The 174,744-nt window shown below is 72.2% G+C and carries 154 protein-coding genes and 2 pseudogenes (1 of these 156 only partly in view); 82 read left to right on the forward strand and 74 right to left on the reverse strand.

What is annotated here, in order from left to right; all coding sequences use genetic code 11:
* The 3 genes from ACLBYG_RS11005 to ACLBYG_RS11015 form a co-directional block, all read right to left on the reverse strand.
* Window positions 1-603, reverse strand: the 5' end (the start) of a protein-coding gene (locus ACLBYG_RS11005) for a TonB-dependent siderophore receptor (RefSeq protein ID WP_447681477.1). It extends 1,401 nt beyond the left edge of the window; only the first 603 of its 2,004 coding nucleotides appear in the window; it begins with the start codon at window positions 601-603; its stop codon lies beyond the left edge, outside the window.
* A gap of 486 nt (window positions 604-1,089) precedes the next feature.
* On the reverse strand, window positions 1,090-2,127 hold the full coding sequence (locus ACLBYG_RS11010; RefSeq protein WP_447681478.1) for a hydroxyacid dehydrogenase: 1,038 nt from the start codon (window positions 2,125-2,127) through the stop codon (window positions 1,090-1,092).
* A 5-nt stretch (window positions 2,128-2,132) separates the two neighbouring features.
* Window positions 2,133-3,338, reverse strand: coding sequence for an amino acid aminotransferase (locus tag ACLBYG_RS11015; protein ID WP_447681479.1), 1,206 nt, complete (start codon window positions 3,336-3,338; stop codon window positions 2,133-2,135).
* 238 nt (window positions 3,339-3,576) lie between these two features.
* On the opposite strand from ACLBYG_RS11015, the gene ACLBYG_RS11020 reads away from it, so the two are divergent.
* The 3 genes from ACLBYG_RS11020 (at window position 3,577) to ACLBYG_RS11030 (ending at window position 6,159) form a co-directional block, all read left to right on the forward strand.
* Window positions 3,577-4,707, forward strand: coding sequence for a branched-chain amino acid ABC transporter substrate-binding protein (locus ACLBYG_RS11020; RefSeq protein ID WP_447681480.1), 1,131 nt, complete (start codon window positions 3,577-3,579; stop codon window positions 4,705-4,707).
* 211 nt (window positions 4,708-4,918) lie between these two features.
* Window positions 4,919-5,194, forward strand: coding sequence for a translation initiation factor IF-1 (infA, locus tag ACLBYG_RS11025; RefSeq protein ID WP_012320343.1), 276 nt, complete (start codon window positions 4,919-4,921; stop codon window positions 5,192-5,194).
* Window positions 5,191-6,159 carry a DMT family transporter gene (locus ACLBYG_RS11030; protein WP_091927178.1) on the forward strand — a complete coding sequence of 323 codons (969 nt, stop codon included), beginning with the start codon at window positions 5,191-5,193 and terminating at the stop codon, window positions 6,157-6,159. Before infA ends, ACLBYG_RS11030 begins: the two co-directional genes overlap by 4 nt.
* Here ACLBYG_RS11030 and ACLBYG_RS11035 read toward each other — a convergent pair.
* Entirely contained in the window at window positions 6,129-6,431 is a 303-nt protein-coding gene (locus ACLBYG_RS11035; RefSeq protein ID WP_012320341.1) for a hypothetical protein, read from the reverse strand. The two genes, ACLBYG_RS11030 and ACLBYG_RS11035, sit on opposite strands and share 31 nt — an antisense overlap.
* Window positions 6,432-6,601: 170 nt before the next feature.
* Between ACLBYG_RS11035 and ACLBYG_RS11040 the strand changes: the two genes are divergently transcribed.
* Window positions 6,602-7,207: a sulfite oxidase-like oxidoreductase gene (locus ACLBYG_RS11040; RefSeq protein ID WP_447681481.1), complete on the forward strand. Its 606-nt coding sequence runs from the start codon at window positions 6,602-6,604 to the stop codon at window positions 7,205-7,207.
* Window positions 7,208-7,247: 40 nt separating this feature from the next.
* Window positions 7,248-7,991, forward strand: coding sequence for an FAD-binding oxidoreductase (locus ACLBYG_RS11045; RefSeq protein ID WP_447681482.1), 744 nt, complete (start codon window positions 7,248-7,250; stop codon window positions 7,989-7,991).
* 172 nt (window positions 7,992-8,163) lie between these two features.
* On the opposite strand, the gene ACLBYG_RS11050 is transcribed toward ACLBYG_RS11045, so the two are convergent.
* Window positions 8,164-9,261 carry a calcium:proton antiporter gene (locus tag ACLBYG_RS11050; RefSeq protein ID WP_447681483.1) on the reverse strand — a complete coding sequence of 366 codons (1,098 nt, stop codon included), beginning with the start codon at window positions 9,259-9,261 and terminating at the stop codon, window positions 8,164-8,166.
* Between the two features lie 303 nt (window positions 9,262-9,564).
* Between ACLBYG_RS11050 and ACLBYG_RS11055 the strand changes: the two genes are divergently transcribed.
* Entirely contained in the window at window positions 9,565-11,316 is a 1,752-nt protein-coding gene (locus ACLBYG_RS11055) for a DEAD/DEAH box helicase (protein ID WP_447681484.1), read from the forward strand.
* A 51-nt stretch (window positions 11,317-11,367) separates the two neighbouring features.
* Here ACLBYG_RS11055 and ACLBYG_RS11060 read toward each other — a convergent pair whose 3' ends face one another.
* Window positions 11,368-12,294: a hypothetical protein gene (locus tag ACLBYG_RS11060; RefSeq protein ID WP_447681485.1), complete on the reverse strand. Its 927-nt coding sequence runs from the start codon at window positions 12,292-12,294 to the stop codon at window positions 11,368-11,370.
* Window positions 12,295-12,582: 288 nt separating this feature from the next.
* On the opposite strand from ACLBYG_RS11060, the gene ACLBYG_RS11065 reads away from it, so the two are divergent.
* From ACLBYG_RS11065 to ACLBYG_RS11095, 7 genes are all read left to right on the forward strand, one after another.
* The gene (locus tag ACLBYG_RS11065; RefSeq protein WP_447681486.1) at window positions 12,583-14,064 is read left to right on the forward strand and encodes an ATP-binding protein; all 1,482 of its coding nucleotides are present in this window, start codon (window positions 12,583-12,585) and stop codon (window positions 14,062-14,064) included.
* Entirely contained in the window at window positions 14,061-14,735 is a 675-nt protein-coding gene (locus ACLBYG_RS11070; protein WP_012320334.1) for a response regulator, read from the forward strand. Before ACLBYG_RS11065 ends, ACLBYG_RS11070 begins: the two co-directional genes overlap by 4 nt.
* 3 nt (window positions 14,736-14,738) lie before the next feature.
* The gene (gene tenA / locus ACLBYG_RS11075; RefSeq protein WP_447681487.1) at window positions 14,739-15,422 is read left to right on the forward strand and encodes a thiaminase II; all 684 of its coding nucleotides are present in this window, start codon (window positions 14,739-14,741) and stop codon (window positions 15,420-15,422) included.
* A 16-nt stretch (window positions 15,423-15,438) separates the two neighbouring features.
* Window positions 15,439-16,230, forward strand: coding sequence for a DJ-1/PfpI family protein (locus tag ACLBYG_RS11080; RefSeq protein ID WP_447681488.1), 792 nt, complete (start codon window positions 15,439-15,441; stop codon window positions 16,228-16,230).
* 113 nt (window positions 16,231-16,343) lie between these two features.
* Complete coding sequence (locus ACLBYG_RS11085; protein ID WP_447681489.1) at window positions 16,344-16,805, forward strand: tellurite resistance TerB family protein; 462 nt, start codon at window positions 16,344-16,346, stop codon at window positions 16,803-16,805.
* Window positions 16,806-16,820: 15 nt separating this feature from the next.
* The gene (locus tag ACLBYG_RS11090) at window positions 16,821-17,225 is read left to right on the forward strand and encodes a CidA/LrgA family protein (protein WP_020093032.1); all 405 of its coding nucleotides are present in this window, start codon (window positions 16,821-16,823) and stop codon (window positions 17,223-17,225) included.
* A 3-nt stretch (window positions 17,226-17,228) separates the two neighbouring features.
* Window positions 17,229-17,945 (forward strand): LrgB family protein, encoded by a 717-nt coding sequence (locus ACLBYG_RS11095; RefSeq protein ID WP_020093033.1) that lies wholly within the window; start codon window positions 17,229-17,231, stop codon window positions 17,943-17,945.
* 20 nt (window positions 17,946-17,965) lie between these two features.
* Here ACLBYG_RS11095 and ACLBYG_RS11100 read toward each other — a convergent pair whose 3' ends face one another.
* Window positions 17,966-19,063, reverse strand: coding sequence for an NAD(P)/FAD-dependent oxidoreductase (locus tag ACLBYG_RS11100; RefSeq protein ID WP_427509609.1), 1,098 nt, complete (start codon window positions 19,061-19,063; stop codon window positions 17,966-17,968).
* Window positions 19,064-19,366: 303 nt separating this feature from the next.
* On the opposite strand from ACLBYG_RS11100, the gene ACLBYG_RS11105 reads away from it, so the two are divergent.
* Window positions 19,367-19,774 (forward strand): MucR family transcriptional regulator, encoded by a 408-nt coding sequence (locus ACLBYG_RS11105; RefSeq protein ID WP_026604910.1) that lies wholly within the window; start codon window positions 19,367-19,369, stop codon window positions 19,772-19,774.
* A gap of 41 nt (window positions 19,775-19,815) precedes the next feature.
* Here the strand turns inward: ACLBYG_RS11105 and ACLBYG_RS11110 are convergent, their stop codons facing one another.
* The 3 genes from ACLBYG_RS11110 to ACLBYG_RS11120 all read right to left on the reverse strand — a co-directional run bounded on the left by ACLBYG_RS11110 (window position 19,816) and on the right by ACLBYG_RS11120 (window position 24,142).
* Window positions 19,816-22,485, reverse strand: coding sequence for an MGH1-like glycoside hydrolase domain-containing protein (locus tag ACLBYG_RS11110; protein WP_447681490.1), 2,670 nt, complete (start codon window positions 22,483-22,485; stop codon window positions 19,816-19,818).
* Window positions 22,486-22,598: 113 nt separating this feature from the next.
* Complete coding sequence (locus ACLBYG_RS11115; RefSeq protein WP_447681491.1) at window positions 22,599-23,381, reverse strand: fumarylacetoacetate hydrolase family protein; 783 nt, start codon at window positions 23,379-23,381, stop codon at window positions 22,599-22,601.
* Between the two features lie 95 nt (window positions 23,382-23,476).
* Window positions 23,477-24,142: an HAD-IA family hydrolase gene (locus ACLBYG_RS11120; RefSeq protein ID WP_447681492.1), complete on the reverse strand. Its 666-nt coding sequence runs from the start codon at window positions 24,140-24,142 to the stop codon at window positions 23,477-23,479.
* Window positions 24,143-24,340: 198 nt separating this feature from the next.
* Here ACLBYG_RS11120 and trpA point away from each other — a divergent pair, with 198 nt between their 5' ends.
* From trpA to ACLBYG_RS11140, 4 genes are all read left to right on the forward strand, one after another.
* Window positions 24,341-25,180, forward strand: coding sequence for a tryptophan synthase subunit alpha (gene trpA, locus ACLBYG_RS11125; RefSeq protein ID WP_091927169.1), 840 nt, complete (start codon window positions 24,341-24,343; stop codon window positions 25,178-25,180).
* A gap of 80 nt (window positions 25,181-25,260) precedes the next feature.
* Window positions 25,261-26,157, forward strand: coding sequence for an acetyl-CoA carboxylase, carboxyltransferase subunit beta (gene accD, locus ACLBYG_RS11130; protein ID WP_447681493.1), 897 nt, complete (start codon window positions 25,261-25,263; stop codon window positions 26,155-26,157).
* A gap of 8 nt (window positions 26,158-26,165) precedes the next feature.
* On the forward strand, window positions 26,166-27,491 hold the full coding sequence (locus ACLBYG_RS11135) for a bifunctional folylpolyglutamate synthase/dihydrofolate synthase (RefSeq protein WP_100251862.1): 1,326 nt from the start codon (window positions 26,166-26,168) through the stop codon (window positions 27,489-27,491).
* Window positions 27,492-27,723: 232 nt separating this feature from the next.
* Window positions 27,724-28,623: an outer membrane protein gene (locus tag ACLBYG_RS11140; RefSeq protein ID WP_020093042.1), complete on the forward strand. Its 900-nt coding sequence runs from the start codon at window positions 27,724-27,726 to the stop codon at window positions 28,621-28,623.
* 124 nt (window positions 28,624-28,747) lie between these two features.
* Here ACLBYG_RS11140 and trxA read toward each other — a convergent pair whose 3' ends face one another.
* Window positions 28,748-29,071, reverse strand: coding sequence for a thioredoxin (trxA, locus tag ACLBYG_RS11145; RefSeq protein ID WP_010682902.1), 324 nt, complete (start codon window positions 29,069-29,071; stop codon window positions 28,748-28,750).
* A 223-nt stretch (window positions 29,072-29,294) separates the two neighbouring features.
* A complete protein-coding gene (addA, locus tag ACLBYG_RS11150) occupies window positions 29,295-32,792 on the reverse strand; it encodes a double-strand break repair helicase AddA (RefSeq protein WP_447681494.1) in 3,498 nt (1,165 codons plus the stop codon).
* Between the two features lie 212 nt (window positions 32,793-33,004).
* Here addA and minC (ACLBYG_RS11155) point away from each other — a divergent pair, with 212 nt between their 5' ends.
* From minC (ACLBYG_RS11155) to ACLBYG_RS11175, 5 genes are all read left to right on the forward strand, one after another.
* Complete coding sequence (minC, locus tag ACLBYG_RS11155) at window positions 33,005-33,673, forward strand: septum site-determining protein MinC (RefSeq protein WP_447681579.1); 669 nt, start codon at window positions 33,005-33,007, stop codon at window positions 33,671-33,673.
* Window positions 33,674-33,904: 231 nt separating this feature from the next.
* Window positions 33,905-34,633, forward strand: coding sequence for a septum site-determining protein MinC (gene minC, locus ACLBYG_RS11160; RefSeq protein WP_020093045.1), 729 nt, complete (start codon window positions 33,905-33,907; stop codon window positions 34,631-34,633).
* Between the two features lie 13 nt (window positions 34,634-34,646).
* Window positions 34,647-35,462, forward strand: coding sequence for a septum site-determining protein MinD (minD, locus tag ACLBYG_RS11165; RefSeq protein WP_447681495.1), 816 nt, complete (start codon window positions 34,647-34,649; stop codon window positions 35,460-35,462).
* Entirely contained in the window at window positions 35,459-35,800 is a 342-nt protein-coding gene (gene minE / locus ACLBYG_RS11170) for a cell division topological specificity factor MinE (protein ID WP_042672278.1), read from the forward strand. The genes minD and minE overlap by 4 nt, the downstream gene beginning before the upstream one ends.
* A 162-nt stretch (window positions 35,801-35,962) precedes the next feature.
* Window positions 35,963-36,847, forward strand: a complete 885-nt coding sequence (locus ACLBYG_RS11175) for an alpha/beta fold hydrolase (RefSeq protein WP_447681496.1) — start codon at window positions 35,963-35,965, stop codon at window positions 36,845-36,847.
* Here ACLBYG_RS11175 and ACLBYG_RS11180 read toward each other — a convergent pair.
* Both ACLBYG_RS11180 and ACLBYG_RS11185 read right to left on the reverse strand, forming a co-directional pair.
* Complete coding sequence (locus ACLBYG_RS11180; RefSeq protein WP_447681497.1) at window positions 36,837-38,273, reverse strand: cytochrome P450; 1,437 nt, start codon at window positions 38,271-38,273, stop codon at window positions 36,837-36,839. The genes ACLBYG_RS11175 and ACLBYG_RS11180 overlap by 11 nt on opposite strands.
* 77 nt (window positions 38,274-38,350) lie before the next feature.
* Complete coding sequence (locus tag ACLBYG_RS11185; protein WP_447681498.1) at window positions 38,351-41,011, reverse strand: ABC transporter transmembrane domain-containing protein; 2,661 nt, start codon at window positions 41,009-41,011, stop codon at window positions 38,351-38,353.
* Window positions 41,012-41,373: 362 nt separating this feature from the next.
* Here ACLBYG_RS11185 and typA point away from each other — a divergent pair, with 362 nt between their 5' ends.
* Window positions 41,374-43,197 carry a translational GTPase TypA gene (gene typA, locus ACLBYG_RS11190; RefSeq protein ID WP_020093051.1) on the forward strand — a complete coding sequence of 608 codons (1,824 nt, stop codon included), beginning with the start codon at window positions 41,374-41,376 and terminating at the stop codon, window positions 43,195-43,197.
* Window positions 43,198-43,345: 148 nt separating this feature from the next.
* On the forward strand, window positions 43,346-43,597 hold the full coding sequence (locus ACLBYG_RS11195) for an RAG2 PHD domain containing protein (RefSeq protein ID WP_447681499.1): 252 nt from the start codon (window positions 43,346-43,348) through the stop codon (window positions 43,595-43,597).
* Between the two features lie 33 nt (window positions 43,598-43,630).
* Here the strand turns inward: ACLBYG_RS11195 and ACLBYG_RS11200 are convergent, their stop codons facing one another.
* From ACLBYG_RS11200 to cysK, 5 genes are all read right to left on the reverse strand, one after another.
* A complete protein-coding gene (locus tag ACLBYG_RS11200; RefSeq protein WP_020093053.1) occupies window positions 43,631-43,789 on the reverse strand; it encodes a hypothetical protein in 159 nt (52 codons plus the stop codon).
* Window positions 43,786-44,100, reverse strand: a complete 315-nt coding sequence (locus ACLBYG_RS11205) for a hypothetical protein (protein WP_020093054.1) — start codon at window positions 44,098-44,100, stop codon at window positions 43,786-43,788. Before ACLBYG_RS11205 ends, ACLBYG_RS11200 begins: the two co-directional genes overlap by 4 nt.
* Window positions 44,100-44,279, reverse strand: a complete 180-nt coding sequence (locus ACLBYG_RS11210) for a hypothetical protein (RefSeq protein WP_331297759.1) — start codon at window positions 44,277-44,279, stop codon at window positions 44,100-44,102. The genes ACLBYG_RS11205 and ACLBYG_RS11210 overlap by 1 nt, the downstream gene beginning before the upstream one ends.
* Before the next feature lie 81 nt (window positions 44,280-44,360).
* Window positions 44,361-44,864 (reverse strand): hypothetical protein, encoded by a 504-nt coding sequence (locus ACLBYG_RS11215; protein WP_447681500.1) that lies wholly within the window; start codon window positions 44,862-44,864, stop codon window positions 44,361-44,363.
* Between the two features lie 320 nt (window positions 44,865-45,184).
* Window positions 45,185-46,159, reverse strand: a complete 975-nt coding sequence (cysK, locus tag ACLBYG_RS11220; protein WP_070999936.1) for a cysteine synthase A — start codon at window positions 46,157-46,159, stop codon at window positions 45,185-45,187.
* Between the two features lie 230 nt (window positions 46,160-46,389).
* Here cysK and ACLBYG_RS11225 point away from each other — a divergent pair, with 230 nt between their 5' ends.
* Window positions 46,390-47,388: a TAXI family TRAP transporter solute-binding subunit gene (locus tag ACLBYG_RS11225; RefSeq protein ID WP_447681580.1), complete on the forward strand. Its 999-nt coding sequence runs from the start codon at window positions 46,390-46,392 to the stop codon at window positions 47,386-47,388.
* 12 nt (window positions 47,389-47,400) lie between these two features.
* Here ACLBYG_RS11225 and ACLBYG_RS11230 read toward each other — a convergent pair whose 3' ends face one another.
* On the reverse strand, window positions 47,401-47,937 hold the full coding sequence (locus tag ACLBYG_RS11230; RefSeq protein WP_026604914.1) for a GcrA family cell cycle regulator: 537 nt from the start codon (window positions 47,935-47,937) through the stop codon (window positions 47,401-47,403).
* A 509-nt stretch (window positions 47,938-48,446) separates the two neighbouring features.
* Here ACLBYG_RS11230 and ACLBYG_RS11235 point away from each other — a divergent pair.
* Window positions 48,447-49,634: a patatin-like phospholipase family protein gene (locus ACLBYG_RS11235; RefSeq protein WP_447681501.1), complete on the forward strand. Its 1,188-nt coding sequence runs from the start codon at window positions 48,447-48,449 to the stop codon at window positions 49,632-49,634.
* A gap of 53 nt (window positions 49,635-49,687) precedes the next feature.
* On the opposite strand, the gene ACLBYG_RS11240 is transcribed toward ACLBYG_RS11235, so the two are convergent.
* From ACLBYG_RS11240 to ACLBYG_RS11250, 3 genes are all read right to left on the reverse strand, one after another.
* Window positions 49,688-49,816: a hypothetical protein gene (locus tag ACLBYG_RS11240; protein WP_012320301.1), complete on the reverse strand. Its 129-nt coding sequence runs from the start codon at window positions 49,814-49,816 to the stop codon at window positions 49,688-49,690.
* Between the two features lie 95 nt (window positions 49,817-49,911).
* On the reverse strand, window positions 49,912-51,324 hold the full coding sequence (gene pyk, locus ACLBYG_RS11245; RefSeq protein WP_447681502.1) for a pyruvate kinase: 1,413 nt from the start codon (window positions 51,322-51,324) through the stop codon (window positions 49,912-49,914).
* Window positions 51,325-51,476: 152 nt separating this feature from the next.
* A complete protein-coding gene (locus ACLBYG_RS11250) occupies window positions 51,477-51,971 on the reverse strand; it encodes an SRPBCC family protein (protein ID WP_447681503.1) in 495 nt (164 codons plus the stop codon).
* A 155-nt stretch (window positions 51,972-52,126) separates the two neighbouring features.
* Here ACLBYG_RS11250 and ACLBYG_RS11255 point away from each other — a divergent pair, with 155 nt between their 5' ends.
* A complete protein-coding gene (locus ACLBYG_RS11255; RefSeq protein WP_447681504.1) occupies window positions 52,127-53,419 on the forward strand; it encodes a lytic murein transglycosylase in 1,293 nt (430 codons plus the stop codon).
* 7 nt (window positions 53,420-53,426) lie between these two features.
* Here the strand turns inward: ACLBYG_RS11255 and ACLBYG_RS11260 are convergent, their stop codons facing one another.
* The 8 genes from ACLBYG_RS11260 to ACLBYG_RS11295 form a co-directional block, all read right to left on the reverse strand.
* A complete protein-coding gene (locus tag ACLBYG_RS11260; RefSeq protein WP_447681505.1) occupies window positions 53,427-54,215 on the reverse strand; it encodes an aldolase in 789 nt (262 codons plus the stop codon).
* A 102-nt stretch (window positions 54,216-54,317) separates the two neighbouring features.
* Window positions 54,318-55,334: a 5-oxoprolinase subunit C family protein gene (locus tag ACLBYG_RS11265; protein ID WP_447681506.1), complete on the reverse strand. Its 1,017-nt coding sequence runs from the start codon at window positions 55,332-55,334 to the stop codon at window positions 54,318-54,320.
* Window positions 55,334-56,068, reverse strand: coding sequence for a 5-oxoprolinase subunit B family protein (locus tag ACLBYG_RS11270; protein ID WP_447681507.1), 735 nt, complete (start codon window positions 56,066-56,068; stop codon window positions 55,334-55,336). The genes ACLBYG_RS11265 and ACLBYG_RS11270 overlap by 1 nt, the downstream gene beginning before the upstream one ends.
* On the reverse strand, window positions 56,065-56,826 hold the full coding sequence (locus ACLBYG_RS11275; RefSeq protein ID WP_447681508.1) for a 5-oxoprolinase subunit PxpA: 762 nt from the start codon (window positions 56,824-56,826) through the stop codon (window positions 56,065-56,067). Before ACLBYG_RS11275 ends, ACLBYG_RS11270 begins: the two co-directional genes overlap by 4 nt.
* A gap of 28 nt (window positions 56,827-56,854) precedes the next feature.
* Complete coding sequence (locus ACLBYG_RS11280) at window positions 56,855-58,126, reverse strand: MFS transporter (protein ID WP_056533220.1); 1,272 nt, start codon at window positions 58,124-58,126, stop codon at window positions 56,855-56,857.
* 43 nt (window positions 58,127-58,169) lie between these two features.
* Entirely contained in the window at window positions 58,170-58,985 is an 816-nt protein-coding gene (locus ACLBYG_RS11285) for a putative hydro-lyase (RefSeq protein ID WP_447681509.1), read from the reverse strand.
* Window positions 58,986-59,150: 165 nt separating this feature from the next.
* A complete protein-coding gene (locus ACLBYG_RS11290) occupies window positions 59,151-60,059 on the reverse strand; it encodes a LysR family transcriptional regulator (RefSeq protein ID WP_447681510.1) in 909 nt (302 codons plus the stop codon).
* Window positions 60,060-60,218: 159 nt separating this feature from the next.
* Window positions 60,219-61,727: an oligosaccharide flippase family protein gene (locus ACLBYG_RS11295; RefSeq protein ID WP_447681511.1), complete on the reverse strand. Its 1,509-nt coding sequence runs from the start codon at window positions 61,725-61,727 to the stop codon at window positions 60,219-60,221.
* Between the two features lie 808 nt (window positions 61,728-62,535).
* Between ACLBYG_RS11295 and ACLBYG_RS11300 the strand changes: the two genes are divergently transcribed.
* Window positions 62,536-63,462 carry a glycosyltransferase family 2 protein gene (locus tag ACLBYG_RS11300; protein ID WP_447681512.1) on the forward strand — a complete coding sequence of 309 codons (927 nt, stop codon included), beginning with the start codon at window positions 62,536-62,538 and terminating at the stop codon, window positions 63,460-63,462.
* A gap of 40 nt (window positions 63,463-63,502) precedes the next feature.
* Here ACLBYG_RS11300 and ACLBYG_RS11305 read toward each other — a convergent pair whose 3' ends face one another.
* The 4 genes from ACLBYG_RS11305 to ACLBYG_RS11320 form a co-directional block, all read right to left on the reverse strand.
* The gene (locus tag ACLBYG_RS11305; protein ID WP_447681513.1) at window positions 63,503-63,916 is read right to left on the reverse strand and encodes a DCC1-like thiol-disulfide oxidoreductase family protein; all 414 of its coding nucleotides are present in this window, start codon (window positions 63,914-63,916) and stop codon (window positions 63,503-63,505) included.
* Window positions 63,913-65,592 (reverse strand): hypothetical protein, encoded by a 1,680-nt coding sequence (locus tag ACLBYG_RS11310; protein ID WP_447681514.1) that lies wholly within the window; start codon window positions 65,590-65,592, stop codon window positions 63,913-63,915. Before ACLBYG_RS11310 ends, ACLBYG_RS11305 begins: the two co-directional genes overlap by 4 nt.
* 300 nt (window positions 65,593-65,892) lie before the next feature.
* Window positions 65,893-66,645, reverse strand: coding sequence for a glycosyltransferase family 25 protein (locus ACLBYG_RS11315; RefSeq protein ID WP_020093075.1), 753 nt, complete (start codon window positions 66,643-66,645; stop codon window positions 65,893-65,895).
* 128 nt (window positions 66,646-66,773) lie between these two features.
* On the reverse strand, window positions 66,774-67,979 hold the full coding sequence (locus tag ACLBYG_RS11320) for an O-antigen ligase family protein (RefSeq protein ID WP_447681515.1): 1,206 nt from the start codon (window positions 67,977-67,979) through the stop codon (window positions 66,774-66,776).
* 566 nt (window positions 67,980-68,545) lie between these two features.
* Here ACLBYG_RS11320 and ACLBYG_RS11325 point away from each other — a divergent pair.
* From ACLBYG_RS11325 to ACLBYG_RS11335, 3 genes are all read left to right on the forward strand, one after another.
* Window positions 68,546-68,944: a hypothetical protein gene (locus tag ACLBYG_RS11325; RefSeq protein WP_020093077.1), complete on the forward strand. Its 399-nt coding sequence runs from the start codon at window positions 68,546-68,548 to the stop codon at window positions 68,942-68,944.
* Between the two features lie 192 nt (window positions 68,945-69,136).
* Window positions 69,137-70,246 (forward strand): efflux RND transporter periplasmic adaptor subunit, encoded by a 1,110-nt coding sequence (locus ACLBYG_RS11330; RefSeq protein ID WP_447681516.1) that lies wholly within the window; start codon window positions 69,137-69,139, stop codon window positions 70,244-70,246.
* Entirely contained in the window at window positions 70,239-73,406 is a 3,168-nt protein-coding gene (locus ACLBYG_RS11335) for an efflux RND transporter permease subunit (protein ID WP_447681517.1), read from the forward strand. Before ACLBYG_RS11330 ends, ACLBYG_RS11335 begins: the two co-directional genes overlap by 8 nt.
* Before the next feature lie 21 nt (window positions 73,407-73,427).
* Here ACLBYG_RS11335 and ACLBYG_RS11340 read toward each other — a convergent pair whose 3' ends face one another.
* The 3 genes from ACLBYG_RS11340 to ACLBYG_RS11350 form a co-directional block, all read right to left on the reverse strand.
* Window positions 73,428-74,210 (reverse strand): ABC transporter ATP-binding protein, encoded by a 783-nt coding sequence (locus ACLBYG_RS11340; protein WP_354455925.1) that lies wholly within the window; start codon window positions 74,208-74,210, stop codon window positions 73,428-73,430.
* A gap of 85 nt (window positions 74,211-74,295) precedes the next feature.
* A complete protein-coding gene (locus ACLBYG_RS11345) occupies window positions 74,296-75,075 on the reverse strand; it encodes an ABC transporter permease (RefSeq protein WP_244435397.1) in 780 nt (259 codons plus the stop codon).
* Window positions 75,076-75,083: 8 nt separating this feature from the next.
* Window positions 75,084-76,064, reverse strand: a complete 981-nt coding sequence (locus ACLBYG_RS11350) for an aliphatic sulfonate ABC transporter substrate-binding protein (RefSeq protein ID WP_447681518.1) — start codon at window positions 76,062-76,064, stop codon at window positions 75,084-75,086.
* Between the two features lie 662 nt (window positions 76,065-76,726).
* Between ACLBYG_RS11350 and ACLBYG_RS11355 the strand changes: the two genes are divergently transcribed.
* Together ACLBYG_RS11355 and ACLBYG_RS11360 are read left to right on the forward strand one after the other, a co-directional pair.
* Window positions 76,727-78,007: an NAD(P)/FAD-dependent oxidoreductase gene (locus ACLBYG_RS11355; protein ID WP_447681519.1), complete on the forward strand. Its 1,281-nt coding sequence runs from the start codon at window positions 76,727-76,729 to the stop codon at window positions 78,005-78,007.
* Between the two features lie 255 nt (window positions 78,008-78,262).
* On the forward strand, window positions 78,263-78,940 hold the full coding sequence (locus ACLBYG_RS11360; RefSeq protein ID WP_056533247.1) for a hypothetical protein: 678 nt from the start codon (window positions 78,263-78,265) through the stop codon (window positions 78,938-78,940).
* Between the two features lie 423 nt (window positions 78,941-79,363).
* Here the strand turns inward: ACLBYG_RS11360 and ACLBYG_RS11365 are convergent, their stop codons facing one another.
* Window positions 79,364-79,786, reverse strand: coding sequence for a VOC family protein (locus ACLBYG_RS11365; RefSeq protein ID WP_447681520.1), 423 nt, complete (start codon window positions 79,784-79,786; stop codon window positions 79,364-79,366).
* Between the two features lie 274 nt (window positions 79,787-80,060).
* Window positions 80,061-80,414, reverse strand: coding sequence for a hypothetical protein (locus ACLBYG_RS11370; RefSeq protein WP_447681521.1), 354 nt, complete (start codon window positions 80,412-80,414; stop codon window positions 80,061-80,063).
* A 92-nt stretch (window positions 80,415-80,506) separates the two neighbouring features.
* Here ACLBYG_RS11370 and ACLBYG_RS11375 point away from each other — a divergent pair, with 92 nt between their 5' ends.
* The 3 genes from ACLBYG_RS11375 to ACLBYG_RS11385 all read left to right on the forward strand — a co-directional run bounded on the left by ACLBYG_RS11375 (window position 80,507) and on the right by ACLBYG_RS11385 (window position 84,146).
* Window positions 80,507-81,022: a DUF4188 domain-containing protein gene (locus tag ACLBYG_RS11375; RefSeq protein WP_020093087.1), complete on the forward strand. Its 516-nt coding sequence runs from the start codon at window positions 80,507-80,509 to the stop codon at window positions 81,020-81,022.
* A 135-nt stretch (window positions 81,023-81,157) separates the two neighbouring features.
* The gene (locus ACLBYG_RS11380; protein ID WP_447681522.1) at window positions 81,158-82,498 is read left to right on the forward strand and encodes an LLM class flavin-dependent oxidoreductase; all 1,341 of its coding nucleotides are present in this window, start codon (window positions 81,158-81,160) and stop codon (window positions 82,496-82,498) included.
* A 160-nt stretch (window positions 82,499-82,658) separates the two neighbouring features.
* Window positions 82,659-84,146: an HWE histidine kinase domain-containing protein gene (locus ACLBYG_RS11385; RefSeq protein ID WP_447681523.1), complete on the forward strand. Its 1,488-nt coding sequence runs from the start codon at window positions 82,659-82,661 to the stop codon at window positions 84,144-84,146.
* Between the two features lie 28 nt (window positions 84,147-84,174).
* On the opposite strand, the gene ACLBYG_RS11390 is transcribed toward ACLBYG_RS11385, so the two are convergent.
* The 6 genes and pseudogenes from ACLBYG_RS11390 to ACLBYG_RS11415 all read right to left on the reverse strand — a co-directional run bounded on the left by ACLBYG_RS11390 (window position 84,175) and on the right by ACLBYG_RS11415 (window position 90,122).
* The gene (locus ACLBYG_RS11390; protein ID WP_447681524.1) at window positions 84,175-84,741 is read right to left on the reverse strand and encodes a cytochrome b; all 567 of its coding nucleotides are present in this window, start codon (window positions 84,739-84,741) and stop codon (window positions 84,175-84,177) included.
* Window positions 84,738-85,886, reverse strand: coding sequence for an acyl-CoA dehydrogenase family protein (locus tag ACLBYG_RS11395; protein WP_447681525.1), 1,149 nt, complete (start codon window positions 85,884-85,886; stop codon window positions 84,738-84,740). The genes ACLBYG_RS11390 and ACLBYG_RS11395 overlap by 4 nt, the downstream gene beginning before the upstream one ends.
* Before the next feature lie 215 nt (window positions 85,887-86,101).
* On the reverse strand, window positions 86,102-86,992 hold the full coding sequence (locus tag ACLBYG_RS11400) for a LysR family transcriptional regulator (RefSeq protein WP_447681526.1): 891 nt from the start codon (window positions 86,990-86,992) through the stop codon (window positions 86,102-86,104).
* A gap of 81 nt (window positions 86,993-87,073) precedes the next feature.
* Window positions 87,074-87,208: pseudogene (locus ACLBYG_RS11405) on the reverse strand (DUF1348 domain-containing protein); the annotation flags it as partial.
* A gap of 175 nt (window positions 87,209-87,383) precedes the next feature.
* Complete coding sequence (locus ACLBYG_RS11410) at window positions 87,384-89,447, reverse strand: 2Fe-2S iron-sulfur cluster-binding protein (RefSeq protein WP_447681527.1); 2,064 nt, start codon at window positions 89,445-89,447, stop codon at window positions 87,384-87,386.
* 57 nt (window positions 89,448-89,504) lie between these two features.
* Entirely contained in the window at window positions 89,505-90,122 is a 618-nt protein-coding gene (locus ACLBYG_RS11415; RefSeq protein ID WP_447681528.1) for a glutathione S-transferase family protein, read from the reverse strand.
* A gap of 428 nt (window positions 90,123-90,550) precedes the next feature.
* Here ACLBYG_RS11415 and ACLBYG_RS11420 point away from each other — a divergent pair, with 428 nt between their 5' ends.
* From ACLBYG_RS11420 to eutC, 12 genes are all read left to right on the forward strand, one after another.
* The gene (locus ACLBYG_RS11420; protein WP_447681529.1) at window positions 90,551-91,705 is read left to right on the forward strand and encodes a transporter substrate-binding domain-containing protein; all 1,155 of its coding nucleotides are present in this window, start codon (window positions 90,551-90,553) and stop codon (window positions 91,703-91,705) included.
* Window positions 91,702-92,343, forward strand: coding sequence for an ANTAR domain-containing response regulator (locus tag ACLBYG_RS11425; protein WP_447681530.1), 642 nt, complete (start codon window positions 91,702-91,704; stop codon window positions 92,341-92,343). The genes ACLBYG_RS11420 and ACLBYG_RS11425 overlap by 4 nt, the downstream gene beginning before the upstream one ends.
* 35 nt (window positions 92,344-92,378) lie before the next feature.
* On the forward strand, window positions 92,379-93,626 hold the full coding sequence (locus ACLBYG_RS11430) for an urea ABC transporter substrate-binding protein (RefSeq protein ID WP_447681531.1): 1,248 nt from the start codon (window positions 92,379-92,381) through the stop codon (window positions 93,624-93,626).
* 103 nt (window positions 93,627-93,729) lie between these two features.
* Window positions 93,730-94,602: an ABC transporter permease subunit gene (locus ACLBYG_RS11435; RefSeq protein ID WP_020093099.1), complete on the forward strand. Its 873-nt coding sequence runs from the start codon at window positions 93,730-93,732 to the stop codon at window positions 94,600-94,602.
* Window positions 94,603-94,606: 4 nt separating this feature from the next.
* A complete protein-coding gene (locus tag ACLBYG_RS11440; protein ID WP_447681532.1) occupies window positions 94,607-95,671 on the forward strand; it encodes a branched-chain amino acid ABC transporter permease in 1,065 nt (354 codons plus the stop codon).
* A complete protein-coding gene (locus tag ACLBYG_RS11445; protein ID WP_447681533.1) occupies window positions 95,668-96,414 on the forward strand; it encodes an ABC transporter ATP-binding protein in 747 nt (248 codons plus the stop codon). Before ACLBYG_RS11440 ends, ACLBYG_RS11445 begins: the two co-directional genes overlap by 4 nt.
* On the forward strand, window positions 96,407-97,117 hold the full coding sequence (locus ACLBYG_RS11450; protein WP_056533271.1) for an ABC transporter ATP-binding protein: 711 nt from the start codon (window positions 96,407-96,409) through the stop codon (window positions 97,115-97,117). The genes ACLBYG_RS11445 and ACLBYG_RS11450 overlap by 8 nt, the downstream gene beginning before the upstream one ends.
* A gap of 32 nt (window positions 97,118-97,149) precedes the next feature.
* A complete protein-coding gene (locus tag ACLBYG_RS11455) occupies window positions 97,150-98,142 on the forward strand; it encodes an acetamidase/formamidase family protein (protein WP_050731620.1) in 993 nt (330 codons plus the stop codon).
* Between the two features lie 21 nt (window positions 98,143-98,163).
* On the forward strand, window positions 98,164-98,925 hold the full coding sequence (locus ACLBYG_RS11460; protein WP_056533273.1) for an SDR family NAD(P)-dependent oxidoreductase: 762 nt from the start codon (window positions 98,164-98,166) through the stop codon (window positions 98,923-98,925).
* Window positions 98,926-99,182: 257 nt separating this feature from the next.
* Window positions 99,183-99,887: a L,D-transpeptidase gene (locus ACLBYG_RS11465; RefSeq protein WP_091927126.1), complete on the forward strand. Its 705-nt coding sequence runs from the start codon at window positions 99,183-99,185 to the stop codon at window positions 99,885-99,887.
* 97 nt (window positions 99,888-99,984) lie between these two features.
* Window positions 99,985-101,388, forward strand: a complete 1,404-nt coding sequence (locus tag ACLBYG_RS11470) for an ethanolamine ammonia-lyase subunit EutB (protein ID WP_447681534.1) — start codon at window positions 99,985-99,987, stop codon at window positions 101,386-101,388.
* A complete protein-coding gene (eutC, locus tag ACLBYG_RS11475) occupies window positions 101,385-102,164 on the forward strand; it encodes an ethanolamine ammonia-lyase subunit EutC (RefSeq protein ID WP_447681535.1) in 780 nt (259 codons plus the stop codon). The genes ACLBYG_RS11470 and eutC overlap by 4 nt, the downstream gene beginning before the upstream one ends.
* 24 nt (window positions 102,165-102,188) lie before the next feature.
* Here the strand turns inward: eutC and ACLBYG_RS11480 are convergent, their stop codons facing one another.
* Complete coding sequence (locus ACLBYG_RS11480) at window positions 102,189-103,145, reverse strand: GlxA family transcriptional regulator (RefSeq protein WP_447681536.1); 957 nt, start codon at window positions 103,143-103,145, stop codon at window positions 102,189-102,191.
* Window positions 103,146-103,339: 194 nt separating this feature from the next.
* On the opposite strand from ACLBYG_RS11480, the gene solA reads away from it, so the two are divergent.
* From solA to ACLBYG_RS11505, 5 genes are all read left to right on the forward strand, one after another.
* Entirely contained in the window at window positions 103,340-104,512 is a 1,173-nt protein-coding gene (gene solA / locus ACLBYG_RS11485) for an N-methyl-L-tryptophan oxidase (RefSeq protein WP_447681537.1), read from the forward strand.
* Window positions 104,513-104,583: 71 nt separating this feature from the next.
* The gene (locus tag ACLBYG_RS11490) at window positions 104,584-105,426 is read left to right on the forward strand and encodes a transporter substrate-binding domain-containing protein (RefSeq protein WP_447681538.1); all 843 of its coding nucleotides are present in this window, start codon (window positions 104,584-104,586) and stop codon (window positions 105,424-105,426) included.
* 37 nt (window positions 105,427-105,463) lie between these two features.
* On the forward strand, window positions 105,464-106,213 hold the full coding sequence (locus ACLBYG_RS11495; RefSeq protein WP_447681539.1) for an amino acid ABC transporter permease: 750 nt from the start codon (window positions 105,464-105,466) through the stop codon (window positions 106,211-106,213).
* Complete coding sequence (locus ACLBYG_RS11500) at window positions 106,210-107,061, forward strand: amino acid ABC transporter permease (protein WP_427509567.1); 852 nt, start codon at window positions 106,210-106,212, stop codon at window positions 107,059-107,061. The genes ACLBYG_RS11495 and ACLBYG_RS11500 overlap by 4 nt, the downstream gene beginning before the upstream one ends.
* Before the next feature lie 4 nt (window positions 107,062-107,065).
* Window positions 107,066-107,845 carry an amino acid ABC transporter ATP-binding protein gene (locus ACLBYG_RS11505; protein WP_042674771.1) on the forward strand — a complete coding sequence of 260 codons (780 nt, stop codon included), beginning with the start codon at window positions 107,066-107,068 and terminating at the stop codon, window positions 107,843-107,845.
* A 22-nt stretch (window positions 107,846-107,867) separates the two neighbouring features.
* Here the strand turns inward: ACLBYG_RS11505 and ACLBYG_RS11510 are convergent, their stop codons facing one another.
* The 4 genes from ACLBYG_RS11510 to ACLBYG_RS11525 are packed head-to-tail and all read right to left on the reverse strand — an operon-like array spanning window position 107,868 to window position 113,302.
* Window positions 107,868-108,758, reverse strand: a complete 891-nt coding sequence (locus ACLBYG_RS11510; protein ID WP_447681540.1) for a polysaccharide deacetylase family protein — start codon at window positions 108,756-108,758, stop codon at window positions 107,868-107,870.
* An 11-nt stretch (window positions 108,759-108,769) separates the two neighbouring features.
* Complete coding sequence (locus ACLBYG_RS11515; RefSeq protein WP_447681541.1) at window positions 108,770-111,238, reverse strand: branched-chain amino acid ABC transporter ATP-binding protein/permease; 2,469 nt, start codon at window positions 111,236-111,238, stop codon at window positions 108,770-108,772.
* 4 nt (window positions 111,239-111,242) lie between these two features.
* Window positions 111,243-112,112, reverse strand: a complete 870-nt coding sequence (locus tag ACLBYG_RS11520; RefSeq protein WP_447681542.1) for a branched-chain amino acid ABC transporter permease — start codon at window positions 112,110-112,112, stop codon at window positions 111,243-111,245.
* Window positions 112,113-112,120: 8 nt separating this feature from the next.
* Complete coding sequence (locus tag ACLBYG_RS11525) at window positions 112,121-113,302, reverse strand: ABC transporter substrate-binding protein (RefSeq protein WP_447681543.1); 1,182 nt, start codon at window positions 113,300-113,302, stop codon at window positions 112,121-112,123.
* 196 nt (window positions 113,303-113,498) lie between these two features.
* Between ACLBYG_RS11525 and ACLBYG_RS11530 the strand changes: the two genes are divergently transcribed.
* Window positions 113,499-113,915: a nuclear transport factor 2 family protein gene (locus ACLBYG_RS11530; RefSeq protein WP_029361362.1), complete on the forward strand. Its 417-nt coding sequence runs from the start codon at window positions 113,499-113,501 to the stop codon at window positions 113,913-113,915.
* Window positions 113,916-113,925: 10 nt separating this feature from the next.
* Here ACLBYG_RS11530 and ACLBYG_RS11535 read toward each other — a convergent pair whose 3' ends face one another.
* Complete coding sequence (locus tag ACLBYG_RS11535; protein WP_447681544.1) at window positions 113,926-114,627, reverse strand: GntR family transcriptional regulator; 702 nt, start codon at window positions 114,625-114,627, stop codon at window positions 113,926-113,928.
* A gap of 472 nt (window positions 114,628-115,099) precedes the next feature.
* Here ACLBYG_RS11535 and ACLBYG_RS11540 point away from each other — a divergent pair, with 472 nt between their 5' ends.
* Complete coding sequence (locus ACLBYG_RS11540) at window positions 115,100-115,525, forward strand: MucR family transcriptional regulator (protein ID WP_447681545.1); 426 nt, start codon at window positions 115,100-115,102, stop codon at window positions 115,523-115,525.
* A gap of 44 nt (window positions 115,526-115,569) precedes the next feature.
* Here ACLBYG_RS11540 and ACLBYG_RS11545 read toward each other — a convergent pair whose 3' ends face one another.
* The 8 genes from ACLBYG_RS11545 to ACLBYG_RS11580 form a co-directional block, all read right to left on the reverse strand.
* Complete coding sequence (locus ACLBYG_RS11545; protein WP_447681546.1) at window positions 115,570-116,523, reverse strand: alpha/beta hydrolase family protein; 954 nt, start codon at window positions 116,521-116,523, stop codon at window positions 115,570-115,572.
* Entirely contained in the window at window positions 116,520-117,764 is a 1,245-nt protein-coding gene (locus tag ACLBYG_RS11550; protein ID WP_447681547.1) for an MFS transporter, read from the reverse strand. Before ACLBYG_RS11550 ends, ACLBYG_RS11545 begins: the two co-directional genes overlap by 4 nt.
* A gap of 129 nt (window positions 117,765-117,893) precedes the next feature.
* The gene (locus tag ACLBYG_RS11555) at window positions 117,894-118,817 is read right to left on the reverse strand and encodes a LysR substrate-binding domain-containing protein (protein ID WP_447681548.1); all 924 of its coding nucleotides are present in this window, start codon (window positions 118,815-118,817) and stop codon (window positions 117,894-117,896) included.
* Window positions 118,818-118,927: 110 nt separating this feature from the next.
* Entirely contained in the window at window positions 118,928-121,903 is a 2,976-nt protein-coding gene (locus tag ACLBYG_RS11560) for a hypothetical protein (protein WP_447681549.1), read from the reverse strand.
* Entirely contained in the window at window positions 121,888-123,801 is a 1,914-nt protein-coding gene (locus ACLBYG_RS11565; RefSeq protein WP_447681550.1) for a hypothetical protein, read from the reverse strand. The genes ACLBYG_RS11560 and ACLBYG_RS11565 overlap by 16 nt, the downstream gene beginning before the upstream one ends.
* Window positions 123,798-124,250, reverse strand: a complete 453-nt coding sequence (locus ACLBYG_RS11570; protein WP_447681551.1) for a hypothetical protein — start codon at window positions 124,248-124,250, stop codon at window positions 123,798-123,800. The genes ACLBYG_RS11565 and ACLBYG_RS11570 overlap by 4 nt, the downstream gene beginning before the upstream one ends.
* Complete coding sequence (locus ACLBYG_RS11575) at window positions 124,247-125,404, reverse strand: AAA family ATPase (RefSeq protein ID WP_447681581.1); 1,158 nt, start codon at window positions 125,402-125,404, stop codon at window positions 124,247-124,249. The genes ACLBYG_RS11570 and ACLBYG_RS11575 overlap by 4 nt, the downstream gene beginning before the upstream one ends.
* Before the next feature lie 378 nt (window positions 125,405-125,782).
* The gene (locus ACLBYG_RS11580) at window positions 125,783-126,187 is read right to left on the reverse strand and encodes a DUF983 domain-containing protein (protein ID WP_085986796.1); all 405 of its coding nucleotides are present in this window, start codon (window positions 126,185-126,187) and stop codon (window positions 125,783-125,785) included.
* A gap of 205 nt (window positions 126,188-126,392) precedes the next feature.
* Between ACLBYG_RS11580 and ACLBYG_RS11585 the strand changes: the two genes are divergently transcribed.
* Window positions 126,393-127,784, forward strand: coding sequence for an aminotransferase-like domain-containing protein (locus ACLBYG_RS11585; protein WP_091680602.1), 1,392 nt, complete (start codon window positions 126,393-126,395; stop codon window positions 127,782-127,784).
* Window positions 127,785-127,942: 158 nt separating this feature from the next.
* A complete protein-coding gene (locus tag ACLBYG_RS11590; RefSeq protein WP_091680604.1) occupies window positions 127,943-128,452 on the forward strand; it encodes a c-type cytochrome in 510 nt (169 codons plus the stop codon).
* A gap of 317 nt (window positions 128,453-128,769) precedes the next feature.
* Here ACLBYG_RS11590 and ACLBYG_RS11595 read toward each other — a convergent pair whose 3' ends face one another.
* Entirely contained in the window at window positions 128,770-130,524 is a 1,755-nt protein-coding gene (locus tag ACLBYG_RS11595; protein WP_447681552.1) for an ATP-binding response regulator, read from the reverse strand.
* Between the two features lie 134 nt (window positions 130,525-130,658).
* On the opposite strand from ACLBYG_RS11595, the gene ACLBYG_RS11600 reads away from it, so the two are divergent.
* The 5 genes from ACLBYG_RS11600 to ACLBYG_RS11620 all read left to right on the forward strand — a co-directional run bounded on the left by ACLBYG_RS11600 (window position 130,659) and on the right by ACLBYG_RS11620 (window position 136,262).
* Window positions 130,659-131,414 (forward strand): response regulator, encoded by a 756-nt coding sequence (locus ACLBYG_RS11600; RefSeq protein ID WP_447681553.1) that lies wholly within the window; start codon window positions 130,659-130,661, stop codon window positions 131,412-131,414.
* A 141-nt stretch (window positions 131,415-131,555) separates the two neighbouring features.
* A complete protein-coding gene (locus ACLBYG_RS11605; protein WP_447681554.1) occupies window positions 131,556-131,825 on the forward strand; it encodes a hypothetical protein in 270 nt (89 codons plus the stop codon).
* Between the two features lie 15 nt (window positions 131,826-131,840).
* Entirely contained in the window at window positions 131,841-132,056 is a 216-nt protein-coding gene (locus ACLBYG_RS11610) for a hypothetical protein (protein WP_447681555.1), read from the forward strand.
* 244 nt (window positions 132,057-132,300) lie between these two features.
* Window positions 132,301-134,628 (forward strand): ATP-binding protein, encoded by a 2,328-nt coding sequence (locus ACLBYG_RS11615; protein WP_447681556.1) that lies wholly within the window; start codon window positions 132,301-132,303, stop codon window positions 134,626-134,628.
* Window positions 134,625-136,262 carry an ABC transporter substrate-binding protein gene (locus ACLBYG_RS11620; RefSeq protein WP_447681557.1) on the forward strand — a complete coding sequence of 546 codons (1,638 nt, stop codon included), beginning with the start codon at window positions 134,625-134,627 and terminating at the stop codon, window positions 136,260-136,262. Before ACLBYG_RS11615 ends, ACLBYG_RS11620 begins: the two co-directional genes overlap by 4 nt.
* A gap of 126 nt (window positions 136,263-136,388) precedes the next feature.
* Here ACLBYG_RS11620 and ugpB read toward each other — a convergent pair whose 3' ends face one another.
* Together ugpB and ACLBYG_RS11630 are read right to left on the reverse strand one after the other, a co-directional pair.
* Complete coding sequence (ugpB, locus tag ACLBYG_RS11625; protein WP_447681558.1) at window positions 136,389-137,774, reverse strand: sn-glycerol-3-phosphate ABC transporter substrate-binding protein UgpB; 1,386 nt, start codon at window positions 137,772-137,774, stop codon at window positions 136,389-136,391.
* A complete protein-coding gene (locus ACLBYG_RS11630; protein ID WP_447681559.1) occupies window positions 137,771-140,116 on the reverse strand; it encodes an ATP-binding protein in 2,346 nt (781 codons plus the stop codon). Before ACLBYG_RS11630 ends, ugpB begins: the two co-directional genes overlap by 4 nt.
* A gap of 209 nt (window positions 140,117-140,325) precedes the next feature.
* Here ACLBYG_RS11630 and ACLBYG_RS11635 point away from each other — a divergent pair, with 209 nt between their 5' ends.
* From ACLBYG_RS11635 to efeB, 3 genes are all read left to right on the forward strand, one after another.
* On the forward strand, window positions 140,326-140,511 hold the full coding sequence (locus ACLBYG_RS11635) for a hypothetical protein (RefSeq protein ID WP_056533322.1): 186 nt from the start codon (window positions 140,326-140,328) through the stop codon (window positions 140,509-140,511).
* Window positions 140,512-140,752: 241 nt separating this feature from the next.
* A complete protein-coding gene (gene efeO, locus ACLBYG_RS11640) occupies window positions 140,753-141,640 on the forward strand; it encodes an iron uptake system protein EfeO (protein ID WP_020093141.1) in 888 nt (295 codons plus the stop codon).
* Between the two features lie 78 nt (window positions 141,641-141,718).
* Window positions 141,719-142,960: an iron uptake transporter deferrochelatase/peroxidase subunit gene (gene efeB / locus ACLBYG_RS11645; protein ID WP_447681560.1), complete on the forward strand. Its 1,242-nt coding sequence runs from the start codon at window positions 141,719-141,721 to the stop codon at window positions 142,958-142,960.
* 95 nt (window positions 142,961-143,055) lie between these two features.
* Here efeB and fixJ read toward each other — a convergent pair whose 3' ends face one another.
* From fixJ to ACLBYG_RS11660, 3 genes are all read right to left on the reverse strand, one after another.
* The gene (fixJ, locus tag ACLBYG_RS11650) at window positions 143,056-143,673 is read right to left on the reverse strand and encodes a response regulator FixJ (RefSeq protein ID WP_447681561.1); all 618 of its coding nucleotides are present in this window, start codon (window positions 143,671-143,673) and stop codon (window positions 143,056-143,058) included.
* Entirely contained in the window at window positions 143,663-145,216 is a 1,554-nt protein-coding gene (locus tag ACLBYG_RS11655) for a PAS domain S-box protein (RefSeq protein ID WP_447681562.1), read from the reverse strand. The genes fixJ and ACLBYG_RS11655 overlap by 11 nt, the downstream gene beginning before the upstream one ends.
* Window positions 145,217-145,330: 114 nt before the next feature.
* Complete coding sequence (locus ACLBYG_RS11660; protein WP_447681563.1) at window positions 145,331-148,669, reverse strand: PAS domain S-box protein; 3,339 nt, start codon at window positions 148,667-148,669, stop codon at window positions 145,331-145,333.
* Between the two features lie 218 nt (window positions 148,670-148,887).
* On the opposite strand from ACLBYG_RS11660, the gene ACLBYG_RS11665 reads away from it, so the two are divergent.
* The 3 genes from ACLBYG_RS11665 (at window position 148,888) to glpT (ending at window position 152,849) form a co-directional block, all read left to right on the forward strand.
* Window positions 148,888-149,649 carry a DeoR/GlpR family DNA-binding transcription regulator gene (locus tag ACLBYG_RS11665; protein ID WP_020093146.1) on the forward strand — a complete coding sequence of 254 codons (762 nt, stop codon included), beginning with the start codon at window positions 148,888-148,890 and terminating at the stop codon, window positions 149,647-149,649.
* A 97-nt stretch (window positions 149,650-149,746) separates the two neighbouring features.
* Window positions 149,747-151,252, forward strand: a complete 1,506-nt coding sequence (gene glpD, locus ACLBYG_RS11670; RefSeq protein ID WP_447681564.1) for a glycerol-3-phosphate dehydrogenase — start codon at window positions 149,747-149,749, stop codon at window positions 151,250-151,252.
* Between the two features lie 256 nt (window positions 151,253-151,508).
* A complete protein-coding gene (gene glpT / locus ACLBYG_RS11675) occupies window positions 151,509-152,849 on the forward strand; it encodes a glycerol-3-phosphate transporter (protein WP_447681565.1) in 1,341 nt (446 codons plus the stop codon).
* A gap of 134 nt (window positions 152,850-152,983) precedes the next feature.
* Here glpT and ACLBYG_RS11680 read toward each other — a convergent pair whose 3' ends face one another.
* The 8 genes and pseudogenes from ACLBYG_RS11680 to ACLBYG_RS11715 form a co-directional block, all read right to left on the reverse strand.
* Window positions 152,984-154,267 (reverse strand): TRAP transporter large permease, encoded by a 1,284-nt coding sequence (locus tag ACLBYG_RS11680; protein ID WP_056533341.1) that lies wholly within the window; start codon window positions 154,265-154,267, stop codon window positions 152,984-152,986.
* Window positions 154,264-154,851: pseudogene (locus ACLBYG_RS11685) on the reverse strand (TRAP transporter small permease). Before ACLBYG_RS11685 ends, ACLBYG_RS11680 begins: the two are co-directional and overlap by 4 nt.
* 25 nt (window positions 154,852-154,876) lie before the next feature.
* On the reverse strand, window positions 154,877-155,878 hold the full coding sequence (locus tag ACLBYG_RS11690; protein ID WP_091928037.1) for a TRAP transporter substrate-binding protein: 1,002 nt from the start codon (window positions 155,876-155,878) through the stop codon (window positions 154,877-154,879).
* 169 nt (window positions 155,879-156,047) lie between these two features.
* Entirely contained in the window at window positions 156,048-156,851 is an 804-nt protein-coding gene (locus ACLBYG_RS11695; protein ID WP_447681566.1) for an enoyl-CoA hydratase/isomerase family protein, read from the reverse strand.
* Entirely contained in the window at window positions 156,848-158,104 is a 1,257-nt protein-coding gene (locus tag ACLBYG_RS11700; protein WP_447681567.1) for a CaiB/BaiF CoA transferase family protein, read from the reverse strand. Before ACLBYG_RS11700 ends, ACLBYG_RS11695 begins: the two co-directional genes overlap by 4 nt.
* A gap of 14 nt (window positions 158,105-158,118) precedes the next feature.
* Entirely contained in the window at window positions 158,119-159,249 is a 1,131-nt protein-coding gene (locus tag ACLBYG_RS11705) for an acyl-CoA dehydrogenase family protein (protein ID WP_447681568.1), read from the reverse strand.
* 5 nt (window positions 159,250-159,254) lie between these two features.
* Window positions 159,255-160,406 carry an acyl-CoA dehydrogenase family protein gene (locus tag ACLBYG_RS11710; RefSeq protein WP_447681569.1) on the reverse strand — a complete coding sequence of 384 codons (1,152 nt, stop codon included), beginning with the start codon at window positions 160,404-160,406 and terminating at the stop codon, window positions 159,255-159,257.
* Between the two features lie 52 nt (window positions 160,407-160,458).
* The gene (locus ACLBYG_RS11715) at window positions 160,459-161,469 is read right to left on the reverse strand and encodes an ABC transporter substrate-binding protein (RefSeq protein ID WP_447681570.1); all 1,011 of its coding nucleotides are present in this window, start codon (window positions 161,467-161,469) and stop codon (window positions 160,459-160,461) included.
* A 407-nt stretch (window positions 161,470-161,876) separates the two neighbouring features.
* On the opposite strand from ACLBYG_RS11715, the gene ACLBYG_RS11720 reads away from it, so the two are divergent.
* The 13 genes from ACLBYG_RS11720 (at window position 161,877) to ACLBYG_RS11780 (ending at window position 174,700) form a co-directional block, all read left to right on the forward strand.
* Window positions 161,877-162,629: an IclR family transcriptional regulator gene (locus ACLBYG_RS11720; RefSeq protein ID WP_244492290.1), complete on the forward strand. Its 753-nt coding sequence runs from the start codon at window positions 161,877-161,879 to the stop codon at window positions 162,627-162,629.
* Between the two features lie 146 nt (window positions 162,630-162,775).
* Complete coding sequence (locus tag ACLBYG_RS11725; RefSeq protein WP_447681571.1) at window positions 162,776-164,014, forward strand: MFS transporter; 1,239 nt, start codon at window positions 162,776-162,778, stop codon at window positions 164,012-164,014.
* A gap of 127 nt (window positions 164,015-164,141) precedes the next feature.
* The gene (locus ACLBYG_RS11730; RefSeq protein WP_447681572.1) at window positions 164,142-164,951 is read left to right on the forward strand and encodes an N-acyl homoserine lactonase family protein; all 810 of its coding nucleotides are present in this window, start codon (window positions 164,142-164,144) and stop codon (window positions 164,949-164,951) included.
* A 12-nt stretch (window positions 164,952-164,963) separates the two neighbouring features.
* On the forward strand, window positions 164,964-165,290 hold the full coding sequence (locus ACLBYG_RS11735; RefSeq protein ID WP_020093160.1) for an NIPSNAP family protein: 327 nt from the start codon (window positions 164,964-164,966) through the stop codon (window positions 165,288-165,290).
* Between the two features lie 55 nt (window positions 165,291-165,345).
* The gene (locus tag ACLBYG_RS11740) at window positions 165,346-166,218 is read left to right on the forward strand and encodes an NAD(P)-dependent oxidoreductase (RefSeq protein WP_447681573.1); all 873 of its coding nucleotides are present in this window, start codon (window positions 165,346-165,348) and stop codon (window positions 166,216-166,218) included.
* A gap of 4 nt (window positions 166,219-166,222) precedes the next feature.
* Window positions 166,223-167,659, forward strand: a complete 1,437-nt coding sequence (locus tag ACLBYG_RS11745; protein ID WP_447681574.1) for an aldehyde dehydrogenase family protein — start codon at window positions 166,223-166,225, stop codon at window positions 167,657-167,659.
* A gap of 58 nt (window positions 167,660-167,717) precedes the next feature.
* Complete coding sequence (locus ACLBYG_RS11750) at window positions 167,718-168,119, forward strand: carboxymuconolactone decarboxylase family protein (RefSeq protein WP_091928057.1); 402 nt, start codon at window positions 167,718-167,720, stop codon at window positions 168,117-168,119.
* A 70-nt stretch (window positions 168,120-168,189) separates the two neighbouring features.
* The gene (locus tag ACLBYG_RS11755; RefSeq protein ID WP_447681575.1) at window positions 168,190-169,566 is read left to right on the forward strand and encodes an MFS transporter; all 1,377 of its coding nucleotides are present in this window, start codon (window positions 168,190-168,192) and stop codon (window positions 169,564-169,566) included.
* 26 nt (window positions 169,567-169,592) lie between these two features.
* Window positions 169,593-170,498, forward strand: coding sequence for an NAD(P)-dependent oxidoreductase (locus ACLBYG_RS11760; RefSeq protein WP_447681576.1), 906 nt, complete (start codon window positions 169,593-169,595; stop codon window positions 170,496-170,498).
* Between the two features lie 9 nt (window positions 170,499-170,507).
* Window positions 170,508-170,897, forward strand: a complete 390-nt coding sequence (locus tag ACLBYG_RS11765) for a cupin domain-containing protein (protein ID WP_020093166.1) — start codon at window positions 170,508-170,510, stop codon at window positions 170,895-170,897.
* Window positions 170,894-171,658, forward strand: a complete 765-nt coding sequence (locus ACLBYG_RS11770; RefSeq protein ID WP_020093167.1) for a carboxymuconolactone decarboxylase family protein — start codon at window positions 170,894-170,896, stop codon at window positions 171,656-171,658. The genes ACLBYG_RS11765 and ACLBYG_RS11770 overlap by 4 nt, the downstream gene beginning before the upstream one ends.
* Window positions 171,659-171,743: 85 nt before the next feature.
* Window positions 171,744-172,436 carry a GntR family transcriptional regulator gene (locus tag ACLBYG_RS11775; RefSeq protein WP_132368332.1) on the forward strand — a complete coding sequence of 231 codons (693 nt, stop codon included), beginning with the start codon at window positions 171,744-171,746 and terminating at the stop codon, window positions 172,434-172,436.
* 224 nt (window positions 172,437-172,660) lie between these two features.
* Window positions 172,661-174,700, forward strand: a complete 2,040-nt coding sequence (locus ACLBYG_RS11780; RefSeq protein WP_447681577.1) for a molybdopterin-containing oxidoreductase family protein — start codon at window positions 172,661-172,663, stop codon at window positions 174,698-174,700.
* Window positions 174,701-174,744: the final 44 nt, after the last annotated feature.

Here is a 174,744-nt window from a genome sequence, read left to right on the forward strand (position 1 = left end):
CTTCCAGGCGATGACCGGGGCGAGGGCGTAGCGGTCGCTGGTAACGAAGTCCCGGAAGCTGCCGTTGTCCTCGACGGCGCCGGTGACGCGGGCCAGCACCTGGCCGCTCTCGTCGAGGGCGCCCGTGGCGTCGAAGGTGCTCCGCTTGGCGCCGAAGCTGCCGTACTGCGTGCCGACCGTGAGGGAGCGCGCCGCCAGCGGCTGCTTGGTCACGATGTTGAAGGTGCCGCCGGGATCGCCGCGGCCGTACAGGAAGGCCGAGGGGCCCTTCAGGACCTCGATGCGCTCGATGGAGACGATGTCGGGGCTGTTGGGGTAGCCGCGGTTGATCGGGAACCCGTTGCGGTAATACTCGCCGGTCGCCACGCCGCGGATCGTGAACTCGGTCAGGCCGAGACCGCCGAAATTGTTGCCGCGGCCGACGCCCGCGAGGTCGAGGGCGCTGTCGATCCGCGTCGCCGCCGCGTCCTCCAGCACCTCCTGCGGCACCGCCACGATGGTCTGCGGCACCTCGCGGACGGGCGTGTCGGTCCGCGTGGCGCTCACCGCCCGCGTGGCCCGGTAACCGTCGACGCGGGACGTCCCGTCGCCGGTCCCCGCCACCGACAGCTCCTCCAGCTGGACTTCCTGGGAACTGTCAACGGCAAGTTGAGCCCAGCCAGGAGACGGGAGCAATACCTGAGCGAGGAAGAGGGAGATTCTGGCTGCGCGTCCGGAAACACCGCGCGAAGCCCGCGTGCAAGACCTTGCACAGTTACGCCGTACCACGATGTCGACCATTCTGTTTCGAGTGGCGCCAGATACGGTGCGGAAACATTCACGGTCAAGCTTGATCGTCGGCGGAACATCCAGGCTAGATTTTGAATAACTATAATCTGGGCGGGATCGACGGTGCGCCCGCACGAAGCGCGCGAAGACCCCGTCGTTGCCCGTTCGACCGCTGAGGGAAGGGGAGGGTCGCTCCGGCGCACGGGCTCTCAACACGCCGGGTCGCGGGGCATCTGCACAGACGACGCCTCTCGCACCGTCCGAGCGATCGTGACCGGTTCGCGCGCCGCCCAGACAGGGCGAAGCGGGACCTGTTCCCGGTCAGGCGCCGCCGAGCAGCCGCGCCCGGCGGTCGAGGACCGTGGGCCAGACCTCGGGATTGACGAGCCGCGGCGGCGTCTCGCCCCGGAGCAGGCCGACGATCTGCTCGGCCCCCCAGGCGGCCACGTTGCGCCGCGCCTCGTGGGTGACGCCGGCGGTGTGGTAGGTCGCCACCACGGTGTCGAGCTGCAGCAGGGCCGCGTCGAGGGACGGCGGTTCCGGCGACCAGACATCGAGGCCAGCCCCGGCGAGATGGCCGGCGGTGAGCGCGGCGGCGAGCGCCGCCTCGTCGTGGACCCCGCCCCGGGCGGTGGTGATGAACAGCGCCCCCGGCTTCATCGCCGCGAAGGACGCGGCGTCGAAGCTGCCCCGGGTGGTGTCGTCGAGGGGGCAGTGCAGGGACACGATGTCGGACTCGGCGAGCAGCCGCGCCCTGTCCACCGGCTCCGCGCCGCGGGCCCGGATCTCCGCGTCCGGGAGCAGGGGATCGTGGGCGAGAACCCGCATGTCGAAGCCGCGGGCCAGTTTGGCGACCTCCCGGCCGGTATGACCGATCCCGATCAGGCCCAGGGTCGCGCCGCCGATCTCGTGGCCCATCAGCGATTCGCGGGTGAAGCCGCGCGCGGTCCGGAGCAGGCGGTCGGAGACGCAGATCTTGCGCGAGACGGCGAGCATCAGGCCGATCGCCAGTTCCGCCACCGAGCGGGCATTGCCGCCCACTTGGTTCACCACCGCGACGCCGGCCCGGGTGCAGGCGGCGGCGTCCACCGTGTCGAAGCCCGCGCCGGCCGACGAGACCGCGAGCAGGTTCGGGCATTCGGCCAGCAGCGCGTCGGTCACGTGCCAGCGGCGCGGCAGCTCGTCCCGCGCCGGCGAGACGTGGAGGACGTGGGCCCGCGCCAGCAGCGCCGCGAGCGCGTCCTCCGGTCCCTGCAGGTCGCCGACCTGCAGGTCGATGTCGGGCTCGGCCCCCAGGCGCGCGTCGAAGACCGGATTGATCCAGACGTTGAATCGGCAGACGCGCTTGGGGGCCGACACCCGGTTCAGCCCTTCACCACCGCGTCGATCGCGTCGATGACGTGGTCGATGTTGTGGGTGTTGACGGCGGCGACGCAGATCCGGCCCGTCTCCAGGGCGTAGACCTCGTGGTCCTCGCGCAGGCGGGTGGCCTCGGCGGGGCTCAGGCCCGTGTAGGAGAACATGCCCTTCTGCGCCTTGATGGCGTCGAAGCCGCGCTCCGGGTGGCGCTGCTGCAGGCTGTCGGCCATCCGCTCGCGCATGGCGCGGATCCGGTCGCGCATCTCGCCGAGTTCCCGCTCCCAGTCGGCGCGCAACTCCGGGTCGGTGAGCACGATCTCGACGATCGCCGCGCCGTGGGTGTGCGGGTTCGAGTAGCTCGCCCGCACCAGCCGCTTGGCGAAAGCCTCGACCTTGGCCTTCGCGGCCGGGTTCTCGGCCACGATGGTGAGCGCGCCGACGCGCTCGCCGTAGAGCGAGAACGACTTCGAGAACGAGGACGCGACCAGGAATTCCTGGCCGGACTCGGCGAACAGGCGCACCGGCTCGGCATCGGCGTCGAGGCCGTTGCCGAAGCCCTGGTAGGCGATGTCGAGGAACGGGATCAGGCCGCGCTCGGCCATGAGGGGCACGAGGTCCCGCCACTCGTCGAGGCCGAGATCGGCGCCGGTCGGGTTGTGGCAGCAGGCGTGCAGCACCACGATCGAGCCCTTCGGCAGATCCTGGAGATAGGCCTTCATGGCCGGGTAGTCGGCGCCGCCGGTCTCGGCCGAGAAGTAGGGATAGTCGACCACGGTGAAGCCGGCCTGGCCGAACAGCGCCTTGTGATTCTCCCAGCTCGGGTTGCTCACCGCCACGGTGGCGTTCGGGTAGAGCTTGGCCAGCAGGTCGGCGCCGGTCTTCAGCGCGCCGGTGCCGCCGATGCTCTGGAGCGTCGCGGCCCTGTTCTGGGACAGGATCGGCGCGCCCTTGCCGAACAGGAGTTCCTGGACCGCGTCGCGGAACGGCTTGGTGCCCTCGATCGGCCGGTAGGTCTTCGGCAGGCCCTTCTCGATCCAGCGCTTCTCGGCGGTCTGCACGGCGCGCAGGCGCGGCACCTTGCCGTCCGCGTCCGTGTACACGCCGACCACGAGGTTGAGCTTCTTGGGGCTCGGGTCGGCGTTGAAGGCCTCGAACAGGCGCATGATCGGGTCGAGCGGCGCGTCCTGGATGCCGGCGAACAGCGAGGTCATGATCGTCAATCGTCCCAGAGGGTCTCGGCCGGCGACGCGTGGAAGGGCGCCGGCACGCCCGGCGACGGGCCGGGCCGACGCCCTTATTCCGCACATCGCGCCCGCCCGCCAGCGCTTCCGCGCGCATCAGCGTCCCGATCTGCTCAACGATCTGCGCGACGCTGCGCCCGACGATAGGCCGTACGATCCCGGTCCGGTGCCCTTCCGGTCGGGGCGCCGACGGTCCTAGAGTGCCACCATGATCCGTCGCCTCCTCCCGTTCCTCGCCCTTCTCCTCGCGGCCGCCCCGGCCGTCGCGCAGGCACCGGTGCGGATCGGCCTGTCGGCGCCGCTGACCGGTCCGGATTCCGCCTTCGGCCAGGGGCTCCGGCAGGGCGCCGAGCAGGCGGTGGCCGATCTCAACCGCGTCGCGGGCGGCCGCCCGCGCTGGGTCCTCGTCCCGGCCGACGACGGCGGCGACGCGCGGCAGGCCGTCACCGTCGCGAAGAAGTTCGCCGCCGACGGCGTGCGCCTCGTCGTCGGGCCGCTCGAATCCGGGGCGGTCGCGGCCGCGGCGCCCGTCTACGAGGAGGCGGGCGCGGTCATGGTCGCGCCCGCGGCGGCCTACGGGCCGCTGACCGGGCGGGGCCTGTGGAACCTGTTCCGCCTCGGGCCGAGCGACGCGCAGCAGGGCCGGGCGGCCGGGGCCTACCTGGCGAAGGCCTTCGCGGGACGCCGGGTCGGGATCCTCAGCGACCGCTCGACCTTCGGCCGCGGCCTCGCCGACGCGGTGGCGGCGCGGCTGAAGGAGGCCGGCACGCCGGAGGTGCTGTTCGACGGCTTCCCCCGGGGCAGCCGCGACCTCGCGGACCTCGTCGCGCGGCTGAAGGCGGCACGCCTCGACGCGGTGTATTTCGGCGGCCTCGCGCCCGAGGCCGCGACCCTGCTCCGCGCCATGCGCGAGGCCGACCTCGGCGCGACCCTGGTGGCGAGTGACGGCATCCTCGACCCCGCCTTCGCCGCCGCGGCCGACGGGGAGGGGACGGTCATGACCCTGGTTCCCGATCCGCCGCGCCTGCCCGAGATCCGCGGCGCCCGCCCGGCGCCGCGCTCCCCCGAGGCGGAGAGCGTCGCGGCCAACGCCTACGCGGCCGTGGAGCTCCTGGCGCAGGCGACCGAGCGCGCCCGCGCCGCCGACCCGAGGACCGGCCGCATCGCGGACGGCCACAAGGTGGCCGAGGCCGTGCGGACGGGGCCGTCCCGGACGCTGCTCGGATCGGTGGCCTTCGACCCGCGGGGCGACCGCGCCGGAGCACCGATCGCCCTGCGGATCTGGCGCCGGACGCCGGACGGTCGCCTCGACTACGCCGGCAACGACGCCGAGCCCTGAGAGCCGGCAAATCGTGTCGATGACGGAACGTGTTCGGTGTCCGTGACTTGCGGCCGGTTCCCGCGGGGACTACATGCGGGCGGTGCTGCTGAGCTGGCGCGGGCGGTCCCCCGGATCGGATCCGCGCCCTGCGGCGTTTCCCGAGCTCGATGACAGCCGAACACGCATTGCCGGAACGCCTGCTGCCGGACGGTCCGACTGGAGAAGGTGCATGGCGAAAGAAGAATTGATGCAGTTCGATGGTCTCGTGATCGAGATCCTGCCGGATGCGCGCTACCGCGTGCAGCTCGACCAGGGCCACGAGATCGTGGCCTACACGGCCGGCAAGATGAAGAAGAACCGCATCAAGACGCTGGCGGGCGACCGGGTGACGGTCGAGATGTCGCCCTACGACCTCGAGAAGGGACGCCTCGTGTTCCGCCACAAGGACGAGCGCTCGTCCGGACCCCGCCCGCCGGTGCGCGGCGGTCAGTTCCGCCGCCGTTGACGACCGGGCGCGCGCGCCGGGCTTCCCCGGCCGCGCCCGCCTACTTGCTCTTGACCGTCACGGCGCTGCTCTGGGCCGGCAACGCCGTCACCAGCCGCTGGGCGCCCGGTCACGTGTCGCCCCAGGTCATCACGACGCTCCGATGGGCGGTCGCCTGCCTGGTGCTCATGCCCTTCGCCGCGCGCCGGCTCGCCGCCGCGTGGCCGCTCCTGCGGCCGCACTGGCTGCGCATCCTGCTGATGGGCGGCCTTGGCTACACGGCCTTCAACTGCCTGTTCTACGCGGCCGGTGTGCATACCGGCGCGATCAACCTCGCCCTGTTCCAGGGGGCGATCCCCGTGCTGGTGATCGTCCTGAACCGGCTCGCCTACCGGGTGCCGGTCACGCCGGGGCAGGTCCTGGGCGTGGCGCTGACCCTGGTCGGCGCCGGCCTCGCCGCCACGCACGGCGACCTGTCCGTGCTCACGAACCTCGCCTTCAACCGCGGCGACGTGCTCGTCTTCGGCGCCTGCCTGCTCTACGCGGGCTACACGATCTTCCTGCCGACGCGCCCGAAGGTGCCGGCCCTGGTGTTCTTCGCCGCGATGGCGGTCGCGGCCTTCGTCACGTCGCTGCCGCCGCTCGCCGTCGAGTGGGCGACGGGCCACGCCGTCTGGCCCAACCGCGAGGGCTGGCTGATGGTCGCCTTCGTGGGCCTCGGGCCGTCGCTGCTGGCGCAGCTCTTCTTCATGCGCGGCGTCGAGATCATCGGCCCGAACCGCGCCGGCCTGTTCGTCAACCTCGTGCCGATCTTCGGCGCGATCCTCGCCGTCCTGCTGGTCGGCGAGCCGTTCGGCGCGACGGAAGGGGTCGCCCTGGCCCTGGTGCTGGCCGGGATTGCGTGCGCCGAGCGCCTGAAACCGGCGCCCGCCGCAGAGGCGACTCCGGAAGCCGCCTACTCGCAGACGCGGACGCGGCGGATGTAGACGTCGCCGTAGGCATCGTAGGTCCGGCGGCGCTCGAAGTGGCAGACCGGGCCGTAATCCTCCTCGACGTAGACCGGCGGCGGGGCGCGGTAGACCGGGCGGCCCGGGTAGTAGCCGTTGTTGGCCGACGCGATGGCGCCGCCGACGGCCAAGCCGCCGAGCACGCCGAGGGCAGCCGCGCCGCCGGCGCCGATGCCGTCGCGGGCCTGGGCGGCCGGCGCGAGCGTGGCGAGGCTCCCGACGACAAGGCTCGTCGCGAGAAGGTACTTCATGACATCCCCCTGAAAGCAGGCGATTCGTGCCGATCGATCGGCACAGAGCTGCTAGCACACCCGAGCTTTGGGGCGTTTGTTCGGCCGCACGTGCCGGCTTGACGTGAGGTGCTCCGCCGCACCAAACCCGGGGGCGAGCCGGAGGGCGAGCGAGAGGAGCGGCGACCGTCATGGTGACACGGGGCTTCGTCGGACGCAGGCAGCCGCCCGAGACCGGCGCGCGCCTGCCGCCGGGTCAGTATCTCACCGCAGATTTCCCGATCCTCCAGATCGGCCCCAACCCGACCGTCGACATGGCCACGTGGCGCTTCACGCTGCGCGAGGGGGCCCGGCCGATCAAGGCGTGGAGCTGGGCGGAGTTCGAGGTTCTGCCCCGCACGACCTGGCGCGGCGACATCCACTGCGTCACCAAGTGGTCGAAGTTCGACACGACCTGGGAGGGCGTCAGCTTCGACGACATCCTGGCCGATGCCGGGATCGCGGCGCCGACCGGCTACCTCCTGGCGGAATCCCACGACGACTACACCACGAACGTGCCGGTGGCCGACCTCGTGGGCGGCCGCGCCCTGGTGGCGACGCGCTACGAGGGCCATCCGATCCATCCGGATCACGGCGGCCCGGCGCGGCTGTTCGTGCCGCATCTCTACTTCTGGAAGAGCGCCAAGTGGGTGAAGGGCCTCCGGTTCACCCAGACCGACACGGCCGGCTTCTGGGAGCTGCGCGGCTACCACATGTACGGGGATCCCTGGCGTGAGCAGCGCTACATCGGTGACTGAGGCGGTTCCTGAGGTGGTGACTGGCGCAGTGACGGACACGGTGACGGACACAGTGACTGACCCGGCGTTCGAGCCCATCGTCTTCCGCTGGCACGAGGCGGAGATCACCGCGATCGCGCCGGTGACGCCGCACGTGAAGAGCGTCCGGCTGCGCTGCGGCCTCGCCGAGTCCTACCGGGCCGGACAGCACGTCGATGTCCGGCTCACCGCCGAGGACGGCTACCAGGCGCAGCGCAGCTACTCCGTCGCCTCGGCGCAGGACGGCAGCTACACCCTGGAGCTGATGATCGAGGCCCTGCCGGACGGCGAGGTGTCCGGCTGGTTCTCGCAGTGCGCCGAGGTCGGCGACCGGGTCGAGCTGCGCGGGCCAATCGGCGGCTCGTTCTCCTGGGACGGGACCGACGGCGGGCCCCTGCTCCTCGGCGGCGGCGGGTCCGGCGTGGTGCCGCTCCTGGCGATGCTGCGGCGGCGGGCGCAGAACTGGCGGGCGATCCCGGCGGCGCTGATCTACTCGGCCCGCACCCGCGCGGAGGCGATCGCGGTCGCCGAGCTGGAGCGGCTCGCCGAGACGGATCCCAACTTCTCCCTGCATCTCGCCACGACGCGCGAGCCCGGCGGCAAGCGGATCGACGCGCACCTCGTCGCCGACGCGCTGGCGCGGATCGGGGCGCCCGGGAAGGTGTTCCTCTGCGGCTCGAACCGGTTCGTGGCCGCGGCCTCGGACCTGATCCTGGCGCAGGGCGTCGCGCCGGGCCTGATCCGCACCGAGCGCTTCGGCGCCTGAACGAGGCCTGGCGCTTTCCGGTCGAGGATCTCGGCTCTGTCGTCGTTGCCAGCGGAGCGACGCAATCCGGAGTGCGCCACGTTCTCCAACTTCGCGCCGCCCCGGGTCGCTTCGCTGCGCTCGCGACGACGGAGCGGGTTGCATCGGCCGAAGCGTTCCGCCGGAAGCCGAATCAGGGGCTGAAGATCAGCACGAGGTAGACGAAGAACAGCACGAGGTGCACCGCGCCCTCCAGCACGGTGGTGCGTGAGCCCGAGAAGGTCTGGGCGCTGAGGATCAGCGTCACGGCCAGCAGGGTCATCTCGGTCGGCTTGAGGCCGAGCACCACGGTCTGGCCGGTGAGCAGCCCGATGGTCAGGATCGCCGGCACGGTGAGGCCGACCGTCGAGGTGGCCGCCCCCAGGCACAGGTTGATCGCCCGCTGGAGCTCGTTGCGGGCCACCGCCTTGAGCGCCGAGATCCCCTCCGGCGTGAACACGATGGCGGCGATCAGCACGCCGCCCAGCGCCGTCGGCGCGCCGAGCGCCGCGATGCCGTGGTCGAGGATCACCGCGAGGCTCTTGGCCAGGATCACGATCGGCAGGACGTTGGCGAGCAGCAGGCCGACATGCTTGGCGACGCTGCCGCCCGAGACCGGATCCGCGCCGTGCGGCGGCTCCGTCGCCTCGGGGATCTCCGCGTCGATGAAGAACTCGCTGTGGCGCCCGGTCTGGATGAGCAGGAACACGCCGTAGAGGGCGAGGGTGAACACTGAGAACGTGACCGCCTGAAGCGTCGTCAGGGTCCCGTCGCTGGTGGAACTGGTGAAGTTCGGGATGATCAGCGCGATCGTGGTGAGCGGGATGATCACCGCCATGAAGGCTGAGGCACCCTGGAGGTTGTACCGCTGCTGGTGGTGGCGCAGGCCGCCGACCAGGAGACCCAGCCCGACCACGCCGTTCAGCACGATCATCAGCACCGCGAACATCGTGTCGCGGCCGAGGGTCGGCGCGTCCTTGGCCGACAGCATCACGGCGGAGATCAGCGCCACCTCGATGATGACGATCGCCAGCGTCAGGACCAGCGTCCCGAGGGGCTCGCCGAGGCGGTGTGCCAGTTCTTCGGCCTCGTGCACCACGCCGAAGGCGGCCCAGACGATCACGGCGAGCAGCCACGTGAACAGGCCCCCCGCGAACAGGGGCTGCGACAGGTCTCCGAGCCAGTCCTTGCCGAACCACGTGAAGGCGAGAACCGTCGCCCAGGCTACCGCCACCCGCAGGGCTGCCATCATGATGAACGTGTACTCCGCTCGGTTCGCGTCGGGCCTCGACGTGCGCGATTCACGGGAGCCATAGCAGGTCGTCGGACCAGTGTCGGCGTCGACGGCCGATCGGCCGCGGGTCCATTCGCGCGCCGATGAGGCGGGCCGGATCCCGGATCGAGCGCGCGCAACCGCCCCATGCTGCGACGGGAGTGGTCAGTCGGCCCGGTTGGCGTTACCTTCCGGGCACCCGAATAAAGTCCGGCGCCTGATTCCCCCGCCGCGCGATGGCGCGCTGCCGGGCGCGGCACGGCCGTTGAGAGTTCCCGAAGCTTGCCTTTCCCGACCCTGCCCGCCCCCCTCGCGCGGGCCCTGAGCGACCGCGGCTACGCCGACCCGACGCCGGTCCAGGCCGCCGTGCTGGAAGCCGCCGCCGGCTCGCGCGACCTCCTCGTGTCGGCCCAGACCGGGTCCGGCAAGACCGTGGCCTACGGCCTCGCCATGGCCAGCATGCTGATCGGGGAGGCCGAGCATCTGCCGCCCCCGGCGGCGCCCCTCGCCCTCGTGATCGCCCCGACCCGGGAACTCGCCCTGCAGGTCCAGCGGGAGCTGTCCTGGCTCTATGGGCCGGCCGGAGGCCGTGTCGCGGCCTGCGTCGGCGGCATGGATCCGCGCCGGGAGAGCCGGATGCTCGCGGACGGCACCCACATCGTGGTCGGGACGCCGGGCCGCCTGCGCGACCACCTCGAGCGCCGCAACCTCGACCCGACGGCGCTGCGCGCCGTGGTCCTCGACGAGGCGGACGAGATGCTCGATCTCGGCTTCCGCGAGGACATCGAGTTCATCCTCTCGGCGACGCCCGCGGAGCGGGCCACCTACCTTTTCTCCGCGACCCTGCCGAAGGCGATCGAGACGCTGGCCGAGCGCTACCAGCGCGGGGCCCTCCGGCTCGCGATCAAGGGCGAGACCAAGGGCCACGCCGACATCGCCTACCGGGCGGTGCGGATCATGCCGCGGGAGACCGAGCACGTGGTGCTCAACCTCCTGCGCGAGGCGGACGCCAAGACCGCGATCGTCTTCTGCAACACCCGCAACGCCGTCCGGCACCTCCAGGCCAGCCTGACCGAGCGGGGCTTCTCGGTGGTGGCGCTCTCGGGCGAGCTGGGGCAGGGCGAGCGCAACGCCGCCCTCCAGGCCCTGCGCGACGGCCGCGCCCGCGTCTGCGTCGCCACCGACGTGGCCGCCCGCGGCATCGACCTGCCGTCGCTCAGCCTGGTCATCCACGCGGATCTCCCGCACGACGCCGAGGTCATGCAGCACCGCAGCGGCCGCACCGGCCGTGCCGGCCGCAAGGGCACCTCGGTGCTGCTGATTCCCAATTCCCGGCGGCGCCGGGCCGAGCAGATGTTCGCCATCGCCAAGGTGAGCCCCGAATGGTCGGGGCCGCCCTCGGCCGACGAGATCCGCCGGCTCGACGGCGAGCGCATGCTCTCCGACCCGCTCTTCGCCGAGCCGCCGGCCGAGGAGGACGTGGCGCTGGCCGAGACGCTGCTCGCCGGCAAGAGCCCGGAGGAGCTCGCCGCGCTCCTGGCCCGCGTGTACCGCACCCGCCTGCCGGCCCCCGAGGAAGTCAGCGATCCGGGCGAGGGCCGCGCCCCCCGCGGCGAGCGTCCGCCCTACGACCCGATGGACCCGGAGCGGATCGCCGCCATGGGCCCGGCGGTGTGGTTCCGGCTGAACCTCGGCCGCCGCGACAACGCCGACCCGCGCCGGCTGCTGCCGATGCTGACCCGTCGGGGCGGGATCGGGCGCCAGGAGATCGGCGCCATCCGGATCTTCGACCGCGAGACCAAGTTCGAGGTGCGGGGCAACGCGGCGGCGCGCTTCGCCGAATCCTTCGCCCGCAACGGCTCGCCGGAGATCCAGGTCGAAGCGCTCGCGGGCGATGGGGCGCCGGCCGAGCGCCGGGGCCCGCCCGCCGGACCGAAGGGATTCGCGAGCCCGCGGGCCGGCAAGCACCAGCGCAAGGCCGAGCGCACCGGGCCGAAGGGCGACAAGGCCGGGCGCCAGACGGGCCGGGCCTGAGCGCCGGCCCCGGCAGACGTCCGGCCCCGTGAGCGGGGCCGGCGCGGCGGATCAGAAGACGTTCTTGACGGCGTCGCCGAGGGCGTCGACGCTCTCCTTCAGCTTCCGCCCGGCCGGCGCCAGGGACGGGAGCTTGATGCCGAGCACCTCGGTGTCCTCCGCCTCGGCGGGCTCCGCCTGGGCAACGGTCGCGGCGGCGCCCTTCGCCTTGTCGGCGGTCCGCGTCGGCGCGGGCGTTTGGCGGGTCGCCGCCTTGGGCGCGGGCTTCTCGGGGCGCTCGATCTTCTCGGCGCGCTCCGTCCTCTCCGATTTTACGGAGCGCTCCGTCTTCTCGGCCCGCTCCTTCTTCTCGGGACGCTCGGCCTTCTCCGCGCGCTCCGTGCTCTCCGCCACCGGCTTCGGCACGGCCGGCTCGACGAGCTCGCGGGCCCGGACCGTCTCGGAGGCGCGGGGTGTTTGAAGCGCGGCCGTGCGGACCGGCGCCAGAGGCGCGACTTCCCGCGCGGCCGCGACCGGCGTGACGGGCGTCGGAACCGGGATGCGCTGCGTCGGCGCGACGGGGGCGGCGGCGACCTTCGCGGGCTGCGGGGCCGCCGGCCGCGGGGCGTCGGGCGCGGGCGGCGTCGGCGCGGGCGTGATCGCCGCGAACGCCTCCGGCAGCGACACCATCCTGAGCGCCGGTGTCTCCGGCTTGGCGGGCTGCGCCGGGGCAGCCGCCGCCTGGACGGAGCCCTTGATGGCGGGCAGCCCGTCCTTCAGCTCCGGCCAGTCCGCGGCCTGCCGGGACGCGACGATCTTCACGGGGGTCGGCGCCGCCAGGCCGGCCATCACCGTCGAGGCGGCGACGCCGAAGCCGACCAGCGCGCTCGCGCCGGCCACGCTGAACAGCGCGACCTTGAGATTCAGCGACGGCCCGGGCTTGGCCGACGGCGTCCGGTCAGGCCGGGTCTCGGACGGGTCGAGGTTGAGATCGATCATAGGCCGGGGTCTCTGACACGATACACGCCGCGCGCGACCGGGCTCCCCTTCACCGGCCGCCACACTCCGAGGATTCGAAGGTGGTTCGACTCTGGTGGCGATAGAGGAGCTGCAATACGGCGCAATGATGTCGGTCCGAATTGCCTGCCCAGCCAGTCCTGGCGCGGCTATCCACAAGATTACGCCGCGCCGCTTAAGAATCGGTGTTCGCCCCGTCCGCGGCACTGGGGGCGGGGCGGCCTGAGCACGTCCGGGGCGCCACTCTGCCGGCCGCCCGCGGCGGGCGCCATGGACTTCGCCGGCGCGGTCGCTATGCGTCAGCGCGTGGATACCCGCCCGAACCTGTCCCCGCGTACCGAGACGGCCGAAGCGCCGGACGCTCCCCGGCTCCGCCGCTGGCCCTGGTCGGCGTGGTCCACCCGCGCGCGGCTCGTCGCGGTGGTCCTGCTGATCGACGCCTTCGCGGCCGTGATCTCCTGCGCGGTCATCGTCCTGAACGCCCGGTCGGCCGTGCGCGTCGAGACCCGCGCGTCGCTCGCGACCGTCGAGTCGCTGGTGGCCGACACGATCCGCCTGTCCGACACCGCCGCGCCCGACACGCTGCTCCAGACCCTCGACCTGCGCTTCAAGGTCCTCCGGCACGTCCGGGTCGCGGTGCTTGACGCGGACGGCGACGAGGTCGGCCGGCCGCTGCCGCCGCCGCGCGCCGACCGGGAGGCGCCGCGCTGGTTCGCCGACCTGATCATGCCGCCGATCGAGCGCCACGCCCTTCCGATCGTCGTCAACGGGCGGCGGCTCGGCACGGCGCAGATCACCACGCAGCCGATGGACGAGATCGACGAGATCTGGGGCTACGCGCGGGCGCTCTCGCTGACCACCCTTGCGATCAACGCCGCGATGCTGATCGCGCTCTACATCGCGCTGGGCCGGATCCTCGCGCCGCTGCGGCGGCTCGGCGCCGGCCTGACCCAGCTGGAGCACCACGACTACACCGCCCGTCTGGAGCCGCCCGGCGCCCGGGAGCTGGCCGTGATCGCCGAGCGGTTCAACAAGGTCGCCGAGGCCCTGGGCGAGGTCCGGGCCGCCAACGGCCGCCTCAACCGCCAGCTCCTGACCGCGCAGGACGACGAGCGCCGCCGGACGGCCCTGGAACTGCACGACGAGTTCGGCCCGTGCCTGTTCGCCCTGGAGGCCAACGCCGCCTCGATCGGCCGCATCGCCTCCGGCACGGCCGAGCCGAGCCGCGAGAAGCTCTCCGCCCGGGCGGCCGAGATCAGCGCGATCGTCGGGCAGGTCCAGACCGTCAACCGGGAACTCCTGAACCGCCTGCGGCCGCACGGCCTCGGGCAGGCGCCCCTGGCAACCTGCCTCGACCTGCTCCTGCGCGGCTTCGGGCAGCGCCATCCTGGCATCACCTTCGCGGGCCGCTTCGACGGGCTGGCCCGGGGCTACGGCGACCTCGTGGACCTCACGGTGTTCCGCTGCGTGCAGGAGAGCGCCACCAACGCCGTGCGGCACGGCGCCGCGACCCGGGTGGAGGCCGCGGCGACCGAGACCGGCGGCCGGATCGACCTCACCATCCGCGACAACGGCACCGGAATCCCGCCGGAACACGGCACCGGGCTCGGTCTGTCGGGGATGCGCGAGCGCGTGGAGGCCCTCGACGGCACCTTCGCCCTTGACAATGCCGGCCCCGGGGCGATCGTCCGGATCACGATCCCCGTTCCGCCTGACCGGGGCGACGAGAACAACACCGCGCCGAGCGCATGAACGCCATCGCATCCCAGATCGACGCCGCCGCCACGCGCCTGCCGGTTCTCGTCATCGATGATCACCCCATCGTTCTGCAGGGCTGTCGACGCGTGCTGGAGGATTCCGGCGTCGAGACCATCGCGGAGGCGACGACCGTCGTCGGCGGCTACCGGATCTTCCACCGGCTCCGCCCGCCGGTCGTGATCTGCGACCTGACCTTCCAGGGCAGCGGCATGGCTGGGCTCGGCCTGATCCGGCGGATCCGGGCGGTCGCGCCCGAGACGCGTATCCTGGTCTTCAGTATGCACAACGACCCGGTGATCGTCGCCCGCGCCCTCGAGGCGGGGGCCCTGGGCTACGTCCTCAAGGACCACGCCTCGGCCGAGCTGTTCGAGGCCTTCGCCAAGGTCCGCGTCGGCGAGGTCTACCTCGACCGGCGCCTCGCCACCGAGGTGGCGATGCTGCGTGCCGACGCACGCCGCGCGCCGGAATCGCAGCTGACTCCCCGCGAGCAGCAGATCCTGGCGCGCCTCGCGCAGGGCCGCTCCTACGGAGCCATCGCGGCCGACCTGTCGGTGAGCTACAAGACCGTGACGAACGCCTGCTCGCAGATGCGCCAGAAGCTCGGCGTGCGCACCCTCGCCGAGCTGATCCACGTCGCCGTCACCCACGCGCAGCGGCAGGGCTAAGCCGTGGCGTCCCCCGGACCTGACGACGCCTTCTCCCGGGATGCCTGGGCGCGCAACGCCGCCGCCTACGAGACCATCCGGTCGATGCCGTTCAACGCCGAGCTCGCCGCCGGCACGCTGCCGCAACACCGGTTCCGGCACTACATCGTGCAGGACGCGCACTACCTGATCGGCTTCGGCCGGGCGCTGAGCCTCGCCGCCGCGAAGGCGCCGGATCCGGACACGATCGTGCAGTTCTCCCGCGCCGCGCAGGAGGCGATCGTGGTCGAGCGCGCCCTCCACGGCGGCTTCTTCCGCGACTACGGCATCGGGCCGGAGACCTTCGCGGCCACGCCCCTGACGCCGGCCTGCGACCACTACGTCAGCTACCTCACGGCCACCGCCTACGCCGAGCCCTACGCGGTGGTCTGCGCGGCCCTGCTGCCCTGCTTCTGGATCTACAAGGCGGTCGGCGACGACATCTTCGCCCGCGCGGCGCCCGACAACCCGTACCGCGCCTGGATCGACACCTACGCGGGCGACGATTTCGCCGCGGCGGTCGCGGCCATGATCGCCGCCACGGACCGCGCGGCGCGGGACGCGTCGGAGGCCGAGCGCGCGCGGATGCACCAGGCGTTCACGCAGGCCACCCGGCTCGAGTGGCAGTTCTGGGACAGCGCCTACCGCGACGCGGCCTGGGCCCTGTGACCCGCCCGGCGCGCCCGTGACCGCGCCGGAGACCCGCCGCCGCGATCTCGTCGCCGCCGCGCTCGCTGCAGCTCTCGCCGCGCCGCTCCGTCCGGCCCTGGCCGCCGTCGCCGGCGATCCGGCGCCGATCCCGCCGGATCGTCCCGTCCGGATCGCCATGCTGGTCTATCCGGGCCTGACCGCGCTCGATCTCGTGGGGCCGCAGACCTTCCTCGCCGGCCTCGCGCCCGGCAACCTCCACTTCGTCGGTGCGGAGCCCGGGCCGGTGACCAGCGACACCGGCCTCGTCCTGGTGGCGACCTACGGCTTCGCGACCTGCCCGGCGGATCTCGACGTCCTGTTCGTCCCCGGGGGCGACGGCACCCCCACCCAGATGGGCGACGCCGCGCTCCTCGCCTTCCTGCGCGATCGCGCCGCGCGGGCCGGCTGGATCGCCAGCGTCTGCACCGGGTCGCTGATCCTCGGGGCGGCGGGCCTGCTGCGCGGCTACCGCGCGACGTCCCACTGGAGCGTGCGCGACGCGGTGCTGCCGCTCCTGGGCGCCCGGCCGGTGGCCGAGCGCGTCGTCTTCGACCGCGACCGCGTCACCGCGGCTGGGGTCTCGGCGGGGCTCGATCTCGGGCTGGCGCTCGCCGCGCGCCTGCGCGGGCATTCCTACGCCCGCACCGCGCAGCTCGTCGCCGAGTACGCCCCGGCGCCGCCCTTCCGCGCCGGCACGCCCGCCGAGGCCGGTCCCGCGACCGTGCGGGCGGCCGAGGCGATCCTCGCGCCGCTGGTGACGGGGGCGGAGGCCGCAGCGCGCCGGTGAGCGCCGCGCCAGCGATGCAACCGGGCCACGGTCCGGCGCGACGTGCGGCGGCGTGCTTGACGACGCGCCGCCGGGGCCCGAACTGTTGCGGTGCACGATCCCCCGGAGCCGCCATGTCCCTGATCGCACGCCTGCGCGCCTACGCGGCCGAGGCTCTCGGCGTCGGCACGCAGGAGACCGTGGACGAGACGCATCTCGCGGCCACCGCGCTCCTCGTCCACGTCGCCCGCGTCGACGGCATCCTGGCGCCGGCCGAGAGCGAGCGCCTCTCGCGCCTCGTGCAGGGCCACTACGCCGACGGTCCGGACGCGGCGCGGGCGCTGATCGAGCGCGCCGCCGCCATGGATTCGGAGGTGCGCGACGTGGCGAGCCTCGTGGAGATGATCCCGCACGAGGCCGACCGGTCCGAGCGCGAGGAGCTGCTGACCATGGCGTGGTCGGTGGCGGCGGCGGACGGCAACGTCGACGAGTTCGAGGAGGCGCTGGTCGAGCGCCTCGGCCGCCTGCTCGGCTTCGACGAGGCCGCCATCGCGGCGGCCCGCCGCAGCGGACAGCTGGGCGTCGCGGCCGCGTAGTCCCGGCCACTCGCGATGATCGCCAGCCTGGCCCTGATCCTGCTCGCGCAGCTGCTGGGCGAAGCCCTCGCGCGCGGCGCGGGCGTCCCGATCCCGGGGCCGGTGATCGGCATGGGCCTGATGTTCGCGTTCCTGCTGCTGCGCGACAATGCCCGCCTCGGCCTACCGCGCGTGCTGCCGAAGCCGCTGACCGACGGGACGCTCGAGACCACCGCGCGCGGCCTGCTGATGAACCTGTCGCTCCTGTTCGTCCCCGCGGGCGTCGGCGTCGTCGGCCGCCTCGACCTGCTGCGGGCACAGGGCGCCAAACTGGCCCTCGTGCTGGTCGTCTCGACCGCCCTGTCGCTGCTGGTCACCGTCCTGGTGTTCCGCGCCGTGGCCGCGCTGGTCGAGCGGCGCGGGACCGACGGGGAGCCCTGACGGGTGGCCGGCGACTTCTCGCTCTGGGTCTACCTCGCCAAGACGCCGCTCCTGTGGCTGACGGTGACCCTGACTGCCTACGTCCTGGCGGACCGGATCGCCGCCGTGACCGGCCGGCACCCGATCGCCAACCCCGTCCTCATCACCGTCGTCCTGGTGGGGGCGGTCCTGGCCGTCACCGGCACGCCCTACGGGGCCTATTTCGAGGGCGCGCAGTTCGTCCACTTCCTGCTCGGGCCCGCCACCGTGGTGCTGGCGATGCCGCTCTACGAGCGGCGGGCGACCGTCCTGCGCGCCCTCGCGCCGATGCTGGCGGCCCTCGCCGCCGGCTCGGCCACCACGCTCGCCGTGGTGATCGGCCTCGCGCGCCTCCTCGACATCCCGCAGCCGATCCTCGTCTCGCTGGCCCCGAAATCCGTGACCTCGGGCGTCGCGATGGGCATCGCGGAGGCGCTCGGCGGCGACCCGACGCTCACGGCGATCCTGGTGATCCTCACCGGCATCATCGGGGCGATCCTCGTGACGCCGATGATGAACCTCCTGCGGATCCGCGACATGCGCGCCCGCGGCTTCGCCGCAGGTCTCGCGGCCCACGGCATCGGGACGGCCCGCGCCTTCCAGGTCAGCGAGGTCGCCGGCACCTTCGCGGGCATCGCCATGGGGCTCAACGCCTTCCTGACGGCGATCCTCGCGCCCCTGGCGTTGCACCTGCTGTTCTGAGCACCTGCTGTTCTGTGGCCTCAGGCGTCCAGCCGGTCGGCCACGGCCTCGGCGAGCGACAGGCTGGAGGTCAGGCCGGGGCTCTCGATCCCGAACAGGTGCACGATCCCTGGCAGGCCGTGCTCGGCCGGCCCGTCGATCCGGAAGTCGGCCGCCGCCTCGCCGGGCCCGGTCAGCTTCGGCCGCAGGCCCGCGTAGTCCGGGTACAGCGCCCCGTCGGGCAGGCCGGGCCAGTAGCGCCGGATCGCGCCGTAGAAGGCCTCGGCGCGCGCGGGATCGACCCGGTAGTCGAACCCGTCGACCCACTCCACGTCGGGCCCGAAGCGGGTGCGGCCGGCGAGGTCGAGGGTGAGATGGATTCCGAGGCCGCCGTCGATCCGCGGCGCCGGGTAGATCAGCCGCGAGAAGGCCGGCTTGCCGGTGCAGCCGAAGTAGTTGCCGCGGGCGAGGCGCAGCGTCGGGACGCGCTCGGCCGGGTAGCCCTCCGTGCCGGCGGCCAGGGCCGGGGCGCCGAAGCTCGCGGCGTTGACCACCGCGTCGAAGGCCATCGTGCCGGGCTCGGCGCCGCCGAACGCGGCCTGCCACTGCCCGTCCCGCCGCGTCAGGCCCTCGACCGGGGTGCGCAGGGCGAGCGCGCCGCCGTGATCCTCGATCGCCCCGAGCAGGGCGAGCATCAGCGCGTGGCTGTCGACAACGCCGGTGCGCGGCGAGTGCAGCGCCACCGTGCAGGCGAGATTCGGCTCCAGCTGCCGGGCGGCGCGTCCGTCGAGGAGTTCGAGGCCCGGGACGCCGTTGGCCTCGCCCTGGCGTCGGATCGCCGCGATCTTCTCGGCCTCCGCGTCGTCGGAGGCGACGATCAGCTTGCCGCACGCGCGATGCGGGACGCCGTGACTCGCGCAAAAGTTGTATAGGCGCCGGGCGCCCTCGACGCAGTGATGCGCGCGCTCGGATCCGCCCGGGTAGTACATGCCGGCGTGGATCACTTCCGAGCTGCGGGACGAGACTCCCGTTCCGAAGGCGTCCTCGGCTTCCGCCACGATGACGGCGTGCCCGCGCAGCGCGAGTGCCCGCCCGATGGCGAGTCCGACGACGCCGGCTCCGACGACCAGGGCCTCCATGTCTTCGCGTTCTCCAACGCGCCCGGTTGGGCAGGTGAGTCCTCAATACCGCACTTGAGCCGGAACAACGACGCGCCCGTTGATTCGTCGTTGACCCTAAATCTCAATCCTAAGTAGAAATATCGGCGCGATAAATGCGCGGCTCGGTTGTAGCGGCGGCGGACTGGCCCATAATGAGGCCATCCGCCGCCTCCGGCCGAGACCGAGAACGTCTCAGGGACGTGCACCGGCCGTCGGCGGCGAAGAGCCCGACGGAAACCGACGAGAGCCACATCCGAAACACGTAGAATCGAGGTGACGACCATGCAGATGACATCGCCGAGCGTCGAACTCGCCGCAAAGATCCTGAGCGCCTACGTCACGCGCAACAGTGTCCCGGCGGGAACGCTGCCCGACCTGCTCTCCGAGGTACACCGCTCGATCACCGCCCTGGACCAGCCCGCGGAGCCGCAGGTCCGGCGGCCGACCGAGGCGCAGATCCGGGCCTCGATCCGGCCGGACACGCTCATCAGCTTCGAGGACGGCAAGCCCTACAAGGCCCTGCGGCGCCACCTGACGATGCGCGGCCTCACGCCCGAGGCCTACAAGGCCAAGTGGGGCCTGCCCGTCGATTACCCGCTGGTCTCGGCGGTCTACAGCGCCCGCCGCTCGACGATCTCCCGCCAGATCGGCGAGGGCCAGCGCCTGCGGATGCAGCAGGCCGCGGAGTAAATGGGCGTCGGTCGCCGGCGCGCGAGCCCGGCGACCGGTCCTCACGGCCAGCCCGGGTTCTGCGCCTCGGCGGCGGTCGCCACTTCCTGGATCAGCAGGGCCACGAGCCCGGACCATCCGGTCTGGTGCGACGCGCCGACCCCGCGGCCGCTGTCACCGTGGTAGTACTCGTAGAACAGGACGTGGTCGCGGAAATGCGGATCCTCCTGCTCGATCCGGCTGTCGCCGTAGACCGGCCTGCGCCCATCCGGGCGGCGGGTCGAGAGGCTGATCAGCCGCCGTGACAGGTGGGCGGCGATCTCCCGGAGCGCGTAGGTCCGGCCCGACCCGGTCGGCGCTTCGACCCTGAAATCCGGGCCGTAATAGTCGTGGAAGCGGTTCAGCCCGGCGATGAGCAGGTAGTTGACCGGCATCCACACCGGTCCCCGCCAGTTCGAATTGCCGCCGAACAGCCGCGAGCGCGACTCGGCCGGCTCGTAGGCGAGCCCCAGGTCCCGCCCGTCCCAGGCGAAGCAGAACGGCTCGTCCGCGTAGACGCGGGACACGGCGCGCAGCCCGTAATCCGAGAGGAACTCGTTCGGGTCGAGGGCGCGGTGGAGCAGCGCCTTCAGCCGGTGCCCGCGCAGCAGCGACAGCAGCGCCGTCTGGCCCTCGCCGGGCTCGTTCCAGCGCGAGACCAGGGTCGCGAGGTCCGGGCGGTTCTTGAGGAAGAAGACCATCCGGCTGCGCAGGGACGGCAGCCGCGCGAGGTCGCACTCGTTGATCACCGCCACCGCGAAGATCGGGATCAGGCCGACCATGGTCCGGGCGCGGATCGGGAGGCGCTGCCCGTCGCGCGTCTCGATGACGTCGTAGAAGAAGCCGTCCGGCTCGTCCCACACGCCCGCGCCCGTGGCGCCGGCGATGAGGAGGAAGTGCTCGAAGAACTTCTCTGCCATGTCCTCGAAGGTCGGGTCGTCGAGCGCCAGCTCGATGGCGATCCGCATCAGGTTCAGCGCGTAGGTCGCCATCCAGGCCGTCGCGTCGGACTGGGTCAGCGTGGCGCCGTCGCCGACCGGCTTCGACCGGTCGAAGATCCCGATATTGTCGAGGCCGAGGAAGCCGCCCTGGAACAGGTTGCGGTCGTCGGAATCCTTCCGGTTCACCCACCACGTGAAGTTCAGGGTGAGCTTGTTGAAGATCCGCTTGAGGAAGGCGTGGTCCGGCTGGCCGGTGAGCGCCCGGTCCAGCTCGAACACCCGCCAGGCGGCCAGCGCGTGGACCGGCGGATTGGCGTCCCCGAAGCCCCACTCGTAGGCCGGCAGCGCGGCGTTCGGGTGGGTGTAGGCCTCGTCGACCAGCAGCAGGAGCTGGTTCTTGGCGAAGTCCGGGTCGATGAGCCCGAACACGATCGCCTGCAGGGCGAGGTCCCAGGAGGCGAACCAGGGATACTCCCAGGCATCCGGCATCGAGATGATGTCGTTGGCGCGCAGGTGCGACCAGTCGCTGTTGCGGCCGTGCCGCCGCTCCGGCGCCGGCGCGGGCTGGGCCGGGTCGCCGGCGAGCCACTCGCGCACGTCGTAATGGTAGAGCTGCTTCGACCAGAGCATGCCGGCGAGCGCCTGCCGCTGCACGAGCCGCATCTCGGGATCGGCGATCGGCGCCTGGAGCGCCCCGTAGAAGTCGTCGGCCTCCCCCTCGCGGGCGGCGAAGACGGCGTCGAAATCCGCGAAGGGTGCGCCCGGCGCGGTCTCGGCGCGCAGGCGCAGGCGCACGGTCCGAGTCTCGCCGGGGCCAAGATGCAGGTCGTAGCGGGCGGCGCACTTGGTGCCGGACAGGGCGTTGACGGCGGCCCGGTCGCCGCCCACGACGCACCGGTCGATCCCATCCTTGTAGAAGCCCTCGGCGGGGCCGCTGCCGAACAGCCGGTGCGTGTTGGTCTCGTTCTCGGTGAACAGCAGGTCGCCCGCGCCCTCGGCGAAGAACCGGAAGGTCGGCATCTCGGGGTGGCGCGCCCAGACCGAGCCCTCCGACCCGGCCATCAGCTCCGGCTTCGGCGTGCCCTGCTTCCACGACCACGTGTTGCGGGCCCAGAGCTGCGGCAGCAGCGTCAGGGCGGCCGGGTCCGGGCCGCGGTTGGTCCCGGTCACCCGCATCAGGATGTCGTCGGGGGCGGCCTTGGCGTAGGCGATCTCGACGTCGAAGTAGCGGCCCTCGTCGAACAGGCCCGTGTCAAGGAGCTCGAATTCCGGGTCGTCGAGGCCGCGCCGCGCGTTCTCCTCGACTAGGCGCCCGTACGGGAAGGCGGCCTGCGGGTACTTGTAGAGCATCCGCATGAAGGCGTGGGTCGGGATCCCGTCGAGGTAGTAGTAGAGTTCCTTGACGTCCTCGCCGTGGTTGCCCTCCTGGTTGGTCAGGCCGAACAGCCGCTCCTTCAGGATCGGGTCGCGCCCGTTCCACAGCGCCAGGGACAGGCACCAGTTCAGGTGGCGGTCGCCGAAGCCGCCGATCCCGTCCTCGCCCCAGCGATAGGCGCGGGACCGGGCGTGGTCGTGGGGCAGGTAGTCCCAGGCGTCGCCCTTCGGGCTGTAATCCTCCCGCACCGTGCCCCATTGCCGGTCGCTGAGGTAGGGCCCCCAGCGGCGCCACGCCGGATCGGAGCGGGCCTCGACGAGACGGCGGCCCTCGGCGGTCTCGAAGAGGTGCGGCGGCACGCCGTCGGGCTTGGTCATACGCGCGCTGCTCCTGCCCCCGCGGATCCGTACCGGATAAAGCCGCGACGCCGGCAGGGAAAGTCAACGCCCCGCCGCGACCGGATCGCCGCGTGTGATCGCGCGACGCGCGATCACACGATGCGGATCGACAGGCCCGGCAGGCCCTCGATCGAGCCGGCGAGCACGTCGCCGCGGACGACCGGCCCGACATTCTCGGGCGTTCCCGAGAAGACGATGTCGCCCGCCTTCAGCTCGAAGGCCCGCGACAGCTCGGCGATCTGCTCGGCGACCGACCAGATCATGTCCGACAGGTCGGCGTCCTGCCGCACGGTGCCGTTCACGGCGAGCCGGATGCGGCCGCGCGCCGGATGCCCGACCCGGGCGACCGGCAGGATCGGCGTGATCGGCGCGGACTGGTCGAAGCTCTTGCCGATCTCCCAGGGCTTCTTCTGGTTGCCCATGCCGCGCTGGAGGTCCCGGCGGGTCATGTCGAGGCCGGTGGCGTAGCCGTAGACGTGGTCGAGCGCCTGCGCGGCCGCGATGTCGCGACCGCCCGACTTCAGCACGGCGACGAGTTCGATCTCGTGGTGGTAGTTCTGGGTGAGCGACGGGTAGGGATGGTCGGCGACGCCGCCCGCGACGACCTGCACGGCATCCGCCGGCTTCTGGAAGAAGAAGGGCGGCTCGCGCGACGGGTCGGAGCCCATCTCGCGGGCGTGGGCCGCGTAGTTCCGGCCGATGCAGTAGATCCGGCGGACCGGGAAGACCTGCGCCTCGCCCAGGATCGGGATCGTGGCCTGCGGCAGCGGGAACAGCGGGGCCGGCTGCGCCTCGGCGGCCGCGGCGGGGCCGAGGCCCGCGGCGGCCCCGGCGGCCACCGCCCCGAGCGCGCGGCGTCGACTGATCGTCACCATGGCCGTGTCCCTTCACCGCGATCCGCGCGGCGCAAGCGGGCGATACGACCGGGCGGGGCCGGCCGCCAGCGGATCCGCGGCCGGGATGGAGAGGCTCAGGCGGTCCGTGTCACCCGGATCCCGTCCGGGGCCGCCGAGACGCGCAGCCCGGTGTAGTCGGCGATGGTGGGATGATTGGTCCTCACCGGCTCGTGATGGGTCGCGGTGACGACCACGACGGCCGCATCCGCGGCCTCGGCCGCCCGGATGCCGGCCGGGGCGTCCTCGAACACGAGGCAGTCCGGCGCCGCGACGCCGAGGCGCCCGGCTGCCAGGAGGAAGCAGTCCGGCGCGGGCTTGCCCCGCGCCACGTCCTCGGCGGCCACCAGCAGGTCGGGGACCGGCATGCCGGCCGCCGCGAGACGGCGCTCCGCCAGCCGCCGGGGCGCCGAGGTAACGATCGCCCAGCGGTGGCGCGGCAGCGCCTCCAGGAAGGCCCGCGCCCCCGGGATCGCCACGATGTCGTCGACATCCGCCATCTCGGCCTCGGTGATCGCGGCCGCCTCGGCCACGGGATCGACGCCCGGCAGGTTCAGCCGCCGGATGGTCTCGACCGACTGCACGCCGTGGATCGTCGGCAGGAAGGACGCCGCGTCGAGGCCGTGCGCCTCGGCCCAGCGCGACCAGATCCGCTCCGCGGAGGCGATCGAGCTGATGATCGTCCCGTCCATGTCGAACAGGAGCGCCGCCAGGGGGCGCGACGGGAGGGCTGACTCGGGCATGGGCGAGGGCTAGGCCGGCGGCGGCGCGTCGGCAACCGGCCCGCGCGCATGGCCGCGTCTCGCGCGGGGCCGGGCCTCCGGGACGCCTTCGCCGGCGGTCGCGGCAGGCCCGCCCGCTTCACGGGCCGATGCCTTTGGTGTAGCGCGGGGGCAATCCCGGGCCGTCGGCGGCCCTGCAGAAGCGAATATCGACCGACCATGCCGAGCCGCATCGACGCCACCTTCGCCCGCGCCCGCGCGGAGAACCGGTCCGTCCTCGTCACCTACGTGATGTCCGGCGATCCCGATCCCGCGACCTCGCTCGAGGTCCTAAAGGCGCTGCCGGGCGCCGGCGCCGACATCCTGGAATTCGGCCTGCCGTTCACCGACCCGATGGCGGACGGCCCGGCGATCCAGGCGGCCGGCCTGCGGGCGCTCAAGGCGGGCCAGACGGTGTCGGGCACCCTCGACCTCGTGCGCCGCTTCCGCGCCGGCAACGACACCACGCCAATCGTGCTGATGGGGTACTACAACCCGATCCACACCTACGGCGTCGACCGCTTCCTCGACGACGCGCTGGCGGCCGGCGTCGACGGGCTGATCGTCGTCGATCTCCCGCCCGAGGAGGATTCCGAGCTGTGCCTGCCGGCCCTCGGCAAGGGCCTCGCCTTCATCCGCCTCGCCACGCCCACCACCGACGAGCGGCGCCTGCCGGCCGTCCTCGCGAACACGGCGGGCTTCGTCTACTACGTGTCGATCACCGGCATCACCGGGACGGCGACCCCGGATTTCGGCAAGGTCTCCGAGGCGGTCGCCCGCATCCGGCGCCACACCGAGCTGCCCGTCGTCGTGGGGTTCGGCGTCAAGACCGGCGCCCACGCGGCGGCGATCGCCGAGGGTGCCGACGGCGTCGTGGTCGGCTCCGCGCTCGTGGACGCCCTGGTGCGCTCCCTCGACGGCGAGGGCCGGGCGCAGGCCGGAAGCGTCGAGGCCGTGACGGAGCTGGTGCGCGAACTCGCCGCGGGCGTGCGGTCGGCGGGCGTCGGGCGGGCCGCCTGACGGGCGGACCGGGGACCCCTGGCGGCGGAGCGCGCCGCACCTGATATCTGCGCGGGCTTGAAGCGGACGGACGCAAGTCGATGGTCGAACCGATGAACTGGATCTCGGAGGTGGTGCGCCCCCGGATCAAGACCTTGTTCAAGCGCGAGACGCCCGAGAACCTCTGGGTCAAGTGCCCGGACACGGGGCAGATGGTGTTCCACAAGGAGGTGGAGGCCAATCACTGGGTCATTCCCGGCTCCGAGCATCACCTGAAGATGGGCGCCCAGGCGCGCCTGAAGATGATGTTCGACGAGGGCACGTGGATCGACGTGGCCCTGCCCGAGGTCATGCCCGACCCGCTGAAGTTCCGCGACGAGAAGCGCTACGTCGACCGGCTCAAGGAGGCCCGGGCCAAGACCGGCCTGCAGGACGCGTTCAAGATCGGCTTCGGCCGGGTCGGCGGCCTTCCGATGACGCTGGCCGCGCAGGAATTCGGCTTCATGGCCGGATCGCTCGGCATGGCGGCGGGCGAGGCCTTCGTGCGCGGCGCCGAGACGGCGCTGGAGAAGCGCACGCCCTACGTGCTGTTCGCGGCCTCCGGCGGCGCGCGCATGCAGGAGGGGATCCTGTCGCTGATGCAGATGCCGCGGACCACCGTGGCGGTGCGCCGGCTCAACGCGGCCCGGCTCCCCTACATCGTGGTGCTGACGAACCCGACCACGGGCGGCGTCACCGCCTCCTACGCGATGCTGGGCGACGTCCACCTCGCCGAGCCGGGCGCGCTGATCTGCTTCGCGGGCCCGCGGGTGATCGAGCAGACGATCCGCGAGAAGCTGCCCGACGGCTTCCAGCGGGCGGAGTACCTGCGCGAGCACGGCATGGTCGATCAGGTGGTCCACCGGCACCAGCTCAAGGAGACGATCACGCGTCTCTGCAGCCTCTTGACCAACGTGTCCCAGGCCGGCGCACCGGCCGCGGCCTCCGAGGCGGCCTGAGCCCGGCGATGGCCTCGTCCGACGCCCTGATGGCGCGCTTCCTGGCGCTCCACCCCCGCACCATCGACCTGTCGCTCGGCCGCATCGAGCGGCTGCTCGCGCGGCTCAACCATCCCGAGCGCCGCCTGCCGCCCGTGATCCACGTGGCCGGCACCAACGGCAAGGGCTCGACCATCGCGTTCATGCGGTCGATCCTGGAGGCTGGGGGCCTGGCCGCCCACGTCTACACCTCCCCGCACCTCGTCCGCTTCCACGAGCGGATGCGCATCGGCGGGATCGGCGGCGGGCACTTCGTGGACGAGGACCGGCTGGCCGACGCCTTCGCGCGCTGCGAGAGCGCCAATGCCGGCGAGCCGATCACGATGTTCGAGATCACCACGGCCGCGGCGTTCCTGCTCTTCTCGGAGAGCCCGGCCGACGTGCTGCTCCTAGAGGTCGGCCTCGGGGGCCGGCTCGACGCCACCAACGTCATCGACCGGCCGGCCTGCGCGGTGGTGACGCCGATCGGCCGCGACCATGCCGAGTATCTCGGCGACACGGTCGAGTCGGTCGCGACCGAGAAGGCCGGGATCTTCAAGCGCGGCTGCCCGGCGGTGATCGCCGCCCAGGACTACGCCGAGGCCGACGCCGTCCTCTGCCGGCGCGCGGAGGCCCTCGGGGCCGGGCCCGTGCTGGTGGGCAACCAGGACTTCTCCGTGCACGAGGAGCGCGGCCGGCTCGTCTACCAGGACGAGACCGACCTGTTCGACCTCCCGCGGCCGCGCCTCGCCGGGCGTCACCAGCTGGTCAACGCCGGAACCGCGATCACCGCGCTGCGCGCCGCCGGGTTCGGCGACATCGGGATCGCGGCCCTGGAGCGGGGCCTGACCGAGGTCGAGTGGCCGGGACGGCTGCAGCGCCTCGGCCGCGGCCGGCTGGCCGCCCAGCTCGATGCCGGCACCGAGCTCTGGCTCGACGGCGGCCACAACATCGACGGCGGCCGGATCCTCGCGGCCGCCATGGCGGATCTCGGCGAGAAGAGCGACGTGCCGCTCGTCCTCGTGGTCGGCCTGCTCGGCACGAAGGACGCCGACGGGTTCCTGCGCAACTTCGTGGGCCTGGCCCGGGCCCTGGTGGCCGTCCCGATCACCGGGACCATGGCCGCGCGCCCGGCCGAGGAGGTGGCCCGGATCGGCGAGGATGTCGGCCTCAAGACCTACGCGGCGCCGAGCATCGAGGCGGCCCTCGCCCTCGTGCGGGACATCGCCTTCGAGCGCCCGCCGCGAATCCTGATCTGCGGATCGCTCTACTTGGCCGGCATGGTTCTCGCCGCCAACGACACGCCGCCGGTCTGAGTCGTCTCCAGTCTGGGAGCGCCGCGCGCGGCCGCTGTATCAAGTGGCCGGGAACCGGAGACCTGTGAAACCCGGATTCTGCATTCGAAAATCCGTCGAATCGCCGCAATCGCCCGGACGGACACCCATCCACGGCCACGCTTTCCTCCCGCTGTGGCAGCTAAGCTACATCCTCGCGGGGCCCGATCGCATAGTTTCACCGGCGATCGGGCTTATGCTGGGGATCACAGTAATGAAGAAGCTTCTCACCTCTCTCGCGGCGTTCACCGCGCTCACGGCCGCCGCTTCGGCCGCCGACCTGCCGCGCCGCGCCGCGCCGCCGCCGGTGTTCACCCCCGTTCCGGTGTTCACCTGGACCGGCGCCTACTTCGGTATCAACGCCGGCTACGCGTTCGACGCCAGCAGCAACTCCACCCGCGGCTTCGTCCAGACGCCCGGCAACCCGGTCGCTCTGGTTCCGGGCGGTCTCGTCCCCTACCAGGCCCTGCTGCCGAACGGCTCGTCGCTGGTCTACAGCAACGACAGCCGCGAGGGTTTCTCGGGCGGTGGCCAGATCGGCTACAACTGGCAGCTGACCCCGGGCTCCGGCGCCGTGATCGGCTTCGAGGCTGACGCCCAGTACCTCGACTTCGGCCGTCGCGCCCGCTTCGCCACCAACGCCGTGGCGATCAACCCGGGCTTCATCCCGGTCAACGGCACGCTCAACACCATCGACTTCTTCGGCACCGTCCGCGGTCGTCTCGGCTGGGCCTTCGACCGGACCCTCGTGTACGCCACCGGCGGTTTCGCCTACGCCACCGGCACGGATGACGGCGCTCGCGTCGGCCTGCAGAACTTCGCCGGCCGCCGGAACGACTTCAAGACCGGCTGGACGGTCGGCGGCGGTGTCGAGTACGCCCTGCCCACCGACTCGTTCCTGAACTTCTTCCGCTCCTCGGCCGTCACGCTGAAGGTCGAAGGTCTGTACGTGAACCTCGACAACAACAACGGCCGCGCCCAGGCGCCGCTGGTTGGTGCTGCGATCTCCCCGGTCGGCCTCGTGCCGGTGTACTCGCTCGCCGGCGCCAGCCGGAACGAGAACGCGTTCGCCGTCGTCCGCGCGGGCCTGAACTACAAGTTCGGCTCGTACTGAGACGGAATACGGGATCCCGGGCCAAGCACCGGGATCCCGAAATAAAAAAACTTGGGCTCGAAACCGAGAAAGCCCGGCCTCACGGCCGGGCTTTCTTTTTGTCTTTCGGAGCCGTGACGGCGGATCAGGCGGTCTGGGCGCCGATCCAGCGCGACAGGTCGCCCTTCGGTGCGGCGCCGACCTTCTGGTCCACGCGCTCGCCGTTCTTGAAGAGCAGCAGCGTCGGGATCGAGCGGATGCCGTACTGGGCGGCGATCTGCGGGTTCTCGTCGACGTTGACCTTGGCGATCTTCACCTTGCCCTGCAGGTCGGTCGCGATCTCCTCGAGGGCCGGGCCGATCTGACGGCAGGGGCCGCACCACTCCGCCCAGAAATCCACCACGACGGGCTCGGCGGACTTGAGAACGTCCTGCTCGAAGCTCGCGTCGGTTACTTTCACCGTCGCCATAACGTCACCTTTCGGAATCCGCCGCCCGTCGGGCGGCGTCGAACGGGCAGAGGCCCGCGCGGTCCGGTCAGAATTGGCGACGGCCCGGCGCCCGGTCAAGAAGTCCGGTCGCCGGGGGAGGGCGGGGGTGCCCGGGACGCACGGCTCTCTCGGTGAATCGCCCCACCGCGACGTGCGCTGGCGCATGCGGACCGCTTCCGGGCACGCGCCCCGGGGGCACGGGTCACGCCTCGATCCCGATCCGGTCCAGGGCCGTCGCGACGTCGTCGGAATCGAGGGCGCGGATCACCGGCCCCGAGGTCCAGACGAGAATCGGCCGGATCGTCCGGTCCGGGTAGATCTGCGCGAGGAGGCGCGCGTAGAGGGCGATCTGGCCGGCCTCCGCGGCGGGCAGCGGCGCGCCGGGCTCGGGCGGGCGGCCGGTCTTGAAGTCGGCGAGGTGCACCGTGTCCGCCGTCACGGCGAGGCGGTCGACGCGCCCCTGGACCACCCTCTCTGCCCCGCCGGCACGGACACGCCCCGACAGCGCCACCTCCGCGCGGGCGTCCCGGGCGAAGAGCGGCGCGAGGTCGGGGGCGTCGATGATCCGGAGGACCGACCGGACGATCGCGGGAGCGGCCGCGCGCGGCAGACCGGGCGCCCGGGCCTGCACGAAGGCGCGCCCGGCCGTCTCCCGGCGGTCCGGCTCGACCCGGGGCAGGTGCTGCAGCAGGGCGTGTGTCACGATCCCGCGGCGCCGGGCCTGCGCGTCGGCGAGGCGCGGCGGCGGCACGCGCGTTCCGTCCGCCGCCTCCAGGGCGCCGGACGGGTTCAGGGCCTCGGAGGTCGGTTCCGGCGGCACCGGGCCGCGCAGCCAGTCGGGCTCCGGCCCGGCCTCCGCTCCGGCCGCCCCGGCACCCGCGGCGGGGGCGGGATCCGGCGGGGCGCCGTCCTGCCAGAGGGTCGCGGATCCGTACGGGAGTTCCAGCGACCGGCCGGCGCCGAGCGCCGCCTCCAGGCCGGCCTGGATCATCCGGCACCACGCCGCCTCGGTCTCGCGCTCGTGGCCGCGGAAGGGCGCGACGATCAGCCGGTCGGCCGCGCGGGTCATGGCGACGTAGAGCAGGCGGTTGTGCTCCTGCCGGGCCTTGGCGAGCAGGGCCGCCCGCGCCGCGTCGGTGGCGGCGCAGTCCTGCGTCCGCCCGCCCGACCAGACCGGCGGCAGGGCGATCTCCGTCGCCGGGAGTGGCAGGAGGGGCGGGTCGTTGCGGCCGAGGGGCTCGCACCCGTCGAGGATCACCACGACCGGCGCCTCCAGGCCCTTGGCGCCGTGGACCGTCATGACCCGGACCTCGTCGCGGCCCGATTCGAGGTCGCGCTTGACCGTGTGGCCGGCCTCGGCCCCGACGTAGCGGGCGAGGAAGCCGCCCAGCGACGGGGCGTCCTCGCCGGTCTCGGCCTGGGCGGCGGCGGCGAGGAACACGTCGATCGCGTCCCCGGCCTCGCCGCCGAGGCGGGCGACCAGCTTGGCCCGGCCGCCCTGCGGCCCGAGGAGCCGGGCGTAGAAGCCGAACGGGCCGTGGAGCCCCGCCAGGGCGATCCAGCCCGACAGGGCCTCGAGCCCGCGCCGCGCGGCCGCGTCGCCCGCCGCGGCGTGGCGGTGCAGGGCATCCTCCAGGGTCTCGGCGAGGTCGCGGCGGGCGGCGATCCGCACGAGGTCCTCGTCGGTGAGGCCGACGAGCGGCGTCTTGAGGGCGGTGGCGAGGGTCAGGTCGTCGGCCGGCAGGAGGCCCGCCCGGCCGGCGGCGACCAGGTCGGCCACCGCGATGTGGGCGGAGACCTCGAGCCGATCCTGCCCGGCGACCGGGACGCCGAGCCCCTTCAGGGCGCGGATCACCTCCTCGAAGGCCGGCCCGCGCTTCCGGACCAGGATCAGGACGTCCCCGGGGCGCCAGATCCGGCCGGTCGCGTCCCCCGCGGTGGTCCAGGCGCGCACCGCCTGCGCCACCCGCCGGGCGGTGACGATCGCGGGAGCGCTGGTCTCGGGCGCGTCCACGGGGGCGGTCCAGGCATCGGGCTCCGCGGCCGGCTCAGGCTCGGCGATCGGCCACAGCTCGACGGCGCCGGGCGCGCCCGGCCGGGCGCTGGCGTGCACGGTCGTGCGCACCGTGTCCTCGAACGACAGGCCCTCGTTGTGGGCGTCGAGGGCGAAGACCGCGTCGACGGCGCGCAGGACGAGGCCGGTCGAGCGGAACGACAGGGTGAGCGGCACGTCCTCGAAGGTCAGTCCGGCCGAGCGCGATTCCGCGATCCAGGACGCGCGGGTCAGGGCGAATTCCCGCGGCTCCGCGCCCTGGAAGCCGTAGATCGACTGCTTGGGGTCGCCCACCGCGAAGCGCGTGCGGCTGCCGGACCGCGCGCCCTCGCCGGCGGCGAATTCCTGCGTGATTGCCCGCAGGATCGCCCACTGCTCCGGGTTCGTGTCCTGCGCCTCGTCGACGAGGACGTGGTCGATGCCGCGGTCGAGCTTGTACAGGACCCAGCCGGCGCCGACGCGGCCGAGCAGGTCCAGCGCCTTGTGGATCAGGTCGTCGAAGTCGAGGGCGCCGAGGCGCGCCTTCTGCGCCTCGACGCGGCGGTGGATCTCGGCGGCGATCTGGAACAGCGCCTGGGTGCGGGCGTGGGCCCGGGCGGCGCGCAGGCGGTCGAACAGCGGCTCCAGCCGGTCCCGCTCGGCGAGCAGCGCCGCCTTGGCGCCGGCCGGCACGCCCTTGGTCCCGAGGCTGCTGTCGGCCTTGGGCTCGTCCTTCTGGGTGAAGAAGACCGCGCGGTAGAGCGCGAGCGCCTCGGCCCGGTCGGGAAGGTCCGCGGAGCGGAGCCGCTCGGCCTCGGCGGCTTCGAGCGCGTCGGCGAGCTTCTCGTCGTTGGCCTTGCCGGTGCGCAGCGCCGCGACCAGCGCGGCGCGCTCCTCCGGGCGGCAATCGGGACCGCCCTCGAGGATCCCGGCCTCGATCCGCTCGGCGGATTCCTCGGCCGCCAGCCCCAGGGCCCCGTGCAGCCGCCCGAAGGCCCGCTCCAGGCCGGCGGCGTCGCCGATGAAGCTCCGCGCCCGCATGGCCGCCCGGATCGCCGCCCGCAGGGTGTCGCCCGTGGCTTCCGGCGTGACCCGCGCGAGAGCCGCGCTGAGCGGCGTGTCGCCGTTCGCGACGGCGTCGGCCAGGACGTTGGCCATCTCGATGTCGAACAGTTCCCGGGCCTTGGCCTCGTCGAGCACCACGAAGCGGGCCGGCACGTTCGCCTCGAAGGGGAACATGTGGAGCAGCCGCTCGCACAGGGCGTGCAGCGTCTCGATCTTGAGGCCGCCCGGCGTCTCGACCGCCCGGGCGAAGAGGCGGCGCGCCAGGCGCAGGCGCTCGGGCCCGGCGCGCTCGCCGGTGAGCTCGGCGAGTTCGGCGGCGAGGGTCTCGTCGTCCAGCGTGACCCAGCGGCCGAGCAGCCGGAAGACGCGGATCGCCATGTTGGCCGCGGCGGCCTTGGTGAAGGTCAGGCAGAGGATCCGGCCGGGCGGCGCCTCGTCGAGGAGCAGCCGGACCACCCGGTCGGTGAGGACCTTGGTCTTGCCCGCGCCGGCATTGGCCGAGACCCAGGCCGAGGCGCGCGGGTCGGCCGCCCGACGCTGGTTGGCGCGGGTCAGGTCGTCGACGACGAAGGGGGCGGGGGCGTGCGGGGTGACGCTGCTCAACGGTCCGGTCCGGCTCGGCTGCCGGCTCTCTCTACAACAGAAACGCGCCCGCGGGCCCGCCAAGGCGTCACACCGGCCCTCGCGGGATTGCCCCGGGCGCGGCGCCGTCCCATGGATGCAGACGATCCCTTCCGCGCACACCGAACACGCCCGTGACCCAGCCGACATCCGAGCCGGCGCGCCCGCCGATCCGCTTCCGCGGCCGCTCCTTCATGGCCACCGTCCTGGCGCCGATCCCCCCGGTCGCCGACTGGTTCGGCGACCTCGACGCCCTCAACCGCCGTGCCCCGAACTTCTTCGCCGGCCGGCCGGTGATCCTCGACCTGTCCGGATTGCGGCTCAACCGCGAGGATCTCGACGGTCTGCTCGCCGAGCTGGCCGCCCGCAACATCCCGATCCTGGGGATCGAGGGCGCGGCGCCGTCGCTCCTGGATTCCGCGACCCCGCCGGCCCTGTCGGGCGGGCGCCCCGCGGGGGAGATCGCCGCCCCGGACGAGTCGGCCGCGGACGCGCCCGCGCCGGCCGAGCCGCAGGCCAGGGAGACGGCCCGCTCGCTGATCCTCGACTCGCCCGTGCGCTCCGGCCAGACCGTCCTGCACCTCGAGGGCGACGTCACGGTGCTGGGCGCCGTGGCGTCGGGCGCCGAGGTCATCGCGGGCGGCTCGATCCACGTCTACGGCGCCCTGCGCGGCCGCGCGATCGCGGGCGCGGCCGGCAACCCGACGGCGCGGATCTGGTGCCGGCGGTTCGAGCCGGAGCTGGTGGCGATCGACGGCCTCTACCGCGCCGCCGACGACCTCGACCCGGCCTTCCGGGGGCAGGCCGTGGAGGTGCGGCTGCTGGAGGACGCGATCAAGCTGAACCTGTTCGAGCGAGGTTGAGAGGCTTCGCAGCTCCGGCGTTCGGGCCGTCGGTTAACGGCCTTTCAGCCCGCGCAGAACCCACGGAGGCTGGGGCCGAGCCCCCCGCGACGCGCGCCCGAGGGCGTGAGACCATCCTCCGCTGCCCCGATACAAGGATCCCGGCAGAATTTGCCGACCGGATCAGAAACTTAACCCTTCGGTAACCATACCCGCCGTCAATGGTCCGGTAAGGACTCTTAACGGGCGGACATGAGCGACACCCTCCCCGAGCCGATCGACCCGGAGACCGCCACAGCGGCGGCTCCTTCCGCGCCCCGGCCGCTCAGCCTGCGCGGGCGGGCCTTCAAGGCCCTGGCCCTCTCCCCCGAGCCGCCGCTCCCCGAGTGGCTCGCGGGCCTCGACGCGGCGCTCAAGCGCTCGCCGACCCTGCTGAAAGGCCGGGCCGTCATCCTGGACTGCGCCCAGCTCAAGCCCGAGCCGGACGCGCTCGAGACGCTCATGAACGAACTCAAGGCCCGCGGCATCGCGGTCCTGGGCATCGAGGGGGCCGACGCGGTGGTGGACGGCCTGCCGCCGCTGCTGGTCAAGGGGCACCCGTCCGAGACGATCGAGATCCCGAGCGTCCCGGCCGAGCCGGAGCCGCAGGTGGTCACCTCGATCACCGTCGAGGGCTCGGTCCGCTCCGGCCAGAGCGTCATCAACCCGACCGGCGACGTGACCGTGATGGGGTCCGTCTCCTCCGGGGCCGAGATCCTGGCCGGCGGCTCCATCCACGTCTACGGCGCCCTGCGCGGTCGCGCGATCGCCGGAGCCGCGCGCAACCCGCGCGCACGAATCTACTGCCGCAAATTCGAACCCGAGTTGCTGGGGATCGACCGCCTCGTGCGGACGGCGGAGGACATGGGCACGGCCCTGCGCGGCAAGGCCGCCCAGGTCTGGCTCGATGGCGGCAACATCCGAATGGCAAGCCTGGATTAAGGGAGATCGACGCGTGGCAAAGGTTCTCGTCGTCACATCGGGCAAGGGCGGCGTCGGCAAGACGACGACGACCGCGGCCCTCGGAGCGGCCCTGGCCCAGGGCGGGCAGAGCGTGTGCGTCGTCGACTTCGACGTCGGCCTGCGCAACCTCGACCTCGTCATGGGCGCCGAGCGCCGGGTCGTCTACGACCTCATCAACGTGGTCAACGGCGACGCCAAGCTCCCGCAGGCGCTGATCAAGGACAAGCGTCTGGAGACCCTGCACCTGCTGCCGGCTTCGCAGACCCGCGACAAGGACGCGCTCACCGACGCGGGCGTCGCCCGGGTGATGGAAGAGCTGCGCGAGAAGTTCGACTGGGTGATCTGCGACTCCCCCGCCGGCATCGAGCGCGGCGCCCAGCTCGCCATGCACCACGCCGACGTGGCGGTGGTCGTCACCAACCCCGAGGTCTCCTCGGTGCGCGACTCCGACCGGATCATCGGCCTCCTCGATTCCAAGACCGCCAAGGCGGAGAAGGGCGAGGACATCGAGAAGCACCTGATCCTCACCCGCTACGACCCGATGCGGGCCGACCGCGGCGACATGCTCAAGACCGAGGACGTGCTCGACATCCTGTCGATCCCGCTGCTCGCGATCATCCCGGAGAGCCAGGAGGTGCTGCGCGCCTCGAACCTCGGCTGCCCGGTGACGCTGAACAACCCGCTCTGCGCCCCGGCGCGGGCCTATGCCGACGCGGCGCGCCGGCTCAAGGGCGAGTCCGTGCCGATGAGCCTGCCGGTCGAGCGCAAGTCCTTCCTCGACAAGCTGTTCATGCGGAGGGCGGCGTGAGCATCCTGGGACTGTTCCAGAAGCGCAGCTCCGGCGCGGTCGCCCGCGACCGCCTGCAGCTGATCCTCGCCCACGAGCGCGCGGAGTCGGGTCGCCCCGACCTCGTGATCCAGCTCCGGGAGGAGATCCTGGCGGTGATCGCCAACCACGTCGCGGTGGAGCCCGACAAGGTGAAGGTCACCCTGGAGCGCGGCGAGGGTGTCTCGACCCTCGGCCTCGACATCGAGCTGCCGCTCGGTGCCTCGGGCAAGCTCGACGCCAAGCTGGCCGCGAAGCTCGCCGAGGTCGCCGCCAAGAAGGGGGCCGCCAAGCCGGCCTCCTCCAAGAAGGCCGCTTGAGCCGGGCGGGGAGCGTCCCCGCCGGCACGGAGATCCACGCGCCGCGCCCGGTCCGCCGGGTGCGGCTTCGTCGTTCCTTCCACGAACTCCGGTCCCGACTCTCGACCGGGCGCCCCGTCGCGCCATCTCGGAAACCCGGGGGAGGCCGATGAGAGGATCGCCATGCCGAGCGCCACGACGGACGACGGGATACGGCTCCACTACGAGGAGAGCGGCCAGGGGACGCCGCTGATCTTCGTCCACGAATTCGCCGGCGATCACCGCAGCTACGAGGCGCAGCTGCGCCATTTCGGCCGGCGCTACCGCGCGGTCGCGTTCAACGCCCGGGGCTACCCGCCCTCCGACGTTCCGGAGGCCGTCTCGGCCTACGCGCAGGCGCGCGCCGCCGACGACATCCTGGCCGTCCTCGACCATCTCGGCGCGCCGAAGGCCCACGTCGCCGGCATCTCCATGGGCGCCTTCGCGACCCTGCATTTCGGCCTGCGGCACCCCGACCGGGCGCTGTCGCTGTGCCTCGGCGGCTGCGGCTACGGCGCGGAGCCGGAGCGGCAGGCGCTGTTCCACGCCGAGGCGGACGCCACCGCCGCGATGCTCCTCCGCGACGGCATGGCGGCCTTCGCGGAGCGCTACGCCGTCGGGCCGACGCGGGTGCAGTTCGAGACCAAGGACCCGCGCGGGCACGCCGAGTTCAGGCGGATGCTCGCCGAGCATTCGGCCCTCGGCTCGGCCAACACCCAGGCCGGCGTGCAGAAGGGGCGGCCGTCGCTCTACGATCTCACGGACGAGCTGGGGCGCATGACCGTCCCGACCCTGATCGTCGCCGGGGACGAGGACTGGCCCTGCCTCACCCCGAGCCTGATGCTCAAGCGGGTCATCCCCTCCGCCGCCCTCGCCGTGCTGCCCAATACCGGCCACGCCCTCTCGGTCGAGGAGCCCGACGCCTACAACCGCCTGCTGGACGACTTCCTGGCGCAGGCGGAGAGCGGCCGCTGGCCGATGCGCGACCCGCGGGCGATCTCGGCGACGATCACCGGGATCAGGGGCTGAGCGGCTCGCGGGGGATCAGCCGGAAGCGCGCGGGGCGATCGGGCTGGGTCGTCACGACCGCCTGGGGCAGCACCGGCTCGCGCTCGTCGAGCACCAGCCGGAACCGCTGGAGCACCCGCGCCAGGGAGAGGACGGCCTCGCTCAGGGCGAACTGCGCGCCGATGCAGACCCGCGGGCCGGCCCCGAAGGGCAGGTAGGCGAAGCGCCGCGGGGCGGGGGCGCCGGGCAGGAAGCGCCCCGGATCGAACGCGTCCGGGTCCGGCCAGAGCGACCGGTGGCGGTGGAGCACCCAGGGGCTCACCATGACGATGTCGCTCGCCTTGACCGCGTGGCCCGCCACTGTGTCCGGGCCCAGCGCCCGCCGGACGACCACGAAGGCCGCCGGGTACAGGCGCAGGGTCTCGTCGATCACCGCGCGGGTGAGCGGCAGCCGCCCGTCACTCTGGCAGCCGGTGGGGTCGGCGAGGTCGGCGGCCCGCGCCTCGGCGGCGACCTGCTCCTGCACCTCCGGCGCGAGGGCCAGCAGGTAGGCCGCCCAGAACAGCGTGCCGGCCGTGGTCTCGTGGCCCGCCAGGATCATGGTGGCGACTTGGTCGCGCAGCTCGTCGGGCGTGAAGGCGGCGCCGGTATCGGGATTGCGCGCGGCCGCGAGCAGGTCGAGCAAATCGCCCGAGCGGGTCCTGTCCCCCTCGACCGCCCGGCGCGCCGCGATGATCCGGTCGAGGAAGGGGATCCACCGGCGCCGGAACCGGCGGCGCGACAGGTCGAGGGGCACCGGCCAGCCCGGGGGAGTGACGATGTCGAGGAGGTGCGGCCGCCCCATCCGCTCGGCGTACTCGGCGATGAACTGGCGCAGCTCGGCGCCGTGCTGGTCCATCCCCACCGAGAACATGGCGCGCCCGGCGATCTCGAGGGCGAGCCGGTAGAAGGACGTGAACAGGTCGACCGGCCCCGCCGCGGCCTCGGCGGCGATGCGCTCCATCCCGTCGGTGACGGCCGCGGCGATGTGGGGCACGAGGCCGTCGATCGCCCGCGGCGTGAAGGCCGGCGCCAGGGTGCGCCGCTGGTGCCGCCACGCTGAGCCCTCGCTGATCAGGAGACCGTCGCCGAGGATCGGGCGCAGGATGCGGGTCGTCCCGGTGGTGCGGGCGTAGTTCGCCTGATTCTCGACGAGCACCCGGCGGATCGCCTCGGGGTCGTTCAGCACGAAGCTCGACCGCCCGAGCAGGCCCCGGCGGGTGATCGGCTCCTCGAAGGCGCGCCGGGGGAAGCCCGCCAGGGCGTTGTCGCGGATCGACCGCAGGTAGGCGGGCAGCGGCAGCTCGCGCTCGGGCGGGGCGCGGTGCGGCGGCACCACGCGCGGCGTCCCGGCGAGGCTCGGGGTCGTCCGGTCCGGGGTCGCGGTGGCGTCCGAGAATGTTGGCATGGGGTGCCATCCTGTGCCGGAGACGGGCAGCCCTGTAAACCGCCGGCCGCGCCCCGCGCGGACCGGTCACGCTTACGTCATTCCGCCGCCGCGCGCAGGCGCGCTTCGGCACTCCGGTCGGCACTCTGGATCGGCAGGCGCGCGGGGAACCGGGCCGGGTCGGATTCCGGCGACAGGCTCGCCACGAGGCTCGCCCGGGGCAGGGCGGTCTCGGTCACGTCGAGCAGCGTGTCGACGCCCCTCTCCAGGTGCTCGTCCACCCGGTCGACCACGAGGATCTCCGGCTCGCGCAGGATCGCCCGCGCGAGGCCGACCCGCACCCGCACGCGCTCGGCGAGCGCCTGCCCTCGGTTGCCGACCTCCTTCTCGAGGCCGCGCCGCTGGATCGGCCGCTCCAGGTCGAACTCCCGGAACACCGCGCGGGCCTCCTTCTGGATCAGCGCCTCGCCGTGCATCCGCGCCGTGTCGATGCGGCCGAAGAGCAGGTTGTCGAGGACGGTGCTGCGCGGGTTGATCCGGTTGGGGTCGTAGGATTCGACGTCGCAGCCGTCGTCGCCGTGCATGAAGCCCTGCACGACCGCCCGCGCGCCGACCATGCGCTTGGCGAGGGTCTCGTCGAGCAGCCCGAAGCGCATCCGCGGCTCGACATAGGCGAGGGCCAGCGCCAGGAAGGCCACGCTGTCGGTCTCGCTCAGCCGCCCGTCCTCGGGCAGGCGCGCGAGCCGGCGCAGGTAGTCGGGCAGCGCGTCCGGGGTGATCAGCGAGAACCGCCGGAACAGCGGGTGACCCGGCGGCACGTCGGCGAAGATGTCCTTGAGGTTGCTGGCGATGGCGACGCCCATCCGGTCGAGCTCGTCGAGGAGCTTCACCTTGTCCAGCGCGTCGCGGAACAGGGGGACGCCGGCGAGGCGGCGCGGATCCGTCAGCGTCGGGTCGCGGGGGACGCCGAACAGCAGGTTCTCCCCGACGGTGGCCTGCTCGTTGTAGTGGCCCCGGGCGAAGGGGATCACGAGGTCGGCGAGACCCTTCTGGGCGAAATGCTCGCGCAGGTGCTCCCGCGCCGCGATCATGCGCTGGCCCACCGGCGTGTCGTGGGCGACCGAACTCAGGGCGCCGAGCCCGAACCGGTAGAGCTCGTCGCCGAGGTCGAGCCGGCCGAGCAGGTCGAGCAGGCGCTCGTCGAGCTCGTCGGCATCCCGGACGCCGAGGCGCTTGAAGTCGATCCAGGGGTCCTCGACGCTGTCGCAGGGGTTGCCGGTCTTCACTGCCTCGTTGATCCGCGCCTTGCTGAGGTCGAGGCTCTTGGTGCGCAGCGGGTGCACGCGCAGCCCGTAGAGGACGTTGTCGCGCAGCGTCCCGGGGAACAGCACGGGCTGGACGCCCGCGTAGGCGATGCGCCGCGCGTGGTCGCGGCGCGGCAGCGTCGAGAGGTCGTGCTCGCCGATCCGGACCGTGCCCCCGGGCGGCGCCTGGAGCCCGGCGAGCACGCGGATGAATTCCTGCGCGATCGCCCCGGGCGGGACCACGGCGACCTGCCCGGGGAGGCGCACCTCCGCGTCGCCGACCTCGATCAGGGAGCCGCCCTGCGGATCGCGCAGCTGCAGGCCCTCGAGCCGCAGCGGCCCGCCGAGCCGGGGCGCCGAGCGCTCGGATTCGTGCTCGGCCGGCAGGAGGCGCTGCGGGCCGAAATGCGCCGCCACGGTCTCGTACTTGACCTCGACGTCGAGGCGCTGCTGGTCCCAGTCGATCAGCTCCTTGAGGGGCGGCGGCAGGTCCCGGTAGGCGGCCAGGACCGCCACGAGCTGGCCGATGTCGAGCTGGCCCTTCAGGGCGAAGTAGCCGCCGATCGCGTAGAACAGGAACGGCGTCACCTGCGCCAGCAGGTTGTTGAGGTATTTGACCGCGAACTTGCGGCGGTAGATCCGCAGGCGCAGGTCGTAGAGCCGGTAGAGGCGGCCGCCGATCTCCGCGCGTTCCCAGCGGCCGGTGTCGTTCAGCGTCACCGCCTGCAGGCCGTCGAGCACCTCGGCGACGCGCCCGGCCAGGGCGCGGGACGCGATCTGGCGCTGGCGGCTGAGGCGGATGATCTCCCGCCGCAGCCGCGGGATCACGGTCATCTGCACGGCGACCATGCCGCCGGCCGCGATGCCGAGCCAGATGTTCTGCATCATGATGAAGGCCAGCGCCGTCGCGGCCTGAGTGCCCAGGAACACCGGCACCACGATCGCGTCGCCGATGAAGGAGCCGATCGGCTCGACCTCGTCCCGGATGATCGTCGCGGTCTCGGAGGATTTCACCTCCCGCTGCGTCTCCGGGGAGAAGCGCAGCATCAGCGAGAACAGCTGGAACCGCAGGCGGCGCAGCATCCGCTCGCCGAGAATGCCCTTCTGGAGGTTGATCCAGAACTTGAACGCGCCGTTGATCAGGACGAGGCTGAGGAACAGCGTCGACAGGCTGAGCAGCAGCTCGAACCGGTCGAGCTGGAACCCCTCGAACAGGTGCGTCTTGCCGCCGCCCAGGAAGGCGGGCCACTCGACGGTGAGCTCGAGGAACGGCGCGGTCGCCTCGCCGTGCGCGTAGGCCTTCCCCGTGATCGCGTCGTTGACGATGCGCTTCGGCAGGTCGAGCGAGGCGAAATAGAACGGAAGCGACGCCAGCACGACGGCGCAGATCCGGAGCTGCGCGACCTTGGAGTAGCGCCAGATATACGGGAACAGCCGCGGCTCAAGCGCGCGCATCGTGTCCTTCCGACGAAAGCCCGCCCTGGCGGCCCGACGGCCGAATCGCCGCAGCCGGACGCCTGATCCTGGTCGATACGCTACCCGAGGGATCCGGTTTCATCCAATACAGCCCGATAGGCGCGGACTCCCGCCGGCCGCGGTGTCATCGCGCCGTCATATAGGGCACTCGGCGCCGGATCCCGACGCCGATCTTCCCCCAGCAATCCCGGTCACGCGAGGCCCCCATGACCTCAGCGGCCTTGCCCAAGCGCGCGCGTCCTTATATTGCGACGCAACCACCACGACTCCGTACCTGAACCGGCGCGGACGGCCGCGCCGCGCGGCCGCCAGGGAGCCGGCACAACCCGTTTCGGGCCGCCATGAAACTGCGCAACATCGCCATCATCGCTCACGTCGACCACGGCAAGACGACCCTCGTCGACAAGCTGCTGGCCCAGTCCGGCACCTTCCGCGAGAATCAGCGGGTCGAGGAGCGGGCGATGGACTCGAACGACCTCGAGAAGGAGCGTGGCATCACGATCCTCGCCAAGGCGACCTCGGTCGTCTGGAAGGACACCCGCGTCAACATCGTCGACACCCCCGGCCACGCCGATTTCGGCGGTGAGGTCGAGCGCATCCTGTCGATGGTCGACGGCGTGATCGTGCTGGTGGACGCCGCCGAGGGGCCGATGCCCCAGACCAAGTTCGTGGTCGGCAAGGCGCTCAAGATCGGCCTGCGCCCGATCGTGGCGATCAACAAGGTCGACCGTCCGGATGCGCGGATCAACGAGGTCGTGAACGAGGTGTTCGACCTGTTCGCCGCCCTCGACGCCACCGACGAGCAGCTCGACTTCCCGATCCTCTACGGGTCGGGCCGCAACGGCTGGATGGCCGACAGCCCGGACGCGGACCCGTCGGTCGGCCTCGAGCCGCTGTTCGACCTCGTGCTCAAGCACGTGCCGCCGGCCCGGACCGAGGAGGGGCCGTTCCGGATGCTCGGCACCCTGCTCGAGGCCAACCCGTTCCTCGGCCGCATCATCACCGGCCGGATCGCCGCGGGCTCGGTGAAGCCGAACCAGCAGATCAAGGTGCTCGACCGTCACGGCAAGGTCGTCGAGACCGGCCGCGTGTCGAAGATCCTCGCCTTCCGCGGCCTGGAGCGCGCGCCGATCGACATCGGCGAGGCGGGCGACATCGTGTCGATCGCCGGTCTGATCAAGGGCACCGTCGCCGACACCTTCTGCGACCCGCAGGTCGAGACCCCGATCCAGGCGCAGCCGATCGATCCGCCGACCGTGACGATGTCGTTCATCGTCAACGACAGCCCGCTCGCCGGCACCGAGGGCGACAAGGTCACGAGCCGCATGATCCGCGACCGCCTGTTCAAGGAGGCCGAGGGCAACGTCACGCTCAAGATCGAGGAGGCGGCCGACAAGGACAGCTTCTACGTCTCGGGCCGCGGCGAGCTGCAGCTCTCGATCCTGATCGAGACCATGCGCCGCGAGGGCTTCGAGATCGCCGTGTCGCGGCCGCGGGTCGTGTACGAGCGCGACGAGGCCGGCGGCCTGCTGGAGCCGATCGAGGAGGTCGTGATCGACGTCGACGAGGAGCATTCCGGCGTCGTCGTCCAGAAGATGTCCGAGCGGAAGGCCGAGATGCTGGAGATGCGGCCCTCCGGCGGCAACCGCCTGCGCCTCGTCTTCCACGCCCCGACCCGCGGCCTGATTGGCTACCAGGGCGAGCTGCTCACCGACACCCGCGGCACCGCGATCATGAACCGGCTGTTCAAGGCGTACGAGCCCTACAAGGGCGAGATGCCGGGCCGTCGCAACGGCGTGCTGATCTCCAACGACCAGGGCGAGGCCGTGGCCTACGCTATGTGGAACCTGGAGGATCGCGGCCCGATGATGATCGAGCCGGGCTGGAAGGTGTACCAGGGCATGATCGTCGGCGAGCACAACCGCGAGAACGATCTCGAGGTGAACGTGCTCAAGGGCAAGAAGCTCACCAACATCCGCACCACGTCGAAGGACGAGGCCGTGCGCCTCACCCCGCCGATCCGGATGACCCTGGAGCGCTCGCTGGCCTGGATCCAGGACGACGAGCTCGTCGAGGTGACGCCAAAGTCGATCCGCCTGCGCAAGGCGATCCTCGACCCGAACGACCGCAAGCGGGCCGAGCGGTCGAAGGAGAACGCCGCCTGAGGCGCGCGACCGTCACCGATCGTGAACGACCGGCAACCGGGCGCTCAGGCCCGGTTGCTGATGTGGCCCTTATTCCTGGCCGCTCTCGGACCCATCGAACCCTTATGCCGAGGGCGATACTTCGATGGGGCGGACCCGAGAGGCCCGCGTGAACCCCGTGACACCGATGCCCGTCGCGCTGAACCCGCTTCCGTCGCTCGCGCAGGCCGCCGCCGCGCAGCCCTCATACCTCGTCGGCCAGGACGGCGAGGGTCACTGGGTCGCCGTCGAGACCGGTGGGCGTGCCGGAGGCATCTTCCGCAGCCGCCAGGACGCGATCCGCTACGCCTGCGTCGAGACCGGCTGCCGTCCCGGCGACGTCCCGCTGGCTTCCGGGCCGATCCCCTTCCGTCTCTCCTGAGCCGCGCGCCGCCGCGCCAGCGGCCCGGTCGCGTCAGCTGCCCCCGGGATCGGTCTCGTCGTTCTGCGTTCCGCCGGCGGGCGTCCCCTGGCCGGGCTTGCCCTCCGTCTTCTCGTTCGGGTCCTTGACCGCGTCGGGGGCGACGTTCTTCGGCTTGTCCGGCTGCGCGCCGGTCTCGCGACGCTCGGTCATTCCCGATTCTCCCGCTCCGCCCGGTAGTGCCCGCCCGCGACCTTCGTGTCGGCAGCCGGACCCCGCGAGGCCTTCTGGTCCGAGTGGCCGCCCGAGGAGCCGCCGACCGCCGGCGGCGCGCGCCCGGGCTCTCCGGCCGCGCCCCATCCCTCCTTCGGTTCGGTCCGCGGCGCCTCGCCGGAGCCCATGTCGGTGATCGCCGCCTGATCGGCCGTCTGATGGCCGCCCCCGGCGGGCGGGCTCCCGCGCGAACCGACCTTGTCGTCGGGCTTGCGGGTGACCGTCCCGGATTCGCTCGTCGGCCTGACCATCAGCGCTTCCCGTCGTCCTGGCCGACGGCGGCGGTGGCGCGGTCGATCGCCTCGCCGAGATCCGTGTCGGACCGCGCCTTGTCCTCCATCTGGCCGAGCTTCTCGCGCGGCGTCTCGGTCTCGTTGGCCACCGCGGCCTCGGCACCCTCCCGCGCGGGTCGTCCGGTCTGGTCTGTCATGGCTCGCCTCTCTGCCTCTTCGGGGGACAACGGAGGCGGCCGGGGAGGGTTGCGCGGACCGGGCGACCGGAGGCGGTCGGTTCAGGTCTCCGGCCCGACGATCCGGGGCAGGACGGCCTGCATGAGGCGCCGCGCCGCATCCTCCGCGGCCCCGCGATCCGATGCCCGCGCCTCGATCGTCAGCAGATCGCCGTCCCGGAGGATGACCGCGGTCGCCCCGGCGCCGCCGTCCAGCGCGTACACGCTCAACCAGCCGATCGCCGGGCCGGCGGGCAGTGCCGAGAGCCGGCAATCCGGATTGCGCCGCACGCAGAGCGCCTCGAGCGCCGCGAGGGTCGTCCTGCCCGAGCGGACCCGGGCCTCGGTCCCGTCCGTCAGGCGCCCGAGCCGCAACGTGATCGTCGGGGCGCCCGCGCAGGCGGCGCAGTGCAGGCCGAGCTGCCCGGCCTCCGCCCGCGCCGTGGCCGCCGGTCCGAGCGCCGATCGGGCGGCTTCGGCCAGGCCGGTCAGGTCGTGGACCGCGAAGCCCTGGGCCATCGCCGCCTGAGCCCAGAGGCCGAACACGAGAAGCAGGAGGCCGCGCATGAGATCGTCACTGTCCGTTCGCCGGCCGGCGTTAGCGGAGAGTTCTTCTGGCGTCCAGGCACGGGAGATCGCAGCGTTGATCCGAAATTTTCGCCCAAAACTCAGTATTATGCTGCGAATAATTTCTGAGAGAGACAGATACTGGTCAAAGAAAAATGATTGTATGATTGTGATAAAATGAAAAATTTCGTGGGTCGCGACGATCGTGTCCGTCTCCGGCGGACCGGAAGCGCGCGGATCCACATCGCCGCGATCCGCGCCGGTGCGATTCGATCGGTGCTCCGTAGGGGAGCGGCCCGAAGGCCGCTCCGATGGCCAGTTCAGCCGATCCCGTCGAACAGCGCCGAGGAGATGTAGCGCTCGGCGAACGAGCAGGCGACCGTCACGATCCGCTTGCCCTGGAACTCGGGGCGCTTGGCCAGCTCCAGCGCCGCCGCGACGTTGCCGCCGGTGGAGATGCCGCCGGGGATGCCCTCCAGCCGGGCGAGCGCCCGGGAGGTCTCGAACGCCGCCTGGTTGGTGACCTTCAGGACACCGTCGAGGATGTTGGTGTGCAGGTTGTCGGGGATGAACCCGGCGCCGATGCCCTGGATCTTGTGCGGGCCGGGCTGGCCGCCGGAGATCACCGGGCTGTCCTCCGGCTCCACCGCGAAGACCTTCAGGTTCGGCAGGCGCGGCTTCAGCACCTCGCCGACGCCCGTCACGGTGCCGCCGGTGCCGACGCCGGCCACGAACGCGTCGAGCTGGCCGCCCGTGTCGCTCCAGATCTCCTCGGCGGTGGTCTTCCGGTGGATCTCCGGGTTGGCCGGGTTGGAGAATTGCTGCGGCATGACCGAGCCCGGGATCTCCTTCAGGAGCTCCTCGGCCTTGGCGATCGCGCCCTTCATGCCCTGCGCGCCCGGCGTGAGCGCCAGCTCTGCACCCAGGAAGGCGAGCATCTTGCGCCGCTCCAGCGACATCGTCTCGGGCATCACCAGGATGAGCCGGTAGCCGCGGGCCGCCGCCGTGAAGGCGAGGGCGATGCCGGTGTTGCCCGAGGTCGGCTCGACCAGCGTGCCGCCGGGCTGGAGCTTCCCGGAGGCCTCCAGGGCGTCGATCATGTTGACGCCGATGCGGTCCTTCACGCTGGCGATCGGGTTGAAGAACTCGAGCTTCAGCAGGATCTCGGCGTCGACGCCGTGCTCCTTGGGCAGCCGGTTCAGGCGCACCAGAGGGGTGTTGCCGATCGTCTCGGTGATCGAGCCGTAGACACGGCCGTGGCCGACCTTCGCCGGTGCGTTGAGGGTATCGGCCATCGCGGAACTCCTGCTCGTGGTGACGGATCGGACAGATGTCGTATCCGGGAGAGGCCCCGCCAAGGGATCGCCCTCGCGTGGGGAGGCTTGACCGGCCCGGACGGGAGGCTGCGATATCGCGTTGCCGCGGCCGGAGCAATCGGGCTAAGTGCCGTCGCCGAAAGTTCTTTCCGGAATTGGGCGAACTTTCGCGGCGGGGTGGAAGACCTTTATTGAGCGGCCCGTTCCTGATGGAATTCTATTCTCCAGCCCGTCCGGCCGCGGCCGGCGCTGCCCGACCATCCTGCCCGACGGGCGGACGGGGCCTCCCCCTTCGGCCGACTCGTCGGGCCGCTCTGCTGGCGGGCCTCGGGCTGATCCTGGCGCGGCCGGCGCGGGCCGCCGAGGCGCTCCGCGTCGTGCTCGCCACCGCGACGCCGGGCGGCGGCTTCCCGGCCTTCGGGGAGGCCTTCGCCGGCGCGGTCGCGGCCGCGGACCCGGCCCTGACCGTCGAGCGGCGCGCCACCGGCGGGTCGTCCGAGAATGTCGGCCTCCTCCGCGCCGGCCGCGTCGATCTCGGCCTCGTGCAGGGCGAGTACGCCTACCCGGCCCTCGCCGAGGGCGGCGGCCTGACCGTCCTGGCGCCGATGTACCCGACGCCGGGCCTGTTCGTGGTGCCGGCGACCAGCGCGATCCGCTCGGTGGCGGACCTGCGCGGGCGCAGGGTCGTGCTCGGCACGCACAAGTCCGGGCTGACCGTCATGGGCCGCAGCGTCCTCGGCGCCTCGGGCCTCGATCCCGAGCGCGACATCAACCCGATCCTCCTCGACCGGGCCGGCGACGGCCCGGCCCTGGTGCGGGAGGGCCGCGCCGACGCGCTCTGGGGCGGCGGCCTCGATTGGCCGGGCTTCCACGCGCTGGCCGCGGATCCGGGCGGGGCCTGCTTCTTCGGACCGTCCGAGGCGGCCATCGCGCGCCTCGCGCAGCCCGGCGCGGCGACGCGGCGCCTCACGGTTCCGGCCGGCAGCTTCGCCGGGCAGGCGGAGCCGATCGCGACGGTGGGGTCCTGGAGCTTCGTGATCGCGCGGCCCGGCCTCGACGAGGAGACGGCCTACCGGATCGTCCGGGCGCTGGCGCGGACGGAGCTCACCGAAGCGCAGCCGAGGAACCTCGTCGGCCTCGTCCCGGCGGACCAGGTCAATCCCGGGACCGCCCGCGTCCTGCGCGAAGCCGGCGTCACGCTGCGCTGACGGCGCAGCGGCTCAGCGGAACGAGGCGACGCGGCGATCGCGCTTCCGCTCGGCGGCGGGCTGGTAGGCGATCTCGGCGTGGTGGGTGCAGTACGGCAGGCCGGTGATGGAGCGGGCGCCGCAGAAGCGGAATTCCGGCGTCGTCGGGTCGCCGAGGGGCCAGCGGCACATGGATTCCCGGAGGTCCATGATGGTGACGCGCTCCGACACCGCGAGGGCCACGGGCGCGGGCGCCGCGGCCGGCGCGGGCGCCGGGAAGTCCGGGGCCGGACGGTGGGCCAGGATCGCGACCGGCTCGGGCGCCTGCGTCTCGACCACCGCGATGGCGGTCTCGATCTCGACCGTCTTCGACGGCGGGACGGCGGTGGCGGCTTCCTCGCCGCCGCGGGCGCGACCGGCCAGACCCAGGCGGTGGACCTTGCCGATCACCGCGTTGCGGGTGACGCCGCCGAGTTGCGCCGCGATCTTGCTGGCGCTCTGCCCGTCTTCCCACAGGCGGCGCAGCAGCGCCACGCGATCGTCCGTCCAGCCGAGACCCGCTTCCATCATCCCCTCCGCCCCCTGCGGCTCGGCCGCGTTCCCGAAGGCCAGTCCGCGTCTTCCAGGCCGACAGGAGCCGTTATCCCGGCCGACCGTGTCGCCGCGCAGACCGCGCCCCCGCGCACCGGCTGCCGCATCGCGTGCGACACCCTGTCTCGCCAGGCCACGGGGGAACCCTAGCGCGGCGCTCGCGAACGTTGCAAGGGCGGGCGGTCGCCGGGCACGGGCCGCCGCGACGCCTGTCCACCGGCAATGACCCAGGCCGGCCCGGGTCGGCCGGGTCCGGCGCGATCCTGCGCGGCCCCGGCGCGGTCCCGCCGGTGTCCGGTACGGCGCCGCACCGTCCGGGCCGCCGGCCGCGGCGGCCACGCTTGCGCCCCGATCGCGTGGGATCGTGACCCCACCGCAACAGCGCGGCCTTATCGTTCCTCCGAAGCCGGCTAAGACGGAACAGGCGATACGGCCAAGCTCGTTCCGTGTGGCAGAGTGGGCGCGTTTCGCGGTTCGAGGAAGTGACGATGGGTGTTCGTCAGGTCAGCCTGCGCATGGCGGTGGCGTTCGGGCTGGCGGGTCAGGTCGCGGCCTGCGGCAGCGTTCCGCGGACCCCCTACAGTGCCGAGCAGGCGGCCTTCGCCACCGTGCCGGGCATCCCCGGCGCGCGCGTCTTCGCGGACGCGTCGGTGGACACGATCGCGGCGCTCGCCGCCAATCCGGAGCGGCGCCTCAAGGGCTTCACCTACCTGGCCCTGTCGGGCGGCGGCGGCGACGGCGCCTACGGGGCGGGCGTGCTCAACGGCTGGACGGCGTCCGGCAAGCGGCCCGAATTCACCCTGGTCTCCGGCGTCTCGACGGGCGCGCTGATCGCGCCCTTCGCCTTCCTGGGTTCGGCCTACGACCCCTACCTGACCGAGTTCTACACGAGCGGCGTCGCCAGCGAGCTGGTGGCCTCGCCGAACCTGGCCAACGTGCTGTTCGGCTCGGGCCTGTTCGGCGACGGGCGCCTGCGCAACCTCATCGACCGCTACGTCACGGACGACCTCCTCAAGGCCGTGGCCGAGGAGCACGCGAAGGGCCGGCGCCTGCTGGTCGTCACGACGAACCTCGATTCCCAGCGCGCGGTGATCTGGAACATGGGCGCCATCGCGGCGAGCGGGGTGCCCAACGCCCGCCAGCTGTTCCGCGACGTGCTGGCGGCCTCGGCCAGCATCCCGGCGGTGTTCCCGCCCCAGTTCATCGACGTCTCGGCCGGCGACGCGCGCTTCCAGGAGATGCATGTCGACGGCTCGGTGGTGACCCCCGTCTTCACCCTGCCGCAGACCCTGCTGCTGCGCGACGGGCGGATCAGCACCGGCGGCAAGGCCGAGATCTACGTGGTGATCAACGGCCGCCTGGAGCCGGAATTCGAGGTGACGAAGGACAACACGCTCTCGATCGTCGAGCGCTCCTTCACCACCGCGAGCCGCGCCCGCTCCCGCGCGACGCTGACGGCGACCTACGCGCTGGCCCGCACCAACGGCATCGGCTTCAATCTCACCTACATCGACGAGAACGGCCCCAAGGCGTCCGCCGCGAAGGGCTTCGACACCGCCTACATGCGGGCCCTGTACGAGGCCGGTTACGAGAAGGGCCGGACCGGCACCTTCTGGCAGCACTCGATCCCCGCCGCGCCGGTGCTCAGGGAGACCGCCAGCGCCGTGGCGAACTGATCGCCGGACGGTGCTGCCGCGCGCCCCGTCCGGGCGCGCGGCGGACGGGGCCGCTACTTGCCCAGGATCTTCGTCACGAGGCGGCCGAGCGGCGTCGCCGTGCTGGCGTTCCGGTCGTCCCGGTCGACGGGGCGGTTCTCGTTGCCGAGGATCTTGGTGACGATGCGTCCGATCAGGTTCATGGGTCGGCCCTCCGGTATCGCGCCCAAATGGCGCAGCTTCCCCAACAACGGGTCAGGCGCGGGCCGCGTTCCAGCCCGGCGTCCGATCGGGCGCCTCAGACCTGCATCAGGCGGATGTTGTTGGTGTTGCCCGCCGTGTGGAACGGGATGCCGGCGGTGACCACGATGACGTCGTTCGGCCGCGCGAAGCCTTCGTCCCGGGCGTGGTGGCAGGCCTTCGAGGTCATCTCCTCGTAGCTGTCGACGTCCTCCGTCAGGACGCTGTGCGCCCCCCAGAGCAGGCTCAGCCGCCGCGAGGTCGCGACGTTGGGCGTCAGGGCCAGGATCGAGGCCGCGGGCCGCTTGCGCGCGACCCGCGCGGCCGTCGTCCCGCTCGCCGTGTAGGCGACGATGGCCGCGGCGCGCACCGCCTCGGCGAGGTCGGCCGTGGCGGTCGCCACCGCATGGGGCGGCGTCTCCTCCTCGCCCGGCTCCGAGGCCGCGACGATCGAATGGTAGAGCTTGTGGCCCTCCACGCTCCGGATGATCCGGTCCATCATCGCCACCGCTTCGACCGGGTAGCGGCCGGTCGCGGATTCCGCCGAGAGCATCACGGCGTCGGCGCCGTCGTAGATGGCGGTGGCGACGTCCGACGCCTCCGCCCGGGTGGGCGCGGGCGCATTGACCATCGAGTCGAGCATCTGGGTCGCCACCACCACGGGCTTCACGGCGAGCCGGCAGGCCCGGATCAGCTCCTTCTGCCGCCCCGGCACGTCCTCGTGCGGGATCTCGACGCCGAGATCGCCGCGGGCGACCATCACGGCGTCGGAGAGCCGGATGATGTCGGCGATCCGCTCCAGCGCCTGGGGCTTCTCGATCTTCGACATGATGCCGGCGCGGTCGCCGATGATCCCCCGCGCCTCGATGACGTCGGACGGCTTCTGGACGAACGACAGGGCGACCCAGTCGACGCCGAGGTCGAGCCCGAAGGCGAGGTCCGCCCGGTCCTTCTCGGTCAGCGGAGACAGGTCCAGCAGCGTGCCCGGCAGGTTCACGCCCTTGCGGTTCGAGATCGGCCCGCCGGTGACGACCTCGGCGGTGATGGAGGTCCGCTCGGGCCCGGTGACCCGCACCCGAACCCGCCCGTCGTCGATGAGGAGCTCCTGGCCCGGCACGACGGCGTCGAAGATCTCCGGGTGGTGCAGCGGGATCGCCTGCTTGTCGCCGTCAGCGCCGTCGAGGACGAAGCGCACCGTCTCGCCGGCCTGGAGATCGAGCCGGCCGCCCTGGAGCGTGCCGATGCGGATCTTCGGCCCCTGGAGATCCTGCAGGATGCCGATCGGCCGGCCGACTTCCTTCTCGAGGGCGCGGATGGCCGCGTGGACCTTGGCGTGATCCGCCTGGAGGCCGTGGCTGAAATTGAGCCGGAACGTGTCGACGCCGGCGAGGAACAGGGCGCGGAGCTGGTCCGGGGCGGAGCTGGCGGGACCGACGGTGGCGACGATCTTGGCGTGGCGGTGACGGCGCATGCGGGTCTCGGCCTCCTGAGGCTGCCTCTGGGAATCGAGCCGGGCGCTCGGTCGCGCCGACGGCGCTCACATCGGTCCGCGACGGCCCCGCGGCGAGGCCTCGCGGCGCCCGGCAGGCGATTTTTCGCGCGGCGGGCCGATTCGGCAGGGGGCTATCTGGCCGCCTCCCGGGCGATCCCGGCAAGCCCGGCGTCGAACACGCCCGTGATGTCGGCGACGGCGTCGGCATCGCTCATGCCCTCGGCGTCGAAGGTCGCGCTCCAGATCACCGTGGAGCCCGCGCCGTCGCGACGGACCGCCAGCGTCGCGTTGTAGGCGCGCACCGGCAGGGGCCCCTGGATGAAGCTGTAGCTGTAGCTCATGCCGGTCTCGTCGCGCGCGGTCTCGACCTCGGCGATCGTGCCCTTGCCGCCCTTCACCACGAGGCCGCGGATCTGCGCGCGGATGCCGTCATCCTCGTCCTCGCCCGACAGGATGCAGCGCTGGACCTCCGGATGCCAGTTCTGGATCGCGCAGAAATCGCCGACCAGCGCCCAGACCGCCGCGGGCGGGGCCGGGATGTCGCGGCTGCGGGTGACCTCCAGGGCGCTGGCCGGTCCGGCGGCCAGGACGGCCGCGCTGATCGCCGTCAGGGAAGCGGGATGCATCACGGGTCGGTCTCCGGGCCACCGGGCTGATGTGACGCGACTTGGAGCGCCGCCCGGCCGCGGCGAGCCCCGTGGCCGCGACGGACCGCGTCTCGAAGGTGTCGCTGCCGGAGCGGTATGCTACGCCGCGCCCGTCAGGATCACCGGAGATGCCCATGGACGATCGCGCTGCGCCGAAGCGGCCCGCGACCCGGAGCGGCGCCGCGCGCGCGGCCCTGACGACCGGCGCCGCGCTCGTCATCGGCACGGCCATGCCGGCGCTCGCCGCGGGGTCGGACCCGTCGCCGCCGGCCGCGCCGCAGGCTTTCGAGGCCTGCCGGGCCGACCTGATCGCCTGGGTCACGGCCCGCGCCGTGCCGCAGGGCCTCGCCGAGGCGCAGCTCGCCGCGCTCACCCCCGACCCGGACGTGATCGCCGCGACCCAGAGCCAGGGCGAGTTCGTCCGTCCGATCTGGGACTACATCGAGGCCAGCGTCAAGCCGGCCCGCGTCGAGGCCGGTCTGCGCAAGCTCACCGAGCACGCCGACACGCTCGCCGCCATCGAGGCCAGGTACGGGGTCGACCGCCACATCCTGGTGGCGTTCTGGGGCGTCGAATCGAGCTACGGCGCCGTGCTCGACAACCCGGCGGTGGTGAAGCCGGTCGTCCGCTCGCTCGCGACGCTCGGCTGCAGCGATCCCGCCCGGGCGACCTACTGGCGCGACGAGCTGGCGGCGGCGCTCCAGATTCTGGCCTGGAACCAGGCGCCCCTCGACCGGATGCCGGCGGGGCTGACCGGGTCCTGGGCCGGCGCCATGGGGCACACGCAGTTCATGCCCAGCGTCTACCAGCGCGAGGCGGTCGATTTCGACGGCGACGGCCGGCGCGACATCTGGACCTCGGTGCCGGACGCCCTCGCGTCGACGGCGAACTACCTGCGCAGCCACGGCTGGAAGCCCGGCGCGGGATGGGGCAGCGAGGCGGTGCTGCCCGAGACCTTCGACGCGGCGCTCGCCGACGAGACGACGGTCCGCACCGTCGCGGCGTGGCGGGCGCTCGGCGTGAGGCCCGCCCGCGACCGCGCCCTGCCGGACACGGCCGAGGCGACCCTGATCCTGCCCGCCGGGATCCGCGGCCCCGCCTTCCTGCTGCAGCCGAACTTCGCGGTGATCCTCCGCTACAACACGGCCCTGTCCTACGCGCTGACCGTCGCGCTCCTGTCGGACCGCCTGCGCGGCGACCCGGGCCTGGTGCACGACTGGCCGCGGGGCGACCGGCCCCTCACCGGCGACGAGCGGCGCGACCTGCAGACCCGGCTGACGGAGCGCGGCTTCGCCACCGGCGGGGTCGACGGCAAGATCGGCCCGAAGACGCGGGCGGCGCTGCGCGCCTTCCAGGGGTCGGTCGGCCTGCCGCCGGACGGTTACGCCGACGCCGCTCTGCTGGACCGGGTCCGGGCCGCGCCCTGACGGGCGCTCACGCCAGGAAGGCGGGCTCGTCCCGGGCGAGCACCCGCTTGACGCTCTCCAGGTGCAGGCGCGCGCTCTCGGCGCGGCCGGCCGCCTCCTGGGCCGCCACGCGCTGCACGATCGCCTCGGGCACGGCCTTGAGCGCGCGCCCCGTGCTCATCGCCAGGACCTGCGCCTGCGCGGCGCGCTCCAGGTAGTAGAGGTCGTCCCAGGCCTCCGCGATCGTCTCGCCCAGCACCATCACGCCGTGGTTCTTCAGGAACACCACGTCCGCCTCGCCGGCGCTCTCAGCGATCCGCCGGCCCTCGGACGAGTCGAGCGCGAGACCGTTGTAATCCTCGTCCACGGCGATCCGGCCGTAGAAGCGCAGGGCGGTCTGGCCCGCCCACACCAGGGGCTCGCCCTCCAGCATGGCCAGGGCCGTCGAATAGGGCATGTGGGTGTGGAACGCGGCCCGGGCGCGGGGCTTCAGCCGGTGCAGCTCGGCGTGGATGTGGAAGGCGGTCGCCTCCGGCTGGCCGTCGCCCTCGAGGACGTTGCCGTGGAAGTCGCAGAGGAGCAGGCTCGACGCGGTGACCTCCGCGAAGGCGAGGCCGTAGGGATTGACTAGGAACAGGTCGGGCCGCTCCGGCAGCACCGCCGAGAAGTGGTTGCAGATGCCCTCTTCCAGGCCGTTGCGGGCGGCCCAGCGCAGGCAGGCGGCGAGGTCGATCCGGGCGCGGCGCATGCTGTCGGCGTTCAGGGGCTCGTTGCTGCGGGCGGGCGGGGTTCCCGGGGCGGTAACGGCGTGCGCCATGCGTGCGGGCTTTCCTGTGTCTCGGGATCGGGCCGGGCCAACCGGCCGGGGCCGCACTCTAGACGCTCGCGCTCAGGCGCCAAGCGCTCAGGTATCAAGCGCTCAGGCGCGGCCGTCGGTGACGCCGCCGACGAGGTTGAGGCCGAGCAGGAAGTCCGACGCGAAATCCGTGCGGATGACCGGCTCGCGCGGGATCGCCTCGCGCAGGAGATCGCGCTCGGCGCGGCGCGCCGCGACCGCCTCCGCCACCGAGACGCGCCGGAACGACAGGCTCGCCCCGCCCCGGACCTGCGCCAGCCGCCCGAGATCCGGCCCGATGACCGTGGCGATCTTCGGGTAGCCGCCGGTGGATTGCCGGTCGGCCATCAGGATGATCGGCAGGCCGTTGCCGGGCACCTGGATCGCCCCCATGGCGACGCCGTCGGAGACGATGTCGTGCCCCTTGGCGTGCCTCAGCGGCGTGCCGTCGACGAAGCAGGCCATCCGGTCGCCCCGCGGCGAGACCGTCCAGGGACCGGCCAGGAAGGCCTCGACCTGGTCGGGCGCGAAGTAGTCGTCCTGCGGGCCCAGCACGACCCGGATCTCCCGGCCGTCGCGGGCGAGCCAGGGCGCGAGGAGCCGCTGCGGCGCCCCGTCCGGGGTCCGGCCCTCGGCGACGGGGAGGCGGTCGCCCGCGGCGAGGCCGCGCCCGTCGAGGCCGCCGAGCCCCGAGCGGGTATGGGTCGCCGCCGAGCCGAGGACCGGCGCCACGTCGAGCCGCCCGGCGACCGCGAGGTAGCCCCAGGCGCCGGCATCGCCGGCCCGCACGACGAGGGTCTGGCCGGGCTCCAGGGCGAGCGCGACCGTGTCGAGCAGGGGCAGCCCGTCCAGCGCGACGCGGAAGCCCGGCGCCAGCAGGGCGAGCCCGACGGCGCCATCCTCCGCCGAGACGGTGACGCCGCCGGTGGAGATCTCGATGGCGGTGGCGTCGAGGGGGTTCGACGCCGCCCGGTTGGCGGCGGCGTGCATCAGCGGGTCCATCGGGCCCGCGGCCGTGATGCCGTAGCGCAGGTAGCCGTGCCGGCCCCCGTCCTGCAGGGTGACGCCGGGTCCGGCGGAGTCGATGACGAGGGCGGTCATCAGCGCGCCTCCCCGCGGCGGGCCACCGGCTCGCCCGCCGCCTCGCGGGCCGTGAGGGCGTCGAAGGTCGCGGCATCGACGGGCTCGAAGCGGATCAGGTCGCCGGCGCCGACGAAGAAGCTCGGGTCGCGCTCCGGCGCGTAGAGGCGGGACGGCGTCGCGCCGATCACGTACCAGCCGGTCGGCATCGGCACGGTCGCCACCGCGGCGAGGCCGCCGCCGATCATGATCGCGTTGCGCGGGTGCGGTGGCCGCGGGCTCGCCCGCCGGGGCACCGCCAGGGACTTCGGCAGGCCGCCGAGATAGGCGAAGCCCGGCGCGAAGCCGTACATGTAGACCCGGAACGTCGTGGCCGCGTGGGTCGACACCACATTCTCCGGGCTCAGGCCGCTCCGCTCGGCGACCTGCGCGACGTCCTCCCCGTGGGGGGCGTCGTAGCAGCAGGGCAGGGTCCAGAGTATCGGGCTCGCCGCGCGCGCCGTCGCGCCGGCCACCAGCGCCCGGACCCGCTCGGCGAGCGTCTCGCGGTCGAGCACCAGCGGGTCGTAGTGCAGCATCAGGGAGCGGTAGGTCGGCACGCGCTCGCGCAGCCCCTCGGGCGGGTCCGCCCCGAGGGCGTCGTCGAGGGCCAGGACCCGGTCGCTGATCGCGGGGTCGACGGTGCTGCCGAACTCGACCACGAGGGCCGCCTCGCCGGCGTCGAGGAGGCGGGGCTCGTCCAGCGCCGCGCTCACGGCCGGAACGGCGCCAGCGTGACGCCCGCGCCCTCCAGCCGGGTCCGCACCGCCCGCGCCGTGGCGACGGCGTGGTCGGAATCGCCGTGGACGCAGATCGAGCGGATCGGCGTCGGCAGCGCTTGGCCGTCGGCCGTGAGGATCGCGCCCGCCTCGACCATGCGCAGGACGCGGTCGGCCGCCTCGCCGGCATCGGTGATCATCGCGCCGGGCTGGCTGCGGGGGATCAAGAGGCCGGTCGGCGTGTAGCCGCGATCGGCGAAGATCTCCTGGTGAACCTCGAGGCCGCAGACCTCGCCCGCCGGCACCTGGGCGGTCAGCGCGATGGCGAGCAGCGCGAGTTCCCGGTCCACCGCGCGGACCGCGCGGGCGATGGCGTCGGCCACCGGCCGCTCCTCGGCGGCGACGTTGGCCAGCGCCCCGTGCGCCTTCACGTAGGTGATGCGGTGGCCGGCATAGGCGGCGAGCGCCTGCGCGGCGCCGATCTGGTAGGCGACCAGCCGCTCGATCTCGGCCGGGCTGTAGGGCATCCGCCGCCGCCCGAAGCCCCAGAGATCCGGGAAGCCCGGATGGGCGCCGACCGCGACGCCGCGCTCCTTCGCCAGCGCGAAGGTCCGGGCCATGATCTCGGGGTCGCCGGCGTGGAGGCCGCAGGCGACGTTGGCCGAGGTGACGATCCCGAGGATCGCCGCGTCGTCGCCGCAGGCGTAGGCGCCGTAGCCCTCGCCGAGGTCGGAATTCAGGTCCACGCTGGTCATCGTCGCCGCTCCGCGTGCCGATCGGGTCTCATAGGGCCGCAACGGGTTCCGGCTCGGCCGGATCCGCGCTGCGAGAATCGAGCGCGCGGCCCGCCGTCTCCGGCAAGAGAAGCGCCGCGACGATCACGAGGCAATAGGCACCCGCCGCCACGACGCCGATGGCGATGCCGAGTGTCAGCGAGCCGCTGAGATGACCCACCACGGCCGGGCAGATCGCGCCGGTGGCGCGGCCGAAATTGTAGCAGAAGCCCTGCGCGGAGCCGCGGATCCGGCTCGGGAACAGCTCGCTCAGGAAGGCGCCCATCCCGGAGAAGACGCCCGAGAGGAAGAAGCCGAGGGGGAAGCCAAGGACCAGCATCACCGGGTCGGTGATCGGGATCAGCGTGTAGGCCAGGACGAGGATACCCGCGCAGAAGCCGAACAGGACGAAGCCCAGGCGACGCCCGATGCGGTCGGAGAGCCACGCGCTGGTCAGGTACCCGACGAACGACCCGAAGATCAGCATCAGCAGGTAGCCGCTGGTGTTCAGGACCGAGAGGTTGCGCTCGGTCTTCAGGTAGGTCGGGAGCCACGTCGTCACCGCGTAGTAGCCGCCCTGCATGCCGGTCGCCAGCAGGCTCGCCAGCACGGTCCGGCCGATCAGCGGCCGGGAGAAGATGTCGAGGAAGCTGCCGGTGTCGCCGACGTCCCGCATGGCGGCGCGGGTCTGCCGGTAGACCTCGGGGTCCTCGATGTTGCGGCGGATCCAGAAGATCAGCACCGAGGGCAGGGCGCCGAGCCAGAACAGGATCCGCCACGCCACCGCCGGCTCCGCCAGGGCGAACACGGCCCAGAAGGCGATCGCCGCGCAGGCCCAGCCGACCGCCCAGCTCGACTGGACGAGCCCCACCGCCTTGCCGCGGTAGCGGGCCTGGATCGTCTCGGCGATCAGCACCGACCCCACCGACCACTCGCCGCCGAAGCCGAAGCCCTGCAGTGCGCGGGTCACGAGCAGCTGCTCGTAGGAATGGGTGAAGCCGCTGAGCACCGTGAACAGGGTGAACCAGGCGACAGTGCCCTGCAGGACGACGACCCGGCCGTAGCGGTCGGCCAGGATCCCGGCCGCCCAGCCGCCGATCGCCGAGGTCACCAGCGCGGCGGTCGCGATATTGCCGGCCTCGACCTTGGTCAGGCCCCAGACCACGACGAGGGTCGGGATCAGGAACGTGTAGATCATGTAGTCGAACGCATCGACGCCGTAGCCCGCGAAGGCCGCGCCTAGGACCCGGCGCTCCGCCGGACTCGTGTCTTTCACCCACATGGCGCAACTCCTTTGCGGACGGGCCGCCGCGCGGCCGGGAGGGTCACAGGAACGGCAGGTCGCGGTTGAGGAGGTCGGTGATCAGCATGTGACCGGGCGCGTGGGTTATGCAGAGCGGCAGCCGCGCCGCCATCGCCACCGCCTGGGGGGTGACCCCGCAGGCCCAGAAGACCGGGATCTCGTCCGGCTCGATCGGCACGGGATCGCCGAAATCCGGCCGCGCGAGGTCGCGGATGCCGATCAGGCCCGGATCGCCGAGATGGATCGGCGCCCCGTGAACCGCCGGCATCCGGGCCGTCACCTGCACGGCCTTGATGGCGTCCGCCGCCTTCATGGGACGCATGGAGACGACGAGCGGACCGTGGAACGGGCCCGACGGCTCGGTGGCGATGGACGTCCGGTACATCGCGACGTTGCGGCCGAGGGCGACGTGCCGGAGCGGGATGCCCGCCGCGATCAGGCCGGCCTCGAACGAGAAGGAGCAGCCGAGGACGAAGGTGACGAGGTCGTCCCGCCACACGCCGGTCAGGTCGGGCAGCTCCGCCACGAGCTCGCCGCCCTCGTAGACGCGATAGCCGGGGACGTCGGTGGCGAGGTCGAGATCGGTCCCCAGCGTCGGCAGTGCGCGGTCGCCGGGCCGCGAGACGCCGAGGATCGGGCAGGGCTTCGGGTTCTGCTGGCAGAAGCGGTGGAAATCCTCCGCCATGGCCCGCGGCAGGATCATCAGGTTGCCCTGCGCGTGGGCGGGGACGAGACCCGAGGTGTGGCCCCGGAACCGACCCGCGCGGATCGCGCGCCGCGCGTCCGCCGCGTCGGCGAAGACAGGTGGCGCGCCGTCGGCGCCCGCGTGCTGGCTCACCGCGTTGATCTCCCTGGCTGGTCGTCGCGCGCCGGAGCGGCCGCGTCGGCCGTCCGTATTCCGCGAGATCCCGATCGCTTCAGCGATTCATTTCCTGCGGCAACGATCCCATCGCGCCGCGGAGCAGGCCAATCGTGATTGCGAATGGGGCGCGATAAACCGGACTTATCGGCCGGCGGCCCAGGTCTCGGCGGCCCAGGTCTCGGCGACGTCCTGGGCGAGGCGGGCCGCGTCCGCCACGAAGTGGTGGGCCGGCCGCTTGGTGTGCATCGCCGTGAAGGTCAGGTCCGAGAGCTGCGGCTCGGCCGGCAGGACGCGCAGGGTACCGGCACGCAGTTCGGCCTCGACCACGGCCGGGGGGATCACGCAGATCCCGAGGCCCTCCACGCCCATCTTCACGATGGTGGCCAGAGAGGCGCTCGTGTGGATCTGGCTCGGCAGGAGGTTCTCCTGGAGGACGAGGTCGCGCAGCTCGACGTAGGGGCTGGTGTTGCGCGGGTAGGTGATGAGCGGGTGGTGCAGCAGCGCGCCGAGGCTCAGGGGCTCGTCGCCCGGCAGCAGGCCGGGCGCGGCGATCCAGGCCACGGGGGTGCTGAACAGGGGCCGGTTGGCGAAGCTCGGCAGGGTGATCGGGCCGACGAGGAGGGCGAGGTCGATCTCGTCGGCGACGAGGGCGGCCTGCATGTTTGGCGAGATGTCGACCGTGATGTCGACGCCGATGCCGGGATGGGTGGCGCGCATGCGCTCGATGAAGCGCGACAGCCAGAGGTGGACGATGGTCTCGGACACGCCGAGCCGCAGGGTGCCCCGCGTCCGGCCGGTCTCGTGCAGGGCCGCGCTCATCTCGGACTGGAGCGCCAGGAACCGCTCCGCGAATCCGAGGAGCAGGCGTCCCCGCTCCGTCAGCGCGACGTCCCGGCTGCGGCGCTCGAACAGCGTCCCGTACTCGTGCTCCAGGGCCGCGATGCGCTGGGAGACCGCCGGCTGCGTGGTGTTCACCTTCTCACTGGCGCGGCGAAAGCTCGAGAGTTTCGCGACCCAGTAGAACACCTCCAAGCTGCGGAAATCCGCCATCCCGCGATCGTCCCGCCTCGCCGCCGTGCCCGGCCATATCGCGCCGCGGCGCGCGGAAGCGCAAGCGTGCGGCGGTCCCCTCCGTACGGGAGAGGGTACCCGCCCCTCGCGCGCATGCGCCCGGCTATCGCCCCCGTCTCGGGGTGATCGGGAACGGCTCTAGAGATCCGACACGGTCGTGGCCGGGCGGGCAGGGCGCATGTGCGCGAGCAGCAGGCGCGCTTCCGCGACGAGGGGATGGTCCAGGTACCAGAGGCCGCAGACCCAGCCCGCGATGCCCGCGGCGATCGCGGCCGCGAGGCTCGGGAGCGGCGTCTCGGCCGACCAGCCCCAGGCCGACATCACCAGGATGGCGGGCGCGACGGCGATCGCCGTCAGGGTGGCGGCGTGGAGGTAGATGGGGGCGTAGTCGCGCCGGAACGTGTCGGTCATCCGCTCGAGATGCGGCCGGTAGAGGCCGACGGCCAGGAACGCCTCGCCGATCCGGGCCGCGCCCGCGCCGCCGAGGCCGAACAGGCAGCCGATGCTGAACATCACGAGGCCGGCGCCGTGGCGCAGGAACTCGAACCGCGCCTGCAGGGCGGTCTGGTCCCGGATCAGGAACACCTCCCAGGTCATGCTGAGCGAGGTCAGGACGATCGCCGCCAGGGACAGCAGGCAGAAGGGCAGCGCCGCGCCCTCCCAGCCCGGCCCGAGCAGGACGCGCACGATCGGACCGGCCAGGACGGCCGCGCCCGCGAAGGCCGGCCAGAGCAGCACGGTGATCATCCGCAGCGTGTGGAGGTAGCAGGTGCGCAGGGACTGACCGTTCCGCTGCTGGTTGGCGAGGTCCACGAAGGTGATGCGCGTGATCACCACGTGCAGGTGGTCCCACATCAGGGTGTTGAGGCTCGCCGCGCGGGAGTAGAGGCCGAGGGCGCTGAGCCCGAGCATCCGCCCGAGGACGAGGTCGCCCATCCGGCCGGCGATCCCCGCGACGCCCGCGATGGCGAAGAGGCGACCGCCGTAGGTCAGGATCTCGCGCCAGCCCGCGAGCCCCAGGCGCAGCGACACGTAGCGCAGGCCGAGGCCGTTCGCGGCCAGCGCCGCCGCCACGGCGCCCGCGGCCTGTCCGTAGGCCTGGCTCATGTAGCTGAAGCCGAGGAGCGCGAGCGCCAGCATCGCGCCGCTGGCGACGAGACCGCGCAGCATGTTGACGAGGGCCACGCCGCGGAAATTGCCGTGCCGCTCGATCATGGCGGCCGGGCGGAATTCCAGCGCGCCGACCAGCGGCACGACGGCGAGGACGGCCAGGGCGCGCTGGACCTCCGGCTCGCCAAGGAGGACGCTGCCGAACACGCTGAAGGCCAGGATCAGGAGCGCCGCCGCGCCCGACAGCATCAGGTTCACCGTGAACACGCTCGCCAGCAGGGCCGCGTCCACCCGCTCCGCCCGGACGATGTAGCTCGACAGGCCGCAGGAGCGCAGCGTGGACAGCAGGCCCGCGATGGCGGCGGCGAGGCTGAAGATGCCGGTCTCGTGGGGCGTCAGCAGGCGCGCGAGGGCCAGCGAGGTGCCGAACTGTGCCAGGAACAGCCCGCCCTGGCAGAATCCCATCCAGGCTAGGCTCCGGCGCTTCGAGAACGCGGGCGGCGCCGTCGCTTCCGGCCCCTCTCGGAGTTCTGCCATGGGATCCTTCGGACGCAACAGGGTGGCGGCGGCGCCGGCTGCGGGCAGGGCGCGATCGGTCGGGACGGCTTAACAGTGCCCGGTGGACCGCGGCAGCTGGCCAATCGGAGGACCGTGCCCACGCCCGATGGCCGAGGCCAGGTCGGGCCGCCGTGCAGATCAGGCGCTGCAGAGAGGCCCGAGAACTCGCCCGCTCCCGAGCCCGGGAATCCGATTTGACTGTATCGGGCGGACATATCCGTGATCTGCCCGCGTCATGAACCGGCACGTAATATATTCATCTTGCCGAACGCACTTCGAGCCCCGTTCACGTTGGCAGCGCCGTATGCCGAGGCCGAACGAAGATTTCCGAATGTGCAAGCGGCGCGCGGCACGGTCGGGATGATCCGATGTTTCGGCCGAAGTCCTCGCGGAACAACTTGGAGGTCCGGTCGAAAGGCTCAACGGTTCGCATTCCGTCGCAGTGCGCGCGTGACCTATTCCGCTTTATAGCCGACAGAACAGTAAATTTCCGCAAGATTTTCCCGGCTTGACGGGTCGGTGGGATCGAATACCGGAGATCATCGTCCGGTGCTGGCGCGGATCTGGACTTTTCTATAGCCCGTCAAAGGATCCAAGCGGCCGTCGCTTTGCGTCGGGGACGCCAAATATTGCGCCGCCACAACTGCATGACATTCGGTTCCGCATCCAAAAGGCGTAGCCGCCCCTACGGCGCACGGATTGAGAAAGTGCAATAATATTACTATACATTGTCTGTGAATCGTTTTAGAAGGTCGCAATTCTGGCAGTATTTATGGAATAATGCCAAATGAAAATCAGCTTCATCGTATGTACTCGCAACCGTGTAGCGTCCCTTCTGCAGACGCTCGACTCGGTGGTCCGCGCGATCGAGGCCGCGCCCGAAGCTGAGGCCGAGATCATCGTCGTCGATAACGGGTCCGAGGACGGCACGGACGCGGCGTTGAAGCGCTGGTCCGCGTCAATCTCGATCGATCGACGCGACGTTCTGCTCCTCACGCAGGCGCGCCCAGGTGTCGCCGGGTCTCGGAACGCCGCGATCGCGCGCGCGTCCGGAGACATCATCGCGTTCATCGACGACGATTGCGTCGTGTCGGACCAGTATCTGCGAGATCTGATCGCGCACTATGCCGGCGACACGGAAAGCGTCATCCGCGGTGGCCGTGTCGAACTGGGATCGACCCAGGACATCGACTTCACCACGAAGACCGAGGCCCTGGCGAGCCGGCTGACGTATCCGGCCCATCCCGGCGGCTTCGTCCACGGCTGCAACATGACCTGCAGCCGGGCCGTCATCGAGCGGATCGGCGGGTTCGACGCGGCGTTCGGCCCCGGGGCGACGTTCCGCGCGGCCGAGGACACGGACTTCATCTACCGCGGCTGGGCGGCCGGCGTGGCGGTCGAGTACGTGCCCGACATGAGCGTCAAGCACTTCCACGGGCGCCGGGACCCGCGCACGATCGACCGGCTGCACTGGAACTACCAGTTCGGCAACGGCGCGCTCTACGCCAAGCACATCGGCCGCAGCCCGTGGCTGATCAAGCACCTGTACTGGTCCGCCCGCAACGCCGCCCGCGAACTGGTCGGGGGCCCGTGCTTCGACGCGCAGCTCGGCCTGACGTGGCGCGCCATCGTGACCGCCAATCTGAGCGGCGTCCTGGCCTTCGCCTGGCACAGCGCGCGGATGCTGCTGACGCGCGCGCCCGCCCGGGCCTAGGGCGCTCCGGGCCGGCGGGAGGCGCGGGAGCGCGGCCCGCTCAGCGGGCCGGCGCGCCGCCGGGCCGCGCGAGGCGCGTCCGGCCGAGCATCCGGAGCGTGACGCGCCGCCCGAGCTTCATCGCCGGGTAGAGAAGCCGCGCGCGTCCGGGGCTGCGCAGCAGCCGCGCCAGGAGCCGGCTCGCCGCGCCCCGGTCGTCGCTGAGGCGCGACAGCAGGACGAGGGCGTCCGCGCCGTAATAGAGGTCCGGGCCATGCCGGACGACCATGCCCTCGTCGAGGTCGTACCCGCGCCGCGCGATCTCGTCGACCAGGGGACCCCCGCTCCGGGCGTCCACCAGGGCGACGGTGCCGACCGACCGGCGCAGGGCCATGAGGTGCACGTAGTTGGAGCAGAACGGGCATTCGCCGTCGTAGACCACCGTCAGGGCGGCCTCGGTCGAGGGGGTGGTCATGGCGTCAGGTCGATCCTGTGCTCGGCTTCGGACACCACGCGGCGGACGGGGACGCCGTCCTGCAGGCTGAAGCAGACGGATTCGCGCCGGTACACGTAGGCGACGATGTCGGCCATGGCGAGGGTGTCGAAGCCAGCGGCGTACTGGAGCGGGACGAAGAAGTGGTGCGGATAGACCGCGTAGGGGAACAGGCCCGTCCTGTCGCGGATCGCGCTGACGAGGCGGTGGTAGCCCCGGACGTAGGCGTCCAGCGCCGGCCCGTCGATCTCCGACTTCGAGTATTCCTGGCCCAGGCCGTCCGGTGCGGTCAGGACGGGAACGTCGCAGGTCGTCGAGGCCGTGACCTTGCGGAAGACCTGCGTGCCGCCGTTCGGGTTGTCGAGGGCGAAGGCGTTCGCCGCGTCGGGCGCGCCGTAGGCCATGTGGGCGAACGGGTACGAGTAGAAGGTGAAGAAGTTGGTCGGCACGTAGTGCCGCTGGCCGGTCCGGTCGACCGCCTCGAAGTACATCTTGTTGTTGGCCAGGGTGTCGTACCAGCCGAGCCAGGCCTGGGTCATGAACGTGTTGCCGGTCAGGATGAACAGCACCGACAGGATCCCGACCGAGACCGGGGGCCGCTCGTAGTGCCGGCTCACGACGACGGCCGCGATGGCGAGGTTCAGCATGATCCAGGGGGCGAAGTTGGCGCCCATGAGCACGATGATCGAGAGGTGCATCACGTCGAAGCCGAGGAGCAGCAGCAGCAGCCAGCGGCGCGGCATGAGGATCCCCACCAGGGCGATGCCCTGGCCGACCAGGATGAGGGTGTTGGTCAGCGCGCTCGAATGGCTCAGGATCGTGCGCATCGCCTCCACCAGCACGGGCCAGCCGGCGTAGGGGACGTGGTTGTTGTCGAGGCCGACGATGAAGATCTTGCCGGGATCGTTGTTGAGCAGCCACGAGAACGGCCCGTCGTCGAGCGTGACCTTGGCCAGGAATGACGAATAGTAATTGCCGAGGTGGATGCTGATCGCCGCCGCGATCAGCACTTTCGAGAACATCGCGCTGGCCGACGCGACGTCCGACCGCACCGCGGCGCCGAGCCCGCGCCAGTCGCGCAGACGCGCCGTCCCGTGGGCGACCAGCAGGCCCGCGACGAGGCAGAAGCTCACCTCCGCGAGCGGCACCACGTCGATGATGTGCCCGTGCCAGAGGCCGGTCACCCGGATGACCGCCTGCTTGCTCCAGACCAGGTAGGTGGCGCTGATCAGGGCGAGCGAGGGCCAGCGCAGGCAGAGCACGCCGCTGGCCACGGCCGCGACCCACAGCACCGCGATGGCCGTGACGGCGACGGTCGCCTTCGCCCCGGGCAGAATGACGGGGAAGAGCGGGTAGTGGATCAGCGCGTAGCCGCCCGCGATCACGCCGATCATCTGCAGCAGCCGGACCGACGCGAGATCGGCGGCGGCGAAGCGCACCCGCGTCATCGCGAGGGCCAGCGCCACGGGCAGCACCACGCCGTAGTAGTTGTTGATCGCCGTGACGCCGTGCGAGATCTTCAGCAGGACCAGGAGGGCGCCGATCTGCGCGAGCAGGATCAGGTAGTAGCGCGCCCGCTCCGCCACCGGTCGGACGAGGCGTCGCAGGGCGGTGTCGAGGGCCTTGTCCGGGCCGGTGATCGGGAGCGTGCTGCTCATCGTCTGTCTTCCGCCGCGCTGGTGCGACCGCCGCTGGGCGCAGCGACGACCTCTCATCCTCAAGGGCCCGCGACGACGGGGCGGCCAGCGGCCGAACGGGGTCCGCCGTCATGCGGGCGTCTCGAGGAGGACCCGCCGCGGACCTGTCCTGCCGCCCCGGGCTCCTGCCTCGCCGGAGAGCTTGGCACTTCACGGGTGTGTGAGAGGCTGCAAAGAGGGCGATCGCCCCTACGCCTTTCGGCTACCCCGACCGTCCCGGCCCCCGGGCTCTACCCGCCGCTGCGCGCGGTGGGACGGGCGTCAGCGCGGCGCCTGTCCCGCCAGCGGTGAGGTCTCGTCGACGAATGTCAGCTTGGCGGCGACCCGCTCCGCCAGGACCCGGCGGCGCGCGGCGAAGAGGGGCTTGAGGATCGGGTTGCCTTTCAGGAAGGCCGCGATCCTGGAGCGGGACGTGAAGATGGTCGACTCGAAAGGTTTCCGCGAGACGGCGTTCGGGACGAGCGCGCGACCGCATGTCAGGGCGCCGCGCTCGAAGAAGTAGGCCCAGTTGTCCGACGTCACCGCGACCGGGCGGTTGGCCCGCAGGATCCCCTCGGCCGCCGACCGGGTGATCACGTAGGCTGCGGCCGTGCCGAGGCTGCTCATGTCCATGGGCAGGCACAACCGGTATTCGCCGATGGTGACGGTGTCGACTGAGCTGAACGGCCCGACCGTCTCGGCCCAATTGAAGAGCAGGACGACGTCGCCCGGCCGCAAGGCGGCCTCGATGCCGGCCACGATCTGATGGATCTGCGGCGGCAGAACGACGTCATCCTCGACGATGAGCGCGTGCGGCAGGTCGAGCGCGATCATCCGCTCGTAGGCGCTCATGTGGGACAGCGCGCACCCGATCTGACCGGCCGTCAGGTCGGGTTGGAACGGGGCGTTCGGATCCGGGACCGGGCCTTCATAGCCGGTGATCTCGCAGCGCGGCCCCCACACCTCGGCGAGGTGCCGGGATAGGTAGGCGTGCCGTTCGCGGAACCGGGGCAGGGAGATCCCGAAGCAGTACATCGTAGTCACCTCTGATGGGGCCCGTCGGGCCGGCCGCGTTCGGCGGCCGTGATCCTTCCCGACCGCGTCCTCCGGCTCCGGCCGTCCGGATCTGCGCCGGGGTCCGGACGGCGCTCCGGCCTGCGAGCTCAATCGCGGGCGGCCGGGTCGCTCCCGTCGACGGTCGGCGACCGCACCACCGGCAGGATCGCCGCCAGCAGGAGTTGGTGGAGACCGTGATTGACGAAGAGAGGGCACTCGAAACAGACCAGGACGAAGAGCTGGCTCATGAACAGGATCGGCCACGCCTCGACGTAGCCGGAGGAGCGCGCGAAATGGGCGATCACCCGGCGCGCGGTGTCGAGCAGCGCGGCCGTGAAGAGGACCAGGCCGACGATCCCGAACGCCACGGCCGTGTCGATGAAGTTGTTGTGGAAGAACCACAGCTTCTGCTTCGTGACGAAGTGCAGGTAGGCGGCCGTGGTGAGCGGGCTCTCCCAGTAGGCCTTGTAGCCGATGCCGATGAGCGGCTCCCGCCAGAACTGGTCGAGGCCGAACTGCCAGAGGATGGTGCGGCCGGTCAGCGTGGTGTCCTTGCCGAGATCCGACAGCACGCTCGCCGAGATGTCGGCGCCCCGCGCGGCGACGACGAGGATCCCGACGCCCGCCAGGGCGATGGCGATGCCGAGGCAGAAGCCCGTCACGTGCTTGCCCTGGCGCCACGCGAAGATCGCGGCGAGCGGCAACAGCCCCGCGGCGGCCGCCACCAGGGCGGTGGCCGAGTGCGTCGACACGAGGAGCGCCAGGGCCAGGCAGAATCCGAACGCGGTCAGGAGACGGTTCCAGCCCTGCAGGAACAGGCAGGCCGCGCAGAGGATCTGGAGGCTCGACAGGGATCCGAGGACGTTCTTGTGCGAGTAGATCCCGGCCCAGTTGCCGTCCGTCCCGCGCGTCAGGGCGGGCGCCGCCACCGTGAGAAAGGCCGACAGGAGCTGTCCCGCCAGGAGGCCCAGGAAGACGATCCTGACGAGGCGGGACAGGCCCATCGTCGTCCGCAGGGTGATGCCGGCCACGATCGTCGCGAGCAGCTGGAGCCCGTGATAGGCCGAGAGGCCGGGCGTGAGGGACCACAGGGCGGACGCGATCGCGAGGAGCGGCCAGCTGAGCAGCAGCAGACGGCTGCCGAACAGGGTGGCGGCGAGGTCGCGGCGCATGACCAGGAACGCGAAGGCGATCAGGTCGCTGCCGATCCAGATCGCCTTGTCGACGCCCGGCAGCTTGATCTGCTCTCCGACCACCGGGGCGAAGAGGAACAGCACGATCCACGCGGAGGCGGCCACGCCGAGTCGCGGCATGGCCTCGGCGCCGCCATCGCCCGGTGCGCCCGAATGGGCCCAGCGGTGATCCGTTCCGTACGGCCCGCCCGGCGACCAAGCGAGGCCGCCGGCAGGACCGTGTCCGAGGCCCGTCAAGTGTCGTGGAAACGCCATCGCTCGATCTCAGACGCCCCGGGTGAGGCGGTGTCCCATCCGCCCCGCGGCCTGACACCGCTCGAGGCTGCCGCGGACACGCCCCCTCGCGAGTCGACGCTATCCCGGGCATCCCGGACTCAAGAACTCGACCAAACGAGGTAGCGGCGGCGCGGCGCTCGGGGACGACCGGATCGATGCGCGGTCCTGCCGGGCCGATGAAACAGCTCGGCCGGGCCCTGTGGGATAAGATGCCGCACCGAAGATCGGCCACCGCGACGTGAGCGGCTCGGTATCTTCGGCGCCAATGTCTGAATTCATACATTGATCCACGTCGAAGGCACCGAAATCCGGTGTGCGGCCCGCTCTCAATCGAAGATCTGGGCAGTCGCGACGGAACTCACGGGACGATTAGGCACTTGGGAGATCGATAAATCCTGGAGGAGCGTTTGATGAAGGTCTCTCACCTGGCCGGCGCGGTTGCGCTTCTGGCCCTCGCTGCCGGGCCCGCCCTCGCGGCCCCGTGCAACACCGGAACCACGAAGTCGAACAGCCCCGATCAGCAGGCATCGAATCCCAAGAGCTCCGACGTCGACAAGTCGAGCAAGAATCTCGCTGGCGGCAACCAGCCCGCGTCGCCCGGCACGGTCGGTGCCATGAACAACGTGGGCGCCAACCAGACCGCCGACCGTCAGGCGCAGACGGACGCCGGCTCCAAGTCGAACTCGACCGATCCGGCCGCCGCGAACCTGGCCGGCGGCAACCAGCCCGCGTCGCCCGGCACGGTCGGCGCCATGAACAAGGCCGCCGCCGATCGGCAGACCGCCCCGGTCTCCGGCAACGATTGCTGATCCGAACCGACATAATCCCAGCAGACCGGAAGCCCGCCTCGCACCGTCGAGGCGGGCTTTCGCGTTCCCGAGCACCCGCGAGGCCCGACCCACGACCGGAACCGAGCGTGACAGTTTGAGCTGGCCGAGTTCGGGTGTATTTGGCACCGAAACCGGGTAGATTCGGCAATCGGTCCAGGGGAGGAGAGCGACGTGCGTGGTCGCCGGGCGCTGCTGCTCATCGGAGGGGTCCTGCTCGCGGCGGCCGGTCTAGCGGTCACGCCGACGGGCGAGCGCCTCCGGGCCGATGCCGGCCCGATCGTCGCCGAGGTCCGGGCGCGCGTCGCGGCGCTGATCCCCGAGCGGCGAGAGAACCTGTCGGCGGCGGCGCAGCTTCCCGCGCCGCGCACCGCCATCGAGGACGGCCGGACCCTGGTCCGGCTGACGCCGGCCGAGCGCGCCCGGATCGGTCTCGTCGCCGAGGCGCGTCCCGCCGTCCTGCACCGCCAGGAATTGACCGCCTACGGCAGCGTCCTCGACCTCGCCCGCATCACCGAGCTGACCAACAGCTACGCCGGCGCCGTGGCGGCGCTCCAGACGGCGCGCGCCCGGGTCGAAGTCTCGGCCAGCGCCGCCCGCCGGGCGCGGACCCTCGGCGCCGGCGTGGTGGCGGTGGCGCAGATCGAGACCGCCGAGGGCACGCTCCTGACCGATCAGGCGTCGGTCACGGTGGCGGAATCGCAGTTGCGCACCTTCGCGGCGACGGCGCGCCAGGAATGGGGGCCGGTGCTCGGAAAGGCGATCATCGAGCGGTCGCCGCTGGTGACGCGCCTGATCGAGCGGGCCGATTTCCTCATGCAGGTGACGTTGCCGCCGGGGGAGACCCTGCCGGAGGCGCCCAAGGCCGCTTTCGCCGAGGTGCCGCCGCGGAGCGAGCGAGTCGCTCTCCGGCTGGTCTCGCCGGCGACGCGGACCGATCCGCGGATCCAGGGGCAGAGCTTCTTCTATCTCGTCTCCGGCGACAGCGGTCTCCTGCCCGGGACCAGCACGATGGCGTTCCTGCCGGCGCCGCGCGCGGTGAAGGGCGTCCTCGTGCCGGAGGACGCCGTCGTCCACGGCGAGGGTGGCACCTGGGTGTATCGCGGGACCGGCGACGGCGCCTTCGTGCGTCACCCGGTGCGGCCGGACGCGCCGATGTCGGCCGACGCCTTCGTGGTCGAGGATCTGGCGGACGGCAGCGAGATCGTGCTGCGGGGCGCGCAGGCGCTCCTGTCCGAGGAGATGAAGAGCCGCATCCGCGTCGTGGGCGACGACGATGACTGAGCCGCCCGCTGCCGCCGATCGCGGCGGTCCGCAGGCGGCCCTCGTCGGCTTCGCCGTCCGGCTGCCCAGGGTGGTCCTGGCGCTCGCCTGCGCCGTCCTCGTCTTCGGGCTCTACGCCCTCTCGGGGGCGCGCTACGACGTGTTCCCGGAATTCGCGCCGCCGACCGTGACCATCCAGACCGAGGCGCCGGGCCTCGATTCGGAGCAGGTCGAGGTGCTGGTCACGCAGCCCGTGGAGGTGTCGGTCGGCGGCCTGCCGGGCCTGGAGACCCTGCGCTCCACCTCGATCCAGGGCCTGTCGGTGATCACCGCCGCGTTCCGGTCCGGCAGCGACGTCGACCGCATCCGCCAGCGGGTCAACGAGCGCCTGGCGGCGCTCGCCGGCCGCATGCCGGCCGGCGTGGCGGCGCCCGCCATGACCCCGCTGACCTCCTCGACGTTGACCGTGCTCCTCGTGGGTCTCACCTCCGAGACCCGCGACGCCATGGACCTGCGCCAGGTCGCGGAGTGGACCGTGCGGCGGCGGCTCCAGGCGGTGCCCGGCATCGCCCAGGTCTCGATCTACGGCGGCGGCGTGCGCGCCCTGCAGATCCAGGTCCGCCCCGACGACCTGATCCGCTTCCAGATCGGCCTCAACGACGTCCTCACGGCCGCCCGCAAGGGGACCGGCGTGCGCGGGGCGGGCTTCGTCGACACGCCGAACCAGCGCGTCCTGCTCCGGACGGAGGGGCAGTCGCTCACCCCGGAGGCGCTCGGGCAGATCGTGCTCCACAACGACGGCGGGGCGAGCGTGGTGCTCTCCGACGTGGCGACCGTCACGGCCGCGCCCGAGCCGGCGATCAGCGCGGCCCTCGTGGACGGCAGGCCCGGCGTGCTGCTGATGGTCGGCGCGCAGGTGGGCGTCGACACCCGCGCCGTGACCGCCCGCCTGGAGGCGGCCCTCGACGAGCTGCGCCCGGTCCTGAAGCGCGACGGCGTGAGCCTGCGGGCCGACCTGTTCCGGCCGGCGAACTTCGTGGACGTGGCCACCGGCAACGTGATCGAGGCGCTGGCGCTGGGCGGCGTGCTGGTGGTGGTCGTGCTCCTCGTCTTCCTCGCGGACTGGCGGGCGGCCCTGATCAGCGCCACGGCGATCCCGCTGTCGCTGATCGCCGCCGCCCTCGCCCTCCAGGCCTGGGGCGAGAGCCTCAACACGATGACCCTCGGCGGCCTCGCCCTCGCCATCGGCGAGGTCGTCGACGACGCGGTGATCGGCGTCGAGAACGTCGCGCGCCGGCTGCGGGAGTCGCGGGGCGGACGCCGCGGCCTGCCGCGCGTGGTGCTCGCCGCGATGCTGGAGGTGCGGACCTCGGTCGCCTACGCGACCCTCGCGGTGATCCTGATGTTCCTGCCGGTCCTGGCGCTGACCGGCGTCGCCGGCCGCCTGTTCGGGCCGCTGGCGCTCGCCTACATCGCGGCCGTCGTCGCCTCGCTCCTCGTTGCGCTCACGGTCACGCCGGCCCTGGCGCTCCTGCTCCTCGGGGGCCGGATGGGGCGCGACGCCGGCGCCGCGCCGCCCGATCCGCCCGTGGTGCGCTGGAGCCGCGCCGCCTACCTGCGGCTGCTCGCCGGGATCGGGCGGGTGCCGCGGGTCGCCATGGCGGGCGCCCTGCTGGTCACCCTCGCGGGCGCCGCCGTCCTGCCGACCCTCGGCGCGGTGTTCCTCCCCGACCTGAAGGAGGGGCACATGATCCTGCACATGGTCGCCATCCCCGGCACCGCGCTGCAGGAATCGGAGCGGCTCGGGACGCTCATCACCGGCGACCTGAAGGAGATCCCCGGGGTGCGCGCCGTGGCGGCGCAGATCGGCCGGGCCGAGGCCGCCGAGGACACCGCCGGGCCGCACTACAGCGAGATCCACATCGACCTCGAGCCCGGGCTCGACGGCGCCGCCCAGCGCCGGGTCGAGGGCGCCATCCGGCAGCTGATCGCCGGCTTCCCGGGGGCCGCCTTCTCGCTCAAGACCTTCCTCACCGAGCGCATCGAGGAGACGGTCTCGGGCTTCACCGCGCCGGTCGTGGTCAACGTGGTCGGCAGCGATCTCGACCGGATCGAGGCGGCCGCCCGCTCGGTGGCGCAGGAACTCTCTGAGGTGAAGGGCGCCCGGGACGTCCAGCAGGCCTCGCCGGCCGGGCTGCCGCAGGTCACGGTGGCGCTGCGCCCGGTGGACCTGCGGCACTGGGGGCTCGACCCCGTGGAGGTGCTGGAGGCCGTGCGCACCGCCTACCAGGGCGACACGGTCGGCCAGACCTATCGCGGCAACGCCGTGTTCAACGTGCTGGTGATCCTCGACGCCCGGGTGCGGGACCGCCTCAGCGCGGTGGGCGACCTGCCCCTGCGGACGCCGGGCGGGCGCTACGTCCGGCTGTCGCAGGTCGCCGACGTCTACGAGAGCGCCGGCCGCTACCAGGTCCAGCATCTCGGCGCGCAGCGGGTGCAGGCGGTGACCGCCAACGTCGCCGACCGCGACGTCGCGGGCTTCGTGGCGGCGGCCAAGCGCAAGATCGCCCGCGAGGTGCGGCTGCCGGAGGGCGTCTACGTCACCTTCTCTGGGGCCGCCGAGGCGCAGGCGGCCGCCCGCCGCGACCTGCTGGTCCATGCCGGGATGGCCGGCTTCGGCATCGTGGTCCTGCTGGCGATCGTCACCGGCTCGGCGGCGAACCTGCTCCTCGTCCTCGTCAACCTGCCCTTCGCGTTCGTGGGCGGCGTCGCGGCCGTGGCGCTCACCGGCGGTGTGCTGTCGCTGGGCTCGATCGTCGGCTTCGTGACCCTGTCGGGCATCTCGCTGCGCAACAGCGTGATGCTGATCGCCCATTACGAGCAGATGGTCACCCGGGACGGGCGCGCCTGGGACGCCGCCACGGCGGCGGCGGGCGCCGCGGACCGGATGGTGCCGATCCTGATGACGTCCCTGGTGACGGGCCTCGGCCTGCTGCCGCTGGCGCTCGGGGCCGGGGAGCCCGGCCGCGAGATCGAGGGCCCGATGGCCCTCGTGATCCTCGGCGGCCTGATCACCTCGACGGTGCTGAACCTCCTGATCCTGCCGGTGATGGCGCTGCGCTACGCCCGGTTCCGGCGCGCGGACCCCGCGGATCTCGAAGTGACCGCGGTCGGGTCCTGAGGCCGCGGTTCGCCGGCGGCCCTACCACCAGCTCGCGCGGGTCTCGGGCGCGGGCGGCCGGCTGCTCGCCGCCGGGCGCAGGGAGTGGTCGAGGGCGGCGAGCACGCGGCGCACGGCCTCCTCGTAGGTCGCCGCCACCGGTTCGCGCGGCCGGGCGAGCGCGACCGGGACGGTCTCGTCGAGGCGCCCGGGCCGCGGGCGCATCACCACCACCCGGTCGGCCAGGGTGACGGCCTCCCCGACATCGTGCGTGACGATCAGGATCGTCGGCTTCGACTCGGCCCAGAGACCGAGGAGCTGGTCGTGCAGCCCCTTGCGGGTGAAGGCGTCGAGGGCCGAGAACGGCTCGTCGAGGAGCAGCACCCGCGGCCGCGCCACGAAGGCGCGGGCGATCGCCACGCGCTGCTGCTGGCCGCCGGACAGCTCCCGCGGCCAGCGACCGCCGTGCTCGGCGAGCCCGACGCGCTCCAGGGCGTGGGCGACGCGGGCGCGGCGCTCGGACCGGGACAGGTCGGCGAGGCCGAAGCCGACATTGCCGGCCACGTCGAGCCAGGGCAGCAGGCGCGGCTCCTGGAAGACGACGCCCACGCTCGGATGGGGCGCGCGGATCGTCTCGCCGTCGACCGCGACGGCGCCCGCGCTCGCGTGGTCGAGCCCCGCGATCAGCCTGAGCAGGGTCGTCTTCCCGCAGCCCGAGCCGCCGATCAGCGCGACGATCTCGCCCTGCTCGACCGACAGGTCGATGCCCGCGAGCGCCTGCGTGCCGTCCGCGTAGGTCTTGGAGAGGTCGTCGACGGTCAGCACGGGCGTCTCTCGGCGGGCGTGGCGTGGGGATCTCGGCACGGCGCGGCCTTCCGGTCCGCGGCGCGCGTCCGGGCCGGCGCCGCGGTCACAGGCTGTCCCGCACGGTATCCTGCCACCGGGTCAGGGGGGCTGTCAGCGTGACCAGGGCCATGTCGGCCGCCTTGCCGACGAGGGCGAAGGCGATGATCGCCGCCACGATCTGATCGGGCTTGCTGAACTGCTGCCCGTCCACCAGCAGGTAGCCGAGCCCCTCCGAGGCGCCCATCAGCTCCGCCGCCACGACGAACAGGAAGCCGAGGCCGAGCCCCGTGCGCAGGCCCACCAGGGTCGCCGGCAGCACGGCCGGCAGCAGGATCCGGCGGGCGAGGGCGAGGCGGGACAGGCGGAAGATCCGGCCGACCTCGACCAGCTTGCGGTCGACCGAGGCGATCGCGCCCGAGACGCCGACATAGACCGGAAAGAACACCCCGACGGCGATCAAGAGGACCTTCGGCGTCTCCAGGATGCCGAACCACAGGATGAAGAGCGGCACCCAGGCGAGCGACGGGACGGCCCGCAGCGCCTGCAGGCTCGGGTCGAGGAGCCAGCGCAGCGGCGGGACCGTGGCCACGAGGGCGCCGGCCAGGATCCCGGCCGCCGCGCCGCAGAGGAAGCCGAGGCCGACCCGCACAAGGGTCGCCTCGACATGCATCCAGAGATCGCCCGAGACGGCCAGGGCCCAGAGGGTCGCGGCGATCCGGCTCGGCGGCGGGAGCAGCCGCCCCGACGCCGCGCCGCTCGCGACCGCGATCTCCCAGCCGATCGCCAGGACGAGCGGCAGCAGCAGACCCAGGCCGGCGCGACCGCCCCGCCGCAGCAGCGGCACGCGGCCGCTCACTGTCCGGCGACGGGATTGAAGCGCGTGTCGAGCAGCCCGTCGACGGCGGCGGACACGTCGGTGCCCGCCGGGATGATCCCGGCCTGCTGCAGGGCGGTGCCGGCCGCCTTGATCGACTGCGCCTGGGCCGGGCCGATCGCCGGCTGGGAGAGGTCGGTCCGCTCGAGCTGCCGGGCGATCACCGGCTCGGGCAGCTTGGTCGCCGCCACGAGGGCCGCCGCGAGCGCCTGCGGGTTGGCCAGCGCGTAGGCGCGCGCCCGCTCGTAGGCCGCGACCACCGTCCGGACGAGGTCGGGATGGGCGGTGGCGAAGTCCTCCCGGACGTCGAGCAGGCCCCAGGTGTTCGCCGCGGCGTCGCGGTAGACCAGCACGTCGCCGTTCTCGATCTCGGACGCCGCCATCATCGGGTCGAGGCCGGCCCAGGCATCGACGTCGCCGCGGTCGAGGGCGGTCCGCCCGTCCGCGTGCTGCAGCAGCACGAGCTTGGCGTCGCGCTCGGTGAGGCCGGCGCCCTGGAGCGCGCGGATCAGGAAGATGTGCGGATCGGTGCCCCGGGTGACGGCGACGCGCTTGCCCTTCAGGTCGGCGGGCTTGGTGATGCCGCTGTCCTTGCGGGTCACGAGCGCCGTCCATTCGGGGCGCGAGTAGGCGTAGATCGCCTTGATCGGGTTGCCGTTGATGCGCGCCACGAGGGCCGCCGCGCCGGCCGCCGACCCGAAATCGATGGCGCCGGCGTTCAGGAACTCGAGGGCCTTGTTGGAGCCGAGCGACTGGACCCAGCGGACCTTGATGCCCCGCGGCGCCAGCGCCTCCTCCAGGAAGCCCTTCTCCTTCAGGAGCAGACCGACCGGGTTGTAGGTCGCCCAGTCCAGGCGGATCTCCTTCGGGTCGTCGGCGCGGGCCTCGCGCGGCGCGAGCGCGCCGAGGCAGGCCAGGGCGAGGCCGGCGGCCAGGAGGGATCGGCGGGTGGAGCGCATGGTCGGGCCTGATGTCGTGGCGAAACGGAGGGCGGGGTGCGGGGCCGGCGCGGGGCAGGGGATCCGCGCCGCGGCGCGGTCCCGAGCGGTCTCGTCCGGGCGGCTGGGTTCAGGGACGCGGCGCCGTCGGCGAGACGATCGGCCGGGCGCATCCGGCGCGTCCGAGACCCGGGACCGCCCCGATCGCGCGATCCGCGCCGACACATCCCCCGGCTGCGGGATCACGCCCGGTCCGCCCCTGCGTCTTCATCGTACCTGCGCGGCCCTCGGCGTGACTGTGAATACAAGATCCTGTCGGCCGGTCGCGGAGTCAACAAAAGGGCTTTCTCTACTTCACGGCGTCGAAGCAAGAATTTTCGGTCGGCCGACCCAGGACGAGAAGAAATTACGCGTCCGCGCGCGCGAGGAGCGGCGTCTGTCCTCCCCAGCCGCGCCGCGGCGACGCTGGAGCCGCGCGGCCCGCACTCACGTGAGACCGCGGCTGCGGGCTGACGGGTCGTTCCGGCGCCCGAAGGCGCGCCAGGGTGGCGGCTGTGACGACGGCTGAACCGCCGGCGCTCGACTGTCGGAAGCGATCCGCGCCCGCGCCAGGACTGTAACCGTTGCCGCATCGCCGAGCGACGTGCAGAGTTCGATATCTCCGGCACGGGGGGAACTCTGCCATGGTCTCGAGAATCGTCGTGATCGGCGGCGGCTTCGCCGGTCTGTGGGCCGCTGCCGCCGCGGCGCGCGCCCGAACCGAGTTCGGCCTCGGCGACCGCGTCGCGGTCACGGTGATCGCGCCGGACCCGTTCCACGTCATCCGGGTCCGCTGCTACGAGACCGATCTCGGCGCCCTGCGCGTACCCCTCGACGACGTGCTCGGGCCGATCGGCGTGGAACGCCGCGAGGCGCGCGCGATCGACATCGACCCCGCGGCGCGCACGGTCACGGTCGAGTCCCCGGCGTCGTCCGCCGCGTCGTCCGCCGCGTCGTCGGGCGTCGTCGAGACACTGGCGTACGACCGCCTCATCCTCGCCGCCGGAAGCCTGCTGTGGCGCCCCGAGATCCCGGGAATCGCGGGCGCTTTCGATGTCGACACCTTCGCGGGGGCCCAGGCCCTCGCGGCGCATCTCGATCGTCTCGGTGACGCGGGCGGGCCGGAAGAGGCCGGCCGCTGGACCGCCGTCGTCATCGGCGGCGGCCTGGTGGGACTGGAACTCGCCTGCGAGCTGCCCGCCCGGCTCGCCGCTGCCAGGGACCGGGCCGGGGCCACGGGTCCGGTGCGGACCATCCTGATCGACCACGCGCGCGAGGTCGGGAGCGCCATGGGCGCGGCGGCCCTGCCGGGGATCCGCGAGGCCTTGCGCGATGCCGGCGTGACCTGCATCGGCGGTGCGCGGGTCGGTGCCGTCGATCGTGCCGGGGTGACGCTGGCGGACGGGACGCGCCTTCCGGCGTGGACGATCGTCTGCGCCACCGGCATGCGGGCGAGCCCGCTGGGCGGCACGCTCGGCCTCCCCCTCGACCCGCTCGGGCGCCTGCCCGTCGACGCCTTCCTGGCCGTCCAAGGGCTCGCTGGCGTCTACGCGGCCGGCGACATCGCCTCGGCTGCGGCGGACGATGCCGGTCATCGCACGGTGATGTCGTGCCAGCACGCCCGGCCCATGGGTCGGTTCGCGGGTTTCAACGCCGTCTGCGATCTCGCCGGCCGGCCGGAACGGCGGCTGCGCTTCGCCGCGCCCGACTACGTCACCGTGCTGGATCTGGGCGCCTGGGGGGCGGTCTACACCGCCGGCTGGGATCGCGGCACGCTGGTCTCGTCGGGCGTCGCCGCGAAGGCGACGAAGCGGATCATCAACGGCACGCGCATCTATCCGCCCCTCGACCGCGACGCCGCGTCCATCCTGGCCGCGGCCGCGCCGATCATCCAGGCCGCGCCCGCGACGCAGGCCGCGCGATGACGCCGGCCCGATCGCGGCCGGTCCGGGAGTCCGGTCGTCGGCGGTCAATATCCTGCCGAAACCGCTCGAAGCGCCTCGGAAACTGGAACCGATCCGGCGGAAGATTGTCGAGCCTTCCCGTCCGGGCCTGCCGAGACTGATCGGGCCGCCACGAACTGTCCGGGATTCGCGCCGCCGCGCCGCCGATTAACCACCCATTAACCATACCGGAGATTGTATTAGCTATTGCCAAAATCCCGCCAGGGTAGAGCCATCATGGTCGCGGCCCCCACAGCCACGTGGTCCCACATCCTCTCACAGGTCGCCGACAGCCTGGACCGCTTCGTCGAGGGACCGTCCGCCGAGATCCTGAAGCTCAAGCCGTCCTTCGACACGGTCGAGGGGCCGGCCGCGCTGTCCGCGCCGCGCATCGAGCCCGTCGCGCACCCGCCGATCCTGCCGGAACCCGCGGTCAACGACGCGGGCCCCGCGCCGGTCCCCTGCGAGTCCGAGGCGGTGTCGGACTGGATGAGCACGCTCGACATCATCACCGGCATGGCCGGCCGCGCCGAAGCGCAGAAGCAGCGCCTGCAGGAGCAGAGCATGTCGCACGAGGCCGCCCTGGCCGCCGCGCAGCGCGCGCTGGCGGAGACCCGGCACCGCCTGCAACTGTCCGAGATGCGCGTCCGCGAGGTCGAGGCCCGCGCCGATATCCGGCTGCAGCGCGTCCAGGCCGAGGCGGACGCCCAGGTGCAGGACATCCGCGCGGAGGCCGAGGCGCGCGTCCGGACGATCCGCGCGGAGGCCGAAGCCTGGGTTCGGGCCGCCGAGGAGCAGGTCCGCGTCGCCGACCTGCGCGCGGAGACCGCGGAGAAGTGGCTCGGCCGGATCGACGCGGCCGCCAAGGCGCTCCTCCTGGGCGGCCACGTGAGCCGCGGGCCAGCGGGCGCCTGAGGCCGAGTGCCGGGGCCGGGCCATGTCCGCGCCGGGCACCCGGCCCCACCGCGGCGCCGCTTCGGGCCGTCCGCCGGGACCCCTTTTCGGACGCGCTCAACGCCGAGGACGGAGCGCCGCGGTCTCCCGCGCGGTCGAGGCCGGATCGCCGATCCGCGGGTGGACCGTACCGATCCGGTCTGTCGCCGTCGCGGCACTCGCCCTCGCGCTGCCCCTCTGCGGCTGCGTCTCCGGCCGCGTCCCGCCCGCCGGCATCGCCGTGGCGGAGCCTCCGACGGCCGCGCCGGCCGCGGCACGGCCGCCCGATCCGGCCCGCGATCCGGCCATCGTCGCGGATTCGTCCGGGTGGCGCCTGCGGCTCACCCGCCTCTGAGACGCGGCCTTCCCGGCACGGCCGATCTCCTCGGCGGCCTCCGCGCCCGCTCAGAGTCCGAACGTCACCCGTCCGCATTCATCGATCCGCCAGGCCGGGTTCCAGGCGATCTCCCAGGCATGTCCGTCCGGATCGCTCAGATATCCGCGGAAGCCGCCGTGGGGCGGCTCGTCGGCCGCGCGCAGGAGCGTCCCGCCCGCCGCGACGAGCCGCGCGATGGTGGGCGCGACGTCGCCGCGGTTCGGGACGTTGTGGGCGAGGCAGAACGCGCTCGGGCTCGGTTCGCTCGCGCGCCGCATATCCTGGTCGAGGTTGGGGTTCTGCCAGGTTCCGAGCATGAACCCGTTCATCTGGTAGAAGACGATCTCGTCGTTCTCGAAGACGGGAGCCCAGCCGAAGCCGTCGCCGTAGAAGGCGCGCGACCGGCCGAGCGATGAGACGCCGAGCGTGATGACCGAGATCTGCTGCTGCATCGTCGGATCCTAGCATCCGACACGGGCGCGTCGCGCGAAATGTCGAAGGCCTTGCGCCGTCGACACGATGCCAGTCGGCCGGCGCACGCGGTGGACGGGCCCATTGTCCGGCCGCGCGCTCGGCGCCAACGCGCCGCTCTCTCGATCCTCAGTCTTACAGAATGTTCACGTCGTCGAAGGGCAATTGCCAGCTAGGCAGCGCAACCCGAGAAGCGGTCAGGTATTGACGAGGGGGAGCAGACTTGAAGAGCTCTCAGGCCCCGGCAGGGGCGATTCACTTCAGGGAGTCGAGACGATGATCGATCCTGGCACTTTCCGCGAAGCCATTCTCGCTGTGGTTGTTCTTGGAGGAGGGGCTCTCGTGGTCGAGCAGTACATCCGCACCCGCGCCTGGCCGCGCTCCCGGCAGAATGGCCCGGATTGCGGGGAGCGCACGCGCTGAGCCGCGCGCGATCCCGACCGATCCGGCGACGGAGCGGAGATCTCCGAGGCGGTCGGCGCGAACCTCGAGGATCTCCGCGGCGGCGCGCGAGGCAGCGTCCGCCCGGATCGCGCCTGCCGCGCGGCGGCCGTGACGGAGGGCGACCGGGTTCGCCCGATACTGCCGGACGTCGCGGGTCGTGAGCAACGCGGTCTACGAATATTGCTCTCCGACCGCATCGTCGCCTATTCTCGACGCTGAACGCCCACCAGGACCGGCCGGCGAATGAGGGCGCGAACATGGGCGCGAACCGGCGACACGCGGTCCCGGACTTCTCGGGCTACCCGGACCTCGTCGTGATCTATCTCGGGATGAAGGTCCGCACCCTGGCCGGCGTGAAGACCCTGCTCGGCTTCGGGCCGCGGATCGACAGGGTCGGCGCGGCGCGGCCAGAGGGCCTCCTGCACTACGAGAACAACATCATCTTCAGCCTGCGCCCGCTCCATGTCGGCATGCGCTGGTACTGGCGGGACATGGACAGCATGGTCGCGTGGTCCAAGTCCGAGCCGCACCGGATCTGGTGGCGGGATTTCCTGCGCGACACGCGCGGCGTCGGCATCTGGCACGAGACCTACCACATGCGCGGCGGCATGGAGGCGATCTACCACGACGTGGCCGAGCCGGTCGGATTCGCGGCCTTCATGCCGATGCAGGAGGCAAGGGGCTCGCTGGCGGCCCGCCACGGGCGTTACGCCTCGTCCGACCTGCGCGACCTCCCCGCCGACAACGCGCCGGACGCCGCAGTCCCGCGCTGAGGCTCCGGCCGCCCGGAGTTCCGGTGCGGCGGATGAGCCGTGCGCGACGCGGGGTCCGCCCGTGCGCACCGGTCGGCTGGACACCGGCCCGCGCGGAAGGCACGGAGCGGATCAGGCACGATGACGGTCGGTTCGATGAGACAGGGTACCCTGCGCCTCGGCGCGTTCTTCTACGCGACCGGCCACCACGTCGCGGGCTGGCGCCATCCCTCCAGCGAGGCCGACGGCGGGCTCGTCCTGGAGCGCTACGTCGGCTGGGCGCAGCGCGCCGAGGCCGCGAAGTTCGACCTCATCTTCCTGGAGGACGGGAGCGGGATCCGCGACCTCGACCTGCGGTCGAGCGAGCGCACCGCGCGCTCGGCCCATTTCGAGCCGCTGACGCTGCTGTCGGCCCTCGCGGCGGTGACGAGCCGGATCGGTCTCGTCGCCACCACCTCCACCAGCTTCAACGAGCCCTTCAACGTCGCGCGCCGGTTCGCCTCCCTCGACCATCTCAGCGGCGGGCGCGCCGGCTGGAACCTCGTGACCTCCGCGACCGACGCGGAGGCGGCGAATTTCGGCGGCGACCGGATCGGCCGTCACGCCGACCGCTACGAGCGCGCCGAGGAATTCGCGGACGTGGTCCTCGGCCTCTGGAACACCTGGGACGACGGCGCCGTGATCATCGACCGCGCGAGCGGCCAGTTCTCGAAGCCGGACGGCTTCCGCCCGCTGGATCACCGGGGCAAGCATTTCGAGGTCCGCGGTCCGCTCAACATCTCGCGGACGCCGCAGGGCCAGCCCGTGCTGGTGCAGGCCGGCGCTTCCGGGCCCGGCAAGGACCTCGCGGCGCGGACTGCCGAGATCGTCTTCACCGCGAACCAGACGCTGGACGAGGCGGTCGAGTTCTACGGCGATCTCAAGGGACGCATGCCCGGCTTCGGTCGTGCGCCGGATGATCTGAAGATCATGCCCGGCCTGTTCCCCGTCGTCGGGCGCAGCGAGGCCGAGGCGCGGGCGAAGTTCGAGGCGCTGCAGGACCTGATCGACCCGGTGGTCGGGCTGGCGCTTCTCGGTCGCATGATCGGCGGCCACGATCTGTCGGGCTACGATCCCGAGGGGCCGGTGCCGGAGTTGCCCGAGACCGAAGGCATCAAGTCCCGCCAGCAGCTCATGTTCGACCTCGCCCGCCGCGAGGGCCTGACCCTGCGCCAGCTCTACCTGCGCATCGCCGGCGCGCGCGGCCACTCGCAGATCGTCGGCACGCCGGCCCAGATCGTGGACGAGATGGAGGCGCGGTTCCGGGCCGGCGGGGCGGACGGCTTCAACATCATGCCGCCGACGCTGCCCGGCGGCCTCGACGACTTCATCGCGCTGGTCCTGCCGGAGCTGCGGCGGCGCGGCCTGTTCCGCACCGAGTACGAGGGCCGGACGCTGCGGGACCATCTCGGCTCGCGCCCGCCGGCCGGGTTCGGCCCCGGTCGGGCCGCGGTGTAGCGGCGGGCCTCTTCCCGGGTCCGATCGAGCGAGGCGTCGCGACCCCCTGCGGCGTCTCGGACCGCATCATGATTGCGCACAAGCGATCCCCGCTGTGGTAAAGCCACGCCACGAGGGCCGAAGGCCGCCATCGGCGAGTCGTGACAGGGGCGACCGGGCATTGACGGATCAGCAGGAACGCACGCGTTTCGAGGCGGAATTCGCCCGGACCGACGCGAGCACCGACCCCTTCGTCTCCGCCGTCCGGGCGACGCGGATGCCGATGCTGATCACCGATCCCCATCAGCCGGACAACCCCATCGTCTTCGTCAACGCCGCCTTCTCCAAGTTGACCGGGTACGGCCACGACGAGATCATCGGCCGGAACTGCCGGTTCCTTCAGGGGCCCGAGACCAGCAAGGCCGACATCGCGAAGATCAGGGCGGCGATCGCCCGCCGCGTGCCGATCGAGATCGAGCTCCTGAACCACAAGAAGAACGGCGAGCTCTTCTGGAACCGGCTGCTGATCTCGCCGGTCTTCGATCGCGACGGGGAGCTCACCTACTTCTTCGCGTCGCAGTTCGACGTGACGCTGGAGCGGGAGAAGCTCGCGCGGATGCAGCGCGACCGGGAGGCGCTCGAGCAGGAGATCGAGCGCCGCACCAGCGACCTCACCCGCAGCGAGGAGCGGCTGCGATTCATCCTGAAGGCCGGACGTTTCGGCTCGTGGACCCTCGATCTTGCCGACATGCGGCTCGTGGCCTCCGAGACCTGCAAGGAGAATTTCGGGCGGGCGCCGGGCGAGGCGTTCAGCTACGAGGACCTGATCGCCGCGATCGAGCCCGAGGACCGGCCGCGCATGCAGGCGGCGGTGCAGACCTCGATCCGCGAGCACAGCGACTACGACATCGAGTACCGGGCGCGCACGCCCGGCGGCGAGCTTCGCTGGCTGCAGATCCGGGGTCAGACCTTCTACGACTCGGTCGGGCAGCCGCTGAGCATGGCCGGCGTCTCCATCGACGTGACCGAGCGCAAACGCGCGGAGGAGCACCGCGCCCTCCTGGCCGACGAGCTGAACCACCGGGTGAAGAACTCGATGGCGACCATGCAGTCGATCGCGCACCAGACCCTGCGCAACGCCGCCTCCCTGGAGGAGGCGCACAGGACCCTCGACGCGCGGCTGCACTCGCTCTCGGCGGCCCACGACGTCCTGACCCGCCAGAGCTGGATCGGGGCCACGCTCGACGTCATTGTGGAGGGCACCCTCCAGGCGTTCCGGGGCGGAGCGGGCCAGCGCTTCCTGATCAACGGACCGGAGGTGTGGCTGACACCGCGCCTGACGCTCGCCTTCACGATGGCGCTGCACGAACTGGCGACCAACGCCGTGAAGTACGGTGCCCTATCGAACGACCGGGGGCGAGTGGCCCTGAACTGGGACGTGGTCGACGGGGTGACGCCGGCCCGTCTCTGGTTCCGCTGGGAGGAGGTCGGCGGACCCGCGGTTACGGCACCGGCCCGCGGCGGGTTCGGCACGCGCCTCATCGAGCGGGCGCTGGCCGCCGAGATGGGCGGCTCGGCCGAGATCGAGTACCGCCCCCGCGGCGTGGTCTTCACGCTGGACGCGCCGCTGCCCGACCGCGCGCCAGCCGCGGCGGAGGCGACGGGCTGAGGATCGCGTCCCGCGGGCCCGCCGCCGGTCAGGTCATGCGGGTCAGGACGGTCTCGTTCCAGAGCCTACGGTGCAGGAACGCCATCGCGGCGTGGCCGAGCACGACGACGAGAAGCGTGAAGCCCAGCCAGTAGTGGAACAGGTCGGCGGGCAGCATCATCCACTCGATCTTCGTCTCGCGGGCCGGCATCACGGGGATGCCGTAGGGCGCGAAGGGCTTGCCCGATCCGTACTGGCGCAGCAGGGCGAGGCTCGGGACCAGGACCATCAGGAGATAGATCAGGCCGTGACCGGCCGCGACCGCGCGCCCCGGCGCGCCCGGATGAGCGGGGCGCCGGTGAAGGTTCGCGAGGCCCCACACCCCGCGCAGGAGCACGAGCACGAACAGGGTGAAGCCGAGGGTGAAGTGGCTGCCGCCGACGAGGCGGGTGAGCGCCGCATCGCCGATCGTGACGTAGAGCAGCGCCCCGGTGAATTGCCAGGCGAACAGGGCCGCCATCACCCAGTGGAAGCCGCGGCTGACGCGGCCGTACCGCTCCGGCGTGTCCAGCCAGACGGTCCGCGATGCGGTGGCGTGGCTGCTCTGCCCCGTCACGCGGCGTTCTCGGTCCAGAGGTCACCGGCCAGGCCGTCCCCGCGCAGGATCTCGGAGGCCGCGCTGGTGAGCGCGTGATCCGGTCCGGGCTGCCGGAGGTAGGTGGCGAGATCGCGCGACAGCCGCTCCAGCGGATGGCCGCGCAGGAAGCCCTGGAGGCCGACCGAGCGCTGGGCCAGCTGGAGGATGTCGAGGCCGGCGCGCTCGACCGCGAGGCGGACCAGGTTGATGTAGGCGACGACGCGCTCCGGCGGCATCGCCGCGTCCGACGCGACCTGCGCCCCGCGCTCGACCCAGAGACGGGCGCCCTCGACCGCGATAGCGCCCTCGCCGAGGCGCGCCAGCTGGTGCGGATCGCTCCCCCGGCCGAGGCGGCGCAGATGGCCGCGCCAGGCATCGAACACGGCCTCGATGCCGCCGAGCTGCACCGCCGCGAAGCGCCACGCGCCGCCCGAGAAGGCCGGCTGCCGGAAGTAATCGTCGGGCTGGCCGAGGATATTGTCGGCCGCGAAGGCGAGACCGGTGAAGTCGATCGTGCCGGTCGCCGAGGCGCGCATGCCCTGCGCCCGCCACGCCGAGAGATCGGACCGCGTGCCGGCGTCGAGCGGCACCACCATCATCGCAGTGCCGCCCTGTCCCGGATGCCGGGCGGTGACGAGGGCGCGGGTGACGAAGCCGGCACCCGACGCGAAGGTCTTCACGCCGCGGAGATGGCCGTCGACGTCCGAGGCCTCGATCGTGAGGCCGCCTTCCCCCGGCTCGGTGTTCCAGACACCGAACAGATGGCCGGCGCGCGCGTCGGCGAACAGGCGGACGCGCTGAGCGGGTGAGCCGTACCGGGCGACGAGCTGAAGGGCGTTGACGTGACCCTCGTAGAGCCGGCCGAGAGCGAGGCTTCCGTAGCCGACCAGCCGCAGAACCTCCGCCAGGGCACCGGCGCCCGGCTCCGTGCCGAGGCCCGCGCCGCCGTGATCCACCGGCACGGGCGCGGCGAGCAGCCCGAGGCGGGCGAGATCGGCGATGTCATCCTGCGGGAAGCCGTGGTCGTGATCCTGGGTATCCGCGCGCGCGGGCGCCGACGCGGCGATCGCGCGCGCGGCCGCCTCGGAATCGTAGACGGGATCCAGGCGGGTCCACTGATCCATGCGCCTGACTCCTCTCAGAGCGCCACCGCGTCGACATCTGGGCGAATGGCCGCTGAGGGGCGGTTGCCCACGGTCGCGCGCTCGGGTCTCGTCACGTATGGGCCCCCATTGCCCGCAGAAGATGCGGAAGATCCTAAAAAACTAACCTAAGACTGAGCCATCCTTTCCCCGGCCGCGGCTGCGACCAATGCGACCGTCGTCGATCCGGGCTGCTCTCAGTTCAGCGTCCGGTTGGCGCGCAGCCGCGCCACGGCCAGATCGACGAACGTCCGCACCTTCGCGGGCGCGTGCCGGCCTTCCGGGTACAGGACGTGGACGGGCAGCGGCGCTTCCTCGTAATCGGCGAGCACGATCTGCAGCCGGCCGTCCCGCAGGTCCGGGCCGATCTGGTAGTTCAGGACACGCGCCAGCCCCCAGCCCGACCGTGCGGCGCCGATCGAGACCTCGTTGGTGTTGCCCTCCAGAGTGGGGCGGACGACCACCCGCTCGTTCCGGCCGAACCGCCACTCCGGCGACGCGAAGGCCCCGGTGGAGACGGCGATCCGGTGGCGCTTGAGATCCGCCGGGGTCGCCGGCACGCCGTGCCGCGCGAAGTAGTCCGGGGCGCCGCAGATGACGTGGCGCACCGACCCGACCCGAGCGGCCGTGTACCCGGAATCGGTCAGGTGGCCGATGCGGATCGCCACGTCGATTCCCTCCTCCACCATGCTGACCGGCCGGTCGACGAAGAGGGTCCGCGCCACCATGGTCGGGTAGGTGTCGAGGTAGTCGGTGACGATCGGGAGCACGTGCATCCGTCCGAACAGGACCGAGGCCGTCACCGCGAGCGTGCCCGACGGCGTCGCGTTGGAGCCAGCCGCCGCCGATTCCGCCTCGGCGATGTCGGCCAGGATCCGCCGGCAATCCTCGTAGTACCGGCTGCCCGCTTCCGTGAGCTTCACGGAGCGGGTCGTCCGGATCAGGAGGCGGGCGCCGATGGTCTCCTCGAGCGCCGCCACGGCGCGCGTCACGGCCGGCGGGCTCATGTGCAGGAGGCGGGCGGTCTGCGCGAAGCTCGCCGTCTCGGCGACCTTCGCGAAGATGCGCATGGCCTGCCACCGATCCATAGCCTCGCTCCGGGTACTCGCGGCCGCGTCGCGACGCTCACGCCCGATCCGGCCCGCCGCGTCGGCGTCCCGGCCGATCGGTCAGAAGCCGAATTGGCTCAGGCCCGGAAGGTCGTCCGGCCGGCGCCCGAGGGGCCAGTGAAACTTGCGGTCCGATTCCGCGATCGGCAACGCGTTGATGCTGCTGTGCCGATAGCGCATCAGCCCGCCCTCGGCGAGGCGGACCTTCGTGATCGCGCTCTGCGCGTCGAAGGGCGGCAGCGGCGGACGGGACAGGATGGGCTCCTTGTCCTCGGGGAAGGTTCAGCCCGGCTCCGGTAGCGGCGCAGGATGATCCGCCGGCGCCGGTCCCGCAAGGCGGAACACGGCGCGGGCCGCGCCGTCGCGCGCGTCACAGCGCGAGCTGCACCCGGTCCGTGCCCTCCGCGGGCACGGCGGAGCAGATCAGCACCTCGTCCTCAGCTACCGGTGCGCTCGGTTCCCTCAGATAGGTCACCGCGCCGGCAAGCAGCTTGGTGCGGCAGGTCCCGCAGTTGCCCTCGCGGCAGCTGAACTCCGGTGCGAGACCCCGCGCCTCGGCGAGGTCGAGGAGGCTGCCCGAATCCGGCGTCCAGCGCGCTTCCTTGCCGGTGTCGAGGAAGGCGATCGGCACCGTCTCCGTGGAGGCCGGTGGCCGCGGAGGCACGGCCGTCGCCGTTCCGGTGTCGCGGATGAGCCCCGAGGGACCGAACGCCTCCGCGTGAATCCGGTCGTCCGCCACGTTGTAGCCGCGCAGGTCGTCATAGAGCGCCTGGGTGAAGGTTGACGGGCCGCACAGGTAGAAATCGTAATCCGCGAAGGCCAGGAACCGCGTGAGCAGGCCCATGTCGATCCGGCCCGCGGCCTCGTAATCGACGCCGGCCGTCGCATCGGAGACATCGCTGAGAACGCGCACGATCCGCACGGCTCCCTGCGCCGCCGCGGCGAGTTCGGACAGCTCCCGATCGAAGGCGCGCTCGGCGCGGGTGCGGGCGGCGTAGACGAGCGTGGTCGGCCGGATCTTGCGGGTGCGCAGGCCCTCGTAGACCACGTGCCGGAGCATCGCGAGGAGCGGCGTGATCCCGACGCCGCCGGCGAGCAGCACGGCCGGGCGCGCCGCGCTCGCGTCGAGGGTGAAGCCGCCGCCGGGCGCGCGCGCCTCGACGATGTCGCCGACCCGAACTCGGTCGTGGAGGTGCTGCGAGACGGTGCCGTCGCGCTTCACGCTGATCCGGTAGGTCGGGTCCGAGGGCGCGACCGAGAGCGTGTAGGTTCTTATGACCGGCGCGTCTGCCCCCGGCAGCGTGACGCGGATCGGCAGGTGCTGGCCCGCGCGGTGCGGGAGCCGCCCGGCCTCGTCGTCCGGGGTCAGGTGGAAGGACCGGATCGTGCGGCTCTCGTCGACGATCTCGGCTACCCGGAACGGCCGCCACTGCGTCGCGCGCTCGGCCGCCCGGACGCGGTCGGCGGCCTCTGCCCAGTCGCCGGTCATCAGCGCGTTCGGCGACCAGCCGTCCGGCCGGAACGACCAGCGCAGCGGCAGGGCACCGCGTCGGCGGATCACCCGGCGCGGGCGGAAGCTCCAGAGCCGCTCGGCGCCCTGGAAGGCCGCGATCTCGGGCGAGTCCAGGATCACCGCGGCGTCGCCGGTCAGCTGCAGGAGATCGCCCGTCTCGAAATCGGTGAAGACCAGGCCGGCCCTGCCGTTCAGGAAGATGTTCCCGAGTGTGGCGAAGAACAGGTTGCCGGCGAAGTCGGGGATGGTCAGCGTGCCGTCCGCGGCGACGCGGACGAAGCCCGCCTTGCCGCCGCGATGCGAGACGTCGACCTGGCGCCGGCCCTCCCGGTCGGCGTAGGAGGCTACGAAGAACGTGTCTGCCGCCGCGATCAGGCCGCGGGCTTCCGGGTCGAGCTCCGCGCTCTCCTCGGCGGGGGCCGGAGCGGGGGCGCCCGGCTCGCCGAAGAAGCTCATGTCGCGCAGCTGGATGTATTGCGGGCAGTTCCCGAAGCTCTGGTCGACGGCGAAGTGCAGGACTCCGCCGGCCGTGGAGCGGACGAGGCCGTTGACGCGGTTGCGGCGGCGGCTGTCCAGCGCGATCCCGAGGAGGCCGATTGCGTCGCCGTCGCCCGTGCCGTCGGACGCGGGGTCGGCCGGGTCCGGCTGCGCGGCGATGTCGAGGGTCGTGGCGGTCGGCGAGGTGATGAAGCCGGGACGGCCGGCCAGGAGCGTGGCCCAGGCGTCGCCCTGCCGGTCGACGCTGCCCAGCACGATGAACGGGATCTCCGCGAAGAAGGCGCGGTGCTGATCGGGCATGAAGTCCCGCACCACCCGCTGGCCGATCACCGCCATCCGGTCGGCGGCGCCGACGGTTTCCTGGATGGACGTCTCGCCGGCATGCCATGTCGGCAGCGTCGCAAGGGTCTGACCGTCAGCCATCTTCGCGCCCTCCATCTGCATCCGCCCCCGGGCGCGGGTGCGCCCGGGGCCTTCCGGTCACGCCGCGGCCGTGAGGCCCGCGGGGGTCTGGGCGAAGGGGACGAAGCCCGGCAGGCCCTCGATCCGGCGCAGGAAGGCCTCGACCCGCGGGTAGCCCGACAAGTCCACGTTCCCCTCCGGGGCGCGGGCGAGGTAGCTGTAGACCGCCACGTCCGCGACGGTCGGCCGCTCGGCCGCGAGCCAGTCCCGGCCATCGAGATGCGCCTCGAGCCGCCCCAGGAGCGTGTGCGCCCGGGCGATCACCTCCTCCGGATGGAACTGGGCGCCGAACACCGTGATCAGCCGCGCCGCCGCCGGCCCGTAGGCGAGCTCGCCCGCCGCGACCGAGAGCCAGCGCTGGACCGCCGCCGCGGCGCGCGGATCCTCGGGCAGCCAGTCGGATCGGCCGAGCCGCTTCGCCACGTAGACGAGGATGGCGTTGGAATCTGAGACGATCACGCCGTCGTCGTCGAGCACCGGCACCTGACCGAACGGGTTCATGGCCAGGAAGGCCGGCGTCTTGTGTCCGCCCGCCTTCAGGTCGACCTCGATCAGCTCGTGCGGGGCCTCGACCAGGGAGAGGAACAGGCGGGCCCGATGCGCGTGGCCGGAGAGGGGATGGTGGTAGAGCTTCATGACCGTGGATCTCCGTCGGGGGCCGGGATCGCCCCGGGCCGTATGAGGAGAATGCCGCCGCGTTCGGGCGAGCAGAATAGGCGTTCTCCGCAGTTCATCATTCCGTGAATCGGAATAATTGCGCGGGCCAACAGTGCCGAGCGATCCTGCGCCGGGCTGGCGCGGCCGTCCTCCGCCTCGCCTCCGCGGGTACAGGCGCCGCGGAGGGGCCTGGCGCGGGCGCTGATCAGCGACCCGGGAAGCAATCATCAAGACGCCGGCTCCGAAAAGACTGCGCGGGACTTGACACCGAGGCCATTACCGAGGAGCCTAGTTTTCAGGCGCGGGGCAAAGCTGCCCAGTTTCGCGCCAATACGTCACCATCTTTCACGGCGATGCCGCCCGCAGTGCTTCCGCACTGGCGGGCTTTTTGCGTTCTGAAGGATTGCATGGGCCTCAGCCATCACCGCATCGGCATCCTGTTCTCCGCGGACGGACCCTACGGTCTCGTCGGGCGGGCGATGCTGAACGGCGCGCTCCTGGCGGTCGACGAGGTGAACGCGCGGGGCGACTGCGTCCTAGAGCCGGTGATCCGCGATCCGCAGGGCGCCCTCGCGGGCTACGTCGCCGGCGCCGAGCGGCTCCTCGACGCGGGGATCCGCCACGTCGTCGGCTGCTACACCTCGTCGAGCCGCAAGGAGATCATCCCGATCTTCGAGAAGCGGGACGCCCTGCTCTGGTACCCGTCGCATTACGAGGGCTTCGAGACCTCGGCGAACGTGGTCTACACCGGGGCGGCGCCGAATCAGCACATCGTCCCGCTGGTGCGGCACCTCCTCGCCCAGGGCGGCCGCACGGCCTTCTGCGTCGGCTCCAACTACATCTGGGCCTGGGAGAACAACCGGATCCTGCGGGAGACGCTGGCGATCGCCGGCGGCGACGTCGCGGGCGAGCGCTACCTCGCGGTGGGCGAGACCGCCTTCGATCAGGTGATCGCGGCGATCCTGGCCGCGAAGCCGGACTTCGTCTTCAACACGCTGATCGGCATCTCGGCGTACCGGTTCTTCCGCGACTTCCGAAGTGCCTGCGCGGCGCGCGGCATCGACCAAGCGCGGACCATGCCGGTGGCGAGCTGCAGCCTCGCCGAGCCGGAACTGGAGGCGATCGGGCCGGAGGCGGTCGACGGCCACCTGTCCTCCAGCGTCTACTTCACGTCGATCGACACGCCCCGCAACCGCGCCTTCATGGCGGCCTACGCGGCGCGTTTCCCCGAAGGCCCGACCCCCTCGGCGGATGCGGAATCCTCGTACATCGCGGTGCATCTCCTGGCGCGGGCGCTGGCGCGGGCCGGGATCGAGGATGCCGCGGCGGTGCGACGGGCGGCCTGCGCCGACGAGTTCGAGGCGCCCCAGGGACCGGTGCGCCTCGACGAGACGACCCTCCACGCCTGCCTGACCCCCCGGATCGGCCTCTCGACGGCGGCCGCCCGCTTCACCATCGTGGCGCAGGCCGAGGCGCCGGTCGCGCCGGACCCCTACCTGGTGCGCAGCGATCCGCGCGTCGTGCCGGTGAGCCGGCGCCCGCGCCTGAAGGTGGTGCCATGACGACGCCCCGGCTGATCCAGAATTTCAGCGGCGCGCAGGCCCTGCTGATCGCGCCGCCGAGCACCGCCACGGACGTCCTGGCGGGCACCCTGATGAAGCTCGGGCTGACCGTGGCCTCGGTCCTCCCGGCCGGCGAGGCGCCGTGGCTCGATTTCGAGATCCTCGACCCCGAGCACCACATCGTCATCGTGGACGGCGACCTGTCGCTGCCGGGCCTCGCGGCGAGCGCCGTGCCCGACCTGCCGCCGGTCCCGGTGGTCGGGCTCGTGGGCGTCGAGGCGCCGAGCCGGCTCAAGGGGCTGCTCCAGCTCGGCGCGACCGGCCTGCTGCGCAAGCCGATCCACGGCGCCTCGGTCTACGCCGCCCTGTTCCTGGCGGTGAACGAGCACAACCGGCGCCGTCTCCTTGAAGAACGGCTTGCCCGCCACGAGGAGCGGCGGCGCGGCCGGCGCCACGTCGTCAAGGCGATCCTCCGGCTGATGCAGGAGCATGGCCTCGACGACGACGCGGCCTACGAGACGCTGCGGCGCGACGCCATGCGCGCCCGGCAGCCCCTGGAAGCCTACTGCGAGACGCTGGTCCGCGCCCGTCCGTCCGTCGCTGCGCCGGCCCTCTCGCCGCGGCTGGCCCGATCCTGAAGCACGCACTCCACCCCGTAGACGAGGACGACCCGATGACGAGAACGCCCCGCGGATCCCGCCTGTCCGCCCTCGCGGCCGCCCTGCTTGCGAGCGTATCCCTGGCCGCCCCGGCGGCGCGCGCCGCCGACCCGATCAAGCTCGGTGTCCTCGAGGACCAGTCCGGCGACTTCGCGGTCGCGACCATCGGCAAGGTCCACGGCATCCAGCTCGCCGCGGACGAGATCAACGCCGCGGGCGGCATCGCCGGGCGCAAGCTGGAACTCGTGATCTACGACACGCAGTCCGACAACACGCGCTACCAGGAATTCATGCGCCGGGTGCTCCAGCGCGACAAGGTCAACGCCGTCTTCGCGGGCTTCTCCAGCGCGTCCCGCGAGGCCTACCGGCCGATCGTCGACCAGCTCGATGGCTTCGCGTTCTACAACAACCAGTACGAGGGCGGCGTCTGCGACGGTCACATGGTCGTCACGGGCGCGGTGCCGGAGCAGCAGTTCTCGACGCTGATCCCGTGGATGATGGAGAAGTTCGGCAAGCAGGTCTACACGATTGCGGCCGACTACAATTTCGGTCAGATCTCGGCCGAGTGGGTGCGTAACATCGTCAAGGAGAACGGCGGCGAGATGGTCGGGGAGGAGTTCATCCCCCTTGGCGTGTCGCAGTTCTCGCAGACGATCCAGAACATCCAGAAGGCCAAGCCCGACATCCTGATGACGTTGCTCGTCGGCACCGCGCAGGCCTCCTACTACGAGCAGGCGGCGGCCGCGAACATGAAGGTGCCGATGGGCTCCTCGGTCAATATCGGCCAGGGCTACGAGCACAAGCGCTTCCAGCCCCCGAGCCTCGCCAACATGTACGTGACCACGAACTACATCGAGGAGGTCGACAGCCCGTCGAGCAAGGCGTTCCTGGCCAAGTGGAAGGCGAAGTTCCCGAACGAGCCGTACGTGAACCAGGAGGCCGAGAACTCCTACCTCGCGGTCTACCTCTACAAGCAGATGGTGGAGCGGGCGAACGGCTCGACCAAGCGCGCCGACCTGCGTAAGGTCATCGCGGCGGGCGACGTCTGCGTGGACGCGCCGGAGGGCAAGGTCTGCATCGACCCGAAGAGCCAGCACGCGTCCCACACGATCTACCTCGCGAAGGTCGACGAGAAGCACGCGATCTCCTTCCCGAAGACCTGGGACAACATCCAGCCCTACTGGCTCGGGAAGGCCGGCTGCGACCTGACGCAGAAGGATCCGATGGCGCAGTACACGCCGAGCAACCCGCCGAAGCCCTGAGCTGCCGGGACGGGAATCCGCGCGCCGCGGCCCCGGGCCGGAGACGGCGCGACATCGCCGGGGCCGAGGCCCCGGCCCACAGCCATCACGATCGGGCCTCCGGATGGATCTGCTGACTCACGCCTTCACGTTCCTCTACCAGATCGGCGACGCGTTCTCGTTCCTGGTCCTCTCCGCCTGCGGCCTCGCGGTGGTGTTCGGCATGATGGGCGTGATCAACCTCGCGCACGGCGAACTGATCATGTGCGGCGCCTACGTCACGGCGGCGTCCACGCGGGCCGGGCTGCCGCTGCCGCTGGGCATCCTGGCCGGCGCACTCGTCGCCGGGGCCGTCGGCATGGTGATGGAGCGCCTCGTCATCCGCCATCTCTACGGGCGGCCCCTCGACACGATCGTGGCGACCTGGGGCATCAGCCTCGCGGCGACGCAGGGCACGCTGATCCTGCTGGGCTCCAGCATGCCGGGGATCGGCACGCCGCTCGGCAGCTTCACGGTCGGCGGCTACTCCTACTCGACCTACCGCGTCGTGCTGATGGTCGCCGCCGTGGCGGTGCTGGCCGGGCTCTACCTCGCCTTCAACGCCACCCGCTTCGGGACGCTCGCCCGCGCCACCATCCAGGTGCCGCACATGGCCGAGGCCCTCGGCGTCGACACCCGCACGGTCTACGCCCTGACCTTCGGCCTCGGCGCGGCGCTGGCGGGCCTCGCGGGCGGGCTTTACGCGCCGACCATGACCATCGTGCCGACCATGGGGACGACCTTCATCATGGAGGCCTTCGTCACCGTGGTGGTCGGCGGCGCCGACATCTTCCTCGGCACGGCGCCGGCGGCGCTCGTGCTGGGCACGGTGCGGGCGCTGCTCACGACGTGGCAGGGCCAGCTCTTCGGCCAGATCGGCCTCCTCGTCGCGGTGATCCTGGTGATCCGGGTGCTGCCGCGGGGCATCTCGGGCCTGATCCTGCGCGAGCGGGCCTGAAGCCATGGCGATGATTCCGGCGATGACCCTGCTCCGGCGCCTCGAGGGCCCGCAGACCCTGGGGCGCGGCCCGGCCTTCTGGACCGCCTTCGCCCTCGCGGTGGCGGCTGCCGTGGCCTACCCGTGGTTCGCGGACGGCTACACGGTCGGCAACACGGCCTACTTCTTCTGCTGGGTGTTCATGGCGCTCGGCCTGTGCCTGATCTGGGGCTACGGCGGCGCGCTCAGCTTCGGCCAGACCGCCTTCTTCGGCCTCTCCGGCTACGCCTACGGCGTGCTCACGCTCAATGTCGGCGCGGCCTACGGCTTCACCCTGGCGGCCCTGGTGCTGGCGGTCGCGCTCTCGGCCGTGATGGCGGCGCTCCTCGGCTACTTCCTGTTCTTCGGCCGGATCGGCGGGGTGTTCCTCGGCATCATCACCCTGTCGGTGACGCTCGCCCTGGAGCGCTTCATGGCGCAGACCGCCGGTCCGGAATGGAAGATCGGGGCGGCGCGCCTCAACGGCTACAACGGCATGAGCGGCATGCCGCCCCTGACCGTGCCGTGGCTCGACGGCGACGTCGTGCTGTTTCCCGACGTCGCCCTCTACTACGGCCTCCTGGGCCTCCTGATCGTCGTCTACCTCGCGCTGCGCATCCTGGTGAACGCCCGGTTCGGCAACGTGCTGGTGGCGATCCGCGAGAACCCGGAACGGGCCGAGATGCTCGGCTACGACGTGCGGCGCTACCAGCTCGCCGCCTTCGTGATCGGCTCGGCCCTCGCGGGGCTGAGCGGCACCCTCTACACCGCCTGGGGCCAGTACATCACGCCCTCCAGCATGGGGCTCACCGCCGCCGCGCTGCCGGTGATCTGGGTCGCGGTCGGCGGCCGCGGCGACCTGACGGCCACGCTCATCGGCACGCTCGTGGTCCTCGGCGGCTTCCAGGCGCTGACGATCTACGGCAGCCAGTACGCCCTGGTGGTGATGGGCCTGCTCCTCGTCGTGGTGGTGCTGGCGGCGCCCGACGGCCTCGTGGTGGCGGCCATGCGCTCGCTCGGGCGCCTCCGCCGCCGGGAGGTGGGCCGATGAGCCCGCTGCTCGAGACCCGCGATCTGAGCAAGCATTTCGGCGGGCTCCACGTCACCAACGACGTGAACTTCGCCCTCGCGGCGGGGGAGATCCACTGCCTGATCGGGCCGAACGGCGCCGGCAAGAGCACCTTCTTCCGCCTGCTGCTCGGCGAGTACACGCCGGAGCGGGGGCAGATCCTCTACGCCGGCGAGGACATCACCGCGCTCAAGCCCTTCGCGCGGATCCGGCGGGGCATGAGCGTCAAGTTCCAGGTGCCGGGCATCTTCCCGAGCCTGTCGGTGGCGCACAACCTGGAGATAGCCCTGCAGCACCATCTCGAGGGCGCCTCGCTCGGTGCCGAGATCCGCCGACTGCTCGCCTTCCTCAATCTCACCGCGGCGGCCTCCGACCGCGCCGGCAACCTCAGCCACGGGCAGAAGCAGTGGCTGGAGATCGGCATGGCGATCAGCCTCAAGCCGCGCCTGCTCCTCCTCGACGAGCCCACCGCCGGGATGTCGCCGGACGAGACCTTCGCCACCGGCGCGATGGTGCAGGCGCTCAACCGCGACGGCGTCGCGGTGCTGGCCATCGAGCACGACATGGCCTTCGTCCGGCAGATCGCCCAGCGGGTGACCGTGCTCCACGTCGGGCGCATCTTCGCCCAGGGCACCACCGACGCGATCATCGCGGACGAGCGGGTCGCCGCGATCTACCTCGGGGAGGCGGACGCGCCGCCGCTGCGGAGCGTCGCCGATGCCTGAGCCGCTCCTCGCGACGACCGGCCTCCGCGCCGGCTACGGCGGCAAGCCCGTGCTGCAGGGCGTCGACCTCGCGGTCCGGCCCGGCGAGATCGTGGCGGTGATCGGCCGCAACGGCGTCGGCAAGTCGACGCTGATGCGCAGCCTCGTCGGACTCCTGCCCGCCTCCGCGGGCGGCATCGCGTTCCGGGGTGCGGCGGTCGAGGGGCTCGCCGCCCACCGGCGCGCCCGCCTCGGCATCGGCTACGTGCCGCAGGGCCGCGATGTCTTCCCGCGCATGAGCGTCGTCGACAACCTGACGGTCGGCGCGTCGCTGCTGCCGAAGGGGGAGCGGCCGGATTACGAGCGCGCCTTCGGGCCTTTCCCGATCCTGCGGGAGCGGCGCGGGCAGCGGGCGGGGACGCTCTCGGGCGGCCAGCAGCAGCAGCTCGCCATCGGCCGCGTCCTCGTCGGCGGGCCGGCGCTGATCCTCCTCGACGAGCCCTCCGAGGGCATCCAACCCTCGGTGGTGCAGCAGATCGGCCGCACCCTCGTCGATCTCAACCGCCGCACCGGGGTGACGATCGTGTTCGTGGAGCAGAACCTCGACCTGATCCGCGCCATGGCCCAGCGCAGCTACGTCATGGACAAGGGCCGGATCGTCGCGGAGCTGACGGCCGGTGACCTCGACGACCGCGACCTCGTGCGGCGCCACCTCGCCGTCTGACGACACGGCAGACAACCAAGGGAGAGACGACCATGCAGTGGCTCGACCAGTCCATCATGGCCCGCAAGGGCGTCGCCGGCGGCAAGCCCGGCCGGGAGCACACGATCACCGAGGCCGAGCAGGGCCGCTACCACTACGTCTACGGGCCCTTCGCCGAGCCGGTGCTGACCGTCGATCCCGGCGCGGTCGTCACCGTCGAGACCCACGACGCCTTCGAGGGCAAGATCCGCCACGAGACCGACAGCCCGACGCAGATCCTGAACTTCCCCTACCTCAACCCGCAGAACGGGCCGATCTACGTCAACGGCGCCGAGAAGGGCGACTGCCTCGCGGTGGCGATCCGCTCGATCCGGCCGCGCGGCCCGCAGCCCTGCGGCACGACGCTGATCATGCCGGAATTCGGCGGCCTCGTCGCCACCGGCGACACCGCGCTCCTCAATCCGCCGCTCCCCGAGCGGGTGCGCAAGCTCGAGGTCACGGCCGAGACCGGCGTGCGCTGGAACGACCGGATCACGCTGCCCTACCAGCCGTTCATCGGCACGATCGGCACCTCTCCGGAGATCGAGGCGATCTCCTCGCTGCAGCCGGACTATTACGGCGGCAACATGGACCTGCCGGACGTGGGCGTCGGCGCGGTGATCTACCTGCCGGTGAATGCGAAGGGCGCGCTCCTCTACCTCGGCGACTGCCACGCCGCGCAGGGCGACGGCGAACTCTGCGGCGTCGCGGTGGAGCACCCGACCCACACGACGGTGCAGATCGACCTGATCAAGGGCTGGACCTTCCGCTGGCCGCGGCTCGAGACCGAAGACTTCTACATGACGATCGGCTCGTCCCGGCCGATGGAGGACGCGGCGCGCATCGCCTACCGGGAGCTGATCCGCTGGCTCGCCGCCGATTTCGGCTTCGACGAGATCGACGCCTACATGCTGCTCACGCAGTGCGGGCGCGTGCGGCTCGGCAACATGGTCGATCCGAAATACACGCTCGGCGCCTCGATCACGAAGGCGATCGCCCACGCCTGACCGGCGACGGAGGAGGACGGCATGGATCTCGGGCTCAGAGGCCGCCGCGCGCTGGTGACCGGCGGCACCAAGGGCATCGGCGCGGCGATCGTCGACCTGCTGGCCGACGAGGGGGCGGCGGTCGCCCTCTGCGCCCGCAACGGAGCGGAGGTCGCCGCCAAGGTCGCGGCCCTGCGCGCCAGGGGCGTGGCGGCGACCGGGCGCGCCGTCGACGTCGCCGATTCCGCCGCGCTGCGCGGCTGGGTCTCCGGGGCCGCGGAGGAACTCGGCGGCCTCGACATCGTGGTGCCCAACGTGAGTGCCCTCGCGGTCGGCAGCGACGAGGCGGCGTGGCGCAGCGGCTTCGCGGTCGACATGATGGGCACGGTCACGGCGGTCGAGGCGGCGATGCCGTTCCTCGAGCGCTCCGAGGCCGGCGCGATCGTCGTCATCTCCAGCGTGTCCGGGCGCGAGATCGACTTCGCGGCCGGTCCCTACGGCGCCTTCAAGGCGGCGCTGATCCACTACGCGCAGGGGCTGGCCTTCCAGCTCGCGCCCCGGAACATCCGCGCCAACTCGGTCTCGCCCGGCAACACCTACTTCTCGGGCGGCGTCTGGCACCAGATCGAGACCGGCAACCCGGCGCTGTTCGCCGAGGCACTCCGGCTGAACCCGACCGGCCGGATGGCGCGGCCGGAGGAAGTGGCCCGCGCGGCCGTCTTCCTGGCCAGCCCGGCCGCGAGCTTCATCACCGGCACCAACCTCGTGGTCGACGGCAGCCTGACCCGCGGCGTGCAGTTCTGACGCCGACCGGCCTCGCCCCGCACCGGGACACCTGCGACGTCCGAAGCACACCCGGCGCGTTCAGTACGGTCGTTCAGCGACGAAGTCCGGAGATCGCGAGGACTCACCACACTTGCGACGCATTTCGGCCGCTCTCGACTCTGTAAAGACAAGCTTGCCACGCGCGCTGGCACGCGGCACTCTCAAGCTTGGCCGTTCGCGCGGCGGTGGCACGCCGCGCGGTCGCGCCGGGCTGCAGGACAGGGAAGTCCAGGGCGATGATGACGGACGATCGCGAGGCCGGCGGGCTCGACGGGCGCGGGCGCCTCGGATGCGAGGCGGGAGTTCTCAGCCGCCGATCGTTCCTGGCCGGCTCGGCCCTCGGGATCGGCGCGCTCTCGCTCGGCGGGTGCGGGACGACCGACACCCTGCTCATGGCCGAGGCGGCGAAGACCTACGGGCCGATGCCGAACGAGAAGTTCCCGATCCCGGCGGTCGACGTCAGCAAGGTCAACCCGAAATACTACCGGCGGACCGTCCAGTACGCCTCGTCGGAAGCGCCCGGCACGATCGTGGTCGATCCCGCCAACTACTACGTCTACCGCATCGAGGGCGATGGCACAGCCACCCGCTACGGCGCCAATGTCGGCCGCCAGGGCTTCCTGTGGAACGGGAACGCCTATGTCGGCCGCAAGTCCGAGTGGGCGACCTGGACCCCGCCCAAGGAGATGATCCGGCGCCAGCCCGAGGCCGCGAAATACGCCCGCGGCATGCCCGGCGGCCTCGACAACCCGCTCGGCGCGCGCACGCTGCACCTCTACCAGAACGGCGCCTACACGCTCTACACGATCTACGCCAGCAGCGACGCCGAATCGATCGGCACGGGCATCACCAGCGGTTGCGTCGGCCTGCTCAGCCAGGACATGATCCACCTCTACGCGCGCACGCCGGTGAAGACGAAGGTGGTCGTGCTGCCGGCCTGAGGGCCGGCCGCGCCCGCGCCGTCCCCGCTTCCCGGCGGCCCCGACATCCTGCAGGATCGGCGTCCCTGACGTCCGACAGCGCGCCGGGAGCGCCCGCATGGCCTACGCGACGACGATCGAAGGCACACGCTTCACCTTCCCCGACCTGCGCAGCCTGCTCGCCAAGGCCACGCCGGAGCGCTCGGGCGACCAGCTCGCCGGGCTCTGCGCCGACGGGCCGGTCGAGCGCTTGGCCGCGCAGATCGCCCTCGCCGACCTGCCGCTCAAGACCTTCCTGGCCGAGGAGCTGATCCCCTCGGACCAGGACGAGGTCTCCGACCTCATCGCCCGCCGGCACGACCCGGCGGCCTTCGCGCCGGTCTCATCCCTGACGGTCGGCGCCTTCCGCGAGTGGCTGCTCGCGCCCGCCGCCGACGCGGACGCCCTCTCTGCCCTCGCGCCCGGCCTCACGCCCGAGATGGTCGCGGCGGTCTCCAAGATCTGCCGGCTGCAGGACCTCGTCGCGGTGGCCGCCAAGCGGCCGGTGGTGACGCGCTTCCGCTCCACCATCGGCCTGCCCGGGCGCCTCGCCACCCGCAACCAGCCCAACCACCCGACCGACTCGTCCGAGGGCATCCTGCTCTCGGCGCTCGACGGACTGCTGATGGGCTCGGGCGACGCGGTCATCGGCGTCAACCCGGCCACCGATTCCCTGCCGGACTACATCCGCATCGTCGAGCTGCTCGAGACCCTGCGGCTGCGCCTCGACGTGCCGACCCAGCACTGCTGCCTCGGCCACGTCACCGTTGCGATCGAGGCCATGGCCCGGGGCGCGCCCGTCGACCTCGTGTTCCAGTCGGTGGCCGGCTCGCAGAAGGCCAATGCCGGCTTCGGCGTCGACCTCGCCGTCCTGCGCGAGGCCTCGGACGCTGCCCGCGCGCTCGGCCGCTGCCCGGAGGGCGGGCAGCTCATGTACTTCGAGACCGGCCAGGGCTCGGCGCTCTCGGCCGACGCCCACTGGGGCGTCGACCAGCAGACCATGGAGGCGCGCGCCTACGCGGTGGCGCGGGAGTTCGACCCGCTGCTGGTCAACACGGTCGTGGGCTTCATCGGTCCCGAGTACCTCTACGACGGCAAGCAGATCATCCGCGCCGGGCTGGAGGACCACTTCTGCGGGAAGCTGCTCGGCCTGCCGATGGGCGTGGACGTCTGCTACACCAATCACGCCGATGCCGACGGCGAGGACATGGATGCGCTCCTGACCCTGCTGTGCGCGGCCGGGGTCAACTTCGTCATCACGGTGCCGGGGGCGGACGACGTGATGCTGAACTACCAGTCATTGTCGCACCACGACGCTGTCTACGCCCGCGAGACCCTGCGTCGCCGTCCGGCCCCTGAATTCGAGGCGTGGCTGCGGGCCGTGGGCATCACGGACGGGCAGGGCCGGCTGGCCAGCGCGACGGGCGCGCTGCCCCCGGCCCTGGCGGAGGCGTCCCGGCTCCTGCCCGGGCGGGCGGCATGAGCGGCGAGCCGGCCCGTCCGGGCCACCCGACGCTGCGCGACCTGCGCGGGCTGACCCAGGCGCGCATCGCGCTCGGCGCGCACGGCGCTGGCCTGCCGACCGGCGCGGCGCTCGCCTTCGGGCTCGACCATGCCCGCGCCCGCGAGGCGGTGTGGACGCCCCTCGACGCGGCCGCGATCCGCGAAGGGCTGCGGGCGCAGGGCCTCGACGCGGTGGAGGTCCGCTCCGCCGTGGCCGACCGGGCGGAGTACCTGCGCCGGCCGGACCGGGGCCGCACCCTCGATCCGGAATCCGGGTCGGTGCTCGACGGGCACGGGCCGGGCTTCGACGTGGCGATCGTGATCGCGGACGGGCTGTCGGCGACGGCGGTCGCGCTGAACGCGGTCCCGGCGGCGGCGGCGCTGGCAGCGCGGGTGCGTCGGGCCGGCTGGCGCCTCGCGCCGGTGGTCGTCGCGAGCCAGGGACGTGTAGCGATCGGCGATCCGATCGGGGCGCGACTCGCGGCGCGCTGCGTCGTGGTTCTGATCGGGGAGCGGCCGGGTCTGTCGGCCTCCGACAGCCTGGGCTGCTACGTCACGTTCGGCCCGGCGCCGGGGCTGCCCGATTCCCGGCGGAACTGCATCTCGAACATCCGGGAGGGCGGCCTGGCGGTCGAGGCGGCCGCCGGGCAGATGGAGGCGCTGCTGCGGGCGATGCTGGCCCAGGGCACCAGCGGCGTCGCGCTGCGCCGGGACGATCCCGCAGACCCGAAGGCGCTGCCGGACGCGCGGGACTGACCGCTCGGACGACCCGGGCGGACGTCACGCGCGCTCCGCGGACGGGCTGCAGCCGAACTGGGACCGGTAGCAGCGGGCGAAATGGGCCGCGCTCGTGAAGCCGCAGGCCGTCGCGATCTCCCCGATCCTGAGCGGGCTCCGGCGCAGAAGGCGGCGTCCGTGGGCGAGGCGAATCGCCCTGTACTGGGCCGAGAAGCTGAGCCCGAGCTTGTCGAGGAACAGCCGGTCGAGGTGGCGCGGGCTTATCGCCGCGAGGCGCGCCATGGCGAGGCGGCCGAGCGGCGCCTCCACGGTCTTCTCCATCGTCTCCAGCACCGCCAGCAGAGCCGGATGATGGATTCCGTAGCGCTCGACCGCGGAGGCCCGCTGCGGGTCGTCGGCGGCGCCGATGGCGGTGTGGAGGAACCAGTCGGAGACGCGCCGGGCGAAGGCCTCGCCCATGCGTTCGGCGATCAGGGCGTGGGCCATCTCCAGGGGCGCGACGCCGCCGCCGCAGGTCAGGCGATCGCCGTCGGCGACGTAGCGCGCCCGGCTCAGGCGCGCCTCCGGGAAGGTCTCAACCGTGGCACCGGCATATTCCCAGTGGAGCGTGAACGCGCGATCGGCCAGCAGGCCCGCTTCGGCCATCAGGTAGGGACCGCCCGAGATGCCGCCGATGCGGACGCCGAGTCGGGCCATCCGCCGCAGGGTCGCGTGGATCTCGGGCCTGTCCCACCCGGTCGGCTCGCCGCCCGCGCAGACGAAGAGGGTGTGGAGGTGGCCGCGCTGGCGCGGCAGCGCCTCGGTGGGGACCTCGGCGCCCGACGAGGCGGCCACTGAGCCCTCCGACTCGCCGAAGTAGCGCAGGCGGTAGAGCGGCCGCCCGGCAAGTTCGTTGGCCGCCCGGAACGGCTCGCACCCCGAAGCGAAGGACAGCAGCGCGAAGCCGGGCACGAGGATGAACCCGATCTCCTGCGGGCGGTCCCCGGTCTCCGCCTCCATCTCGCACGCCCCCTCCGCTCCTCGATGGCTCAAACGTGCAGGAAACCGTCCGTTTCAGTCAAACCTCCGCCTCGGCATTGATCATGCTGTGTGCCGTTACCCCGTCCCGCGCGAGATCGCTTCCGGATGCCTCGACCTGCCGATCTTCCTCCGTTCCGCGCCGCCGCGGCGGCCCGTCCCGGAAGCGAGCGGGAGTGTCGGCCGTGAGCCGCCGCTACGACGTCGCCGTGCTGGGTCTCGGCGCGATGGGCAGCGCCGCGCTCTACCAGCTGGCGAAGCGGGGCGCCGCGGTCATCGGGCTCGACCGCTTCGCGCCGCCCCACGCGCTCGGGTCGAGCCACGGCGAGACGCGGATCACCCGTCAGGCGGTCGGTGAGGGCGCCGACTACGTCCCCTTCGTCACCGCCTCGCACCGCATCTGGCGCGAGCTGGAGGCCGAGACGGGGCAGACCCTGCTGAACGCCTGCGGGGCGCTCGTCATGGCCCCGGGCCACGGCGTCTCCTCGCACCACGGCAAACCGGACTTCGTGGGCCGGTCCATCAGCGCCGCGGAGGGCGCCGGCATCGTCCACGAGGTGCTCACCGGCGCGGAGGTGGCCCGCCGCTTCCCGCAATTCCTGAACCTCGCGGGCGACGAGAAGGCCTATTACGAACCGGGCGGCGGCTACGTGTTCCCGGAGCGCTGCCTCGCGGCGCAGCTCGGCCGCGCGGGTGCCGCGGGCGCCGAGATCCGCACCAACTGCACGGTGGTCGGGCTGCAGCAGGACGGGAGCGGCGTCCGCATCGAGACGGCGGAGGAGACCATCCTGGCCGACCGCGCCGTCGTGGCCGCGGGCGCCTGGACGGCCCCCCTGCTCGGGAGCCCGTTCGACCGGCTCCTGACCGTCCGTCGCCAACTGCTGCACTGGTACGCGCTCGCGGACGAGACCGCCTACGGGCCGCATTCACCGGTCTTCATCTGGATGTACGGGACGAGCGACACGGAATACCTCTACGGCTTCCCGCCGCTCGACGGGTCCATCAAGGTCGCGACGGAGCAGTACAGCACCACCACCACCGCCGACGGGGTGGAGCGCCGCGTCGATCCGTCGGAATCCGACGACATGTACCGGCTGCGCGTCGCGAACCGGCTGGCCGGCGCGACCCCGGATGTCGTCCAGGCCGCCGCCTGCGTCTACACGGTGACCCCCGACCGCGGCTTCATCATCGACCGGCATCCCGCGATGGAGCGGGTCCTGGTCGTTTCCGCCTGCTCGGGGCACGGCTTCAAGCACTCGGCCGGTATCGGCGAGGCCGTCGCCGCGGAGCTGGCCGGGACCGGTAGCACCGTCGATCTCAAGCCCTTCGCTCTGGCACGTTTCAGTTGATGCGCCGGCCAATGGCTCGTGGATTGCTTGAAACCATGCCAAGATCCGTCGACCCGAGCAGGAAAGATCCGATGCGCCTCACGACCCGCACCCTTCTGACCACCGGTGCGCTGGCCGCGCTCGCGGCGCTCTCGGCCGTCGCGCTGCCCGGCCGGGCCACGGCCGCCGACGGCGTCGACGCGATCAAGAAGCGCGGGACGCTGATCGTCGGCGTGAAGGCGGATTACAAGCCGTTCGGCTTCCGCGACCCGAGCGGGACCATCATCGGCCTAGAGCCCGACCTCGCCGCCGACCTCGCCAAGCGGCTCGGCGTGAAGCTCGAGCTCGTGCCGGTCGTCTCGGCCAACCGGATCGAGTTCCTGCAGCAGGGCAAGGTCGATCTGCTGATCGCCACCCTGTCGGACAAGCCGGAGCGTCGCCGCGTGGTGCAGGCGATCGACCCGAACTACTATTCCGACTTCGTGAACGTCCTGCTGCCCAAGTCGTCCGGCATCACCGACTGGGCGCAGCTCAAGGGCAAGCCGCTCTGCGCCACCTCGGGCGCCTGGTACAACAAGGACGTCGCGCGGACATACGGGGCGGAGATCGTCGCCTTCGACGGGTCCGAGAAGCCGCTCTTCGCGCTCAAGCAGGGCAACTGCATCGGCTACGTCTACGACCAGAGCATGCTGCAGGGTAAGCTGCTCGACGACGACTGGAAGGCCAACTACGCGCTGCCGCTCAAGGGCATCCTCGACGCCCCGTGGATGATGGCGGTGGCGCAGGGCAACACCACGCTCCAGGCCGCGGTCGAGGACGCCACCAAGGACTGGATGAAGACCGGCTTCATCGTCAACGAGGAGAAGAAGTGGGGCATCGAGCCGACCGCTTACTCGAAGGCGATGCACGAGAAGTACAAGAACGCGACCAACTGATGCGGTTCTGCGCGACAACACCGAGCGTTAGCCCGCGATGATCGCCACGATCCAGGCGTGGTTCCAGCAGCTCTACGAGACCACGGGCTTCAACTTCACGGTCTTCTACGATTCCTACGACTGGGACCGATACGTGGCCGGCCTGCGGATGACGCTGCTCCTCGGGATCAGCACGATCCTGGCGAGCCTCGTCATCGGCGCCGTCGGCGCGCTCCTGCAGAGCGGGCCGTCGCGCGTCCTGCGGGCGCTGGTCAACGGCTTCGTGGTGGTCTTCCGCAACACGCCGCCGCTCGTGCAGATCTTCTTCTTCTATTTCGGCCTCGGGACGCTGCTCCCGGACATCCGCTCGGCCGACGGCCTGCGCGCGCCGATCCTCAACAATGTCCAGTGGGCGATCATCTCGCTGTCGCTGTTCGCGGGCGCGTTCAACGTGGAGATCTTCCGCTCCGGCATCGAGGCGGTGCCGCGGACCACGGTCGAGGCCGCGGAGGCCCTGGGCTACACCCGCTTCAAGGCCTACCGGTACGTCGTCCTGCCGCTGGCCCTGCGCGTCTGCCTGCCGGCGCTCAACAACAACCTGATCAACCTCCTGAAGACCACCACGCTGGCCTACGCCATCGCGGTCCCGGAGACGCTGTACGCGGTCAAGCAGATCTGGTCCGAATCGCAGAACGTGCTGGAGATGATGCTGGTGCTGCTCGCGACCTACGCGGTCCTCGTCGGCGTGCTCGTCTGGATCATGCACCGCTGGGAACGCGCCCTGCGGATTCCGGGATACGGCCGATGAAAGCTGCCGATCCGCGGGGCGGGCGACCGGGCGACCTGCCGGTGCTGCTGCCCTTCGCGCTCCCGAAGGACGGCGCGGCGGCGCGCCTGCGTCCGGCCCATCTCTGGCTGCTCACCGCGCTCGCCCTCGTCGCCGTCCCGGCCTGGGCGCAGGGCGGGGCCGCCGCGCTGTCGCCGCTGGAGGTCGTGATCAAGTGGGCGCCCCTCCTGCTCACGGGCTTCGCCTTCAACGTGGCGATCTCGCTGATGGCGATGGCGATCGGCACGGTGGCGGGCATCGGGCTCGGGCTGGCCATGCTGGCCGAGGGGCGGATCCTGCCCCGCCTCGCGTGGTGCGCCACGCAGGTCTTCCGCAACGTGCCCTGGCTGGTGCTGCTGTTCTTCGTGATGTTCCTCGTGCCGTTCCAGGTCACGGTGTTCGGCGTCCGCGTGCCGCTGCCCGACTGGGTGAAGGCGACCTTCGGGTTCAGCCTGCCGGTCATGGCCAACGTCGCCGAGATCGTCCGCGGCGCGGTGCGCTCGGTGCCCAACACCCAGTGGGAGGCCGCGGAATCCCTGGCCTTCACCCGGCGGCAGACGATGTGGCGCATCATCCTGCCCCAGTGCGCGAAGCGCATGCTGCCGCCCTGGATGAACGTCTACTCGCTCATCGCGATGGCGACCGTGCAGGCCTCCATCGTCGGCGTCACCGAGATGCTGACGCTGACCGCGCAGGTGCACGCCGCCGAGGGCGGCCGCCCGGAGCTGTTCGCGCCGCTCTACGGCTTCGCGCTGCTCTGCTTCTTCCTCTACTGCTACCCGATCGACCGGTTCACCGCCGCCCTGGAACGCCGCTTCGAGACCCGTTGAGACCATGACGCGCGCGACCCTGGCCGCCACCCCGTCCCCGAGCTGGACCCCCGATCAGCCGATCGTCCGCGTCGTCGACGTGCACAAATCCTTCGGGACGTTCGAGGTGCTGAAGGGGATCAGCTTCGACGTCCGCAAGGGCGAGGTCGTCTGCATCATCGGCCCCTCGGGCTCGGGCAAGTCGACGCTGATCCGCTGCGTCAACGCCTTGGTGCCGGTGAGCGCGGGCTCGATCCAGGTCGAGGGGATCGAGGTGACCGATCCGCGGCTCGACAAGCTGGCGCTGCGCCGCAAGGTCGGCATGGTGTTCCAGCAGTACAACCTGTTCCCGCATAAGACCGCGCTTCAGAACGTGATGATGGCCCCCATCCACGTCCTCGGGCAGGAGAAGCGCGAGGTCGAGGCCCGGGCGCGGGCGCTCCTCGCCAAGGTCCGGCTCGCCGGCAAGGAGAACGCCTATCCGGGCGAGCTGTCCGGCGGCCAGCAGCAGCGCGTGGCCATCGCCCGCTCGCTGGCGATGCGGCCGGACGTGATGCTGTTCGACGAGGTCACCGCCGCCCTCGACCCGGAGACGGTCAAGGAGGTGCTGGTGACGATCCGGGAACTCGCCGAGGAGGGCATGACCTGCATGCTCGTCACGCACGAGATGAACTTCGCCCGCGACGTCGCCGACCACATCTACTTCACCGACCGCGGCGTGATCGTCGAGCACGGGCCGCCCGCGACCTTCTTCGCCTCCGCCCAGGACGAGCGCACGCGCCGGTTCCTGTCGCAGGTGCTCTGAGCCCGCCGGGGTCAGGGCCGCGTCAGCGCGGCCCGGCCTCCCGCGCCGCGATGTGGTCGGCGATCGCCCCGGCGGTGGTGAGCCAGATGGCGTCGCGGCGGTCTGCGATGTGCCGGAGCGCCTGCCGCAGGGGCCGCAGCCGGTGCGGGCGCCCGACGATGTAGGGATGGAGCGCGATGCCCATCACCAGCGGCGCGCCCCGAGACTGCTCCAGCATTTCTTCGAAGGCGTCGACGATGGCTTCGGCGAACTGGCGGCCCGTCTCCTTGCGGGCGACGATCGCGGGGATGTCGTTGAGTTCCTGCGGGTAGGGCACCGTCAGGATGCGGCCGCCGCCGCGGGTCTTGAACCAGGTCGGCTGATCGTCGTGGTCCCAGTCGAGCAGGTAGCGGTACCCGGCCTCGGCGAGGAGATCGGGCGTCACCCGCGACTGCGAGATCCACGGCCCGAGCCACCCGGCGGGGGGGCGGCCCTCCCGCGCGGCGATCTCGCGGGTCGTCTCGGCGATCAGGGCCCGCTCCGCGTCCTCGTCGAGGGTACCCTGCCGCTCGGCGTTGGTTCGCCCGTGGCCGACGATCTCGTCGCCCCGCGCCCGGAACGCCTCGATCAGCCCGGGGCAGTCCCGGTAGAGGTTGCTGTTGACGAGCACGCTCGCCGGCATCGCCAGAGCGTCCAGCATCTCGGCGATCCGCCACGCGCCGACCCGGTTGCCCCAGTCGCGCCACGCGAAGTTGAGCACGTCCGGCTGCGGGCCGCCCGGCGCCAGCTCGGCGCCCAGGCCCTCGCCGAACGCGAAGGTCTCGAGGTTCAGCCCGACATAGACGGCCAGCCGCTTGCCCTCCGGCCAGTCGTAGACCGGGCGGTCGGGGAGGGCGCTGTAGCCGTAGCGGCCGTGTCCGGCATTCGTGTCCATCAGAGCCCCCGTTACGCCGCACCGAGATAGGCCGCTTCCAGCCCCTTGTCCGCCGACAGCTCCGCGGCGGTTCCGCGCGCGACGACCCGGCCCTGCTCCAGCACGTAGCCGCGGTCGGCCACCGTGAGGGCGAGCGCCGCCATCTGGTCCACGATCAGGATGGTAACGCCCTCGTCGCGCAGCTCGGCCACGGTGGCGTAGAGGGCGTTGATCATCGCCGGGGCGAGGCCGAGCGAGGGCTCGTCGAGGAGCAGGATGCGCGGGTGCGCCATCAACCCGCGGGCGATCGCCAGCATCTGCTGCTCGCCTCCGGAGAGCAAGCCCGCCCGGCTCGCCGCCCGGTCGCGCAGCCGCGGGAACCGGTCGAGCAGGCGCTCGACCTCGGCCGGGTCGATCGGCGACCCGCGCCCGAAGGCGCCGAGGCGGATATTCTCGACGACGGTGAGCTCCGGGAAGACCTGCCGGCCCTCCGGCACCAGCACGAGCCCGCCGCGGGCGATCCGGTGCGCGGGCAGCGCGTCGACGCGCCGGTCGTCGAACACGACCGATCCCGCGACCGGGCGCAGAAGCCCCGCCAGCGCCCGCATGGCCGTGGACTTGCCGGCGCCGTTCGCGCCCAGCAGGGCGACGGTCTCGCCGGGACGCACGTCGAGATGGACGCCGTCGAGGACGGGCGCGGCGCCGTAGCCGGCGGTCAGGTCGAGGACCGAGAGGACGGCGTCCGCCGGTCCCTGCCACGGCGCGCTCCGCGGCCGGGCCGGGGTGTCGGCGCCGCCCAGATAGGCGCGCAGCACCGCCGGGTCGCGCCGGATCTCGGCGGGCGTGCCGCGCGCGATCGGGCGGCCGGCATCCATGACGAGGATGTGGTCGGAGATGCCCATCACCAGCGGCATGTCATGCTCGACCAGCACCACCGCGACGCCGCTGTCGGCGATCCGGCGGATCAGCCGGGCCAGCCGGTCGGTGTCGGCCCGCGACAGGCCGGCGGCGGGCTCGTCGAGGAGTAGCACCGCGGGGCTGCCGGCGAGCGCCCGGGCGATCTCCACGAGCCGCCGGTCGACGTGGGGCAGCTCGGCGGCCGGGCGGTCGAGGGCACCCCGGTAGCCGACGAAGGCGAGGAGCGCGGCGGCCGTCGCGCGGTCCCGCGCCCGCGCGCGGCGCCAGAGCCGGCCCGGCGCGAGACCGAGGGCGACGTTGTCGGCCACCGGCAGCGAGCCGAACAGGCGCGTGGTCTGGTAGGTGCGCGCGATGCCGGCGCGGGCGACGACGTGGGCCGGCCGCCCGGCGAGGTCGCGCCCGCCCAGCCGGATCGCCCCGGCGCTCGGGCGGTAGAAGCCCGAAACCATGTTGAGCACGGTGGTCTTGCCGGCCCCGTTCGGGCCGATCACGCTGGTGACCGCCGCCGGCCGGGCCGTGAGGTCGACGCCGTCCGCCGCCGTGATGCCGCCGAAGCGGATGCCGACGCCGTCGAGGACGAGGGCCTCGCGCGCCGCCGTGCCAGGCAGCGGTACCTCCCCGCTCTCCGGGGCGGCCGCCTCGTCGCGGCCTCGGGGCAGCAGCCGGGCGAGGCTGCCGACCAGCCCCGAGGGGACCAGCCACAGCACCGCCAGGGTCGCGACGCCGAAGAACAGCAGGCGGTACTCGGCGAGGCCGGACAGCGCCTCCGGCAGCAGCACGGTGACGAGGGCCCCGAGGAGCGGGCCGAGCACCGTGCCGGCGCCGCCGACGATCACCGAGAGGACGAACAGGATCGACTGCGAGAACGGGAACGAGCTCGGCGCGATGAACAGCATCAGCGGCGGAAGAATTGCCCCCGCGAGGCCGGTCAGGGCGGCGGAGATCGCGAAGGCCAGGGTCTTCACCCGGACCGGATCGAAGCCCAGAGCCGCGGCCGCGACGTCGGCGTCGCGCACGGCGCGCATAGCCCGACCGAGGCGGCTGCGGGCGAGGACGTCGAACCCGGCGAGGCTCGCCCCGGCGGCGAGCACCGCCAGCACCGCGAGGCCGGCCGGCGAGAGCGGCTCGCCGAGGAGGCTCGGCGCGTCGGTCACGACGAGGCCGTTCTGGCCGCCGGTCAGCTCGCCACCCTCGATCAGGCCGTGCTCGACGATGAAGCCGAAGGCGATCGTCAGCATGGCGAGGTAGGGGCCCTTCACCCGCATCGCCGGCACCGCCACGAGGCCGCCGACGAGCGCCGCGACGAGGGCCGTCGCCGGGAGCGCCAGCCAGAAGCTGACGCCGTGGAGCGTCAGGATCGCGCTCGCGTAGGCGCCGATCGCGTAGAAGCCGGCCTGGCCGAAGGAGATCAGCCCCGTCAGGCCGAGGAGCACGTTGAGGCCGACCCCGGCCACCGTGGTCAGCGCCACGAGGGCGATCACGAAGTGGCTGTAGCCGGCGGTCAGCGCCACGAGGCCGAGCGCGGCGGCGGTGAGGCCGGCGATGCCGAGCCGCATCGCCGGGCCTGAGCGCAGGTACGGCATCGCGTCAGACCTTGTTGACCGCGGCGCGGCCGAGCAGGCCGTCGGGGCGCAGGGTGAGGGCCAGGATGATCACCGAGAACACCACGAGCTGCGTGTAGGTCGAGCCCAGGGTCGCGGTGACGCCGGCCTCGACGAGGCCGTAGAGCAGCCCCGCCAGGATCACCCCGGTGGCGGAACCGATGCCGCCGAGGATCGCGACCGCGAAGGCCTTGATGCCGAACAGCGTGCCGAGCTCGGCCGAGACCGAGAACAGCGGCGCGATCAGCAGGCCCGCGATGCCGGCGAGCACCGCCGAGAGCGCGAAGGCGCAGGCCACGGTGCGGCGCACGTCGATCCCCATCAGCCGGGCGGCGTCGGCGTTCTGCGCCACGGCGAGCAGGACACGGCCGAGATCGGTCTTCCGGAACACCGTGCGGATCTTGAAGGCGAGGGCGATCCCGACCACCGGGATCACGAGCTGCAGCGGGTAGATGCCGGTCCCGAGAATCTCCACCGGCTTCGTCGCCAGCGGCGAGGGCAGGCTGCGCGGCTCCTTGCCGAAGGTGAACAGCACGGTGTTGTCGAGGACGATGCCGCCCGCCACCGTCGCCAGGAGCCACGCGTCCGAGCCGCGCGCCACGAACGGGCGGACCAGCGCCCGCTCGACCACGAGGCCGAACAGGGCGCAGCCGGCGAGCGCCAGGACGATCGCCGCGGGCATCGGCCAGCCCAGGGTGACGCCGAGCGCGTAGGCCAGGACCGCGCCCAGGGTGACGACGCTGCCCTGCGCGAAGTTCACGGTCCCCGACACCGCGTAGGTCACGTGGAAGCCCAGGGCCACGAGCCCGTACATGCTGCCGAGGCCGAGGCCGCTGACGAGGATGGAGGTCAGCATCGCCGGGCTCAGTTGGTCACCGCGACGATCTCACCGTCCTTGAAGCGGGTGAACACGTAGTCGTTCGGGCCGAGCGCGTCGTGCTGGCCGGGGGCGAAGGGCGTGGCGTAGGTTTTGATCAGGCCCGGATAGGTGCCGATCTTGTAGAAGCCGTCGCGGACCTTCGGGCCCTCGGTGGAGCCGGCGGCCTGGATGGCGAGCGCCAGCAGGTGCATCGCGTCGTAGGCGTTGGCGATGCCGACGGCGGGGGTGACGTCGGCCATCGACTTGATCGCCGGGTACTTGGCCTTGAGCGCGTCGAGCACCGCGCTCGCCTTCGGCGACGCGTTGCCCGCGAAGGTGAAGGTCTGGATGAAATGGACCTTGCCGGCGCTCGGGCCGGCGAGCTCGTCGAAGCGGCCGCCCGCCGGGCCCCAGTGCGAGACGACCGGCACCGACCAGCCCATCCGGTCCAGCGACTTCACCACCTGGGCCGAGGGGCCGACATTGCCGACGAGGAACAGCGCGTCGGCCCCGGCCTCCTTCAGCCGGGACAGCTGGGGCACCATGTCGACGTCGTTGGCCTCGTACTTCTCGATGCCCGCCGCCGGGAGGTTGGCCGCCTGCAGGGCGTCCTTGAGGCCCTTCTGGTTCGACTCGCCCCAGGCGTTGTTGACGAGGATCATGCCGGGCTTCTTCGCCCCGTAGGTCTTCACCGCGTAGGCGACGAGCGCCTCGTCGACGAGGGCGTCGACCGCGGAGACGCGGAAGGCGTAGTTGTCGGCGGCGCCGTTGCGGGTGATGCCGGTGCCGGCCGCCCAGGGGCCGATGAACGGCACCTTCATCTGGTTGGCGATCGGCACGATCGCCATCGAGACCGGCGTGTCGAGGCCGCCGATCACCGCGACGACGCCGACCCGCTGGATCAGCTCGCGGGTCGCCAGCACGCCCTTGGACGGGTTGGCCTCGTCGTCGCGGGCCACGAGCTCGAGGGGACGCCCGAGGACGCCGCCCTTGGCGTTGATCTCGTCGATGGCGAGACCGATCCCGCGGGAGATCGCCTCGCCGGATTTCGCGGACTGGCCGCTCAGGGCGGTCACGAGCCCGATCTTGACGGTGTCGGCACCTTGCGCGGTCGAGACGGCGAGGCCGAGCAGCGCGCTCGTCGTCACCGCGAAGCGGCGCAGGGTCGGGGGCAGGAAGGAGGCCATGGCGTGTCTCCGAGGGTGAGGCGCAGCCTGCTTTGCGCAACCTCCATGCCATCAGGAATTGGCCGCTTCGGCCGCTGTACAGACCGGTGCCTGTATCCTCGGAGGCAAGCTGTGCTCAATCTGGCGTCAAAGTGCATACACTTACTGCATGCACGGGCCGGCCTTTTGCGGCACGTTGGGCCGACAGGAGGCCTGCATGACTGACGTGACCCACAGCGCGGCGACCGCGCGCGACGCCGCCAACGTGACCGCCTATCTCGAGGCCTCGATGGTGCCCGATCCCGAGACGGCCGCACGCTACATGGCCCCGGGCACGCGGATCGTGTTCACCGGTGCGCGGGTTTTCCATCATCCGTCCGAGGTCACGGCCTTCAATGCCGGCCGCTACGCCTGGGTGAAGAAGCGGATGGAGCGGCTGGACGTGGTGCCGGGCGACGGCGTCACCACGGTCTACAGCCTCGGCACCCTGTACGGCGCGTGGCCGGACGGCACCCCGTTCGAGGGCAACCGCTACGTCGACCGCTTCACCGTGCGCGACGGGCTGATCGTCGGCATGGAGGTCTGGAACGACAGCGCCGAGCGCCTGCTGACCAAGCACGGCCTCACGGCCTGACGCGGCGGGCTCAGGCCCCGCCGCCCGCGACGTAGGGCGCCAGCAGGCGTGCCAGATCGCGCTCGCGCGGGGCCGGGGGCACGATCCGCGCCCGGTCGGCGACCGCGTCGAGGTGGTGGTCCATGAGCGCGGCGGCGCGCTCGGCGTCGCCCGCGACCAGGGCGGCGACGATGTCACGGTGCTCGCTCACCGCGCAGTCCGAGGAATGCGGCCGGCTGTAGAGGGACAGGATCAGGGCGCAGCGATAGCCGAGTTCCGCGACGTAGCGGGTCAGCACGGCGCTGCCGGTCATCTCGGCGAGCATCAGGTGGAATTCGGTGGCGAGCCGGATCGACAGCGCCTCTGGCCCGCCCCGGGCGGCCTCCTCGCGGGCGATCTGGTCCAGCAGGCCCTGGCGCTGCTCCGGTCTCAGCTGTCCGGCGAGGCGGCGCACCACCAGCCGCTCCAGGCCGAGGCGTACGTCGAAGGTGTCGCGCGCCTCCTCCCAGCTCGGCGTCGCCACGACGGCGATACGGTTGCGGCGCAGATCGACCAAGCCTTCCCCGGCCAGCCGCAGCAGCGCCTGCCGGGCGATGGTGCGGCTCACCCCGAACCGTTCGCCGAGGGCGTCCTCCGGCAGCCGGTCGCCGGGGGCGAGCGCCCGTTCCACGATGGCCCGCCTCAGGGCCTGGCAGATCGCCCCGACGCGATCGCCCTCGTCTCCCGCCTTCATGGACGGCGTCCGGACTCTGTCGCCCGTGTCCGTGCGGATTGATCCGTCATGGTCCTCTCTCGACGCGATCCGGCGCCTCGCATCCGGTCCCGTGCCGGCTGGCTCTTCGCAGACCTGGGACCCGAGGTGCAACGGTTGCGCCAGCGACGTCGGCGACCGTCCGCCGTGCGCGAATTCCGCCGATCGCGCTTCCATCCGCGTCCGTGGGCGTCCGGTGCGGGACCGGCGCGACCGCTTCCGACAAAGTCGCCGCCACGGACGTGTCGCAGATCCAGTCCAGCAACCTGTTCGGTACCCAGATCAGCAGGGGGGATGGAGCCACTTTCTGGTTGAGAACTTTTGTAGCCACTGTTTCTATAAGTAGAATAGTGGTCACGATGTTCTTTCTTGAAGCTCAATCAAGATGAAGGATTGACATGCGAAAATTGATATACAACTCTCATGAGGTGCGTTTAGAGGGAGAATGGCAGGTATGCTACCTGAGGTTGGTGCCGGTGCGGGAGAAATTTCTGACTCGTCCTTGAGAAATTCCATCAAGATCGTCTGCGCCTACGTGATCCGGAATCCGGTGTCCCCTGTCCAACTCTGTGAGATTTTAGCCAGTACGTACGAAATGCTTAGCCAGATCAGCGCGGGACCGGCGCGCGCGGTCGCGACGCCCGAGGCCGCCACCGCGCGGGAGATCCGCGCGTCCATCCAGGCCGAAGGCCTGATCAGCTTCATCGACGGCAGGTCCTACAAGACGCTCAAGCGTCACCTGACGGCTTACGGGCTTACACCGGAAGAGTATCGCGCCAAGTACGGACTGCCGCGCGACTATCCGATGGTGGCTCCGGGTTACGCCGCCAAGCGCTCGGAGATCGCGCGATCGCTGCAGCTGCGACACAGGGCGGGCTAGGCCCTCTCAATCGCGTCCGAAGCGGTTCGCCGCGATACGCGCGGTCAGGCGGGGATCGGGCGACCCGGATCGATCACGGAGTCCGGCCAGGGATTCTGCCCGTCGCTCAGCCAGCGCAGCGTGTCGGCCCAGAATCCGCCGCTCCTGCGCGCGTGGAACAGGCCGAAATGGCCGGGCGCCTCCGCGCCGATCGCGGACGGGGTCAGCTGGACCTGGATGCGCGGGCTCGACACGTAGTAGCCGAGGCCCCGGCGGATCGCCGCCGGCGTGCCGAACGGGTCGTCCGGCGTACCGACCGCCAGGATCGGGGCGCGGACGGCGGCGAAGCGGGCGAGGAGGGCCGGGCGCTCGGCGGCCGGGTAGCTCGCCTCCATGCGCCGCCCGCGGAATGCCCACTCGTAGGCCACGCCGGCCGGCAGATCCTCGAGCCATCCGAGCCGACGGCCGGGAAAGTAGCCGACGACGGCGGTCACGCACGGCATCAGCAGGTGCCACTTCGCGATCATGCTGAGCCTCTCGCGGGCGCGATAATCGCGGCGATAGGCGAATTGCGCGCCGACGGTGAGGATGCGGTCCACCGCGCCCGCGGCCTCGGCGAAGCCGGGGAGGAAGCCGCCGATGCTGTGACCGACGACCGTGAGCGGCCCCGCCTCGCGCTGCCGAATCCACCGGACGGCGGCGTCGAAATCGAGCTCGCCCCAGTCCCGCCAGCGGATGCCGGATCCCCTCAGGCGCGCGGGCCGCGAGTCGCCGATCCCACGGTAATCGTAGGTGAGCACGACGAAGCCCCGCTCGGCCAGGAACCGCGCGTAGGCGTGGTAGTAGCGCGCGCGGACGCCGGTCGCGGGATTGACGACGATCGTGCCCCGGCCCGGCGGTCGGCTCGCCTCGGGCCGCCAGAGATGACCGCGGAGCCGGTAGCCGTCGCGGCAGGCGATCGTCACGGGTCGCGCGTCGACACCGGCGGTCGCGGCGGGCGCGTGGCGGACGGGCGTCATCGGACCCCCTCGGCGGTGGCCGCCGGGACCGGACGATCGTCGATCGGGACGTGGAGGAGCGCGGCGACCAGGCCCGCGAGGGCCGTGGCGAGCCAGACCCCATCGTAGGATCCGGAGACCTCCAGAACCACGCCCCCCAGCCACGCCCCGAGGAACGAGCCGATCTGGTGGCTGAGGAAGACGATCCCGAACAGCGTCCCGAGGTGACGGATCCCGAAGACCCGCGCCACCAAACCGCTCGTCAGCGGGACCGTGCCCAGCCAGGTCAGGCCCATCACGGCCGCGAATGCGAGGACGACAGCCTCGGATTTCGGCGCGACGAGGAAGGTGCCGATCGCGGCGGCGCGGATGAGGTAGAGCCAGACCAGGACGTGCTGCGGCCGGTATCGGCCTCCGAGCCAGCCGCACCCCCAGCTCCCGGCCATGTTGAACAGGCCGATCAGCGCCAGCGCGGTCGCGCCCAGGCCCGCCGGCATGTGGCAGAGGGCGAGGTACCCCGGAAGGTGGGTCGCGATGAAGGCGAGCTGGAAGCCGCAGGTGAAGAAGCCGAGCGTCAGCAGCCGGTAGCCCGGGTTCCGCCACACCCGCAGGAGCGCCTCGGACAGGCTGCCGGCCGCCGAAGAGCCGTCGGGCACGCCGGCGCGGGGCGCGCGGTCGAGCGCGACACCGAGCGGCGCGAGCGCGACGATGATCGCCGCGAGCGCGAGGAGCCCCGCGCTCACGCCCGCGACCGCGGTCACGGACTGCGCGAACGGGACGAGCAGCACCTGGCCGAGCGAGCCGCCGGCGCTCGCGAGGCCCAGAGCCGCGCTGCGACGCTCCGGTGCGGAGACGCGACCGACCGCGGTCAGGACGACGCCGAAGCTGGTGCAGCTGATCCCGATCCCGACCAGCAACCCCAGGCCGAGCAGCAGCGTCGGCGCTGTCGGCGCGAGCGCCGTGAGGACGAGGCCGCCCGCGTAGACCAGTGCGCCGAGGGCGACGACCAGCGCGGCCCCGTAGCGGTCCGCCGCCGCGCCCGCGAAGGGCTGCGCGAAGCCCCAGACGAGGTTGTGCAGGGCGATGGCGAGGGCGGTCGTCGCCACCGGGATGCCGGTCTCGAGGGAGAAGGGCCCGAGGAACAGCCCGAAGGTCTGCCGGATGCCCATCGCGCCGCTCAGAACCAGGCCGGCCGCGACCGCCACCGGCACCACCGGCAACCCGCCCCATCGCCCTGCGCGCGCGCGCCCGATCGTTGCCATCGCGGCCTCCGTTGGCTGTCGCCTTCGGAGACGGTCGTAGCCAGCGGCCGGCGCGACAAACGAGAAGATTTCCACGGGCAGTGAACGCCGCTCGCGGGCGGGGCGCGCCGTCCCGGTCCCGTCGGGCTCTCAGGCGGCGCCGGTCGGGAAGCGCCGCTTCTGCTCGGCCGCGAACCGGCGCGCCTCTGCCAGCAGCCAGGTCCGGAACAGGTCGGGCTCCTGCCGGTCGTCGCCCTCGGCGCTCACGAGCCAGTGGGAGGTCGCCGCCGGGACGGCGGGGCCGACCCCGACGAGCGTACCCTCGCGCAGCTCCCGGTCCATGAGCGCCCCCCGGCCGAGGGCGACGCCGAGGCCCGCGGCCGCGGCCTGGAGCGCCATCGCGAACCTGTCGACGTGCAGGGTGTCGGCCGAGGCCCGCTCCACCGCCCCCGACGCGTCGCTCCAGGCCTGCCAGTCCTCGGTCGCGGAGGTGACGTGGATCGTCGTCGCGCGCCGGAAATCGAGGGCGCCGTCCGGACCGGTGACGGCCCCGCGCTGGGCCGGGCTGCAGACGGGGAGCAGCCAATCCTCGAACAGGCGGACGCTGCGGTGGCGCGGAGTCGGAACCCGGCCGAGACGGAGGGCGAAGTCGAAGCCGTCGATCGGGAAGCCGACCTGCCGGTGGGAGGTGTCGATCCGGATCGCGATCTGCGGGTGGCGGCTGCGAAAGGCCGGGAGCCGGGGCAGCAGCCACCGCGTCGCCAGGGTCGGTGCGCAGCTGATGGCCAGGGTCCTGCCGGACCGCGGCGTGGGCAGGCGGCGCGTGCCGATCAGGATAAGGGACAGCGCCTCGGACACGTAGGTCAGGTACTCGGCCCCCTCGCGCGTCAGCGCCAGCCGGCCCGGCTCCCGGACGAACAGCTTGACGCCCAGCGCCTTCTCGAGGCCGACGATCCCGTGGCTCACGGCGCTCGGCGTCAGGTTCAGTTCGGACGCCGCGCGGGCGAAGCTGAGATGGCGGCCGGCCGCTTCGAAGAGCCTGAGCGTGGAGAGGGGAGGCGTGCGGGGCCGCATGGGATCGTCGGGGTGAGCCTGCCGGTCGCCGGGGCAGCGACGTCGTCGTCCGACGGGGAAGCTAGCCCGGATGGTGTCGCGTGCCCAAGGCTGTGCGCGAGCCCGGCCGGTCAGATTAGGCGCAGGGTCACCTGTCCGGTGACGGTCTCGAACACGATCAGGCGACCGCGCTCGTCGAAGACGGCCGCGGCGTCGCCCTCGAGAGCGAAGCGCGCGCGCAGGCTCCCGCTGCCCTGCCACAGGACGGCCGGTCCGCGGATCCGGTTCGCGCCGGGCACGCCGGCCCAGAGCGTCCCCTCCTCGGTGGCGGTCGCGGCCCAGAGGCGGCCGTTCTCCGCCGCGACTAGGCGCGGCGGATCCGCGGGCTCCGCGCGCGCGGCGGCCTCGATCAACGCGCGCTCCTGCTCCCGGGAGGCCGTCGTGAAAGCGTGGGGATGCGCCCGCAGGTGCGGATGCACGCCGGTCCCCTCGAGGGACCAGGCGACGGCCTCGGTCAGGCCGAGCACGCCGACGCCGCGATCGGGCGGCGTCCAGAACCGGCACGTCACCGCAAGGGTGCGGGAGGACAGGCTCCACCACTCGATCAGGCCGTCGTGCCGGGCGTAGATCAGGGCGCTCGCGTCCGCGAAGGCAGCGAGCAGCAGCGGCCGGCCCGGTTCGGTCATGGGCAGGCGCCAATGGTGCGCCAGGGCGCCGTCGGAGCCGGGCGCGCCGCCCGCGCGACCGAGGAGCGAGGCGGTGTCCAGCCGGACGAGCGCCTCCCCGTCGAAGACGAGCCAGCCGGTCTCGTCCGCCTGACCATGCCAGTGCGTGATCGGCAGGGGACCGAGCGGCAGGAGCCGTCCGGTGCCGGCGTCGAAGAGCTGGACGTCGGGGCCGTCGAGCGTCTCGCGCAGAACGAGGGCCCGGTCGCCCGCGCCGAGACACGCGAAGCCCGTCAGGCCATCCACCTGTCCCCGCCAGCGCTCGCGGCCGGCGCGGCCGAGGAGGCGCACGAGCCCGGAGCGGTAGCCCAGGAGCAGCCGCCCGCCCGACAGGAGCGCGGCATCGGCGATCTCGGCCAGCGCCGGGCCGTCAGGGACGACGAGCGGGCCCGCCAGGCGGGAGGCGGACGGTGCGGTGCGCGTCCTGAGCTGCCGGAGATGCTGGCGCAGGGCGACCTGTCCGCCGGCTTCCGCGAGGCGCCCGGCGAGCCGGGCGCGCTCCGCATCGTGGCCGAGGATGCCGTCATCCGCGGCGAGGCGGCGCGCGAGGCCGCGGCAGAGGAGCGCGAAGGCGGGCGTCGGCGGCCGCACCGGACCGCCCTCGAACTGCGCGTCGAGCAGGAGCGCGGCCACCGCACTCCGGCGCGCCGCCGCCTCGGCCCCGGTCCCGCTCACCAGGTCCGTGAAGGCGGCGTGCAGCCGGTCGCCGTCCCGTCCCTCCCAGGACAGAGCGCGCAGGGCCCGGGCGAGCGGCGCGGCCGGCACCGGCGTCTCGGCGTCGAGGGCTTGCCGGATCCAGTCCAGTCGTCGCTCGGCCAGAGCCGGCAGGCCGAAGGTGACCGCGGCGGCGCGATCCAGGGCGCCGATCCCGACGAGGCGCGCGGCCCAGGCCTCGGCCAGGACCGGTCGGAACGGATCGTCGGCCTCGAGTTCCTTCCAGAGCTCCGCGTGGGCCTCGTGGCGGGCGGCGAGTGCCAGGGCCCGCTCGGTCTGCCCCGCCCGGAACCAGAGCGGGACGGTCGTCGCGGGCGGGAGGCGGCGCGCCTCGGCCAGACGGGCTGCGGTCTCGAGGCGCCCGGATTCCGCGAGGAGGCGCACCGCCTCGTGCGGGTTCCCGACCAGGCTGTCGAGCACGAAGGCCGCGCGTTCCGTGTCGCCGCGTCCGGCCATCGCCGCGGCCTGCGCGCGGTAGAGCGCCGCGAGCCGGATCTCGTCCGCGGGCGCGAGGCTCAGTCCGCTCGCCCGCTGCGGCCCGAGATCGAGGTCGAGGCTCCTGCGCAGCCCGGGCCCGGTCAGGGGCAGGTCGGCGAAGGCGCTCCCGCGCCGCGCCGCGCCGCCGAGACCGATCGCCCGGTACAGGGCCTCGTCGACGCGCCCCGCCGCGAACAGCCGCTCGACCTCGGTGAGCCGCCGGGCATAGAGGCGGCGAAGATGGGCCGCGTAGGGCGAGCGCCACGCGAGCCACGCCGCCGCCCGGCGCCAGATGGGCGTGCGCCCGGTGCCGGTCGCGGCGGGCGGGCTGGCCGAGGGCGCAGCCGCCTCACGCCCGGCCCGCGCTCCGCGACGCCAGAACGCGAACCACGCGAGGACGAGAAGGACCAGCACCGGCAGCGCGAGGCTGCCCCAGTGGGCCGCGGCGGCCCCGTGCTCCGCCGTCGTCCGGACGTTCTCGGCGAAGCCGAGCACCATGGCGCCGACCATGATGGAGGCCAGCAGGACGACGTAGGCGGTCCAGAGGAGCCCCAACGCGCCGCCGATCACGCGCCGGCCGCGGGTGACGAGATCGCCGAGGACGTGCTTCGTCCGGCGCCGCGGCCGCCGGGTCACGGCGTCGCGGACCGGCGCGAGGGGGTCCGCGTCGGCGACGAGGGCGGGGGCGCTGACGAGGCGGCGCGCCGGCGGCGCCGGTCGCAGGACCGGCAGGCGTTCGGCCGGATGCACCGCGATCGCGTCGAGATCCCACCAACCGGCGATGTCGAGACTGGCGAAGGCCGCCAGCGGCTCGGCGGCGAGGCGTCCCCCCGTCATGTGGACGACATGGTCCCGCAGGGCCGCGGCGACGGGCGGCTCCGGCTCGGCGAGGGGCACGGCGGTCAGGATCCCGGCACTGCGCACGACCGGCAGGACCGGTCCGAGGGCCGCGCAGTCCCGCGTGACGGGCGCGGCGAACAGCACGAGCACGCGATCGCCGCGTGCCCGCACCTCCGCGGCGTGCTCGAGCCAGGGAAGGAGCCGGGCGCGCCAGTCCGGCCCCGCGGGGCCGCGCGCCATCAGGATCCCGTCGAGGGGGATCGTGCCGGCATGCACCCAGCCGCGCGGGCGCAGGGCCGCGAGCGGCTCCCGGGCATCGGGGACCGGCGGCGGCCTCAGGCGCCCAGGCACGGGACGGTTTCCGCGAACGCGCCGAGATCTCTCAGGTGGGACCATCCGCGGTCGAGCTGGCCGAAGGCGAGCGCGGCGACGAAGCCCGCGGCGTCGCACCGCGCGGCCGCGATGCACGGGACGGCATCGGCATCGACGGCGACGCGCACCGCCTCGAGGGTCGCGTCCGGAAGCGTCAGGGGATCGCCCGCCGCCGCGCCGTCCGGGGTCCGGAACGTCAGGCGCGCCGATCCCGCCTCGTCGTGGTCGAGATGGAGGGCGAGGAGGCTTCCGACGGCCTGGGCGCGCACGCCGTCGTACGGGGGCACGATGCCGATGATCCGGCCCTGCGGCCCGAGGTGCGCGACCGCTCCGTCCGCGGCGTTCACCACGTGCCAGTGCCCGCTCGCCTGCTCGATCCCCAGGGTGGGCTGCCCGCGCACCGCGCAGAGGGCGAGGCCGCCGCCCGGCCGCAGCGATCCGGCCCGGCCGGGGAACCGCGCCACGACCTTCCCGTCGGAAGGCCGCCGCGCGATCACCCCGTCCGCGCGATCGCGCATCAGCAGACCGGCGGGCGTGACCGCGAGGGGAAGCTCGCCCGCGAGCGGCGCGTACTCGATCAGCCGCGTCTCCGAGACCAGGAAGGCCGTGCCGTCGGCCGCCAGGAGCCAGGACCGGTTGCGGCGTTTCAGCATCCCGAGGGGCGGCAGAACCGCCTTCGGCAGGCGCCGGCTCACCAGAGGATGGTCCCGCGGGATCCGCCGGTCGAGCGTCGCAGCGGCGCCCGAGCGGTCGAAGGTCCAGCTGCGGAGCGTCAGGCGCGCGTCGTCGGCGTAGACGTTGAGGCACGCGGCCCGGATCCGCGACCGGCCGACGGCGAGCCCCACGAGGCGCTCGTGGGGTGCGACCGGCAGGCGCAGCGCGCCGGAGGTGCCGGTGACGGGGACGATGAGGATGCCGTCGGGCCGCGCCACCAGGAGGTGCTCGCCGCAGGGCGCGAAGGCCAGCCCGCGGGGCGCCCAGTCCGGAGGCGCCGCGCTCCGGTCGAGCGCGGACCGCCGGGACGGCGGGCGTCCGGGAGCCGGACGGGGCCGGAACGGGTCGCGCAACAGCGCCACCGCCTCGCGCTCCGGCGGGAGGTCGAGGCGCGCGGCGGCGACAGGGCCGGTGGCGTCCAGCACGGTGACGTCGGCGGCCACGGCGAGGCCGTCCGGCCCGAGACGCGGCCGCTCCACGATGGTGATCCGCCGGCACGGCCGCGCCGCTTCGGGCAGGTCGGACCCGCCGATGAGCCAGAGGCTGGCGCCGGGCCGCCCGGCCGCGCGGGTCGCGACCGGCTCGGCCACGACCCGTTCGAGTTCGACCGCGTCGAGGGATGTGGCGGCGCTCTCGCGGAGAAGGATCGCGGCGTCGGACCGCTTCAACGCGCCGAGCCAGCGCCGCTCCGGCGTGGCGGTCGAGGCCCAGAGCAGGCGCGCGCCGCGCCGCCGGGCGAGGCCGGCCAGGCAGAGCAGCGCCGCGAAGGCCACGAGGCGGGGGGCGCCGAGGAGTTCCGGCCCGGTATCGACCACGGCCAGCACGGCGCCCGCATCCGCCGCCTGACGGTAGACCGGCTCCAGGGTCAGCAGGTCGCGCTCGGCCGCGCGCTGCAGGAAGGCGTCCGGATCGAGGTCGCGCCAGAGCCACTCCGAGGCGACGAGGCGCTCGATCCCGCCGCGGGTTCCGAGGCCCCCCAGCCCGTCGATCTCGCCCTGCGGTTGCCCGCCCGCGCCGTCGGCCCGCTCGACGAGGGGCCGCAGCGCCTCGACCAGCGCCGCGAGGATCCGCAGATCCGGTTCCGCCATGTCGGAGAAGAGCGCCGTCCACGGTGCGAGCGCCGGCGGCAGGGTCGTCAGCGGACCGGTCGACGCGGCGCTCACGCCGCCTCTCCCAGGCGGCCGGTGTCGATGTCCGGCACGGCGCGCGAGCCGGCGAGGTCGAGCAGGCGCAGGGTTTCGCCGTCGGGAACGAGCAGTGCCGGACCGCCCATCCCGTGCCGGTCGAGCAGGCGGCGCGCGACCTCGGCGCGCCAGGGCGCCGGCACGGCGAGGCGGTACCCGAAGGGCAGGAGCAGCGGCCCGTCGGCCGCCAGCCACTCGAGCGGCGTCGCGCACCAGGGCAGCACTGGCCGGCCCGAGCCCGTGTCGGGGGCGAACAGGACGGCCTCGCCGCCCGCCAGCGCCAGGCGCAGGGTGGCGTAGCGGCCGATCCGCGGGGCGATCCGCGCCAAGAGACCGGCCGCGTCGCTGCGGGTGAGGCGCAGACCCACCGGCGAGCCGCCGGCCGCCGGCATCAACCGCAGGGGAAGACGCGCCGGATCCGGGATCACGCCGGGGTCACGCCCGCGACCGGTGCCCGGCAGCGCGTCAGCAGCGCGTCCCGCGCCGCGGCGAGGGCCGGCGGGCGCTCCTCCGCCCCGAAGGCGGCGTCGATCTGCACGAGGAAGGATTCGGCGCGGACCAGCCAGGCCTCGAAGGCGGGGGCGATGCGGTCGTCCGGGGCGGAGGCGGCCAGAGCCTCCCCCTCCCTGGCGAGGTCCGCGGCCCGTGCGGCCGGACCGTAGCCCGCCGCCTTGGCGGCCGCGGGCAGGACGGGGCTCGCCGCGGCGCCGAGCTCGACGCGCAGCAGGTCGCGGGCCTCGTCCTGCGCGATCCTGTCCTGGACGAGGTGGATCACCGGCCACAGGTCGGCCTCCTCCGCGGCCGTCCGGCCCGCGATGAGCGCCGCCGCCGCCAGGAGCGACTGGCCCCGCACCACGCGCCGGTCGCTCAGCCGCACGCCGCGGGCGCGCAGCTTGCGCACCACCTGCGCGTAGGCAGGCCGGACCGGCGCGAGGTCGATCCGCGCGGCGGCCTCGGCGAGGGCGTCGATCTCCGCGAGCGTCAGCGGCGCATCCCCGTCGCCGGGTTCGACGGACGCGACCGGATCGCCGGCGAGCAGGGCCTCCAGGTCGGCGTCGGCCAGGGGATCGACGAAGGCCGTGACGAGGAAGCGGTCGGCGAAGGCCGCGAGACCGGGATCCTCCGGCAGGGCGTTGCTGGCGCCGACGCAGCAGCGCAGCGGGACGGCGGTGTCGAAATGCCCCCGGCGGTAGCGGCGCTCGTTCAGCACGCCGAGAAGCGCGTTCAGGATCGCGGTGGAGCCGAGGAAGACCTCATCGAGGAAGGCGAACTCGGCCTCCGGCAGCATGCCGGAGATGTCCGGCCGCAGCTTGCCCGCGCGCAGGGCTTCGAGGTCCAGCGGGCCGAACAGTTCGGCCGGTTCCGTGAAGCGCCCGATCAGGTACTCGAAGCAGCGCGCCCCGGTCCCGGCGGCGCAGGCCCGCACCGCGGCCGACTTGCCGGTGCCGGGCGGTCCGATCAGCAGGAGATGCTCGCGCGCCACCAGCGCGAGGTGCACCAGCTCCACCACGTGGCGACGCCCGACCAGGCCGCGGGCCGCGCGGCCGATGGCGCGCTCCAGGCGTGCGATGGCGGTATCGATACCCCCCTCCCGTCAGGTTCGGCCCGCTCGCCGCGACAGGGCGATCGGTCGCGGTGCCGTCCCGCGCCGCGCCGTCGAGCCGGCGGCGGGCGCCTCACGGAGCCCGTCCCGTGACGTGAGGCGCGGCCGGACCGAAGACTTTCCTGCGCGGCCGCGCGTCCCGATCACCGGCATCCGCCGAGATGCCAAATCTGCCCGTGTACGCTTCCCACTATCGTCGCGCAGCCCCGGCGCCGGGACGATCACGCGAAACATTCTGCCCACGAGATATCCCGGAATACTCTGATTCCGCGAGGCTAGCCCGGCGGTCGACTTCCGGTCAACGTGCCGCGACCGCCGCCTGACCATCGCGGCGGCGCGCACGCACCGGCGACGCGGTCAGTCCCGCGACGTCGGACCGGAGACCGGCGCCTTCGGGACCGCGAGGCGTCCCTCCTCGGCCTTGTTGATGTACTGGCTGGCGATGAAGAGCCCCTTCAGCGGTCGGATGATCGGCACGCAGGCCAGGAGGAGCAGCGGCAGCGTCACCACGGCGTGGACCCAGAGCGGCGGATCGTAGGTGAGTTCCAGCCAGATCCCGAAAGCGGTGACGGGGAACGCCATCGTCATCATGATGAAGAAGGCGGGCCCGTCCGCCGGATCGGCGAAGCCGTAGTCCAGCCCGCACGCCTCGCAGCGCGGCCGCAGGGTGATGAAGCCGTCGAACAGGCGTCCTGTCCCGCAGCGCGGGCAGCGGCAGCGCAGGCCGACGGACATGAGCGATTGGTCGGTGGTCCTCTGCATCATCGACGGTCCTGAGCAACAGGCCGGCGCCGATCCCTGATCGACCGGCCTTGCGCCTGCCGATTGTATGGCATATCAAGCCATACAATCGCGGTTGAGACTGAGCCATCCGACAGGTTTCCGGCGGATCGCGGCCGGTTGCGAACACTGAGAGATCTGGCCGCACACTCAATGTATGCATACAGTGGTGGGATTACAGGGGTCAATGATGGAATCCTGGAGCCCGACAATCGCCGGCGACACGGGGCCCAAGTACCTCGCCATCGTCCGGGCGTTGGCCGAGGACATCCGGGCCGGCCGGCTCTCGCCGGGAGCGCGCCTTCCGCCGCAGCGCGCCCTGGCGAAGCACCTCAACGTCGATCTCACGACGGTCACGCGCGCCTTCAACGAGGCGCGCCGAACGGGCCTGATCGACGCGACCGCGGGCCGGGGCAGCTTCGTCCGGGCGTCCCGATCGCCGGCCGCGGAGATGCGCAGGCCCGATCCGTCCGGCAGCGTCGATTTCAGCATGAACATGCCGCCCCAGCCGGAGGCGGCGCGGCTGGCGGAGCGCCTGGAGGCGGGTCTGTCGCGGTTGGCCGGTTCGTCCACCTTCCTGGCCCGGATGCAGTACCAGGACAGTGCCGGGAACCTCGCCGACCGGGCGGCGGCGGCCCACTGGCTCGGTCAACGGCTCGGGGCGCTCCCGATGCAGCGCGTCCTCGTGGCCGGCGGTGCCCAGGTCGTGCTCGCCGCCGTGCTCGCCGCCGTCCTGAAGCCGGGCGACGCCCTCTGCGTCCCGGCGCTCACCTATCCCGGGCTGCGCATGGCCGCGGAGCGCCGCGGCGTCCGCCTCCTGCCTGTGGCCGGCGACGCGGAGGGGCTCGACCCGGACGCCCTGCTCGAGCGGTGCCGATCCGATCGGCCGCGGGCCCTGTACCTCGTGCCGACCCTCGACAACCCGACCACGGCGACCCTGCCGGCAATCCGGCGTCGGCGGATCGCCGAGATCGCCCGCACGCACGGCGTCGCCATCATCGAGGACGACGCGTACGGCGCCTTGCCCCACGACGCGCCGGCTCCCATCGCGTCCCAGGCGAGCGACATCACGTGGCACATCGCGACGCTGTCCAAATGCGCGAGTCCCGGCCTGCGCATCGCCTACGTCGCGGTCCCGGGGACGAACGAGGCGGTGCGGCTGGCGGCCGAACTGCGCGCCATCAACATGATGGCCTCGCCCCTCACGGCCGCGCTCGCCTCGCACTGGATCGCCGAGGGCGAGCTCGACGGCATCGTCGCGGCGATCCGGCAGGAGAACGAGCTCAGGCAGGCGGTCGCGCGCGAGACGCTCCGGGACCTGGACGTCTGGGCGCATCCGTGCGGGCACCATCTGTGGCTCCGGCTGCCCGATCCCTGGCGTCGCGGCGAGTTCGGCGCCCACGCGCGCCAGCTCGGCGTGTCGGTCGTCCCGAGCGACGCCTTCGCGGTCGGGGCCGCCCCGGAAGCGATCCGCGTCTCCCTGGGCGCGGCGCCGGACGCCGAGACGCTCCGGTACGGCCTCAGCCTGCTCGCGACGCTGCTGGCGCACCCGCCCGGCGCGATCTCCACCGTTGTCTGAGCCGGCAGAGGCGGCGCGAGCTTCCCGCGCTCGGCCAAGCTGCGCCGCCCGGTCGCGCGCCGCCCCGGTCGTCGGCTGGATCGTGCTCGGCGCGCCGCGCTCCCCAACGGCCGACCGGCCCATGCCGGTCCGACCCCTCTGACCGCGAAGGGAACGCGATGCTCCGGTGTCTAAGGCGGACGCGCCCGCGGATCCCGCGTCGTCCCTCGCGCGTCTCGGCACTGGCGCTGGTACTGCTCGCCTCAGCCTGCTCGGACGACGGACGGGAGCGCCGCCGCGCCCTGGGCGAGACCCCGACGTTCGACGACGTCATGCGGGTGGCCGACGCGGAGCGCGGCGGGCGGCTGTTCGGTCAGTGCGCCGCCTGCCACACGATCAGCCCGGGGGCGGGCGATCGGAACGGACCCGAACTCTACGGCGTGCTCGGCAAGCCGGTCGCCAGCAACAGCCGGCGCTACGGCTATACCGGGGCGCTCCGGGCGCTGGGCGGCGTCTGGACACCGGAGCGGATGGACCTCTGGCTCGCCGCCCCGGCGAAGCTGGCGCCCGGCACGAGCATGACCTTCCGCGGCCTTCCCGATCCCCTCGATCGGGGGGATCTCATCGCCTATCTCCGGACCCGGTCACCGGGGGACGGTGACGCAGAGGCGCGCCCGTCGCGGCCTTGAGCGGCTCCCCGGCGGCATCGCGCGTCCTTCGCGACGCGATCGGAGCCGGGATCGTCCAGCCGGTCCGACGAAGCGCGCGGGCAGGGCGACGCCGTGCGCGTACTGGATCAGAGCCGGTGCGAGACCCGCGATCATCGACCAAGCGACGAGCCGGTCGGATCCGGACGCGGTGTTCGTCATCCTGCGCGTCGCCATCTGCCGTCTCTTCGCGGTCGCGGCCGGTGATCGGCCGCCTCGGAGCGGCGTCGTGGTCAAGCTCCTCTGCCGCCGGATTGCGCGACGTCTCGCGTGGCGGCACGGACTGACCCGGCGATCCCTCAGATCAGCCCGACGGATTCTTCCGGGAAGCGGATCGCGAAGACCGCTCCCAGCCCCGGACCGGCGCTCTCCGCCGTGGCGCGGCCGCCGTGAAGCTCGGCGATCCGACGGACGATCGAGAGCCCGAGACCGGTCGAATTCTCGCCGCCGGTGGGCTTGGCCGACAGGCGCTGGAACCGCCCGAACACGCGGGCCGAATCCTCCGGCGAGAGGCCGGGCCCGTGGTCGGCGACGGCGCAGATCAGTTCCGCGCCGCGCGGGCCCGGCTCGCGGCTGACCCGGACCGTGATCGCCCCGCCCGCCGGGCTGTACTTGATGGCGTTCGAGACGAGGTTGTCGAGGGCCTCGCGCAGGCGCTCGGCGTCGCCGCAGAGGAACAGCTCGTCCGGGCCTTCGCAGACCAGGGTCTGGTCCTTCGCGTCGGCGAGCGGCCGGTCGGCCTCGCAGACCTCCCGGGCGAGGCCCGCGAGGTCGACCGGTTCCCGGCGCAGGCTGATGTCGAGGGCGTCGTTCATCGCGTCGGCCATGAGGCTGTCGATCATGGTCGTCAGCCCTTTGGCGCTGGTGCGCACGTGCTGCACCTGCGCCCGCATCTGCTCCCGGTCGCCCTGCATGTCGATCAGGTCGGACAGCATCTCGGCGCGGCCGAGAATGACCGCCAGCGGGTTCTTCAGATCGTGCGCGATCGTGCCGAGGATCTCGGTCTTCAGGCTGTTGGCGCGCCGCAGGTCCGAGCGCTGCAGGTCCAGCCGGCGATTCGCCCGGATCAGCTCGGCGGTCCGCTCGACGACCCGCCGCTCGAGGTCGGCGTTGGTCAGCTGCAGCCGCTCGTAGAGGATGACGTTGTCGAAGGCGATCGACAGCCGGCTCGTGAACAGGGCGATGAGCGACCGGTCGGTCTCGGACAACTGGCGGTCGGCCTCGATCAGCGCGACGATCTCGCTGCCGCTCGCCGTGTGCAGATACAGGGTCGACCAGTGCTCGCCGAAGCTGTGCCGGCGCTCGGCAAAGGCGCGTTCGACGAGGGGTTGCACCCGCTCCTCCAGCGGCCAGCACGGCTCGCGGCCGGCGTAGTGGCCGTAACAGCCGGAGCCGGCCAGAACGCAGAAGCGCTCCTGCGGGGCGGCGGTCTCGCGCAGGACCAGGATGCCGGCGCAGGCGACGTTCAGGAGCGAGGCGACCTGGGTGAGGACACCCTCCGCCAGGCGCTGCATCGACTTGTGATCGAGGAGCATCGGCGCGGCGTCGATGATGATCTCGAGCCCGCGCCGGGTCTCGTCGAGGCGCTTGAGCTGCTGATGGGCGCGCAGGGCCGCGGTGAGGCTGGTGAATAGCTTGTCGGCGGTCAGCTCGGTCTTCGCCTTGTAGTCGTTGATGTCGTAGTCGACGATGATCCGCCGCTCCGGCGCCTGCCCGGGCTGGCCGGTCCGCAGGATGATGCGCACGGTCTCCTGCCGGAGCTCGCGCCGGATGTAGTCCACCAGCTCCAGCCCGGCATTGTCGGTCTCCATCACCACGTCGAGCAGCACCACCGCCACGTCGCGGCGCTCGGCGAGCAGCACCCGCGCCTCCGCGGCCGAACGGGCGGTGAGGATCTCCAGGCCGCGCCCGTCGAGGGTGTAGCTCGCCAGCGCGTAGCGCGTGCCGTCATGCACGGCCGGATCGTCGTCGATCACGGCGATCACCCAGGCTCCCGCGGTCGGCTGCGCCTCGTCGAGGTCGTCAGGGATCAGCGTGAGGGTGTCATCGTCCATGGCTATGACCTGAAATGCTGCTCGCAATCGGACGACTACGCTAGAAATCGTGTTGAAAACTTGTCACGCTACCGTGAGCCGATACGATTCCTGCATTCGTTCAAGAGCGAACCCGGAAAGTGCGCACCGCTGCGATGACCATACCAACCAGCCCCGCCCCCGGCGCCGCCCGCGGCGGTGCGGCGATCCCGTCGATCGCCGTGGTGGACGACGAGGCAGCGACCCGCGAGATGGTCGGGGATTACCTGAAGCTCCACGGGTTCTCGGTGGTCCTGTGCGACGGCGGGCGCTCCTTGCGGGAGCACCTCGCCGGCCACAGCCCGGACCTGATCGTGCTCGACCTGAACATGCCCGAGGAGGACGGGCTCTCCATCGTGCGCGACCTCAAGGCCCGGACCGCGATCCCGATCATCATGCTCACCGCCACGGCGAGCGCGATCGACCGCGTGGTCGGGCTGGAGCTCGGGGCCGACGATTACTTGCCCAAGCCCTGCGAGTTGCGCGAGCTGGTCGCCCGCGTGCGCTCGGTCCTGCGCCGCGTGCAGACGCCGACCGCCGCGCCGGCCCCGGTTCCCGTGAGCCGCATCCGGTTCGGCACGAAATGGCTGGAGCTCGACGCCCTGCGCCTCAGCGACGATGCCGGTCTGGAGCAGGCGCTCACCCGCTCAGAATTCGACCTGCTGAAGGCGTTCGCCGACAATCCGCGGCGGGCGCTCTCGCGCGAGCGCCTGCTCGACCTCGCAGACGCCCGCGACCCGGACGCGTTCGACCGCGCCATCGACGTACGGATCAACCGCATCCGCAAGAAGGTCGAGCCGGACCCCGGCAATCCGCGCTACATCCGCACCGTGCGGGGCCTCGGATACATATTCCGCCCCGAGGGAGACTGATGCGACCCGGATCAATGTTGCGTCGTGATGGGGTGACGCAACAATTTACGCTCCAGATCGGGCTGGAAGCAATATCCGCGGTACGGAGCGTCCCTATCAGCGTGGCAGGACCGAGGGCCGGAGGTGCCCGGAGGACGGGCCATGCGACACGTGATCGGTACCTCGTCGGCCGCGGCTTTCGGCACGCTCTGCGTCCTGGCGCTCGTCGGCTGGACCCAAGCGGCCAGCACGGTGCCCATGCAGGCCAGCGGGGGCGCAAAGGCCTCCGCGGCGGCCCGTGACGGCGCCGCCTGTGGCGGGGCGGCCTGGCCGTACCCGCCCGGCGCCTGCGCGGGTGCCGGCCCGGTCGGCGAACCGGCGGGCCGTCGCGTCCGGCTCATCGCTGTCGACGCCGCGCCCGGCCGTCGGTGAGGGGCGCGAACCGCCATGCCGCACTTCCGCGACGACCCCGGTGTCGACGAAGATCCCGACCTGCTCGGCGCGCTGCGCCGCATGCTGCACGGCGGAGAATGCGCTCCGCGGCGCCTGCCGACCTGCGCCGAGCGGTTCGGCGTGCCGCCGCCGCGCGATTGCGCGCGTGACGCGCAGGATGCCGTGCTGGCCGGCCCGGAGCCGCGGCCGCCCCGATCCCGACATCGCTGAGACCGCCCGTGGCGGATGGCTTCGACGCCGTCTCTGCACGCGCAGCGAAGCGATCCGGCGTCGCCACATCGGCCGGGCGCGCGCAGCACTGGGTCGCTTCGCTGCGCGCGCGATGACGGGGCGGGCGGCATCGACCGAAGATTGCGCGCGGAAGCCGGATGAACCGGTCGCCGCAGCGCCGCCCGATTGCACCGCTCTCCGGCACGGCCTTAAGTTGCTGCCGGACCCCTATGTCGGGACGCGGATGCGGGTTGGACCCAAGATCGCCCTGGTCGGTGGCGTGCCGATCCTCGCCGCCGGCGCGATCGCCATGGCCGGCTGGCTCCTCCTGGCGCAGGAGGAGCGCGCCCGGCGCGGCGCGGTCCTGGCCGCCGACGTGTACCACGACATCGCCACCGCCCGCCTGGTCCGCGACCAGTACGCCGCCGCGGACGCGCAGGACCGGCCCGCCTACGCCGAGCGCTTCGCCGCCCTGACGGCACGGGCCGAGGCCGGCCTCGGCCGGCTGGCCGGCTTCGCCCGCATCGACGAGCAGCGCGCGCGGACCGCCTCGGTGGAGCGGGCGCTGGCCCGCTACCGGGGCGAGATGGACGCCTTCGTCCGCCGGACCCGGGAGAATGACGGCCTGATCCGCGAGATGACGCAGCGGGCCGACACCCTGATCGACCTCACCGACCGGGCGCGCCTGCGGCAGCAGGCCTCGAACGCCGACCTCGCGCGCTCGACGGCCGAGAAGGTCGAGGCGCTGCGGGTCGCCCGGGGCCTCGTGGCCCGCCTCAACGCCCTGAGAGCCCGCAGCGCGGAGAGCGCCGTGCTCGCCGCTCAGGCCGCGGCCCGGAGCGAGGCCCCCGCGGCCGGCCCCGCCGGAGCGGCGGTCTCGGAGAGCGACGGCCCGCGCGCGCAGGGCCTCTTCCGCGCCGCCAGCCGCGACCTCGCGGCGGCGCTGCGGGCCGACGGCCGGGACGCCGACGCGGAGGCCCTCGACGCGCTCACCGCCGAGACGGCGGGGTCGAAGCCGGACCTCCGCGCGAGGCTCGACGCCTGGATCGAGCGCACCTTGAAGATCGAGACGTCCGGCCAGGAGAGCCTGCACGACGAGGTGGCGCAGCTGCTGGCCTATTCCGTGGAGGCCAACGAGATCGAGCGCGCCACCCAGAACGTCGCGATCGGCACCCTCAAGCTGGGGCCGCGCACCGCGGGCGCCCTCCTGCACCGGGACGCGGCCCTCGCCGAGCGGATGCGCGACGAGGGCGAGCGCCTCGCCCGGAGCGCCGCCTCGCTGCCGATCTCGCCGCTGATCCAGGCCGAGATGGTCCAGGCCCTCGACGGGTGGCGCGGGCGCCTCACCACCACCATCGGGGGCCTGCGGCAGCAGAACGCCATGATCGTCGCGATGGACGGGCTCGCCGCGACGATGAGCGACAGCGCCAAGGCGCTCAACGACGCCTTCGTGGAGGACGCCGACCGGTCCGGCATCGTCATCCAGCGGATCCTGCTCGCCGGCGCCGCCGGGCTCCTGCTGTTCGGCGCGCTGGTCGTGATCCTCGTCGCCCGCTCGATCCTGGTGCCGCTGCGCGCCCTCCAGGGCGACATGGTCATGCTGACCGGTAACCCGGCGGGGGCGGCCGTGCGGGGCACGGCACGCCGCGACGAGCTCGGCGACATCGCCCGCGCCACCGCGGTGTTCGTCTCCGAGATCACCCGCCGGGAAGGCGCGCTGCGCCGGGCCAAGGATCAGGCGGACGTCGCCCTGGTCGAGCTGCGCCGGACCCAGGACAACCTCGTCCGGGCCGAGAAGCTCGCCTCCCTCGGGCAACTCGTGGCCGGGGTCGCCCACGAGATCAACACGCCGCTGGGCATCGCGCTCACCACCGGGACGCTCATGAGCGACGAGGCGCGGGCCTTCCGCACCGGCCTGTCCGCCGGCACGCTGTCGCGGTCCCGGCTGAACCACTTCGTCGACCGGGTCGAGGAGGGCGCTACCCTGCTCTGCACGAATCTCACCCGGGCCGCCGACCTCGTCCAGGGCTTCAAGCAGGTCGCGGTGGACCGCGTCAGCGACGAGAGCCGCAGCGTCGTGCTGGCGACCTGGCTCGACGACCTGCTGGCGAGCCTCAGGCCGATGCTGCGCAAGGGCGGCCACGTGGTGGAGCGCGCCTGCCCCGCGGACCTCGTCATCGACACCAATCCCGGCGTGCTCGCGCAGATCGTGACCAACCTCATCGCGAACGCGGTCGTGCACGGCTTCCGCGCGGGCGAGCCGGGACGGATCACCGTGCACGTGTCGGAACGGGAGGGCGGCCTCGTGCGGATGGAGGTCCGCGACACCGGTCAGGGCATCCCGCCGGAGCACCTCGACCGGATCTTCGACCCGTTCTTCACGACGGCCCGCAGCGCCGGCAGCACGGGGCTCGGCATGCACATCGTCCACAATCTCGTGACCGCCAAGCTCGGCGGCCGCATCGCGGTCAGCAGCGAGCCCGGCCAGGGGACCGTCGTGCAGATCGACTTTCCCGCCCAGGGTGCCGGAGCGGCCGCCCGGCCGCGGACCGGCGCGATCCGGACGCCGTGAGGCCGGCCGCGGCATACCGCGCCGGCCAGCGCGCCCTGGCGGTCGCCTTCATCTCGGCGCTGATCCTGGGTCACGGCCCGGCATCGGCGCGCACCTTCGTGTTCTGCTCGGAAGGCAGCCCGGAAACCTTCGATCCCGCCCGCGCTACGACCACCACCACGATGAACGCCGCGTGGCAGGTCTACAATACGCTCGTGGAGTTCGTGCCCGGCACCACGACGATCCGCTCGGCCCTCGCCGAATCCTGGACGGTCTCGGAGGACGGCCGGACCTACGTCTTCGCTCTGCGGAACGGCGTCCGCTTCCACGCCAACGCGCGCTTCACCCCCACGCGCGCCCTGAACGCCGACGACGTGGTGTTCTCGTTCACCCGGCAGCGGCGCTCAGGGCCCGACGGCGCCGCGCAGGGCTTCACCTACTTCCACGATCTCGGCCTCGCCGACCTGATCGAGGCCGTCGACGCCCAGGATTCGCGCCACGTCCGCTTCCGGCTGCGCGAGGCCGACACCACCTTCCTCGCGAACATCGCGCAGGCCTTCGGCGCCATCCTGTCCGCCGAGTACGCGGCCGCCCTCGCGGCCGGCAACGCGTCGGACGACCTCGCCCGGGCGCCCGTCGGGACGGGCCCGTTCGTGTTCGAGGGGTACCGGCCGGATCAGGTCCTCCGCTACCGCGCCTTCCCGGATTACTGGCGCCGCGCCGCGGACGGGAACGAGCCGGGCGAGCGACCCGACGGTCTCGTCTTCGCGATCACGCCGAACGCGGCGGTCCGGCTGAACAAGCTGCGGGCCGGCGAGTGCCACGCCATGGCGTTCCCGGCGACCGGCGACCTCGACGCGATCCGGGCGGAGCCGGGCCTGACGCTGCTCGCGCTGGCCGAGCTGAACGTCGCCTATCTCGCCCTCAACACGACCCGTGCGCCCTTCGGCGACGTCCGGGTGCGGCGCGCGGTCAACCTCGCCATCGACCGGCGGGCGATCGTGGCGGGCGTCTACGGCGACGCGGGGATCCTGGCGCAGGGGCCGCTGCCGCCCGGGATCTGGGCCCACGACGCGGACCTGCCGGACACCCCCTTCGACCGCGGCGAGGCGCTGCGCCTGCTGGCCGAGGCCGGGCTCGCCGACGGCTTCGACGTTGACCTGTGGTATCCGCCAGTCAGCCGACCCTACAACCCGAACGGCCGGCGCGTCGCCGACATGATCCAGGCCGACCTCGCGCAAGTTGGCATCCGCGCGCGCCCGGTCACGCGTCCCTGGAACGCGTACCGCGCCGCCCTGTACGGCGGAGAGCCCACGCTGATGCTCTACGGCTGGACGAGCGACAACGGCGACCCGGACAACTTCCTGAACGTCCTGCTCGGCTGCAAGGCTGCCCAGACCGGCGGCGCCAACCTCGCCCGCTGGTGCGACCCGGCCTACGACCGGCTGGTCGAGGCCGCCCGCCGCACCGGCGACCGGGAGGCGCGCCAGGCTCTGTACCGGCAGGCTCAGGCCATCGCCCGGCGCGCGATGCCCTGGGTGCCCCTGGCCCACACCAAGGTGCATCTGGCGCTCCGCGACGACGTGCTCGGCCTGACGATGGATCCCCTCGGCCGCCACCTGTTCGAGACGGTACGGTTCCGCGACCCGCGCTGACGGCAACGACAGCACCGTCCTCGCGAGCGGAGCGAAGCAATCCAGCAGCGCCACGTCCACTAACGGCGCGCATCCCTGGGTCGCTTCGCGGCGCTCGCGATGACGGGGTGGGCCGACCGACCACGCTCACTTCTTGGTCCGCTGCTGGAAGACCCGCAGCACCTGATTGCCCCGCGCCACGGCGTCGTCGAGGGCCCGCTGCGGCGCCTTCGCGCCGTCGAGCGCCGCCTCCAGCTCCTCGGCCCAGATGTCCCGGATCTGCAGCATGTTGCCCAGGCGCAGACCGGCGGTGTTGCGTGTCGGCGGCCGCCGGGTGAGTTCCTGCACGGCGACGTGGAGCTGCGGGTGCCGCTCGAAGAAGCCCTCCGCCACCGCGTCGTCGTAGGCGGCGCGCGTGGTGGGGATGTAGCCGGTGTTCCGGTACATCGCGGCCTGCTGCCGCCCGTCCATCAGGAAGGCCAGGAACCGGGCGACGCCGCGGTACTCGTCCGGCGTCTTGCCCTGCATGACGTAGAGCGAGCCGCCGCCCAGGATCGCGTTCTGCGGCTCCGGCACGACGTCGGGATAGAAGGGCATGGGCACGACCGTCCAGTCGAACCGGGCGGCGGTGGCGACCTTGCCGTACAGGCTGGACGAGGTGAGGAAGATCGCGCAGTCGCCCGAGACGAACCGGCTCTCGCCGCGATTGACGCGGTCGTTGTACTCGAACACGCCCGCGCGCTTCAGGTCGACGAGGTTCTGCAGGTGGCGGACCTGGAGCGGGCCGTTGAAGACGAGTTCGGCATCGTAGCCGTCCAGGCCGTTGGAGCGGGTCGCGAGCGGCCGGTCGTGCCAGACGGACAGCTGCTCGAGATGCACCCAGGTCGGCCAGGCGGAGGACAGGGCGCACCGCTTGCCGTCCGCCGCCTTGAGCCGCCGCGCGGCCTCGAAGACCTCGGGCCAGGTCGCCGGGGGCTGCTTGGCGTCGAGTCCCGCCAGACGGAACCGGTCGCGGTTGATCCACATCACCGTCGAGGAGACGTTGAAGGGGAGCGACAGCATCCCGCCCTCGGCATCCCGATAATTGGTGGCGACGACCGGCAGGAAGTCCTCGGGCGTCACCGAGAGCCCGGCCTCCCGCATCACGGTGGCGACGGATCTGACGGCGCCGACGGCGGCCGCCATGGTGCCGTTGCCGACCTCGAAGACCTGCAGCAGGTGCGGCGCCGCGCCGGTGCGGTAGGCCGTGATGCCGCTGCTGATCGTCTCGGCGTAGGAGCCCTTGTAGACCGGCACGACCCGGTAGTCCGGCTGCGATGCGTTGAAGGTCTCGGCGAGGCGGGTCACCAGCTCGCCGTTCGGCCCGTCCAGGGCGTGCCAGAACTGGATCTCGGTGAGGGCCGCGGCGGGCAGCGGGCGCAGCGCGGCGGGCAGCCCGACGAGTAGCCCGACGAGCAGCGTCATGAGCAGGCCGGCGCTCGGCAGCCTCGGGAGGCCGACGCCGCGCCGGGTGAGTTGCGTCGCGCCGCTCATGCCAGCCGCTCCGGTAGCCACAGCCGCAGCACCGTGCCGGCACCCGCGCTGCTCTGCAGTTCGACCCGCCCCTGGAGGCGGTTCACCACGAGGTTGTGGACGATGTGCAGGCCCAGGCCCGTGCCGCCGCGGGCGCGGGCCGTGGTGAAGAACGGGTCGAACACGCGGCCGAGGTCGGCCCCGTCGATGCCGCGCCCGTCATCGGCGATGGAGAGGCCGATGCCGTCCCCGGACCGGATCCCCGTGATGGTGATGCGGCCGCCCTCCCGATCCTGGAAGCCGTGCTCGATCGCGTTCTTGACGGCGTTCGAGACGACCTGCGCCAGGATCCCCGGCAGGGTGTCGACGACGAGATCGGGCGGGCAGTCGACCTCGAAGACGTGGCGGCTTGGCCGCGCCAGGGCGCGCAGGCTCTTCAGGAGTTCGTCGATCCAGTCCGCGAGGTTCAGCGGGCGGCGGTCCTCGATGGCCTGATCGGCCGCCACCTGCTTGAAGCTGTAGAGGAGATCGGCCGCGCGCATCAGGTTGCTGGTCAGGAGCTGCGCGCCCTCTCGCATCCGCCCGGCATACTGGGTCAGCCGCGACCGGGAGAGCTGGTTGTCCCCGACCATGCGCGCGAACGCGGCCGAGTCGGACTGGACCTGTGTCGCCGTGGTCAGGGCGATGCCGAGCGGGGTGCTGATCTCGTGCGAGACGCCCGCCACGAGCTGCCCGAGCGAGGCGAGCCGCTCGGCGCGGATCAGGTCCTCCTGGGCCTGCCGCAGGGTCGTGAGCGCGTCGTCGGCGCGCTGGGAGGCGTTGCGCCGGTCCGCCTCGCGGCGGCGGATCTGCTCCAGGAACGCGTTGGTCGCCCTGGCGATGTCGCCGAGTTCGTCGCGTCGGGTGAGCAGGTGGCTGTCGCGGCCGATATCCTCGGGGGCGGGCGCGGCGGCGGCGGTGACGATGCTGTGCTGGAGCGCGTGCAGCGGCCGGGTGATCGAGCGCGCCACCGCGGCGGCGGCGCCGATCCCCAGGCACAGGGCGCCGACCGCCCCCACGACCAGCAGCTGCCGGATCACGCTGCCGAACTGGTCGGCATCGTCGATGAAGGCCCGGCTCAGGGTCTGCGCGTTGGCGCTCATCGTGGCGGCGCGGCTGTCCATGTCGGCGATGGTCTCGTTCTGCTCGCTGATCTTCTCGATCGTCGCGGCGAGCTGCGTGCGCCACCCGTCGATCGCCTCCGCCATCTCGTCCCGGATGCTCACCGGGATGAGCAGCGTCCGGGACGTGCCCGACAGCTCCGCGCCCGCCTCCAGCACCCGCGACGCTTCCGCAGTATCCCGGCGCGCCAGGGCCGCATCCGTCCTTCGGGCCAGGCGCAGGGCCGTGAGGGCGATGTCCTGGGCGGAGAGCTCGGCCTCGTTCGAGAGGACCGAGTGACGGATCAGGAGCGCGACCTCCTCGTACAGCCGGTTCTGCCGGGTGACGTTCACTTGGACGAGCTGGTCGCACCACTCGACCAGGACGCGGCCGGCCTGGGTCGCGCGGGTCAGCTCGAAGCCCTCGGAGAGCACCCTGTTGAGGCCGTCCTCGGTCCGGCTCCGGTCGCGGTACGCCTTCAGGAGCTCCGTCGCCCGGTCCGCCGCCCCCGCCTCGCCGTCGACCCGCAGGACGCGGCGCAGCCGGTCGCCTACCGCATCGAGCTGCCGCAGGTCGGCGGCGAGCTCATCGAACTCGATCGGGAAGACCGGGCGGCCGATGCGCGCCCGGTTCAGCTCCGCGGTGCTGATCGCCTCCCGGAGCTCCCGGAGGGCCGTGACGACGCCCTGGTTCCGCTCCAGCTCGGCATCCTTGACGGCCAGGACGGCGATCAACTGGGCGTTGTCCTGCTGCTGGCGCCGGCGCGCGACGTCGGTCAGGGCCACCAGGGCGTCCGCCCGCCGGGCCATATCGGCGATCGTCGCGTTCGCGGTCCGCTCGGAGAGCAGGAGCGAGCGCATGCGCGTCACCTGCGAGTTCAGATCGCCCGTGACGGTCGCCACGAGAGCCGACTGGCCGCGGGTGCGCGCGAGACCCTCCAGGCGTTCGAGCTGCCCGGCCGCCGTGGCGGCCCGCTCGTCGAAGCGTCGCTCGGCCTCGTCCCGCCGCGCGGTGCCGCCGCTGACGGCATCCGCCCGCGCCCGGTTCATCGACGTCAGCGTCTGTGCGGTCTCCGTCGCCACCACGGCGCCTGTCCGGGCCCGCTCCGCCTCGTAGAGCAGGATCCAGGCGCCCAGCGCGATGGCGGCCGCGACGAGAATCGGGATCGCGCCGACCACGAGGACGCGGCGCGCGATCCCGGACCTCCCCAACCCGCGGATCATCGCGCCGCGCACCGTGTCCCGCGCCCCGTCACCCGTCCCGCTCCCCGATCCGTCGCTGATTCCGCGACGACATAGTCCGTTATTGTGCCATCGGCGCGATGACTTCCCGAGAGCGCTGAAGCAACACGGGACGCAATATTCCCGCAGCACCGCTTGTGTAGATACCGCCCCGCACAACGGTCCTCGAAGGCCGAATGAGGGGAAACACCATGCTCGACGTCATCGCCCGCCTCCTGCTCTCGGCCGGCATCATGGTCGGCACGACCTACCTGCCGGCGCTCTCGCAGGCCGTCACCGGGCAGCCGGCCGGCACCCGGAGCTACGCCGCGGACGCGCCCGCCTGCCCGGCGAAGCCCGCGATGGCCGGGATCCGCGCCCGGTCCTGCCTGGGCTGACCGGCATGGAGACGCTCCCTCTGATCCTGCTCGTCGGCGGGAATGTCCTGCTCGCGATCGTGATCCCGCTCCTCGTCTGAGCGCGCCGCGATCATGCTCCGCGAGGCCGCCGGAAGGCCGGTCGACCAGGGCCCGCCGCGAACCGCCGCCGCGGTCGGCAGTTGCCCGCCGGTGAGGCCTCGATTAGCCGGTCGATGCGGCCGGCTCGGGCCGCGCCCCGTGTCACGATGCGCCGCCGCCCATGCCCGCGTCTCCAAGCCTCGCCCGGGACCGATCCCGCATCGCGGCCCTCGCTCTGGCGACGCTGATCGGCGTCGGCGATCCCCGCCCGGGCTGGTCCCTCGACATGCCGGACAGCCCGCGTCCCGCCCGGCCGTCCCGGCCGGTGCCGCCGGAGCTGGCCGCGGCCCTCGCGGCGTACAGGACCTACGTCGTGGCCCAGGCCGACGCCTTCGTGCGCGAGACCGCGCGCTTCGTCGCGGCGATCCAGGCCGGGCAGCTCGCGGAGGCGCGTCGGCTCTACGCCCCGGCGCGCGCGCCCTACGAGCGCATCGAGCCGGTGGCGGCCCTGTTTCCCGAGCTGATCAAGCGTCTCGACGTGCGCAGCGACGAGTTCGAGCTGCGCGAGCGCGATCCCGCCTTCGTCGGCTTCCATCGGCTGGAGATGGCGCTGTTCACCCTCGGCACCACGGAGGGGCTCGGCGAGGTCGCGGAGCGGCTCACCGCCGAGACCGTGACCCTGCGCGACCGACTCGCGGCGCTCGCCATCCCGCCCGCCCGGGCGGTCGGGGCGGCCTCGGCCCTGATCGAGGGGATCGCCGCCACCAAGATCAGCGGCGAGGAGGAGCGCTACAGCCGCACCGACCTGTGGGACTTCCAGGCCAATATCGAGGGCTCGAAGGTGGTGTTCACGCTCCTGCGGCCGCTGCTGACGGACCGGGACTTCGTGGCCCGGGTCGAGCGCAGCTACAAGCGGGTCGAGGACCTGCTCGCGCGCTACCGCAGTCCGGACGGCGGCTTCCAGAGCTACGACAACCTCACCGCCCGCGACCGCAACGCCCTGAAGGGGCCCATCACCCTGTTGGCTGAAGATCTGTCGACGCTGCGTGGCCGGTTGGGTCTAGACTGATATCATTGCCGAGGTGCCGCGCTGTGGCCTCTCTTCGTGGCTAAAGGCGGCAGCGCGACCAGATCTTGCCGAGCGACGATGCGCTTCCTTTCACCGGTTCCCACCCGCCGCTGGTTTCTCGGCGGCCTCGGCGCCGCCGCGCTCCTCGGGCCCGCCCGGGCCGAGGACGCGACGCCGACCACCGCCACCGAGGGGACGCTCGTCTCTCAGCCCTTCTACGGCCCCCACCAAGCCGGGATCGTCACCCCTCAGCCGGCCGCCGTCCTGTACGTCGCCTTCGACGTGCTGGCCGAGCGGCGCGGCGAGCTGCCCCACCTGTTCCGGACGCTCACCGAGCGCCTCGCCTTCCTGACGCGGGGAGGTGCCGTGCCCGATCTCCACCCGCAGCTCCCGCCGCGCAATTCCGGCATCCTCGGGCCGACCATCTTCCCGGACAATCTCACCGCCACCGTCTCGGTCGGCGCGAGCCTGTTCGACTACCGGTTCGGCCTGGGTCGCGCCCGCCCGCGCCATCTCGGGCCGATGGAGCGCTTCCCCAACGACGCCCTCGACCCGGCGCAGTGCCACGGCGACCTGCTGATCCAGTTCTGCTCGAACACCGCCGAGACCAACATCCACGCCCTGCGCGACGTCATCAAGGCGACGCCCGGCCTCCTCACGCCACGCTGGAAGATGGAGGGCTTCCTCCCGCCCCACGTGGTGAAGACCATGGGGGCCGACACCGTGCGCAACATGCTCGGCTTCAAGGACGGCACCGCCAACCTCGACGTGCGGGACCTCCGGATGATGGACCGTTACGTCTGGGTCGGAGCGGGGCAGGACGAGCCGGCCTGGACGACGGGCGGAAGCTATCAGGTCGTGCGGATCATCCGCACCCTCGTCGAGCGTTGGGACCGCACGCCGCTCGGCGAGCAGGAGGCCATCATCGGGCGGCACAAGGGCAGCGGCGCGCCGCTCCGGCAGGGACACGAGCGCGACGTCCCCGACTACGCCGCCGACCCGGACGGCGAGGCGATCTCGCTCGCGGCCCATATCCGTCTCGCCAATCCGCGCCTGCCGGGCACCGAGGGCAGCCTGATCCTGCGCCGCAGCTACAACTATTCCCGCGGGCTGACCGCCGCCGGCCAGCTCGACATGGGCCTGCTGTTCGTCTGCTACCAGGCAGACCTCGCCGCCGGATTCATCACCGTGCAGAACCGTCTGTCCGGCGAGGGGCTCGAAGAGTACATCCGCCCGATCGGCGGCGGCTATTTCTTCGCTCTGCCCGGCGTGCCGGGGCCCGGCTCCTTCCTCGGGGAAGGAATGCTGGCCACGACCTAGACGGCGTCGACGCGGATCCCGGCTCGGACCACCGCCCCCGGATGCTGCCCCCGGGGCGCCCGAGGGACCGGCCGGCTGCGGGACCGCTCCCGCGCTCAGTCGCCGTCCGTCTGCCCCGCGATCAGGGCCATGCGGACGAGTTCGGAGAGGCTGCCGGCCTGGAGCTTGGACATGACGTTCGCCCGGTAGATCTCCACCGTCCGCGGGCTGATGCCGAGATCGAGGCCGATGACCTTGTTGGCCTTGCCGGCGATCAGTCCCTCCAGCACCTGCCGCTCGCGCTCGGTCAGTTCGGCCAGGCACGCCCGCACCGCGTCGCGCTCGGACGCGCGCTTGGCCGTCCGGTCCGAGCGCGCCAGGGCCGAGCGGATGCTGGCGAGGAGCACCTCGTCGTCGAACGGCTTCTCGATGAAGTCGACTGCGCCGGCCTTCATGGCCGCGACCGCGAGGGCGACGTCCGCGTGGCCCGTCATGACGATCACCGGCGGCAGGCTACCCCGCTGACGGAGGCGGTGCAGGAGCTCGACGCCGTCGATGCCGGGCATGCGCACGTCGGTGACGACGCAGCCGACGCGCTCGGGCTCTGCCGCCAGGAAGGCGGTCGCGGAATCGTGGACGCGGACGGTCAGCCCGTCGGTCGCCAGCAGGAAGGCCAGCGCCTGACGCACCGCGAGATCGTCGTCCACGATGTGCACGGGCGCGTCACTCGACATGAGCCATCTCCTCGCGGTCGAAGGTGCGCAGGGTGAAGCGGAAGGTCGTCCCGCCGTCCGGACCGGGGCCGGCCTGGATCTTGCCGCCGTGGGCCTCGACGATGGTCCGGCAGATCGACAGGCCGACGCCCATGCCGTTCGCTTTCGTCGTCACGAAGGGCTGGAAGAGCTGCTCGGCGATCTCGGGCGCGATGCCGGTCCCGGTATCCGACACGCGCACCTCGACCAGGCCCTCGGCGGGCAGCGCCCGCGTGGCGACGGTCAGGTCGCGCCGGGCCACGTCCTGCATGGCCTCGATCGCGTTGCGGATGAGGTTGAGCAGGACCTGCTGCACCTGGATCCGGACCGCCATCACGAGGGGCGCGTCCGGGTCGAGATCGAAGCGGACGCGCACGCCCTTCTCCTTGGCGCCGACGAGGGCCAGGGCGCTCGCTTCCTCGATCAGCTTCGGCAATCCCTCGATGTGGCGCTCGCTCTCGCCGCGCGACACGAAATCCCGCAGGTGCCGGATCACCTGCCCGGCTCTCAGGGCCTGGTCGGCCGCCTGGTTCACCGCGTCGGCGAGCAGGGGCACCTCGGGACCCTCCATGCGCCCGAGGAGGCGGCGGCAGCCCTTCAGGTAGCTCGCGATCGCCGTCAGGGGCTGGTTGATCTCGTGGGCCAGGGTCGAGGCCATCTCGCCGAGGGCGGTGAAGCGCGACATGTGCACCAGCTCGGACTGCAGCTCCTGCAGGCGCGTCTCGGTCTCGTTCCGCTCGGTCAGGTCGCGGATGAAGCCGGTGAAGTAGCGCTCGCCGCCCGAGCGCATCTCGCCGACCGACAGCTCCATGGGGAAGGTGGAGCCGTCCTTGCGCTGGCCGACCACGACGCGGCCGATGCCGATGATCCGGCGCTCGCCCGTCCGGAGGTAGCGGGCCATGTAGGCGTCGTGCTGGCTGCGGTACGGCTCCGGCATCAGCACGCTGACGTTCCGCCCGACCATCTCGTCCGAGCCGTAGCCGAACTGGCGCACGGCGGCCGCGCTGAACGATTTGATCTGCGCCTGCTCGTCGATGACGATCATCGCATCGGGCACCGTGTCGAGGATCGAGCGCAGGTGCGCCTCGCGCGCCCGCAACTCCTCGTCGGCCTGCTTCTGCGCGTGGATGCTGAAGACCACGCCCCGGTGCCGGCACGGCCGGCCGCCGGCATCGACCTGCACGCGCCCGCGCGAGCGTAACCAGTGAACGCGTCCATCGGGATGCACGGCGCGGAAGTCGATCTCGTAGCTTCCGCCGTCCGTCAGCGCGCGCCCGATCGCCGCCGCCCGGGCGGCGCGGTCGTCCGGGTGAACGCGCGCTTGGATCTCGTCCAGGGTGGTGAGACGGTCCGGCGGCACGCCGAACAGGCGGATGCAGGACGGGAGGATCGTGACGTGCCCGGTCGGGATGTCGAGGGCCCAGCCGCAGATGCCGGCCTCGTCGAGCGTCAGCCGCAGGCCGTCGGCGTCGAACGGGCCGCCGTCGCCGGTGGCGGGCGCGGATGGGTGTTCAGGCGTCGTCATGTCAGTCGCGCGCGGGGGGACGGCACCGTCATCATTCCGGGTCGTCGGCGCCCGTCTTACACCGCCGGTTGCATCAGCAAACAGCCGGGGGGCGCGCGTGCGCGCCGCAGCGGCTCACGGCGTCGCCGTCGCGCCCTGCTTCCGCGCGGTGACTTGCCGGAGCAGGCGTCCGAGCTGCTCGGCCGAGTAGGGTTTGTGCAGGACCGAGAATCCGTGCGCGCCGTCCTGCGCGAGGACGTGGCTGTAGCCTGAGGCCAGGAGCACCGGAAGCCGCGGCATCCGGCGCCTGAGTTCCTGCGCGAGGGCCAGCCCGCCCATCCCCGGCATCACCACGTCCGAGAACACGACGTCGAACTCCGTTCCCTCGGGTCCGAGCCGGTCCAAGGCTTCCTCGGCATTCGCGGCCCAGGTAGTCTCGTAACCGAGATCTTCCAGAATCTGCGTGGCGAAGGTGCCGACCTCGACGTTGTCCTCCACCACCAGAACGCGCTGGCCGGAACCGATGGGGGAGGCCGGCTCCGCGGGCGCGACGGCGGCGTACGGCGCGGACTCGGCCGCGACTTCGGGCAGGTAGAGCGTGAAGGTCGTCCCCGCGCCGAGCACGCTCTCGACCGCGACATCGCCGCCGGACTGCTTCGCGAAGCCGAACACCTGGCTCAGGCCCAGGCCCGTCCCCTTGCCGACCTCCTTGGTGGTGAAGAACGGCTCGAAGATCCGGTCCAGCACGTTCGGGGCGATGCCGGAGCCGGTATCGGTGAGCGCGATCGCCGCGAACGGCCGCGCGCTCGCCGCGTGCCCGCGGATCGCCGGCAGAGGGCAGGTGCAGGTCAATCGCAGCGTGAGGGTGCCCTCGCCGTCCATCGCGTCGCGCGCGTTGACGGCGATGTTCACCAGCGCCGTCTCGAACTGGCTCAGGTCGGCGCGCACGGCACAGGAGACTTCCGGGATCGCGGTGACGACCCGGATCCGCGCGCCCGTCACCGTGTCGAGCAGTTCGGCCACGGCCCGCAACCGGTCGCCGAGGTCGAAGACCTGCGGGTCCAGGGTCTGGCGGCGGGCGAAGGCGAGAAGCTGGCCGGTCAGCTTGGCGGCGCGATCGACCGTGTCGGACACCGCGTCGAGGTAGCGGGCCTTGCGCGCCTCGGGCAGCTCGGGCCGGCGCAAGAAGTCGACGGACGAGCGGATGATGGTGAGCAGGTTGTTGAAGTCGTGCGCCACGCCGCCGGTGAGCTGGCCCACGGCCTCCATCTTCTGCGACTGGCGCAGCGCCTCCTCGGTCTTGAGCAGCTCTCCGGTGCGCTCGGCGACACGGCTCTCCAGGGTCTCGTTCAGCTCGCGCAGGCCGTCTTCCGCCAGCTTGCGGTCGTGGATGTCGGTCGATGTCCCGAACCAGGCGGTGATGGTCCCCCCGGGATCGCGCAGCGGTTCGGCCCGGGCCATGTACCAGCGATACGCGCCGTCGTGCCGCCGATAGCGCACCTCGATCTCGTAGGTGACGCCTTGCTCGCGCGCGTCCGCCCAGACCGCCGCCGTCCGCGCGCGATCGTCCGGATGCACCGCCTCGATCCAGCCATCGGGCAGCGACGCCTGCGTGTCGAGGCCGGTATACGCGCACCAGCGGTCGTTCAGGTAATGCAGGCGGCCGTCCGGCGAGGCGAACCAGACGAAGGCCGGCACGACGTCGGTCAGCGTGCGCAGCCGCGCCTCGGCCTCGCGGCGCTCGTCGATGTCGATGACAGAGCCGAAATAGCCGAGGAACGCGCCGTCGGAGGCGAACCGCGGCGACGCGGCGTCGAGCGCCCAGCGGTACCGGCCGTCCCCGTCCCGGAGGCGGTATTCGAGGCGGAACGACGCCCGGTCGGCGTTCGCCGCCAGGAACACCTGCTCGGAGTGGGCGCGGTCGTCGGGATGGATCGCGTCCAGCCAGCCGAGGCCGAGCGCCTCGGCCTCCGCCTGCCCGGTGAACTCGTACCAGCGCCGGTTGAGGTAGATGCACGCCCCGGTCTCGTCGGTGATCCAGGTCATCACCGGCGCGTCGTCCGCCATGGCGCGGAAGCGGGCCTCGCTCTCCCTGAGCCGCGCGTCGGCCTCGTGGCGGAACGTGACGTCGCTGGCCATCCCGAACCACTCGGTGACGGTCCCGTGCCGATCGATCAGCGGCACCGCGCGCGACAGCGTCCAGCCGACGCCGCCGTCGGCGCGCCGGACCCGGTGCTCGAGCTCGAACAGGCCCTTGCGGCTGACCGCGTCGTTGACGGCGGCCATGACCTCGGGCCTGTCGGCCGGATCGACGTAGCGGTCGAGCCAGCGCACGCTCGGCTCCGCCATGTCGGACAGGAAGCCGCGACCGTCGAGCTGGCGCATCTCCTGCCAGTCCGGGCTCATGCGGTAGACCACGTCGGAGGTCGCGTGGACCAGGGCGCGGAGCCGCGCCTCGCTGAGCCGCAGGCTCGCCTCCGCGCCGACACGCTCGATATGCGCCCAGCAGCGCTCGGTCGCTTCGCGGATGAGCGCGAGCTCGGCGCGCGACCAGCGGTGGGGCCGCGCGTGGTGGACGGCCATCAGGGCGGCGAGCCGTCCGTCCTTCACCAGCGGCATGCAGATGGTGGCCGCGATCCCGATCGCCCGGAAGGCCTCGGCCTCGTGCGGGGCGAGCTCGGCGGCGTTGTCGTTGATGATGAGCGGCCGGCCGGCATTGAGTTCCTGGACGGCCAGGGCGCCGAAATCGGCGAGGCTGTAATGCCCGAGGATCGAGGGCGACGTCGGCACGTGCCAGTTGCCGCGGATGGTGAAGCCGTCGCCGTCCGGATCCATGTCGGCGTAGGCGCAATTCGACAGGTTCAGGTGCGCGCCGACGCAGCGCGTGGTGATCTCCAGGATCGTGCCGGCGTCGCGGGCGTTCGCGGTTGCCTGGCCCAGCTGGTCGAGGAAGCCGAGGCGGCTCTCGTTCTCGGCGATCCGACGCTCGCTGAGGACGCGCTCGGTGATGTCGAGCACCGTGGCGAGCGTGCCGATCGGCGTCCCCTCGTCGTCCAGGATGGGCGTGTAGTCGAGGTCCATCCAGACCGTCTCCGGATGCCCGTGTCGCCAGAGCTCCAGTTCCTGGGCGCGGAAGCTGAGCGGGCGACCGGACAGGCCGCTGGCGATCACGTGTGCGTTGAAGGTGCGGGCTTCCGGCCAGAGTTCCAGGAGACGCCCGCCGAGGGCCTCCGGATGGCGCGGGCCGCAGACCTCCGCGTAGCCCCGGTTGTAGACCAGGATCCCGTCGCTTCCCCAGATCGCCACCGTCGGGACCGGCGAGAGCAGCAGGGTCTGGACGATGGTCCGGACGGGCGCGGGCCAGGAGGCGATGGCCCCGAGCGGCGTCGCCGCCCAGTCATGATCGCGGATCAGGTCGCCGAGATCCCCGCCTCCGACCGGAGACCAGTTCTGCGGGACGGCCGCGCGCGTCATCGATGCGAATACCGAAACCGTGCCATCGCGGCGCTTGTCGACGCGCGGGCGCGCAGCGTCAACATCCGCCGGGCCGGGCCGCGGGGTCCGGACGTTTCCTCCCGGAGGTGAATCCGCTAGGCGTGAAGGCCGGTTCAGAGCGCGCCTTCGCTTTCCGGCATCGTTCGCGCGTTCGCACCGAAACCGGTTTCGTTTTCGCCGCGCGGAGGTCTGAAGGCATGCTCTCGGAGCGTCAGAACGCGATCATGGACGTCGCTCGGACCGAGGGGCGCGTCTCGGTCGATGCCCTGTCCGGCCGGTTCGCGGTCAGCGTGCAGACCATCCGGAAGGACCTGAACGACCTCTGCGACGCGCGCCTCCTCTCGCGCATCCACGGCGGGGCGGTGCTCGGCGCGGGCGCCGAGAACCTCGACTACGAGGCACGCAACGCGATCGCGGCGCCCGAGAAGGCGGCGATCGCGCGCGCGGCCGCCGACCTGATCCCGGACCGCTCCTCGCTGTTCATCAATATCGGCACCACCACCGAGGCCGTCGCCCGGGCGCTGCTGAGCCATTCCGGCCTCATGGTCATCACCAACAACCTCAACGTCGCGCTCGCCCTGCGGCCCAGCCCGGAGATCGAGTGCATCGTGGCGGGTGGCCTGATCCGCCGCTCGGACGGGGGGATCGTCGGGGAGGCGGCGGTGGATTTCATCCGCCAGTTCAAGGTCGATTTCGCGGTGATCGGGGCCTCGGCGATCGACGAGGACGGGGCCCTCCTCGACTTCGACTATCGCGAGGTCCGGGTCGCGCAGGCGATCATCGCCAACGCGCGCCACGTCGTGCTGGTCGCCGATTCCACCAAGTTCGAGCGCAGCGCGCCGGTCCGGCTCGCCCAACTCAGCCAGGTCGGCACCTTCGTGACCGATCGCTGCCCCAGCGACACGCTGCGCGACCTGTGCCGCGCGTCCGGAGTGCGGCTCGTCGAAACCGGTCGCTGAGCGTATTGGTTTCGATTGACTTTCCTTTGGTTTCGTATTCAATTCCTCTGCTTTCGCAGCCGCGCGTCTGACGCCGCGGCACGAGAGGGGGAGGATCATGCGGACGTTCGACGTTGCCGTCATCGGCGGGGGGATCAACGGCTGCGGCATCGCGCGGGACGCGGCCGGCCGGGGATACTCGGTGTCGCTGACCGAGCAGAATGACCTGGGCAGCGGCACCTCGTCATGGTCGACCAAGCTGATCCACGGCGGTCTGCGCTACCTGGAGCACTACGAGTTCCGCCTCGTGCGGGAGGCGCTGGCCGAGCGCGAGGTGCTCTGGGGGATCGCGCCCCACATCGTGCGCCCGCTGCGCTTCGTCCTGCCGCTCCACGCGGGCCTGCGTCCGGCCTGGCTGCTGCGGATCGGCCTGTTCCTCTACGACCATCTCGGCGGCCGCAAGCGCCTGCCCGGCACGCGCCCCGTGGACCTCTCCGGCCCGGTCGGCGCCCCGCTCAAATCCGAGTTCCGGCGCGGCTTCGAGTACTCGGACGCGCGCGTCGACGACACGCGCCTGGTGGTGCTCAACGCGCGCGACGCCGAGGCGCGGGGCGCCGAGATCGCGGTGGGGACCCGCGTCGTCTCGGTCCGGCGCGAGGGCGATCTCTGGCGCATCGTCCGGCGCGAGCTTCGGACCGGCCGCGAGGAGGAGATCGCCGCGCGCTTCCTCGTCAACGCGGCCGGCCCCTGGGTCGACCGGGTGATCCAGGGCCCGCTCGGCCGGAGCGAGGCCAAGCACGTGCGCCTCGTGCAGGGCTCGCACATCGTGTTGCGCAAGCTCTACGACCACGACCGGGCCTTCATCTTCCAGAACGCGGACGGGCGCATCATCTTCGCGATCCCCTACGCGAACGACACGACGCTCGTCGGCACGACGGACCGTGACTTCTCCGGCGATCCCGCCGACGCGGCGATCACCGAGGAGGAAATCGAGTATCTCCTGAGCGCCGCCAGCGAGTACTTCGCGACGCCGCTTCGCCGGGACGACATCGTCTGGACCTTCTCGGGGGTGCGCCCCCTCTACGACGATCATGCCTCCGCGGCGCAGGAGGCGACGCGCGACTACGTGCTGAAGACGGACGGCGCGGCCGGCGAGGCGGCGGTGCTGAACATCTTCGGCGGCAAGATCACCACCTACCGCAAGCTGGCCGAGGATGCCCTGAAGGAGATCGGTCAGCGCCTCGGGGCGCGCGGCCGCTCGTGGACCGGAGGCGCCGCACTGCCGGGTGGCGATTTCCCGGTGGACGGGGTGGCCGAGCTCGAGGCGCGCCTCGCCCGCGCCGCGCCCCGGCTTGGCGCCGCCACGGTCCAGCGCATGGTGGCCGCCTACGGGACGGACGCGCTGCGCATCGCCTCGAATCTGGGACCCGATCTGGGACACGGCCTCCACGAGGGCGAGCTGCGCTGGATGATGGACCGGGAATGGGCCCGCACCGCCGAGGACGTTCTCTGGCGCCGGTCGAAGCTCGGTCTCGCCTTCTCGCCCGACGAGGTCGCGGCGCTCCGAGCGCGGATCGCGTCCATGACCGGCCGCACCGACGGCGCGATGGCCGCCGCCGTCTGAGACCGGCAAGGACGCAGCGAGACCGAGAGACGGCGACCCGGCCGAGCCGGAGAGGCGCCGCATCACAGGAGGAAACGATGCCGCGACCGGACCATGCCGTCCACCATCGCCACAGGTCGAGACCGGACGCGCGGATCGCGCGTCGGCGCGCCGATACGGCGCGACGCTGAGCGCTGCACCTCAGCACCCCGTCCAATCCGAGATGCGCCCGGGATGAGCCCGGGTCCATCCGCGGTCTCAAGCACCAAGGCGCGCCATGATCGGCTTTCTCGCTCCCGCGGCCCACAGGCCACCCATCCAGACGGATCGCGTCGATCCGACCTACCGCAAGCTGCGCTGGCAGATCTTCGCGGGCATCTTTCTCGGCTATGCGGGCTATTACCTGCTGCGCAAGAACTTCTCGCTGGCGATGCCCTACCTCGTCGAGCAGGGCTACAGCCGCGGTGAGCTCGGCACCGCGCTCTCCGCCGTCGCCATCGCGTACGGCCTGTCCAAGTTCCTGATGGGCATGGTCTCGGACCGCTCCAACCCGCGCTACTTCCTGCCGATCGGCCTCGTGCTCTCGGCGCTGGTGATGTTCCTGTTCGGCTTCGTGCCCTGGGCGACCTCCAGCGTCGGCATCATGTTCGTCCTGCTGTTCCTCAACGGCTGGTTCCAGGGCATGGGTTGGCCGCCGAGCGGCCGCACGATGGTGCACTGGTGGTCCCAGAAGGAGCGCGGCGGCGTCGTCTCGGTCTGGAACGTGGCGCACAATGTCGGCGGTGGCCTGATCGGCCCGCTCTTCCTGCTCGGCCTGGCCTGGTTCAACGACTGGCACGCGGCGTTCTACGTGCCCGCCGCCGTGGCGCTCGGCGTCGCGGTCTTCGCCTTCATCACCATGCGCGACACGCCGCAATCCTGCGGGCTGCCCTCCGTGGAAGCCTGGAAAGACGATTTTCCGGACGGCTACGACGCGAACCACGAACGCGAGTTCTCCACGCGCGAGATCTTCGTCGAGCACGTGCTGAAGAACCGGATGCTCTGGTACATCGCCTTCGCCAACGTCTTCGTCTACCTGCTCCGCTACGGCGTGCTGGACTGGGCGCCGACCTACCTGAAGGAGGCCAAGCACTTCTCGGTCGACAAGACCTCCTGGGCCTACTTCCTCTACGAGTGGGCCGGCATTCCCGGTACCCTTCTCTGCGGCTGGCTGTCCGACAAGCTGTTCCGCGGCAACCGGGGCGCGACGGGCGTGGTGTTCATGTTCGGCGTCATGGCGGCGACGCTGGTCTACTGGCTCAATCCCGAGGGCAATCCGGGCGTCGACCTCGCGGCCCTGATCTGCATCGGCTTCCTGATCTACGGGCCGGTGATGCTGATCGGCCTCCAGGCCCTCGAGCTCGTGCCGAAGAAGGCGGCCGGGACGGCGGCGGGCTTCACGGGCCTGTTCGGATATCTCGGCGGCTCCGTCGCGGCGAGCGCGCTGGTCGGCTACACGACCGACCATTACGGCTGGAACGGCTGCTTCATTCTCCTGCTGGCGGCCTGCGTCCTCGCCATCGTCTGCCTGTCGCTGACCCTGCGGCACAGCAGCACCGCGGTCGCGCAGCCTGCGTGAGCGGCGGTTTCCGGGCACGGCAGGGATGCTCAGGCTTCCTGCCGGCCCGTGCCGGTGCGATCGGGACGGGCGCCCGGAGCGGCCGTCCCGGCGCCGAGCGTGACGGTCAGGTCCTTCCGCCGGTCGTCAGGCCGTCACATCGCCCCGAGCGCCCGCGGGAGCCACAGGGACAGGGCGGGCCAGTAGGTCACCAGGACCAGGAAGGCCAGCATCGTCAGCAGCCAGGGCAGTACGGCGACGGTCAGCTCGGAGATTCCCATGTGGGCGATCCCGCTCGCCACGTAGAGGTTGAGCCCGACCGGCGGGTGGCACAGGCCGACCTCCATGTTGACCGCCATGATGATCCCGAAATGGATCGGGTCGATTCCGAGCTTGACCGCGATCGGGAACAGGATCGGCGCCATGATCAGCAGGATCGAGGACGGCTCCATCACGTTTCCGGCGATCAGCAGGATGATGTTGACGACGAGCAGGAAGACCAGCGGGCTGAAGTTCATGGCGATCAGCCACGCCGCCATCGTCTGCGGGATGTTCTCCGACGTCATCAGGAACGAGAACAGCACCGCGTTGGTGATGATGTAGAGCAGCATCGCGCTCATGTTGGCGGACGCGAGGAGCACGCGGGGCACGTCCGACAGCTTCAGGTCCCGGTAGACGAACACCGCGATGACGAAGGCGTAGACGGCCGCCGTCGCGGCCGCCTCGGTCGGGGTGAAGATGCCGGCGTAGATGCCGCCGATCACCATCACCACGAGGAACAGGCCCCAGGCGCTCTCGCGGAAGGCGCGCAGGCGCTCGGCCCAGGACGCCTTCGGCATGCGCGGATAGCCGCGGCGCTTGGCGATGACGAAGGTGACGCTCGCCAGCATGGCCGACAGGACGATGCCGGGCATCACACCGGCGAGGAACAGGTTGCCGATCGAGGAATTCGTCGACACCCCGTAGAGCACGAGGATGATCGAGGGCGGCACGAGGATGCCGAGCGCCCCCGAGGTGGTGATCACCCCGGCGCCGAAGCGCCGTGGGTAGCCCTCCGCCACCATGGCGGGCAGGATGATCGAGCCGATCGCCACCACGGTCGCCACGCTCGACCCCGACACGGCGGCGAACAGCGCGCAGGCGACCACGCCGGCGAGGCCGAGGCCGCCCGGCCAGTGCCCGACGAGGGAGGTCGTGAAGGCGATCATCCGCCGCGCCACGCCGCCATGGGCCAGGAAGTTGCCGGCGAGGATGAAGAACGGGATCGCCATGATCGAGAAGTTCTCGATCCCGGTGAACAGCTTGAGCGCGACGCTCTCGATCGGCACCTGCGTGAGGGTGAACAGGAAGGTCAGCACCGTCAGGCCGAGCGCGATCGAGATCGGCATGCCGGTGAGCATGAGGGCGATGAGCAGCCCGAAGATGATCAGGCCGCTCATGCGGGGCCTCCTTCGCGGCCGAGCTGGATCGGGTCGACGCCCTCGACGGTCGGGACGCCGTCGACATGGGCGTGGTCGCGGGCGGGCAGGTGCCCGGTCTTCCAGTAGCTCCACGCGACCTGCAGGAAGCGGAAGCACATCAGGTAGGAGCCGAGGGGGATCGCGAGGTAGACGATCCAGACCGGGATCTCCATGTCGGGCGTCGTCTGATCGGTGTGGCCGATGCGCCAGACGAAGTTCGTGCCGAGCGTGCCGACGATCCCGGTGAACAGCGCGCCCGCCGCAAGGCTGACCAGGACCATCACCCGGCGCGCGCCCGGCGGCAGGCGGTTGACCAGCACGTCGACGCCGACGTGGATGCCGGTGCGCACGCCGTAGGCCGCGCCGAACTTCGCGACCCAGATGAACATGTAGATGCACAGTTACTGCGACCAGCCGAAGTCGATCCGGTCGGTGTAGTCCTGCAGCGCCGGGATGCCGGAGAGGAACCGGTGCACCACCGTGGCGAAGGTGATGACGGTCGCGGCCGCCATCAGGGTTCCGATCAGCACCTCTTCGAGCCGATCGAGCAGTTTCAGCAACATGGTCGGTCCGGGCGCGGCGGCGGGATCAGTTGTTCGGCGCCGCCTCGGCTTCCTTGTTCAGCGCCGCGACCAGATCCTTGCCGACGCGGGAAGCCATCTCGCGCTGGACCGGCGCCAGGGCCTTGCGCCACGCGGCGTTCTCGGCATCGGTCGGCGTGTAGACCTCGGTCTTGCCGGTGGCGCGGATGTCGGCGAGCGCCTTCTCATTCTGCTTGTCGGCGATCTCGTGCTCGTAGGCGGTCGCGTCCTTGATGGCGCCCTCGAGCGTCGTGCGGATGTCGGCCGGCAGCCCGTCCCAGAAGCCCTTGTTCACGATGACCGCGTAGCCGATGTAGCCGTGGTAGGTCAGCGTGGCGTGCTTCTGCACCTCGTTGAGCTTCTGGGTCGTCACGTTCGACGGCGGGTTCTCCTGGCCGTCGACCACGCCGGTCTGCAGCGCCTGGTAGAGTTCGGAGAAGGCGAGCACCTGCGGCAGCGCCCCGAGCTGCTTGAACTGCGCCTCCAGAACCTTCGAGGACTGGATCCGGAACTTCAGGCCCTTCACGTCCTCGGGGGCGTGCATCGGCTTGTTGGCGGTGAGGATCTTGAAGCCGTTGTCCCAGTAGCCGAGCCCCTTGATCCCCTTGGTCTCGAGCTTCTTGAACAGGCCCTGGCCGATCGGCCCGTCCTGGACGCGCCGCAGCACCTGCTCGTTGGGGAAGATGTAGGGCAGGTCGAAGGCCTCGAACTCCTTCACGCCGAGGGGCCCGAACTTGCTCGTGGACGGCGCCAGCATCTGCACGGCGCCGAGCTGGAGCATCTCCACCTCCTCCTTGTCCTTGTAGAGCGTGCTGTTGGGGTAGATCTCGACCTTGACCGCGCCCTTGGTGCGCTCCTCGGCGAGCTGCTTGAACCGCTCGGCGCCCTGGCCCTTGGGCGTGTCGGTGGTGGTGACGTGGCTGAACTTGATGACGATGGGGCTCTGCGCCGCGGCCGGCGTGACGAAGGCGAGCGCACACACGAGCGCACCGAGTATCCGAGCCGTCATCGCGTCCTCCCAGACCTGAGCCCGCGTCGTTGCGCGGATTGAATTTTGGATAGACTTGCAGGTGAGCGCGGTGGCGACAAGCGCGAAAGTGCGACGCCGGGGGGAAGATGTCGCCCGCACAAACGTTTCGGTCTTGATGCGGGCGGCAATGGGACCGGGCCCCGACGCGTCAGGTCCTGTCGCGCCCCCCGATGAAAGCCTGCACGGCCTCCCGATGCTCGGGCGTCGCGGTGACGACGGCGTAGTGCGAGGAGATCAGGTCGAGGTTGGTGCGCAGGTCGTTGCGCATGCCTTGGTAGACCGCGCGCTTGATCAGGCTCAGCGTCAGCGGCGGCGCCTCGGCGATTTTCCGCGCCAGCGCTGCCACGGCCGGCATCAGGTCCGCGTCGGCGTGGACGCCATTGACGAGGCCGATCCGCAGGGCCTCGTCGGCATCGACGAAATCGCCGGTGAAGAACAGCTCCAGCGCCTTCGCGGTCCCGACAAGGCGGGGCAGGAAATGGGCGCCGCCCGCGCCGGGGACGAGGCCGACCCGCACGTAGGTCTCGGCGAAGCGGGCGCTCCTGGCGGCGAAGCGCAGGTCGCACATCAGGGCGAGGTCGAGGCCGGCGCCGGTGGCCACGCCGTTCAGGGCGGCGATCACCGGCTTGTCGAGATCCTCCAGCGTCAGCGGGATGCGCTGGATCCGCCCGTAAAGCTCCTCCTTGCGTCGTGCCGGCGGCTGGTCGAGGCGCTCGCCCATCTCGACGATGTCGCCGCCGCTGCAGAAGGCCGAGCCCGCGCCGGTCACCACCACGACGCGGATCGCCGCGTCGGTGCGGCAGCGCTGCAGGGCCTCCGTCCAGGCCTCGATCATCGGGAAGGTGAAGGCGTTCTTCCGCTCGGGCCGGTTCAGCGTGATGGTCGCCACCCCGTCGGCGACGGAGAACAGCAGGTCCTCGCCGGCGTCCTGTGTCTCGGCTTCAGCACTCATCGGGCGGCCTCCAGGGGCGCAGCATCGGAACTGTCCGGCGCGTCGATCAGGGCGGCGATCTCCGCCGGGTCGAGCCCGGCCTCGGCCAGGACCTCGGCGGTGTGCTCGCCGTGCCGGGGGGCGTGGCGGCGGATCGCGAAGCGGCTGCCGCTGAACGAGACCGGCCGGCGCATGGTGCGGTAGCGCCCCTCGCTCGGATGCTCGGCGCTGCCGAAGAAGCCCACCGCCTTCAGGTGCGCGTCCTCCGGCAGGTCCTCCAGGCCGAGGACCGGCATGCACGGGATGCTCACCGAATCGCAAAATGCCACCCACTCGGCGGTGGTCCGGCGCGGCGCCTCTTCCTCGACCAGCGCGTAGAGGATCTCGATGTTCTCGACCCGCACGGCGAGCGGCGCGAAGCGCGGGTCGTCCACGAACTCGAGCCGGCCGGTGTGGATGAAGAAGTCGCGCCAGTTCCGGTCCGAGTAGGGCAGGATGCAGGCGTGGCCGTCCCGGGTCCGGTAGGGCTTGCGCCGCGGGCTCAGGACCCGGTTGAAGCCCGGCGGACCGAGCGGCGGCTCGAAGGCGTAGCCGACCATGTGCTCGACGAAGTTGAACTCCACCATGGTCTCGAACATCGGCACCTCGACCGCCTGCCCGCCGCCGCCGGCCCGGCGCTCGTAGAGGGCGGCGAGGATCGCGCAGGCGATGGCCTGCCCGGCGATCTTGTCGCACAGCACCGTGGGCAGGTACCCGGGCTGGCCGGTGACGGTTGTCTGCAGGGCCGCGAGGCCGGAGCCCGCCTGGATCAGGTCGTCGTAGGCCGCCTTGTGGGCGTAGGGGCCGTCGGCCCCGAACCCGTAGGCGCCGCAGAAGACGATGTTGGGCTTGAGCGCGCGCACGCGCTCGTAGCCGTAGCCCAGGCGCAGGATCGCGTCGGGCCGCATGGAGTGGACGAAGACGTCGGCCGTGGCGATCAGCCGGTCGAGGGCCGCCCGCGCCGCGGCTTGCTTCAGGTCGAGGCGGACGCTGCGCTTGTTGCGGTTGAGGTGCAGGAAGTTGCCGCCCATCCCGGCGCCGCGGGCAGGCCGGTAATGCCGGAAGGAATCGCCCTCCGGCGTCTCGATCTTGATCACGTCGGCGCCGAGATCGGCCAGGATATGCGTCGCCGACGGGCCCATGATTACGCTGGTCAGGTCGACTACCCGCACGCCCGCGAGGGGCCCGGCCGTGTTCGTCTCGGTGGAGTGAGTTTCGGCGGAGTGATCCGGCACGCCTGTCTCCCCTGTCACCCGGCGCCGCCGCGCAGGCGGACCAGCATCGGCCAGAGGGCCGCGCCGCCGCCCGCGCAGACCGCGCGCCCGATCCGCTCCTGCCAGAGGGCGTCGGATCCGAACTCGTCGCGCCAGGACCAGAGCCGCCGCGTCGCGCGGTGGAGCGGGTGTTCCTGGGTGAAGCCCATGGCCCCGTGGATCTGGTGGCCGATCGCCGCGACGTGGCCCGCCGCCTCGCCGCAGCGCGCCTTCGCGATGGCGGTGGCGAGGACGAAGCGCGGATCGCCCCAGCAGGCGGAAGCGAGGTCGGCGGCCGCGCTCGCCGCCGCGACCTCGCCCGCGGCCTCGGCCAGCATGTGCTGGATTGCCTGGAACTTGGCGAGCGGCCGGCCGAATTGCTGCCGCTCCTGGGCGTGAGCGAGGGCCGAGCCGAGGCAGGTCTCCAGGGCACCCACGATCTGCTGCGCCCGAACCCAGGCGCCGACGGATTCGACGGACGGTACGCCCGCTTCGGCGGCCCAGGCCGGCGCGGCGCGGACATCCCCGGCCGGGACGGTGTGGCCGGTCAGGTCGAGGGTGTCACGCGGCTCGCCGGCGAGGTTGTGGTGCGTGTCGCGGAGCGTCTCGGGCGCGGCGATCCGCACGAGGTGCGGGATGCCGGCCGCGTCGACGGCGTCGAGGAGCAGGGCCGCGACCGAACCGCCCCAGGGCACCTGCACGACCCGGCCGTCCAGGACGAACCCCTCCGCGTGGGGCGCGATCCGCACGGTGCCACCGCCCGGGACCAGCGACAGGGCGCCGTCGCCCGCCTGTCCCCCCGCGGCGACCCAGAGCGCCGCGCCCGCGACGGTCTCCGGCAGGGGGAGGGGGAGGGCGGCCCGGCCGCAGCGCCGGATCAGCCGGGCGGCGGTGGTGGCGGCGAGGCCGATCCCGCCCACCGCCTCGGGCACCAGCGCCAGCGGCAGGCCGCTCTCGGCGAGCGCCGTCCAGAGATCCGCCGGCCAGAGATCCGCCGCCCTTGCGGCCGCGCCCGCGGCCCCGTCGCAGGCGGCCAGCAGCGCCGGCGTGAGGTGCTGGGCGAGCAGCCGCTCGACCTGATCGAGGACGATCCCGTCGACCGCGTCGCCTGCCTCGGCGTGCTCCATCCGGCTCATCGCAGCCCCAGCCCCCGGGCGATGACGCCGCGCAGGACCTCGCGGGTGCCGCCGCGCAGCGTGAAGGACGGTGCCCGCAGGGTCACGCCGCCCAGAGCCTCGCGGAAGGCGTCGCCCTGCGCGGTGAGGCTCGGCTCGACCGGCACCAGCCGCCGGGCGATCTCCGGCACCGCGCGCTCGAAGCCGTTGCCGACATCCTTGACGAGCGCCGCCTCGACGCCCGGCACGACGCCCTGGTCGAGGAGGCGGGCCACCGAGGCCGACATGCCCAGCAGCGCGGTCAGCTGCGCCACCATCCGCCCGGTCTCGACCGCCTGGAACCGGTCCGGCTCCGGCCCGATCCGGTCGACGAGTTCGGCGAGCAGCCGGTAATCCGACAGGAAGCGGTCGGGCCCCGAGCGCTCGAAGGCGAGCTCCTCGGTGACGAGACCCCAGCCCGCGCCCTCGGCGCCGACCCGCATCGCGTCGGCGACGCGGTGATCGGTGAAGAACACCTCGTTGAACTCGTGATGGCCCGATAGGTCGAGGATCGGCCGCACCGTCACCCCGGGGGCCGCCATATCGATGATGAACTGGGTCAGCCCGCCGTGCCGGTCCGGCCCCGGCTCGCCGGTCCGGACCAGGGCCAGCAGGTAGTCGACCTGATGGGCGTTCGTCGTCCAGATCTTGGAGCCGTTGATCACCCAATCGTCGCCGTCGCGGACCGCGCGGGTCCGGACGGCGGCGAGGTCCGAGCCGGAATTCGGCTCGCTCATGCCGATGCCGAAGGCGCAGTCGCCCCGGCAGATCCGCGGCAGGATCGCCCGCTTGGCCGCCTCGGTGCCGTGCCGGAGGATCTGCGGCCCCGACTGGCGGTCGGCGATCCAGTGCGCGCCGCAGGGCGCGCCGGCCGCCAGCATCTCCTCGGTGACGACGAAGCGGACGAGGCCGGAGCGGCCGTGGCCGCCATAGGCCTCCGGCATCGTCAGGCCGATGAGGCCCGCGGCCCCCGCGCGCCGGCTGAAGGCGGCGTCGAAGGTCGTCCACGAGGTCCGGTGCGGGACGAAATGCCCGGCCGCCCGTTCCGCGTCGAGGAAGGCGCGGACGGACGCGCGGGCGGCCTCGGCCTCGGGCGGGAGCGGCTCGGCGCTGAAGCGGAAACTGTGCATCGAGGCTCCGTGGGGGCTCCGTGAGCGGCGGGGCGTGCGGGCTGCGCGCCGCTCAGCTGCCGTCGCGGCCCTCGAGACCGGGGAAGAAGATCTCCTGCCAGTCGCCCGGCACCTTCCGCAGGAAGCCCTGCGTCGCCATGGCCTTGGCGAGGGCGACCATGCCCTTCGGGGCCACGTCGTAGACGATGGAGCCGTCGGTCAGGATCGTCTCGACCTGCGCGCGGTCGATCTGAACCTGCTCCGAGGCGAGGTAGATCGACGCCGCGCGCTTGGGGTCGCTGCGGATCAGCGCGACTGCGTCCTCCATCCCGGCGCGGATCGCCTGCGCCACCTTCGGATTCGCGTCGACAAAGCCCTGCTTGGCGTTCAGGGTCGCGGCGGTGATGTCGCCGCTGCCGATCAGGCCGGTCGAGGTCATGACCGTCCGGATCTTCGGATCCGCCTGCAGCACCTGGGTGAAGGGCGGGGTCGCGAAGTAGCCGGCGATGCCCTGTCCGGCGCGCATCGCCGCGGTGGCGTCCGGATGGGGGAGGCTCACCATCAGCGCGTCGGCCTTGGCCGATCCGCCGAGCTGCTGGGCCGCCGCGACCCGCAGCAGGATCGCCTGAGGCGAGTTGAAGGCCGGGACCGCGATCTTGTCGCCGAAGGTGAAGTCCTTCAACGCGGCGACGCCGGGCTTGCCGGTGAACAGCGTGTAGACGACCGAGCTGAGGGCGGTGAGGCTCTTGATCTGCTGGCTCCCGCGGGTCTTGTCCCACGCGATCAGGGCACCGGCCGAGCCGAGTGTGCCGAGCTCGACGCTGTCGGAGAGCAGCGCGTCGTTCATCGCGGTCGAGCCGCTGAAACGCGTCAGCGTGACCGACAAGCCGTCGAGCCCCGCGGCCTTGGCGCGCTTGTCGAAGAGACCCTCGCTCTGCGCGATCATCACCGGCAGGTAGACGAGGCCGTACTGGAGGCCGATGCGGACGGAGGTGGTCTCGGCCCGGGCCGCGCCGCCGAGGGCCGGGAGCAGCAGCGCGGCGGCGAGGAGGCGCGCGGCGATGGCCGCGTGGCGGATCGACATCGGCATTCCTCCCGAGCAGGGCCGCGCTTGCCGCGCGGTCTCCCGGTGCCGGTCAGTCAGACGAGTCCGACACCGCGCACGAGTAGGGCAGAGCCCGCACCCGGCATCAACCGCCATCGCCCATATGCTGAGGAATATCACATATATGATGGGAGTCGCCGGGCATGCCGGATCTATAGTGCCGGCGAGCGGCGCGGGCTGTTGGCGTGGCGGAGGAGGGAACGTGCCTGCGATGCGCTGCGATCACCACGGATCCGCGCGTGGGCGACCAGGGCCGTTTCGAGCTGTGCGGCTTCCGGGGCCGCCGTTTCGCGCGTCGCGGCATGGGTGAGCGCATTGGCGCTCGGGGGGGCGCGTCCACGGACCTGACGGTGGGGGCCGATCCCGCCGGTTCGGATGTGGCCCTAGTGAAGTCCGCCGGACGGGTGCTCCAGATCCTGGAGCTGTTCGACGAGATCCAGCGGGAAGCCAGGGTCTCCGAGATCGCCGAGCGGCTGAGCGTCCCGCAATCCTCGACTTCGGTGCTCCTGAAGAGCCTCGTCCGGCTCGGCTATCTCGACTACGACCCGGCGAGCCGCAGCTTCCTGCCGTCGCCCCGGGTGGCGCTCCTCGGCGCGTGGCTCGACAAGGGACCGGTGCGCGACGGCAGCCTCGTGCGCATGCTCGAGCACCTGTCGGAGCGCACGGGCGGGACGGTGATCCTCGCCGCGCGCAACGCGATCTTCTCGCAGTACGTCCACGTCCTGCAGGCGCGCACCGCCATGCGCTTCCACGTTCCGCCCGGGACGCGCCGCCTCGTCGTCTGGTCGGCGACCGGCACCGCGCTCCTCGCCGACAGCCCGGAGGCCGAGATTGGTCCGCTGGTCCGCCGCACGAACGCGGAGGCGCCGGCCGAGCAGCCGCCGATCGCGGTCGCGGCCGTCCTGGCCAACCTGGCGCGGCTGCGGCGGGACGGACACTTCCTCTCCCGCGGGCTCGTCACGCCGGGCGCCGGCTCGATCGCGGTCCCGCTGCCCCGGCGCATCGACAGCAAGGGCCGCCCGCTGGCGGTCGCCGTGTCCGGCCTGCTCGACGAGTTCGAGCGTCGGGAAGCGGAGATCGCCGCGACGATCCACGACGCGGTGGCGCGGTTCCTGCCGGAGGATCCGTCGCGGCCCTGAGGCCGGTCGCCGTCGACCCCGCCGTCACCTCCGAACCCCGCGCACGGCTGCAGATCGAGGATTGCGGGGCTGCTCGGCCCGGTAGCGCGCTAGTGAGGCTCGGGGCCCTGCAGCCTCGAAGACGACCACGTGGAGACATCATCATCGTGCCCGGCGCCCCAACCGCGCGCGGCTCCGAGCCGCCCGATACGCAGCCGCGTCCGACCATCGCCGGCAACGTCGCCCTCGGCGTCACGCAGATCGTCCTGTGGGGCGGCACGTTCTTCCTCACCGCCGTCGTCTCGGACCCGATCGTCGCCGAGACCGGCTGGCCGCAGGCGATGGTGGTGGGCGCACTGTCGCTCGCGATCTTCGTGTCGGGCCTGCCCGCGCCGTTCGTCGGCCGCATGATCCGGCGTCACGGCGGGCGGCCGGTCCTCGTAGCCGGCGCCACGATCATCGCGGCGGGCCTCGTGCTGATGGCGGTCGCGCAGTCCCTCCCGGTCTTCCTGCTCGCCTGGATGGTCGCTGGCCTCGGCATGTCGGCCGCGCTCTACGACCCGCTCTTCGCGGCGATCGGCCAAGCCTACGGCGCCGCCGCGCGCGGGGCGATGACCCAGATCGCGATCTCGTCGGGCTTCGCGGTCTCGCTCTGCTGGCCCGCCACGCGGTTCCTGGTCGATCATGTCGGCTGGCGCGGGGCCTGCCTCACCTACGCGATCCTGTCCGTCGCCCTCGTGGTCCCACTCTTCGCCTGGGCGCTGCCGGCCCGGAGCCGGGGCGCGGTCGAGCCCGCCGCGGCGCCCCGGCCCTACGAGCCGACCGGCTCGACCGAAGCGGCGCGCCTGCCGGCGGAGCGTCTGCTCGCCGTGACCTTCACGATGGCGGCGATGATCATGACCGCTACTTCGGTGCAACTGCTCAACCTGCTGCAGACGCTGGGCGTCGGCGCGACCGCCGCGGTGGCCCTGACCGGCCTGATCGGTCCCGCCCAGGTCGGCGTGCGCGTCGTCGAACTGGCCCTCGGCCGCCGCGCCCACCCGGCCTGGTCCCTGCTCCTGTCGAGCGCCAGCGTCGGGCTGGGGCTCCTGCTGCTGGCGACGATCCCGTCCCTGGCGTGGCTCGCGATGCTGCTCTACGGCGCCGGCAACGGCATGCGCACCGTCGTGCGGGGCACGCTGCCGCTGGCGCTCTACGGACAGGACCAGTACGCGGCGGCGATGGGCCGGCTCGCCCGCCTCCCGCTCCTCGGCCAGGCGATCACGCCCCTGGCCTGCGGCTACGTCGCCGAACGGCTCGGCCTGCTGCCCCTGCTGGAGGTGATGCTGGCCGTGGCGGCGATCAATCTCGGCCTGTCCCTGTGGGTGTTCGGCTTCGCGATGCGTCGCCCGAGGGCGCCGGCCTGATCGGCGGATGCGGACCAGATTTTGCCGGATTGACAGATTGTCGGACGATGTGCTCCATTCGGCTCGCGGATGAAAGGCATCCGCGAGGATGAGCCGGGTCAACCGGCCGCCCGAAGGAAACGCCCGCATGGACGCAGAGATCTACGAGATCTACGCGATCAAGTACGCGCATCATCACCGTATGGCCCGCGAGAACTTCATCGGCGGGGACATCCACGACGGCCCGATGCCGATCGATTACTTCGTCTGGGTCGTCGTCGGCGGTGGCAGGACGATCGTCGTCGATACCGGCTTCGACCGCGCGATGGCGACGAAGCGGGGCCGCAGCATCGTGCGGCCGGTCGAGGAGGGCCTGGCGCGGATCGGTGTCGACCCGCTGCGGGTCGAGGACGTCGTCCTGACCCACCTGCATTACGACCACGCCGGCAACCACGACCTGTTCCCGACGGCCCGCTTCCACGTCCAGGAACGCGAGATGGCGTTCTGCACCGGCCGGTGCATGTGCCATCCGGAGGTCCGCCACCCCTTCGCCGCCGAGGACGTGAAAGCGATGGTGGACCGCCTGTTCGAGGACCGCGTCCGCTTCCGCGAGACGACCGACACGCTGCATCCGGGGATCACCCTCCACCGGGTCGGCGGCCATTCGGACGGCCTGCAGATCGTCCGAGTCCGCACCGCGCGCGGCTGGGTCGTACTGGCCTCCGACGCCGCGCACTTCTACGCCAATATCGGTCGCCGGCTCGCCTATCCCATCGTCTACAATGTCGGCGACATGTTCGAGGGCTACCGGACGGTCCGGCATCTGGCCGAGTCCGAAAATCACATCGTCCCGGGCCACGATCCGCAGGTTCTCGCGATCTACCCGCCGGCGGCCGAGGATCTCGCCGGCTGGATCGCGCGCGTCGACCTGCCTCCGACCGCTTCACCGACCTACTGACCGGAGGATTCCATGATCGTCGAGATGCGCGTCTACTACTGCGCCCCGACACGCCTGCCGGCGCTGCTGGAGCGGTTCCGCTCCACGACGCTCGGCTTCTTCCAGAAATACGGCATCGAGCAGGTCGGCTTCTGGACCACGCTCGTCGGTCCCGACAACCACGCGCTCACCTACCTGCTCAAGTGGGAGGACATGGCCCAGCGCGAGGCGCGCTGGAACGCCTTCCAGGCCGATCCGGACTGGATCGCCGCCCGCGCCGAGACCGAGAAGGACCGGCCGATCGTCGCCCGGATCGAGAACACCTTCCTCGCCCCCACGGACTTCTCCGCCCTGCGCTGACGGGGATACGCGGCGCCGGGCCAGTCCGACCGTCGCTCAGAGGGATATTCACGGCATGGAACAGAGAACCATCGGCGTCATCGGCCTCGGCATGATGGGCGATCCCATGAGCCGGTGCCTGGCCCGAGCGGGGCACGCGCTCCGCCTGCTGGACGCGGATGCAGGCCGGACCGACGCGCTCGCCCGGGATCTCGGCGCGGCGACGCTCACGCGGGACAACGCGTCCGAACTCGACCTGCTGATCACGATGCTGCCGAACTCGGCCATCGTCGAGGCGGTGCTGCTCGACGAGGGCTGGGCCGACGCGCTCCCGGCCGGCGCCACCGTGATCGACATGAGCTCGTCGGAGCCGGTGCGCTCCCGCGCGCTCGGCGAGACGCTCGCCGGGAAGGGGCTCGGCTATCTCGACGCGCCGGTCTCGGGCGGCGTGCGGCGGGCCGTGGACGGCACGCTCGCGATCCTCGTCGGCGGCGAGGCGGATCTCCTCGCCCGCTGGCGGCCGGTTCTGGAGGCGATGGGCTCATCCGTCCTGCATATCGGCCCGGCGGGATCGGGCCACGCCGCCAAGGCGCTGAACAACTTCGTCTCCGCCGCGGGCCTGCTCGCCACCGTCGAGGCGCTCCACGTGGCGCAGCGCTTCGGCATCGCGCCGGAGGCCATGACCGACGTGCTCAACGCCTCGTCCGGGCGCAGCAACACCTCCGAGAACAAGGTCAAGCAGTTCATGCTCAGCGGCAGCTTCGCCTCGGGCTTCTCGCTGAAGCTGATGGACAAGGATCTCGGCATCGCCGGGGCCCTGGCCCGATCGGTCGACTACCCGCTCGGGTTCGGCCGGCACTGCATCGAGACCTGGCACGCCATCGCCGCCGAGGTCGGGCCCGCGGCCGACCACACCGAGATGTACCGCCTGCTGGCCGAGGGAGCCTGAGACGATGGCGCTCCCGGATCTCAGCCGCTTCTACATCGACGGCGCCTGGGTCGAGCCGGTTTCGGCCCGGCTGTTCCCGCTGATCGACCCCGCCACCGAGACGGCGTTCGGCACCCTCGCGCTCGGCGATGCCGCGGATGTCGACCGGGCCGTGCGCGCGGCCCACGCCGCCTTCCCGGCCTTCTCGGAGACGGCGCCCGCCGAACGCGTCGCGCTCCTCCGCCGGATCCTCACGCTCTTCGAGGAGCGGTTCGAGATCTTCGCGGAGACGATCCGGCAGGAGATGGGCTCGCCCATCGGCTTCGCGCGCAAGGGGCAGGCGGCGCGGGGCCCGGCGCACCTCAACGCGCTCATCGCGGTGATGGAGCGCTTCGCGTTCGAGGAGGATCGCGGCACCACCCGGATCCGGCGCGAGCCGATCGGCGTCTGCGGCCTGATCACCCCCTGGAACTGGCCGATCAACCAGATCGTCGTGAAGATCGCCCCGGCGCTCGCGGCCGGCTGCACGATGGTGCTGAAGCCCAGCGAGTACTCGGCGGTCAGCGCGATGCTGTTCGCGCAGGTCCTCCACGACGCGGGCGTGCCGCCGGGCGTGTTCAACCTCGTGAACGGGGACGGCCCCGGCGTCGGCGCCGCGATCGCCGCGCATCCGGGGATCGACATGGTCTCGTTCACCGGGTCGACCCGCGCCGGGATCGAGATCGCCCGGGCGGCGGCGCCGACCATCAAGCGCGTCGCGCAGGAACTCGGCGGCAAGTCCGCCAACATCCTGCTGGAGGACGTCGACTTCGATCAGGCGGTCCGGCGCGGCGTCGCGGCCTGCTGCACGAATTCGGGCCAGTCCTGCTCGATCCCGACGCGGATGCTCGTGCCCCGGGCCCGGATGGACGAGGCGGCCGCCATCGCGGCCGAGGCGGCGGCGGGCTTCCGGCTCGGCCCGACCGCCGACCCCGAGACGGATCTCGGCCCGGTGGTCAACCGCACCCAGTACGAGCGCGTCGTCGGGCTGATCCGCACCGGCATCGCGGAGGGCGCGCGGCTCGTCGCCGGCGGCCCGGAGCGGCCGGACCACCTCGACCGCGGCTTCTACGTCCGCCCGACAATCTTCGCCGATGTGACCCCCGACATGACCATCGCGCGGGAGGAGATCTTCGGCCCGGTCCTGTCGATCCTCGCCTACGACAGCGAGGACGAGGCGATCGCGATCGCCAACGGCTCGCGCTACGGGCTCGCCGCCTACGTGCAGGGACGGGACCGCGACCGGGCGCGCGCCGTGGCGCGGCGGCTCATCGGCGGCCAGGTCCACATCAACTACCCGCCCCCGGACGTCCACGCGCCGTTCGGCGGCTACCGCCAGTCCGGCAACGGCCGGGAATGGGGCGAGGCCGGTCTCCAGGAATACCTCGAGACCAAGGCGATGATCGGCTTCGGCCTCGACTGAACCGTCCCGCGCGATGCGGCCGGCGCCCGCGCGCGTCGGCCCCGATCAGGAGAACCAGATGTCCGACGAGAGCGAGCTGTTCGGCCAGGGTTTCGAGAACCGCAAGACCGTCCTCGGCGCCGCCCATGTCGAGAAGTCCTGGGCCAATGCCGACGCGTTCAACCGCCCGGTCCAGCGGCTCGTGACGGAGTATTGCTGGGGCGCGGTCTGGGGCGACGAGACGCTGCCGTTCAAGACCCGCAGCATGCTCAACATCGCGATGCTGACCGCGATGAACCAGCACCACGAACTCGGCGTCCACGTCAAAGGCGCGCTCAACAACGGCGTGACCCGGGACGAGATCCAGGCGGTGCTGATGCAGGCGCTCGTCTATTGCGGCGCCCCGGCGGCCCTGGCGGCCTTCCGGACCGCCTCCGCGGCGATCGCCGATTGGGACAGAGAGCACGCCAGCGGGCGCTGAGCCCGCACCCGCGCCCAGGTCCGACGCAGTCAGAAAACTCGCGCGGCAGACGAACAGGGAGGGAGACGCCATGACGGTCACGTCGGCAACCTTGGCAACGGACGCGGCGGGCGCGCGCTCGGCCGCGTCCCAGTCGATCGAGGAGAAGCGGAAGAGCGCCATTCGCGGCGCGTTCTTCTCCGAATACATCGACATGTTCGACATCTACCTGCCGGTGGTCGCGCTGGCGCCGGTGATGTTCATGTTCCAGCCGAAGGACCTGTCTCCCCAGATGGAGACGGTGCTGGCCTCGCTGGTGTTCATCACAACCCTGCTCGGCCGCCCGATCGGCGCGCTCATCTTCGGCCTGATCGCCGACAAGGTCGGCCGCCGGGCCGCCTCGATCTACTCGGTGGCGGGCTTCGGGGTGATCACGCTGCTGATCGGCCTGCTGCCCGGCTACGAGACGCTCGGCCTCGCCTCGTACATCCTGCTGGTGCTGCTGCGCTTCCTCGACGGCATCTTCCTCGGCGGCGGCTACACCGGGGCGATGCCGCTCGCCATCGAGTATTCCAAGAAGGACAAGCGCGGCTTCGTCGGCGGCCTGATCATCGCGGGCTTCCCGGCCGCCTATGTCAGCATCAACCTCATCACGATGCTGATGTTCTACCTGTTCCCGCTCGACGGGCCCGGGTCGCCCTACACAATCTGGGGCTGGCGCATCCCCTTCATCGTCGGCGCGGCACTCGCCGGCCTGCTCGCGCTCTACTACGTCCACAAGGTTTCGGAATCGGAGGTCTGGAAGAAGGAGGCCGCCGCCGGGGCAGAACAGGCCGAGGCATCGCCCATGGCGGGCCTGTTCTCCGGGAAGGGCGGGCGCGACCTCCTGCAGGTCCTGCTGCTGATGACCGGCTTCTGGACGACGCAGAACATCATCACGATCTACATGCCGACCGGTCTGCTGGTGAAGACCCTGCACCTCAACGGCTTCGCGCTGACCGCGACGCTGATGATCTGCTACACGATCCTGTTCTTCAGCTACATCGGCTCCGGCCTCCTCGGGCAGCTCATCGGCCGCCGGCGGTTCTTCGTGATCGTCGGCCCGCTGATCGCGACGGTGGGCGCGTACATCCTCTACACGCTGACCGTCACGCCCGAGATGGCGTTCGGCACCCGCGTGCTGCTGGTCAGCCTCCTGGCGGTGATCGTGACCTCGCCCTGGGGCGTCATCGTCACCTACATCAACGAGCGCTTCGCCACGGATGTCCGCGCCACCGGCTTCGGCATCGGCTTCAGCCTCTCGGTGGTGATCCCGTCCTTCTACGCCTTCTACATGGACTGGCTGAGCGCGCTGATGCCGCTCGCGCTGACGCCCGTGGCCCTGCTCATCGTCGGCGGCCTGATCGGCACCGTGGGCGCGCTCATCGGGCCGGAGACCAAGGACGTCGATTTCGGCACCGGCCACTGAGCCGGACGCCGCGCGGAGGACGCAGCATGAACGGGAACCGGATCGGTTTCATCGGGCTCGGCAACATGGGCGGCCGCATGACGCGCCGCCTGACCGGCGCGGGGATCGATGTGGTCGGCTTCGACACCGACCAAGAGGCCGCCGCGCGCTGGGGCGCGACGGACGCGGCCTCGATCGCCGCGGTCGTCGGTGAGACGGACGTGGTCCTGATGTCCCTGCCCGACAGCAAGGTGGTCGAGCGCGTCGTGCTCGGCGCGGGCGGGGTCCTCGCGGGCTGCCGGGACGGGCAGATCGTCGTCGACCTGAGCACGGCCTCGGCCAGCTCGACGCGCCGCATCGCCGCGGCGCTGGCCGAGCGCGGCGTCGCCTACGTCGACGCGGGCATCTCCGGGGGCGCCGCCGCGGCCGAGAAAGGCACGCTGACCTTGATGGTCGGCGGCGATCCCGCCGTCATCGACCGACTGGGCTGGGTGTTCGCGCCGATCGCCCAGAAGGTCGTCGTGATGGGCGGATCGGGGGCCGGCCACACGACCAAGCTGCTCAACAACTTCCTGAACGCGGTCAGCCTCGCCGCCACCGCGGAGGTCATGGTCGCGGGCCGGAAGGCCGGGCTCGACCTGCACCGGCTCCTGGAGGTGCTGAACGCCTCCAGCGGCGTCAACTTCGCGACGCTGAACCGTTTCCCGAAGATCGTCGACGGCGACTACCTGGAAGGCGGCCTGACCGGCAAGCTGATGACCAAGGACGTCGTGCTCTACACCGATCTCCTGCACGAGCTCGGCGTCGCCTCCCTCAACGCGTCCGGCCCGATGGCGAGCTTCGGCCTCGCCACGGCGCTCGGCTACGGCGACGTCATCTCCAACCGCGTCGTCGACGCCATCGGCGACGTCTCCGGCGGCGTCCGGCTCCACGGCAACCGACACGAGAACTGAGAGGATACGATGCAGATCTTCCACGGCCGCGAGAACAGCGCGAAGTCCGAGAGCCGCGGGCCGACCTTCACCGGACAGGTCTGGGCCGACCCGGTGATGCCGTCGACGGGCGGCGTGATGATCAACAACGTCTTCTTCACGCCCGGCGCGCGGACCTTCTGGCACGCGCACGCGCAGGGCCAGATCCTGCAGGTCACGGCCGGCAAGGGCTGGATCTGCGTCGCGGGCCAGCAGGCGCAGCCGATCCGCGCGGGCGACACCGTCTGGATCCCCGCGGACGAGCGGCACTGGCACGGTGCGGCCGCCGACAGCTACCTGCTCCACACGGCGATCTCGCTCGGCAAGACCGACTGGCAGGACGAGGTGGTCGAGGCCGATTACGCCGGAGCCACGGCATGACCGGGCCCGCGCCGAGCCCGGAGAGCCTCCGGCACACCGTGCAGGGCGAGCTCGGTTACTGGGACGCGGAGCAGGCGGCCCTCGCCGAGCTGGCCCCGGGCTTCCTCGACGCCTGGGCCCGGCTGGCGATGGTCCCGGTGCGCAAGAACCATCTCGGCGCCAAGGACCGCGCCCTGATCGCGCTCTCGGCCGCGACGGCCGCGACCCACCTCTACGCGCCCGGGACGCGCCGCCAGATCCGCAACGCCCTCGACGCGGGCGCGACGGCCGAGGAGATCACGGAGGTGCTCGCGCTCACGGCGACCCTCGGCATCCACGCCTGCAACATCGGCGTGCCGCTGCTGCTGGAGGTGCTGGAGGAGGCCGGTCAGCGGAGCGGCCCCGCGCCGCTGACGCCGCGGCAGGAGCAGCTGAAATCCGACTTCACCCGCGACCGGGGCTACTGGCACGCGTTCTGGGACGGTCTCCTTGAGCTCGATCCCGACCTGTTCGAGGGCTATCTCGACTTCTCGGCCTGGCCCTGGCGCCACGGCGTGCTCACGCCGAAGATGAAGGAGTTCGTCTACTGCGCCTTCGACGCGGCGGCGACGCACCTCTACGTGCCGGGCCTGAAGATGCACATGAAGAACGCCCTCGGTTACGGGGCGACCAAGGAGGAGCTGATGGAAGTCCTCGAGATTGTCAGCCTGATCGGCATGCACGGCGCGGAACTGGCCGCGCCGATCCTGCGCGACGAACTGGCCGCGCGGGGCCGGGGCTGACCGACGCGCGCCGGGGCACGCCTTGCCACCCGAGGCTGCGCCATGCCACCGCTTCGGCTCGCCAATGATCCCCGAATCCCCAGCGATGAACAAGATCAGGGCCATCCAGCCGGACACGCTCCGGCAAAAGGTCGAGGACGCCGTCCGCGAGGCGATCACGTCGGGCGTCTACGCCCCCGGCGAGCGGCTGATCGAGCGCGAGTTGTGCGAGGGGCTCGGCGTCAGCCGCGCCTCCGTGCGCGAGGCCCTGCGCCGGCTCGAGGCCGAGAAGCTCGTCCACACGGTGCCGCATCGCGGCCCGGTCGTGGCCTCGATCTCGGTGGAGGAGGCGCGTCAGCTCTACGCGCTGCGGGCCGTGCTGGAGGGCTACGCGGCGCACGAATTCGCCACCCAGGCCACGGACGCGGCGATCGTCGAGTTCGGACGCGCAGCCGGTGATCTGCGCGAGGCCGCCGGCAGCGGCGACACGGACCGCGTCCTGCGCGCCAAGGGCGTCCTGTACGACGTGATGCTCAGCCATTGCGGGAACGATCTGGTCCGCGAGACCCTTCGCGGCTTCTACTCCCGGATCAACCTGCTGCGCGCGACATCGCTGATGCATCCCGAGCGGCTGCCGCACAGCCTCGCCGAGATCGACGCCCTCGTCGCGGCCTTCCGGGCCCGGGACGCCGCGAAGGCCGAGCAGCTGGCCCGCCTCCACGTCACCAACGCGTGCGCGGTCGCCCTCAAGCAGCTCGCGTTCCGCATCGCGCAGACGTCCCTCGACGCGGTGAGCTGAGCGCGCGGTCCGCGGGCGCGCAGACCCTGCGCGGGGGAGGGCGGCGAGGTCGCCTCCGCGGCGACGCCCGTGGCCGAGGCGGTCCAGATGATCGATGCCGTGTCGGTGATGTCGCGCGCCCTGCGCCGAGCGACCGGCGGCGACACGCCTTGCGATCCCCCGGCGGAAGGCCCAGAACCGCACGGTCCTTGCTTCCCCATGCTGGCGCCACGGGAGTTCGTCGCTTGGTCCGGACCGTCTGCCCGCACGATTGCCCCTCCGCCTGCAGCCTCGACGTTGAAGTCGCGGACGGGCGCGTCGTCTCGGTCCGGGGCGGCGACAACCCCTACACGGCCGGGGTGATCTGCGCGAAGGTCAGCCGCTACGGCGAGCGCGTCCACCACCCGGACCGGATCCTCCACCCCATGGAGCGCGTCGGGCCGAAGGGCGGCGGGGCGTGGCGCCGGATCTCCTGGGACGCGGCGCTCGACCGGCTGGCCGCGGCCTTCTCCGAGACGGCGGACCGTTGGGGGCCGGAGGCGGTCTGGCCGTACAACTCGGGCGGCACCATGGGCCTCGTCCAGCGCGACGGCATCCACCGGCTGACCCACGTGATGGGCTACTCGCGGCGCAAGCGCACCATCTGCACGGCGGTGGCGATCGCGGGCTGGAGCGCCGGGGTCGGCCGGATCGCCGGGCCGGATCCGCGCGAGATGGCGCTGTCCGACCTGATCGTGGTCTGGGGCGGCAACCCGGTCAGCACGCAGGTCAACGCGATGACCCACATCAGCCGCGCCCGCAAGACGCGCGGCGCCAAGCTGGTGGTGATCGATCCGTACCGCACCGGGACCGCGGCGGCGGCCGACCTCCACCTCGCGCCCCGGCCCGGGACCGACGGGGCGCTGGCCTGCGCGGTGCTCCACGTCCTGTTCCGCGACGGCCACGCGGACCGGGTCTATCTCGCCGCGCACGCGCAGGACACGGCCGCGCTGGAGGCGCATCTGGCGTCGCGCACGCCCGAATGGGCGGCGGCGATCACCGGCCTGGAGCCCGCCGCGATCGAGGCCTTCGCGGCCCTCTACGGCAACACGCCGCGCAGCTACATCCGCTGCGGTTTCGGCTTCACCCGAAGCCGCAACGGCGCGGTGAACCTGCACGCGGTGACCTGCCTGCCGACCGTCACCGGCGCGTGGCAGCACCCGGGCGGCGGTGCCCTCTGGCAGCACGCCGCGATCTTCAACTGGGACAAGACCCTGACGGAGGGTCTCGACGCCCGGGCGCCGGGCGTGCGCGAGCTCGACATGAGCCGGATCGGCGCCGTGCTCGCCGACGATCCCGACGCCCTGCAGGGCGGGCCCCCGGTCCGCGCCATGCTGATCCAGTCGGCCAATCCCGCGGTCTCCGCGCCCGACAGCGCCCGGGTGCGCGCCGGGCTCGCGCGGCCGGACGTGTTCGTGGCCGTGCACGAGCAGTTCCTGACGGAGACGGCCGCGCTCGCCGACCTCGTGCTGCCGGCCACCACCTTCCTGGAGCACGACGACATCTACGGGGCCGGCGGCCACAGCCACATCCAGGCCGGCCCGGCGATCCTGGAGCCGCCGGGCGCGTGCCGGTCGAACCACGCGCTCCTCTCGGCGCTCGCCGCCCGGCTCGGCGCGGAGCACGCGGGCTTCCGCCTGAGCGCCCGGGACCTCGCCGACGCGACCCTGGCGCGCTCCGGCTGGGGTGGCCTCGACAGGCTGGAGGCGGAGGGCTGGATCGACGCGCAGCCGGACTTTGCCGAGAGCCACTTCCTGAACGGGTTCGGCCATCCCGACGGGCGCTTCCGCTTCGCGCCCGACTGGGCGTCACTGGGCCCGCGCGCGGCCGGGATGCCGTCCCTGCCGGATCACTGGTCGGAGGCCGAGCCCGCCGATGCGGAGCACCCGTTCCGCATGATCGCCCCGCCGGCCCGCCAGTTCCTCAACGCGACCTTCACTAACGTGCCCGAGTCGCTCCGCCGCGAGGGGCGGCCGACCTGCCTGATCCACCCCGCGGACGGCGACCGGCTCGGGATCGGCACGGGGGACGCCGTCGAGGTCGGCAACGCACGCGGCCGGGTCCGGCTGCACGCGCGGCTGGCCGAGGGGCAGCAGCCGGGCGTCGTCGTGGTCGAGAGCCTGTGGCCGAGCGCGGCCTTCATCGGCGGGGGCAGCGGGATCAACGCGCTGATCGGGTCCGCGCCGGCCGCGCCCAACGACGGCGCCGCCTTCCACGACACCGCGGTCTGGGTCCGCGCGGCCTGAATTCCGGACCGCACCGGGCTGAGGCCGAACCGGCCTGCGGGGGC

The sequence above is a fragment of the Methylobacterium sp. D53M genome (assembly GCF_053345625.1).

What these genes read in the sequence shown, in the direction of transcription:
- ACLBYG_RS11015 (WP_447681479.1), bottom strand. Translation starts at nt 3,338, where the DNA reads ATGACCTCGCTGTTCGCCGGCATCCAGGACGCGCCGCTCGACCCGATC.
- ACLBYG_RS11020 (WP_447681480.1), top strand. Translation starts at nt 3,577, where the DNA reads ATGATCCGTCGCCTCCTCCCGTTCCTCGCCCTTCTCCTCGCGGCCGCC.
- infA (WP_012320343.1), top strand. Translation starts at nt 4,919, where the DNA reads ATGGCGAAAGAAGAATTGATGCAGTTCGATGGTCTCGTGATCGAGATC.
- ACLBYG_RS11035 (WP_012320341.1), bottom strand. Translation starts at nt 6,431, where the DNA reads ATGAAGTACCTTCTCGCGACGAGCCTTGTCGTCGGGAGCCTCGCCACG.
- ACLBYG_RS11040 (WP_447681481.1), top strand. Translation starts at nt 6,602, where the DNA reads ATGGTGACACGGGGCTTCGTCGGACGCAGGCAGCCGCCCGAGACCGGC.
- ACLBYG_RS11050 (WP_447681483.1), bottom strand. Translation starts at nt 9,261, where the DNA reads ATGATGGCAGCCCTGCGGGTGGCGGTAGCCTGGGCGACGGTTCTCGCC.
- ACLBYG_RS11060 (WP_447681485.1), bottom strand. Translation starts at nt 12,294, where the DNA reads ATGATCGATCTCAACCTCGACCCGTCCGAGACCCGGCCTGACCGGACG.
- ACLBYG_RS11065 (WP_447681486.1), top strand. Translation starts at nt 12,583, where the DNA reads ATGGACTTCGCCGGCGCGGTCGCTATGCGTCAGCGCGTGGATACCCGC.
- ACLBYG_RS11070 (WP_012320334.1), top strand. Translation starts at nt 14,061, where the DNA reads ATGAACGCCATCGCATCCCAGATCGACGCCGCCGCCACGCGCCTGCCG.
- ACLBYG_RS11085 (WP_447681489.1), top strand. Translation starts at nt 16,344, where the DNA reads ATGTCCCTGATCGCACGCCTGCGCGCCTACGCGGCCGAGGCTCTCGGC.
- ACLBYG_RS11090 (WP_020093032.1), top strand. Translation starts at nt 16,821, where the DNA reads ATGATCGCCAGCCTGGCCCTGATCCTGCTCGCGCAGCTGCTGGGCGAA.
- ACLBYG_RS11100 (WP_427509609.1), bottom strand. Translation starts at nt 19,063, where the DNA reads ATGGAGGCCCTGGTCGTCGGAGCCGGCGTCGTCGGACTCGCCATCGGG.
- ACLBYG_RS11105 (WP_026604910.1), top strand. Translation starts at nt 19,367, where the DNA reads ATGCAGATGACATCGCCGAGCGTCGAACTCGCCGCAAAGATCCTGAGC.
- ACLBYG_RS11110 (WP_447681490.1), bottom strand. Translation starts at nt 22,485, where the DNA reads ATGACCAAGCCCGACGGCGTGCCGCCGCACCTCTTCGAGACCGCCGAG.
- ACLBYG_RS11115 (WP_447681491.1), bottom strand. Translation starts at nt 23,381, where the DNA reads ATGGTGACGATCAGTCGACGCCGCGCGCTCGGGGCGGTGGCCGCCGGG.
- ACLBYG_RS11120 (WP_447681492.1), bottom strand. Translation starts at nt 24,142, where the DNA reads ATGCCCGAGTCAGCCCTCCCGTCGCGCCCCCTGGCGGCGCTCCTGTTC.
- trpA (WP_091927169.1), top strand. Translation starts at nt 24,341, where the DNA reads ATGCCGAGCCGCATCGACGCCACCTTCGCCCGCGCCCGCGCGGAGAAC.
- accD (WP_447681493.1), top strand. Translation starts at nt 25,261, where the DNA reads ATGGTCGAACCGATGAACTGGATCTCGGAGGTGGTGCGCCCCCGGATC.
- ACLBYG_RS11135 (WP_100251862.1), top strand. Translation starts at nt 26,166, where the DNA reads ATGGCCTCGTCCGACGCCCTGATGGCGCGCTTCCTGGCGCTCCACCCC.
- ACLBYG_RS11140 (WP_020093042.1), top strand. Translation starts at nt 27,724, where the DNA reads ATGAAGAAGCTTCTCACCTCTCTCGCGGCGTTCACCGCGCTCACGGCC.
- trxA (WP_010682902.1), bottom strand. Translation starts at nt 29,071, where the DNA reads ATGGCGACGGTGAAAGTAACCGACGCGAGCTTCGAGCAGGACGTTCTC.
- minC (WP_447681579.1), top strand. Translation starts at nt 33,005, where the DNA reads ATGGCCACCGTCCTGGCGCCGATCCCCCCGGTCGCCGACTGGTTCGGC.
- minC (WP_020093045.1), top strand. Translation starts at nt 33,905, where the DNA reads ATGAGCGACACCCTCCCCGAGCCGATCGACCCGGAGACCGCCACAGCG.
- ACLBYG_RS11175 (WP_447681496.1), top strand. Translation starts at nt 35,963, where the DNA reads ATGCCGAGCGCCACGACGGACGACGGGATACGGCTCCACTACGAGGAG.
- ACLBYG_RS11180 (WP_447681497.1), bottom strand. Translation starts at nt 38,273, where the DNA reads ATGCCAACATTCTCGGACGCCACCGCGACCCCGGACCGGACGACCCCG.
- ACLBYG_RS11185 (WP_447681498.1), bottom strand. Translation starts at nt 41,011, where the DNA reads ATGCGCGCGCTTGAGCCGCGGCTGTTCCCGTATATCTGGCGCTACTCC.
- typA (WP_020093051.1), top strand. Translation starts at nt 41,374, where the DNA reads ATGAAACTGCGCAACATCGCCATCATCGCTCACGTCGACCACGGCAAG.
- ACLBYG_RS11200 (WP_020093053.1), bottom strand. Translation starts at nt 43,789, where the DNA reads ATGACCGAGCGTCGCGAGACCGGCGCGCAGCCGGACAAGCCGAAGAAC.
- ACLBYG_RS11205 (WP_020093054.1), bottom strand. Translation starts at nt 44,100, where the DNA reads ATGGTCAGGCCGACGAGCGAATCCGGGACGGTCACCCGCAAGCCCGAC.
- ACLBYG_RS11210 (WP_331297759.1), bottom strand. Translation starts at nt 44,279, where the DNA reads ATGACAGACCAGACCGGACGACCCGCGCGGGAGGGTGCCGAGGCCGCG.
- ACLBYG_RS11215 (WP_447681500.1), bottom strand. Translation starts at nt 44,864, where the DNA reads ATGCGCGGCCTCCTGCTTCTCGTGTTCGGCCTCTGGGCTCAGGCGGCG.
- cysK (WP_070999936.1), bottom strand. Translation starts at nt 46,159, where the DNA reads ATGGCCGATACCCTCAACGCACCGGCGAAGGTCGGCCACGGCCGTGTC.
- ACLBYG_RS11225 (WP_447681580.1), top strand. Translation starts at nt 46,390, where the DNA reads ATGGAATTCTATTCTCCAGCCCGTCCGGCCGCGGCCGGCGCTGCCCGA.
- ACLBYG_RS11230 (WP_026604914.1), bottom strand. Translation starts at nt 47,937, where the DNA reads ATGATGGAAGCGGGTCTCGGCTGGACGGACGATCGCGTGGCGCTGCTG.
- ACLBYG_RS11235 (WP_447681501.1), top strand. Translation starts at nt 48,447, where the DNA reads ATGGGTGTTCGTCAGGTCAGCCTGCGCATGGCGGTGGCGTTCGGGCTG.
- ACLBYG_RS11240 (WP_012320301.1), bottom strand. Translation starts at nt 49,816, where the DNA reads ATGAACCTGATCGGACGCATCGTCACCAAGATCCTCGGCAACGAGAAC.
- pyk (WP_447681502.1), bottom strand. Translation starts at nt 51,324, where the DNA reads ATGCGCCGTCACCGCCACGCCAAGATCGTCGCCACCGTCGGTCCCGCC.
- ACLBYG_RS11250 (WP_447681503.1), bottom strand. Translation starts at nt 51,971, where the DNA reads ATGCATCCCGCTTCCCTGACGGCGATCAGCGCGGCCGTCCTGGCCGCC.
- ACLBYG_RS11255 (WP_447681504.1), top strand. Translation starts at nt 52,127, where the DNA reads ATGGACGATCGCGCTGCGCCGAAGCGGCCCGCGACCCGGAGCGGCGCC.
- ACLBYG_RS11260 (WP_447681505.1), bottom strand. Translation starts at nt 54,215, where the DNA reads ATGGCGCACGCCGTTACCGCCCCGGGAACCCCGCCCGCCCGCAGCAAC.
- ACLBYG_RS11265 (WP_447681506.1), bottom strand. Translation starts at nt 55,334, where the DNA reads ATGACCGCCCTCGTCATCGACTCCGCCGGACCCGGCGTCACCCTGCAG.
- ACLBYG_RS11275 (WP_447681508.1), bottom strand. Translation starts at nt 56,826, where the DNA reads ATGACCAGCGTGGACCTGAATTCCGACCTCGGCGAGGGCTACGGCGCC.
- ACLBYG_RS11280 (WP_056533220.1), bottom strand. Translation starts at nt 58,126, where the DNA reads ATGTGGGTGAAAGACACGAGTCCGGCGGAGCGCCGGGTCCTAGGCGCG.
- ACLBYG_RS11290 (WP_447681510.1), bottom strand. Translation starts at nt 60,059, where the DNA reads ATGGCGGATTTCCGCAGCTTGGAGGTGTTCTACTGGGTCGCGAAACTC.
- ACLBYG_RS11295 (WP_447681511.1), bottom strand. Translation starts at nt 61,727, where the DNA reads ATGGCAGAACTCCGAGAGGGGCCGGAAGCGACGGCGCCGCCCGCGTTC.
- ACLBYG_RS11300 (WP_447681512.1), top strand. Translation starts at nt 62,536, where the DNA reads ATGAAAATCAGCTTCATCGTATGTACTCGCAACCGTGTAGCGTCCCTT.
- ACLBYG_RS11305 (WP_447681513.1), bottom strand. Translation starts at nt 63,916, where the DNA reads ATGACCACCCCCTCGACCGAGGCCGCCCTGACGGTGGTCTACGACGGC.
- ACLBYG_RS11310 (WP_447681514.1), bottom strand. Translation starts at nt 65,592, where the DNA reads ATGAGCAGCACGCTCCCGATCACCGGCCCGGACAAGGCCCTCGACACC.
- ACLBYG_RS11315 (WP_020093075.1), bottom strand. Translation starts at nt 66,645, where the DNA reads ATGTACTGCTTCGGGATCTCCCTGCCCCGGTTCCGCGAACGGCACGCC.
- ACLBYG_RS11320 (WP_447681515.1), bottom strand. Translation starts at nt 67,979, where the DNA reads ATGCCGCGACTCGGCGTGGCCGCCTCCGCGTGGATCGTGCTGTTCCTC.
- ACLBYG_RS11325 (WP_020093077.1), top strand. Translation starts at nt 68,546, where the DNA reads ATGAAGGTCTCTCACCTGGCCGGCGCGGTTGCGCTTCTGGCCCTCGCT.
- ACLBYG_RS11335 (WP_447681517.1), top strand. Translation starts at nt 70,239, where the DNA reads ATGACTGAGCCGCCCGCTGCCGCCGATCGCGGCGGTCCGCAGGCGGCC.
- ACLBYG_RS11350 (WP_447681518.1), bottom strand. Translation starts at nt 76,064, where the DNA reads ATGCGCTCCACCCGCCGATCCCTCCTGGCCGCCGGCCTCGCCCTGGCC.
- ACLBYG_RS11355 (WP_447681519.1), top strand. Translation starts at nt 76,727, where the DNA reads ATGGTCTCGAGAATCGTCGTGATCGGCGGCGGCTTCGCCGGTCTGTGG.
- ACLBYG_RS11360 (WP_056533247.1), top strand. Translation starts at nt 78,263, where the DNA reads ATGGTCGCGGCCCCCACAGCCACGTGGTCCCACATCCTCTCACAGGTC.
- ACLBYG_RS11365 (WP_447681520.1), bottom strand. Translation starts at nt 79,786, where the DNA reads ATGCAGCAGCAGATCTCGGTCATCACGCTCGGCGTCTCATCGCTCGGC.
- ACLBYG_RS11375 (WP_020093087.1), top strand. Translation starts at nt 80,507, where the DNA reads ATGGGCGCGAACCGGCGACACGCGGTCCCGGACTTCTCGGGCTACCCG.
- ACLBYG_RS11380 (WP_447681522.1), top strand. Translation starts at nt 81,158, where the DNA reads ATGAGACAGGGTACCCTGCGCCTCGGCGCGTTCTTCTACGCGACCGGC.
- ACLBYG_RS11395 (WP_447681525.1), bottom strand. Translation starts at nt 85,886, where the DNA reads ATGGATCAGTGGACCCGCCTGGATCCCGTCTACGATTCCGAGGCGGCC.
- ACLBYG_RS11400 (WP_447681526.1), bottom strand. Translation starts at nt 86,992, where the DNA reads ATGGATCGGTGGCAGGCCATGCGCATCTTCGCGAAGGTCGCCGAGACG.
- ACLBYG_RS11410 (WP_447681527.1), bottom strand. Translation starts at nt 89,447, where the DNA reads ATGGCTGACGGTCAGACCCTTGCGACGCTGCCGACATGGCATGCCGGC.
- ACLBYG_RS11415 (WP_447681528.1), bottom strand. Translation starts at nt 90,122, where the DNA reads ATGAAGCTCTACCACCATCCCCTCTCCGGCCACGCGCATCGGGCCCGC.
- ACLBYG_RS11420 (WP_447681529.1), top strand. Translation starts at nt 90,551, where the DNA reads ATGGGCCTCAGCCATCACCGCATCGGCATCCTGTTCTCCGCGGACGGA.
- ACLBYG_RS11425 (WP_447681530.1), top strand. Translation starts at nt 91,702, where the DNA reads ATGACGACGCCCCGGCTGATCCAGAATTTCAGCGGCGCGCAGGCCCTG.
- ACLBYG_RS11430 (WP_447681531.1), top strand. Translation starts at nt 92,379, where the DNA reads ATGACGAGAACGCCCCGCGGATCCCGCCTGTCCGCCCTCGCGGCCGCC.
- ACLBYG_RS11435 (WP_020093099.1), top strand. Translation starts at nt 93,730, where the DNA reads ATGGATCTGCTGACTCACGCCTTCACGTTCCTCTACCAGATCGGCGAC.
- ACLBYG_RS11440 (WP_447681532.1), top strand. Translation starts at nt 94,607, where the DNA reads ATGGCGATGATTCCGGCGATGACCCTGCTCCGGCGCCTCGAGGGCCCG.
- ACLBYG_RS11445 (WP_447681533.1), top strand. Translation starts at nt 95,668, where the DNA reads ATGAGCCCGCTGCTCGAGACCCGCGATCTGAGCAAGCATTTCGGCGGG.
- ACLBYG_RS11450 (WP_056533271.1), top strand. Translation starts at nt 96,407, where the DNA reads ATGCCTGAGCCGCTCCTCGCGACGACCGGCCTCCGCGCCGGCTACGGC.
- ACLBYG_RS11455 (WP_050731620.1), top strand. Translation starts at nt 97,150, where the DNA reads ATGCAGTGGCTCGACCAGTCCATCATGGCCCGCAAGGGCGTCGCCGGC.
- ACLBYG_RS11460 (WP_056533273.1), top strand. Translation starts at nt 98,164, where the DNA reads ATGGATCTCGGGCTCAGAGGCCGCCGCGCGCTGGTGACCGGCGGCACC.
- ACLBYG_RS11465 (WP_091927126.1), top strand. Translation starts at nt 99,183, where the DNA reads ATGATGACGGACGATCGCGAGGCCGGCGGGCTCGACGGGCGCGGGCGC.
- ACLBYG_RS11470 (WP_447681534.1), top strand. Translation starts at nt 99,985, where the DNA reads ATGGCCTACGCGACGACGATCGAAGGCACACGCTTCACCTTCCCCGAC.
- eutC (WP_447681535.1), top strand. Translation starts at nt 101,385, where the DNA reads ATGAGCGGCGAGCCGGCCCGTCCGGGCCACCCGACGCTGCGCGACCTG.
- ACLBYG_RS11480 (WP_447681536.1), bottom strand. Translation starts at nt 103,145, where the DNA reads ATGGAGGCGGAGACCGGGGACCGCCCGCAGGAGATCGGGTTCATCCTC.
- ACLBYG_RS11490 (WP_447681538.1), top strand. Translation starts at nt 104,584, where the DNA reads ATGCGCCTCACGACCCGCACCCTTCTGACCACCGGTGCGCTGGCCGCG.
- ACLBYG_RS11495 (WP_447681539.1), top strand. Translation starts at nt 105,464, where the DNA reads ATGATCGCCACGATCCAGGCGTGGTTCCAGCAGCTCTACGAGACCACG.
- ACLBYG_RS11500 (WP_427509567.1), top strand. Translation starts at nt 106,210, where the DNA reads ATGAAAGCTGCCGATCCGCGGGGCGGGCGACCGGGCGACCTGCCGGTG.
- ACLBYG_RS11505 (WP_042674771.1), top strand. Translation starts at nt 107,066, where the DNA reads ATGACGCGCGCGACCCTGGCCGCCACCCCGTCCCCGAGCTGGACCCCC.
- ACLBYG_RS11510 (WP_447681540.1), bottom strand. Translation starts at nt 108,758, where the DNA reads ATGGACACGAATGCCGGACACGGCCGCTACGGCTACAGCGCCCTCCCC.
- ACLBYG_RS11515 (WP_447681541.1), bottom strand. Translation starts at nt 111,238, where the DNA reads ATGCCGTACCTGCGCTCAGGCCCGGCGATGCGGCTCGGCATCGCCGGC.
- ACLBYG_RS11520 (WP_447681542.1), bottom strand. Translation starts at nt 112,112, where the DNA reads ATGCTGACCTCCATCCTCGTCAGCGGCCTCGGCCTCGGCAGCATGTAC.
- ACLBYG_RS11525 (WP_447681543.1), bottom strand. Translation starts at nt 113,302, where the DNA reads ATGGCCTCCTTCCTGCCCCCGACCCTGCGCCGCTTCGCGGTGACGACG.
- ACLBYG_RS11530 (WP_029361362.1), top strand. Translation starts at nt 113,499, where the DNA reads ATGACTGACGTGACCCACAGCGCGGCGACCGCGCGCGACGCCGCCAAC.
- ACLBYG_RS11535 (WP_447681544.1), bottom strand. Translation starts at nt 114,627, where the DNA reads ATGAAGGCGGGAGACGAGGGCGATCGCGTCGGGGCGATCTGCCAGGCC.
- ACLBYG_RS11540 (WP_447681545.1), top strand. Translation starts at nt 115,100, where the DNA reads ATGCTACCTGAGGTTGGTGCCGGTGCGGGAGAAATTTCTGACTCGTCC.
- ACLBYG_RS11545 (WP_447681546.1), bottom strand. Translation starts at nt 116,523, where the DNA reads ATGACGCCCGTCCGCCACGCGCCCGCCGCGACCGCCGGTGTCGACGCG.
- ACLBYG_RS11550 (WP_447681547.1), bottom strand. Translation starts at nt 117,764, where the DNA reads ATGGCAACGATCGGGCGCGCGCGCGCAGGGCGATGGGGCGGGTTGCCG.
- ACLBYG_RS11555 (WP_447681548.1), bottom strand. Translation starts at nt 118,817, where the DNA reads ATGCGGCCCCGCACGCCTCCCCTCTCCACGCTCAGGCTCTTCGAAGCG.
- ACLBYG_RS11580 (WP_085986796.1), bottom strand. Translation starts at nt 126,187, where the DNA reads ATGCAGAGGACCACCGACCAATCGCTCATGTCCGTCGGCCTGCGCTGC.
- ACLBYG_RS11585 (WP_091680602.1), top strand. Translation starts at nt 126,393, where the DNA reads ATGATGGAATCCTGGAGCCCGACAATCGCCGGCGACACGGGGCCCAAG.
- ACLBYG_RS11590 (WP_091680604.1), top strand. Translation starts at nt 127,943, where the DNA reads ATGCTCCGGTGTCTAAGGCGGACGCGCCCGCGGATCCCGCGTCGTCCC.
- ACLBYG_RS11595 (WP_447681552.1), bottom strand. Translation starts at nt 130,524, where the DNA reads ATGGACGATGACACCCTCACGCTGATCCCTGACGACCTCGACGAGGCG.
- ACLBYG_RS11600 (WP_447681553.1), top strand. Translation starts at nt 130,659, where the DNA reads ATGACCATACCAACCAGCCCCGCCCCCGGCGCCGCCCGCGGCGGTGCG.
- ACLBYG_RS11605 (WP_447681554.1), top strand. Translation starts at nt 131,556, where the DNA reads ATGCGACACGTGATCGGTACCTCGTCGGCCGCGGCTTTCGGCACGCTC.
- ACLBYG_RS11610 (WP_447681555.1), top strand. Translation starts at nt 131,841, where the DNA reads ATGCCGCACTTCCGCGACGACCCCGGTGTCGACGAAGATCCCGACCTG.
- ACLBYG_RS11615 (WP_447681556.1), top strand. Translation starts at nt 132,301, where the DNA reads ATGCGGGTTGGACCCAAGATCGCCCTGGTCGGTGGCGTGCCGATCCTC.
- ugpB (WP_447681558.1), bottom strand. Translation starts at nt 137,774, where the DNA reads ATGAGCGGCGCGACGCAACTCACCCGGCGCGGCGTCGGCCTCCCGAGG.
- ACLBYG_RS11630 (WP_447681559.1), bottom strand. Translation starts at nt 140,116, where the DNA reads ATGATCCGCGGGTTGGGGAGGTCCGGGATCGCGCGCCGCGTCCTCGTG.
- ACLBYG_RS11635 (WP_056533322.1), top strand. Translation starts at nt 140,326, where the DNA reads ATGCTCGACGTCATCGCCCGCCTCCTGCTCTCGGCCGGCATCATGGTC.
- efeO (WP_020093141.1), top strand. Translation starts at nt 140,753, where the DNA reads ATGCCCGCGTCTCCAAGCCTCGCCCGGGACCGATCCCGCATCGCGGCC.
- efeB (WP_447681560.1), top strand. Translation starts at nt 141,719, where the DNA reads ATGCGCTTCCTTTCACCGGTTCCCACCCGCCGCTGGTTTCTCGGCGGC.
- fixJ (WP_447681561.1), bottom strand. Translation starts at nt 143,673, where the DNA reads ATGTCGAGTGACGCGCCCGTGCACATCGTGGACGACGATCTCGCGGTG.
- ACLBYG_RS11655 (WP_447681562.1), bottom strand. Translation starts at nt 145,216, where the DNA reads ATGACGACGCCTGAACACCCATCCGCGCCCGCCACCGGCGACGGCGGC.
- ACLBYG_RS11660 (WP_447681563.1), bottom strand. Translation starts at nt 148,669, where the DNA reads ATGACGCGCGCGGCCGTCCCGCAGAACTGGTCTCCGGTCGGAGGCGGG.
- ACLBYG_RS11665 (WP_020093146.1), top strand. Translation starts at nt 148,888, where the DNA reads ATGCTCTCGGAGCGTCAGAACGCGATCATGGACGTCGCTCGGACCGAG.
- glpD (WP_447681564.1), top strand. Translation starts at nt 149,747, where the DNA reads ATGCGGACGTTCGACGTTGCCGTCATCGGCGGGGGGATCAACGGCTGC.
- glpT (WP_447681565.1), top strand. Translation starts at nt 151,509, where the DNA reads ATGATCGGCTTTCTCGCTCCCGCGGCCCACAGGCCACCCATCCAGACG.
- ACLBYG_RS11680 (WP_056533341.1), bottom strand. Translation starts at nt 154,267, where the DNA reads ATGAGCGGCCTGATCATCTTCGGGCTGCTCATCGCCCTCATGCTCACC.
- ACLBYG_RS11690 (WP_091928037.1), bottom strand. Translation starts at nt 155,878, where the DNA reads ATGACGGCTCGGATACTCGGTGCGCTCGTGTGTGCGCTCGCCTTCGTC.
- ACLBYG_RS11695 (WP_447681566.1), bottom strand. Translation starts at nt 156,851, where the DNA reads ATGAGTGCTGAAGCCGAGACACAGGACGCCGGCGAGGACCTGCTGTTC.
- ACLBYG_RS11705 (WP_447681568.1), bottom strand. Translation starts at nt 159,249, where the DNA reads ATGGAGCACGCCGAGGCAGGCGACGCGGTCGACGGGATCGTCCTCGAT.
- ACLBYG_RS11710 (WP_447681569.1), bottom strand. Translation starts at nt 160,406, where the DNA reads ATGCACAGTTTCCGCTTCAGCGCCGAGCCGCTCCCGCCCGAGGCCGAG.
- ACLBYG_RS11715 (WP_447681570.1), bottom strand. Translation starts at nt 161,469, where the DNA reads ATGTCGATCCGCCACGCGGCCATCGCCGCGCGCCTCCTCGCCGCCGCG.
- ACLBYG_RS11730 (WP_447681572.1), top strand. Translation starts at nt 164,142, where the DNA reads ATGGACGCAGAGATCTACGAGATCTACGCGATCAAGTACGCGCATCAT.
- ACLBYG_RS11735 (WP_020093160.1), top strand. Translation starts at nt 164,964, where the DNA reads ATGATCGTCGAGATGCGCGTCTACTACTGCGCCCCGACACGCCTGCCG.
- ACLBYG_RS11740 (WP_447681573.1), top strand. Translation starts at nt 165,346, where the DNA reads ATGGAACAGAGAACCATCGGCGTCATCGGCCTCGGCATGATGGGCGAT.
- ACLBYG_RS11745 (WP_447681574.1), top strand. Translation starts at nt 166,223, where the DNA reads ATGGCGCTCCCGGATCTCAGCCGCTTCTACATCGACGGCGCCTGGGTC.
- ACLBYG_RS11750 (WP_091928057.1), top strand. Translation starts at nt 167,718, where the DNA reads ATGTCCGACGAGAGCGAGCTGTTCGGCCAGGGTTTCGAGAACCGCAAG.
- ACLBYG_RS11755 (WP_447681575.1), top strand. Translation starts at nt 168,190, where the DNA reads ATGACGGTCACGTCGGCAACCTTGGCAACGGACGCGGCGGGCGCGCGC.
- ACLBYG_RS11760 (WP_447681576.1), top strand. Translation starts at nt 169,593, where the DNA reads ATGAACGGGAACCGGATCGGTTTCATCGGGCTCGGCAACATGGGCGGC.
- ACLBYG_RS11765 (WP_020093166.1), top strand. Translation starts at nt 170,508, where the DNA reads ATGCAGATCTTCCACGGCCGCGAGAACAGCGCGAAGTCCGAGAGCCGC.
- ACLBYG_RS11770 (WP_020093167.1), top strand. Translation starts at nt 170,894, where the DNA reads ATGACCGGGCCCGCGCCGAGCCCGGAGAGCCTCCGGCACACCGTGCAG.
- ACLBYG_RS11775 (WP_132368332.1), top strand. Translation starts at nt 171,744, where the DNA reads ATGAACAAGATCAGGGCCATCCAGCCGGACACGCTCCGGCAAAAGGTC.